238 protein-coding genes, 1 tRNA gene and 1 pseudogene (1 of these 240 running past the window's edge) are annotated in these 218746 nt (G+C 64.8%); 94 read left to right on the top strand and 146 right to left on the bottom strand.

Features of this window, described 5'->3' with window-relative positions; genetic code table 11:
* A protein-coding gene (locus QX041_RS17910) for an ABC transporter permease (protein ID WP_315753517.1) crosses the window boundary here: on the bottom strand, positions 1–270 show its start. It extends 867 nt beyond the left edge of the window; 270 of the gene's 1137 nt are visible here — the first part of the coding sequence; the start codon lies at positions 268–270; its stop codon lies beyond the left edge, outside the window.
* 161 nt (positions 271–431) lie between these two features.
* On the opposite strand from QX041_RS17910, the gene QX041_RS17905 reads away from it, so the two are divergent.
* Positions 432–704 carry a hypothetical protein gene (locus tag QX041_RS17905; RefSeq protein ID WP_315753516.1) on the top strand — a complete coding sequence of 91 codons (273 nt, stop codon included), beginning with the start codon at positions 432–434 and terminating at the stop codon, positions 702–704.
* The gene (locus tag QX041_RS17900) at positions 705–1211 is read left to right on the top strand and encodes a phage holin family protein (RefSeq protein ID WP_315712946.1); all 507 of its coding nucleotides are present in this window, start codon (positions 705–707) and stop codon (positions 1209–1211) included. It abuts the gene before it with no gap.
* Positions 1212–1249: 38 nt separating this feature from the next.
* Here QX041_RS17900 and QX041_RS17895 read toward each other — a convergent pair whose 3' ends face one another.
* A complete protein-coding gene (locus QX041_RS17895; RefSeq protein WP_315712948.1) occupies positions 1250–3943 on the bottom strand; it encodes a bifunctional acetate--CoA ligase family protein/GNAT family N-acetyltransferase in 2694 nt (897 codons plus the stop codon).
* A 251-nt stretch (positions 3944–4194) separates the two neighbouring features.
* Between QX041_RS17895 and QX041_RS17890 the strand changes: the two genes are divergently transcribed.
* The gene (locus QX041_RS17890) at positions 4195–5184 is read left to right on the top strand and encodes a zinc-dependent alcohol dehydrogenase family protein (protein ID WP_316166132.1); all 990 of its coding nucleotides are present in this window, start codon (positions 4195–4197) and stop codon (positions 5182–5184) included.
* Positions 5185–5206: 22 nt separating this feature from the next.
* Entirely contained in the window at positions 5207–6751 is a 1545-nt protein-coding gene (locus QX041_RS17885; protein ID WP_315712951.1) for an AAA family ATPase, read from the top strand.
* A gap of 40 nt (positions 6752–6791) precedes the next feature.
* On the opposite strand, the gene QX041_RS17880 is transcribed toward QX041_RS17885, so the two are convergent.
* Together QX041_RS17880 and QX041_RS17875 are read right to left on the bottom strand one after the other, a co-directional pair.
* Positions 6792–8465, bottom strand: a complete 1674-nt coding sequence (locus QX041_RS17880) for a PHA/PHB synthase family protein (protein WP_409977959.1) — start codon at positions 8463–8465, stop codon at positions 6792–6794.
* 209 nt (positions 8466–8674) lie between these two features.
* Positions 8675–9037: a hypothetical protein gene (locus tag QX041_RS17875; RefSeq protein WP_315712955.1), complete on the bottom strand. Its 363-nt coding sequence runs from the start codon at positions 9035–9037 to the stop codon at positions 8675–8677.
* Between the two features lie 162 nt (positions 9038–9199).
* Between QX041_RS17875 and QX041_RS17870 the strand changes: the two genes are divergently transcribed.
* Positions 9200–9928 (top strand): CBS domain-containing protein, encoded by a 729-nt coding sequence (locus tag QX041_RS17870; RefSeq protein WP_315712957.1) that lies wholly within the window; start codon positions 9200–9202, stop codon positions 9926–9928.
* A 55-nt stretch (positions 9929–9983) separates the two neighbouring features.
* Here QX041_RS17870 and QX041_RS17865 read toward each other — a convergent pair whose 3' ends face one another.
* The 3 genes from QX041_RS17865 to QX041_RS17855 form a co-directional block, all read right to left on the bottom strand.
* On the bottom strand, positions 9984–11246 hold the full coding sequence (locus tag QX041_RS17865; RefSeq protein ID WP_315712958.1) for a CoA transferase: 1263 nt from the start codon (positions 11244–11246) through the stop codon (positions 9984–9986).
* A 193-nt stretch (positions 11247–11439) separates the two neighbouring features.
* The gene (locus QX041_RS17860) at positions 11440–11901 is read right to left on the bottom strand and encodes a GNAT family N-acetyltransferase (protein WP_315712959.1); all 462 of its coding nucleotides are present in this window, start codon (positions 11899–11901) and stop codon (positions 11440–11442) included.
* 4 nt (positions 11902–11905) lie between these two features.
* A complete protein-coding gene (locus tag QX041_RS17855; RefSeq protein ID WP_315753630.1) occupies positions 11906–12073 on the bottom strand; it encodes a hypothetical protein in 168 nt (55 codons plus the stop codon).
* Between the two features lie 679 nt (positions 12074–12752).
* Here QX041_RS17855 and QX041_RS17850 point away from each other — a divergent pair.
* Positions 12753–12938, top strand: coding sequence for a hypothetical protein (locus QX041_RS17850; RefSeq protein WP_315753501.1), 186 nt, complete (start codon positions 12753–12755; stop codon positions 12936–12938).
* Between the two features lie 31 nt (positions 12939–12969).
* On the opposite strand, the gene QX041_RS17845 is transcribed toward QX041_RS17850, so the two are convergent.
* Both QX041_RS17845 and QX041_RS17840 read right to left on the bottom strand, forming a co-directional pair.
* Positions 12970–13908 (bottom strand): hypothetical protein, encoded by a 939-nt coding sequence (locus QX041_RS17845; RefSeq protein WP_316166129.1) that lies wholly within the window; start codon positions 13906–13908, stop codon positions 12970–12972.
* A gap of 99 nt (positions 13909–14007) precedes the next feature.
* Positions 14008–17865 (bottom strand): ATP-binding protein, encoded by a 3858-nt coding sequence (locus QX041_RS17840; protein ID WP_315712964.1) that lies wholly within the window; start codon positions 17863–17865, stop codon positions 14008–14010.
* A 165-nt stretch (positions 17866–18030) separates the two neighbouring features.
* On the opposite strand from QX041_RS17840, the gene QX041_RS17835 reads away from it, so the two are divergent.
* On the top strand, positions 18031–19335 hold the full coding sequence (locus QX041_RS17835) for a divalent metal cation transporter (RefSeq protein ID WP_316166127.1): 1305 nt from the start codon (positions 18031–18033) through the stop codon (positions 19333–19335).
* Between the two features lie 196 nt (positions 19336–19531).
* On the top strand, positions 19532–21163 hold the full coding sequence (locus tag QX041_RS17830) for an NAD-dependent malic enzyme (RefSeq protein WP_316166195.1): 1632 nt from the start codon (positions 19532–19534) through the stop codon (positions 21161–21163).
* A 55-nt stretch (positions 21164–21218) separates the two neighbouring features.
* On the opposite strand, the gene rocF is transcribed toward QX041_RS17830, so the two are convergent.
* On the bottom strand, positions 21219–22193 hold the full coding sequence (gene rocF / locus QX041_RS17825) for an arginase (RefSeq protein ID WP_316166125.1): 975 nt from the start codon (positions 22191–22193) through the stop codon (positions 21219–21221).
* 194 nt (positions 22194–22387) lie between these two features.
* Here rocF and QX041_RS17820 point away from each other — a divergent pair, with 194 nt between their 5' ends.
* Positions 22388–22648, top strand: coding sequence for a hypothetical protein (locus QX041_RS17820; RefSeq protein ID WP_315712969.1), 261 nt, complete (start codon positions 22388–22390; stop codon positions 22646–22648).
* Between the two features lie 10 nt (positions 22649–22658).
* Here QX041_RS17820 and QX041_RS17815 read toward each other — a convergent pair whose 3' ends face one another.
* A complete protein-coding gene (locus tag QX041_RS17815) occupies positions 22659–23849 on the bottom strand; it encodes an OpgC domain-containing protein (RefSeq protein WP_410051877.1) in 1191 nt (396 codons plus the stop codon).
* 865 nt (positions 23850–24714) lie between these two features.
* On the opposite strand from QX041_RS17815, the gene QX041_RS17810 reads away from it, so the two are divergent.
* Together QX041_RS17810 and QX041_RS17805 are read left to right on the top strand one after the other, a co-directional pair.
* Positions 24715–24867 (top strand): hypothetical protein, encoded by a 153-nt coding sequence (locus QX041_RS17810; protein ID WP_315712972.1) that lies wholly within the window; start codon positions 24715–24717, stop codon positions 24865–24867.
* Positions 24868–25016: 149 nt separating this feature from the next.
* Complete coding sequence (locus QX041_RS17805) at positions 25017–25331, top strand: c-type cytochrome (protein ID WP_315712974.1); 315 nt, start codon at positions 25017–25019, stop codon at positions 25329–25331.
* Positions 25332–25439: 108 nt separating this feature from the next.
* Here QX041_RS17805 and QX041_RS17800 read toward each other — a convergent pair whose 3' ends face one another.
* From QX041_RS17800 to QX041_RS17790, 3 genes are all read right to left on the bottom strand, one after another.
* Positions 25440–25793, bottom strand: coding sequence for a phasin (locus QX041_RS17800; RefSeq protein ID WP_315713636.1), 354 nt, complete (start codon positions 25791–25793; stop codon positions 25440–25442).
* Positions 25794–25893: 100 nt separating this feature from the next.
* Positions 25894–26184 (bottom strand): hypothetical protein, encoded by a 291-nt coding sequence (locus QX041_RS17795; RefSeq protein ID WP_315712976.1) that lies wholly within the window; start codon positions 26182–26184, stop codon positions 25894–25896.
* Positions 26185–26381: 197 nt separating this feature from the next.
* Positions 26382–27401, bottom strand: a complete 1020-nt coding sequence (locus QX041_RS17790) for a GlxA family transcriptional regulator (RefSeq protein WP_315753489.1) — start codon at positions 27399–27401, stop codon at positions 26382–26384.
* Positions 27402–27466: 65 nt separating this feature from the next.
* On the opposite strand from QX041_RS17790, the gene QX041_RS17785 reads away from it, so the two are divergent.
* The 4 genes from QX041_RS17785 (at position 27467) to QX041_RS17770 (ending at position 30571) form a co-directional block, all read left to right on the top strand.
* Entirely contained in the window at positions 27467–28177 is a 711-nt protein-coding gene (locus tag QX041_RS17785) for a hypothetical protein (protein ID WP_316166121.1), read from the top strand.
* On the top strand, positions 28177–29469 hold the full coding sequence (locus tag QX041_RS17780; protein WP_316166118.1) for an MFS transporter: 1293 nt from the start codon (positions 28177–28179) through the stop codon (positions 29467–29469). Before QX041_RS17785 ends, QX041_RS17780 begins: the two co-directional genes overlap by 1 nt.
* Positions 29470–29585: 116 nt before the next feature.
* Positions 29586–30248, top strand: coding sequence for a YqcI/YcgG family protein (locus QX041_RS17775; protein ID WP_410051875.1), 663 nt, complete (start codon positions 29586–29588; stop codon positions 30246–30248).
* Positions 30245–30571, top strand: a complete 327-nt coding sequence (locus QX041_RS17770; RefSeq protein ID WP_316166115.1) for a cupin domain-containing protein — start codon at positions 30245–30247, stop codon at positions 30569–30571. The genes QX041_RS17775 and QX041_RS17770 overlap by 4 nt, the downstream gene beginning before the upstream one ends.
* 2 nt (positions 30572–30573) lie before the next feature.
* On the opposite strand, the gene QX041_RS17765 is transcribed toward QX041_RS17770, so the two are convergent.
* Positions 30574–30762, bottom strand: coding sequence for a hypothetical protein (locus QX041_RS17765; RefSeq protein WP_316166114.1), 189 nt, complete (start codon positions 30760–30762; stop codon positions 30574–30576).
* Here QX041_RS17765 and QX041_RS17760 point away from each other — a divergent pair.
* Both QX041_RS17760 and QX041_RS17755 read left to right on the top strand, forming a co-directional pair.
* Positions 30743–30973 (top strand): hypothetical protein, encoded by a 231-nt coding sequence (locus tag QX041_RS17760; protein ID WP_315712990.1) that lies wholly within the window; start codon positions 30743–30745, stop codon positions 30971–30973. The two genes, QX041_RS17765 and QX041_RS17760, sit on opposite strands and share 20 nt — an antisense overlap.
* A gap of 225 nt (positions 30974–31198) precedes the next feature.
* A complete protein-coding gene (locus QX041_RS17755; protein WP_315712992.1) occupies positions 31199–31432 on the top strand; it encodes a DUF6894 family protein in 234 nt (77 codons plus the stop codon).
* 223 nt (positions 31433–31655) lie between these two features.
* Here QX041_RS17755 and QX041_RS17750 read toward each other — a convergent pair whose 3' ends face one another.
* Positions 31656–32711 (bottom strand): hypothetical protein, encoded by a 1056-nt coding sequence (locus QX041_RS17750; protein ID WP_315825140.1) that lies wholly within the window; start codon positions 32709–32711, stop codon positions 31656–31658.
* 231 nt (positions 32712–32942) lie between these two features.
* Here QX041_RS17750 and bamA point away from each other — a divergent pair, with 231 nt between their 5' ends.
* Complete coding sequence (gene bamA / locus QX041_RS17745) at positions 32943–35264, top strand: outer membrane protein assembly factor BamA (RefSeq protein WP_316166113.1); 2322 nt, start codon at positions 32943–32945, stop codon at positions 35262–35264.
* Positions 35265–35300: 36 nt separating this feature from the next.
* Here bamA and QX041_RS17740 read toward each other — a convergent pair whose 3' ends face one another.
* A complete protein-coding gene (locus tag QX041_RS17740) occupies positions 35301–35717 on the bottom strand; it encodes a hypothetical protein (protein ID WP_316166112.1) in 417 nt (138 codons plus the stop codon).
* A 250-nt stretch (positions 35718–35967) separates the two neighbouring features.
* Here QX041_RS17740 and QX041_RS17735 point away from each other — a divergent pair, with 250 nt between their 5' ends.
* Entirely contained in the window at positions 35968–36324 is a 357-nt protein-coding gene (locus tag QX041_RS17735; RefSeq protein WP_316166111.1) for a hypothetical protein, read from the top strand.
* A 68-nt stretch (positions 36325–36392) separates the two neighbouring features.
* On the opposite strand, the gene QX041_RS17730 is transcribed toward QX041_RS17735, so the two are convergent.
* Both QX041_RS17730 and QX041_RS17725 read right to left on the bottom strand, forming a co-directional pair.
* Positions 36393–36992, bottom strand: coding sequence for a DUF6456 domain-containing protein (locus tag QX041_RS17730; RefSeq protein ID WP_316166110.1), 600 nt, complete (start codon positions 36990–36992; stop codon positions 36393–36395).
* A 52-nt stretch (positions 36993–37044) separates the two neighbouring features.
* The gene (locus QX041_RS17725; RefSeq protein ID WP_315825144.1) at positions 37045–37575 is read right to left on the bottom strand and encodes a GcrA family cell cycle regulator; all 531 of its coding nucleotides are present in this window, start codon (positions 37573–37575) and stop codon (positions 37045–37047) included.
* A gap of 150 nt (positions 37576–37725) precedes the next feature.
* Here QX041_RS17725 and QX041_RS17720 point away from each other — a divergent pair, with 150 nt between their 5' ends.
* The 3 genes from QX041_RS17720 (at position 37726) to QX041_RS17710 (ending at position 40772) form a co-directional block, all read left to right on the top strand.
* Positions 37726–38343 carry a helix-turn-helix transcriptional regulator gene (locus QX041_RS17720; RefSeq protein WP_315713004.1) on the top strand — a complete coding sequence of 206 codons (618 nt, stop codon included), beginning with the start codon at positions 37726–37728 and terminating at the stop codon, positions 38341–38343.
* Positions 38344–39288: 945 nt separating this feature from the next.
* Positions 39289–40278, top strand: coding sequence for a hypothetical protein (locus QX041_RS17715; protein ID WP_316166108.1), 990 nt, complete (start codon positions 39289–39291; stop codon positions 40276–40278).
* Between the two features lie 218 nt (positions 40279–40496).
* The gene (locus QX041_RS17710) at positions 40497–40772 is read left to right on the top strand and encodes a hypothetical protein (RefSeq protein ID WP_315713008.1); all 276 of its coding nucleotides are present in this window, start codon (positions 40497–40499) and stop codon (positions 40770–40772) included.
* Between the two features lie 50 nt (positions 40773–40822).
* On the opposite strand, the gene QX041_RS17705 is transcribed toward QX041_RS17710, so the two are convergent.
* The gene (locus tag QX041_RS17705; protein ID WP_315752890.1) at positions 40823–41797 is read right to left on the bottom strand and encodes a quinone oxidoreductase; all 975 of its coding nucleotides are present in this window, start codon (positions 41795–41797) and stop codon (positions 40823–40825) included.
* Positions 41798–42008: 211 nt separating this feature from the next.
* Between QX041_RS17705 and QX041_RS17700 the strand changes: the two genes are divergently transcribed.
* The 3 genes from QX041_RS17700 (at position 42009) to QX041_RS17690 (ending at position 44283) form a co-directional block, all read left to right on the top strand.
* Positions 42009–42269 carry a hypothetical protein gene (locus QX041_RS17700; RefSeq protein WP_315825146.1) on the top strand — a complete coding sequence of 87 codons (261 nt, stop codon included), beginning with the start codon at positions 42009–42011 and terminating at the stop codon, positions 42267–42269.
* A 177-nt stretch (positions 42270–42446) separates the two neighbouring features.
* Positions 42447–42770, top strand: coding sequence for a multidrug efflux SMR transporter (locus QX041_RS17695; RefSeq protein WP_315713012.1), 324 nt, complete (start codon positions 42447–42449; stop codon positions 42768–42770).
* A gap of 1291 nt (positions 42771–44061) precedes the next feature.
* Entirely contained in the window at positions 44062–44283 is a 222-nt protein-coding gene (locus tag QX041_RS17690; protein WP_315713638.1) for a hypothetical protein, read from the top strand.
* Positions 44284–44330: 47 nt separating this feature from the next.
* Here the strand turns inward: QX041_RS17690 and QX041_RS17685 are convergent, their stop codons facing one another.
* From QX041_RS17685 to phnG, 9 genes are read right to left on the bottom strand one after another with little or no spacing between them, the layout of a single operon-like run.
* Positions 44331–44942 (bottom strand): pyridoxamine 5'-phosphate oxidase family protein, encoded by a 612-nt coding sequence (locus tag QX041_RS17685; protein ID WP_315713014.1) that lies wholly within the window; start codon positions 44940–44942, stop codon positions 44331–44333.
* Positions 44920–45561 carry a phosphonate metabolism protein/1,5-bisphosphokinase (PRPP-forming) PhnN gene (gene phnN / locus QX041_RS17680; RefSeq protein ID WP_315825147.1) on the bottom strand — a complete coding sequence of 214 codons (642 nt, stop codon included), beginning with the start codon at positions 45559–45561 and terminating at the stop codon, positions 44920–44922. Before phnN ends, QX041_RS17685 begins: the two co-directional genes overlap by 23 nt.
* Positions 45558–46715: an alpha-D-ribose 1-methylphosphonate 5-triphosphate diphosphatase gene (locus QX041_RS17675; RefSeq protein WP_316166107.1), complete on the bottom strand. Its 1158-nt coding sequence runs from the start codon at positions 46713–46715 to the stop codon at positions 45558–45560. Before QX041_RS17675 ends, phnN begins: the two co-directional genes overlap by 4 nt.
* A gap of 15 nt (positions 46716–46730) precedes the next feature.
* Positions 46731–47429 (bottom strand): phosphonate C-P lyase system protein PhnL, encoded by a 699-nt coding sequence (phnL, locus tag QX041_RS17670; protein ID WP_316166106.1) that lies wholly within the window; start codon positions 47427–47429, stop codon positions 46731–46733.
* Between the two features lie 19 nt (positions 47430–47448).
* Positions 47449–48243 (bottom strand): phosphonate C-P lyase system protein PhnK, encoded by a 795-nt coding sequence (gene phnK / locus QX041_RS17665; protein ID WP_315810527.1) that lies wholly within the window; start codon positions 48241–48243, stop codon positions 47449–47451.
* Entirely contained in the window at positions 48236–49120 is an 885-nt protein-coding gene (locus QX041_RS17660) for an alpha-D-ribose 1-methylphosphonate 5-phosphate C-P-lyase PhnJ (RefSeq protein WP_316166105.1), read from the bottom strand. The genes phnK and QX041_RS17660 overlap by 8 nt, the downstream gene beginning before the upstream one ends.
* Positions 49117–50220, bottom strand: coding sequence for a carbon-phosphorus lyase complex subunit PhnI (locus QX041_RS17655; RefSeq protein ID WP_316166104.1), 1104 nt, complete (start codon positions 50218–50220; stop codon positions 49117–49119). Before QX041_RS17655 ends, QX041_RS17660 begins: the two co-directional genes overlap by 4 nt.
* A 3-nt stretch (positions 50221–50223) precedes the next feature.
* On the bottom strand, positions 50224–50835 hold the full coding sequence (phnH, locus tag QX041_RS17650) for a phosphonate C-P lyase system protein PhnH (RefSeq protein WP_316166103.1): 612 nt from the start codon (positions 50833–50835) through the stop codon (positions 50224–50226).
* Positions 50835–51290, bottom strand: coding sequence for a phosphonate C-P lyase system protein PhnG (gene phnG, locus QX041_RS17645; RefSeq protein ID WP_316166194.1), 456 nt, complete (start codon positions 51288–51290; stop codon positions 50835–50837). Before phnG ends, phnH begins: the two co-directional genes overlap by 1 nt.
* A 119-nt stretch (positions 51291–51409) precedes the next feature.
* Here phnG and phnF point away from each other — a divergent pair, with 119 nt between their 5' ends.
* Positions 51410–52135 carry a phosphonate metabolism transcriptional regulator PhnF gene (phnF, locus tag QX041_RS17640; RefSeq protein ID WP_315752880.1) on the top strand — a complete coding sequence of 242 codons (726 nt, stop codon included), beginning with the start codon at positions 51410–51412 and terminating at the stop codon, positions 52133–52135.
* Positions 52136–52170: 35 nt separating this feature from the next.
* Here the strand turns inward: phnF and QX041_RS17635 are convergent, their stop codons facing one another.
* From QX041_RS17635 to phnC, 9 genes are all read right to left on the bottom strand, one after another.
* Positions 52171–53013, bottom strand: a complete 843-nt coding sequence (locus QX041_RS17635) for a phosphodiesterase (RefSeq protein ID WP_316166101.1) — start codon at positions 53011–53013, stop codon at positions 52171–52173.
* A gap of 7 nt (positions 53014–53020) precedes the next feature.
* Positions 53021–54073 (bottom strand): ABC transporter ATP-binding protein, encoded by a 1053-nt coding sequence (locus tag QX041_RS17630; RefSeq protein ID WP_316166100.1) that lies wholly within the window; start codon positions 54071–54073, stop codon positions 53021–53023.
* A gap of 5 nt (positions 54074–54078) precedes the next feature.
* Entirely contained in the window at positions 54079–54864 is a 786-nt protein-coding gene (locus tag QX041_RS17625; protein WP_316166099.1) for an ABC transporter permease, read from the bottom strand.
* A gap of 4 nt (positions 54865–54868) precedes the next feature.
* Entirely contained in the window at positions 54869–55684 is an 816-nt protein-coding gene (locus QX041_RS17620; RefSeq protein WP_316166098.1) for an ABC transporter permease, read from the bottom strand.
* 52 nt (positions 55685–55736) lie between these two features.
* Positions 55737–56744 carry an ABC transporter substrate-binding protein gene (locus QX041_RS17615; protein WP_315752875.1) on the bottom strand — a complete coding sequence of 336 codons (1008 nt, stop codon included), beginning with the start codon at positions 56742–56744 and terminating at the stop codon, positions 55737–55739.
* A gap of 159 nt (positions 56745–56903) precedes the next feature.
* Positions 56904–57752 (bottom strand): phosphonate ABC transporter, permease protein PhnE, encoded by an 849-nt coding sequence (gene phnE, locus QX041_RS17610; RefSeq protein ID WP_315713042.1) that lies wholly within the window; start codon positions 57750–57752, stop codon positions 56904–56906.
* Positions 57749–58633: a phosphonate ABC transporter, permease protein PhnE gene (gene phnE, locus QX041_RS17605; protein ID WP_316166097.1), complete on the bottom strand. Its 885-nt coding sequence runs from the start codon at positions 58631–58633 to the stop codon at positions 57749–57751. Before phnE (QX041_RS17605) ends, phnE (QX041_RS17610) begins: the two co-directional genes overlap by 4 nt.
* Before the next feature lie 95 nt (positions 58634–58728).
* On the bottom strand, positions 58729–59661 hold the full coding sequence (gene phnD, locus QX041_RS17600; protein ID WP_315713046.1) for a phosphonate ABC transporter substrate-binding protein: 933 nt from the start codon (positions 59659–59661) through the stop codon (positions 58729–58731).
* A gap of 79 nt (positions 59662–59740) precedes the next feature.
* Positions 59741–60550, bottom strand: a complete 810-nt coding sequence (phnC, locus tag QX041_RS17595; RefSeq protein WP_315713048.1) for a phosphonate ABC transporter ATP-binding protein — start codon at positions 60548–60550, stop codon at positions 59741–59743.
* A gap of 174 nt (positions 60551–60724) precedes the next feature.
* On the opposite strand from phnC, the gene QX041_RS17590 reads away from it, so the two are divergent.
* From QX041_RS17590 to QX041_RS17560, 7 genes are all read left to right on the top strand, one after another.
* The gene (locus QX041_RS17590) at positions 60725–61387 is read left to right on the top strand and encodes a DapH/DapD/GlmU-related protein (protein ID WP_315713050.1); all 663 of its coding nucleotides are present in this window, start codon (positions 60725–60727) and stop codon (positions 61385–61387) included.
* Positions 61384–62568, top strand: a complete 1185-nt coding sequence (locus tag QX041_RS17585; protein WP_315810539.1) for an alpha-D-ribose 1-methylphosphonate 5-triphosphate diphosphatase — start codon at positions 61384–61386, stop codon at positions 62566–62568. Before QX041_RS17590 ends, QX041_RS17585 begins: the two co-directional genes overlap by 4 nt.
* 6 nt (positions 62569–62574) lie before the next feature.
* A complete protein-coding gene (locus QX041_RS17580) occupies positions 62575–63285 on the top strand; it encodes a DUF1045 domain-containing protein (RefSeq protein WP_315752871.1) in 711 nt (236 codons plus the stop codon).
* Positions 63286–64055: 770 nt separating this feature from the next.
* Positions 64056–64610, top strand: coding sequence for a peroxiredoxin (locus QX041_RS17575; protein WP_315713058.1), 555 nt, complete (start codon positions 64056–64058; stop codon positions 64608–64610).
* Positions 64611–64612: 2 nt separating this feature from the next.
* The gene (locus QX041_RS17570; protein WP_316166096.1) at positions 64613–65158 is read left to right on the top strand and encodes a carboxymuconolactone decarboxylase family protein; all 546 of its coding nucleotides are present in this window, start codon (positions 64613–64615) and stop codon (positions 65156–65158) included.
* A 502-nt stretch (positions 65159–65660) separates the two neighbouring features.
* Entirely contained in the window at positions 65661–66578 is a 918-nt protein-coding gene (locus QX041_RS17565) for a sel1 repeat family protein (protein ID WP_316166095.1), read from the top strand.
* A 103-nt stretch (positions 66579–66681) separates the two neighbouring features.
* On the top strand, positions 66682–69027 hold the full coding sequence (locus QX041_RS17560; protein WP_315768816.1) for an ABC transporter substrate-binding protein: 2346 nt from the start codon (positions 66682–66684) through the stop codon (positions 69025–69027).
* 13 nt (positions 69028–69040) lie between these two features.
* Here QX041_RS17560 and modD read toward each other — a convergent pair whose 3' ends face one another.
* On the bottom strand, positions 69041–69916 hold the full coding sequence (gene modD, locus QX041_RS17555; protein ID WP_315768818.1) for a ModD protein: 876 nt from the start codon (positions 69914–69916) through the stop codon (positions 69041–69043).
* A gap of 73 nt (positions 69917–69989) precedes the next feature.
* On the opposite strand from modD, the gene QX041_RS17550 reads away from it, so the two are divergent.
* Complete coding sequence (locus QX041_RS17550) at positions 69990–70553, top strand: DUF2478 domain-containing protein (RefSeq protein ID WP_315768941.1); 564 nt, start codon at positions 69990–69992, stop codon at positions 70551–70553.
* A 27-nt stretch (positions 70554–70580) separates the two neighbouring features.
* Here the strand turns inward: QX041_RS17550 and QX041_RS17545 are convergent, their stop codons facing one another.
* The 11 genes from QX041_RS17545 to nifH (QX041_RS17495) all read right to left on the bottom strand — a co-directional run bounded on the left by QX041_RS17545 (position 70581) and on the right by nifH (QX041_RS17495) (position 79670).
* Positions 70581–70787, bottom strand: coding sequence for a molybdopterin-binding protein (locus tag QX041_RS17545; protein WP_315713067.1), 207 nt, complete (start codon positions 70785–70787; stop codon positions 70581–70583).
* 152 nt (positions 70788–70939) lie between these two features.
* Positions 70940–71236: a ferredoxin family protein gene (locus QX041_RS17540; protein ID WP_172112536.1), complete on the bottom strand. Its 297-nt coding sequence runs from the start codon at positions 71234–71236 to the stop codon at positions 70940–70942.
* Positions 71237–71277: 41 nt separating this feature from the next.
* Positions 71278–72585: an FAD-dependent monooxygenase gene (locus tag QX041_RS17535; RefSeq protein WP_315768820.1), complete on the bottom strand. Its 1308-nt coding sequence runs from the start codon at positions 72583–72585 to the stop codon at positions 71278–71280.
* A gap of 22 nt (positions 72586–72607) precedes the next feature.
* Positions 72608–73714, bottom strand: a complete 1107-nt coding sequence (locus tag QX041_RS17530; protein ID WP_315713073.1) for an electron transfer flavoprotein subunit alpha/FixB family protein — start codon at positions 73712–73714, stop codon at positions 72608–72610.
* Between the two features lie 36 nt (positions 73715–73750).
* Complete coding sequence (locus tag QX041_RS17525; protein WP_315713075.1) at positions 73751–74596, bottom strand: electron transfer flavoprotein subunit beta/FixA family protein; 846 nt, start codon at positions 74594–74596, stop codon at positions 73751–73753.
* Between the two features lie 261 nt (positions 74597–74857).
* Positions 74858–75196 (bottom strand): nitrogenase stabilizing/protective protein NifW, encoded by a 339-nt coding sequence (gene nifW, locus QX041_RS17520; RefSeq protein ID WP_315713078.1) that lies wholly within the window; start codon positions 75194–75196, stop codon positions 74858–74860.
* Positions 75193–75984 (bottom strand): serine O-acetyltransferase, encoded by a 792-nt coding sequence (cysE, locus tag QX041_RS17515; protein ID WP_316166094.1) that lies wholly within the window; start codon positions 75982–75984, stop codon positions 75193–75195. The genes nifW and cysE overlap by 4 nt, the downstream gene beginning before the upstream one ends.
* A 2-nt stretch (positions 75985–75986) precedes the next feature.
* On the bottom strand, positions 75987–77126 hold the full coding sequence (nifV, locus tag QX041_RS17510; protein WP_316166093.1) for a homocitrate synthase: 1140 nt from the start codon (positions 77124–77126) through the stop codon (positions 75987–75989).
* Positions 77127–77452: 326 nt separating this feature from the next.
* Positions 77453–77947, bottom strand: a complete 495-nt coding sequence (gene irrA, locus QX041_RS17505) for an iron response transcriptional regulator IrrA (protein ID WP_316166193.1) — start codon at positions 77945–77947, stop codon at positions 77453–77455.
* 17 nt (positions 77948–77964) lie between these two features.
* A complete protein-coding gene (locus QX041_RS17500) occupies positions 77965–78699 on the bottom strand; it encodes a nitrogen fixation protein NifQ (protein ID WP_316166091.1) in 735 nt (244 codons plus the stop codon).
* A gap of 83 nt (positions 78700–78782) precedes the next feature.
* Positions 78783–79670: a nitrogenase iron protein gene (gene nifH / locus QX041_RS17495; RefSeq protein ID WP_315713086.1), complete on the bottom strand. Its 888-nt coding sequence runs from the start codon at positions 79668–79670 to the stop codon at positions 78783–78785.
* Positions 79671–80089: 419 nt separating this feature from the next.
* Here nifH (QX041_RS17495) and QX041_RS17490 point away from each other — a divergent pair, with 419 nt between their 5' ends.
* A complete protein-coding gene (locus QX041_RS17490) occupies positions 80090–80521 on the top strand; it encodes a response regulator transcription factor (protein WP_315713088.1) in 432 nt (143 codons plus the stop codon).
* 1 nt (position 80522) lies between these two features.
* Positions 80523–80942, top strand: a complete 420-nt coding sequence (locus QX041_RS17485) for an ArsC/Spx/MgsR family protein (protein ID WP_315825162.1) — start codon at positions 80523–80525, stop codon at positions 80940–80942.
* 19 nt (positions 80943–80961) lie between these two features.
* On the opposite strand, the gene QX041_RS17480 is transcribed toward QX041_RS17485, so the two are convergent.
* Genes QX041_RS17480 through QX041_RS17465 form a run of 4 tightly spaced genes read right to left on the bottom strand, consistent with a single transcriptional unit; the run spans position 80962 to position 82205 of the window.
* The gene (locus QX041_RS17480) at positions 80962–81324 is read right to left on the bottom strand and encodes a (2Fe-2S) ferredoxin domain-containing protein (RefSeq protein ID WP_316166090.1); all 363 of its coding nucleotides are present in this window, start codon (positions 81322–81324) and stop codon (positions 80962–80964) included.
* Positions 81321–81650, bottom strand: a complete 330-nt coding sequence (grxD, locus tag QX041_RS17475; protein WP_315752861.1) for a Grx4 family monothiol glutaredoxin — start codon at positions 81648–81650, stop codon at positions 81321–81323. Before grxD ends, QX041_RS17480 begins: the two co-directional genes overlap by 4 nt.
* Positions 81651–81698: 48 nt before the next feature.
* Complete coding sequence (locus QX041_RS17470) at positions 81699–81932, bottom strand: BolA family transcriptional regulator (RefSeq protein WP_315768831.1); 234 nt, start codon at positions 81930–81932, stop codon at positions 81699–81701.
* A 51-nt stretch (positions 81933–81983) separates the two neighbouring features.
* The gene (locus QX041_RS17465) at positions 81984–82205 is read right to left on the bottom strand and encodes a hypothetical protein (RefSeq protein WP_315713098.1); all 222 of its coding nucleotides are present in this window, start codon (positions 82203–82205) and stop codon (positions 81984–81986) included.
* Between QX041_RS17465 and QX041_RS17460 the strand changes: the two genes are divergently transcribed.
* The 4 genes from QX041_RS17460 to QX041_RS17445 all read left to right on the top strand — a co-directional run bounded on the left by QX041_RS17460 (position 82205) and on the right by QX041_RS17445 (position 84195).
* Complete coding sequence (locus QX041_RS17460) at positions 82205–82696, top strand: hypothetical protein (RefSeq protein WP_315713099.1); 492 nt, start codon at positions 82205–82207, stop codon at positions 82694–82696. The genes QX041_RS17465 and QX041_RS17460 overlap by 1 nt on opposite strands.
* An 88-nt stretch (positions 82697–82784) precedes the next feature.
* Positions 82785–83147 carry an iron-sulfur cluster assembly protein gene (locus QX041_RS17455; protein WP_315713640.1) on the top strand — a complete coding sequence of 121 codons (363 nt, stop codon included), beginning with the start codon at positions 82785–82787 and terminating at the stop codon, positions 83145–83147.
* Positions 83148–83183: 36 nt separating this feature from the next.
* Positions 83184–83942, top strand: a complete 759-nt coding sequence (locus QX041_RS17450) for a dienelactone hydrolase family protein (RefSeq protein WP_315768835.1) — start codon at positions 83184–83186, stop codon at positions 83940–83942.
* Between the two features lie 10 nt (positions 83943–83952).
* Entirely contained in the window at positions 83953–84195 is a 243-nt protein-coding gene (locus QX041_RS17445) for a hypothetical protein (RefSeq protein WP_315713103.1), read from the top strand.
* A 259-nt stretch (positions 84196–84454) separates the two neighbouring features.
* On the opposite strand, the gene QX041_RS17440 is transcribed toward QX041_RS17445, so the two are convergent.
* The 20 genes from QX041_RS17440 to QX041_RS17345 all read right to left on the bottom strand — a co-directional run bounded on the left by QX041_RS17440 (position 84455) and on the right by QX041_RS17345 (position 95147).
* Positions 84455–84913, bottom strand: coding sequence for a group II truncated hemoglobin (locus QX041_RS17440; RefSeq protein ID WP_315713105.1), 459 nt, complete (start codon positions 84911–84913; stop codon positions 84455–84457).
* A gap of 16 nt (positions 84914–84929) precedes the next feature.
* A complete protein-coding gene (locus QX041_RS17435; protein WP_315713107.1) occupies positions 84930–85097 on the bottom strand; it encodes a hypothetical protein in 168 nt (55 codons plus the stop codon).
* Positions 85098–85109: 12 nt separating this feature from the next.
* Positions 85110–85424: a DUF6156 family protein gene (locus QX041_RS17430; RefSeq protein ID WP_316166088.1), complete on the bottom strand. Its 315-nt coding sequence runs from the start codon at positions 85422–85424 to the stop codon at positions 85110–85112.
* A gap of 13 nt (positions 85425–85437) precedes the next feature.
* Positions 85438–85650, bottom strand: a complete 213-nt coding sequence (locus tag QX041_RS17425) for a hypothetical protein (protein ID WP_315752854.1) — start codon at positions 85648–85650, stop codon at positions 85438–85440.
* 12 nt (positions 85651–85662) lie between these two features.
* The gene (locus QX041_RS17420; protein ID WP_315713113.1) at positions 85663–85971 is read right to left on the bottom strand and encodes a 2Fe-2S iron-sulfur cluster-binding protein; all 309 of its coding nucleotides are present in this window, start codon (positions 85969–85971) and stop codon (positions 85663–85665) included.
* A 35-nt stretch (positions 85972–86006) separates the two neighbouring features.
* A complete protein-coding gene (locus QX041_RS17415) occupies positions 86007–87221 on the bottom strand; it encodes a DegT/DnrJ/EryC1/StrS family aminotransferase (RefSeq protein WP_316166086.1) in 1215 nt (404 codons plus the stop codon).
* 2 nt (positions 87222–87223) lie between these two features.
* Positions 87224–87484, bottom strand: a complete 261-nt coding sequence (locus QX041_RS17410) for a hypothetical protein (RefSeq protein ID WP_316166084.1) — start codon at positions 87482–87484, stop codon at positions 87224–87226.
* Positions 87485–87503: 19 nt separating this feature from the next.
* Positions 87504–87860: a DUF3024 domain-containing protein gene (locus tag QX041_RS17405; RefSeq protein WP_315713117.1), complete on the bottom strand. Its 357-nt coding sequence runs from the start codon at positions 87858–87860 to the stop codon at positions 87504–87506.
* A gap of 6 nt (positions 87861–87866) precedes the next feature.
* Complete coding sequence (locus tag QX041_RS17400; protein WP_315752850.1) at positions 87867–88115, bottom strand: nitrogen fixation protein NifZ; 249 nt, start codon at positions 88113–88115, stop codon at positions 87867–87869.
* Positions 88112–88435 (bottom strand): nitrogen fixation protein NifZ, encoded by a 324-nt coding sequence (locus QX041_RS17395; protein ID WP_009032133.1) that lies wholly within the window; start codon positions 88433–88435, stop codon positions 88112–88114. Before QX041_RS17395 ends, QX041_RS17400 begins: the two co-directional genes overlap by 4 nt.
* Complete coding sequence (locus QX041_RS17390) at positions 88432–89205, bottom strand: 4Fe4S-binding leucine-rich repeat protein (protein WP_315713122.1); 774 nt, start codon at positions 89203–89205, stop codon at positions 88432–88434. The genes QX041_RS17395 and QX041_RS17390 overlap by 4 nt, the downstream gene beginning before the upstream one ends.
* On the bottom strand, positions 89198–89731 hold the full coding sequence (locus tag QX041_RS17385) for a hypothetical protein (protein ID WP_315713124.1): 534 nt from the start codon (positions 89729–89731) through the stop codon (positions 89198–89200). The genes QX041_RS17390 and QX041_RS17385 overlap by 8 nt, the downstream gene beginning before the upstream one ends.
* 11 nt (positions 89732–89742) lie before the next feature.
* Positions 89743–90072 (bottom strand): iron-sulfur cluster assembly accessory protein, encoded by a 330-nt coding sequence (locus QX041_RS17380; RefSeq protein ID WP_315756220.1) that lies wholly within the window; start codon positions 90070–90072, stop codon positions 89743–89745.
* A 10-nt stretch (positions 90073–90082) separates the two neighbouring features.
* Positions 90083–90307, bottom strand: a complete 225-nt coding sequence (locus QX041_RS17375; RefSeq protein ID WP_006609676.1) for a YfhL family 4Fe-4S dicluster ferredoxin — start codon at positions 90305–90307, stop codon at positions 90083–90085.
* A 55-nt stretch (positions 90308–90362) separates the two neighbouring features.
* Complete coding sequence (gene nifB, locus QX041_RS17370) at positions 90363–91925, bottom strand: nitrogenase cofactor biosynthesis protein NifB (protein ID WP_316166082.1); 1563 nt, start codon at positions 91923–91925, stop codon at positions 90363–90365.
* Between the two features lie 264 nt (positions 91926–92189).
* Positions 92190–93056: an SIR2 family protein gene (locus tag QX041_RS17365; protein WP_316166081.1), complete on the bottom strand. Its 867-nt coding sequence runs from the start codon at positions 93054–93056 to the stop codon at positions 92190–92192.
* A complete protein-coding gene (gene nifT / locus QX041_RS17360; RefSeq protein ID WP_315713133.1) occupies positions 93056–93277 on the bottom strand; it encodes a putative nitrogen fixation protein NifT in 222 nt (73 codons plus the stop codon). The genes QX041_RS17365 and nifT overlap by 1 nt, the downstream gene beginning before the upstream one ends.
* Positions 93274–94488, bottom strand: a complete 1215-nt coding sequence (gene nifS / locus QX041_RS17355; RefSeq protein ID WP_316166080.1) for a cysteine desulfurase NifS — start codon at positions 94486–94488, stop codon at positions 93274–93276. Before nifS ends, nifT begins: the two co-directional genes overlap by 4 nt.
* 9 nt (positions 94489–94497) lie before the next feature.
* Positions 94498–94788: a NifU family protein gene (locus QX041_RS17350; protein WP_315713137.1), complete on the bottom strand. Its 291-nt coding sequence runs from the start codon at positions 94786–94788 to the stop codon at positions 94498–94500.
* 38 nt (positions 94789–94826) lie between these two features.
* Positions 94827–95147 (bottom strand): HesB/IscA family protein, encoded by a 321-nt coding sequence (locus QX041_RS17345; RefSeq protein ID WP_257170758.1) that lies wholly within the window; start codon positions 95145–95147, stop codon positions 94827–94829.
* A 324-nt stretch (positions 95148–95471) separates the two neighbouring features.
* Between QX041_RS17345 and QX041_RS17340 the strand changes: the two genes are divergently transcribed.
* Complete coding sequence (locus tag QX041_RS17340; RefSeq protein WP_315825171.1) at positions 95472–96080, top strand: hypothetical protein; 609 nt, start codon at positions 95472–95474, stop codon at positions 96078–96080.
* A gap of 71 nt (positions 96081–96151) precedes the next feature.
* Here QX041_RS17340 and QX041_RS17335 read toward each other — a convergent pair whose 3' ends face one another.
* Positions 96152–96571 carry a Rieske (2Fe-2S) protein gene (locus tag QX041_RS17335; RefSeq protein ID WP_316166078.1) on the bottom strand — a complete coding sequence of 140 codons (420 nt, stop codon included), beginning with the start codon at positions 96569–96571 and terminating at the stop codon, positions 96152–96154.
* 199 nt (positions 96572–96770) lie between these two features.
* Between QX041_RS17335 and QX041_RS17330 the strand changes: the two genes are divergently transcribed.
* Genes QX041_RS17330 through QX041_RS17320 form a run of 3 tightly spaced genes read left to right on the top strand, consistent with a single transcriptional unit; the run spans position 96771 to position 98474 of the window.
* Positions 96771–97229, top strand: coding sequence for a hypothetical protein (locus QX041_RS17330; RefSeq protein WP_315768856.1), 459 nt, complete (start codon positions 96771–96773; stop codon positions 97227–97229).
* 53 nt (positions 97230–97282) lie between these two features.
* On the top strand, positions 97283–98134 hold the full coding sequence (locus QX041_RS17325; protein ID WP_315752840.1) for a sulfurtransferase: 852 nt from the start codon (positions 97283–97285) through the stop codon (positions 98132–98134).
* Positions 98135–98156: 22 nt separating this feature from the next.
* Positions 98157–98474, top strand: coding sequence for a hypothetical protein (locus QX041_RS17320; protein WP_315713146.1), 318 nt, complete (start codon positions 98157–98159; stop codon positions 98472–98474).
* A gap of 203 nt (positions 98475–98677) precedes the next feature.
* On the opposite strand, the gene hspQ is transcribed toward QX041_RS17320, so the two are convergent.
* From hspQ to nifH (QX041_RS17270), 10 genes are all read right to left on the bottom strand, one after another.
* Positions 98678–99004 (bottom strand): heat shock protein HspQ, encoded by a 327-nt coding sequence (hspQ, locus tag QX041_RS17315; RefSeq protein ID WP_315752839.1) that lies wholly within the window; start codon positions 99002–99004, stop codon positions 98678–98680.
* A 19-nt stretch (positions 99005–99023) separates the two neighbouring features.
* On the bottom strand, positions 99024–99311 hold the full coding sequence (gene fdxB, locus QX041_RS17310) for a ferredoxin III, nif-specific (RefSeq protein WP_315713149.1): 288 nt from the start codon (positions 99309–99311) through the stop codon (positions 99024–99026).
* Positions 99312–99334: 23 nt separating this feature from the next.
* Positions 99335–99535 (bottom strand): CCE_0567 family metalloprotein, encoded by a 201-nt coding sequence (locus QX041_RS17305; protein WP_315713150.1) that lies wholly within the window; start codon positions 99533–99535, stop codon positions 99335–99337.
* Positions 99536–99553: 18 nt separating this feature from the next.
* A complete protein-coding gene (locus QX041_RS17300; protein ID WP_316166077.1) occupies positions 99554–100024 on the bottom strand; it encodes a NifX-associated nitrogen fixation protein in 471 nt (156 codons plus the stop codon).
* Between the two features lie 10 nt (positions 100025–100034).
* A complete protein-coding gene (nifX, locus tag QX041_RS17295) occupies positions 100035–100430 on the bottom strand; it encodes a nitrogen fixation protein NifX (protein ID WP_315713153.1) in 396 nt (131 codons plus the stop codon).
* 25 nt (positions 100431–100455) lie between these two features.
* Positions 100456–101853: a nitrogenase iron-molybdenum cofactor biosynthesis protein NifN gene (nifN, locus tag QX041_RS17290; RefSeq protein WP_316166076.1), complete on the bottom strand. Its 1398-nt coding sequence runs from the start codon at positions 101851–101853 to the stop codon at positions 100456–100458.
* Between the two features lie 10 nt (positions 101854–101863).
* Positions 101864–103537, bottom strand: a complete 1674-nt coding sequence (nifE, locus tag QX041_RS17285; protein WP_316166074.1) for a nitrogenase iron-molybdenum cofactor biosynthesis protein NifE — start codon at positions 103535–103537, stop codon at positions 101864–101866.
* A gap of 132 nt (positions 103538–103669) precedes the next feature.
* Positions 103670–105229, bottom strand: coding sequence for a nitrogenase molybdenum-iron protein subunit beta (nifK, locus tag QX041_RS17280; protein WP_315768870.1), 1560 nt, complete (start codon positions 105227–105229; stop codon positions 103670–103672).
* 83 nt (positions 105230–105312) lie between these two features.
* On the bottom strand, positions 105313–106815 hold the full coding sequence (gene nifD / locus QX041_RS17275) for a nitrogenase molybdenum-iron protein alpha chain (RefSeq protein ID WP_315713160.1): 1503 nt from the start codon (positions 106813–106815) through the stop codon (positions 105313–105315).
* A gap of 73 nt (positions 106816–106888) precedes the next feature.
* The gene (nifH, locus tag QX041_RS17270; RefSeq protein ID WP_315713086.1) at positions 106889–107776 is read right to left on the bottom strand and encodes a nitrogenase iron protein; all 888 of its coding nucleotides are present in this window, start codon (positions 107774–107776) and stop codon (positions 106889–106891) included.
* Positions 107777–108225: 449 nt separating this feature from the next.
* On the opposite strand from nifH (QX041_RS17270), the gene QX041_RS17265 reads away from it, so the two are divergent.
* A complete protein-coding gene (locus QX041_RS17265; RefSeq protein WP_315713161.1) occupies positions 108226–108618 on the top strand; it encodes a response regulator in 393 nt (130 codons plus the stop codon).
* A gap of 46 nt (positions 108619–108664) precedes the next feature.
* Positions 108665–109126 carry a SufE family protein gene (locus QX041_RS17260; protein ID WP_316166072.1) on the top strand — a complete coding sequence of 154 codons (462 nt, stop codon included), beginning with the start codon at positions 108665–108667 and terminating at the stop codon, positions 109124–109126.
* A 269-nt stretch (positions 109127–109395) separates the two neighbouring features.
* On the opposite strand, the gene QX041_RS17255 is transcribed toward QX041_RS17260, so the two are convergent.
* From QX041_RS17255 to QX041_RS17225, 7 genes are all read right to left on the bottom strand, one after another.
* Entirely contained in the window at positions 109396–110637 is a 1242-nt protein-coding gene (locus QX041_RS17255) for a cysteine desulfurase (RefSeq protein WP_316166071.1), read from the bottom strand.
* Positions 110638–110640: 3 nt separating this feature from the next.
* On the bottom strand, positions 110641–111966 hold the full coding sequence (sufD, locus tag QX041_RS17250; RefSeq protein ID WP_316166069.1) for a Fe-S cluster assembly protein SufD: 1326 nt from the start codon (positions 111964–111966) through the stop codon (positions 110641–110643).
* A 14-nt stretch (positions 111967–111980) separates the two neighbouring features.
* Positions 111981–112742: a Fe-S cluster assembly ATPase SufC gene (gene sufC, locus QX041_RS17245; RefSeq protein WP_315752830.1), complete on the bottom strand. Its 762-nt coding sequence runs from the start codon at positions 112740–112742 to the stop codon at positions 111981–111983.
* 37 nt (positions 112743–112779) lie between these two features.
* Entirely contained in the window at positions 112780–114300 is a 1521-nt protein-coding gene (gene sufB, locus QX041_RS17240; RefSeq protein ID WP_315768880.1) for a Fe-S cluster assembly protein SufB, read from the bottom strand.
* 38 nt (positions 114301–114338) lie between these two features.
* Positions 114339–114533, bottom strand: a complete 195-nt coding sequence (locus tag QX041_RS17235) for a 4Fe-4S dicluster domain-containing protein (RefSeq protein ID WP_008961670.1) — start codon at positions 114531–114533, stop codon at positions 114339–114341.
* 460 nt (positions 114534–114993) lie between these two features.
* On the bottom strand, positions 114994–116733 hold the full coding sequence (gene nifA / locus QX041_RS17230; protein WP_316166067.1) for a nif-specific transcriptional activator NifA: 1740 nt from the start codon (positions 116731–116733) through the stop codon (positions 114994–114996).
* A gap of 422 nt (positions 116734–117155) precedes the next feature.
* Positions 117156–118004: an SDR family oxidoreductase gene (locus QX041_RS17225; RefSeq protein WP_315752827.1), complete on the bottom strand. Its 849-nt coding sequence runs from the start codon at positions 118002–118004 to the stop codon at positions 117156–117158.
* Positions 118005–118401: 397 nt separating this feature from the next.
* Between QX041_RS17225 and QX041_RS17220 the strand changes: the two genes are divergently transcribed.
* Complete coding sequence (locus tag QX041_RS17220) at positions 118402–119256, top strand: xanthine dehydrogenase (RefSeq protein ID WP_315825179.1); 855 nt, start codon at positions 118402–118404, stop codon at positions 119254–119256.
* Positions 119257–119321: 65 nt separating this feature from the next.
* Positions 119322–119564, top strand: coding sequence for a bacterioferritin-associated ferredoxin (locus tag QX041_RS17215; RefSeq protein WP_315752825.1), 243 nt, complete (start codon positions 119322–119324; stop codon positions 119562–119564).
* Between the two features lie 81 nt (positions 119565–119645).
* Here the strand turns inward: QX041_RS17215 and QX041_RS17210 are convergent, their stop codons facing one another.
* Positions 119646–120506: an SDR family oxidoreductase gene (locus tag QX041_RS17210; RefSeq protein ID WP_315825180.1), complete on the bottom strand. Its 861-nt coding sequence runs from the start codon at positions 120504–120506 to the stop codon at positions 119646–119648.
* 135 nt (positions 120507–120641) lie between these two features.
* Here QX041_RS17210 and QX041_RS17205 point away from each other — a divergent pair, with 135 nt between their 5' ends.
* The gene (locus QX041_RS17205) at positions 120642–120812 is read left to right on the top strand and encodes a hypothetical protein (RefSeq protein ID WP_315713176.1); all 171 of its coding nucleotides are present in this window, start codon (positions 120642–120644) and stop codon (positions 120810–120812) included.
* Between the two features lie 229 nt (positions 120813–121041).
* On the opposite strand, the gene QX041_RS17200 is transcribed toward QX041_RS17205, so the two are convergent.
* From QX041_RS17200 to QX041_RS17185, 4 genes are all read right to left on the bottom strand, one after another.
* Positions 121042–121197, bottom strand: a complete 156-nt coding sequence (locus QX041_RS17200) for a hypothetical protein (protein WP_008961662.1) — start codon at positions 121195–121197, stop codon at positions 121042–121044.
* Positions 121198–121223: 26 nt separating this feature from the next.
* Positions 121224–121412, bottom strand: a complete 189-nt coding sequence (locus QX041_RS17195) for a DUF2934 domain-containing protein (RefSeq protein WP_315713177.1) — start codon at positions 121410–121412, stop codon at positions 121224–121226.
* A gap of 137 nt (positions 121413–121549) precedes the next feature.
* Positions 121550–121906, bottom strand: a complete 357-nt coding sequence (locus QX041_RS17190) for a hypothetical protein (RefSeq protein ID WP_315825181.1) — start codon at positions 121904–121906, stop codon at positions 121550–121552.
* A gap of 103 nt (positions 121907–122009) precedes the next feature.
* On the bottom strand, positions 122010–123356 hold the full coding sequence (locus QX041_RS17185) for an ATP-binding protein (RefSeq protein WP_316166064.1): 1347 nt from the start codon (positions 123354–123356) through the stop codon (positions 122010–122012).
* A 154-nt stretch (positions 123357–123510) separates the two neighbouring features.
* Between QX041_RS17185 and QX041_RS17180 the strand changes: the two genes are divergently transcribed.
* Positions 123511–124131 carry a response regulator transcription factor gene (locus QX041_RS17180; RefSeq protein WP_315713180.1) on the top strand — a complete coding sequence of 207 codons (621 nt, stop codon included), beginning with the start codon at positions 123511–123513 and terminating at the stop codon, positions 124129–124131.
* Positions 124132–124216: 85 nt separating this feature from the next.
* Positions 124217–125062 carry an S-formylglutathione hydrolase gene (gene fghA, locus QX041_RS17175; RefSeq protein WP_316166062.1) on the top strand — a complete coding sequence of 282 codons (846 nt, stop codon included), beginning with the start codon at positions 124217–124219 and terminating at the stop codon, positions 125060–125062.
* Between the two features lie 649 nt (positions 125063–125711).
* Here the strand turns inward: fghA and QX041_RS17170 are convergent.
* Positions 125712–126191 carry a DUF3280 domain-containing protein gene (locus QX041_RS17170; protein ID WP_315752900.1) on the bottom strand — a complete coding sequence of 160 codons (480 nt, stop codon included), beginning with the start codon at positions 126189–126191 and terminating at the stop codon, positions 125712–125714.
* 142 nt (positions 126192–126333) lie between these two features.
* On the opposite strand from QX041_RS17170, the gene QX041_RS17165 reads away from it, so the two are divergent.
* The 5 genes from QX041_RS17165 (at position 126334) to QX041_RS17145 (ending at position 130904) form a co-directional block, all read left to right on the top strand.
* Positions 126334–127542: an ABC transporter substrate-binding protein gene (locus QX041_RS17165; protein WP_316166061.1), complete on the top strand. Its 1209-nt coding sequence runs from the start codon at positions 126334–126336 to the stop codon at positions 127540–127542.
* A 158-nt stretch (positions 127543–127700) separates the two neighbouring features.
* Positions 127701–128633, top strand: coding sequence for a YVTN family beta-propeller repeat protein (locus QX041_RS17160; protein WP_316166060.1), 933 nt, complete (start codon positions 127701–127703; stop codon positions 128631–128633).
* On the top strand, positions 128630–129445 hold the full coding sequence (locus tag QX041_RS17155; protein ID WP_316166058.1) for an ABC transporter ATP-binding protein: 816 nt from the start codon (positions 128630–128632) through the stop codon (positions 129443–129445). Before QX041_RS17160 ends, QX041_RS17155 begins: the two co-directional genes overlap by 4 nt.
* Positions 129442–130296, top strand: coding sequence for an ABC transporter permease (locus QX041_RS17150; RefSeq protein ID WP_315825186.1), 855 nt, complete (start codon positions 129442–129444; stop codon positions 130294–130296). Before QX041_RS17155 ends, QX041_RS17150 begins: the two co-directional genes overlap by 4 nt.
* The gene (locus QX041_RS17145) at positions 130293–130904 is read left to right on the top strand and encodes a hypothetical protein (protein WP_316166057.1); all 612 of its coding nucleotides are present in this window, start codon (positions 130293–130295) and stop codon (positions 130902–130904) included. The genes QX041_RS17150 and QX041_RS17145 overlap by 4 nt, the downstream gene beginning before the upstream one ends.
* A gap of 32 nt (positions 130905–130936) precedes the next feature.
* Here QX041_RS17145 and QX041_RS17140 read toward each other — a convergent pair whose 3' ends face one another.
* Positions 130937–131497, bottom strand: a complete 561-nt coding sequence (locus QX041_RS17140) for a PQQ-dependent catabolism-associated CXXCW motif protein (RefSeq protein WP_316166056.1) — start codon at positions 131495–131497, stop codon at positions 130937–130939.
* On the bottom strand, positions 131494–132369 hold the full coding sequence (locus QX041_RS17135) for a substrate-binding domain-containing protein (RefSeq protein ID WP_315713192.1): 876 nt from the start codon (positions 132367–132369) through the stop codon (positions 131494–131496). The genes QX041_RS17140 and QX041_RS17135 overlap by 4 nt, the downstream gene beginning before the upstream one ends.
* Before the next feature lie 161 nt (positions 132370–132530).
* Between QX041_RS17135 and QX041_RS17130 the strand changes: the two genes are divergently transcribed.
* Complete coding sequence (locus QX041_RS17130) at positions 132531–133457, top strand: quinoprotein relay system zinc metallohydrolase 2 (RefSeq protein ID WP_316166055.1); 927 nt, start codon at positions 132531–132533, stop codon at positions 133455–133457.
* Positions 133458–133512: 55 nt separating this feature from the next.
* Entirely contained in the window at positions 133513–134334 is an 822-nt protein-coding gene (locus QX041_RS17125; RefSeq protein WP_316166054.1) for a quinoprotein dehydrogenase-associated SoxYZ-like carrier, read from the top strand.
* Between the two features lie 20 nt (positions 134335–134354).
* On the opposite strand, the gene QX041_RS17120 is transcribed toward QX041_RS17125, so the two are convergent.
* Positions 134355–134714 (bottom strand): hypothetical protein, encoded by a 360-nt coding sequence (locus QX041_RS17120; RefSeq protein ID WP_315810546.1) that lies wholly within the window; start codon positions 134712–134714, stop codon positions 134355–134357.
* Between the two features lie 86 nt (positions 134715–134800).
* On the opposite strand from QX041_RS17120, the gene QX041_RS17115 reads away from it, so the two are divergent.
* The 4 genes from QX041_RS17115 to QX041_RS17100 are packed head-to-tail and all read left to right on the top strand — an operon-like array spanning position 134801 to position 137602.
* Positions 134801–135781, top strand: a complete 981-nt coding sequence (locus QX041_RS17115; protein WP_316166053.1) for an ABC transporter substrate-binding protein — start codon at positions 134801–134803, stop codon at positions 135779–135781.
* Entirely contained in the window at positions 135781–136518 is a 738-nt protein-coding gene (locus QX041_RS17110; protein ID WP_315810548.1) for an ABC transporter permease, read from the top strand. Before QX041_RS17115 ends, QX041_RS17110 begins: the two co-directional genes overlap by 1 nt.
* Positions 136508–137218 (top strand): ABC transporter ATP-binding protein, encoded by a 711-nt coding sequence (locus QX041_RS17105; protein ID WP_316166051.1) that lies wholly within the window; start codon positions 136508–136510, stop codon positions 137216–137218. The genes QX041_RS17110 and QX041_RS17105 overlap by 11 nt, the downstream gene beginning before the upstream one ends.
* A gap of 36 nt (positions 137219–137254) precedes the next feature.
* On the top strand, positions 137255–137602 hold the full coding sequence (locus QX041_RS17100; RefSeq protein WP_316166049.1) for a hypothetical protein: 348 nt from the start codon (positions 137255–137257) through the stop codon (positions 137600–137602).
* Between the two features lie 30 nt (positions 137603–137632).
* Here the strand turns inward: QX041_RS17100 and QX041_RS17095 are convergent, their stop codons facing one another.
* Positions 137633–137845, bottom strand: coding sequence for a hypothetical protein (locus QX041_RS17095; protein ID WP_315713207.1), 213 nt, complete (start codon positions 137843–137845; stop codon positions 137633–137635).
* 214 nt (positions 137846–138059) lie between these two features.
* On the opposite strand from QX041_RS17095, the gene QX041_RS17090 reads away from it, so the two are divergent.
* Positions 138060–138368 carry an EthD family reductase gene (locus QX041_RS17090; protein ID WP_316166048.1) on the top strand — a complete coding sequence of 103 codons (309 nt, stop codon included), beginning with the start codon at positions 138060–138062 and terminating at the stop codon, positions 138366–138368.
* Between the two features lie 168 nt (positions 138369–138536).
* On the opposite strand, the gene pqqA is transcribed toward QX041_RS17090, so the two are convergent.
* Together pqqA and QX041_RS17080 are read right to left on the bottom strand one after the other, a co-directional pair.
* Positions 138537–138617 (bottom strand): pyrroloquinoline quinone precursor peptide PqqA, encoded by an 81-nt coding sequence (gene pqqA, locus QX041_RS17085; protein WP_009031067.1) that lies wholly within the window; start codon positions 138615–138617, stop codon positions 138537–138539.
* 217 nt (positions 138618–138834) lie between these two features.
* On the bottom strand, positions 138835–139227 hold the full coding sequence (locus QX041_RS17080) for a hypothetical protein (RefSeq protein WP_315713211.1): 393 nt from the start codon (positions 139225–139227) through the stop codon (positions 138835–138837).
* 262 nt (positions 139228–139489) lie between these two features.
* Between QX041_RS17080 and QX041_RS17075 the strand changes: the two genes are divergently transcribed.
* Genes QX041_RS17075 through QX041_RS17065 form a run of 3 tightly spaced genes read left to right on the top strand, consistent with a single transcriptional unit; the run spans position 139490 to position 142456 of the window.
* Positions 139490–141154, top strand: a complete 1665-nt coding sequence (locus QX041_RS17075) for a methanol/ethanol family PQQ-dependent dehydrogenase (RefSeq protein WP_315713213.1) — start codon at positions 139490–139492, stop codon at positions 141152–141154.
* Between the two features lie 25 nt (positions 141155–141179).
* Positions 141180–141521, top strand: a complete 342-nt coding sequence (locus QX041_RS17070; RefSeq protein WP_315810551.1) for a cytochrome c — start codon at positions 141180–141182, stop codon at positions 141519–141521.
* Positions 141521–142456, top strand: a complete 936-nt coding sequence (locus QX041_RS17065) for a transporter substrate-binding domain-containing protein (protein WP_316166045.1) — start codon at positions 141521–141523, stop codon at positions 142454–142456. Before QX041_RS17070 ends, QX041_RS17065 begins: the two co-directional genes overlap by 1 nt.
* A gap of 20 nt (positions 142457–142476) precedes the next feature.
* Here QX041_RS17065 and QX041_RS17060 read toward each other — a convergent pair whose 3' ends face one another.
* The gene (locus QX041_RS17060; RefSeq protein WP_315713217.1) at positions 142477–143424 is read right to left on the bottom strand and encodes a helix-turn-helix domain-containing protein; all 948 of its coding nucleotides are present in this window, start codon (positions 143422–143424) and stop codon (positions 142477–142479) included.
* 406 nt (positions 143425–143830) lie between these two features.
* Between QX041_RS17060 and xoxF5 the strand changes: the two genes are divergently transcribed.
* The 7 genes and pseudogenes from xoxF5 to QX041_RS17025 form a co-directional block, all read left to right on the top strand.
* Entirely contained in the window at positions 143831–145636 is a 1806-nt protein-coding gene (gene xoxF5, locus QX041_RS17055) for a lanthanide-dependent methanol dehydrogenase XoxF5 (RefSeq protein ID WP_315713218.1), read from the top strand.
* Between the two features lie 132 nt (positions 145637–145768).
* Positions 145769–146248 carry a c-type cytochrome, methanol metabolism-related gene (locus QX041_RS17050; protein WP_316166192.1) on the top strand — a complete coding sequence of 160 codons (480 nt, stop codon included), beginning with the start codon at positions 145769–145771 and terminating at the stop codon, positions 146246–146248.
* A 78-nt stretch (positions 146249–146326) separates the two neighbouring features.
* A complete protein-coding gene (locus QX041_RS17045) occupies positions 146327–147436 on the top strand; it encodes an S-(hydroxymethyl)glutathione dehydrogenase/class III alcohol dehydrogenase (protein ID WP_315713220.1) in 1110 nt (369 codons plus the stop codon).
* A gap of 33 nt (positions 147437–147469) precedes the next feature.
* Positions 147470–148033 (top strand): S-(hydroxymethyl)glutathione synthase, encoded by a 564-nt coding sequence (gene gfa / locus QX041_RS17040; RefSeq protein ID WP_315713222.1) that lies wholly within the window; start codon positions 147470–147472, stop codon positions 148031–148033.
* 360 nt (positions 148034–148393) lie between these two features.
* A complete protein-coding gene (locus QX041_RS17035; RefSeq protein ID WP_315741262.1) occupies positions 148394–148846 on the top strand; it encodes a (2Fe-2S)-binding protein in 453 nt (150 codons plus the stop codon).
* A 2-nt stretch (positions 148847–148848) separates the two neighbouring features.
* Positions 148849–151182, top strand: coding sequence for a xanthine dehydrogenase family protein molybdopterin-binding subunit (locus tag QX041_RS17030; RefSeq protein WP_316166044.1), 2334 nt, complete (start codon positions 148849–148851; stop codon positions 151180–151182).
* 105 nt (positions 151183–151287) lie between these two features.
* A pseudogene (locus QX041_RS17025) lies at positions 151288–151611 on the top strand (amidase); the annotation flags it as partial.
* Between the two features lie 8 nt (positions 151612–151619).
* Here QX041_RS17025 and ccoG read toward each other — a convergent pair.
* Together ccoG and QX041_RS17015 are read right to left on the bottom strand one after the other, a co-directional pair.
* Positions 151620–153101, bottom strand: a complete 1482-nt coding sequence (gene ccoG / locus QX041_RS17020) for a cytochrome c oxidase accessory protein CcoG (protein WP_316166043.1) — start codon at positions 153099–153101, stop codon at positions 151620–151622.
* Between the two features lie 355 nt (positions 153102–153456).
* On the bottom strand, positions 153457–154251 hold the full coding sequence (locus QX041_RS17015) for a fumarylacetoacetate hydrolase family protein (RefSeq protein ID WP_316166041.1): 795 nt from the start codon (positions 154249–154251) through the stop codon (positions 153457–153459).
* A 960-nt stretch (positions 154252–155211) separates the two neighbouring features.
* Between QX041_RS17015 and QX041_RS17010 the strand changes: the two genes are divergently transcribed.
* Positions 155212–155826, top strand: a complete 615-nt coding sequence (locus QX041_RS17010) for a heme-binding protein (protein WP_316166040.1) — start codon at positions 155212–155214, stop codon at positions 155824–155826.
* A gap of 270 nt (positions 155827–156096) precedes the next feature.
* On the opposite strand, the gene QX041_RS17005 is transcribed toward QX041_RS17010, so the two are convergent.
* Together QX041_RS17005 and QX041_RS17000 are read right to left on the bottom strand one after the other, a co-directional pair.
* Positions 156097–156873: a cyclase family protein gene (locus QX041_RS17005; RefSeq protein ID WP_315713232.1), complete on the bottom strand. Its 777-nt coding sequence runs from the start codon at positions 156871–156873 to the stop codon at positions 156097–156099.
* A 50-nt stretch (positions 156874–156923) separates the two neighbouring features.
* Positions 156924–157913, bottom strand: a complete 990-nt coding sequence (locus QX041_RS17000; RefSeq protein WP_316166039.1) for a fumarylacetoacetate hydrolase family protein — start codon at positions 157911–157913, stop codon at positions 156924–156926.
* Positions 157914–158012: 99 nt separating this feature from the next.
* Between QX041_RS17000 and QX041_RS16995 the strand changes: the two genes are divergently transcribed.
* The 5 genes from QX041_RS16995 to QX041_RS16975 are packed head-to-tail and all read left to right on the top strand — an operon-like array spanning position 158013 to position 161979.
* On the top strand, positions 158013–158948 hold the full coding sequence (locus QX041_RS16995; protein ID WP_315825201.1) for an ABC transporter substrate-binding protein: 936 nt from the start codon (positions 158013–158015) through the stop codon (positions 158946–158948).
* Entirely contained in the window at positions 158948–159646 is a 699-nt protein-coding gene (locus QX041_RS16990) for a GntR family transcriptional regulator (RefSeq protein WP_316166037.1), read from the top strand. Before QX041_RS16995 ends, QX041_RS16990 begins: the two co-directional genes overlap by 1 nt.
* A gap of 1 nt (position 159647) precedes the next feature.
* Positions 159648–160451, top strand: coding sequence for an ABC transporter ATP-binding protein (locus QX041_RS16985; RefSeq protein ID WP_316166036.1), 804 nt, complete (start codon positions 159648–159650; stop codon positions 160449–160451).
* Positions 160448–161215, top strand: a complete 768-nt coding sequence (locus tag QX041_RS16980; protein WP_316166035.1) for an ABC transporter permease — start codon at positions 160448–160450, stop codon at positions 161213–161215. The genes QX041_RS16985 and QX041_RS16980 overlap by 4 nt, the downstream gene beginning before the upstream one ends.
* Positions 161212–161979 (top strand): ABC transporter permease, encoded by a 768-nt coding sequence (locus tag QX041_RS16975; protein WP_316166033.1) that lies wholly within the window; start codon positions 161212–161214, stop codon positions 161977–161979. Before QX041_RS16980 ends, QX041_RS16975 begins: the two co-directional genes overlap by 4 nt.
* Before the next feature lie 454 nt (positions 161980–162433).
* Here QX041_RS16975 and QX041_RS16970 read toward each other — a convergent pair whose 3' ends face one another.
* The 11 genes from QX041_RS16970 to QX041_RS16920 form a co-directional block, all read right to left on the bottom strand.
* Positions 162434–162658, bottom strand: coding sequence for a hypothetical protein (locus QX041_RS16970; RefSeq protein ID WP_316166032.1), 225 nt, complete (start codon positions 162656–162658; stop codon positions 162434–162436).
* Between the two features lie 347 nt (positions 162659–163005).
* Positions 163006–164397 carry a M20/M25/M40 family metallo-hydrolase gene (locus QX041_RS16965; RefSeq protein ID WP_316166031.1) on the bottom strand — a complete coding sequence of 464 codons (1392 nt, stop codon included), beginning with the start codon at positions 164395–164397 and terminating at the stop codon, positions 163006–163008.
* Positions 164398–164523: 126 nt separating this feature from the next.
* Entirely contained in the window at positions 164524–164871 is a 348-nt protein-coding gene (locus QX041_RS16960; protein WP_315752792.1) for a RidA family protein, read from the bottom strand.
* Positions 164872–164878: 7 nt separating this feature from the next.
* Complete coding sequence (locus QX041_RS16955; protein ID WP_316166029.1) at positions 164879–166012, bottom strand: FAD-dependent oxidoreductase; 1134 nt, start codon at positions 166010–166012, stop codon at positions 164879–164881.
* Positions 166009–167415 (bottom strand): FAD-dependent oxidoreductase, encoded by a 1407-nt coding sequence (locus QX041_RS16950; RefSeq protein ID WP_316166028.1) that lies wholly within the window; start codon positions 167413–167415, stop codon positions 166009–166011. Before QX041_RS16950 ends, QX041_RS16955 begins: the two co-directional genes overlap by 4 nt.
* On the bottom strand, positions 167412–167708 hold the full coding sequence (locus tag QX041_RS16945; protein WP_315713257.1) for a (2Fe-2S)-binding protein: 297 nt from the start codon (positions 167706–167708) through the stop codon (positions 167412–167414). The genes QX041_RS16950 and QX041_RS16945 overlap by 4 nt, the downstream gene beginning before the upstream one ends.
* Before the next feature lie 33 nt (positions 167709–167741).
* Entirely contained in the window at positions 167742–168878 is a 1137-nt protein-coding gene (locus tag QX041_RS16940; RefSeq protein WP_316166026.1) for an FAD-dependent oxidoreductase, read from the bottom strand.
* An 11-nt stretch (positions 168879–168889) separates the two neighbouring features.
* Positions 168890–169699, bottom strand: a complete 810-nt coding sequence (locus QX041_RS16935; RefSeq protein ID WP_316166024.1) for an ABC transporter permease — start codon at positions 169697–169699, stop codon at positions 168890–168892.
* On the bottom strand, positions 169696–170577 hold the full coding sequence (locus QX041_RS16930) for an ABC transporter permease (RefSeq protein ID WP_315713263.1): 882 nt from the start codon (positions 170575–170577) through the stop codon (positions 169696–169698). Before QX041_RS16930 ends, QX041_RS16935 begins: the two co-directional genes overlap by 4 nt.
* Complete coding sequence (locus QX041_RS16925) at positions 170574–171617, bottom strand: ABC transporter ATP-binding protein (protein ID WP_316166023.1); 1044 nt, start codon at positions 171615–171617, stop codon at positions 170574–170576. Before QX041_RS16925 ends, QX041_RS16930 begins: the two co-directional genes overlap by 4 nt.
* A gap of 116 nt (positions 171618–171733) precedes the next feature.
* Complete coding sequence (locus QX041_RS16920) at positions 171734–172765, bottom strand: ABC transporter substrate-binding protein (RefSeq protein ID WP_316166022.1); 1032 nt, start codon at positions 172763–172765, stop codon at positions 171734–171736.
* Between the two features lie 217 nt (positions 172766–172982).
* Here QX041_RS16920 and QX041_RS16915 point away from each other — a divergent pair, with 217 nt between their 5' ends.
* Positions 172983–173912: a LysR substrate-binding domain-containing protein gene (locus QX041_RS16915; protein WP_315752780.1), complete on the top strand. Its 930-nt coding sequence runs from the start codon at positions 172983–172985 to the stop codon at positions 173910–173912.
* Positions 173913–174036: 124 nt separating this feature from the next.
* Here QX041_RS16915 and QX041_RS16910 read toward each other — a convergent pair whose 3' ends face one another.
* The 4 genes from QX041_RS16910 to QX041_RS16895 all read right to left on the bottom strand — a co-directional run bounded on the left by QX041_RS16910 (position 174037) and on the right by QX041_RS16895 (position 178371).
* Positions 174037–175023 (bottom strand): FAD:protein FMN transferase, encoded by a 987-nt coding sequence (locus QX041_RS16910; protein ID WP_316166020.1) that lies wholly within the window; start codon positions 175021–175023, stop codon positions 174037–174039.
* A complete protein-coding gene (locus tag QX041_RS16905) occupies positions 175004–177208 on the bottom strand; it encodes a PepSY domain-containing protein (protein WP_316166018.1) in 2205 nt (734 codons plus the stop codon). The genes QX041_RS16910 and QX041_RS16905 overlap by 20 nt, the downstream gene beginning before the upstream one ends.
* 16 nt (positions 177209–177224) lie before the next feature.
* Positions 177225–177695, bottom strand: coding sequence for a DUF2271 domain-containing protein (locus tag QX041_RS16900; protein WP_315752777.1), 471 nt, complete (start codon positions 177693–177695; stop codon positions 177225–177227).
* 238 nt (positions 177696–177933) lie between these two features.
* A complete protein-coding gene (locus QX041_RS16895; protein WP_315752776.1) occupies positions 177934–178371 on the bottom strand; it encodes a PepSY domain-containing protein in 438 nt (145 codons plus the stop codon).
* A gap of 140 nt (positions 178372–178511) precedes the next feature.
* On the opposite strand from QX041_RS16895, the gene QX041_RS16890 reads away from it, so the two are divergent.
* On the top strand, positions 178512–179174 hold the full coding sequence (locus QX041_RS16890; RefSeq protein WP_315713274.1) for a response regulator transcription factor: 663 nt from the start codon (positions 178512–178514) through the stop codon (positions 179172–179174).
* A complete protein-coding gene (locus QX041_RS16885; RefSeq protein ID WP_316166015.1) occupies positions 179171–180496 on the top strand; it encodes an ATP-binding protein in 1326 nt (441 codons plus the stop codon). Before QX041_RS16890 ends, QX041_RS16885 begins: the two co-directional genes overlap by 4 nt.
* 568 nt (positions 180497–181064) lie before the next feature.
* Here QX041_RS16885 and QX041_RS16880 read toward each other — a convergent pair.
* The 8 genes from QX041_RS16880 to QX041_RS16845 all read right to left on the bottom strand — a co-directional run bounded on the left by QX041_RS16880 (position 181065) and on the right by QX041_RS16845 (position 187759).
* Positions 181065–181140 (bottom strand) — tRNA-Lys (locus tag QX041_RS16880).
* A gap of 165 nt (positions 181141–181305) precedes the next feature.
* The gene (locus QX041_RS16875; RefSeq protein ID WP_316166014.1) at positions 181306–181911 is read right to left on the bottom strand and encodes a Spy/CpxP family protein refolding chaperone; all 606 of its coding nucleotides are present in this window, start codon (positions 181909–181911) and stop codon (positions 181306–181308) included.
* 149 nt (positions 181912–182060) lie between these two features.
* Positions 182061–183386, bottom strand: a complete 1326-nt coding sequence (locus tag QX041_RS16870; protein WP_316166012.1) for a TRAP transporter large permease subunit — start codon at positions 183384–183386, stop codon at positions 182061–182063.
* Positions 183383–183949, bottom strand: a complete 567-nt coding sequence (locus QX041_RS16865) for a TRAP transporter small permease (RefSeq protein ID WP_315752772.1) — start codon at positions 183947–183949, stop codon at positions 183383–183385. The genes QX041_RS16870 and QX041_RS16865 overlap by 4 nt, the downstream gene beginning before the upstream one ends.
* A 122-nt stretch (positions 183950–184071) precedes the next feature.
* Positions 184072–185088, bottom strand: a complete 1017-nt coding sequence (locus QX041_RS16860) for a TRAP transporter substrate-binding protein (RefSeq protein ID WP_315713282.1) — start codon at positions 185086–185088, stop codon at positions 184072–184074.
* A gap of 299 nt (positions 185089–185387) precedes the next feature.
* Positions 185388–186965: a 2-isopropylmalate synthase gene (locus QX041_RS16855; RefSeq protein ID WP_315769043.1), complete on the bottom strand. Its 1578-nt coding sequence runs from the start codon at positions 186963–186965 to the stop codon at positions 185388–185390.
* Between the two features lie 112 nt (positions 186966–187077).
* Positions 187078–187203 carry a hypothetical protein gene (locus QX041_RS16850; protein ID WP_284423887.1) on the bottom strand — a complete coding sequence of 42 codons (126 nt, stop codon included), beginning with the start codon at positions 187201–187203 and terminating at the stop codon, positions 187078–187080.
* A gap of 310 nt (positions 187204–187513) precedes the next feature.
* Positions 187514–187759 (bottom strand): hypothetical protein, encoded by a 246-nt coding sequence (locus QX041_RS16845; RefSeq protein WP_315752770.1) that lies wholly within the window; start codon positions 187757–187759, stop codon positions 187514–187516.
* Positions 187760–188091: 332 nt separating this feature from the next.
* Here QX041_RS16845 and QX041_RS16840 point away from each other — a divergent pair, with 332 nt between their 5' ends.
* Positions 188092–188826 (top strand): alpha/beta hydrolase, encoded by a 735-nt coding sequence (locus QX041_RS16840; RefSeq protein WP_315752769.1) that lies wholly within the window; start codon positions 188092–188094, stop codon positions 188824–188826.
* A gap of 9 nt (positions 188827–188835) precedes the next feature.
* Here the strand turns inward: QX041_RS16840 and QX041_RS16835 are convergent, their stop codons facing one another.
* Positions 188836–189336, bottom strand: coding sequence for a hypothetical protein (locus QX041_RS16835; protein WP_410051874.1), 501 nt, complete (start codon positions 189334–189336; stop codon positions 188836–188838).
* A gap of 134 nt (positions 189337–189470) precedes the next feature.
* Between QX041_RS16835 and QX041_RS16830 the strand changes: the two genes are divergently transcribed.
* The 4 genes from QX041_RS16830 (at position 189471) to QX041_RS16815 (ending at position 196574) form a co-directional block, all read left to right on the top strand.
* Positions 189471–191030: a serine hydrolase gene (locus tag QX041_RS16830; RefSeq protein WP_316166011.1), complete on the top strand. Its 1560-nt coding sequence runs from the start codon at positions 189471–189473 to the stop codon at positions 191028–191030.
* Positions 191031–191279: 249 nt separating this feature from the next.
* Positions 191280–192731 carry a HAMP domain-containing sensor histidine kinase gene (locus tag QX041_RS16825; RefSeq protein WP_316166010.1) on the top strand — a complete coding sequence of 484 codons (1452 nt, stop codon included), beginning with the start codon at positions 191280–191282 and terminating at the stop codon, positions 192729–192731.
* A gap of 349 nt (positions 192732–193080) precedes the next feature.
* Positions 193081–195381 (top strand): TonB-dependent siderophore receptor, encoded by a 2301-nt coding sequence (locus tag QX041_RS16820; protein WP_316166009.1) that lies wholly within the window; start codon positions 193081–193083, stop codon positions 195379–195381.
* A gap of 17 nt (positions 195382–195398) precedes the next feature.
* Entirely contained in the window at positions 195399–196574 is a 1176-nt protein-coding gene (locus tag QX041_RS16815; RefSeq protein ID WP_316166008.1) for a PepSY-associated TM helix domain-containing protein, read from the top strand.
* A 10-nt stretch (positions 196575–196584) separates the two neighbouring features.
* Here the strand turns inward: QX041_RS16815 and QX041_RS16810 are convergent, their stop codons facing one another.
* Both QX041_RS16810 and QX041_RS16805 read right to left on the bottom strand, forming a co-directional pair.
* The gene (locus tag QX041_RS16810) at positions 196585–197148 is read right to left on the bottom strand and encodes an HXXEE domain-containing protein (RefSeq protein WP_316166006.1); all 564 of its coding nucleotides are present in this window, start codon (positions 197146–197148) and stop codon (positions 196585–196587) included.
* 122 nt (positions 197149–197270) lie between these two features.
* Positions 197271–197561: a hypothetical protein gene (locus QX041_RS16805; protein WP_315713297.1), complete on the bottom strand. Its 291-nt coding sequence runs from the start codon at positions 197559–197561 to the stop codon at positions 197271–197273.
* 181 nt (positions 197562–197742) lie between these two features.
* Between QX041_RS16805 and QX041_RS16800 the strand changes: the two genes are divergently transcribed.
* The gene (locus QX041_RS16800; protein ID WP_315825219.1) at positions 197743–198348 is read left to right on the top strand and encodes a TetR/AcrR family transcriptional regulator; all 606 of its coding nucleotides are present in this window, start codon (positions 197743–197745) and stop codon (positions 198346–198348) included.
* 6 nt (positions 198349–198354) lie between these two features.
* Here the strand turns inward: QX041_RS16800 and QX041_RS16795 are convergent, their stop codons facing one another.
* Positions 198355–198591: a hypothetical protein gene (locus tag QX041_RS16795; protein ID WP_316166005.1), complete on the bottom strand. Its 237-nt coding sequence runs from the start codon at positions 198589–198591 to the stop codon at positions 198355–198357.
* A gap of 123 nt (positions 198592–198714) precedes the next feature.
* Between QX041_RS16795 and QX041_RS16790 the strand changes: the two genes are divergently transcribed.
* The gene (locus QX041_RS16790) at positions 198715–199440 is read left to right on the top strand and encodes a Crp/Fnr family transcriptional regulator (RefSeq protein ID WP_315825221.1); all 726 of its coding nucleotides are present in this window, start codon (positions 198715–198717) and stop codon (positions 199438–199440) included.
* A gap of 69 nt (positions 199441–199509) precedes the next feature.
* Here QX041_RS16790 and QX041_RS16785 read toward each other — a convergent pair whose 3' ends face one another.
* The 4 genes from QX041_RS16785 to QX041_RS16770 all read right to left on the bottom strand — a co-directional run bounded on the left by QX041_RS16785 (position 199510) and on the right by QX041_RS16770 (position 204427).
* Complete coding sequence (locus tag QX041_RS16785) at positions 199510–199863, bottom strand: hypothetical protein (protein WP_315713304.1); 354 nt, start codon at positions 199861–199863, stop codon at positions 199510–199512.
* Between the two features lie 170 nt (positions 199864–200033).
* On the bottom strand, positions 200034–200654 hold the full coding sequence (locus QX041_RS16780) for a CAP domain-containing protein (protein WP_316166004.1): 621 nt from the start codon (positions 200652–200654) through the stop codon (positions 200034–200036).
* 150 nt (positions 200655–200804) lie between these two features.
* Positions 200805–201806, bottom strand: coding sequence for a transporter (locus tag QX041_RS16775; RefSeq protein ID WP_316166003.1), 1002 nt, complete (start codon positions 201804–201806; stop codon positions 200805–200807).
* Positions 201807–202219: 413 nt separating this feature from the next.
* Complete coding sequence (locus tag QX041_RS16770; RefSeq protein WP_316166002.1) at positions 202220–204427, bottom strand: arylsulfatase; 2208 nt, start codon at positions 204425–204427, stop codon at positions 202220–202222.
* Here QX041_RS16770 and QX041_RS16765 point away from each other — a divergent pair.
* Complete coding sequence (locus QX041_RS16765) at positions 204420–204677, top strand: hypothetical protein (protein WP_315752759.1); 258 nt, start codon at positions 204420–204422, stop codon at positions 204675–204677. The two genes, QX041_RS16770 and QX041_RS16765, sit on opposite strands and share 8 nt — an antisense overlap.
* A gap of 134 nt (positions 204678–204811) precedes the next feature.
* Here QX041_RS16765 and QX041_RS16760 read toward each other — a convergent pair whose 3' ends face one another.
* Positions 204812–205054, bottom strand: a complete 243-nt coding sequence (locus QX041_RS16760; RefSeq protein WP_315713314.1) for a hypothetical protein — start codon at positions 205052–205054, stop codon at positions 204812–204814.
* A gap of 329 nt (positions 205055–205383) precedes the next feature.
* Between QX041_RS16760 and QX041_RS16755 the strand changes: the two genes are divergently transcribed.
* Positions 205384–207678 (top strand): tetratricopeptide repeat protein, encoded by a 2295-nt coding sequence (locus tag QX041_RS16755; protein WP_316166001.1) that lies wholly within the window; start codon positions 205384–205386, stop codon positions 207676–207678.
* Positions 207679–207798: 120 nt separating this feature from the next.
* Here QX041_RS16755 and QX041_RS16750 read toward each other — a convergent pair whose 3' ends face one another.
* Positions 207799–208140 (bottom strand): YqfO family protein, encoded by a 342-nt coding sequence (locus QX041_RS16750; RefSeq protein WP_315713316.1) that lies wholly within the window; start codon positions 208138–208140, stop codon positions 207799–207801.
* Between the two features lie 205 nt (positions 208141–208345).
* Here QX041_RS16750 and QX041_RS16745 point away from each other — a divergent pair, with 205 nt between their 5' ends.
* On the top strand, positions 208346–209593 hold the full coding sequence (locus QX041_RS16745) for a multidrug effflux MFS transporter (protein ID WP_316166000.1): 1248 nt from the start codon (positions 208346–208348) through the stop codon (positions 209591–209593).
* Between the two features lie 15 nt (positions 209594–209608).
* On the opposite strand, the gene QX041_RS16740 is transcribed toward QX041_RS16745, so the two are convergent.
* Entirely contained in the window at positions 209609–211405 is a 1797-nt protein-coding gene (locus tag QX041_RS16740; protein WP_315825226.1) for a ShlB/FhaC/HecB family hemolysin secretion/activation protein, read from the bottom strand.
* A 127-nt stretch (positions 211406–211532) separates the two neighbouring features.
* On the opposite strand from QX041_RS16740, the gene QX041_RS16735 reads away from it, so the two are divergent.
* Positions 211533–212792: a FecR family protein gene (locus QX041_RS16735; protein ID WP_316165999.1), complete on the top strand. Its 1260-nt coding sequence runs from the start codon at positions 211533–211535 to the stop codon at positions 212790–212792.
* Between the two features lie 149 nt (positions 212793–212941).
* On the top strand, positions 212942–215707 hold the full coding sequence (locus QX041_RS16730; RefSeq protein ID WP_316165998.1) for an EAL domain-containing protein: 2766 nt from the start codon (positions 212942–212944) through the stop codon (positions 215705–215707).
* A 252-nt stretch (positions 215708–215959) separates the two neighbouring features.
* Here QX041_RS16730 and QX041_RS16725 read toward each other — a convergent pair whose 3' ends face one another.
* Genes QX041_RS16725 through QX041_RS16715 form a run of 3 tightly spaced genes read right to left on the bottom strand, consistent with a single transcriptional unit; the run spans position 215960 to position 218610 of the window.
* Entirely contained in the window at positions 215960–216880 is a 921-nt protein-coding gene (locus QX041_RS16725) for a polyphosphate kinase 2 family protein (RefSeq protein ID WP_315713323.1), read from the bottom strand.
* Positions 216877–217593 (bottom strand): NUDIX hydrolase, encoded by a 717-nt coding sequence (locus QX041_RS16720; protein WP_315713325.1) that lies wholly within the window; start codon positions 217591–217593, stop codon positions 216877–216879. Before QX041_RS16720 ends, QX041_RS16725 begins: the two co-directional genes overlap by 4 nt.
* A 3-nt stretch (positions 217594–217596) precedes the next feature.
* Positions 217597–218610, bottom strand: a complete 1014-nt coding sequence (locus QX041_RS16715) for an ABC transporter substrate-binding protein (protein ID WP_315769076.1) — start codon at positions 218608–218610, stop codon at positions 217597–217599.
* Positions 218611–218746: the final 136 nt, after the last annotated feature.

The following is a 218746-nucleotide window of genomic DNA, read 5'->3' as shown; positions in this document are numbered from 1 at the left end:
GTAGTTTTCTGCTACCCCGATCATCTCGACCCGACGATCGCCCGCAGCAGCCCGGCGGCCGAGCTTCTCAAGCAACCAAGCACCGACGGTATCGATTTCGCTGACGGCCCCAAGATCGAGCTTCACGGCGGTCGCGCTGTTGATGCTGTTGCCGACAGAGCTGGTCAAGCTCTCGAGCTCTGCCACGTTCAGGGACACCCATGATCCGCTCGGACGAAGCTCGAGCACATCCTCCGTCGTCGCCGCGGTCAGTCCCGGATGAGCACGCAATTGGATGTCTCCCTCAGTCGGCGTGCCGAGGCACACCCGTTCCTAAATCGCGCCGATCTGCCTCGCTTGATCTGCGTCAATCCCGTCAGCGCAACGGGTTGAGCGAAATCAAGCATCGTGCCGAGCTACGTTCTACAGTGATTTTGACGCAAGGACAAAACATGGCCATCGACCCGACGACCCTCCGGACCGAGCTGGAGAGCCTGACGCGAGAGCTAAGCCAGCTGTTGCGGGGCGCGGGTACGCCGCGTGACAACCCGGACGCGCAACCAGCCGCCGCCGGAATGCTCGCTGCAGCGATCGAGGTGCTAGACATGCGTCTAAGCGAGACAGACGTTCAGGTGGAACGAATGATCAGGGATCGTCCGATCGTGGCGACGGCTTCGGCCTTCGCCCTCGGGCTTGCCGTTGGCCTCCTGCTGCGGAGAACTTAAGTGGATACCGAAAATGTCGTTAAACATTTACGCCTTCTCTGGCGGACGGACCGGGTCATTGCCGACATCAGGCTTCGGCACTTGCTCGTCGGGCTTGGCCTCCGGGCCTTTGCGGCGCTGATCGCCGTCTTTGGCCTCCTGATGTTCGAGCTGGCGGCCTATCTTGCATTGGTCCAGGTCACCTCCGCGGTCGTGGCAGCCGCGGCACTCGGAGCCTGCAATATCGCGATTGCGGCGATCCTGCTGATCATCGCATCCCGTGCACCGTCCGGCCGGGAACTCGAACTAGCCAACGAGATTCACTCCTCGGCAATGGACTCGCTGCAATTGGAAGCACGAGCTTTGCAGTCCCGAATCTCGAGCGTGGTCAACCATCCGCTCAACAGCCTCATTCCGCTGCTCATCGTTCCCATTGCGACGATGATCATCAGAACTCTCCGCTCGCATGGCGCTTCCGAAGGCGAGGCGGCGAGTCCGCCGTCCAATGACGACCACCATCCGACCTGAACCGATGGACCGGGTGAGAGGACACCGAAGATCTGAGCTTAGAGCCTGAGTTTGACATTGCAAAGGTCGCGCTCGGTTGGATCGGTTTTGACCTCGAAACCGAGATTCCTACACATCTCCAGCATGACGACATTCTCCTGCAGGACGTCGCCGGAGATCATCTTCAGGCCCTCCGACTTGGCGTATTCGATGATCAGCTGCATCAATGCCCAGCCGAGTCCGCGTCCCTTGAGATCCGACCGCAACAGGATCGCGTATTCCCCGCTCTCGTAAACCGAGTCGGAGTGAATCCTCACGACGCCGACCAGTTCGTTTGTCGCTTCATCGAGAGCTACAAAAGCCATCGCGCGCGCATAGTCGAGCTGCGTCAGGCGCGCGATGAACTCGTGCGTGAACTCCTTCATTGGGGCAAAGAATCGAAGACGCAGGTCCTCCGCAGTGACATGCTTGAGGAACTCATGAATGGTTGGCTCATCCTCGGGTCGGATCGGCCGCGCAAGGATCCGCCAGCCGTCCTTGACCTGGAGATGCCGTTCCCATTGGCTCGGATAGGGCCGAACGGCGAAATTCGACGGACCAGAGCCTTTGAATTTCGGCGGAACCCTGCCGACGGCGACGCGCGCATCGACGGCCATGACGCCGCTCTCGTCGGCGAGCAGCGGATTGATGTCGAGTTCGCGAATCTCGGGAACATCTGCTGCAAGCTGCGCAAGCTTGACCAGCACCAGTGCGACTGCATCGGGCTTGACCGCTGGGACATCACGATAGGCGCGCAGCAATCGTGAGACGCGCGTCCGCTCGATGAGGTTTCGCGCCAGATGGAGATCGAGCGGAGGCAGACCGAGCGCCTTGTCGTTGATGATCTCGACGGCGGTACCGCCTCTGCCGAACACGATCACGGTTCCGAAGGTCGGATCGTCGGCAATGCCCATGATCAGCTCCCTCGCCTTGGCGCGGACGATCATGGCTTGCACGATCACGCCGGAAATCCGTGCGTCGGGCCGAACGGCCTTCGCGCGGGCCATGATCTCGTTCGCGGCGTTACGCACGGCCTCGGCCGTAGTGAGATTGAGCACGACACCGCCGACGTCGGATTTGTGAATGATATCTCTCGACAAGATCTTGAGCACGACAGTTGTGCCTTGAGCGAACAACTGCTCCGCATATCCGACCGCCTCGTCGACCGAGGATGCAGCGAACGTCGGCACCATCGCAATATCATAGGCCTCCAGCAGGCGACTGATCTCGACCGGATCGAGCCAGGTCCGCCCGTCGGCGAGGGCTGTCGCTACAATTCTGCGGGCTGCCTCGACGTCGGGCGCAAAAGAGCTCGGCATGGCCGGCGGCACAGCGGCAAGCGATTCGACCACCTCCCGATGACGAACGAGATGCATGAAGCCGCGAACGGCATCATCCTCCGTTGGGTAGTTCGGAATTCCTGCCCCGCTCAAGGTCTCGATGACCGACTGCTCCGCACCGACCCATGCCGCCAGAACCGGCTTTGCCCAGCGCCGGTGCTGCTTTCGATAGGTACTGACGAACTCGGTGACAGCCGTGGCAATGGCGCTCGCGGATGCAATCGCGGTCTGAACGTTCATGACGAGAATTGCATCGTTGGCTCGATCGGCGAGCAGCGCCTCAAGCGCGAGCGTGTAGCGTGCAGCATCGGCATCGCCGACAATGTCGACCGGGTTGGATCCGGACCAGGTCGGCGGCAGGATGGCGTCGAGTTTGTCGTGGACGACCGGCGAGAGTGCGGCAGGCACGCCTCCGAGCTCGACCAGTCGGTCCACGGCGAGCACGCCGATCCCGCCGCCATTCGTGAGAATGGCGAGCCTCTTGCCCATGGGCGACTCCACGCGCCCCAGCGTTTCGGCGCAGTCGAACAACTCGCGCAGATCGGAGACCCGCAGAACGCCGGCCCGGCGAAAAGCCGCATCGTAGACGGCATCCGCTCCCGCCAGCGCGCCCGTATGTGTCGCCGCAGCTTGCGCACCGACGGCACCGCGGCCCGATTTCACAACCACAACCGGCTTGACCCTTGCCGCCGCTCGCGCCGCGGACATGAACTTTCGAGCGTCCTTGACGGCTTCGATGTAGAGCAGGATCGCGCGGGTCCCACCGTCCAGCGCGAAGTGGTCCAGTAGATCTGCGAGATCGACGTCCAACTGATCGCCGATCGAGACGATTCCAGAAAACCCAACACCGCGCTGAGCAGCCCAATCTACCATCCCCGCCGCGATAGCGCCGGACTGTGAAATGAGCGCCAGGCTGCCTGCAACCGGCATGTGCGCCGAAAAGCTCGCATTGAGCTTGATGGTCGGCATCATGATGCCGAGACAGTTCGGCCCAATGAGACGCATGCCGTATTTCTGCGCTGCCTTCTCGGCCTGGTCAGCGAGCGACCCCTCTCCATGCCCGAGACCCGAGGTAATGATCAGAGCCCCTGCCGTCCCCAACGCGCCTGCGCGATGAATGAGATCCGGGATCGAAGGGGGTGGCGTCGTGATCACCACAAGTTCCGGCACAAACGCCAATTCGGCGAGACTGCCAACGGCTGCGATGTTGGATATTTCCCGATAGCGGGAATTGACCAGGCCAAGCTTGCCCTCGAACCGCGCCTTGACGATATTGTCGAGAATGGCCTTCCCTACCGAGTTCGGTCGCGGACTCCCTCCGATCAGAGCGATGGAGCGAGGCAAAAGCAGGTTCCGCAATCGGTAGGTCGACATTTGCACGTCCAACATCAGTTGGTGAAAGGCGGGTGAATCCCGGAGATTGATCTTAGTTTCAATCCGCAGCGGGTCTAGCGCGACTTATCATCCCAGCATAGTGACGGATGCAATACCGCTCCGTTCCCCGACCGCACCTGCCGGCTCTGCTCGGTAGGCCGCAGTATTCGAACCAAGTCCTTGATGAGCATCAAACGATTGCCGGGCTGATTATCTTATTATCCTGCAAATTCGTCCGGGAGGCATCTCCGATGCGAGCGATGGTTCTGCGAAAGCCTGGAGCGCCTCTGCAGCCCGAGACACTCGCGGACCCCGATCCTGGTCCCGGTGAGATCCGCGTCAAGGTCAGGGCATGCGGTGTGTGTCGCACTGACCTGCATGTGTTCGACGGTGAGCTTCCCGACATCCGGTATCCGATCATCCCCGGACACGAGATCGTCGGTCATGTCGATCAGATTGGTCCTGGTGTGACGACGCACAGGCTCGGCGAGCGGGTCGGAATTCCATGGCTGGGGCATACATGCGGCCACTGCACGTTCTGCGCACTTGGTATGGAAAATCTCTGCGACCAGCCGACGTTTACCGGCTATACGCGCGATGGCGGCTATGCGACCCACACCGTCGTCGACGCAAATTATGCGTTCCCGCTCGGAGGTCTGGAGGACGACATCGCCACCGCACCGCTGTTGTGCGCCGGCCTGATCGGCTGGCGATCCCTGGTCATGGCAGGGAAGGCCGAGAAGCTCGGCATCTACGGATTCGGCGCGGCCGGTCACATCGTTGCCCAGGTCGCCCGCTGGCAGGGGCGCCAGATCTACGCGTTCACCCGCGAGCACGACCAGGCTGCGCAGGATTTCGCGCGCCAACTTGGCGCCACATGGGCCGGAGCGGCGGGCCAGCGTCCCGATGTTGCTCTGGACGCGGCCATCATCTACGCGCCGGCTGGCGAGCTTGTTCCGGCCGCTCTGCGGGCTGTTCGGAAGGGCGGCCGGGTGGTCTGCGCAGGTATCCATATGAGCGACATTCCGACGTTCCCGTATTCCCTCCTCTGGGGAGAACGCCAGGTGGTGTCCGTCGCCAACCTGACGCGGCAAGACGGTCTCGATTTCCTGCGAGTCGCGCAGCAGGCTCAAATACGGACCCATACGACGCCCTATCCGCTATCCGACGCAAATGACGTTCTGGCCCGCCTGAGGCGGGGTGACGTCGTCGGCGCGGCGGTGCTCATCCCGGACTTTTGAATTGAACGTGGCAAGACCGCCCATGGCATCACCATCCGATCAGGAACTGGTCTTCTCCTTCCTGGGCAATACCGCCCGACATCCAGGTGTCCGCCGGATCGACACGCACGCGGCTTCCGTGTTTCTGATCGGCGACCGCGCTCTGAAGATCAAGCGCGCCGTTCGGCTGCCATTTCTGGACTATTCGACGCTCGATCGGCGCAAGGCCGCGTGCGTAAAGGAAATGGAGATCAATCACCCGTTTGCTCCGGACATCTATCTGCGTGTCGTCGCCATCACCAAGGCGCCAGACGGGTCATTCGATGTCGGTGGATCCGGCACTCCGGTCGAATATGCCGTCGAGATGCGTCGCTTCGATGACAGCCAGACGCTTGATCATCTTTCTCGCCGCCAGCAGTTGGACGTCGGATTGGGCGAGCGTCTGGCAGAGACGATCGCGGCGTCGCATGCAGTCGCCGTTCGGAGCTCCTCCAATCTGTGGACGGACTCCATTCCAATCTGGATCGACGCATTCGTCGCCAGCTTTCGGACAGTCTCGCGATTTGGCGAAACGGAGGTCGAAGAACTCCGCGTCCTTTGCCACTCGGCCTTCGCGCGGCTCCGCCCCCTGCTCGAGCAACGTGCAAAGGACGGGCACGTGAAACGCTGCCATGGCGACCTCCATCTGGCCAACATTGTCCTCATTGACGACAAGCCGGTGCTGTTCGACGCCATCGAGTTCGACGACCGAATAGCCACGATCGACGTCCTGTACGACCTCGCCTTTCCACTGATGGACCTCTTGCACTTCGCGCAGCCGGTCGCTGCAAGCCACCTCTTGAACCGCTACCTCTCGACCGCGGCGCCCGACCAGACCGGAGGATTGGCTGCTCTGCCTCTGTTCATGGCGATCCGGGCCGCCATCCGTGCACAAGTCTTTGTCGCAAGGTTCGACCGCCTCGATGCTGAACACTCGGACGCAGATCGCTCCACAACGATCGAGACCGCAGAGAGCTACTTTCAACTTGCGCGCAGCCTGATTCGGCCGGCGGAGCCGAGGATGATCGCGGTCGGAGGCCTGTCGGGAACGGGGAAATCTGCGCTCGCCCGGGCTCTCGCTCCTCTCTTGGTTCCTCCACCGGGAGCAATCGTGTTGCGCAGCGATGTGCTGCGCAAGCAACTGTCTGGCGTGAAGGAAACCGAACGCCTCCCAGCTGAGGCCTATACGCCGGAATCGAGTGCACGAGTCTATCGAGAGTTGACGACGCGGGCCAGCCGCGTGCTCTCACAAGGTTTCACGGTGATCGTCGACGCCGTGTTTGCACGTTCGGATGAACGGCAGGATATCCATGATCTCGCGAAACGGCTGAAGGTGCCCTTTGCCGGCCTCTTCCTCGTTGCAGATTTGCGCAGCCGGCAGGAGCGGATTCACCATCGAGTCGCCGATGCGTCCGATGCAACGGTCGGGGTTGCCGAGGATCAGGAACACTACGATATCGGCGGTCTCGATTGGCTCCAGGTCGATGCGTCAGGCACGGCTGAGACGACATTGGACCGAAGCCTTTCATTGCTCCGGGCCAGCGCCTAAGCCCGACGGGATGGTGCTCCTTGGCCGCAACATGCGGCGATCACGTGTGCACGTAGTCGCCCGGCGCGTCTCCGAGATCATTCGAACGATCTGTCCCGAGTTGCGGCGGCGCGCCCGGCGCTCCCGACTGCTGTCCGAGCCATGCTGTCCAGGCCGGCCACCACGATCCCTCCAGCTTTGGAGAGCTGCTCTGCCACTCGTCCGGCCCGAGATAAGGAGCGTCGGCAGCCTTGGTCCGCATCTGATGGGAGCGCCCCTGCTCGCCCGGCGGCGACACGATGCCGGCATTGTGGCCGCCGCTCGCGAGCACGAAAGTGACGTCAGCATCAACCTCGTAATGGACCTTGTACGTCGATTTCCAAGGCGCAACGTGATCACGCAGCGTCCCGACGACGAACATCGGCGTGTGGATATCGGAGAGCGAAACAGGCTTCCCCTCGACCCGATACCGCCCCTCGGCGAGATCGTTGTTCAGGAAGAGCTTGCGCAGATATTCGGAGTGCATCCGATACGGCAGCCGCGTCGCATCTGCGTTCCATGCCATCAAGTCGCTCGGGTTTGCGCGCTCGCCGAGAAGATAGTCGCGCGAGACACGAGACCAGATCAGATCGTTGGAGCGCAGCAATTGAAATGCGCCCGCCATCTGGGTGGTATCGAGATATCCACGCTCCCACATCATGTCTTCGAGAAAGGCGACCTGGCTTTCATTGATGAAGAGCGTCAGCTCTCCCGCTTCCGTGAAATCGGTCTGGGCCGCAAACAGCGTGATTGTCTTCAGACGCTGGTCGCCATCCCGTGCCATGGCTGCCGCCGTGATCGAAAGAAGCGTTCCCCCGAGACAATAGCCTGCGGCATGGACCGGCGTATTCGGAATGATCGTTCCGATCATGTCCAGGGCAGCCATGACGCCCAGCGAGCGGTAGTCGTCAAACGCAAGATCCCGGTCTTCCGCTCCGGGGTTTCGCCAGGAGATCATGAAAACCGTAAAGCCCTGGTCGGTCAGGTATCGGACCAGCGAATTGTGCGGCGACAGATCCAGGATGTAATACTTCATGATCCAAGCCGGTACGATCAGGACCGGCTCTGGTCGCACCTTCTCGGTCGTCGGCATGTATTGAATCAGCTCAATCAACTGATTGCGAAGCACAACCTTGCCCGGTGCGGTCGCGACAGTCTTGCCGACGACGAACTCACCATTGCTCGATATCTTTCCCGGCTGCATCACCTGCATGATATCGGCGAGCCAGTTCTGCCAGCCGAAGATCAGGTTCTCGCCACCGCTTTGAAACGTCCTTTCCAGAACTTCCGGGTTGGTCGCTGCAAAGTTCGATGGCGCTAAAATGTCGAGCAGTTGACGAATTGAAAAGTCAACGACGGCTTCGTTGGCGGGGTCGACACCACGAATGCCGGTGGTCGCCTTGTGCCACCAATCTTCTCCGAGCAGGAACGCCTGGGCGAACAAGTTGAACGGTTGGGCCGTCCATTGCGGCTTGGAAAAGCGATGATCGTTGGCCTGCGGCCTGATCAGATCCCAAGGACCGCGATTGGGATCCGCAAAATGCAATGACCGTTCGGCAACCAGCTTCGCGCCGTTCCAGGCGTCTCGGACGATCTCGATTTGACGCTGAGGCGCAGCCGCCAGATGGCAAACCCAATCCAGATACGCCATCGACAGAGCAGCCGGCGATATCCCCGCGGTGAGTCGAGCCAGCATCGCGCTGAACGCCTTGTCCAGCTCGTGGTCCTCGCGCCGAAATGCCCCGGAGCCCGCGTCGGCTTCCTGACAGAGCGACCTTGCGTTCGATGCAGCGAGCCCCCCCGCCGGCTTCAAAGAGGTCTCTACGGAGACAACGGCCTTGCTCCGGTCGTTGTCGGTTGTTCTCTCACGCTCCCGCGCCTCGAGACGCGACACACCCGCACTCTTCAGTTTCGCCACCGTTGCCCCATAAGATTCACGCTGGCATCAATCAGGCGTTGCCCGTGCTTGAAGAGTCGATCGCAATCCCGCCTGACGAAATCAATCTGATGCCGTCCACATTCCTGAACCATCGCCTGGATTCCCGTCACGGAATGCACGCCAGCCAGCTTCGACACGAACTCGGCCAGCAGATGCGTCTCCGTGCGCGCGCGATCCAGCACTTCGTTGCTGGCAAACAGAACCTCCTCCATGACGATCTGCTGCGAACCAACTAGCAGCTCAAGTGCGTGCTTGTTGGAGAGAGCGACACGTTCGGACAGTTCGGCCGTTTCGTCGGCCAGGATCTTGGTCCCGGAGAACTCGGACATAGGCACCTCTCCTCGCGCTGGATCAGATTGCCTTATAGCTGCAATTCAATGCCAAGACCTTGAGCTGCGTCAATGACGGCGGCGGCATCTCCTTTGACCTGCGTCAATTCAAGACCGTCGCAGCGGGTTACTTTTTCTTAGCTTTTGACATTGGAGTTCGCCATGCGCGCCCATCAGATCATGACCCGTCCCGTCATCACTGTCACCCCTGACACTTCCATCGTGGACGCGGCAAATATCATGCTTCAACGGCACGTCAGCGGCCTTCCAGTGGTCGACCCCGGCGGGAAGCTGGTGGGCGTCGTCTCGGAAGGCGATTTCATTCGCCGAACGGAGATCGGCACTGGGCGAAAGCGCGGCCGCTGGCTGCGATTCATTCTCGGGCCCGGAAAGTCGGCCGCCGACTTCGTCCACGAGCATGGTCGCAAAGTGTCAGAGGTGATGACCAAGTCTCCCTTGACGATCACCGAAGACGCCGCGCTGGCTGAGATCGTGGAACTGATGGAAAAGAACCACGTGAAGCGGTTGCCCGTGGTCAAGGGAGACCGGGTGATCGGCATCGTGTCACGGGCGAACCTGCTGCAAGCGGTTGCCGCGCTCGGGCGGCAGGTTCCAGATCCAACGGCCGACGACGATCACATCCGCAACCGCGTGATCGACGCCCTCGAGAAGAACGACTGGTGCCCGTTCGGATTGTCCGTCATCGTCAAGGACGGTATCGTTCATCTGAGCGGCGTCATTACCGAAGAGCGGTCGCGGCAGGCGGCGATCGTTGCCACCGAGAACATCTCTGGCGTCAAGAAGGTGCATGATCATCTGTGCTGGATCGACACCATGTCGGGCATGTATCTGAACTCACCGGAAGACGATGAGATGGCCAAAGCCGGCTGATGGCTGCTGAGGACGCTGCCGCTCTTCTTCCGTGTCCGGCACCAGTGACGATGCCTTAGGCTCCCGGATCGTTGCGTCCGAACGCCCCTACCTGACGCAGGGCTTCGATCTCCTGCTCGGTGTACCGAAGCCTGTCGCGCAGAATTGCGGCCGTATGCTCTCCCAGCCGCGGCGCCGCCGTGGGCTCGACGGTCGGTGTGAGCTTCATGGTGATTGCCGGCTCGACGTTGGGTATCGAGCCTGCCGTCGGGTGCGGAATACGACAGGTGCGGTCGCGCATCCGGACCTCGGCCGCGTTGAACGCCTGCTCGACCGTTCGAACGTGTCCAACCGGAACTCCAGCCTGGTTCATCCGGGATATCCAGACATCCATCCGTTCCGCGGCAAGGATGTCGGCGATGAGGCCGCGCAGTTGCGCACGGTTGACCCATCTCGCTCTTCGCGTGGCAAAGCGAGGATCGCTCAGGAGATCCGGACGACCAAGTACCTCCGTTGCCAACCGGCGGTAGAGTCGATCGTTGGCACATGCGATGTAGAGCGGGCCATCTGACGCTTCAAAGACGCCGACCGTCGGAGAGTCGTTCGGCGAATTGCCCGTTCGCGTGGGGTTCACGCCGCTCATCAAATACGCCATTCCGGAGAAGCCCGTCATCGCCAAGGCGATGTCGAACAGCGCCACTTCGACGTGCTGCCCGCGACCGAGCCGCTGCCGGGCGGCAAGTGCCAGCAGGATGGCATTGCAGGCGGACATGCCGGTGGCCAGATCAACGATCGGAGGACCGGTCCGCACCGGCGGACCGTCGGCGAAACCGTTGAGGGACATGAACCCGCTTTCCGCCTGGGTGATTGGATCGAACCCTGATCGCCACGCGAATGGACCTGAGCGTCCGTAGGCCGAGATCGAGCAATAGATCAGCCCGGGATTGGTGCTGGACAGTGTTTGATAGTCCAGCCCGAACCTCTCCATGACGGACGACGAGAAATTCTCCACGACGATGTCGGCCTTGGCGATCAGCGCACGAGCGACGTCTCTGGCCTGCGGTATCGTGAGATCCAACACCATACCGCGCTTGTTCCGGTTGAGGCTGAGGAACGCCGCGCTCTCTCCGCCGAGCTCGGCGTGCTCGTATGCGCGGGTATCGTCTCCCGTGAGCGGCTGCTCGATCTTGATCACCTCGGCGCCGAAATCGGCCAGCGTCTGTGTACACGCCGGCCCTGCGACAACGCGCGTGAAGTCGATCACCAGCAGACCCGCCAGCGCGGTTGGCGCGTCAGGCGGCCGTGGCGCACGCTCTGGCAGGGTGACCTCGGCCGGCATCCCAGAGTCCTTCCCGCTGCTTTGATCGTCTGAAGCGATCTTCCGTTAACTGCCGGGCGCGGCTTGTCTCCAACGTCCGACAACGCATGGTTAGCTCAACGACAGCCGCAAAAAAAGGCCCGGGTCGGAGCTGTCGGACCGGCTTAATTCTGCTGCAGCGCAATGCAATCCGCATAAGGCGTCGGTCGACAGCTCACCGGCCGATCATCTTGCGCCAATAGAGCGAGTTCCCCCAGGCCCAGGGCCGGCCCGGTTGGAACAACACATATCCGCACCGAATGAAATTGTTCGCGGAGACGATGTTGCAGGTCGTGTCCGAAACGATGCAATCCAGGCCCGAGCGACGCGCGCGCAGTTCGATCGCACGCATCAGCCGCCGCTGCAGGCCGTAACCACAGCGCTCTTGGAGAACACCAACCCTCGAAAGATAGGCTATGCCTTTGCCGAGGGATGACGGCACCATTCCGGCAAAGGCGACGGGCCGTCCGAGCTCGGTCGATATCCACCATTGTCCGCTCTCGAAATCGGGCAGAGGCGCGCAATCGAGGAATGTGCGCGCATGGAGCTCCTTCAAGGTGTCGAGGACGTCAGGCTCGCAAGCGTCGACCTCCCTGATGCGGAAGCGGCGGCCTCGCCGTGAGATCCTGGCTGGCACGGCATCACCTTCCGAGCACGACTTTGATGCCGAGCCAGATCGCACCGATCAGACCGGTCGCGATGACCGTGATGACGGCCTTGAACGTATAGCTCTGAGCCTGCTCCACGCTCTTGCGCCAGCGCCGCAGGTGCTGGAAATCGGCTCTCAGCTCGGTGATCGTCTTCGACATGGTCAAGTCCGGTATCATGGATGATGAATGCGAGGTTGGTGATCGTCACGAGATCGCATCGGCGGCTGCGATCATCACCAGGCCGATCAGGGCGAGCGCGATGAGATAGGCGGTCATCTTCCCCTCTCTCCTGGGCGAAGGAAAAGTGCGGCAGATCGCAGCCGAACGCGCGATCGTTTCAGGCGCGAACCCTATCCCTCGGCTCAAACAAGGGACCGCTGCGGGCGGAGCGACGGTCGCCACGCCCACGCGCCGGCCCGTTCGCGCGGGCCAGCGAGTAACCGGATGTTCGAAGTTGTCTTCGCGCCGGCGCGCGATGAATTGCCGGCGATCATGGTCGACAGCCGATGCCGGCCTGCGCTGCTCACGTCAAATGCCCGTGGACAACCCGACATCATCTTTTCGGAAAATTCGATAATAACACTATGCCGGTGATTTGCCCGACGTGTCAAATTTGATCGAAATGCAGCAGTCAGGCCTTGCGATTTCGATAACCGCCGCTCCAAATCCGGTCCGAGCGAACAAAAAGCCCGCTGCCGAGTTCGCGGCGCGGGCTCTATGATTTCTTCGACGATGGCAAAATGCGCCTGATTTGCCCGACGTGTCAAGCGCAGATAGTTGCGCCGGCCGGCAACGCAACTTCAGCCCGTCGGGCGCGGCCGGCGGAGGAGATCTTCTGATGTATGTCGTTGCGGTCGTGCTCGCCGGCTTGTCCGCCCTGTTCTATGTGGCGAGCCAGCACCAGCTCGGAGCGGTCGGCGCCGATGTCTGTCAATATGGCAGCCTGTTCTGCGACAAGCCGCACTACATGATGACGGGCGCGTTGCTGGCCGCCCTCTGGGGCAAGTTCGTGAGCATGCGCTGACACGAGCCGGCGCGAAGCTTCGATCAACCCGTCAGTTCTTGATCGCGTAGAGCGGCGTTCTCACCGTCAGCTGGTAGACCGGCTTCGGCGCCCAGGCGATCTGCGCGGTGATGCCGAACAGCCGGTTGTCGTCATCGTCCATGCGGTCGAGATCCAGCCTGACCAGCGGCTGCGTGTAGGGCGCGATCGGCGTGACAGCAAGCAGCTGCGCACCGCCGAACGACTGGAGGCCGACGCGCGCGGAGACCTTCCAGTTGTTCTCCCACTGATAGAAGCCGCCGACATAGCCCGCCGTCGTGCTGCCGACATGCGCTAGCACTGAGTCGACCTCGACATGGGTATATTGAACGCCGGCGAGCCAGCCTTTCATCTCATCCGGATCGAGCGCGTATTTGGCTTCGATGACGGTGTTGAACGAGGTCGTCGCCAACGGCGCGTCCGGCACCGACCTGGTCAGCGTCGACTGCAAGGTGAGCGTCGGAAGCGCGCCGCCGTTCTGCTGATAGACATCGGCCTGGAAGCCGAGGAACCAGCTCGTGACCGCCACGTCGGACCAGCCGGACAGGCCGTTGTACGACGTGCTGCCGGTGAAGCCCGCGTAGAGCGACAACGCGTCGCCGAGATCGACCGTGAGCGGGACGTCGACGCCAAGGCCCTGGTTGGTCGGAGCCGACAGTTGCGGCCGTCCTGGCAAGGCTGGACGGTCGAGCAGCTTGCGCAAGGTGGCGAGCTGCGACAGCGTCCCGAACAGGGAGGTGTCGCCAAGGCCCGTCGACAATGCTCCGCCGGGCACATAGGCGTAGTTCGTGCGGAAATCGATGTAGACGTTGGCAAGGCCCGGCGCCGCCGCGTCCGCCTCATCGTCCTTGGCAAGGGCGCCGCCGCTCGTCACCAGCGCCGCGCCCGAGACAAGAGCGAATATCCGCCGCTGCGCCCGACCGCCGCGCAGCCGCCATTTCTCGTCTGCCATGAGACTTCCCCCGGAGACCGAAAATACGCCGGTCCGGCGCGATCCTTCAAGTGCGGATCGCGCGAGGCCCACCAGGTCAGGGGAAAGCTGCCGCGGTTCTCATGCCGACGACGCCGGCTTCGCGCCTGCGGCTCGCGCGGCCATGACCTGCCGCAGCACGCGCGACAGCTCGTCGACCGAGTAAGGCTTCTGGATCAGGCTGAAACCGTGACGGTCGCCGTCGGCGAGGACATGGCTGTAGCCGCTGTTGAGCACGATCGGGATCATCGGCAGCCGCCGGCGGATTTCCTGGCCGAGCGTCACCCCGTCCATGCCGGGCATCACGACGTCGCTGAGCACGAGGTCGAAGCTCTCGGGATCCTCGTCGATCATCCGCAGCGCATCCGTTCCGCTGCGCGCGAGCACCGTTCGGTAGCCGAGATCCTCGAGCAACTGCGTGGAGAACTCGCCGATTTCCGGATTGTCCTCGACGACCAGCACATTCCAGCGCGCGGCGAGCTGTTCGGGACCCTGCTCGCTCCGCTCGCGCGGTCCCAGCTGCTTGTGCGTCAGCGGGAGCAACAATGTCAGCTTCGTGCCCTTGCCGAGCTCACTGTCGACCAGCACCCGTCCGCCGGACTGATGAACGAAGCCGTAGACCTGAGACAGGCCGAGGCCGGTGCCGCGCCCAACCCCTTTGGTGGTGAAAAACGGCTCGAAGATCCGGTCGATCTGATCTGGAGGAATGCCGGATCCGGTGTCGCTGACGGCAATGGAGACGAACGACGACTGCCCGGGCCGACCGTCCTCTCGGACGATCTCGCCGCGAATGGTCAGGACGCCCTGCCCCTCCATCGCATCACGCGCATTGGCGACGAGGTTCACGAGCGCTGTCTCGAACTGATTGATGTCGACGTCGACCGGAAGCGGCCGCAATGCGAGGTCGAGTTCGATCACGGCCGGCGCTCCGAGGACGGTCTGCAGCATCTCTTCGATCCGCTCGATATGCCCCGCGGCATCGAAGACGCGGCGCTCCATCGGCGTCCGCCGCGCGAAGGCGAGCAACTGTCCGGTGAGCTTGGCGGCGCGATCCGCCGTGTCCGAGATCGCATCCACGTAGCGCCGCATGCGCTCCGGGGACAGCTGGCGCCGGCGCAACAGGTCGGCCGACGACCGGATCACGGTCAGCAGATTGTTAAAGTCGTGCGCGACGCCGCCGGTGAGCTGGCCGATCGCCTCCATCTTCTGGGCCTGGCGGAATGCTTCCTCCGCCTTGCGCCGTTCGGTCAGCTCGACCGCCTCGGGCACGATGGCGGCCACCTGTCCGGTCTCGTCCCGCACCGGCCGCATCTGGAAGTCGAACCAGCGCGAGCCGCCGACCGGCAGTTCGAGCTGCAGCTCCTGGCGCGCCCCGTCGCCGCGAGCGACGGCGTCGACCAGGGATCTGATCACCTCGGGCATGCCGGGCGTACCCGCAAACCACGGCGTCTCCCAGAATGGCAGCCCCGCGACCTCGTGCAGCGGCGCAGCGATCGCTTCGAGCGAGGTCGCATTGGCGTCCAGAAGCGTCCCATCGGACGAGAGCAGCGCTTGGAACGTGTAGCTCGCCTCGAAGATCGTCCGCAGCCGCGCCTCCTTGGCCTGCAGCTCCGCGGTACGCTCGGAGACCTGCGTCTCCAGACGCTCGTTCAGCTCACGCAGCGCGATCTCGGCCTCGTGCCGCACCCGCGACAGATCGATATTGGCGCGCACCCGCGCCAGCAGCTCGCGCGCGCTGAACGGCTTGGTGAGATAGTCGCTCGCCCCGGCATCAAGCCCCTCGACCTTGGCCTCCTCTCCGGCGCGCGCCGACAGCATGACCACAGGAATGTCGCGAAGCTGCGCATCGCTACGCAGCGCTTTCAGCAGGCCGAAGCCGTCGAGCCCCGGCATCATGACGTCGGTCAGCACGAGATCGGGGCGGCGCTGTCGGACGGCCTCCAGGGCCGCCATGCCATCGCTGACCGCCTCCACGTCATAATCCTCGCCGAGCAGACGGCGGACGTAGTCGCGCATATCAGGATTGTCGTCCGCGAGCACCACGCGATCACGGGCCGATGCCGTCGCGGAGCGAACTCCCAGGTCGTCGGATGATGACGGGTGAGGAAGCTCGAACGGCACACCGCCGTTCAACCACCCGAGCGCCTCCTCGATGTAGGCTTCGGCACGGACGTTGGTAACGGCCAGGACACGGGAAGGTCCGATCTGGCCCGCTGGCAGATGCGCCGAGCCTAGCGGAATGCGCACGGTGAAAACCGAGCCGCGGCCGAGCTCGCTGTCTACAGCGATCTCCCCTCCATGAAGCCTCACCAGCTCCTGAACGAGAGCGAGACCGATGCCGCTGCCCTCGAAGGATCGGCCGCGCGCGCCTTCGATGCGACGGAACCGTTCGAACAGGTGCGGCAGTTCACTGGGCGGGATGCCGGTGCCGGTGTCGCGAACCCTGAGCTCGGCATGATTGCCGTCAGTGGACAAGCCGATCGACACCGCGATTTCACCTTCGAAGGTGAACTTGAACGCATTCGACACCAGATTGAGAACGATCTTCTCCCACATGTCGCGGTCGACATACACCGGCTCGGACAGGGGCGTGGGGTCGATGGTGAGACGCAGGCCGGCAGGATCCGTCGCCGAGCGGAAGTTGGATACGAGCTCGGCCGTGAAAACCGCAAGATCGATCGGCTCGAAGTGCGCGGTCATGCGGCCGGCCTCGATGCGCGAGAAGTCGAGCAGCGTGTTGACGAGCTTCAACAGGCGAATGCCGTTGCGGTGGATCAGGCTGAGGACGGATCGCGCGTCGGAGGTGAGTTGGGCCTCGTCGCGGCCGAGCAGGTCTTCCAGCGGGCTCAACATCAGCGTCAGCGGCGTGCGAAACTCGTGGCTGATGTTGGAAAAGAACGTCGTCTTGGCGCGGTCGATTTCGGCCAGCGCTTCCGCCCGACGCCGCTCTGCCTGATAGGCCCCGCCATTGCTGACGGCCGCTGCAATCTGCCCCGCGACGAGGTTCAGGAAGCGGGCATAGCTCTCGTCGTAGAGACGGAACGGATTGAGACCTGCGATGAGGAATCCGCCCCGTCCGGCTTCCCCCGACGCGGGCAGCGGAAGCACAACGGCGTGCTGTGGCGGCTGACGCCATCCGCCGGTCGGAAAGCTGAGGCCGAACCGCCGCGGAAGGTCACGAACCAGCACCGCATCCTGCAGCTTCAGCGCTTCAGCCAGAGGCCACGTTCCCTCCGGCTGAATTCTCAGCCTCGGCTGAACGGCAGGATGATCGCGGTCGATGCCGGTCAGGGCCTCCAGTCGCGCCGCCTCGCCGTCCGGGTCGGTCATGTAGATCATTGCGAACGGCAGGTCGCGCGACTCCCGCGCCAAGGCGTCCGCGCAGCTTGCGCAGGCCTGATCGATGCTGCGGGCCCCGGCCCCGGCATTTGCCAGTTCGCGCAGCAACGACAGCTGGCGCTCGCTGATCACGCGCTGAGTGTCATCGGTGTTCGCGCAGAAGATTCCTCCGGGTGATCCATCGTCGTCCGGAATGGGACTGTAGGAAAATGTGTAGTACGTCTCCTCGGGAAAGCCGTTGCGCTCCATGATCAGGAGTTGCGCCTCGACATAGGTGCCCTGATCACCGCCGCCGGCCTTGGCCAGCAACGGACCGATGTCCTCCCAGATCTCGTGCCAGACTGCAGAGATCGGTCGGCCGAGAGCCCACGGATGTTTGCCGCCGATGATGGTCTTGTAAGCATCGTTGTAGAGATAGATCAGCTCCCTGCCCCAACCGATCCAGATCGGCTGTTGGGATGTCAACATGATCCTGACGGCCGTCTTCAGGCTCTGCGGCCAACGCGCCGGCGGTCCGATCGAGGTGCTCTCCCAATCGAACCGCAACATCAGTCCGGCCAGCTCACTGCCTCCGGAAAAAAGCCTCTCGCGCTCGGCCATGCCGAGCTCCTGATCGTGCCCTGTTTGTCGCTGGTCCGGCACGCGCTCCCCCTGGTCGAAATCCGACGTGATCTGGAACGCTGGTAATCTCCTCCGGTTCCGGAGCCGGGAACAAAAAGGGGTCGTGCGACTTCGAGAGACATACACCGCCGGGGGAGCGCTGCCATGGCCACGACCATCGGATCTGAACCGAACAAGCCGAAACGGTCGCTCTGGAGCGTATTCCGGCTGTTGGGTCCAGGTCTCGTGACCGGTGCCGCCGACGACGATCCGTCGGGAATAGCGACGTACTCCCAGGCCGGCGCGCAGTTCGGCTACGGGCTGTTGTGGACGGTCTTTCTGACAGCGCCTTTCATGATCGCGATCCAGCTGGTGAGCGCGCGCATTGGCCGTGTCACCGGCAAAGGGCTGGCGGCCAACATCACCGCGCTTGCGCCACGCGGCATCGTCTTCGGCCTCGTCGCGCTCCTGGTCGGCGCCAACACCTTCAACATCGCAGCCGACATTGCGGCGATGGCGGAGTCGCTGTCGCTGGTGATCGGCGGTCTCAATCATGAGCACGCGCTGATCTTCGCCGCCGGCTCGACGCTGCTCCAAGTATTCCTGCCCTACCGCCGCTACGCACCCTTCATCAAGGTGCTGACCCTCAGCCTGTTCGCCTACGTCGCGACCGCCTTGATGGTCAAAGTGCCCTGGAGCACGGCGCTGCTCGCGGCGGTTTGGCCCAGCTTCTCGACGGAGGCCAACTATCTGCTGACGGTGGTGGCTGTGCTCGGCACCACCATCAGCCCCTACCTGTTCTTCTGGCAGGCCTCGCAGGAGGTCGAGGAGATGAACCAGGGCAAGGTCGACCGTCCCTTGCGCGAGCTGTCGAAGAAGGACCACCCCGACCTCCGACGGATCAGGATCGACACCACGATCGGCATGATCTTCTCGAACGCGATCGCGTTCTTCATCATCGTGACGACCGCCACGGTGCTGCACGCGCATGGCATCACCAGGATCGACTCGGCGACGCAGGCGGCCGAAGCCCTACGCCCGCTCGCGGGCGACTTCACCTTCCTGTTGTTCGCGCTCGGCATCATCGGGACCGGCATGCTGGCGATCCCGGTGCTGGCGGGCTCGGCGGCATACGCCGTCGCCGAGATCTTCGGCTGGCACGCGACCCTGGAGGCCAAGCCGGACGAGGCGGTCGGCTTCTACAGCATCATCGCTGCCGCCACGATCATCGGCTTCGGGCTCGGCTTCACCGGCATCGACCCGATCCATATGCTGGTGTGGAGCGCCGTGCTCAACGGCATCGCCGCTGTGCCGATCATGGCGATGATGATGGTGATCGTGTCCAATCCCAGGCTGATGGGCCGCTTCCGCGGACGGACCTGGCTGATCGCCCTGGGGTGGATGGGGACAGGTATCATGGCCATCGCCGTGCTGGCGCTGCTTTGGTCATTCGTCACGGGCCGCGCCTAGCGGCCATCGCATTTTCCTTTGCGTGGGCTGCAACGCAGTTGCACAACGTCATTGGTGCAATGCGGAACGTAAACTGTGTTAACAGTCCCGTTCCCGCCATCCCGCCGCGATTGATGCCGATCAACGCCGGGCGCGCTCCGGTATGGCGGTGCTCGAACAAAGGACCTCGGAGACTGCCTTGACCCAGCCGCAACGCATGAGCGCATCGACGCTACCCCCCTATTCTCCGCGCGGACTCGCGCTGCTGCGCGATCCGCTGCTCAACAAGGGCACCGGCTTTACCGAGCAGGAGCGCGATGCGCTCGGCCTGCGCGGCTTCCTGCCCGCCGGGGTCATGTCGATGGAGGCCCAGGCCGAGCGGATCCTGGTCAATCTTCGCAGCCTGTCCAGCGACCTCGAGAAGTACGTCGCACTGAACGCACTGCATGACCGCAACGAAGCGCTGTTCTTCCGGGTGGTCTGCGACAACATCGACGAGATCCAGCCGCTGATCTACACGCCGACCGTCGGCCTCGCCTGCCAGAAATACGGTCTGATCTTCCAGCGTCCGCGCGGCCTGTTCATCTCGGCCAACGACCGCGGCCGGATCGCGGAGATCCTCGCCAACTGGCCATATCGCGCCAAGCTGATCGTCGTCACCGACGGTGAGCGCATTCTCGGGCTCGGCGATCTCGGCGCCAACGGCATGGGCATTCCGGTCGGCAAGCTGTCGCTGTACTCGGCCTGCGCCGGCATCCATCCGGAAGAGTGCCTGCCCGTCATGCTCGATGTCGGCACCAACAACGAAGAGCTTCTGGCCGACCCCTACTACATTGGGCTGCGCCAGAAGCGCCTTACGGGCGAAGCTTACGACACGTTCGTCGACGAGTTCATGACCGCGGCCCGCGCCGCCTTCCCGGGCGTGCTGATCCAGTTCGAGGACTTCGCCAACCACGCCGCATTCAAGCTGCTGCACAAATATCGCGACGACGCCTGCGTCTTCAACGACGACATCCAGGGCACGGCGGCGGTGGCGCTTGCCGGCCTGTTTTCGGCGCTGCGCATCACCGGCGGCAAGCTCCGCGACCAGACGGTGCTGTTCCTCGGGGCCGGCGAGGCGGCCACCGGCATCGCGGATCTCGTCGTCTCCGCCATGATGGCCGAGGGCCTGTCCGAAGCAGAGGCGCTGCGGCGCAACTGGCTGACGGACTCGCGCGGCCTCGTCATCAAGGGGCGAGAGAACCTGCACGGCCACAAGCTGCGCTATGCGCACGACCAGGCGCCGATCGCAGACTTCCTGACCTCGATCAGGACGCTGAAGCCGACCGCGATCATCGGCGTGGCGGCCGTCGGCGGCGCCTTCACGCCAGAAGTGCTGCAGGCCATGGCCGAGCTGAACGAGCGACCCATCATCTTCGCGCTCTCCAACCCGACCTCGAAGGCGGAATGCTCCGCGGAGTCGGCCTATCGCTATACCCAGGGCCGCGCGCTGTTCGCCTGCGGCAGCCCCTACGATCCGGTCAAGCTCGACGGCAAGACCTTCGTGCCGCGCCAGGGCAACAACTCCTACATCTTTCCCGGCGTCGGCCTGGGTGCCATCGCCAGCGGCGCGCGGCTGGTGACCGACGAGATGTTCATGGCCGCCGCGCATACCCTGGCGAACTGCGTCACCGGCGCCGATCTTGAGCAGGGCAGCCTTTACCCGGCGCTGCCGCGCATCCGCGAGGTGTCTGCCCATATCGGCGCCGCGGTGGCCGGCGTTGCCTATCAGAACGGGCTCGCCACAGGGCCTGCGCCGAACGATCTGCTCGGCTTCGTCGAGTCGAAGATGTACGACGCCCGCTACTGAGCCCGAGATCGCGGATGCCTCGGGCTCACCGAGGTCGAGTGAGGAGGCATCCGCTCTATTGATCTGGAACGATCGCATTGGTCGGCGTGGGCCGGTCCGTGATCTGCTGACCGAACAGACTGGCGACCAGTTCGACGGCGACGCGCGCGGTCTTGCCGCGCTCGTCGAGGAACGGGTTGAGCTCGACGATGTCGACCGAACGGACCAGGCCGGAATCATGCAGCATCTCCATGATGAGATGCGCCTCGCGATAGGTCGCGCCGCCCGGTACGGTCGTGCCGACGCCGGGGGCGACCTCGGGATCGAGGAAGTCGACATCGAAGCTCACATGCAGGACGCCGTTCCGCGCACGAACCTTGTCGAGGATCCGGCGCATAAGCACGCCGACGCCGAATTCGTCGATGGCGCGCATGTCGGCGATGCTGATACGCCGGAGACGCAGCAGTTCCTTTTCCGCTCTGTCGATCGAGCGGATGCCGAACAGCTCCAACTGATCTGGGGTGATGGACGTGCGTGCCTCGTCGCCGAGCAGACCATCGAGACCCGGCTCGCCGCACAAGAACGCGGCGGACATGCCGTGCATGTTCGCCGTGATGGTGGTTTCAGGCGTGTTGTAGTCGGCATGTGCGTCGAGCCAGAGCACGAACAGCTCCCGCCCGATCTCGTGGCAATGGCGCGCGATCCCGTTCACAGACCCCATCGACAGCGAATGGTCGCCGCCGAGGAACACCGGGATGGCGCCGGTCTGCGCCAGCTCTTGACTGCGACGCGCCAGCACCCGCGACCAGCGCTGGATCTGGCGATAGTGCTTGGCCTTCATCGGGGGCTCGTCAACCTGCTCCGTCATGTCGGCGATGCCGACATCGCCGTAGTCGGTGACGTCGAGCCCGAGGCTTTCCAGCACGGTGACGAGACCTGCGGTGCGCAGCGCAGCAGGCCCCATCAGCGTACCGCGGACCGACGCGCCGAGATCGATCGGCGCACCAAGGACGGCGATGCGATGTGGCGCTGTAAGGTCTGGAGAAGCCAAGACGGAATCCTTTCATCGACGGCCGGTCGCCCAGCGTAGCGCGATTTTGCACCGCATGCTTCGCCAGCGACGTCTCGGTCCATGGGAACCAATCGCATCAGCCGGCATTTTCAGGAGCACTACATTCGCCCTCGGCCGAATCGCGTCGGCACGGGGGTGCCAATCCGACGAGCCGCGGCAAGAAGGCAACGACAGTGAACAGCGAAACGTTCGAAACACCTCCACAGCCGGGCGTTGCCGAACGCGCGCTCGACACCGCGACGGACATGTCACACACACTCGGCGAGGTGGTGGGCACGCTGGGTGCGGCCGTCGACCGACTGAGCGAAGCGGCGAGGGCCGCGCGGCGGCCCGGAACCGCCCTGTCGACCATCAGCGCGATCACCCGCGAGGCGCCGCTCGCGAGCCTGTTCGTCGCCTTCCTGCTCGGGGTCACCGTCGCACGCCGGCGTTGAGGAGCGGTGGTCAGAACAGCCGCGGCCCGCGCCGGTCGAGCTGTGATTCCCATGTCAGCAGCGTGGCCGCGATGGTCATGATCGCGATCCCGGCGACACTGATCAGCAGCTGCATCGCCAGCCCGCTCGCCACGTCGGTCAGAATGACCTGGCCGAGGAAGGCCAGCAGCACACCCTGGCAATAGATCGGGAGCGAGTTCTCGCCGCACCTGATCATGGCCGTCATCAGCGGACGAATCGGCCCCTTCCAGTCCCGCGGCGCCAGCCGCGACACCACGAAGGCAAGCGCCAGGAAGTGCAAGAGCCGCACTGGCGCCAGGTGGCTCTTGTAGATCGGATAGATCAGGCCGCTGATGGCCGACGGGATCAGGTTCTCGAGACTCTTGAACTCCCAGCTGAGCGCCATCAACAGGCTGAACGCGAGATAGGTGATCGCCACGATCAACAGCGCTCGCGAGTCGAGGAGCGGACGCAGGCGCGTGGTGCCGGCACAGCCGTACCAGGCGCCGATCACGAACAGGAACTGCCAGGCGAACGGATTGAAATACAGTTCGCCGCTCGGCCACGCCGGCACCTGCCAGCTGAACAGCTGAACCATCATGTAGAGCAGGAATGAAAGCACCAGCGTCAACGTCGCGCTGGTGATCATCAGCCACAGGATGACGGGAAAGCAGATGTGCAGGATTGCGAACGTCAGCAGGATGTCGGTGTTGACGGGCGCGAATTGCAGCAGCGCCACATGCACCAGCGTGGGCCCGGGCTCGCGAAAGAAGAAGCCGGTGTTGGTCTCGTCGACGAAGCGCGTGCCGCCGCCGATCACCCAGACCAGCGCCGCATAGGCGAGCAGCAGCACCAGGAACGCCGCATAGATCTCCCAGGCGCGCCGCAGCGCCCGCACCACCGTGGTCGCCCAGCCCTGCTTCGGCAGCGCTCCGCCATAGGCGAGCATGCAGGTGTAGCCGGAGACGAAGACGAACACCTCGGAGGTGTCGCTGAAGCCGTAATTGCGCAGCGTCAGCCACGCCAGCGAATTGTCCGGAACATGATCGATGAAGATGAACCAGAGGGCGAGCCCCCGGAACGCGTCGACCCGGAGGTCACGACCTCCGTTCCCGTTGCCGGCTGCCACGCTATCTGTCTTCGCCAGCTCTTGATCATCGGCAAGCAAGATGGACCTCGTCTCGGGATGGCGGACCAACATCGACTCCGGCATGTCGTGCCTTGATATCTCCTGCCGGCCATCGATCGGAACTCGAATCCGCCACACGCGTCGTCCGCCCTTCTGGCAGATTTCGGGCCCTTGAACGCAGCCCCCGTCTGCGTCTTCAGGCTGCCCCGCGATTTCCGCCGATTGTGCACGGCCGATATCCGCATCGGAAAAGTGTGCACGGAAGCCGGGCACCTGCGGAACATTGTCGGCATGGTGGTGTTAACCCTCTAACCACCGCGGAGCTGGCAATTGTTCCAGTCCCGTATTTGCCCGGATTGATTGTAGATTGGTTAGACATTGACTTTGAGTGGAAGTGTTGACAGGGGGGGTTCCGTGATCCACCGAGGTGTTCAATATACCGTCGTGGCGACTGCTGAACCGGACATTTGGGAATGGCGGTACGAGTTTGGCGATCAGATCAAGACCGGACGCACCCAGACCAGACTCGCTGCGCTCGCAGCGCGGCGCGTGAAGTCGAAGATCGATGCGGCCCTCCGTGCGGCCCAGACGGGTTCCGTGTCCACGGTAAACGTTGCCGAACGGATCGGCAGGGCGAAGGCCGCATCGCATAGCCTGACCTGACATTCTGTCCTCCGGCAGTCCGGCACGCGCCGGTCGCCTCATCGTCTGTTGAGACAGATCAAGGCATCGATGCCGGCATTTGTCATGTTCAGATGATGGAAACTCTCGTTTTTCGCTGCTCCCAGACGGGATCGAACGTTCAGATCGACTTGGCCGCACCGGTTCTTGCCGACCAGTTCGATGCCTATGAGGCGGCCGCATGCCCAGCATGTGGCGGTACGCATCTCGTCAACAGGCTGAGCGGAAAGATGCTGAGCGACAGGGAGGGCTCGACATGTCCTACGTTGCGGAAGAGTTGACGATCACCGCCTCGACCGACGTGTCTCGCCCGGCCGATATGTCTTGGCTGCGCCGCGCGACCGCGCTCCTGAAGGCAATCGTCAGCCGGATCGACCTGTCCCACTTTCCCAAATCATGCTGTAATTGACGTCGAGATTCATCGACGTGCCGCGCGTGCCTGCGAGACGGAGCCGCCAAGACGCTCCTCTCCGGGGCGAAACATTCCTTCGTGAGCCACCCGCCGTCACTCCGGCGAGGTATGCCACCACCCAACAGACAAAGATCAGGAGTTCCTTGATGCACGCCTCGGTGATGAGAGTTATGGCGATCGCGATCGCGGCTGCGGCATCGACACCGGCCTGGGCCGCCGATCCGGATCACGGCGGAGATCTGGCCCGTCGCTGGTGCGCCTCGTGCCACCTCATCGAGGGGACGCAGAAGCAGGCCAGCGCGGACGTTCCCTCCTTCGCCCAGATTGCTCAGAGAACGGATTTCACGCCGGAGAAGGTCGCGTTTTTCCTGCTCGACCCGCATCCGAAGATGCCAAGCTTCCCGCTCAACCGGCTGGAGGCAGCCGACATCGCCGCCTATATCGGCAGCCTGCGAAAATAGGGCTGGGCTCTTTCGCCCGTCTCGTCCGCTCGCATCCATTCGGCGGCAGCACTGCCGCCGAGTTCCGTCCATGCAGACCGTCGCTCCTGCGACGGCGAGGCTCGCGCTTCAGCTCTTGGGCTCGGTCGCCTTGCTCGCGGCCGACATGATGCTCGCCGTGATCGTCTTCATGTGTTCACCGGCGTTGGTGAACTGGCTGCGCAGGAACTCGGACTGGATCCGCATCGCCTCCTCGAGCTCGGTGGCGTGAACGAGCTTTCGAGCGTGCTCGAAGGCCGTCTTGATGTTCTGCTCGGTAAGAGTGAGCGCCTGCTTGGACATGTCGGCGGCAGGCCCGGGAACTGTGCCGATCGACTTGCCGGCTGCGTCGAAGAACATCTCGAATGCTTTTTCAGCCTGCGAGATGGTCTTTTCGGCCAGGTCCCGCAGTTCAGCGGGCACTTCCAGTTTGGTTTGGGTCATCGTTGCTTCCTCCACGACAGATCCAACTACCACATCCGACTCCCTGCGTCGCCGTACAAATGGATGCGGAGGAAAGCCGCCAGCGGCTGTCAGAATGCGGCTATACGTTGACGCGCAATCTGCAAAGCGTATTCGATCGAAGCGAGGTGACGATCATAGATCCGTCGCGCGCGCTCGTCCGCAACAGGCCCGAGAGCTCTCGCGCATGCTGCAGGGCAAGATCGAGGAGGAGGACAGTTTTTCTCGCATCCTCCCTGACGCTGAATGCACCGACTCGCACGGTGTCCATGAGGCCAGCACCGGCCACCACAACCACCGCCTTCTGCTCAGCGCTCGCAAAGGCGGCCTCAGGAGAGAGTGTCCTCGTGCGAAAGGGAACGATGTTGGTCATTGGCCTTTCCCCTCGGCGGAGGCGGATCTGCATCAAATTTTCAGCATTATACACGTGGCCTTTTACGGAAGGCTTTGAGCGCTCGCATAAGGCATGGCCGCACCGGCCTCAAAGCGAGCGGCGGGATTGACCCGAAAGCAAAGGAAAGGGCGCCGAGTCCGGCGAGTCTTGTCAGCCCCGGTTGCGGCAAGCGCCGCTCAGCCCGAGAAGCGGCGCCGATACTCCGACGGCGACACACCGAGATGCCGCAGGAACGCCCGCCGCATGCGCTCGTCGTCGCCAAAGCCCGCCCGTTTGGCGATTTCGACCACGTTTTCGATCTGGCGGCTTTCGAGTAGGAGGCGCGCCGTCTCGACCCTGAGCGCCTCGACTCCCTGTGCCGGGGTCATGCCGGTGCGGCTGACATAGGTGCGCGCAAAGGTGCGCGGCGTCATGCCGGCTCGCGCGGCCAGCGCCTCGACCCGCAAGTCGCTGGCGATGTTCTCGATGATCCAGGCATGCAGCGCACTGAACCGACCCTCGACGTCGGACGCCTGCGCCGCCAGGACGGTCGAAAACTGACTCTGGCCACCAGGACGTTTCAGAAAGACGACGAGCCGGCGCGCCACGTCGAGCGCGATCGTATGGCCGAAATCCTCCTCGATCATCGCCAGCGCGAGATCGATGCCGGCGCTCACGCCTGCGGATGACCAGACCCGGCCATCCTGCACAAAGATCGCGTCGGGCTCGACCTTCACGTTCGGAAAACTGTCCTGCAGACGGGGGCAGTAGCGCCAATGTGTCGCGGCCCGCCTGCCCTCCAGCGCGCCGACCCAGGCCAGCGCAAAGGCGCCCAGGCAGACGGATGCGATGCGCCGGGCACCGGGGAGCACCTGGCCGATCCACTGCATCACCATCTCGTCCTGCCGCAGCTTCCAGATGCCGGGCCCCCCCGGGATCAGCAGCGTATCGACCTCCTCAGGCTTCAGGGACGAGAGTGGCGCAGTGTCGATCATCAGGCCGACATCGGTCGGCACCAGTCCGCCCTCCTTGGACACGTAGCTCAGCGCATAGCCCGGCCCTGGCAGCTCGATCTCGCTGAGTTCGGCGAACACCTGCGCCGGGCCGGAAACGTCGAGCAACGTCACTCCGGGAAAGGCAAAGATGGCCAGCCGCCTTTCGGCACTATCTCGACGCACCGCAGCACGCCGGGGAGAGTTGGCAGAATTCGAGGGCATATTGTCCTTTAAGCCATCGGAGGACCGCCTGTATAGCTCGACCTTGCAGTGGTGGAGTTCACGCGATGTCGCGCAATTTGGACGGTCGATACAGGACCATCGCCTCGCCCTGGGACGACTACACCGTCTACAGCTTTTCCGACGCGTCGGAGATCGAGCTGCCTGATCGGCAGCCGATCATGGATGCAATGAATTCGATCATTGCAATTAACTGGAAAGCAATCGAACCGCATTGGACCGCGGCCTCGTCGCCATTCACCGGCAAATACGGCCTCGTTCTGGTCTACGATCACGTCGGACTGGTCGCGTTCTCAGTCTATCGCGTGATGACCATCGCGCAGCGGCCGGCCATTTATCGCAGTGGGACCGAAGTATTACCCGCACATCAGGGTCGTGGCCTGTATGGGTTCTTTACGTCGCAGATCCTCAAGCATCACGGCTCGGTCACACCCGGCGAAGAAATTCTTTACGGATGGCGTACGCGCAACCCGATCGTGTGGGCTGCCAACGCCAAGATCTGCGAGAGAGTCGCGCCGTCGCTGCTCGATGAGACGGCGGATGCCGAGTTGCAGGCCGCCTGCGTCGAGATGTGCGCGACGATCTATCCGGGCAAGCCGCTCGAGGTGCCCCGCATGATCATGCGCGGCGCCTACGGACACATCCAGCACATCAGGCAAGACTATCACGGCAGGGCCTCGCTGGTCGAGACCGCGATGTCGCGGATCATCCCGGATTCCGCCGACGCCCTGTTCTCCGTCGGCTATGCGAGGGTGTGATGGCGGCGCTCGGACAACAAGCGGTCGCATCCTCTCCGCTCCGGTTCCTCGATCGCGCCTATGTTGCGTGGGGTACGGTCGCGCTCGCCTACGCCGTCGCCTTCCTGCAGCGGATGTCGCCGCAGACCGTGGGCCTCGACTTCATGCGCGACTTCGGCACCGACGCCTCCGGCGTCGCGATGCTCGCCTCCAGCTACTTCTGGGGCTACACCTTGATGCAGATCCCCGCGGGCGTTCTGGTCGACCGCTACGGTGTGAAGCGCGTCGTGCTGTGCAGCATGACGGCGTCGGTGCTCGGCAGTGCCGCCTTCGCCCTGTCGCCCACCCTGCTCGACGTCTTCGTCGCGCGCGTGGTCGTGGCCTGCGGCGACGCGCTGGTGTTCACGGCGCTGCTGAAGCTCGTCGCGCAGAGCTTTTCCGACCAGCGTTTCGGCTTGATGTCCGGCATCTCCCAGGTGTCGGGCTATGTCGGCGGCGTCCTCGCCACGACCCCGCTCGCCGCTGCGGTCAGCGGCTTCGGCTGGCGCGCCTGCTTTCTCTTCATCGCCTGCGTCGGCGTCGCGAACTTTGCCTGCGCGTTCGCGACCTTGAAATCGGCACCGGCGAACTACACCAGCCGGACGCTGAAGAGCGTCCTGGTCACAAGCTGGCATGCGCTCGGATCGGCCGCGACCTGGGGCTGCGCCATGAGCTTCGCTGCCCATTTCGCGGTCGTGACCACGCTCGCCGGGGTATGGGGCATCCCGATGGTCGCGCATTATTTCGGCATCTCACCTTCGGCGGCCGGCGGTCCCCTGCTCGCTTTCATGGTCGGCAACGCCATCGGATCGGTCTTTCTCGGCCATGCCGCGGACCGGATGCAGTCGCTCAATGCAGCTCTGATCTCCATCACCTTGCTGCGCATGCTGCTCGTCGTGATGCTGTTGCCGGCACTGGCGCACAGCTTCGGCTTCTTCTATGTCGGCGCGGTGTTCGCCGTGCTCGGTCTGGTGGCCGGGGGCACCGTGCCGCTGATCCTGAAAAGCACCAAGCATCTCTACACGGCGGAGCGCATCGGCGTCGGCGCATCGATCAATACGACGGCCGCCGGCATTTTTGCCGGACTGGCTCAGCCGGTGATCGCCTTTGCCATGGTGAGTGCGAGCGGCCTCAACCCCGACATCGGATCAAGCCTGCGCAGTGCCGCCAGCGATTCCGGCTACGCAGCCCTGATCGAAATGCTCGTTCTGATGTCGCTTCCTGGACTCCTTGGGCCGCTGATGATGAGGCGCAAATTGATACTTCGTACTTAAGCATAAGAACAGAGAGGGTCAGTATGTCGCGTTTGTATTTGAGAAGGGACGAAGCCCGATCCGGCCATCAGGCCGGCACCTGGCAAAGTGTCCTGTTTTCGGAATTCGAGGCTCAGATGAGCAGCGAAGCAAGACCCTTTCCGTGCGTATTCGGCGTCGCGGGCTATCGTCACGATCAGCTTCGTTATCTGTTTCTCGACCCCATCGACATCGACGTGCTCGGCCAGCAGCTCGCCTTGTTCGTCTCGGAGAGCCGCTCGCACGGACCCAACACCTCGCTGGTGCTGTTCACGCGCCCGCGCCCGGTCCAGACCATCAACTCTTACTACAAGAAGTTCTGGCACATCCTCGATCAGCTGGCGCGCGTCGACAGCCAGCCGTGGCCCGCCGAAATTCCCGAGACCGTCGATCATCCGATGTGGGAGTTTTCGTTTGCCGGTGAGCCGATCTTCGTCGTCTGCAGCACGCCCGCGCATGTGATGCGGCAAAGCCGCCGCTCGAGCGCATTCATGCTGACCTTCCAGCCGCGCTGGGTGTTCGAACGGATGCTCGGCACGGAGGAGGCGGCCGCCAAGGCCTTCGGCGAGGTGCGCAAACGGCTGGTCCCGTTCGACACGACGGCGCCTTCGCCCCAGCTCGGACGCTACGGCAATCCGGAGGGCCGGGAGTTCAAACAGTACTTCCTCTACGACGACAACCAGCCGCCGCCGGCCTGTCCCTTCCACAAGCTGGCGCAGACCAAGCGATCGTCCATTGCAGACAAGGAGCAGGCCGCATGACCCAGATCATCGCTGGAACGAAGACCAGCTTCGCGATCGATCCCGACATCCTGGCGCTGTTGCCGACGCAGGGCTGCATCGAGCTGCAGCACGATGCGGCCGGCAAGGTTCACGCCTTCCATACCCATCCCGTCGACGAAATCCTCGTCGTGATCCAGGGACGACTCACGTTTCGTTGGGAAGGCGGCGAGCGCATCTGCACGGCCGGCGACAAGATTCTGCTGCCGGCCGGGACGCTGCACGAATCGGAAGCGCTGGACGATGCAATCTATGCGATTGCGACGCGACCTCCCGCAACCATTGCAGGTAATCGGGAGGGATGAGCTCAGGACAGAGGGCGATCGGTCTCCGAAAGGTACTCCGCGGTCAACCGCTCAACCATCTCGATCACCTCGATGCGCTGGCCCGGAGCCAGCTTCAGGAATGCCTTCAGCAGACGAAGGCTTTCCACGGCTTCGCTCGATGGGGCTCCGAGCTTCGTGTGCAGCTCCGCGATGAATGTTGAATTCTTCATCTCGCACCTTTGGCAGGAAACAGTAATGCCAGTCCTTAGCAAACGTGAAGGCCTTGCACGCAAGGTAGATACTGCAGCAATCGAGGCTGAAAGTCTCGGTCTGACGACTGCGACCCTGATCCTCAGGATGGCCCGCCTGGAAATCGACCGTGCGGAACCCGACGAGGTTGAAAGTATGCCAGCGAACAACTCTTGCAGCAAGCCGAACTGACCGGTTGGTTGATTTCGGCGTCACAATTTGAGCCTTCTGGCAGTTTCTGGCTGACGATACCAGTGGAAACGGTCGTTTACCGAACGAGGCGGGGGGGATTACGGCAGCGGTAAGCTTGTCCTCCACATTAGAGGTCTTCTATAGTTTGCTTGGGGGGAAGAATGGGTTGCGGATCTCGCTCGGGATCCGTGCCCACTCCCGCGACACAGCGGCTGCAGGAAGACCATGCGCACTTATTATTTCGATATGAAGGATGGCATTCCGACCAGAGACCGGACCGGCCTGGAATTTGCGACGAGTGCAGGGGCGATCGAGCACAGCCGGGATTTGGCCCGGCGCCTCCGGCACGACCCGCGCATCACCGACCGCCGGCTGTCCATCGTCGTCGTCGACGAATCTGGCGCGGAGGTTCACCGCGAGCCGGTTTATCCGGCTGCAGTGAAAGCCAGCCTGTCCTGATTTTTTCATAGGCGTGCCGGCAGGGACTGCGCGCTGACTGCTTTTTCTACTTTTCGTAGAGGAAACGAAAAGCCGAACAACTCTTGAGTGTGCATATCGGGCACGCGATCGGGCCGCTTCCGCAGCAAGAGCACCTTGAGGGCTAGACGCCCCGCCGGTCCACTCCACCGGCTCTCCCCTTCCCTCGGCCGCCAACGAACGCCGCCGCTGCGCCACCGAGGGCCTATTGCTGCTTCTCCCAGAACGAGAGCAGGCCCTGGGAGGCCGAGCCGCCGATCACGCAAGGGATGCCGACGGCGACCTGCCCCAGCGCGGCGGCCGAGACACAACCGAGCGCAAGGGCGCCGACGCCGAGCTGTCCCCAGAAATCCATGTTGCGCCGGGCGTCAGAGCCCCTGGTCTTCAGCTCCTCGACGGCGGCGACGGCATCCTTGCGGACGGCGCCGAGCTGCACCGTATCGGCGGCCTCAACCACCTCCCTGAGCGGCTCCTTGACCGGTCCCGACTGCCGCGCCAGCTCCTCCCGGAGATAGTCGCGCAGGCTGGCATCGCGCACCGAATAGCTGGCAAGCGTATAGCGCGCCATGCTGCCGATCGTCAGCTTGTCGACCGTGTCGCGGCTCTTCGACCACGGCAGCATCTGCACGATGCGCTGGATCGGTACGCGCGAGCCGGTTGCGAAGTAATAACCCCAGAGGATGTCGAGCAGATCCTGGTGGGTCGCGTAGCTGAGCCGCGTGTCGAGCTTGCGCTCCTCCTTCTTGAACGGATTCTGCGTCAATGCGCCACGCAGCTTGTCCATCACGCCAGGCTTCGTTTCCTCCAAGGGGATGTCCATCAAGGTCGGCTGTGCGCCGCTCAGATAGCCGTCGATCATCACGCGGCGGCCCGGCATCTTCGGCGCGACCCTGCGCATGAGATTGCGCCAATCCGGCAGACCCGAATAAGCGATGGCACGCACGACCACCCACTCCTCCTCGGGAGGCACGGGAAAGAAGCTGTTGACGAGTTGTTCGGCCTTGGCGGGATTGGAGCCGATCGCCCCCGCGATGAAGCCGAGATAGATGCCCGCGTTCTCCGGCTCCTTGAACGTCTGCGAATGAAACAGCACCCGGACCGCCGCCGGCACATGGGCGTAGTCGGGTTTGGTGCGATAGTTGTAGATCCAATTCTGGACGACACCGAGCGACGCGCGTGGGTCGATCTCTGGGACGACCGCAGCAGCAAGGGCTGATTGAACGAAAGTGCAAGCGATGAGGGCCAAGGCGATCGCGCGCATGGTCTGCTCCCGACAAACGTTCGCCGCATCAGCATCTGCTGGCGCGTACGGATGAGGACGATGCTGCACGTCGTTTGAATCGACTCTGCGTCGATTCTGCGGCCGCGCCCAGTTCCCTGCTGGCCACCCTTCGCAGGCGTGATCGCAGGCCCCCGAGTCTCCACGGCCTCGACATGATTTGGCCGCCCACCGGCTTTTGCATCCCGGCATGACGAGCAGGCAGATGCGCGCATGTTGACCCAAAACAGCCGTCACCGCGGAGACAGCAGATCGCGACACGTCGCATTGATCGTTGCGACGCTGTCGGTGCTGACGTCCGCGCCGCCGGCGGTGGCGGGCGAAGCCCTTGCAGTACAGGGCAATCGGCGCGTCGATGCCGACACCGTGCGATCCTATTTTCGCGCTGACGCCAACGGGCGCTACGACGCCGCCGCGCTCGACGCCGGCTTGAAGGCGCTGGTTGCGAGCGGACTGTTCGACGACGTGAAGATCAGCCGCGCCGACGGACGGACCGTGGTCCGCGTCTCGGAAGCAAAAGTGCTCGATCGCGTCGCCTTCGAAGGTAACAAGAAGGTGAAGGATGCGGAGCTTACGGGCGCGGTGCTATCAAAGCCGCGAGCCGGCCTGCAACGCGCAACTGTCCAGGGCGACGTCGCCCGCATCATCCAGGCGTATCATCGTGCGGGACGCGACGACGTCCGCGTCGTCCCGGAGATCATCGATCGCGGCAACGACCGCGTCGATCTCGTCTTCACCATCACCGAAGGCAGGAAGACGCCGGTCAGGGCGATCAACTTCACGGGCAACCGCGCCTATGGCGCCCGACAATTGCACGCGGTGATCAAGACCTCGGCCACCAACGTGCTGAGCTTCGTGACCGGCGGCAACGTCTACGACGCAGATCGCGTCAACGAGGACCGCGAGCTGCTGCGGCGATATTACCGTGACCACGGCTACGCCGATGCCGAGGTCACGAACGTGAGCGTCGACTATGACGCGGCAAATGGCGGCTACAACCTCACCTTTGCGATCGAGGAAGGCGGACTCTATAAATTCGCCGCAGTCGACGTCTCCTGCAACGTGCAGGGGCTGGCCTGCGACCGCCTGCGCACATTGTTGCTGACGCAGCAGGGCGACACCTTCGACCAGAGCAAGATCGACAAGACCTCGGACGTCCTGACGGCCGAACTTGGCAAGCTCGGCTTTCCGTTTGCGCAGGTCGAGCCCAGGATCGATCGGCATGCGCAGGATCGGCAGGCCGACGTCACCTTCCAGATCGAGCAGGGACGGCGCAGCTATGTCGAGCGCATCGAGATCCACGGCAACACGCGCACGCATGACGACGTGATTCGACGCGAGTTCGACGTCAGCGAGGGCGACGCCTACAACAGGACGCTGATCGACCGCGCCGAACGTCGCCTGCGCAACCTCAACTACTTCAAGACCGTCAAGATCTCGACGCGGCCGGGCTCGGCCAGGGATCGCGTGGTGCTGGATGTCGAGGCAGTCGATCAGGCGACCGGGGACTTCAACGTCTCCGGCGGCTATTCGTCCACGGACGGATTGCTCGCCGAGGTGAAGATCGGCGACCGCAACGTACTCGGCACCGGCAACACTGCGCAGGCCACTTTCACCTACGGGCAGTTCGCGCGAGGCGCCAGCCTGTCCTTCACCTCGCCCTACGCCCTCGGCCGAACGACACCCGGCATGGAGCTGTTCGCGCGACAGAGCATGGTCAGCACACTCCAATCGTTCGGCAGCAACACCTATGGCGGTGCCCTCACCCTGGGCATGCCGGTCAGCGAGCAGACTGCCATGCTGTGGCGCTATTCGCTCTACGACCAAAGGGTGGTGCTCGCGCCGGGGATCTCGCCGGCGGCGGTGTCCCTGCCGGTTCGCCAGGCGGTCGCAGCCGGACGGCAGACGGTGTCCTCGCTCGGCAATACCGTCACCTACAGCTCGCTCGACAACAACAAGGTGCCGACCAGCGGCATTCGTTCGCAGTTGACGCAGGATCTCGCCGGTCTCGGCGGCGACGTTCGCTTCTTACGGACCACGGGCGACGTCCGCTATTATCGGTCGATCAACAGCGACCTGACCGGCATGGTGCGCGCCCAAGGCGGCTATATCACCGGATGGGGCGGCCAGCAGGCGCCGCTGCTCAACAGCTTCTTCGGCGGTCCCACCATGGTGCGCGGCTTCGCGCCGGGCGGCTTTGGGCCGCGCGATCTGACGCCAGGATCGACGATGGACAATGTCGGCGGCAGCCTGTTTTGGGCGACCACGGCGGAGCTGCAGGGCAACATTCCCGGATTGCCGCAGGAATACGGCCTGCGTGCATCGGCCTTCGTCGACGCCGGAACCGTGTTCGGCTATCGCGGCCCGACCCAGAATGTCCAGGTGGCGAACAGGAACGTGCTGCGCTCCTCGGTCGGCGTCGGCATGACCTGGGCATCACCGTTCGGACCGCTTACCGTCGACTACGCGGTCCCGATCAGCAAGGCGGCGCACGACGTCGTGCAGCCGCTCCGTTTCAGCGCCGGCGGCTTCTGAGCCGACACCACAACATGGACGGAGCGCCGCGTCACGTCAGTACGGACTGTAGTAGTAACCGGGCGGCCCGTAGTACGGACGAACATAATATGGCCGCGGTGCGTAGTACACCCGTGGCGGCCCGTAATAGCCGGGTCCGGGATAATAGCCGGGCCCATAGTAATAATAGTCGTCGTGCTGATGCGCGGCGATTGCGCCGATGGTGCCGATCATTGCACCCATGATGGCCAAGCCGGCGGCTGGATTGCCCCTGTAGACGCGGCGATAGCGCCGACGAGCGCTGAGATCGGTCAAATCGCCGGCTGTCGCCGTCGCGACCACCGGCTTGTTGGCCGGACCCGCCGCCCGCTCATGAGCTGACGCCGGCGCGCTTGCCACCACGGCGATGGCCGCGACGGCCGCAATCGCGATTTTTCCACCGGCCGAAGGAGATCGATATTTCCCGCTGAACATGGCATCACCCTTCACTTCACTCGTTCCCAAATACAACATGCCCGGGCGTGCAGCTTGACCTGTGTCAACTCAGGGACCACCCCGGCCGTCCGGCGGCACGTACGCATTCCGCAATCGTGCTTAGACGCGACGTCACGCCCCCTGGTTCAGCCCACCGCCGCATCGATTTCTTCGAACCGACGGCCCCCCGTCGGGAACCAATGGCTGCACACCGACGCCGTCCATCATGCCGTCGGCAACAGGAGTTCTCATGCCTTCCAGACTGACACGCCCATTCTTCAGCGCCGTCGCCGCGCTGGCGCTCACCGCTTCGATGGCGAGCGCCGGGGACAGCGCGACCTCGCTGTTCAAGGTGGTGACCGTCAAGGACGAGATCGTCATCGGTCTCAATAGCGAAGAGCTGGCAACGATCGGCGGGAACGATGCCAGCGCCGTTGCGCGCGCATTGGCGCAGAAAGGCGACCTCTCAGCCTGGCAGTACAACGTTCATCGCGGCCCGAACGGCGAGCTGCAGATGGCACCTTCGGCCAAGATCGGTCTGCTGTCGCATGCCTCGCTGCGCGTCGAGCCCTACAGCACCACTTATGTCGTGACGCCGCATCCCTGAGGGAAAACGATTGTCCGACCGGCGCTCGTACCCGTCGACGACGGAACGAGTGCCGGTCGTACCGGCCGTTAGCTCTCGCCCCGATGGCCCGATCGCACGGCCCCATCGCATTTCCTGGAGACCCTGTCGGTGGACAACCCGTAGACCACGGCCAGCCGGTCCAGGCACTCCTTGAAGCGCCGGGCAAAATAATCATTCCAGCGCTGGCTGGCGAGCCCCCGCTTGTGTCCGACCTGCTCCATGGTCAGGCCGTGCACCAGGACGTCATGGGTGATCGCCGCGCCGTCGGCGCCGAGCTCGCGCTCGGCGCGGTTGAGCCGCAGCACCGCCTGCCTCTGGCCTTCGGTGACCGGCTCACGCCCGCGGGCGCCGTCAACGTGCTCGCGCGAGGGATCGACCGCCTGCGGGCCTCGCTCGGCCCGCTCCCAATCGTTCTGGAACGCCCGTCCGGCCCGGTATTGGGCGTCATCCAGCTGCTTGTGCGCGTGCAGCCGGCCGAGCGGGTCGCTGCGGACCGATCGCAACGCGACGATCTTATCGCCGGGCTCGAGCGCCAGCGGATCGTCGATCTCCACGGGAATCACGTCTGCATTTCGCGGCAGGTCGTGAGCTCTCCGGTCGTGGGTCTTGGACATGCGATGGGGCTTGCTGCGTCTGGGGCGCGCCATGTCTCGTCTCCGGAAAATGGATGGGGTCGGTTCGGGTCGGGTTTGCCGCGCTCTACGCGGCGGCAACCAGCCGCAGGATCAAAGGGCCGGCGGAGCGCACGGCGGCCTCCTCGGGCGGAAGCCGCGTGAGATGGTAGTGCGGCGTGCAGTAGCAGGAGCCGGGCTGGCGCGGATGACCACAAAAGGTGATGGGATCGTCGTCCCGGTCACCGCCATAGGGGTAGCGGCAATCGTTGCGCTCGAGCTGGTCCAGGGACAGCAGGCGCGGGCTGATGCCGACGCAACGCAGCTTGACGGCCGCGGCGGGCTTCGCCGGGGACGGCATCGGCCGCACCGCCGCGTCGGCGCCTCGCCGTCCGGTTCGGGGCGCCGCGGACATCGACCGGGGCGCGGATCGCGCGGCTTTCGGCCCGCCCGGCGCGGCCAGCCCGATCCGCTTGCCGCGGCCAAGCGTCGCGTTCCGCGTATAGGCGGTTCCGAACTGCGCATTGAGGGCGCGCGCGATCTCGGCATAGGACCGCCCCTGGGCATGAAGCTCGCACAGCATCTTGGAATGCTGGTCTGGCCAATCTGTGGATTGCATTCTCGCCTCTTCCTTCTGGGTCGGGGCCGCCGGATCCGCCGGCTCACCCGACGGCCAAATCTTCCGATATTCCGAAGAAAAAGTCAAGCTTGAGTTCTGATTATTCGAAACATATAATCCCTTCCGAGATTCGCAAAAGAGGTCAAAGCCATGTTGGACGTTGCCATGATCGAGCGTGCACTCGAGAAGCCGGGAAAGACGAAAGGAGGGTTGGCCCGCGCCATGGGCGTGCGGCCGGGCGCGGTCTCCGAGATCCTCGGCGGCCAGCGCCTGATCAAGGCGGCCGAGATTCCGCTCATCACGGAATATCTGGAGCTCAATTCCGTCCCCATCATGGGGCGGGTCGGCGCCGGCTCGGTGATCGAGCCGGATTACGAGCAGGTGCCCGTCGAGGGCCTCGGCGAGGTCGCCCTGCCCTTCCCGATCTCCGAGGAGACCATCGCCTTCGAGGTCACGGGCGATTCGATGCTGCCGAAATACGAGAATGGCGACGTGATCGTGGTCTACCGCGAGCAGCGGCACCCGCTGTCGAGCTTCTACGGCGAGGAGGCGGTGGTACGCCTCAAGTCCGGCGAGCGCTACCTGAAGACGATTGAACGCGGCAAATCGCCGTCCGTGGTCAATCTGAAGAGCTTCAACGCCAAGCCGATCGTGGGGGTCAAGCTGGACTGGATCGGCGAGATCTTCGTCACCCTGCCACGCGGCCAGATCTCGCGGATCCGCGCCAAGGCGGCCGCCAAGTCGCGCGCCCGCGCGGCGAACAAGTAAGACTCGACGCCGGATGCAGGGGGAACGCCGCGGCGTTCTCCCTGCATCCCGCCTCCAAGGGAGGGTAGGCCCCGCGCCTGTGGCGCCGTCGTGATCAACAATTCTGAGCGACATATGGGGATGTGCGTCCTTAGCCTCGCGGCGCCCAGGCGTCCGAGTGATACAGTGGTCTCACCCTCTTCAAACGAGAGGGTGCAGGGAAGGCCGGACCTCGACTGAGGCCCGTGGCCCGCCTGCTCAAAAAACGCAGGCGGCAGGTACCACAGGTCCAGCCGGAACGATCCGGCCCTCCCTGCGCGATGGTTTTCACGGCTGCTTCGCGTTCTCCCCGGTGCGCCGGGCTTGTTGGTCACCGTCACCCACGCGGCGCTGTCAGCGCCGGCGCAGGCTTGATACCGGCATCGGGGTATCAGGACCACGCGACTTGACCGTACGAGCCGGTGTTGTTCGTCGGCGCGAATGACCACGCTGCAAACCGGCTCGCCCATCACTCCCCGCCTCCACGTGTCGTGACGACCGCGATACGCCCCTCTCCATGAGGCGGGATGCGCGTAGACAATCATGAATTCTGAAAAAGAGAAAGAAGAATCTTTCGGCCCGGCGGGCCAGACCGGGGCAATGCGTTGAAGCCTCGCCCAAAACAAGCGTTTCCGCACACGTCGTCTGCAGGCGATCGAAGGCCATGAACGGACCATCGTGCGGGCGCATCGACCCTGATTCGCCCGACGGGCGTGACGCCTTGCCACCAGCCGCGCCCGGCGCCCGGATCAGTCCTCGACCCGCAGCTCATCGCGATGGACGTAGCAGTCGGCATTCGGAGGCGGCGGTGGGACAGGCTGGTCTTCCGCTATCTCGGCTCCAAGCGGTGACCCGCCCCGACGATCCACGGGCCGCCAGCGAGCGGACCCGCTGTGCCATCGCGTCATCGCCGACGTCCGGCCGGCGTTGACGACGTCGCGCAAGCGGATTGATCCCGATCAACGACCAGGCGCCGCGCCGGAGCAAACTCATCTTCAACCTGTGGCTGCACAGGCAGGACATGGGGGAAACGCCATCATGGGAAACGCCATGCGGAGATATCTTCTTGCCTTTACCTTGGTGATCGCCGCACTCGGCTTCACGTCGTCGGCGCGTGCGGGATGCTGGCCGAACGAAAACTTCCACCTCGTGTGCTGGCTGGATACCTATGGAACGGCGTGCGAAGCGCACCACGCGCTGACCAGCGTCAGAGCCGTGCTGTATCCAGAGCCGCGCTACTCGTACTATGAATTCGAGGTTTCGCACTGGTGGACGGCCCACAAGACCGTGGCCTGTCCGCCGAATCAAAAGACGACGTTCAGCGGTGTCTGGGACCGGGAAACCGGAAAGGCGGAGGAAACGGCAACCACCGGCATTTCGTCGGTGACGAGGCGAGTCTATTGCAGCAACAATCCCTGGACGGGCCAGGGGCCGCCGACGGTGCCGATCTGCTCATATCCGGCCGATGATCCGAACGTGGGACTGCCCGTCACCTCGGCGATGCTCACGCAAAGCCAGCGAGACGATCTGCTTCGCGTTCAGGAGCCGTTGCATACCCGTTGCCAGCAGATCAAGCCACTCGAGGACGAGGTGTCGTGGCTGAACGGTCGCCCCATCGTCGAGGTGGTCGCGTCCCATCATGAATATCAGAAGCTCGAATGGCATCTGTGGTTCATGGACTTCGGCGAGTTCGGACCGTGGCATGAGGTCGCGGCACCGAAGCCGAAGGGCCCTTTGATCTGGAAGGGCACGACCTATACCGAGCGCCGCATTGCGACATCGAGGCACAGATATTGGCTGAACAAGCCCGGCCGCTGGAAGGTGGTTGCGAAGCCGAAGCCGACCGCGGCGGCGGCGCAGGCGATCCCGATCAGCGTGACCACCGAATGTCCCGGCGCGACGTTCAACGTGCAGTGATGGGCGATGACGCGGTCTTCATGGCGTGCGGGAACATGCTTCCGCACGCCACGTCACATCGCCTGGACTATTTCTGCGGCTGATTCCGGTGTGGTCATGGCCGCGCAGGCTGGGGATGGAGTCGGTGAGGCGAGGATGGACCGAATCAGCCTTGACAAAATTCTGATTTAAAGAAATAATGGAGCGATCACAGTCAGCCGAAGGCGAACCGGCGCTCCATGCAGTATTTCGTCGTGATGATCGACTACGGCCGGCGCGGACGCGAGGCCGTGGTCGATCCCGAGATGACCCGGCGCGACGTCGTTGCGCGCATCGCGTCGGGGGAATATTCGAACGTCAGCTTCATCCACGAGATCGTCGACCGGTCGGTTGCGGACGTCACGGCCGATATCATGTCCGAAGCCGCCCTGCCCGAGATCGATGGGCGGGACGCCGACCTGCAGGCCGCCCGGTCCGATCACCTCCGCGACCTGCGCAAGCACGAGCGGGTTTGACCCGGCTGCGCCGGCCCTATCGGGATCTCGCGACCGGAGGACGCGCCAGATCAGACCAGAAAGACCGTCGAGCCGGTCGTCTTGCGTGCCGCGAGATCGGCGTGAGCCCGGGCCGCCTCCTTGAGCGGATAGGTCTGGTTGACCTCGATCTTTACCGCGCCAGATTTGACCACGTCGAACAGCTCGTTGGCCATCGCGACCAGACTCTCGCGCTTGGCGGCGTAGGTGAACAGCGTCGGCCGGGTCACGAATAGCGATCCCTTCTGGGCGAGCAGCCCGAGATTGAGCGGATCGACCGTGCCGGAGGACTGGCCGAACAGCACCGCGTAGCCGAGCGGCGCGAGGCAATCGAGCGATTTCAGGAACGTGTCCTTGCCGACGGAATCATAGACCACGGGCACCTTCTTGCCGCCGGTGATCTCGCCGACGCGCGCGACGAAGTCCTCCCGCGTATAGATGATGGTGTGCTCGCAGCCGTGGGCCTTGGCCAGCTGCGCCTTGTCATCGCTGGATACGGTGCCGATGACGTGAACGCCGAGATGCTTGGCCCACTGGCTGAGGATGAGGCCGACGCCGCCGGCGGCGGCATGCAGCAGGATGGTCTCGCCCGCCTTGACGCGGTAGGTCTGCCGGATCAGGTACTGGGCGGTCAGGCCCTTGAGCATCATGGCAGCGGCGGTCTTGTCGTCGATCTCGTCGGGCAGTTTCAACAGCAGCGCGGCCGGCATCAGCCGCGCCTCTGAATAGGCGCCGAGCGGCGACGAGCCGTAGGCGACCCGGTCGCCCACCTTCAGGTCCGTCACCCCTTCGCCCAGTTCCTCGATCACACCCGCGCCCTCGCTGCCCAGTCCGCTCGGAAGCTGGACCGGATAGAGCCCGGAACGATTGTAGATGTCGATGAAGTTGAGCCCGACCGCCGTGTGGCGGATACGCGCCTCGCCGGGGCCGGGCTTGCCGACCTCGATCTGCTCCCAAGCGAGAACCTCGGGACCGCCGGTCTTGTGGAAACGAATGGCGTTCGTCATGGGTTATCCTCCCTGTCGGATCGCGCGACGCTGCGCCGCTCGGCCGCGCGCCGGCCCCCCTTGCGGGCCGTTCGAGCTTTGTTTTTCCGCGACCGAACCTCGGTCATCCGTAGCCGCTGTCGGCTCGGTTTGGCAATCGGCTTTGCCAGCCGGCACAGGAACAACGTTCACCGTTCCAGCGTTCATCGGCCATAGCGTGGAGTCCGAGCCCATGCCGCCCAAACGACGCAGCGCAGTAGTCAATCCGGCCATGCTGATCGAGCTGGCCTGCCACACCTTGATGGGCATCGCCATGGGGCTCGGCTTCGCCTTCGGGCTGACCCAACTGGATGCGTTCGGCATCTCGACCCTGATCGCCCACAGTGTCGATCCGCACGCGACGCTCGTGATCTTCGTCGGTGTATTGACGCTGTCCTTTGCTGTCGGCGCAACGCTGACAGGATTCGTATTCACGATGATGGAGGAGAGATAGACCCGACGCGCGCCCAGCTTGTCATATGCGCGTCGCGCAAACCATGCAGATGGACGGCAGGTTCGACCGGCGCGGAGATGACGAAATGGCCGGACTGCTCGGTGCAAGCGATCCGCGGCTTCGCGAGGCCCGCCTCGGATCTGTGGGCGATGTTACACCGTTGGGCGCGCGGCCCTCATGAACGGCTGGCTAGCTCTGTTCGCGGCCGGAGCTCTCGAGATCATCTGGGCGCTTGGCCTGAAGCATTCCGACGGCCTGACGCGCTTCTGGCCCAGCGTCGCCACCGTGATCGCCATTCTGCTCAGCTTCGCGATGATGTCGCTCGCGCTGCGCTCACTGCCGTTTGGCACCGCCTATGCGGTATGGACCGGGATCGGCGCGGCCGGGAGCATCCTCGCCGGCATGATCCTCTACAGCGAGCCGGCGGACCCGACACGGCTGATCTGCCTCACGCTGATCATCACCGGCATGATCGGGTTGAAGCTGAACTCGCCGGTCTGACACCATCGACGACCTCCGGCAGGAGCGCGACAGCTCGACGCTGCCGAACACGACCAGGGCGAGCACAAACGGCAACAGGTGATAGAGCGCGCGGAAGATCAGCAGCGCCGCCAGCAGGCGCTCCTGGTCAACGCCGCCCAGGCCCAGCAGGATCGTTGCGTCGAACAGGCCGATGCCGGCTGGGGCATGGCTGGCAAATCCAAGCAAGGTCGCGGCAATGAAGACCGCCATCAGCCGCGCGAGGTCGATGCCGAGTTCCGGCGGCATGAGGACGTACATTGCCAGCGCCGCGGCGCTGAGCTCGAACAGGCCGACCACGATCTGCAGCAGCACGGCGGGCCCGGACGGCAGTCGAACGGGCCAGCGCGCACTTCGCCGCCCGGGCCAGCTCCACACGACGAAGGCGGCAACGGCGCAAAGCAGTGCCGCGGCAACGAGACGGTTGATCGCCGGCGGCCAATATTCCATCCATCCGAAGGCATCCGGATCGATCATCAAGCTCAGGCCGAGCGCGGTGAGATTTCCGAGCCAGAAGGTCAGGCCGGTCAGGAAGCTGATATTGGCAATGTCGATCGCACCGAGCCGGTACGGCGCGTAGATCCGATATCGCACCAGCGGCGAGACCAGCGCGACCGCACCGATGCCGTGCGCGATCGGGTAGCTCGTGAAGCTGCCGAGCGCGGCGGCGCGATAGGGAATGTCCCGGCGGCCGATCGTCCGCAACGCGAACAGGTCGTAGAGCGTGAGGCTGGCGTAGGAGAGGACGATGAACGCCAGCGCCATCGCGATCAGATGAAGGTCCGTGGCCTCGACGATCGACAGAACATGAGCAAGGTCGAGCTTCTTGACGGCGCGTGCCAGGACATACACGGCCGCAGCTGCAATCGAGAGGCTCAAGGCCAGTCCGCCCAGACTGCGCAACCAGATTCTGCGGTTCGATCGCAGCGGCGGAACGTCGGTCAGGTCAGCCATTCAACGTGTTTCGCTTCAAACATGCGCCGGCCGATTCGAGCAGGACGATGGCGCCGTTTGACACACCGATGTGACAGCGGCGTTACCGTTGTGCGCTGCCCACATGGCTTAATTATCTGTTAACGACGGACGATCGTTCACCGCTACCAACACGGCGAGCTGCAATGCAGCACCACATTCGCGATCATTCAAATTTGAATTAATCGCGGGCGGGTTCGAGCGTAATGACGTGGACCGTATCAGTACGGATGCATGAAGGTCGCATCTTCGTCACGCGGACTTTCTAAGACGAGTGCCGGACGTCAACATTCGAGGCAGCATGAACGCGGAATTCGAACACGAACTCACGCCGGACCAATGGGAGACGCTGAAGGCGCTTCGCATTCCCGCGCGTGAACGCCGCAGGCTGAACGGCATGATTGTCGACGAGCTCACTGCATTTGGACTCGCCTCCATCGACAATGGCGCGGCAACACTCACAATGGCCGGCCGCAAGGTGCTCGTCAGGGGATCCTCACGCCTGCTCGATGTCGCAGCCTGATCTTTAGGAGCGCGGCCTCCCCTTTTTTGAAGAGCCGCGCTCCGAATTCACCACATCGATTTCCGCGCACGCTCGGGCCACTCGCGATCGTACGCCGCGCCGTCGATGTCGTTGGCCGTCATCGCCGCAAGGATCTGTCCCGGCGTAGGCAGTTGCTGCGGGTCGACCCGCTTGTCCGGGTTCCAGAGATCGGCACGAACGATCGCGCGCGCACATTGGAAGTAGATCTCTTCCACCGTCATGACCAGGACGGAGCGCGGCAGCTTGCCTTCCATCCGGAACGACTCCAACAGATCGGGAGCGGTCGACAGGTGACCGTGCCCGTTCACACGCAGCGTGTTGCCAGATCCCGGAATCAGGAACAGCAGCGCGATCCGCGGATCGCGCACGACGTTGCGCAAGGAATCCACGCGATTGTTGCCGCGGCGATCCGGCATCATCAGCGTCTTGTCGTCATGGATGCGGATGAAGCCGGGAAGATCGCCGCGCGGCGAACAGTCGAGACCTTCGGGACCACACGTCGCCAGCGCCACGAAAGGCGACTTCTCGATCATGATCCGGTAGTGCGGCGTCACGCGATCAGCCACCTTCGCCGTCGATGCCAGCCCCGTCTCGCCATAGATCGCCTCGAGCTGCTCAATCGTGGTGATGATCGACATGGCCGCTTCCTCCCTCGGATCCGATCGGTTCTGCGTCGATCGGTCGCTTGATGATGTCCGCCAGCCTGTGACCGTGCGGCTCGGGATCGCCGACATTGACGATCGTGACGTCCGCCGCGGTGTCTTCGCTCACCGCCCGGTGAAGACGCTCACCGATATCGCCGTCACTCGGACGGTGCCGCTTGCCGAGCCGTTCGGCGAGAACATCCGCCGGCGCAGTGATGGCGACGACGATGACGTCGGCATAGTCCCGGCGCGCGGCGGGAATGATCGTTCGCGAGACGTTCACGACCACGATGCGGCCGGCCAGGATGTCATTCTTGATCGCGCGCGGCACGCCGTAGTCGTGTCCGTGGGCCTCCCAATGCAGCGCGAACTCACCGGCGCTGAGCGCCTCACGAAAAGCGGACGCGCTCATCTCGAGATTATCCTCGAAAGCCGAGGCCTCGCGCGTGACGATCCGCCGCGGAAAAACGATCCGGTCGTCGCCAGCGCATTCGCGGCGCGCCACATTGAGCAAGGTGTCCTTGCCCGCGCCGCTCGGCCCGACCACCAGGATCAGGCGGCCGGGACCGAGCTTCGCGGGCGTCTTCGCCGATGCAACCTCGGTTTCGCTCATGCCACCCGCTGTCCTTCCCGCCAGACGCTGCGCACGACCGACAACTGGCCCGCGACATGGACGCGGATCAGGTCCGCACGCTTGCCCACCGCGATCTCGCCGCGATCATGCAGGCCGACGGCGTCCGCAGGGGCCTTGGTGACGGTGCGGACGGCCGCCGCAAGACCGATGGACGGCACCCGCTGCGGCAATTGCAGCGCGCCCATCAGCAGGCTCGACGGGACGTAGTCCGACGACAGAATGTCGAGCAGGCCCTCGTGCGCCAGGTCCACGGCGGCGATATTGCCGGAGTGAGACCCGCCGCGCACCACGTTCGGAGCGCCCATCAGAATGCTGATGCCCGCCTGGTGAAGGCCCCGCGCGGCTTCCATCGTGGTTGGAAACTCCGCGACTGCGATGCCGTCCTTGATTGCATCGGCGACGTTCTCCTCCGTCGTGTCATCGTGACTGGCCAGGGGCACGTCATGGGTCTTCGCCAGTGCAACGATGTCGCGCATGTTCGGCGCCGCATAGGCCTGCTGATAGGCGAAGCGGCGTGCGAACATCACGTCGAGCTCCGCATCGGTCTTGCCGCCGCTCTTGCCGCGATAGTAGTCGCGCAGCTTGCCTTCGTCGCGAAACTGGCGCTGCCCGGGCGTATGATCCATCAGCGACATCAGCCGCACATCCGGACGCCCCGCCAGTTGCCGCGCCTCCTCGACCACGGTCGGCATCGGCACCTCGCAGCGCAGATGCAGGAAGTGATCGGACCGCAGCAGCCCGCCGTCGCGCGCCGTCGCGATCGCTTCCGCGAGCACATTGGCCTGGCCGTCGACGCCCTCGGCGCCCTCCTCGCTCCACACCCGCAGCGAATCCAGCACCGTCGTGATGCCCGCGGTCGCAAGTTGCCCGTCATAGGAAATGACCGCAGCAACGGGATCCCAATAGACCTTGGGGCGGGGCACGAAATGCGCCTCGAGGTGATCGGTGTGCAGTTCGACCAACCCGGGCATCAGCAGGTCGCCGCCGGCATCCAGGCTGCCGGCCGGCGCCGCCCCCTCGCCCAGTTCCGCGATCCGGCCTCCGGCGATCGCCACCCAGCCCTGCTCGACGACCCGGTCGGCGAGGACCAGCCTGGCATTGCCTATCACGAGATCGGACATGTTCGCGCTCATCTGCAATTTGTCCCTTTACGCCGCCGCGGCGAATGTCATGACGTCGACCATGCGATCCGCAATCTGCGCACGGATATCGTCATCATGCACGATCGCGAGCATCGCCACCCCGTCCTTCTTCTTCGCCGCAATCAGGTCGACCACGACCGCACGGTTCGCCGCATCGAGCGACGCGGTCGGCTCATCGAGCAGCAGCACCGGGACATCGGAGATGAAGCCGCGAGCGATGTTGACCCGCTGCTGCTCGCCGCCCGAGAAGGTCGATGGCGGCAGCGACCACAGCCGCTCGGGAATGTTCAGCCGCCGCAGCAGTCCCCCCGCCCGCACCCTCGCATCGTCGCGCGGCAGGCCGGCCGCGAGCAGCGGCTCGGCAACGACATCGAGCGCAGGGACGCGCGGCACCGCGCGCAGGAACTGACTGACATAACCGATGGTCTGCCGCCTCGCATGGAGGACAAGGCGCGGCTCGGCGCCGGCGAGATCGGTCATCTCGCCGAGGTGCCGGACGCCGATGCGTCCGCCATCGCAACGGTAGTTGCCGAAGATCATCTTCAGGATCGACGACTTGCCGGCACCCGACGGTCCCGACAACACGACGCATTCGCCGGCCTTGACCTGGAACGACACGCCGCGCACCACGGGCAGCGATATGCCGCCCTGCAGATGCATGGTGAAGGTCTTCTCTGCATTCTCGACATCGATCATCACGGTCATCGCATTGGGCCCAATTGCATCATGGCGGCAGGATCGAGGACACGAGGAGCTGTGTGTACGGCTCGCGCGGATCGTCGAGCACCTGGTCGGTGAGGCCGGTCTCGATCACCCGCCCCTCCTTCATGACCATCACACGATGAGACAGCAACCGCGCCACGGCCAGATCGTGGGTCACGACGATGGCGGCGAGGCCGAGCTCGTTGACGAGGCTGCGCATCAGATCGAGCAGGCGCGCCTGCACGGACACGTCGAGTCCTCCGGTCGGCTCATCCATGAACACGAGCCTGGGCTCGGTCACGAGATTGCGCGCGATCTGCAGCCTCTGCCGCATGCCGCCGGAATAGGTCCGCGGCGCATCGTCGATGCGGGCAACGTCGATCTCCACGCGCGCGAGCCAGGACGAGGCGGTCTGCCTGATCCGACCGTAGTGATTCCAGCCGACCGCCATCAGCCGCTCGCCGACATTGGCGCCGGCGGAGACCGCCATGCGCAGGCCTTGCGTCGGGTCCTGATGGACATAGCCCCAATCGGTGCGGAACAGAAAACGGCGCTCCGCCTCGCCAAGGCCGGCAAGATCGCGCAGCACCCCGTCCCGCATCCGATAGGACACGCGGCCCAACGTCGGCGCCAGTTGCGCCGACAGCATCTGCAGGAGTGTCGATTTGCCCGAGCCGGACTCGCCGACGATGGCGAGCACCTCGCCGGGATAGAGCACGAAGGAGACGTCGCGGCAGGCTGCCAACCGGCCGTAGCTCTTCGCAAGCCCTTCCGCGACGAGCAGCGGCTGATCGGATGCGCTGATCATCTCAGCCATGGGCGCTCTCCTTGTGCGGGGCGGCGCTCTGCTCGCCACGATGTCCGGACGCCTGGCGGCCCTCGCAGTAATCGGTGTCGGAGCAGACGAACATGCGGCTGCCCTTGTCGTCGGTCACGATCTCGTCCAGGTAGGAATCCTCCGCGCCGCACAGCGCGCAGGGGGCATCGAACTTGTAGCGCGTGAACGGATGGTCCTCGAAATCCAGCGAGACGACCGGCGTATAGGGCGGAATGGCATAGATTCGCTTCTCGCGTCCCGCACCGAACAATTGCAGCGCCGGGCAATTGTCCATCTTGGGATTGTCGAACTTCGGCGTCGGCGACGGATCCATCACGTAGCGCGCATTGACCTTGACCGGATAGGCGTAGGACGTCGCGATGTGGCCGAAGCGTGCGATGTCCTCATAGAGCTTGACGTGCATCAGGCCATATTCGGCCAGCGCATGCATGCGGCGGGTCTCGGTCTCGCGCGGCTCGAGAAAGCGCAGCGGCTCCGGGATCGGCACCTGATAGACCAGCACCTGCCCCTCGTGAAGCGGCGCCTCGGGAATGCGATGCCGGGTCTGGATCACGCTCGCCTCTTCCGTCGACGTCGTGGTCGCGACGCCCGCGGTCTTGGCGAAGAATTTGCGGATCGAGATCGCATTTGTCGTATCGTCCGATCCCTGATCGATGACCTTGAGCACGTCGTCGGGACCGAGAATGGCGGCGGTGACCTGCACACCGCCGGTGCCCCAGCCATAGGGCATCGGCATCTCGCGGCTCGCGAACGGCACCTGATAGCCGGGAATCGCGATCGCCTTCAGGATGGCGCGACGGATCATCCGCTTGGTCTGCTCGTCGAGATAGGCGAAATTGTAGGTCGGCGCGCTCATTCCGCAGCTTCCTTCAATTCGGGAACGGCATTGGCCTCGGCGAATTCCTGGCGCAGCTTGCGCAGCAGGCCGAGCTCGGACTGGAAGTCGACATAGTGCGGCAGCTTCAGATGCTCGACGAACCCGGTCGCCTGCACGTTGTCGGAGTGCGACATCACGAACTCCTCATCCTGCGCCGGCGCGACCGTATCCTCGCCCAGCTCGCGTGCCCGCAAGGCGCGGTCGACCAGCGCCATCGACATCGTCTTGCGCTCGCTCTGCCCGAAGGCGAGACCGTAACCGCGCGTGAAGCACGGCGGCTCGGTTGCCGATCCCTTGAACTGGTTCACCATCTGGCATTCGGTCAGCTCGATCGATCCGAGCGGCACCGCGAACCCGACCTCCTCGGCCACGAACTCGACCTCGACTTCGCCGAAGCGGATTTCGCCGGCAAAGGGATGGTTGCGGCCGTAGCCGCGCTGGGTCGAGTAGCCGAGCGCGAGCAGAAAGCCCTCATCACCGCGTGCGAGATTCTGCAACCGCAGATCACGATCGGCGGGAAAGCCTAGGGGATCGCGGGTGAGATCGCCGACCGGCGCGCCAACATCGGCTTGCGGCGACGGCTCGATCAGCCCGTCCTGGCCGAGAATATCGGTGACACGTGGCGTCGGCGCATTCGGCGCCTCGGCACGGGCCGGCGGCTCCGGCTCGGCGGCGGCCGCCAACTGCGGATCGAGCAGCCGATGCGTATAGTCGAAGGTCGGCCCGAGCACCTGGCCGCCCGGAATGTCCTTGAAGGTCGACGAGACGCGCCGCTGCACCCGCATCGCACCGGTGTCGACCGGCTCGGTCGCACCGAAGCGCGGCAGGGTCGCGCGGAAGGCACGCACCAGGAAGATCGCCTCGATCAGATCACCGCGTGCCTGCTTGATTGCGAGCGACGCGAGCTCGCGGTCGTACAGCGAGCCCTCGGCCATCACGCGATCGACGGCAAGCCCCAACTGCTCGGAGATCTGCGCCAGCGAAAGTTCGGGCACATCGCGATCACCCCGGCGTTCATGCGCCAGCAGCCGGTGCGCGTTCTCGATGGCGCGCTCGCCACCCTTGACGGCAACATACATGCCTCACTCTCCTGCGGAAACGAGTCGGGTCGTTCGCGAGATGGCGACGATGGACGAGCCATCGACCAGCACCACATCGACACCACGCGGAAACAGCTTCTCATTGATCGACAGCCGCTCGAACAGATCGGCGGGCGCGACCGTTGCACGGAACGATGTCGCCCCGTCGATGCCTGGACCGCGCAGCTTGAACGCCGGCCCCTCGGACAAGCTCGGCACCTGCAGGATCAGCGTCGTCGAGCGATCAGGGTATTCAGCACTGCCGAGCGCGAATGAATTCAGATCAGGCAGCGCTTCGGGGTCCGCCGCCACCGCAAAGCAGGCGAGCGCGGCATCGGCGACGATCGGCGCCCCGGTGTGAAACTTGAGCCAGGCGCCGACCTCGGGCGTGCCGGCGAGCGGCGCATCGAGCCAGATCGGCGTATCGTGATCGAACAAGGTCAACGCGATCGCGGCAGCACCAGGCATCAACGACGACGGCCGGCCGACATCGCCCTCGACCTGCCGCACATTGCCCGGACGCGCCATGGCCTCCATGACGGTACGGAAGGTCGATTGCGCGGACAGGACATTGTCGGCGAAACCAGGCTGCAGATCGGAAGCGGCAGCAGCCATCAGCCTTCTCCTCGCACCATCGTATAGAAATCGACACGCGTGGCCGCAGCCTCCTCCGCTCGATGCTCCCGCGATGCGCGCATCAGCTCCTGCAGCGGCGCGACCACCTGAGTCTCGATCGATCGCGCATGGCTCGACGACTGGATCATCGCGTCACACAGCGCCATCAGACGCGCCTTGCCGGCGTCTCGTCCGAGCACATAGCCGAACCCGACCTCGCCGCTCTCCAGCCGTACCGCGGCGCGCGACACCGTCGCTTCGCCGACATTGAACGGCGCACCATCACCGCCGATCCGGCCCCGCAGCATCACGAGACCATTCTCCGCCGGACGCAGGTCGCGATACTCAGGCAGCGCCAGTCCGTCGAGCCTGGCGCGGATGTCCGCATGCGAGGCATGCGCCAATACCCGCATCGCCGTCCTGCGCCGGTCCTGCATCGCGGTCTCGCCTTCCATCTTCACCCCGAACTTGCTATCGCGAAGTTGTCTATGTTAATAGACAACTTCGTAACGAAGCGCCATGACTGTTTGATGACATGGGCGTGATTTTCAGGTCGTGCAGCGGAGAACCGCAGATGAGCATGCAGGGCGCCGACTCGGGCGTGGCACTGTGGCGCCGGGTGGCCGACGGCATCGAGCGCGACATCGCCGACGGCCGCTTCGCGGCCGGCACCCGCCTGCCCGGCGAGACCGAGATCGCCGAAACCTACCGCGTCAACCGTCATACGGTGCGTCGCGCGCTCGCGACCTTGGCCGAGCGCGGCCTCGTGCGCGCCGAGCGCGGCAGCGGCACTTATGTCGAAGCGCCTCGTCTGTCATATCCCCTGAGATCGCGAACCAGGTTCTCCGAGATCGTGGGCGCCGGCGGGCGCGAGCCGCGCGGACAGTTGATCGCAGCGTCCGAAGAGTCGGCGACGCGCGAACTCGCGCACGCGCTCCGACTGAAGACGGGGGCGCCGCTGGTCCGAATCGAGGCACTGCGTCTTGCCGACAAGACCCCCATCTGCGTCAGCACGTCCTGGCTGTCGTCCGAGCGATTTCCCGAGGCCGGCCACATCTTCGCATCGCTCCGCTCGATGACGGCGCTGCTTGCGCATTACGGCATTCGCGACTATCGCCGCGGCGCGACCAGGATCACGGCGGCCATCGCCGACGCGAGCGACGCCGCACGGCTCGACCTCGCGCTGGGCCGTCCGGTGCTGGTGGTCGACAGCACCGACATCGATGCCGATGGGACGCCGCTGGTCAGCAAGCGCTCGCGCTTCGCGGCGGAGCGCGTGACGTTCGAGGTCGAGAGCTAGACCAGACCCCGCCGCCTCGCTTCGTTCTTGCGCCCTCAGTCGATGAGCGTGCCGTCCTGATTGAAGAACGGATGCGGCCCGTCGAAATCCCCGATCGGCACCTGATGCGTGACGACCGTTCCAAATCCCGGTCCTGGAAACCAGGCATGAAGGTGAAAGGCCGGTGGCTCGATCCGGAAGGATGGCGGACGAAGCTCGGCCAGGTCGAGCGCGACGGCATGGTTCGGTGCCGGGCAGATCGTGCAGGGGATGCCCGCAAACCGGGTCAGCGTCGCGCGATGAACGTGACCGCACCCGATCAGTTGCACCCGCGGATGGCGCGTGAGGACGGCCGCGAGATCGTCGGCGTTGCGCAGGTTCTGCCGGTCCATGTGCCAGATGCCAGTGGCGAACGGCGGGTGGTGCAGAAACAGCAGGGCCGGCCTTTCGCTGGATCCGGACAGCGCGGCGTCGAGCCATTGCAGACTCGCTTCATCGAGCTCGCCATGCGGATGGCCGGGCACGCTGGAATCGAGCAGAAGCAGATCGAGATCGGCCAACTCTACGCACCGGTTCAGCGGACTGGTGGGTTGACCATGCAGAGCGCCCGGAAACGCCGCGCGCATCAGCTCGCGTGAATCGTGATTGCCGGGCACGGCGACGAATGGAGTTTCGAGCTCGGCGAGAAGATCCTTGAGATGATCGTACTCGGCCGGCGACGGCGTATCGACGAGATCGCCCGAGATCACCACCAGATCGAGCTTCGGCTCGAACCGGTTGAGCTCCGTGATGCAACGGGTCAACGCGCGCGCCGTATCGACGCGGCGGTAGGCGAGCCGGCCGGGCGCCTTGATGTGCAGGTCGGATATCTGGGCGATGACGACGGGGCTCTTGGTCATCAGCAGATCAGCCTTTCTCCGGCAACAGCCGAATGGAGTCCGTTGCAATCCGCAGGCCGATCCGCTCTCCCGCAGCGACCCTGATCGAATTCGGCGCGTCCACGGTCAGTGCAATTGAGGCGGCGTCGCGGACGATGATCCGCTGCCGGTCGCCGACAAAGCGGACGCTGTCGACGACGCCAGTCAGACTCGATGCCGCGGCATCGACGATCCCGATCGTTTCCGGCCGAACCATCGCCACCGCCAGGTTACGTGGACCGGGATCGGCGATCGGCTGCCGACCTCCCGGCAGAACGAGCTGGGCTCCGTCGATCGGCGCCTCGATGATGTTGGCCGCGCCGACGAACTCCGCGACGAATCGATCGGCGGGCGAGAAATAGATCTCGCGCGGCGTCCCGATCTGCGCGATGGCGCCCTTGCGCATCACGACGATGCGGTCGCCGAGCTCCATGGCTTCGGCCTGGTCATGCGTGACGTAGATCGCCGTGATGCCGAGCGTGCGCAACAAGCCGTTGAGCTCGCCGCGCAGGCGCTCTCGCAAGGCCGCATCGAGCGCGGTGAGCGGCTCGTCGAGCAGCAGCACGCTCGGCCGTATCGCGACCGCGCGCGCCAGCGCGACGCGCTGGCGCTGGCCGCCCGAGAGCTGATCGATTCGCCGATCTTCGAGGCCGGCGAGGTTGGTCAACGTGACCAGCTCTGCGACCCGCGCGGCGCGCTCCGGCTTGGGCACGCCGCGGATCTTGAGCCCGTAGCCGATATTGTCCGCGACGGTCATGTTGGGGAACAGCGCGTAGGATTGAAACACCATGCCGACATTGCGCTTCTCGATCGGCTGCCTCGTCAGATCCTTGCCGCCGAACAGCACGCGCCCGCCCGCATCGGGTGTTTCGAGCCCGGCCACGATCCGCAGCAGCGTGGTCTTGCCGCAGCCGGACGGCCCCAAAAGCACCAGCGTCTCGCTCTGCGCGATGTCGAGCGTGGCGCGCGCAAGCGCGCAGGTCCCATCGGCAAAGGTCTTGCCGCAATTCTCCACCTTGAGGGCGGCTCCATGCCGGGTCATCGTGCTCACCTCAGGCTTCCTCTCTCGCCGATCCATTGCATGGCCACCAGCAGCGGGATGATCATGACGAAGAAGATCAGCGTGTAGGCGGACGCGACCTCGAGCCGCATCGATGCGTAGCTATCGGCAAGGCCGACCGGCAGTGTCTTGGTCAGCGGCGTATGCAACATCCAGGTCAGGTTGAATTCTCCGAGGGATAGCGTCACCACCATGAGGCTGCCCGCCAGGATCCCCGGCGCGGCATTAGGAACGATGACATCGATGAAGCGGCGCCATGGCGCGGCTCCGACCGATGCGGCACCTTCGTCGAGCGACTTCACGTCGATCGTCGAGAACACCGCCATGACGGACCGCACCATGAATGGCATCGTAAAGTTCACATGGCCGGCGAGGATGAACAGCCATGAGCGGCGGAAGCTTCCCGCCCCGCCATAGGTGAGCAACAGCGCGAGCGCGATGGCGAGCCCGGGAATCGCGAGCGGCAAGGTGATGATTTCCTCGACCAGCCGCGCCAGCCGTCCGCCGCGAACGTACAGCGCATAGGCAGCGGGAACACCGACCACGAGCGTGACCGCCAGCGTGCCCAGCGCGATCAGGATCGATGCCATGATCGTGCCCGCGTAGAGCTCCCAGACCTGGGCCACCCACTGCAGCGTCACGCCGGACTGAATGCCGCGGAAGTAGTTGACGGTCACGCCCGCGGCGATCGAAAGGCCGGCCGGCACGGCCAGGAAGGCGGCGACCAGCAGTGTGAACAGCAGTTGAAGGATGAAGATGGCCCTGTCGCGCACGTGCCTACCCTGCCGCTGCCACCGAGCTGCCGGCGAAGGAGCGCGCCAATGCGAGCATCAGCCAGGTCATCAGGCCAAGGCCGACCGAGAGCGCCGCCGAGGTGGCCAGGTTTCCGGCCAGCGTGAATTCCGTGTAGATCAGCATGGGCAACACGTCGATGTTCGTGGCCAAGGTGAATGCCGTTCCGAACGCGCCCATCGCCGTCGCGAACGCGATCGCGCCGGATGCGATCAGCGCCGGCGTCAGGGCCGGCAGGATCACGTCGCGCAGCACGGCCCAGGGGCCGGCACCGAGCGAGCGCGCGGCCTCCTCCAGCCCCGGGTCCAGCTTCTGCGCGGCAGCCATGATCGTGAGGATCACCCGCGGAATCGAGAAATAGAGATAGCCGAGGAACAGCCCGTAGATCGAATAGGCGAATACGAGCTTGTCGCCGGTGAGCCGGGACGAGACCTCGCCGATCAGCCCCTGACGGCCAGCCAGAAGGATGATCATGAAGCCGACCACAACGCCCGGAAAAGCGAGCGGAAACGTCAGGATCGCAACCAGGATCGCGCGGCCCGGAAACCGGTGACGCTGCAGAAACAGGCCGGCGATCGTCGCGATGATCAGGGTCGCGATCGTGGTGGCCGCCGCCAGCGCCAGCGTGTTGAGGAGAGTCGTGCGGTAGCGCGGTTCGAGAATGATCGCGAGATATTCGGTCAGACCGTGCGGTCCCTCAGCGCCGGTCGCGAGCAGCCTCGCCATCGGCAACAGGAAGAATGCCGCGGTGACGGCTGCCAGGGGCAGCAGGCAGAGCCGGACGAAGGATTTGTGCGACATGTGATCAAGTGCACCTCCGCCGGATCGTCTCCGGCGGAGGCGCGGTGCTCCTTCAGCGGACTTCGGACAGATAGCGATCGACGAAGCCCTTCTGCGCAGCTTCCATATCGCCCCAGTTCACGCTCTTGGCGCGGGCGTAGTCGCTGTCCGGCAGGAACTTGTTCTTCACCGAGTCCGGCAGCTCGATCGGGCGCGCCGGACGCAGATAGGCATTGGTCCAGATCGCCTGGCCCTTGTCGGAGAGCAGATAGTCGATCACCTTCTTCGCCTTGTCCTTGTCGGGCGCGTTCTTCACAAGGCCGACGACATAGGGAAAGACCACCGAGCCTTCGCAGGGAATCACGAACTCGAAATTGCCCTTCTCGGTATATTTCGCGCGGTAGGCGTTGAAGTCGTAGTCGAACAAGATCGGGATCTCGCCCGAGACGACACGCGCATAGGACGTCTGCTTCGGCACGATCGGATCGTTCTTGCGCAGATCCTTGAAGAACGTAAGGGCTGGCTCGAAATTGGCCTGCGAACCGCCGAGCGCGAGGTTGACGGCAACCGCGCCGACATAGCCGACGGCCGCAGAGCTCGGATCGAGGTAGCCCACCATGCCCTTGTAGTCGGGTTTGAGCAGGTCCTTCCAGCAGGCCGGAACGGGCTTGCCGCCGAGCGCGTCCTTGTTCACGAACAGACCGAGCGTGCCGGAGTGGATCGTGGTCCAGTAGCCGTCCGCATCCTTCAGGCCGGCGGGGACCTGATCCCAGTTTGCGGGCTTGTAGGCCTCCAGCGCGTCCTGCGTCTTCGCCTTCATGCCGAAGGTGACGCCGAAATAGCCGATGTCGCCGACCGGATTGCTCTTCTCGGCGAGGATCTGCGCCAGCGCCTGGCCGGAGTTCTTGTTGTCGTGTGGAATGTCGTAGCCGAGATCGGTCTTGATCGCCTTGAGCATCGAGGCCCAGTCGGCCCATTCCGGCGGGCAGTTGTAGCAGATGACGTCCGCGGCTTTGGCCGGCTGCCATGATGCGGCAACACATAGCGCGAGCAGCGCGAGAACGAGGCGAGTAAGCTTCATGAAGACGGACTCCGTATGTCCTGGCATGGCAGCCAGTTCCGGAGCTTCCCCTAAAGGCGGCACATGAAGGATTTGCGACAGTCGGTGCAGCACACACAGCCGGCACTGCATCCTGATCGTTCGTAGGCGAACGATCGCAACCTTCGGATGCCGCGTTGTTCAAGCAATGGCGCGGCGGCCGATGATCGCAAAGCGCAGCTTGCCTGAGATCCAGTCGATCACAGCCACCGCCACGAGGATCATCAGGATCAGGAACGACACCTTCTGCCATTCCAGCACGCGGATCTGCTCCGCCAGCTGCAGCCCGATGCCTCCCGCGCCGACGATGCCGATGATCGTCGCCGAGCGCGTGTTGGATTCGATGAAGTAGAGCACCTGGCCGGCAATCACGGGAAGAACCTGCGGCAGAAGGCCGAAGCGGATCTCATGCAGCGGGCTGCCGCCGGCAGCGCGAACGCCCTCGACCTGCCGCCGGTCGGCGCTCTCCATCGCCTCCGAGAACAGCTTGCCGAGCGCTCCGAAATCCGAGACCGCAATCGCCAGCACTCCGGCGAACGGCCCGAGGCCGACGACATTGATCCAGACCAGCGCCCAGATCAGTGTGTCGACGCCACGAATGGTGTCGAACAGGCGACGCACCGGAAAACGGAAGATCGCCGACGGGATGATATTCCTGGCTGCAAGCAGGCTGACCGGAAGAGCGAACACGGCCGCCAAGGTGGTGCCGAGCACCGCGATCGAGAGCGTCTCGCCGAGCGCCTTGAGATAAATCGGAAGCGATGAGCCGGGATCCGGCGGCAGCATCATCCGCGCGATCCAGCCGAGCTGGCCGAGGCCGGACAGCATCCGCGACGGCGAGAAGTCGAGATCGACCAGACCGAAGACGAAGATCGCCACGGCCAACGCCAGCACGAGCGGCGTTGCAAGGCGTGCGGACAACGGCCGATTGAAGATCTGCGGATAGCGCTCGGCGAGCTGCTTCGGGTCGGGTGAGCCGGAGATACTCATGTGCGGGCCTCCGAGCCGAACAGGCGGCCGCGCAGCCAGCCGGTACCGATGTCGATCAGGAACACGGTGACCACGATCATGACAAGAATGGCGCTGACGTCGGAATAGTAGAACTTGCGGATCGCGACCACGAGCTCCTGGCCGATGCCGCCGGCACCGACGAAGCCCATCACGGACGCCTCGCGCACGTTGATCTCGAACCGCAGCAGCGTGTAGCTGGAGAAGCCGGCGATGACCTGAGGCAGCACGGCAAAGCGCATGCAGGACAGCCAGCTCGCGCCGGTGGCGCGCACGCCCTCGACCGGCTTCATGTCGGCGTTTTCGACGACCTCGGAGAACAGCTTGCCGAGCGCACCGCTCGAATGAAGGGCGATGGCGAGGACGCCCGGGATCGGCCCAAGCCCGAAAGCAATGACGAAGATCAGGGCGAACACGACGCTCGGAACGGTGCGGGCGAATTCCAGGAGCCGGCGCACCGTGAAGCGGATCCACGGCGCGGGCGAGGTGTTCTCGGCGGCGAAGAAGTTGAGACCGAATGCGACGAGCATTCCGGCCATCGTGCCGACGTAGCTGATCAGCAGCGTCTCTGCCAACAGCTTGAGCCACTTCCTGAAGCCCCAGAACCATTCGGGCAGATTGGTCCAGACCCGCTGCCCGTCGTCGAGCGTGAAGATGCGATCGAAGTAGCTGATGAAGTTGCCGAAGTAGGTATAGAACGTCCGCGGATTGACCTCGGCACCGATGGCCGCGGCGAAGAGCACCGCCAGGAATACCATGGCGGACAGGGCAAGACGCAAACGGCGGCGCGAAACGGCCCGCCGATAGGTCTCGTTCAGAGCCGCAAGCTGCTGGCTCGGAAGGATCGAAACGGCAACAGCCATCGGCTTCGTGCTGCTCTTGGTTCGGACGTGCGAGGGATTCTTCAACGGACGAGCCGGGCCCCACGAGACCCGGCTCACCATCGATGGATCGTCGATCAGGACGCCTTCTTGCGCAGGCTGTCGACGAATTTGATCAGGTCGATCGTGCCATCCCAGTCCTTCGTCGTGGCAGGGTGGAAGCCCTTCTTCTGGCCGTCGGAGAGACGGTCGAAGGCGGCCTTGTCCTTGATCGGCGCATCGAAGAAGGCCTTGGCGATCGCCGATTTCAGATCGGCCGGCAGGTCGGTGTTGTAGGCGTAGGGGCCGTTGATGATCGGCGCCGACTTGTGAATGATGCGGAAGTCGTCCTTCTTCATCGGCGAACCGTCAGCGTTCTTCAGCATGCCCTTGGTCAGCATCTGCGCCAGCGTCGAGTCGTTGTCGCTCGTCCATTGGTTGGCCGCGATGTCGACAGTCCCCTGCGACAGGGCCAGCACCGCGTTCTCGTGGCTGCCGGTGAAGACAACCTTGCCAAAATACGTCTCGGCGTCGGTCACGCCCATCTTGTTGAGCTCGAAGCGGGGCACGTTGTTGCCCGACGTTGAGTTCGGATCGACGAGGCCGAGATTCTTGCCCTTGAGGTCTTCGACCTTCCGGTACGGGCTGCTCGCCTTGACGAAGAACACCGAATAGTAGCCGGTGCTGCCGTCGGAGTTGATGTCGTTGGCGAAGGCATCGGTCTTGACCCCGGTGAGCCGGGCGCGGGCGAACGAGGCCGAACCGTAGCTCGCGATGTGGATGTTGCCGGCGCGCTGGCCTTCGATCACGGCCGCATAATCGTTGGCGATGCGCAGCGTCACCTTCACGCCCAGCTCTTTCGAGAGATAGTTCACGAAAGGCGTCCAGCGCTCGGTGACACCCGAGGCGTTCTCTGCCGGGACCACGGCGAAGGTCAGCTCAGGATACTTCGCCTTCCAGTCCTCGGCTGACGCCGAGGCCGTGAAAGCCAGCGCAGCGACGCCCGCCAGAACGATGCGACGATTGATCATAACATGCCCTCTTGTTGCAGTAAGTAACAGGTCTCGCCCCCGCGCCATGCGGAAGCTCGAGCTTGCAGAAATCCGCGTCTCAGGCCACGGCCGCTTCGCCGAGTACCGGCACCGTTGCCGCCGGTGCCGGATGGATCGAACCCATCACCTCGTCCGCCTCGAGATCGTAGAGTTCACGTGCGATCTGCGCCGTCAGCGCCGACGGCACGTCGTCGAACACGATCCGTCCGGTCGCCATGCCGATCAGGCGATCGCAATAGCTGCGCGCCAGATCGAGCGAATGCAGATTGCAGACGACGGTGATGCCGAAATGCTTGTTGATGCGCAGCAACGCGTCCATCACGATCTTGGTGTTACGGGGATCGAGCGAGGCGATCGGCTCGTCTGCGAGAATGATCTCGGGGTTCTGCACCATCGCGCGCGCGATCGCGACGCGCTGCTGCTGCCCGCCCGAGAGCTGATCGGCGCGCTGCGCGGCGAGGGAGGCCATGTCGAACTGCTCGAGCGCCGACAGCGCCATGGCGACATCCTCCGCTGGCCAGAGCTGCGCCAGCGAGCGCCACGACGGGATTTCGGCCAGTCGCCCCATCAGCACGTTCGTCAGCACGTCCAATCGGCCGACCAGATTGAACTGCTGGAAGATCATCGCCGAGCGCGCGCGCCACTGCCGCAGGTCACGGCCGCGCAGCGCCGTCACGTCGAGATCCTTGAAGAGGATGCGGCCGCCGCTCACCGGGCTCAGGCGATTGATGGACCGCAGCAGGGTCGACTTGCCGGCGCCGGAACGCCCGATCACGCCGACGAAGCTGCCCGGTGCAACAGAGAAGGATGCATTGTCGACTGCGGCTTTCATGCCAAAACGGCACGTCAGGCCATCCACCACCAGCATTGAATTCTCCAGACGCCTCGCTTTGGCCTATCGCTAACGTCTGGATTCTACAGTTATGTGACAGCGACACTGCGGCGCCACATCCGTCCACACGCTGGCCGCAGTCATGCAGATGTCACGCCTCTGTCATAAGGGAGATCCAACACCCTCACAGGCGTAGAGACAGGACGCGAGATGGCCGGCAAGTCGCTTTCGATTGAACCTACCGTTGACCCTTCGGCCAAGCTCCAGGACGTGACGCTCGGCGCCTATTGCGAGATAGGCGCCCGCACCATCCTGCAGGAGGTGACGATGGGCGACTACTCCTATGTGGTCAACGATTCCCAGATCACCTACACGAGGATCGGGAAGTTCTGCTCGATCGCGGCGATGACCCGGATCAATCCGGGCAACCACCCGATGCAGCGGGCGACGCAGGCCCATTTCACCTATCGCGCCAGCGCCTATTTCCCAGGAGAGCCGGACGATGCGGAGTTCTTCGCCTGGCGGAGAGAGCATCATGTCCAGATCGGACACGATGTCTGGATCGGCCATGGCGCGATCGTGCTGCCGGGCCGCAACATCGGCACCGGCGCGGTCGTGGCGGCCGGCGCCATCGTCACCAAGGACGTTGCGGCCTATACCATCGTCGCCGGCAATCCGGCGCGCCCGATCAAGCGCCGGTTTCCGCGCGAGGTCGAGCAGCGGCTGCTGGATCTGGCGTGGTGGGATTGGAATCACGAGGCGCTGCGCGCGGCGCTGCCGGATTTCCGCAAGCTCGCGATCACCGCGTTTCTCGACAAATACGAGGCTGCCCTCGACGCACGCGTCTCGGTGCGGCAGAGTGCCGCCCCATGACCGATATCTCCATCTCGCGAGGCCGCTGCCTCGTCGATACCGACTTCGTCGACACCTCCTTGATCATATCCGGCGGCGTGATCGCCGGCATCGGGACACCGGGACGCCGGTCGGGTCTCGAACTCGATGCGGAGGGGCTCACCGTGCTTCCCGGCATCGTCGACATTCATGGTGATGCGTTCGAGCGCCAGATGATGCCGCGCGCCGGGGTCGATTTCCCGACAGACGTTGCGCTGATCGACAGCGACCGCCAGGCCATCAGCAATGGCATCACCACGGTCTTTCACGCGACGACCTGGTCATGGGAGCCGGGCCTGCGCAGCGCCGACAATGCGCGGCGCCTGCTCGAATCGATCGAAGCGCTGCGCCCGCGGCTCGCAGCCGACACGCGCTTTCATCTGCGTCACGAGACCTTCAATCTCGACGATGAGGAGGAGATCGGCCGGTGGCTCGCCGACCGGCGCGTTGACCTGTTCGCCTTCAACGATCACATGGATTCGACGGTGGCGAGTCTGGACAAGCCGCACAAGCGCCAGCGCATGGTCGACCGCACCGGCCTGCCCGGCGCGGAGTTCGACCGGTTGGTCGCGCGCATCGCCGCTCGCGCCGACGCCGTTCCGGCCTCGATCGCGCGGCTGGCCGAGATCGCACGCAAGGCTGGTGTCCGCATGCTGTCGCATGACGACAACAGCCCGGCCATGCGCAAGGCGTTTCGCAGCCAGGGAGTGACCATCGCAGAGTTTCCGGTCAATGAGGAGACCGCGCGCGAGGCCGCTCAAGGGGACGACGCGATCGTATTCGGCGCGCCCAACGTCGTCCGTGGCGGCAGCCATACCGGGTGGACGAAGGCCAGCGACATGATCGCCAAGGGCCTCTGCTCGGTGCTGGCCTCCGACTACTACTATCCAGCGCCGCTGCTGGCAGCGTACCGGCTTGCGGCCGACGGCGTTCTTCCGCTGGCGCGCGCCTGGGATCTGATCTCGGGCAGCCCTGCACGCGCAGCCGGGCTGGCGGACCGCGGCACGCTCGCCGAGGGCCGCCGCGCCGATATCATTCTGGTCGACGACCGCGTGCCGTTGCGCCCCCATGTCGTCGCCGTGATCGCGTCCGGCCGGCTGGTCTATCTCACCGAGACCGACCGGCTGAACGCCCGGCCGGCGCGTGCCATGGCGGCGGAGTAGCGAACCATGGCCAATCTTCTGCGCTATGCGATCTATTATGCTCCACCAGCGACGGCGGATCTGGCGGAATTCGGCGCGAGCCTGCTCGGATACGACGCGTGGAGCGGCGATGACCGCAGCTTTCCGAGCGAGATCGTCCGCGCGGTTCCAGACTGGGCTGAGCTGACCGCAGACCCGCGCAAATACGGCTTTCACGCGACCTTGAAGGCTCCGTTCGAGCTGTCCGATGCGGAGAACGAAGCCGCGCTCCGCAGCGCCTGTGCCGCGTTCGCGGCCACGCCGCGAGCCGTCCCGGCCATCCGTCCGATCGTGGACGCGATCAGCGGCTTCATCGCGATGATCCCCGGCGAGCCGTCGCCGGCGCTGCAACAGCTCGCGGCCGATTGTGTCCAGGCCTTTGAGCCATTTCGCGCTCCGATGACGGCCGACGACCGTGCTCGGCGCAAGCCGGATCTGCTGACACCACGGCAGCGCGATCATCTCGATCGTTGGGGTTATCCCTATGTCATGGAGGATTTCCGCTTCCACATGACGCTGACCTGCCGGCTGTCCGACGAACGGCGCCGGCCGATCCTGATGATGCTGCAGGAGAGATTCGCGGCACTGTCACTGACAAAGCTCCGGATCGACAGGATTGTGCTGTTCCGCCAGGCCAATGCCCACGAACGTTTCCGCATCATCGGAGACTGGCCGCTCACGGTCGTCCAGGGGGGATAGCGGCGTCAGTTCGGCATGGCCTGCATAGTGCGGCGGCGCCTCGCGGTCGAAGACCGAGAGTGGCGGCGAGATGTCGGCGCGCTCCCGCGGCAGGGCTCCCCATCCTGCCGCGAGCGCGGCTGAGGTCGCGAGAAATCGTCGATCGATCGACAGGCTCGCGCTTGCATTTGGTGCCGAGACAGTTTCGCTCATGGTGATGAACTCCTCCCAGGCCGATGAAAATCTGCGAGGAGACTATGGTCAGGTCATCGCGCAGCAAGGCGAAATAACAGACGCGATCTGCCGAAAAGCTGACAACACTGTGCGCCGTGCGACACCTTGCACCGTGCCGCGCCGTGATCTGCCGACGGCTTGTCGCCTTCATGCCGCTTAGCGAGTCGCCGTGGTCAAACGTGCATCGCGACGAAGGCGATAATGTCAATTTTGCCACTTCGGCCGCACAAAGAAATTGCACGTCGGGCGTCGTCGAGACCGTCAACACGACGTCGCATGGCGCTTCGACCAAGCGGATATCAACCTCATTTTGCCGTGGCGACGACGCGCGCGCTCCGGCTGTCGTCGCTCGATGTCCGATCGCAATGTCACGAAGCCGACGCTCCAAGCCAGCTCCATCCAAAAGCTCCCCATCGCCACGGCCTCGCACTCGCAGCATGTTGCCGCCACGTGTCGGGTTTTCGACAATCCACTGATACTAAAAACGAATGGCATATCGCTTGCAATGCACAATGCGCCTCGCTATTGCAGCGCAATAATTTTCTTGGAGTGCCCCAATGCTCGGAATCGGAAGCAAGCTGCCATCGTTTGAAATCGTCGGCGTGAAACCCGGCTTTCATCTTCAGGAAGAGAAGGGCGAGAGCGCCTTCGAGACCCTGACCGAGACCAGCTTCCCTGGAAAGTGGAAGATCATCTTCTTCTATCCGAAGGATTTCACCTTCGTCTGCCCGACCGAGATCGCCGAGTTCGCGCGCCTGGCGAAGGATTTCGCGGACCGCGATGCCGTCGTGCTCGGCGGCTCGACCGACAACGAGTTCTGCAAGCTCGCCTGGCGCCGCGACCACAAGGATCTGCACAAGCTGCCGATCTGGCAATTCGCCGACACCAAGGGCGCATTGGTCGACGGCCTCGGCGTCCGCTCGCCCGACGGCGTCGCCTACCGCTACACCTTCATCGTCGATCCCGACAACACCATCCAGCACGTCTATGCGACCAACCTGAATGTCGGCCGCGCTCCGAAGGATACGCTGCGCGTCCTCGACGCGCTGCAGACCGACGAGCTCTGCCCGTGCAACCGCGAAGTCGGCGGCGAGACCCTGAAGGTCGCCTGATCATGTCGATCGAGCAGCTGAAGGACCAGATCCCGGACTTCGCCAAGGACGTCAGGCTCAACCTGTCGTCCATGGCGTCCGACGAGACGCTGTCGCCGCAGGCCAAGTATGGCCTGTTCGTCGCCTGCGCGATTGCGACTCGCAATCCGAGCGTCGTTGCGGCCTTCGAATCGGTTGCGGCCGCGCAGCTGTCGCCCGCCGCTTTGGCGGCGGCGAAATCGGCCGCCGCTATCATGGCCATGAACAACGTCTACTACCGCTTCGTGCACCTTGCCTCGAACAAGGAGTACGCGACGATGCCGGCCCGGCTGCGGATGAACGTCATCGCCAACCCCGGCGTCGCCAAGGCCGATTTCGAGCTGTGGTCGCTCGCGGTGTCCGCCATCAACGGCTGCGGCACGTGCATCGATTCGCACGAGAAGGTCCTGCAGGATGCGGGCGTGCCCGCGGCCACGATCCAGACCGCCGTGCGCTTTGCCGCCATCATCCAGTCGGTTGCCTTTGCGATCGAAGCCGCTGGTGTGTCCGTCGCGCTGGCGGCGGAATAAGAATCGATCGGATATGTGAATGCGGCCGGCATTGTCCGGCCGCATTTGTTTTTCGCCATTCTCGCCTGAGTTGCAGAATTTCCCGGCGCGCCTGCAACTCCTCGGTCCGCTAAGCCCCTGACCTCGCGGCAAAGTCGAGATGGCTGCGGCATCCTGATACTCCAACCGATCTTTCCGCAAAGCGCAGAACTCGCCCCCGGTCTCGCGCATTGCGAGTAGTCACCGATGCGGCGCGCCGGGAAATTTCCATCAAATAGCCTTACCTACTCACCCTTCCCGACAAGAACATTGATCAGCTTAGGGACCAAGCAACATCGATTGTGACCAGGGCGCGCGAAAACAATGGCGTGCATGTCGGAAGGAAACCGGACCTGTCGGTCTCGACGGAAGCGTTGATGCAATGTCCCCGATGTCGCATCGTGTGCGCTTCGGTTGGACCGCGCGCGCCCGACGTCCTGAAGCTATCTCCCACGACCCGTTCGTCGGAGACAGGAGGCTAGTGATGAGTGCTCCAGATCAGAACGATCCGGCGAAACCAGCGCCGCCCTGGGCGAACGAAGAGCTCCGCAGATATGCGCCGCGCCGCCGCCAGACGGAGGCCGGCCCGACGGCATTCGATCCGCCCGCCGACGGCATCCCCCTGCCGCATCATCTGGTCTCCCGGCCAAGCTCCCTGCCGGCGCGGCCAGCGGCCCTTGACCTCGACGATGAGGAGGTGCACCGCGCCTGGAGCGCGAAGCTCGATCCCGTGGTGATGCCCCTGCCGCCGGACGATCCGGACAAATCGTTGCGGCTCAGCAGCATCATCAAGATCGGTGCCGCCGTCGGCATCGCGGCCTCCATCGCCATGATGGTGGTCAACATGGTCTCCTTCGACAACGGCGCAGCGACACCGGGTGGCAAGAGCCCGATCATGCCGACCGCCGTGCTGGAAAGCTTGGCCCAGATCGATCCTGCGGAAGCCAAGGTCGCCCAGGACGACCCGCCGCAGACGGTCGCCGCGCTCGCGGCTCCCAGCGGTACAGAACTGGCGATGCGGCCATGGCCCTCGACGCCGACGTCGCCGGCGCCAGCCGCGGCAGCACCGGCGGTCTCGCCCCCCTCCGCTGCGCTCCCGATGGCCTCGCCTCGCCCGACCGTTCCACTGCCGCGAGACGAGGTCGATGCTCTGATGAAGCGCGGACGCGACCTGCTCGCCGCGGGCGACGTCGCCAGCGCGCGCCTGATCCTGACGCGGCTTTCCGACGCCGGAATTGCGGACGCCTCCCTTCTGCTCGCGCGCACCTATGACCCGGCCGAACTGACGAAATCGCGGTTGCTCGGTGCTGTTCCCGACGCAGCCAAGGCGCGTGCCTGGTATCTCAGGGCTGCGGAGCAAGGATCGCCGGAAGCCAGCCGACGCATCTCGGCTGCGCGCTAACGCATAAATCTCGAAGCGCTCGAGACGCGACCCGGACCGCTCCCTGCGAGACGGGCGGCCGCGATCTGCTGCGCCCGAGAACCAAATATCGATGGGAGGACTGATGATGCACGGCATCCATGCTGCAGTTCGCGCCGGCTTGGCCGCCAGATGGAGCCGACGTCGCAGACCACGGGATGCAAAGATCAGCCCCCCTCGAGCAGCCGCATGCCTCGCCCTGGCTCTGTCCGCTCCGCTGGCGCTGACCGGACATCAAGCGGTCGCCGCGGACAACGAGATCCGCATCGGCAACACCATGCCCTACAGCGGCCCGGCTCTCGCCTATGGCGTCATCGGCAAGACGATCGCGGCCTACTTCAACAAGATCAATGCCGAGGGCGGCATCAACGGCCGGCGCGTCAACTTCATTTCCTACGACGACGGCTATGCGCCGCAGAGGACGGTCGAGATGACCCGCAAGCTCGTCGAGGAGGACAACGTCCTCCTGATGTTCGCCAGTCTGGGCACGGCTCCCAACCTGGCGGTCCGCCCTTATCTCAACGCCAACAAAGTCCCACAATTGTTCGTGGCATCAGGCTCCTCGCAATGGGACCAGCCCCACGACTTTCCGTGGACCATGGGCTTTCAGCCGAGCTACCAGGCCGAGGCGCACGTCTATGCCCAGTACCTGCTGGAGACCCACAGCCGCGGCAAGATCGCGATTCTCTATCAGGACGATGATTTCGGCAAGGATTACGTCAAGGGATTGAAGGACGGCCTGGGTGGCAAGCTTCCGATCGTCGCGGAAGTCACCTACAAGGTGACGGACGCCAACGTCAATCAGCAGATCGCCACGTTGAAGGCCTCCGGCGCCGACATCTTCTTCGACGTGACCACGCCCAAATTCGCCGTGATGGCGATCCGCCGCGCGGCCGAGCTCGGCTGGCGTCCGGACCATATCATCTCGACGGTCTCGGAATCGGTCTCCGCCGTGATGCAGCCGGCCGGCCTGCAGAATGCCGAAGGCATCTTGTCCGCGGGCTACTACTACGAGGGCGAGGAGGCCGCGGCCGCAGGCGATCCATCCTACCGCGAATGGTCCGCATTCATGGACCGCTATTTGCCCGACGTACCGAGAAGCAATGGTCTTGCGACCTTCGGCTACCTCGCGGCAAACGCGATGGTCGCAGTGTTGCGGAATTGCGGCGACGACCTGTCGCGCGACAACATCATGAAGCAGGCGGCATCCCTGAAGAGCCTCAAATTGCCGATGCTGACGCCCGGCATCACCGTCAACACCAGCCCCCATGATCACGCGCCGCTGGAGCAGATGCAGATGATGCAGTTCACCGGCGGCAAGTGGCAGCGCTTCGGTCCGGTCCGGAGCGGTATCGATCCCGGCAGCGTCAGCGATTCCTTCAAGACCATCTTCCGTTACGGCACGGCGAAGCGCGATCTGGCCAACCAGCTGAATGCCAATACCGTCACGCTGATGACCGGCTCGTTCGGCAGCACCTACGCCAATATGGGCGCGGACCTCGCATCCGCGCTCGACAAGGGGACGGAGTTGCGCATCCTTCCCGTGATCGGCCGCGGCTCGGTGCAATCGGTCGCCGACATCCTGCTGCTGCGCGGCGTCGACGCCGGCATCATCCGCAAGGACACCTTGGCCTTTCTCGAGCGCAAGGACTTCGCCAACAACATCCGCGAACAACTGGTCTATGTCACCAAGCTGTTCAACGAGGAGATGCACGTGCTGGCGCCGAGATCGATCGCCAGCCTGAGCGAGCTCGACGGCAAGACGATCGCCGTCGACCTGCCCGACGGCGGCACCTTCGTCACCTCGATCAACGTGTTCGAGCGCCTCGGGATCAGGCCACATCTGCTCTATATCGAGCCGCGGCTGGCGCTGGACATGCTGCGCAAGGGCGACATCGACGCGATCATCACGGTCGAGGGCAAGCCGGTGCAATGGCTGAGCCAGGTCAACGATCCCAATCTGCATCTGGTGCCCGTCGACTACGACAAGGCTCTGCACGACGACTATCTGCCGGCGCAATTGTCCGCCGAGGACTATCCGAACCTCGTCGGCGCCTCGGCGCCGGTGAACACGATCGCGGCCGAGGCCGTGCTGGCGTCGTTCAACTGGCCAGCGGGCAGCGACCGTCACCGCCGGCTGTCTCTGCTGGTCGAAGCCTTCTTCAGCAACATGCAGGCGCTGCAGCGGCCGCCATACCACCCGAAATGGCAGGAGGTGGCGCCGCTGGCGCCGATCGCCGGCTGGACACGGTTCAAGACGGCACAGGACTGGCTCGATCGCAATACGCCGCCTCCCCAGATGCTGGGGGCCAACGCGCAGGCCAATGATCTGCAGGCGAGCGGCGTTTCGGCCGATCCGCGGCTGTTCCGTGAGTTCATGGAATGGCGAGCCAACCGACAGAAGCGCGCCGCTCCGCGGCACCCACAGTAGCCGGGTCGTGCGGTCAAGCCGCGGCCGAGGCAGGGCTGATCCGCACCTGCACGTCGCAGGGACGCGCGAGGTAGGGCGCCGAGGTGACCAGCACGTCCGCCCCCGCCGCAGCATAGGCTGCGGCGTTCTGCGCATTCACGCCACCCGCGGCCGCAATGATCGGCCGCCGCGGCAGCGCCGCGCTGATGGCGATACGCTCCGTCAGCGCAGCGATCTCGGCAGGCGAAAATTTCTCGGCCTGGATGACGTCGAAGCCGGCCACGGCGGCGGCGACGGCCTGCTCGACCGTGGTGACCTCGATCACGAGCCGCTTCTCCGGCGCACTCCGCCGCAACCGCTCGGCGACATCGGCAAGCGGCGCATCGCCGAGAAACGCCCGGTGTTCCGGAAACACCAGCACCGTCTCCGACAGGCCGAGCCGATGCATCACCGCGCCACCCGCCTTCACCGCGGCAACGGCGAACGGCTTGGTTCCGGGGACGTTCTTGCGCGTGCAGGCGACCGCAATGCCAGGCCTGGCCGCACGCGCCGCGCCGACGATCGCAGCCGCCCCGGTGGCGACGCCTGACCAGATCTCGATGAGCGTCTGCGCCACCTTCCAGCTCCGCAACAGGCCTGCCGCCGCGCCCTCTGCACGTAGGATCGGGGCCCCCTCCTCCAGCACCATTCCGCTGCCGGCGAACAATTCGACATGGCAGCCCGTGAGCTCGATCAAGGCCGCCGCGTCCTCGGCTAGGGCCAATACCATGCGGCCGCGCGCAGCGAAGTGCATCAGGCCCGGCTCGGCGCCGATCCCGAGCGTCTCCGTCGTCAGGTCGCCATAGGGGACATCGTCGCGGAGCAGCGCTTCCAGATCATGGTGCGTAGCGGTGGTCGGCGCGCGCGACATCTGCTCTTTCTCCACAGGCTGCATCCTCTATATAAACCCTGGTCGCCGCCCGCCCCCGATCGCCAGGCCCCGCATGATCCCGCACGATCTTCCTGCTTCCGCCGAGCCCAATCAGCCCCGTCTCGCCGCCATTCTCTACGGACCGGGCGACGACGCCGATGCCTTGCTGGACGCCTTTGCCCAGGAGCTGCTGCAACGGGGCGTCCGCGTCGGCGGCATCGTTCAGCGCAATACGAGAGACGAAGTCGGCAAGAAAAGCGGAATGGACGTGATCGATCTCGCCAATGGCGACACGATCTCGATCTGTCAGGACCTCGGCACCGGATCGACGGCCTGCAAGCTCGACACCGCAGGCCTTGCCGAAGCCGGCATGGCCGTTCACCGCGCCATCGCGGCCCATGCCGACCTCATCGTGATCAACAAGTTCTCCAAGCAGGAGGCTTCCGGAAGCGGGTTGCGCGGCGAGCTGGCCGATGCAATCACGTCGGGGATTCCGGTGCTGACGGCCGTGCCGCAGAAATGCATCGACGACTGGCGGACCTTTGCGGGCGATTTCGGCACGCTGCTCCAGCCGTCGCTTTCCGCGATGGAAACCTGGTGGCTCGACCTGCGCGCGCGACAGGCGTCGCGCGGCTGATCGGCGCAGCAATTCGGCGCCACGCTCCTATTTGCCGATCATCACATCCGACGACTTGATGACGGCGGAGACGCTGTCGCCGACGGCAAGCGCGAGTTCGTCCACCGCCTCGTTGGTGATCGCCGAGAAGACTGTCAGTCCCGGGGCGAGCTCCACCTTGACGTGGGCGGTGGTCGTTCCCTTTTCAACCGAGATGATTCGTCCCGGTAAGACATTTCGTGCGCTCAGCTTCACGTGCTGTTCCTCATCCGTTGCAGCCTCGTTGCTGCTGCTCAATGTAAACAGAACGCGTGCCAGAACTCAATGACCTATATCAAACACAATACAGGATTGATGATCCGGCGCTGCGTTTGCGGCACCCCGTCGACCGGCATGATCCGACGGCGTCAGCCGAACTTGAACAGCACGCCGTAGCCGCCGCGCGGATAGCTCCACTCGATGTCGCCGCTGGCCTCGCCGATGACCCGGCAGGTGCCGCATTCGATGCAGCCGTCGACCGTGATCTCGACCTGGCCCTTGTCGTTGAGTTCGTAGCAGCGTGCCGGGCAGGCCTTGAGAAGCGCCTTCAACTGCGGCGTCGGCGTGGTATGCGGACGGACCTTGATATGGGCCCGGCCGGGATCGACCTGATAGCGATTATAGAACAGCTTGTCTTCGACCCTGACTGCGACGTCCGTGCTCATGTCTGATCTCCCTCGCCTGAGCTGTTTCGTTCATTCACCAATCATCGCCACGCCCGAGCAAACCTGAAGGCGTCACCGAACAGGCCGGTCCATGACCTTGCATTCACGAAGGAGCGCACGGTGCTGCTTTCCTTCTCCTTCTTCGGCGTGCCGTCGACGCGCACGAAGTTCTGCATCGCCTTGGAGACGAGCTGCGGATAGGTCAGGAAGAAGTTCTGCGACTGGTTGTGCAGCAGCGCCGGCATGTCCTTGTATTTCTTCAGGTCCTTGATGACGAAGGAGTCCTCCAGCATCTTCTTGTAGAGCGCGAGGTTCTCCTTGGTCATCGGATCGCGGCGCGACTTGACCTGGAAGATCGCCTCGGCCGCGATGCGCCCCGAGGTCATCGCGAGATTGGATCCCTCGCGGTGGACGGCATTGTTGAGCTGGGCGGCATCGCCGACCACCACCCAGCCATCGCCGCAGAGCTGCGGGATCGCGTTGTAGCCGCCCTCGGGAATCAGGTGCGCCGAGTACTCCTTGACTTCCGACCCCTCGATCAGCGGCGCCACCGACGGATGCTGCTTGAACCGCTCGAGCAGGCCGTAGGGCGTCTCGCCGGTCTTCTGGAAGTCGGAGACGAGGCAGCCGATGCCGAGCGAAATGCACTCCTTGTTGGAATAGATGAAGCCCATGCCGGTCATGCCGCGGGAAATCGTGCCGACGGCCTCGATGACGGCCCCTTCGTCGCCCTTCAGGTTGAAGCGCGCCTCGATCGTTTCGCGCGGCAGGAAGTGCATCTCCTTGACCGCGAGAGCGACGTTCTCCGGCTTCGGCCGCTCGCGCAGGCCGGCGCGGGTTCCGAGCAGGCCGTTGACGCCCTCGGCCAGCACGACGACGTCGGCATGGATCTCACCATCGCGCCGATCGGTTCTGACGCCGATCACCTTGCCATAGGCATCCTGCGCGAGCTCGGTCACGGTGGTCTCGCACAGCACGGTGGCGCCAGCCTCCTTGACCTTGGACGAGAACCATTTGTCGAACTGGGCGCGGATGATCGTGTAACGGTTCGGCTTTTCCTCGTTGAAGTCGTCCGACTTGTAGTGCAGGCCGACATGCGACTTGTCGTCGAGCATCCAGAAGCGCTGCTCGACCAGATGGCGTTCCAGCGGCGCTTCCTCGCGGAAGTCCGGAATCAGCTTCTCCAGCATGTCGGCGTAGAGGATCGCGCCCTGCACGTTCTTGGAGCCGGAATACTCGCCGCGCTCGAGCTGCAGCACCTTCATGCCGCGCTTGGCCATGGTCAGCGCAGCCGCATTACCGGCCATGCCGGCACCCACGACGATCGCGTCGAAACGTTCCTCGATCATTGCCCTGCTCCCTCTCTGGTGCCTAGCTTGCGATGCGATCGCGCGAATGCGGCGACAGACGCGCGCGGAATGCCTCCGTCAGCGCGGGCAGCAGCCGGATCGCATCGGTGACGATGCCGACATGCGCGAAGTCGAAGATCGGCGCGTTCTTGTCGGTGTTGATGGCAACGATCAGGTCGGCGCCCTCGACACCGACCCGATGCTGGATCGCGCCGGAGATGCCCGCGGCGATGTAGAGCTTGGGCCGAATGGTCTTGCCGGTCTGGCCGATCTGGCGATCCGAGGTCACCCAGCCCTTCTGCACCAGCGGCCGCGAGCAGCCGAAGTCGGCGCCGAGCACCGCGGCGAGCCCCTTGACGAGCTGGAAGTTCTCCGGCGAGCCAAGCCCGAGCCCGCCCGCCACGACGATGTCGGCATAGGCGAGATTGGACTTGGCGGAATCGCGATCCGGAATGAAGGACAGCACCTTGGTGACGATGTCCTCCTCGACGAGACCGAGCTTGTGCTCGATGATGCGACTGGCGGGTTTCTCGACGCGGTCCGGCATCGGCATCACGCGCGGGCGGACGGTGGCCATCTGCGGCCGATAGTTCAGCGTGTAGATCGTGCAGAGCAGCGAGCCGCCGAAGGTCGGACGCGTCGCGGCCAGCGAGCCGTCGGCATCGACGTCGAGCTCGGTGCAGTCGGCGGTCAGACCCGTGAGCAGCGTTGTCGCGACGGAGCCGGCGAGGTCGCGGCCGAGCGTGGTGGCGCCGAGCAGCAGGATCTCCGGCTTGAAGGTGTTGACGACGTCGGTCAGCGCCTTGGTGTAGGCTTCGTTGCGATAGTCGGTGAGAACGCCGTCCGCGACGATGTAGGCGAGATCGGCGCCATAGCAGAACGACTCCGCGGCAGCGTGCTGCACGGCTTCTCCGGGAGGACCGATCACGACGGCCGCGAGATCGACCTTCAGCTTGTCGGCGAGCTTGCGTCCGGCGCCCATCAGCTCCCAGGATACCGGGTGGACCTGGCCGCGCTCCTGCTCGATGAACACCCAGACGTGCTTGTAGGCCTTGAAATGCTCGGGCAGCTCCTTCTTGGTCGCGGCGCGACCGGCTGCGGCGGGCGGTGCTTTGGTGGGTTCGCTCATGATCGTCGTCCCTTGGTCCGTCAAAAGCCGTCTGGATCAGAAGCCGTGCGCTGACGTCGTCAGCTCGGCTTCGAGCTTCGGCTGCCGCTTGAACAATTCCTCGATCAGGGCGTCGGCCGGCGCGCGACTCGAGAAGTCGACCATGGTTGCCTTCTCCGCCCGGGCCGACGGCGCGAAGACCCGCTTCACGATGGTCGGCGAGCCCTTCAAGCCGCACTTCGAGATGTCCTCGACGCCGGCGTCCTTGGCGCTCCAGGTGACGATCTGAGCGCGCGCCGCACGGAGCGCATCGGCCATGGCGCCGCGGCGGATCTCGTTGGTCGCCTCGAGCATCGTCACCAGGCACGGCAGCTTGGTCTTCAGCACTTGAACGCCCCCCTCGGAGCGGCGCTCGGCTTCGATGGTGCGCGCGACAGGATCGACCTCGCGGATCTTCGCCACGTACGTCAGTTGCAGCAGGCCCAGCCGCTTGGCGATGCCCGGGCCGACCTGGGCGGTGTCGCCGTCGATCGTCTGCTTGCCGGTGAACACGATGTCGGGCGCGCCAAAGGTCTCGCTGACCTTGCGAATGGCTGTCGCCAGCGCATAGGTGGTTGCCAGCGTATCGGCGCCGGCGAAGAAGCGATCGGTCAGCAGCACGGCGCGGTCGGCGCCGTAGGTCAGCGCCCGGCGCAGCGAGTCCTCGGCGGACGGCGGTCCCATGGTCAGCACCGTCACTTCGCCGCCGAACTTGTCGCGCAGTTGCAGCGCCGCCTCGAGCGCAAACAGGTCGTAAGGGTTGATGATGGTCGGCACACCCTGGCGCATGATGGTGTTGGTCACCGGATGAACGCGGATCTGCGCGGAGTCCGGAACCTGCTTGATGCAGACGACGATATGCATGCGATCACTCCGGGTGTGTAGTCCTGCGATCAGGACAGCAATTGTCGTACCAGTTTCGGCCGCGATGATTATCGGCACGGATTCAACATCTTGGCGCATGAACCTGATCTGCTTCTGAGAACTCGCCGACGAGGTCCGACACGTCGCAAGCAACACGCGTCGGGAATGCGACAGGAACTTGAAAGCGCACGGCTCGCTTGAAAGCAGAAGCGCCGCCAGTCGTGCTGGCGACGCTGGTGGGAGCGATCGTCAGTTCATGCGCTACTTGAGCGTCGTCAGCGAAACGAACGGCTTTGGAGCCGGCTTCGGCGGCGCCACCGCCTCCTTGAGCACCTTGAACACCCGCTGATCGAGCGGCGTCGAGACGAGGAAGTCCTGATAGGCCTGCTCCAGGAACGATTTGCAGCGGGCTGCGACGTCCTCACTGGAAACGCCGGAGAAGTCCTCGCTGACGAGGTACTGCCCCATCCGGCGGAGGATATGCAGCCGACAGACGTTGAGCACCTTGGGATCGTAGTCGACACCGAGCAGCTTGAAGAACTCCTCGGCCGCGGAGGTCTTCTTCAGTTCGTCCAGAACGTTCGGCGTTGCCGCAGTCATTGCTTTGCTCCTTGACTCGAAATCGGATCAACCTCGCAGAAGGAGGTCGGCGCCGGAGCCGGCGGTCCCTGGCGTATCTTCTGCCTGATGTGGGCGAGCTGCGCTTCGAGGAACTCGATCCGGTCCAGCATCACGGAAAGGGCCTCACCGACCGGATCAGGCATCAGATGATGATCCAGATCGATCCGTCCGACAGTCCGCCGATGGGTGAACTCAGGCCGCACCACCTTGGCGGGGATCCCGACCACCGTGACGTCGGGCGGCGTGCTCTGGATGACGACGGAGTTGGCACCGACGCGGGTCCGCGGACCGATGGTGATCGGTCCGAGAATCTTGGCGCCGGCGCCGACGACGACACCGCTGTCCAGCGTCGGATGCCGCTTGCCTGGCGACCACGACGTACCGCCCAGGGTGACGCCGTGATACAACGTGACATCGTCGCCGACCTCCGCGGTCTCGCCGATCACGACGCAGGCGCCATGATCGATGAAGAAGCGGCGGCCGATTTCGGCGCCCGGATGAATGTCGACATTCGACAGGAAACGTCCGAGCCACGACAACAAGCGCGCCGGAAAACGCCAGCCGCGGATCCACAGCCGATGCGCCAGGCGGTGCCAGATCAGCGCGTGAATGCCGGGATAGGTCAGCAGTGTCTCGATTTCGCTGCGCGCCGCCGGATCGCGCGAGCGGACACACGCAATGTCCTCGCGGATCAGGCGAAGCAGCGAGGGCCGGCTCGCCTCGACGACGATCGGCTTCGCAATGGGTGTGTCGACGATGTCGCTCATGATCAGGCAAAGCTCGCCAGCGGGTGATCGCAGACTTCGCGCCAGATGGCCTCAACGGCCTCCTTCGGCACCGGCCCCTTGTGAGCGACGGCATGCCTGCGCACCCGCGCCAGGATGCGCTGGGCCTGGTCGGCGCTCGCCGGCAGCCGCAAATCCGACAGCAACGAGGTGATCGCCGACAGCCCGGAATGCTTCCCGATCACGATCCGATTGGAGCGGCCGAACAGTACCGGATCGAGCGCCTGGTAGGTGCGCTGATCCTTCAGCAGGCCGTCGACGTGAATGCCGGATTCATGGGTGAAGACGTGCTCGCCAACGATGGCCTTGTTGAGTGGAATGGCGCGTGCTGCGGCGGCCGCCACGACATTGGCGACGTGATCGAGCTCGGCCAGCACGATGCCGGTCTCGCGCCGGTAGAGCTGCCGCAGCGCGACCGCGACCTCTTCCAGCGGGGCATTGCCGGCACGCTCGCCGAGGCCGATCACGGTGACCGACGCATGGGTCGCGCCCGCCTTGACTGCCGCCAGCGTGTTGGCGGTGGCAAGACCGAGATCGTCATGGCCGTGAAACTCGATCTCCAGGTCCGTGGTCGCACGCAAGGCGCCGACCAGGGCTGACGTCGCGTCGGGATCGAGCACGCTCAGCGTATCGGCGACGCGGAAGCGTCGGGCACCGAGCGACTTCGCGGTCGCGATCACCTCGGCGAGAAAGCCGACATCGGCGCGCGACGAATCCTCACCGCCGACGGCAACGGCCAGTCCGCGGCTTCGCGCATAGCCGACCACGCGCTTGAGCAGCTCTAGCGCGGCGCTGCGGCTGCCGCCGAGCTTGGCGGCGATCTGCACGTCGGATGTCGGGATGGAGACATTCACCATCGAGACGCCGGCCGCGATCGCCGCATCGACATCCGCCTCGCGCATCCGGCACCAGCCGATGATGGTCGCGGGCAGACCGGCCTCGACGATCGCCCTGATCGCCGCGATCTCGTCGGCCCCCATCGCCGGCGTGCCGGCCTCGATCTCGGGAACGCCGGCACGGGCGAGCGCACGGGCGATCGCGACCTTCTCGCCGAGGGCGAAGGCGACGCCCGGCGCCTGTTCGCCGTCGCGGAGCGTGGTATCGTTGAGGATGACCCGGGGCATCGGGCTCCCCGAGGCTGTGCCCCCGTGGGCAGAGCCGGCATCTCGGGCATTCCTGGGCCCGCGCTGTCCGGAGACGTCTGGCATTCACTCGCTCCGTCGCAACCTGTGTGCGGCCGCCAGAAGCACGACGCTCCGTTGCGGCCTGCCATTCACTCAGCAACGGCCATGCCACCGCCGGACACCACGCCAACCAATTGAATATCTGATTGTTTTTCCAACGCCCCGAATTGTCGGATTCGTAACAGCGTCGGACATCGAACGTCGAACGTCGACGCAGAGAGACATGCCCGCGCAGCGCCTGGACCGCGTGGCGACCTGCGCTGCCGTCAGGCGTGACGCCTGCGGCGCAGATGAATGACGATGTCGATCCGCTCCATGCCATAACCCGGCAGCGGCTCGGGCATCTGCTCGAACGCGACCTGTCCGGGCACATCGACGAGCGCGCCTTCGTCCTCGTAGAAGAAGTGCGGGTGCACGGTCGTATTGGTGTCGAAGAACGATTTCGAGCCGTCCACGCCAATTTGGCGCAGCAGGCCCAGCTCCACGAACTGGTTGAGCGTGTTGTAGATGGTGGCCTGCGAGATCTTCAAGCCCGAAGCAACGGCTGCGGCATAGAGCGCGTCGGCGGTGATGTGGCGGTCACCGCCGCCGAACAGAATCCGGCTCAGTTGCTGACGCTGCTGGGTGGGGCGCAACCCGGCCCGGCGCAGCGCGTCCTCGCATCGACGCATCAGGATCTCGCCAGCTTCGCAGGTCTCCGCCTGAGGACAACGTCCGCCGTCGGAGTTGCACGGGGATCCAAGCTGGCTGTCCATCAACATCATCACGGTCCTCGAACTCACATCGCGGCGCCCGCCGCCTCCTGCAGCGCCACCTCGCGCCGCCGTTCGGCCATCCGGCTCTCGCCGCTCTCCTCGCCGAAGCAGAGCTGGAAGTCGTTGCACTGGGTACAGACCGGCGTCGTGCACATCACGAAGCCATCATCCTCGCACAGCATGCGGTAGAAGAAGCGCTTCCAGCGCATGTTGCTGGTGTTGCGGCTCGCCAGCGGCGCGAAGTGGCGCATCAGCAGGCGCGACAATTCGGAGCGCTCGCGCAGGCCCAGGTCTTCCCAGAGATGGTTGGGCTCCATCGCGCGACGCGCCACCATGGCCGCGAGCCAGCGGCCGACCTCGCCGGCCGTGGAGCGCTGCGCGGTGAGCAGATCGCGCACCATCGTGATTTCGTCCTCGTCCGGCGCGGCCACGGCCCCGGTGATCGGCAGCCATGAGGAGTCGATCGAGGCTGCCGGAAACAACTGCGCCAGCAGTGCGATCAGTTCGACGGTCGAAAGCCCCGCGCGCTCCGCCAGCGCGCCATGCTCCATCGCTGAAACGGCGAGAACCGATGCGATGACGTGACGATCGAAACCGATGTCACTGTCGATCAGCGCCTCGTCGGGATCGACGCCGGTCAGCAGGCGGTAAATCTGGCGGCCGTGATGCGGCGCGTTCTCTTCGCAGGAGCCGTTGCGCGGCGACGGTTGCAGGCCGGCAGCGACGGACTCCGAGACGCCCACGATTGCGATGGTCATAGCTTGATCCCCTGCCGCGCGCCGACGGGACATGCGATGAGGTACCGGCCTTCCGACGGGAGGAAGGCCGGTACCAAGACTGCTTAAGCCGTTGCGGCGAGTTCGGCGGCAGTCTTTCCGATCTGGGTTTCGTCGACGGCCTTCATGATGCCGTGCTCCATCAGCATGTCCTCGAGCTCGTCCATCGTGATCGGGGTCGGGATGATGCCCTTGCCGCCGTTGTTGTGGATCTTCTGCGCCAGCGAGCGGTAGTGCCCGGCCTGGACCGAATCCGGCGCATATTCCAGCACGGTCATGCGGCGCAGCTCGGCGTGCTGCACGATGTTGTCGCGCGGCACGAAGTAGATCAGCTGGGTGCCGAGCTTCTTGGCGAGAGCCTCCGCCAGCTCCAGCTCCTTGTCGGTCTGACGCTCGTTGCAGACCAGGCCGCCCAGGCGCACGCCGCCGGAATTCGCATATTTCAGGATGCCCTTGGAGATGTTGTTGGCGGCATACATCGCCATCATCTCGCCGGACATCACGATGTAGATCTCCTGCGCCTTGTTCTCGCGGATCGGCATCGCGAAGCCGCCGCACACGACGTCGCCGAGCACGTCGTAGGACACGTAGTCGATGTCCTCGTAGGCGCCGTTCTCTTCCAGGAAGTTGATCGAGGTGATGACGCCGCGGCCGGCGCAGCCGACGCCCGGCTCCGGACCGCCGGACTCGACGCAGCGGATGTCGCGATAGCCGACCTTCATGACCTCCTCGATCTCGAGGTCCTCGACGCTGCCGGCGGCAGCAGCCAGGCTCAGGATCGTGTCCTGCGCCTTGGCGTGCAGGATCAGGCGGGTCGAATCCGCCTTGGGGTCGCAGCCGACGATCAGGATCCGATGACCCATCTCGGCGAGCGCCGCGAGCGTGTTCTGCGACGTCGTCGATTTGCCGATGCCGCCCTTGCCGTAGAATGCGATTTGTCGAAGTGATGACATTCTGCTCTCCATCAACCGATTGCCAATGTCGCGCCCGCGCTGCTCGCGAGGCGTGACCGCGTCCTCTGTGTGTCCGAACCGGCAGACGGGTTGTTGGGAAGGAGAGCATCGCTCGTCCGGAGCGTCGGCGTGCACTCAGCCCTCAACCATTGCCTGAACCCGGTTTTGCAACGGCTGTGCCAGCACGCGCACAGGGCCAAAACGATCATGTTTTAAAGGAGATGCGGAGCAATCCGGGCGCGATTGCGAGTTGTTGCAAACCCGACATCGGAATGCTTCGCAAGATGCGACGACGCGCGGCGCTGTCCGAAACGACACAACAGCGGTAGCTTTTCAGCCGGGCGGTGCCCGGAACGAGATTTGCTAGATCCCCTCTGCAGCCCTGCGGCACAGACGCTGACAACGTTGAGGAGGATGCAATGCAGATCGGAGTGGAGACGGCCAAGGCAGTGGACCAGCGGCGCGTGTTCGTGATCGACGACGACGAGATCACGCGCGCGGCCCTGCAGTTCATGTTGCACGATGAAATCGAGACCCACGAATTGGCGACGCCGGAGGAGGCGTACGAGAAGGGCGTCGACTGGCTGGCACCGAACGTGGTGCTGCTCGGGGTTTCCTTCCTGAAGCAACGCGGCCCCGAGCTCGTCCGCGAGATCCTGGCGAAGTTCAAGGGCGTGCGCATTCTGATCGTGACCGCCAAGGCCGACGAGGCGATCGCGATCGAAGGTCTCAAGGCCGGCGCGCATGGCGCCGTGGTCAAGCCGCTCACGATCGAGGCGGTGCGCAAGAAGGTCGACACCATTCTCGGCCGCGCCGGCGGCGCGCAGCTGGTCCAGCTCGGCGGTGCCTGACGTGACGACCGTCGTCTTCTACGAGAAGCCGGGCTGCGGCACCAACGCCCGGCAGAAGCTGATGCTGACGCGAGCAGGCCACGATGTCATCGCCAGGAACCTCTTGACCGAACCCTGGACGGGCGAGCGGCTGCGCACATATTTCGCCGGGACCCCCGTCTGGGCCTGGTTCAATCCGGCCTCGCCGCGCGTGAGATCGGGAGAGATCGAGCCAGAGACGATCGAAGCCGTCGCGGCCATCGACCTGATGCTCGAGGATCCGCTGCTGATCCGCCGGCCATTGATCGAAGCCGGCGGCCGGTGCTGCGCCGGCTTCGATCGTGAACCCGTCATCTCGCTGCTTCGGCAGGGCGACGGTCTGGAGGATGTCCAGGGCTGCACGCGTCCGGATGGGTCGACACCTTGTCCGGAGCCGCGTTGAGCGGCTCCATTCTGCAAGCTCAGCGCTTCAACACCATGACCAGGCGATCGACACGCTTGCTCTGCTTGAAGTGGGATTCGACGATCTCGTCGATATCCTCCGGCTTGGTCGGTCGATACCAGACGCCGTCCGGATAGACCACCATCATCGGTCCGGCGCTGCAGAAGCCGAAGCAGCCGGCGGCGGTGACGCCGATATCCGTCAACCGCTGCGCCTCGATGGTCTTGGTCAGCCGGTCCCACAGCGGCTGCACGCCGAGCGCGCCGCAGCTGCCGCGCGGATGCCCGGGCGGGCGCTGCGTCAGGCAGACGAAGGCGTGATGTTTGTAGAGCTGCGGAATCTCGAATGCGTCATCCGCCTCGGCGACATCGGCATCGCTCATGACGCAGACGCCTTGATACCCTTGTCGGCGAGCAGGGTCGCGAGCTCACCGGCCTGGAACATCTCGCGCACGATGTCGCAGCCGCCGACGAATTCGCCCTTCACATAGAGCTGCGGAATGGTCGGCCAGTTGGAGAACTCCTTGATGCCCTCGCGGATGAAGGGATCGGCGAGCACGTTGACGCTCTCGTAGGCCACGTCGAGCTTGGCCAGGATCTGTGCCACCGCGGCGGAGAAGCCGCATTGCGGCGCCGCCGGCACGCCCTTCATGAACAGCACGATGTCATTGCTGTCGATCAGCTTCTGAATGCGTTCGGATGTCGACATAGACTGGATCCTTTCCCTGAATGCGACCGATCAGCCCGGCCGCAACGATCATTTCGGCAATGACGTCTCGAGCGCCAGCGCATGCAGCACGCCGCCCATCTGGCCCTTGAGAGCCGAATAGACCATCTGATGCTGTTGCACCCGGCTCTTCCCGGCGAAAGCCTGTGAGGTGACGCGCGCCGAATAATGGTCGCCATCGCCCGCCAGATCCTCGATCAGGACGACGGCATCCGGGAACGCCTCCTTGATCAGACGCTCGATGTCCGTTGCTGCCATCGCCATCGCTGCCACTCCCGCTGGATTGATGAAGGCCTCATGCAAGCTCCGAACCAGTCATTTGCTCGCCGCGATCGCCGTCTCGTCTGCATCTGACGACGCGTCCACGCCAAATCGCCGAGCGTTGCGTCGTCTTTGCGACATCGGCCACGGCGCGGCGAAGAGGTGGCGTTCAAAATCCAACATCGGCCCGCTCTTCCGCCCGCCTCGTGCCGGCTCCGGCGCTGCTGCACCCGCGCGAAAACGGTCCGCATCTTGCAGTGATTTGATCGAGGTCAATGCAGATGCTCGAACTCGTCAGCGAACCCGACACGATCAACTTCGGCGATCTGCCGCAAGAGATCGATGCGCTGTTGCAACAGGGCGTGGCGGCGTATCGCCGCGACCACGCGCAGGCGGATCGGCTGTTTCGCCAGGCGCTGGCGGTGGCTCCGCAGCAGCTTCCGACCTACTTCTGTCTGTACAAGATTCACACCTATCAAGGCCATCTCGACGAGGCAGAGGCGGTCGCCGAGCTGGGCCTTGCCGAAGCGGCGCGCCAGGCCGGCTGGCCACGGGATTGGCGGCACTGGACGCCGCATGATCCGCTGCCGGATGGCGCCGGCCGCTTCGCGCTCTACACGCTGAAGGCCCTCGCCTTCATCCATCTGCGCAAGACTGATTCCGACGGAGCAGCCGAAATGCTCGCGGCGCTGCGGCGACTCGATCCCACCGGCGCCGTCGGATGGCCGGTCGTCGCCGCGCTGGCCGAGGGGCTCGGTTCGGAATGAGGCGACGCCATGCATGAGCGAAACATGACTCGAATTCCAACGACCATCCCCCGGTGCGAACCAGGATCATGAGAGGAACCAACGCATGATGACCATGCACGCCCCGCCCCCTCCTTCCCCGGCGCAGAACGCCGTAGCGACCGGCTCCCAGAGTGCAGCCGAGAGCGTGATTGCAGCGTTGCGAACGGTTTATGACCCGGAGATTCCGGTGAACGTCTACGATCTCGGGCTGGTCTATCGGATCGCGCACGAGGGCGGCGGCGCGGTCGAGATCGACATGACCTTGACGGCGCCCGGCTGTCCGGTCGCAAGCGAGATCGTCCGAATGGTGGAGGACGCCGTACAGGCCGTCGACGGTGTGGTGTCGGTCAGGGTCACCCTTGTCTTCGAGCCGCCATGGGACAAGTCGCGCATGTCCGAAGAGACCGCCCTGGAGCTGGGTTTGTTGTAACGCGCGCCAACCGCGCAAGGGGAGCAGGAGCATCACATGCCTACAGCGAGCACGATCAAGCTGACCGCCAGCGACGGCCATACGTTTCAGGCGTTTCGTGCCGATCCCGCCGACGCGCCGAAGGGGGCGATCGTCGTCCTGCCGGACGGCGCCGACGCTGCCGGCAAGCTACGCAAGGTCGCCGATACTTTCGCCGCGAGCGGCTATGTCGTGATTGCGCCGGAGCTGTCGCCTCCCGCGGAGATCGAAGCGGCAACGGAGGGCGAGCCGGCCGAGAGCGTGCCGGATCCGGCAGCACCGCTGCTCGCCGAGATCCAGTCAACGGTCGACAGCGTCAAGGACTGCGGCAAGGTGGCGGTGGTCGGCTTTGGCGCCGGGGGCGGTCTCGCCTATGACGCCGCCAACCGAGTCTCAGGTGTGGCCTGTGCGGTGAGCTACTACGCGACCGGTGTCGTCAACGCAGCCGGCGCCAAGCGCAGGATTCCGACGCTGCTCCATTTCGGCGAGGCCGACATCGTCGTGCCGTTCGCGGAGGTGACCACGTTCCGCGCCTATCATCCCGAGGTCAGCGCGTTCTCCTATCCGAATGCCGCGCATGCGTTCGACGGTGACGGCGAGACCTATGATGAATCTGCAGCTGCGCTGGCACATGACCGGACCCTGGCGTGGATCTCGCAATATGTCGTCGGGCAGCCGCCGATCACGCTGAAGAACGCCGGCGCCTATGCGCTCGCCAAGACCGACAAGAAAAAGAAGAAGAAAGCCGACGACGACATGGGACCGCCGATGGAGTGAGAGCGCCGCGATGCTGCCGACCACCATCCTGATCGACGAGCGGCCACGTTGCGTCGTGCGCCCCAACGACACCAAGGATCTCAACCGCTTCATCCGCAACGGCAAGCCTTTCCTGCTTGCCGAGCAGCCGGACGGCAAGATCACGCATCGCAATGCCAGCGAGGTCGAGATGATGCAATGGCAGAACGCCCTGGCGCTACACCGCGCCTGGGGCGGCGAGGACGAGACCTTCTTCGGCGTGCCTTTGTATTAGTTGGATTGCGTAAGGTGGGCCAAGGCGCCACGGACGGCAGTGAATTGCACCGTCGAAAGATCGCCGTGCCCACCTTTCTGGTCCATCTTTTTCTGGTCCATCTTGCAGGCGAGACCGCCGGTGGGCGCGTTTCGCTTGGTCCAGCCTACGCGTCACGCCCTCTCCGTCATTGCGAGCGCAGCGAAGCAAGCCAGGGTAACGCGGGCGACTCTGGATTGCTTCGTCGCCTTCGTCTCCTCGCGATGACGTCACCGCAGGCTCACGGCCGCGCGGCCCGAGCATCGTGCGGGTTGCCGGCCTGGTTGCGCATCCAGTCGGCGAGCTTGGTCATGGCGGCGTCGACATCCTGACGGGCCTTGACGTCGCTGACAGTCTCCTCGAGCGCGCCGCGCATGCACAGCAGCCAGGCGTCGCGCTCGGCATTGCCGATGGCAAAGCCCATGTGACGCTGGCGCAGCCGCGGATGGCCCTTCTCTGGCGAGTACAGCTTCGGGCCGCCCAGCCATTCGGAGAGATAGCGCTTCAGGATGTGCTTGATCGGCCCGAGATTGCGGCCGTGCATGTCGCGGATGCCCTTGGCCTCCGGCAGCGTATCCATTCGGTGGTAGAAGGATTCGACGAGACGGTCGACCACGGCGGCACCGCCGATTCGCTCATAGGGGGTCGCGACCGGCCCTGCGTCCGGAGTTCCAGTCTCTGAAGTCCCAGCGTCCGCCATCCGACCAGTCCGCCCTCTACTCATCCAAGCTCGGCTGCAGGATCACCTCGGCCGGAGCGCCCGGGCCCTGCTCGTCCACAAGCTCCAGCGTATCGACACGCGACAATCCACCGCCGCTGTCCATCAGCACGATAGCGTCCTTCGGCATGCTGGCAAGAGCCTCGATCAGCTTGGCGACGGTCACGGGGCCTCCTTCTTAAGCGTCTCGCCCGGCGACGGGTGCGCCGGTCTCGTCGAAATTCAGCGTCGCCGGCTCCTCGTCCAGCATCACGATCTCGGCCCGGCGCAGCGTCCCATTGGCATGATAGCTGTAGCTGTGCGTGAGCTCGATCTCGTCATAGACGATCTTTTCGAATCCGGTCAGCACGCCCGCGGCATCGAAATAGCCGCGGATGAACGTGTTGCGGTTCGACAGCTGCTCCGGCGCAATCGCAGTCACCAGCCGCAGCGGCAGCTTGACGCCCGTGTAGGAGACGAAGAATCGGCACGCCTGTCCCGCATCGGTGCTCATACTGCCGACCGCGTCACGAGACAGCCGCGGTCTTCAGGGCCTCGATCTGCTCACGAGCCACCTTGAACACGCCGCGGCCGCCGGCGAAGGTCTGATAGGCCTTCATGCCGATGGCCTCGCTGAGCTTGTCGAACCACTGCTGCGGCGTCAGCTCGACCGGCCGCTCGCTGATCTCGGCGACCGTGCCATCATTGGCAAAGCGGACATGAAGCGTCAATTTGTCCATGTGATCCTCCTGTTACAGGCCCGAGCCGAAGCCCAGGAGTTCGATCTTGACGTTCTCGGTGCCAAGAATGGTCGCCTGACAGGCGAGGCGAGACTTCGAGCCGACGCCGACGATGGTGTCGAGCTTCTCGTTCTCCAGCTTGGTGACCTTCGACACGCCCTTGCGTCCCTCCTGCAGGAAGATGTGGCAGGAACCGCACTTTGCCTGGCCCTCGCATTTATGCTGGATCTCGACCTCGGCGCCGAGCAGCGCTGCCAGAATGGTGGTGCCCTCGCCCACCTCGATCGTCTTACCGGAGGGCATTACCGTCAATGTCGCCACTTGGATTCTCCTTTTCGGTTTGAACTTAGAACTTCTCAGTAGATCGCGGCGCCCGCCCCGACATTGACCGAGGCGTCCTTCATCGTCGCAACGATGAAGGCGATCTGATCCCTGGTGAGATGCACGTGGAATGGCAGGGCCACCACACGATCGGCGACCTTCTCGGTCACGAGATAATCGCCTCGGCGATATCCCATGTCGAAATAATGCCGCTGCAGATGCAGGGGATTCGAATAGGCCACGGCCTCGACCTGTTCGACCCTGAGATCCTCGACGATCGAATCCCGGCTCGACTTCGAGAACCGCGTGCCCAGATGCACCTGATAGAGAAACCAGTTCACCTCGGTGACATCGGGCCCGACATAGGGGTCCTTGATGCCCTCGAACGACTGCACCTCGCTGTAATAGATCTGCTCGATCAGCTTGCGCCGCTCGAGGATCTCGTCGATCCGCCGCAATTGCGCCAACCCGAGCGCGGCGGTCACGTCGCTCATCACAGCCTGGTGCGACGCGCTGCTGCTGACCACGACCGATGCGCGCTCGTCGAGCCGGTGCGAACGGTGCCGACGCACGGCCACCGCGATGTCGACGTCGTCGGTGACGACCATGCCACCCTCACCACAGGTGAGCGCGAAAGGCTGCGAGAAATCGAACACCGCGGCCGTACCGAATGTACCGACCAGCGCCCCCTTATATTTCGAGCCGATGGCCTCGGTCGAATCCTCGATGACAGGCAGATTGCGGGTCTTCGCGATCGCCTGCAGTTCCGACCATTTGGCCGGATGGCCGTTGGTGTTGCCGACCAGGATCGCCTTTGTCCGCTCCGTGATGCGCGCCTCGATCTTGCTTGGCGCCAGCGTGCCCGAGTAGTAATCTATATCCGCAAACACCGGCTTGGCGCCGACGATGCTGATGGCATGCGCGATCTCGCGGAACGAATAGGACGACGCGATCACCTCGTCGCCCGATCCGATGCCCATCGCTTTCAGGACCAGGACCAGGCCAAGCGTTCCGCTCGGGACGGCAATGGCGTATCTGCGCCCGAGATAGCTTGCGAATGCCGCCTCGAACTCCTCGACCAGCGGACCGCAGGACAGCCGCGGCGAGCGCAACGCGGAGTCCACGGCGGCAATCTCCGCCGTGGTAATGTCGGGATCAGAGAGCGGAATGAAGCTCGCCTCGACCGGCGTAAGCTCCGCTTCATCCTGCTCCTGCCGATCGGCGTCATGCACCAGATAGGGCTTGGTCATGCTCAGCTCCGCTTGGCCAGGATCAGGCCGGTGGCCTTGGCAAGGTCATCGGTCACACCCGCGCAGTGGTCGCTGGCGTCGAGCAGATGCAGGTCGAATGCCGGATAGCTGCGGAACGGCGCTTCCGTGACATCAGACGCGTCACAACGTGTCAGTACCAGCCTTGGAAAGCGGCGGCGCAGCTCGCCGAACGCCGCGCTGCCGGCGTCGGATCGCTCGAGGACCTGCGCGATCTCATTCAATTCCTGTTCGGCCAATGCCATGTCACGCGTCCTCTTCGCTCTACTGCCAGAAGATCCGCTCAGGGTCCGCGTTCAGCTCGTCGACCGCCGCGGTCAACCGCCGATGCAGACTATGCAGCTCCCACGTCCCCTGCGCGTGATCTCTCCAGAACAGCTTCCACATCGCATTCGCGGGATCATGGCGCAGCAGCGCGACGTCGATCACCCCACCGTCCTTGTCGATGTTGCGCGAGCAGCAAGGGCTGCGGACGTGATAACCCTCGTCGACCGGCGACACCGTCGGCTCGACATAGCGATAGCGCTTGCGTGACTTCAGCGCGCGCGCGATCCGCTTGCGATCCAACTCATTGGGATGCGCGGGCAGGACAAAGCTGGGCTTGAGCGCGGTTGCGGCCATCGTGGATCATCGCACCTCAACCGGGACGATCTCCTCTTCGAGACACCCCACGACGAGCTGCTCGCCGAACTCGACGAGATAGATCGGCATGTTCGCTTCCGTGTGGGTGCCGACCTGCACGATCTCACCCATATCGCCGACGCCAACGAGCTTGGCCTCGGCCGGCGCGTTCGGGAACGAGCCGTCATTGACGAGGTCGATCAGCGCCTTGACACGCTGACCCCATTGATATTTCGGCAGGCGCGGCTCGATCATGATCTGTATGCTCCCGGCAGGGGCAACTCGTCCTCGGCCTCCCCGCGGGGGACGGTCGATTCGAGCTCCTTGCGCTTCATGCCGACGCGGTTTCCGCTTTCGAGAAACTCGACGCCGTAGATGTAGAACTGCTGCAGGAAGGTTCCGATCGAGACGACGTAGCCGATCTCGCCCTTCTTCGCGAGGATCTCGCCGATTTCCTTGCCTGCGTAGGTGCCGTCGTTGCGGATCGTGCGCTTGGCCTTCACCTTCTCGCCGAACGTGAAGTACGGCGGCGCCGACAACTCCACGACCTCGCTGTCACGAACGATGTTGCTCATGCCGGTTTCTCCATCGCAGCTCCGGAGCGGTTCGCGAGCCGGTCGCGCGCCATCTCCTGCACCAGCGGATCCTCGTCGCGCGTCAACTCGGTCAGCTCACTGAGCGCGATCCGGCTCGCAACCTCGTGACGCACCCGCCAGTCGGCGTCCTTGCGCATCGCGGTGAGGAGATCAGGCGCGAGGCGCTCGGCGATCTCGAGCCGCACCCGTGGATCGGGGTCGCTGATCATGCCGAGCAGCCAGTCACTCGGAATGCGCCGTGCGACGACGCGGCGGACCTCGGCCTCCGGGTCCCCCATCATGCGGCCGAGCACGGACGGTACGATGCGGCGCGCCACGACCAGGCGGACGTAGTAATCGTCGTCCATCATCATCGGCATCAGGTCTTCCGGATCGAGCACCGTCGCGATCCGGATGCGGACCTCGCGATGCGGATCATGGCGCAGCCGCAACACCAGCCGCTTCGGCAGCCGCCGCGCGGCGTTCCAGCGCACGGTCTCCTCGGGATCATCGAGCAGCGGAGGCAGAAAGAACGGGCTGGCATGCTTCGCCGCGATCGCGCGCACCTCGAAATGCGGATGCTTGACGTAGCCGTTGGCGAGCGCCGGATTCCAGTTGAAGAAGCGGTCGATGCGCCGGGCGTAGCGGTCGTGCACGCAGGCGTGCCGAAGGCGACAGCCGCCGGATGCGTTGAGCTGCGCGTGTTCGCAGCCCGCACAACTGATCTCGTTGCCCTGCCAGTCGATGGCCTCGTCGATGTCGTCATTCATCGTCGAGCTCCACCCGGTCGACCACCTCGAGCAGGACGCGTGCGCCGATCTTGTCGCTGGGATCGAGCTCGAGCAGCTTTTGCACCGCGAGCCGTCCCTCGACGAGATTGCCGAGGCGCATCTGCAAATAGGCGTATCCCTTCAAGGTGAACATGAAGAAACGCGGCAGCATGTTGTCATAGCTGCCGAACTCGGCATGACCGGCGCGAACGTCGCGCCAGTGCGGCGGCAAGCAGTTTTCGGCGGCCGCCTTGGCGAGGCACCGCTTGGCGATGCGCAGCGCGTCGGCGAGCCGTCCCTTGTAGAAATAGAACCGGTAGAAGCCGATCAGGACCGCCGCATGCCCAGGCGCCAGCGCTTCCGCCTCTTTCAGATGCGCCTCCGCAACCTCGTCGAGATGATAGCTCTGGCCCGCCTGCCACAGATGATACTCGGCCTCCTCCGGCAGGCCGCCGCCGAGCAGCGCGTCGGCGAGCAACGCGTCCTCGATGGCGGTCTGAGAGCTGGGCCGGGCATCGGTGGGCATGGCGAGCTGTCCTAGTGCTCCAGCGCCTTCAAGGCGTGGGTCGAGCACGAAACCTGCTTCGGATCGTGAAACACGAGGCCGGTCTGCGTCGCAGTATCCGCGAAGTCGATGGTCACACCGTCGAGCAGCAAGCGGCTTTCCGCCGGCAGAAACAGCCTGACACCGTCGCGCTCGACCACGGCATCACCGGGCTGCGGCGTGGCGAGCACGCTGATATCGGCCGCGAGGCCGGAGCAGCCGCCGGGCGACACCGCGAGACGGAAGCCCGAACCCGCAGTGCCGTCAGCCCGCAGCATCATGCGCATGAATTTCTGCGCGGCTGGCGTGAGAGTGAAATTCATCTGGCTCTCCTCAAGCCGGCGGCTGGTAGCGCGGGAACGAATTGTCGATCACGCAGGTGTTGTCGACCGGGCAGACCGCCGCGCATTGCGGCTCGTCGAAATGGCCGATGCACTCGGTGCACTTCTTCGGATCGATCACGAAGGTGCCGTTCTTCTCCGAGATCGCCACGTTCGGACATTCGGGTTCACAGGCCGAGCAGCTCGTGCACTGCGAGGCAATGATCTTCAAGGTCATCAAAGGCTCCTGTCGAAGGGGCCCGGCGACGCGACGGCGCCGCCGGGGTCTGATGTCACGCCGCCGAGATCAGGGCGCCCTGGCGAATTTCGGCGTCACCGCGCACGACGTGCTGGATCTCGCCACTGTTCACCCTGTCGAGGTAGCTCTTGAACCAGGCGATCGCGGACTTTTCGATGAACTCGTGCGCGAACTGATCGACCGGCTCGATGCCCGCGGCCAGCAGGTCGCTCTTCGGGCAGCCGCCGATCTTGGCCACGAACACCGCATGGCAGTCGTTGATGGCGCGGATGACGGTCTCCAGGCTGTCCTCGTCGCCATAGCCGCCCTGGCAGTACAAGTCGACGCGGCGGTGACCGACGAACTTGGCTCCGGCCGTGGAGAGCTCGTAGACCTGGAACTCCTTGGCGTGGCCGAAATGCTCGTTGATCAGGCCCGAGCCCTTGGTCGCGACCGCGATCAGGAGCTTGATGTCGCTCGACTGGCCGGCGAGCGAGGCGAGCTCCTCCTGCTTCGCCACAACCTTGGCGACACGCTCCTGCTCGACCGCCTCCTGATAGGCCTTGCGACTGTCGATATCGTAGTTCACCTCCATCGCCATGATCTTGTCGGTCGTGAATTCGGCCGAGCGATCCTCACCGAGCAGGCCCACGGCGTCCGCGCGGCACTGGCGGCAATGCCGCATCATGTTCATCTCGCCTTCGCACTCGTCCTGCAGCGCCTTCAGCTCCTGCGCGGTCGGACCGCGCTGGCCGGTCAGGCCGAACACGGTGCCGTGCTCCGGCGACGAGATCAGCGGCATGATGTTGTGCAGGAACGCGCCGCGCGACTTCACCGCCTTGTTGACCTCGACGAGGTGCTTGTCGTTGACCCCTGGGATCATCACCGAGTTGACCTTGCAGAGGATGCCGCGCTCGGTCAGCATCTCCAGGCCCTGCAACTGGCGGTCGGTGAGCAGCTTGGCCGCCTCGACGCCGGTGTAGCGCTTGTGCTTCCAGAAAACCCAGGGATAGATCTTGGCGCCGATCTCGGGATCGACCATGTTGATGGTAATCGTGACGTGGTCGACGTTGAAGCCGGCGATGGTGTCGACGTGGTCGGGCAGCGCGAGACCGTTGGTCGACAGGCAGAGCTTGATGTCGGGGGCGGTGCGCGCGATCAGCTCGAAGGTCTTGAACGTCTTCTCGGGATTGGCGAGCGGATCGCCGGGACCGGCGATCCCGAGCACGGTCATCTGCGGAATGGTCGAGGCAACGGCGAGCACCTTCTTGGCCGCCTGCTCCGGCGACAGCTTTTCGCTGACGACGCCCGGACGCGACTCGTTGGCGCAGTCATATTTGCGGTTGCAGTAGTTGCACTGGATGTTGCAGGCGGGCGCGACGGCGACGTGCATGCGCGCGTAGTGGTGATGCGCCTCCTCGCTGTAGCAGGGATGGTTCTTCACCTTCTCCCAGATCTCCGGCGGCAGGTCGTTCTCGCCGGCGCCCGAGCCGCAGCTCGCCTTGCCGCTGCCGCCCGAGGTGCCGCAGCCCTTGTGCTCCGCGATGGTCTGCATCACCGAGCTCAGCTTGTCGCCGTCCGGTATCGTCGCCTGTTCGTGCTGCACTGACGCGTCCATGTCCGCTCCTTAACGTTGCTGGCGAGCCGCAAACCGCCTTGGGCTGGGGTTCAGCAACTCGCGTGCCACGCCGCGGACAAGATCATTTCGTCAGACTATCAACGCCTTAGCCAAATCATCGCGCCTGTCGCCTTGCCAACATGCGAAAGGCTCTCGTTTCGGGCGTTGTTAGAAACGTTACAGACTCGAATTGGGACACAGGACGAACGGCAAAACAGCGCAGCTTGCGGCCGCGCTGTTCGATTTCCGGTGTCGTGGTCTCGCTCAGCCGCCGATGATGATCTCGCTCGCGCGGGCCAGCGGAATCGCGATCGGCGTCAACCGCTCGGCGATGAAGAACTTCAGCTCGTTCTTCGACAATGAGTCGGGCTCGACCAGGACGTAGTGATCGGCGCCGGAGCGCTTGATCACCTGGCGGCCATAGGTGCGCAGCAACTGGTCGTTGAAGCGGCAGCCGATGAACAGGAAGCTTCGGTCGGTGCGCCGGTCCTTGACCGTGTCGGGTATCGGTGTCTGGATGTCGATGTCGGTCAGCACCTCGACATAGTCGGCATCGGTGATCAGGAAGTTCCTGGCCGGCGTGATCCCGCCATGCGGCTTGTAGAGCAGCGTGGTCCAGCTTGCGGCCTTCTCGCGATCGCTCTCGGCGCCCGCGGCGTCGTAGAAGCGATACCAGCGGTCCTCGCCGATTCCGGCCCGCGTGATGCCCTGCACCTCGCCCCAATCGCCGCGCCCGCCGAGCGCGGTTCGCATTGCGCCGTCATACCAACTGTCGACGATCATCGGCAACGGCAGCGACGCCAGATGCTGCTGCAGCGGTGTCGGTGCAACGGGCGCGGCAAAGGCTTCGGCCATCAGCGCGGTCACCGTCGAGCGGTGGCGCGTGCTCTCGATGTGCTGGGCTGAAGCCCACGCATTGCCCTTGGCTCGGCGCGGCAGCGCCACCTTGGTGCCGAAGAACGCAGCCAGCGCTTCAGGATTCATCGGCACCGTGGCGCCGGACTGCTCGGACACGGCGGGACCGAGGAACGGGACGACCTTGCCGGCCTTCAGTCCGGCGACGACGTCCTTGAGCAGGGCCTCGGCATCGGCCTGCTTGACGATGTCGATATGAGGAAGTGGCGCATTCATCACTCGTCCCCTTCGCCACCGCGCTTGCGCGCATTGATCGTGATCGGCAGCCGCGTGTCGGCAGCCATCTGCGGCAGTTCGAGGACCCATCCGTTGGCGATGCGGATCCAGCCGCCCCACAAGGACTCGTGCTCCGACTCAACGATGGGCTCCTCGAGATCCTTCTTGGGGACGTAGATCGACAGGCCCGTTTCCGGCGAGCGGCGGATCATGACTTTCATTGCGTGAGCTCCGTAGGGCGAAGGGCGTCCGCCGATGGCGATTGACGATGCTGCAGCCAGGCCGGCGAAGTCTCGCGCAGCCGGCCGACGATGTCGGGCAGTATCTGCAGCACGCGATCGATGTCGTCGTCCGTGGTGTCGCGCGACAGCGAGAATCGGACAGCCCCGCGCAGCAGATCCGGCGGCACGTTCATCACGCGGAGCACGTGCGACGGCTCCATCGAGCCGGAAGCGCAGGCCGAGCCGAGCGAGGCGGCGATACCGGCTTGGTTCAGCCGCATGACGATCGGCTCGCCCTCGAGATGCCGGAAGGCGATGTTGGAGGTGTTCGGCAGCCGCGCAGCGAGGTCGCCGAGCACGACGCAATGGCCGACGCTCTGGAGGATGCCCTGCTCCAGCCGGTCGCGCAGCGCGCGAACGCGGCCCTGCTCGTCCGTGAGATGCTTTGCCGCGAGCTCGGCCGCCTTGCCGAGCCCGATGATGCCCGGCACGTTCTCGGTGCCGCCGCGCCGGCGGCGCTCCTGCGGGCCGCCGCGCAGCAGCGGCGCGAACGGTGTGCCCTTCCGAACATAAAGCGCACCGATGCCCTTGGGGCCGTGCAGCTTGTGGCCGGACAACGACAGCATGTCGACGCCAGCGGATTTCAGATCGATCGCGATCTTGCCGACCGCCTGCACGGCGTCGGTGTGGAACAGCGCGCCGGCCTCATGCGCGAGCCTGGCCAGATCGGACACCGGAAATAGCGTGCCGGTTTCGTTGTTGGCCCACATCACCGAGGCGATGGCCGTGCGCGGGCCGAGCGCGCGCTTGTAAGCCTCGAGATCGAGCCGGCCGGCCGCATCGACGCCGATCAGATGCACCGCGACGCCGCGCTTGTCCATGAGGTATTCGACGAGCGACAGGATCGCGGGATGTTCCACAGCCGTCGTGACGACCTCGTCGCGGCCGTCTTGCGTCTCCAGCGCCGACAGGATCGCGGCATTGTCGGATTCCGTCCCGCCCGAGGTGAAGACGATCTCGTGGTCGAAGACGGCACCGAGCAGCGCCTGCAGGCTCTTGCGCGCCTGCCTCACGGCCCCGGCGACCTCGCTGCCGAAGGCATGCGAGGATGAAGCATTGCCGAACTGGTCCGTAAAGAACGGCAACATCGCCGCGACGACCTCTGGATCGGCTCGTGTCGTCGCGTTGTTGTCGAGATAGACCGGACGCAAGGCCGCTCCTTAATGCCGCGCCTTGGCTGCGCCGGCCACCGGAACGAGGCGGACGAATTCGCCGAGCTTCTCGATCATGCGCGCCTGGATGCCCTCCAGCGTCGCGCTGGCGAGCTTGCAGAAGATGCAGGCGCCGGCGAGCTTGACCATGATCTTGTTGCCGTCAATCTCGACGAGCTCGCAATCGCCGCCGTCGCGCTTGAGGTTCGGACGGACCTCCTCGATCACGGCCCGGATGATCCGCTCGCGCTCGCTCATCTGCGACGGCGCTTCGACGATGCCCTGGGATTCGACCAGCATGGTTTCACTTCTCGCGTGTTGGATGATCGAGCGAAGACTCAAGCGAACGACTTGCCGCAGCCGCAGCTCGACTTGGCATTCGGGTTCTCGAAGGTGAAGCCGGAGCCCTCGAGCGCGATGACGAAATCGATCGTCGTGCCTTCGAGATATTCGAGGCTCTTGTGATCGACGAGCACGCGCACGCCCTCGCGCTCGATCACGGTGTCCTCCGGCTCGCTGCCGCTGACGAGGCCCATGTTGTATTTCAGCCCGGCGCAGCCGCCGGCTTCGACCATAATCCTGAGGCCGTCGACCGGCTTGTCGGAGGTCGTGATCGCGTTGCGGACCGCATTGATGGCGCTGTCGGTCAGGTTGATCATCATCGTCTCGCCTTTCCCATTCGGCTGTTGTGAACGGAATTGGCAAGTCTCATGCCATGCAGCAATCGCCTGAAAGACCTCAACTTTTCATGTTGTCGCTGTGGCGTTTCCGACGCGTGTCGGCTTTCCGACAGGCGCTGTTCACGCCGTGTCGCGCGGGCGTCGGCGCGATGTCGGGGCGCAAACCCGACAATCGACTGGCGCGAGAGGCAAAAGAACCAAGCAAATCAAGCTGCAACACACACCGGCAGACAATTTGCATCACGCCCCTTTCGACCGCGCCGTGCGGCGAACGGCTGACAAGGACATGCGAGGGGATTGCTGATGACGACATTGGAGAAGACGGTTGCGATCGAGACCACCGCGCTCGCGCAGCTCGACAAGGAAGGGCGGCTGCTGAACGCCGTTCTCAAGGCGCCGACCACCAAGCCGGGACGGTTCGGCTTCCGCGGCGATATCGCGCTGAAGTTCCAGACCCAGGTTGCGGACGAGAAGCGTCCGCCGGACTTCTCGATCGAGCAGGTGCTGACGATCGCGCAGGACGGTGCATCGACGATCCCGGTGCTCGTCGGCTACATCCACTCGCTGGCCTATCTCGAGACCGCGGCCGAGGTGCTCAAGGGCCTGCTGACGCCGGACGGCAAGTACTTCATGTTCTGCAACAACATCGATCTGCTGGCGAAGTACCGCATCAAGATCGACGACATCACCTTCTACGTGCTGCCTTGCGACGAATCCACGGTCTGGAAGGAGATGCTGGAGCTGCTGTCGATCGACAAGAACGACATCAAGAAGCTCGATACCGCCGGCAAGCTCGACTACGTGCTCGACGCCGCCAAGGACTTCAGCGAGAACTACGATCTCGTGCCCTACGCGGATGCACTGGCCAGGATGGAGCCGGTCAAGAACCGCAACGAGAACCGGCCAGTCTGAGACCGTCCGTTTCTTCAAATTCAAGATGAAGTCCCGGCAGTTTCCGTCGGGACTTCACCGCGATCGCCGCCTCAGCCGTCCTCACACTGCAGGCCGGTCTCACCCTCTTCCTCGTCATCCTCGACCAGGGTCACGCCGGTCACGCAGATGTCGCCATCCAGCACGCTCAGCGCGACCGGCGTCAGGCTCTCGCCCCTGCACGGGCCATCGACGCAGAGCCCGGTACCGATCTCGAACAGCGAGCCGTGCTTGCCGCAGAGGATGCGAAGGCCGTTGCCGTCCAGGAACTGATTGCGCTCCCAGTCGAGATTGACCTTGTCGTGCGGGCACATGTTCAGATAGCCGAACACCTGCTTGCCCCAGCGGATCACGAAGATCGGCCACGGGCGGTGGCTGCCGTCCTCCGCGACGATCACGAGCTGGAAGCCCATGGCGCGGCGGCTCGGAATGTCGTTGAAGCTGCAGATGGCGTAGGCGACGTCGGTCGTCATGTCGGGCCTCATCGATGTCTGGCGCATCTCCGACACGGCCGCTTCGGCGCAGCAGGAGCGACGGTCGGCTCGCTTGCGAGCCGCGTTGCAAGATTCGCGCAACTCCGCCTGTCCGCCTCGCCTTCTTTGCTGCTGCGATAGACTGGCACAGAACTTGAAAATTTCTCCTGCAAAGGCGCCTCTTTGTAAGGAGATCGACATGAACGTGGCACTGGAATTCGTCGAGAGCTCGCTCGACGACATCAAGGCGGCATTGGAGGGCGGCACGCTGACGGTCTACTCGGTGGCGCGTCCGATCACCGCGGACAAGCCGGTCGACCGCAGCGGCGTGCTCGCGACCTTCACGTTCGGCTCGCCCGCCTTCGGCGCCGCGGTGGATGGCCTCGAGCAGCCGAACTTCGTCGCGACGTCCGTGCCGGCGGCCACCGTCGGCACGCCCGGCTTTGCGCGGGCGCGCAAGGCGGACGGTACTACCGTCGCCGATTTCTCCGCCGGCCCAGGCGAGCGCGAAATCAAGTTCACCGAAGTGTCGTGCTCGCCCGGCGCGCCGGTCACGGTCGCGACCTTCAAGATCGTCGCCGAAGGCGGCTGGCCGGAGCGTCCGGAATACTACGACACCCATCCACGCCCGGGCTATCCGATGCCGAAGACGCTCTGACGCCCGCAAGCGCGTCAGTCATCCTGTTGGCTCTTCAAATCGCGAGCGCATGCATGAGCACGGATCCCTCGAGCACCCTGGTCAGCTCCGACTGGCTGGCACAACATCTTTCCGATCCCGCCACCAAGATCCTCGACTGCACCTGGCACCATCCGAGCACCAACCTGGACGGCCGTACGCAATACCGCGGCCGGCACCTGCCGGGCTCAGTGCATTTCGATATCGACCAGGTCGCCGACAAGTCCAACCCGCTGCCGCACATGCTGCCGTCAGCGGGCGATTTCGCCCACAAGGTCGGGCTGCTCGGCATCAGCAATGCCGATCGCGTCGTCGTCTACGACCGTCACTATGGCGGCTCGGCCGCGGGCCGCGTGTGGTGGATGTTCCGCGTATTCGGGCACGACAACGTCGCCCTGCTCGACGGCGGCTTCGGCAAATGGACCAAGGAGAAGAGGCCGGCGGAGATGACGCCGGTGCGCCCGGTGCCGGCGAGCTTCACGGCCAGCTTCCAGCCCGGCCTGGTCGCGACCTCGGCCGACGTGCGTCGCCTGCTGCAGGCCGGCGGCCAACTCATCGATGCGCGCGGGCCCGGCAAGTTCGACGGCACGCAGGCAGACGTGTTCACCTTCAAGCGCCAGGGCCACATTCCAGGTGCCATCAACCTGCCCTGGGCCGATCTGGTCGATCCGGACTCCGGCGTGCTGCTGGCGCCCGACGCGCTCACCGCACGCTTTACGGCCGCGGGCGTCGATCTGAACAAGCCGATCGTTACCACCTGCGCCTCGGGCATCACCTCCTGCATGCTGGCGTTGGCGCTCTACCGGCTCGGCGTTCCGAACGCCGCCGTCTACGACGGCGCTTGGGCGGAATGGAGCCAGCTCGACGACACGCCGGTCGCGGCGTGATTTCAACGACGGGAGCACGAGCATGGCAAAGACTCTGGTCAAGACCACGCAGGACGGCCGCAAGGTCGAGGTGATTGGCCTCGCCATCTGCCTCGAAGGCGAGCTCGAGGCGTTCGAGCTGGTCGAGGTCAAGCTGCATCCGAACCGGCGCAAGATCTGGGAGGCCGCGCCCGACGCGACTCACATGGCCGGCCGCATCACTTTGACCAAGGACGAGGCAGCGATCGTCGAGAGCGCGTTCGCCGCCGCCCAGGCCGAGATCCTCGCCAACCCCGCCGCGATCAACGAGCGCTTCCGGATCGCGGCGATGTGGAAGGCCAGGGAACAGGGGATCGAGTAAAAGTCCCCGCTTTCGGCCTGGCCCTCATCTCTCGACCGTCATTCCGGGGCGCGCGAAGCGCGCGCCCCGGAATGACGAGCGGATAGATCGTGGCCAACACAAGTCTCCGTCATCGCGAACGCAGCGACGCGATCCAGGGCCGCACGACGACTCTGGATTGCTTCGTCGCCTGCGGCTCCTCGCAATGACGGCAGTGGCAAGATCTACTGAAAGATCCGCCCGCGGTAGCGATAGCTGCCCTCATCGTCGACATCGAACAGTTCGCCGATATCGGGATGCTTCACCGGCTCCCCGGAAGCGTCCGCCACCAAGTTCTGCTCAGGCACATAGGCGATGTAGCTGCTCTCGCCGCATTCGGCGAGCAGATAGTAGAATGGCTGCTCCTTGTCGAGCCTGGCGTCCATGGTGATGGCGCGCCAGCCCTCTTCCTCGGAGAACGACAGGTCGACATCGAACACGACGCCGCGCAGATCGTAGACGCGGTGCCGAGTCACCTGGCCGATCGTGAATTTCGCCTCCATCCGCATCATGGCAGCACGCTCGACAATCTCAGGCCGCCGGCGAATGGGTCTGGCAGTTGGTCGGGCAGACCCGGGCGCAGGCGCCGCAGCCGATGCAAGCGCCGGTGTCGTTCATGACCATGATCTTCTTCTCGACCTCGTCATCCTCGTCGTCGTCGAGCTCGACGAACTCGCCCTCGTCGTTGATGCCCTTCAGGGTCATGACCTCGCGGCCACACACCTTGTAGCAGCGGCCGCAGCCGATGCACTTGGCCGGATCGATGGCGACCAGATAGTCCGGCCGCCAGTCGCGACCGTCACGGGTTGCGTTGGACATGATGACGGATCCTCAAATCGGGCTTACGCGGTTTCGAGCTTCTTCAGCTCGGCCCGCTTCTTCTCCAGCTCGGCGAACGCGTCATGCGCCTTCTGCGCCGTCGGCAGGATCTGGTCCCAGTTGATGGGCAGTTCCTCCGACAGGTCGTGCAGGTTCATCTTGGCATCCATGGCGCGTGCCGACAGCTTCTTGATCTCGGCCTTCAGGGTATCCAGGTCGCTCATCTCTCTCATCCTCGCCGTTCAGTAGTTCGCGACGTCCTTGAACTTCTCGATCATCTCGACGCCGGCCTTGACGAACTTGTCGCCTTCGTCGGCCAGCTTGCCGAGATTGTCGAAGCCGAACCGGTGCACGTCCCGCAGCAGCTTGTTGACGACGATCAGCCGGCCGCCGATCAGCACCATGCGGCCGAAGCCCTCGTGACTCATCTTCAGCATCGGCGAGATCATGACGCCGGTGGCCTTCTCGATCGACAGCGCGACCGCATTGAAGAACAGCTCCAGCCGCCAGATCGTCTCCGGATCGGGATCGCCGATGATCGGCAGCGCCCGCCGCTTCTCCTTGTCCAGGATGTAGGGCTCGAGCAGGTCGATGTCCTTCTTGCCCTCCCATGCGCCATGGGTGTCCTGGGCCCGCCACACCTTGATCAGCTCCTTGACGAAGGGCCGCTGCTCGGCGGGGATGGTTTCGACGGCTACCGCGGTATCGGACATGATGGTTTCCTCATTCCTCGAAATCGAGCGCGCGTTCCTGGCCCTTGGCCAGCGCCTTGCGCAGCCAGGGCGGCGGCGTGCCCTTGAGCACCGCCTGCAGCTTGCCGAGCAGATCGGTGATCTCCTCGGGCTGGGTGACCTTCATCGGATGGATGTTGTTGGCGACGACGCGCGCTGCGCCGGAGCCGCCGATCGCGGCGACATAGAGGATCGCGCAATCCTTGATCGCCTCGATCTTCGGCGCCAGCTTGTCCTCGTTGCCATCCTCCTTGAGATCGCCGTCGAACTCGACCTTCTCGATGAAGCGGTAGCCCTCGGGATCGAGATCGTAGATCGCGATGTTCTTGGCCCAGCCGAAATGGGCGTCGACGCGCTTCAGATCCTGGGTAGCGAATGCGACTTTCATGTCGTCGGTCCTTTCTCCTGAAACGTCAATGCAGTGGCGCCACGACGGCGGTGTCGATCGATGCCTGTTCGAGGTCCTTCCAGGGATCGAGCCAGGTGTCGGGCGTCGGCTGATGGTTGTCCTCGCGATCGGCGATGATCAGATTGGCGAGCGCAAAGATCAGATCGCGCGTGCCGCGATAGCCGACCGTCAGGAGATGCCCTGCCCCGAGCCGGTCGAACATCGGAAAGCCGATCCGGTAGAACGGGATCTTGAGGCGGGCGGCGGCCTGGCGGCCGTGCGAATGCGTGAGCATCAAGCCGCAGTCGCGCTCCTTTGCCAGGTTTTCGAGATCCTCGAGATCGCCGATCAGCACTTCATCGCAGGGCATCCGCTCGAGCACCGGCGACTGCGTCGTGGTGACCGCCACCGACACATGCGCGCCCATGTCGTGCAGCATGCTCGCGACGTCGAACAGCAGATCCGGCTCGGCGCCAACAGCGAGCTTGCGACCGCCAATGTGGAAATGCGCATCCAGCATCGCGTCTGCGAGCTGGCCGCGCTGCCGGCGATATTTCGCCGGCACCGGGCGTCCCGAGATCTCGCTGAGGAACGTCATGAACTCGTCGTTCGGCAGCAGCCCGCAGAGCCGCTCGAACAGCCGATACGGCACGCCGGTCCTGGCCTGGATCGCTTCCGCCGCTCGCTTCATTTGCGCCCCGATCGCGATCGTCCAGGACGCGCTGCCCATGGTCGCAATCTCTTCCAGGCCGATGCCGCCGATCGTTGTCGGCGTGAACTCGTCGGGGATGTGGCCGTCGAGCGAGCCGCCGATATCCGGCAGGAACGATGGCTCCAGACCGAAATCCTCGATGATGGTGCGCAGCTCCTCGATATCCCCCGGCGTCAGATGGCAGCCCGGCAGCACGTTGATCCGCGCCGGGTCGCGACGGGTCGAGGTCGGCTTGTCGACGAGCACCTCGACCATCTTGGCGACGGTCTTGTCCCAACCGTCCTGGAACGCGTCCTTGAAGTCCGGCGTCGAGACGTAGACCAGCGGATAATTCGCGAGATCTGGATGTTTCTCGCGGATCAGCCTGATGTAGCCGTCGACGTCGTCGCCCTTGGTCTCGGTGACGCCGGTCGAGCAGATGCCGATGATCTCCGGCTTTTGTCGCTTGTAGATGTTGAGGATCGCCTGCTCGACATTCTCATAGCCGCCGAGCACGGTGGCGACCTCGCTCATCGCCGTCGTCTGCATCGGCACCGCTTCCTTGAAGTGGCGCACGAACAAGGTCAGGCCGAACGAGGTGCAGCCCTGCGAACCATGCAGCAGCGGCATCGCGCCGCGCAGGCCGAGGAAGGCGAACGAGCCGCCGATCGGCTGGCTCATCTTGAGCGGATTGACCGCGCAGGCCTTCTTTCCAATGGTGACCTTGGCCATGAGCGCCGCCCTACTCCGCCGCCTGCAGCAGCTCGGCCGGCGCCTTCTGCGCCGCCAGGATGTCCTCCACACGGCCGGCGCAGGCGCCGCAGCCGCCCGATGCGTTGGTGTGCTCGCGAACGCCGGCGACATCGGCGAGGCCATGGGCCTTGATCGCGTCCTCGATGGTGCCGAGATCGACCGACTTGCAGTGGCAGATCTTCTTGGCGCGTCGCGCGGCTTCCGCGGCGACCGGATCGGCCGCCAGCGCCGCCGCTTCTGCATTGGCCTGGGCAATCGCCCTGGCCTGCCAGTTGCTGTCGGCCTGCTCCCAGGGCGCCCGCTTGCGCAGCTGCTCCCACATCGGGTTGTAGATCGCCTTGTCGATCTCGGCGACCAGCTTCACCATCCCGATATAGCCCATAAAGGCGTGGGAGCGCTCCTGGTTGATGTCGAGCCAGGGCATCGCCGCCTTCAGCGCCACGAATTGCGACTTGCCGCCCGAGAGCATGATGTCGGCCTTGGCGTCCTTGAGCATCTTGTACATTTCGCGCGGCGCCATATCGTCGATCATGTGCGCGTCCTGGCCCATCAGCTCCTTGATGCGCTCCTTGTCCTCCTTGGTGGACTTCTTGACGGAGGTGCCGACCAGCTCCATGCCGGCCTCCTGCAGCGCCGCTACGACTGACCACGACTTCACGCCGCCGGTGATCAGCAGCACCTTCTTGCCGGTGAGCCGCTTCTTGAACGGCTCGATCGCCGCCCAGGCCTTGGCCTCCTCGCGCGCGATCACCGCCTCGGTGCGGTCCAGCAGATCGGCCGGCGCGCCGCGCTCGACCAGGAGGCGCGCGATCTCGCGCAACGAGTCCGAGGAGTCCTGGATGCCGTAGAACGATCCCTCGAAGAACGGAATGCCGTAGCGTTCCTCCATCTTGCGGGCGACGTTGATCATCGCCTTGGAGCACACCATCATCGCGGCGCGGGCGCGGTGCGACGAGGCGACGTCCTTGTAGCGGCCGTCGCCGGAGATGCAGGCGGAGATGCGGATGCCGAGTTCGTCGAACAGCGGCTTCACCTGCCAGAGCTCGCCGGAGAGATTGTATTCGCCGATGATGTTGAGGTCGTAGGGCGTTGTGACCTCCGGCTCGACGGTGCCGATGACGTGGTCGAGCAGCGCCTCGCCGGCGAGCTTGTTGCCGAGATTCTTCGGGCCGACGAAGCCGGGCGAGTTGACGGGGATACAGGGCTTGCCAAATTTGGCCGAGGCCGCCTTGCAGACGGCATTGATGTCGTCGCCGGTCATGGCGGGCACGCAGGTCTGGTAGACGAAGACCGCCGGCGGATCGTACTTCTCGATGATTTCCTTGATCGCCTTGTACAGCCGCTTCTCGCCACCGAACACGACGTCGGTCTCGTTGATATCGGTCGTGAAACCGGTGCGCCAGATCTGCGAGCCAGACGAGGCCGCGCCGCGGTTGTCCCAGGAATTCCCCTCGCAGGCGATCGGTCCGTGCACGAGGTGCGCGACGTCGGTCAGCGGCTGCAAGGCGACCTTGGCGCCATCGAACGCGCACCCGCCCGCCGCACCGCCCGGCTGCAGCTGCTTGGTGCAGCCCTTCTTGCGCTCGGCCTCGGACTTGTTGGCGTTCTTGCCGCAACCCGGCTCGTTGAAGACGTTCTGGATCGTGGCAGACAGCGAGCTCATCGGCTTCTCCTGTTGGCGGACCTTCTGCGCGTCTTTTGGCCGAGGAGGCTCAGGCTTTCAGTGCCTTCCCCATGAGCCTCGTCGGCCAGATCGAGACGCGGCGGCCCTTGAGGGACCGCCGCGCGCCGTGTCCTAGCGGATGATGTCGAAGCTGTAGTCCGACTTGGCGGGCACGTTGGTGTTGCGGTCGATCTCGTCGAAGATCTTGTCGAGGATCGTGACAAGCACGTTCAGGCCGCCTTGATAGCCCCACACCGGATAGCGGTGCTTGTGGTGACGATCGAAGATCGGAAAGCCGATGCGGATCAGCGGCGTGCCGGTGTCGCGCTCCAGATACTTGCCGTAGGTGTTGCCGATCAGGAAATCGACCGGCTCGGTGAACAGCAGCGAGCGCATGTGCCACAGGTCCTTGCCGGGATACACGTGGCAGTTCTTTCCGAACGGCGACGAGTCGAACACGGCCTGCACCTTCTCGGCCCAATCCTTGTTGCCGTTGGTGGCGAGCACATGGGTCGGCTCGGCGCCGAGCTCGAGCAGGAACGCGGCGAGGCCGAGGCAGAGATCCGGATCGCCGTAGATCGCGAACTTCTTGCCGTGGATGTGGGCGCTGGAATCGGCGATCGCGTCGACCAGGCGGCCACGCTCGAGCGCGAGCTGCTCCGGAATCTCCTTGCCGGTGATGCGTGACAGCGCCATCACGAAGGCGTCGGTGCCGGTCACGCCGACCGGATGGTTGAAGGAGACGACCTCCTGGCCGTGGTTCTTGATGAACGGCAGGGTCTTCTCGGTGCAGAAGTGCTGCATCGAGATCGTCGCCTTGGCGTGAATCGCGTTGGCCGCGTCCTCCAGCGTGGTGCCGCCATCATACATACGGAACTCGCCGTCGGTCGGCGTGTCGAACACGTTCGAATTGTCGCCGAGGATCGTGTACTCGATCCCCATCGCCTCGAAGATGTGCTTCACTTCCTTGATGTTGCCGACGGTGTAGCCATCGAAACCGCCGATGAAGTTGATCTTCTCGTTGGGAACGCGCTCCAGCTTCGGCGCGGTGCCGGCCTTGCCGTCCCAGAAGTGCTCGAGAATGCCCTTCATTGCATTGTCGTAGCCGGTGACATGGCTGCCGACGAAGGCAGGCGTATGGGCGAAAGGCACATCGAACTCGGCGGGAACCGAGCCCTTCTCCTTGGAGGTCTTGATGAAGGCGTTGAGGTCGTCGCCGATGACTTCCGCCATGCAGGTGGTGGAGACCGCGATCATCGACGGCTTGTACATGTTGTAGGCGTTGGCGAGGCCGTCGATCATGTTGTTGAGGCCGCCGAAGACGGCTGCGTCCTCGGTCATCGACGACGACACGCAGGAGCTCGGTTCCTTGAAGTGGCGCGACAGATGGCTGCGATAATAGGCAACGCAGCCCTGCGAGCCGTGCACGAACGGCAGCGTCTTTTCGAAGCCGACGGCAACGAACACGGCGCCGAGCGGCTGGCAGGCCTTCGCCGGGTTGACGGTCAGCGCCTCGCGGGCGAAATTCTTCTCGCGATATTCGGGTGTCTTGGCCCATTCGCGGATGCGCTCGACCTCGGCGGGATCGCGCGGATTCTCGAACATCTTCTTCTTGTTCGCCAGCATCTGCTGGTATTCGGGACCACGGAAAAGCTCGAAGTGATCGAGCACATGTTCGGCACTCTGCGTCATGGGATAACCCTCTCTATGTTCCTGTGTCGATCAGGGAGCACTGGCTCTCCGCCGAAGGAGAGCCAGGCCGTGGGCGGTGGTGCTTACTCGGCTGCCTGAAGCAACGGCTTGGGCGCCTGCTTCCAGGGCGCCTTGGCCATCTTCCAGACCGGCGAGTTGATGGCCATGTCCATGTCGCGGGCGAAGATCGCGAACCCGTCATAGCCATGGTAGGGACCCGAGTAGTCCCAGGAATGCATCTGGCGGAACGGTACGCCCATCTTCTGGAACACGTACTTTTCCTTGATGCCCGAGCCGACCAGGTCCGGCTGGACCTTCTCGACGAACTTCTCGAACTCGTAGCCGGTGACGTCGTCGTAGATCAGCGTGCCGTCCTTGACGTAGTGCTGAGCGGTGCGCTGATAGTCGTCGTTGTGGCCGAACTCATAGCCTGTGCCGACGACCTCCATGCCGAGATCCTCGTAGGCGCCGATCACGTGGCGCGGACGCAGACCGCCGACGAACAGCATCACGGTCTTGCCTTCGAGGCGCGGCCGGTACTTGGCGATCACGGCGTCCATCAGGGGCTGGTACTTGGCGATGACTCGCTCGGCACCTTCCTTGATCTTGTCGTCGAAATAGCTGGCGATCTTACGCAGCGATTCGGCGATCTTGCTCGGTCCGAAGAAGTTGTATTCGCACCACGGAATACCGTACTTCTCTTCCATGTGGCGCGAGATGTAGTTCATCGAGCGGTAGCAATGCAGCACGTTGAGCTTCGCCTTCGGCGTCGCCTCGAGCTCTGCCAGCGAGCCGTCGCCCGACCACTGGGCGATCACGCGCAGGCCCATCTCCTCGAGCAGGATGCGGGACGACCAGGCGTCGCCGCCGATGTTGTAGTCGCCGATGATCGCGACGTCGTAGGCCGACGGCTCGAAGCGCGGCGCGGCATCGGCCGGGAGCTTGTCGAACACCCAGTCCCGGATCGCGTCGTTGGCGATATGGTGACCCAAGGACTGGGAGACGCCGCGGAAGCCTTCGCAACGCACGGGGACGATGGTCTTGCCGTCATACTCCTTCGACTTGACCTTGGAGACGGCCTCGATGTCGTCGCCGATCAGGCCGATCGGGCATTCCGACTGCACGGTGATGCCGTTGTTCAGCGGGAACAGCTCCTGGATCTCGTCCATGATCTTGGCGAGCTTCTTGTCACCGCCGAAGACGATGTCCTTCTCCTGGAAGTCGGAGGTGAACTGCATCGTCACGAAGGTGTCGATGCCGGTCGTCCCGATGTAGTAGTTGCGGCGCGCCGCCCAGGAGTACTGGCCGCAGCCGACCGGGCCATGGCTGATGTGGATCATGTCCTTGATTGGGCCCCACACCACGCCCTTCGAGCCGGCGTAGGCGCAACCGCGGATGGTCATGACGCCGGGGATCGACTTGATGTTCGACTTGACGCCGCAATCCGACTTGCCGTTCTCATGCACGTTGAGATGCTTGGCGCGGCGCTTGGCGGTCTTTTCCGGATAGACCTTCAGGACCTCGGCGATCAGTTCCTTGTTGCGCGCCTTGATCTCGGCGACGCTTTGTTTCTCGGTGACGCTCATCTGGCTTTCCTCGATGATCGGTTGCGGAGGTGATCCGGCCCTTGGAGATGAAGGGCCGGAGCACCGGTGGCGGTTACGCCGTTGCGGCGAGTTCGGCGGCAGTCTTTCCGATCTGGGTTTCGTCGACGGCCTTCATGATGCCGTGCTCCATCAGCATGTCCTCGAGCTCGTCCATCGTGATCGGGGTCGGGATGATGCCCTTGCCGCCGTTGTTGTGGATCTTCTGCGCCAGCGAGCGGTAGTGCCCGGCCTGGACCGAATCCGGCGCATATTCCAGCACGGTCATGCGGCGCAGCTCGGCGTGCTGCACGATGTTGTCGCGCGGCACGAAGTAGATCAGCTGGGTGCCGAGCTTCTTGGCGAGAGCCTCCGCCAGCTCCAGCTCCTTGTCGGTCTGACGCTCGTTGCAGACCAGGCCGCCCAGGCGCACGCCGCCGGAATTCGCATATTTCAGGATGCCCTTGGAGATGTTGTTGGCGGCATACATCGCCATCATCTCGCCGGACATCACGATGTAGATCTCCTGCGCCTTGTTCTCGCGGATCGGCATCGCGAAGCCGCCGCACACGACGTCGCCGAGCACGTCGTAGGACACGTAGTCGATGTCCTCGTAGGCGCCGTTCTCTTCCAGGAAGTTGATCGAGGTGATGACGCCGCGGCCGGCGCAGCCGACGCCCGGCTCCGGACCGCCGGACTCGACGCAGCGGATGTCGCGATAGCCGACCTTCATGACCTCCTCGATCTCGAGGTCCTCGACGCTGCCGGCGGCAGCAGCCAGGCTCAGGATCGTGTCCTGCGCCTTGGCGTGCAGGATCAGGCGGGTCGAATCCGCCTTGGGGTCGCAGCCGACGATCAGGATCCGATGACCCATCTCGGCGAGCGCCGCGAGCGTGTTCTGCGACGTCGTCGATTTGCCGATGCCGCCCTTGCCGTAGAATGCGATTTGTCGAAGTGATGACATTCTGCTCTCCATCAACCGATTGCCAATGTCCCGCATGCGCCTTGCATCGCGAGACCGCGTCCTCTCTCCAGAACCGGCAGACGGGTTATTGGGAAGGAGAGCATCGCTCGTCCGAAGCGTCGGCGTGCACTCAGCCCTCAACCATTGCCTGAGCCCAGTTTTGCAACGGCTGTGCCAGAGCTTTGGAATCGTTAAAAAGGCCATGTTTTGAAAGAGATGCGGCCAAGCTCGGCGCTAGGATGGACTTGTTGCAAATCCGACATCGGGGGTTTTCACCCGACGCTCCCGCGCCGTGCTGTCCGAAACGACACATGCCGCCGCGGCTCCGAGCGGCGCTTCCGTAGAGAACACCGCGGAGCGCTCGCGTGGGGCCGGTCAGGAGCGGCGGTACGGAGTTTGCTTGATGCAGATCAAACCCGCTTTCGAACGGGCCAGCAGGAGTACTTTTGATGGCGAGCAAGGCGCGCGTCTTTGTCATTGAAGCCGATCAGGTGATCCGCTCGGCGCTGGGCTACATTCTCAGTGAGCGTCACGAGACCTTCACCTTCGCGGAGACCGCCGACGCTTTGACCAAGGCGGCACGGACCTCGCCCGACGCCGTCCTCATCGGGATGAGCATCCTGGAGGACGACGGCGCCGAGACGGTCGGCATGCTCGCCCGGAAGATGCATCAGGCCGGCATCATCGTGGTCGCGGGATCGACCCGGTCGCCGCTCGCGCTGGCCGGCCTACGGCAGGGCGCGGAAGCCATCATCGCCAAGCCGATCACCTTCGACGGCGTCACGCACGCGGTCGATTCCGTGCTGGCGCGGCGCGGCAGCGAGCCGGACATGACGGCATAGCTGGCCGCCGCATCTACGGAGATCTGCCGATGACGAGGAGAGGATGATGTTGAGGATGACCCAGACCGCGACGCCGGGGATACCGGACATCGAGGACATCGTCGAGAATTTCGCGCTGCTCGACGACTGGGACGACCGCTACCGCTACGTGATCGAGCTCGGCCGCGGCCTGCCGCCGCTGCCTGACATCGACCGCAATGATGGCAACAAGGTGCAGGGCTGCACCAGCCAGGTCTGGCTCGCCACCGCCGTGCGGCACGACGCCGCAGCGCCGGTGCTGCATTTCGTCGGCGACAGCGACGCGCACATCGTGCGTGGCCTGGTCGCGATCCTCCTGGCGATGGTCTCCGGCCGCACCGCGCCGGACGTTCTCGCCGCCGATCCGATCGCCCTGTTCGAGAAGCTGGGCCTGCGCGAGCATCTCACGCCCCAGCGCTCCAACGGCTTCCGCTCGATGGTCAGCCGCATCAAGGCCGATGCGCAGGCGGCGATGGCTGCGGCGGCGTAGGTTTTGATTTGTTGCTTTGATGAAGCCGCTATAGCGCGGCACATTCAGTCTTCGCCTCTCCCCGCGTGCGGGGAGAGGCCTGATTGCATCGAAGATGCAATCCGGGTGAGGGGGACTCTCCGCGAGTCTGGTGCGTGTGGAGAGTTCCCCCTCACCCCAACCCTCTCCCCGCACGCGGCGCGGGAGCGCACCGCCAGCTTGGCGAATGCTCGTTTCCGACTCGCCAGATGCGAGTCAGTAGGAACTCAGCCAGGACGGCGCGAGTGCTCTTAAGAGAAAAACTCCTGTGCCTTCTTCAGCGCACGTACCAGCACATCCACCTCTTCGCGCGTGTTGTACATCGCGAACGACGCGCGGCAGGTTGCGGTGACGCCAAAACGCTCCAGCAGCGGCATGGCGCAATGGGTGCCGGCGCGGACCGCGACGCCGGAGCGGTCGATGACGGTGGCGAAGTCGTGGGCGTGGGCGCCCTGCATCTCGAACGAGACGATGGCGCCCTTGTCGGCGGCGTTGCCGATGATGCGCAGCGAGTTGATTTCGCGCAGCTGCTCGGTGGCGTAGGTGACGAGATCATGCTCATGCGCCGCGATGCGCTGCTTGCCGATCGAGGCAACGTAGTCGATCGCGGCGCCCAGCCCGGCGGCCTCCACGATCGGCGGCGTGCCCGCCTCGAAGCGGTGCGGCGGATCGCCATAGGTGACCCATTCCCGCGAGACCTCGCGGATCATCTCGCCGCCGCCGTTGAACGGCGGCATCGCTGCCAGCAGCTCGCGCTTGCCGTAGAGCGCGCCGATACCGGTGGGGCCATAGATCTTGTGGCCGGTGATGCAGTAGAAATCCGCGTCGAGATCGCGGACATCGACCTCCATGTGCACGGCCGCCTGCGAACCGTCGACCAGCACGGGAATGCCGCGCGCATGCGCGATGCGGATGACCTCCTTGACCGGGACGACGGTGCCGAGCACGTTCGACATCTGCGTCATCGCCACCATCCTGGTGCGCGGCGTCAGCAGCTTCTCGAACTCGTCGAGCAGGAAGTTGCCGTCGTCGTCGACGGGAGCCCATTTGATCACCGCGCCCTGCCGCTCCCGGAGGAAATGCCAGGGAATGATGTTGGCGTGGTGCTCCATGATCGACAGCACGATCTCGTCGCCCGGCCCGATCCGCTCGCGGCCGAAGGTCTGCGCCACCAGATTGACCGCCTCGGTGGCGCCGCGCGTGAAAATGATCTGCTCCGGACTTTCGGCATTGAGGAACGCCGCCACCTTGGCGCGGGCGCCCTCATAGGCCTCGGTCGCGGCGTTCGCGAGATAATGCAGCCCCCGATGCACGTTGGCGTACTCGGACGTATAAACTTGGTTCATCCGGTCGAGCACCGCCTGCGGCTTCTGCGCTGACGCGGCGTTGTCGAGATAAACCAGCGGCTTGCCGTGCACCTGCATGCCGAGGATCGGGAAATCCGCGCGGATGCGGCCAACGTCGTAGCCGCTTCCCTGCACCGCTGCATGCATCACCTACTCCCGTTGTCCGAGCCAGCCCAGCATCGCCTCCGTTAGCGCCGCCCGCACGCTCTCATTGGCGGCGCCCTCGATGATCTCGCCGACGAAGGCCTGGATCAGCAGCGCCTTGGCTTCCTTCGGCGGAATGCCGCGCGCCATCAGATAGAACAGCAGCTCGTCATCGATCGCGCCGGTCGTGGTGCCGTGGCCGCATTGCACATCGTCGGCGAAGATTTCGAGCTCCGGCTTGCTGTCGGCTTCGGCCTCGTCGGACAACAGCAGCGCCCGTGACATCATCTTGGCGTCGGTCTTCTGCGCGCCGGGGCTGACCGTGATCTTGCCCTGGAACACTGCGCGCGCGGTGTCGCCGACGACAGCCTTGAAGGTCTCGCGGCTCTGGCAGTTCTCGGCGGCATGCTCGATCGCCAAGGTCGTGTCGGCATGCTGGGCGCCGGACAGCAGCGATCCGCCGCGGATGTCGGCTACGGTTCCCTCGCCCGCGATGTGCACGAACAGCTGGCTGCGCACCAGGCTGCCACCGGCGACGAAGCCGAGCTGATTGAAGGTCGCGCGCGCGCCGATATTGGCGAGCAGCGAGGAGATGTGCAGCGCGCTGTTGCCCTCCCGGGTCACCTTCACATGGTCGATCCGCGCCTCGTCGCCGACGACGAGCTGCGTCGCGGTGTTGACCTGATATTCGCTGCCGTCGGGCCCCTGATGCGACTCGACGATGGTGGCGCTGGCCCCAGTTCCGATATTGACCAGCGACCGCGTGTACATCGAGGTTGCGACCCAGTTCGTCGTGACGAACGCGACGTGGATTGGCCGGCTCAGCGCCGTGCCCGGCGCCACCAGGATCACGACGCCATTGGCAGCCAGCGCGGTGTTGAGCGCCAGCGCCGGATCGTCGTCCGGCACGACCGGACCGAGCCGCTGCGACAGCAGCGGCTTGTCGGCCGCGAGCGCGTCGGCCATCGGCTGGATGGTGAGGCCGGGCTCGAGATCGGCGAGGTCGGACAGCTCGGGCACGAAGGCACCGTCAACGATCATCAGCTTGCGGAAGCCGGTGCCCGCGAACGGGTCGCTCGCCTCGCGCGCCTTGGTCTTGGCGGCATCATCGGGCAGCGAGGCCAGCCGCTTGGCCTCCTTCATCTGCGTGCGCAGATCGGTGTAGCGCCAGGCCTCGACGCGCCGATGCGGCAGGCCGACCGCGTTGAAGCGGTCAAAAGCGGCGGCGCGCACCGCCGTGATCTCCTCGCCGCCCGGCAGATAACGGCGGGCGCCCTGGTACAGATCGGCCAGCCCGAGCTCGGCCTTGGTCTTGCGGATCGCGACGCCCATGCTCGTGCTCCGCCCTACGCCGCTTCGCTCTGATACTGGGCGTAACCGGTCGCCTCGAGCTCGCGCGCGAGGTCCGCGGTCCCGGTGCGGACGATGCGGCCCGCCGCGAAGACGTGAACGATGTCGGGCACGATGTAGTCGAGCAGCCGCTGATAGTGGGTGATGACGATCATGCCCCGCTCGGCCGAGCGCAGCGCATTGACGCCGCTGGCGACGACCTTCAGCGCGTCGATGTCGAGACCGGAATCGGTCTCGTCGAGCACGCAGAGCGAGGGCTGCAGCAGCGCCATCTGCAGGGTCTCGTTGCGTTTCTTCTCGCCGCCGGAGAAGCCGACATTGAGCGGCCGCTTCAGCATGTCGGCGTCGATGTTGAGCGTCTTGGCGATCTCGCGCACGCGCTTGATAAGATCCGGCGACGACAGCTCCTCTTCGCCGCGCGCCTTGCGCTGGGCGTTGAAGGCGGCCCGCAGGAACGTCAAGGTCGCGACACCCGGGATCTCCAGCGGATATTGGAACGCCAGGAACACGCCCTTGGCGGCGCGCTCATCGGCCTCCATTGCCAAGAGGTCCTCGCCGTTGAGATAGACCTCACCGGCGGTGACCTCGTAGCCGGGCTTGCCGGCGAGCACGTAGGACAGCGTCGACTTGCCGGCACCGTTCGGCCCCATGATGGCGTGGATCTCGCCCTTGTTCACGGTCAGGTCCAGGCCCTGGATGATCTTCCGTCCGCCGGCGATCTCGGCATGGAGCCCCTTGATTTCGAGCAAGGCCGTCATCGAACACTCCTTGTGATGTTGTCGCCGCGCGACGCCGTCATCCAACCGAACCTTCCAGCGAGATCGAGATCAGCTTCTGCGCCTCGACCGCGAACTCCATCGGCAGTTGCTGCAGCACGTCCTTGACGAAGCCGTTGACGACGAGCCCAACCGCCTCTTCCTGCGACAGACCGCGCTGGATGCAGTAGAACAGCACGTCCTCAGAGATCTTGGACGTCGTCGCCTCGTGCTCGAACACCGCCGACGAGTTCTTGGCCTCGATGTAGGGTACAGTGTGCGCGCCGCATTTGTCGCCGATCAGCAGCGAATCGCAGGCGGTGAAGTTGCGGGCGCCAGAGGCCTTGCGATGGGCGCTGACGAGGCCGCGATAGGTGTTCTGCGACTTTCCGGCGGCGATGCCCTTGGAGATGATCCGGCTCGACGTGTTCTTGCCGAGATGGATCATCTTGGTCCCCGAGTCGACCTGCTGGAAGCCGTTGGAGATCGCGATCGAGTAGAACTCGCCGCTGGAATTGTCGCCGCGCAGGATGCAGCTCGGATATTTCCACGTGATCGCAGATCCCGTCTCGACCTGGGTCCAGGAGATCTTGGAATTGGTGCCGCGGCAGTCGCCGCGCTTGGTGACGAAATTATAGATGCCGCCGACGCCCTCCGAATTGCCAGGGTACCAGTTCTGCACCGTCGAGTACTTGATCTCGGCATCATCCAGCGCGACCAGCTCGACCACGGCGGCGTGCAGCTGGTTCTCGTCGCGCTGGGGTGCCGTGCAGCCCTCGAGATAGGAGACGTAGGCACCCTTGTCGGCGATGATCAGCGTGCGCTCGAACTGGCCGGTGTTGCGCTCGTTGATGCGGAAATACGTGGACAGCTCCATCGGGCAGCGCACGCCCGGCGGGATGTAGACGAACGAACCGTCGGAGAACACCGCCGAGTTGAGCGTCGCGAAATAATTGTCGGTCGTCGGCACGACCGTTCCGAGATATTTCTGCACCAGGTCCGGATGCTCGCGCAGCGCCTCGGAGATTGGCATGAAGATCACGCCGGCCTTCTTCAGCTCCTCCTTGAAGGTCGTCGCCACCGAGACCGAATCGAACACGGCATCGACCGCGATCTTGCTGCGCGGCGTGGCCGCCTCGCCATCGGCGTCGGCTTCCGCGCCTCCAGCCGGGCGCTCGACGCCTTCGAGGATCTCGACCTCGCGCAGGGGAATGCCGAGCTTCTCATAGGTCTTGAGGATCTCCGGGTCGATCTCGTCGAGCGAGGCCACCTTCTTCTTCGGCTTCGGCGCCGCGTAGTAATAGAGATCCTGATAGTCGATCTTCGGGTATCCGACGCGCGCCCAGCTCGGCTCCGTCATGGTCAGCCAGCGGCGATACGCCTCCAGCCGCCATTCCAGCATCCAGGCCGGCTCGTTCTTCTTGGCCGAGATGAAGCGGATGGTGTCTTCCGACAGCCCCTTCGGAGCCTTCTCGGATTCGATGACGGTCTCGAACCCGTAGCGATATTGATCGACGTCGATGCCCTTGACCCGATCAATGGTCTCCTGAACCGCTGCCATCTCTCACTCCGCTTGCAATGTTTCCGCCGGGGCCCGCGTCAAGCGGGGACGCAGGTGTCCGGCACCGGACAGACGGCGGCGCATTGCGGCGCATCGAAGTGGCCCTCGCACTCCGTGCACTTCTTCGGATCGATGATGTACATGTCGTTCTTGAGCCGAATGGCCGCATTCGGGCACTCGAACTCGCAGGCCCCGCAGACCGTGCATTGTGAGGCGATGATCTTGTAGGCCATGTGCAGCTCCCCGCGATCCGTGCGACATCGAGCGATGTCATTCGCGCGATATCTTTCAAGCGCCGTGCCAGAGAGCATTTGGTTGATTTCTAAGGAGGATTCTAGACGTCGCAGGTCGCGGCGAGCTGTCGCTCTCCCGACAGCATGTCGCAAGTGCGACAGGGCGGGAGCAGCGTGTCGTCGGAGTCGAGGTCTCACTGCGCAATTGTCCGATGTCACCTCGCGCGCGAACGCCGGTCGTGACCCAGGTCGCTCCTCCGTCATTCCGGGGCGTGCGCAGCACGAGCCCGGAATCCACCGTGCGGCAGATCGCGCGGCGAAATGGATTCCGGCTCGTCGCGCTTCGCGCGTGCGTCGCCCCGGAATGACGGAGGAGATTGGGGCAACGCCGGAGCGTCAAAGTCCAAACGAAGAAGGGCGCGCTACTGCGCGCCCTTCGATCCCATCAAGCCGCCACCGCTCAGAACCGCTTGACCTCGATGTTGTGCTTCTTCAGCGCGTAACCGATCTGACGCGGCGTGAGGCCGAGCAGGCGGGCGGCCTTGGCCTGGACCCAGCCGGACCGCTCCATCGCCTGCACGATTCGGTCGCGCTCCGGCACGGCGCCGCCCTCCGAACTATCGGAATACTCGCCGTCATCGGCATCGATCGCCGGCAACTCGACGGGAGCCTCGACCGGCGCCGAGGTCCGCGGCAGGATCGGCAGCGGCACGATCGGCTGGCCGCGCGGCGGCGGCGGGGTCACCGTGTTGCCCTTCCACAGGATCGCCGACATGCACTCGTTGCGGCTGCAGGCGAAGTCGTCCATACCGATCGCCGAGCCCGTCGCCATGGTCGCGGTCCGTTGCACGCAGTTCTCCAGCTCGCGCACGTTGCCGGGGAAGCCGCAATGCATCAGCACCTCGATCGCGCTGACGTCGAACGTCAGATCGCGCTCGTTCTCGCAATTGAAGCGGCGCAGGAACTCGCGCGCCAGCTGCGGAATGTCGCTGCGACGCTCGCGCAGCGGCGGCAGTTTGATGGGCACCACGCTGATCCGGTAGTAGAGGTCGGCGCGGAACTCGTTGCGCGACACCGCCTCCTCGAGGTTGCGGTTGGTGGCGGTGACGATGCGGACATCGACCTTGATGGTCTGGTTGCCGCCGACGCGCTCGAACTCCTGCTCCTGCAACACCCGCAAGAGCTTGGCCTGGAACGCCGGCGAGATCTCACCGATCTCGTCGAGGAACAAGGTGCCCTTGTCGGCCAGCTCGAAGCGGCCTTTGCGCGCGTTGATCGCACCGGTGAAGGCGCCCTTCTCGTGGCCGAACAGCTCCGACTCCAGCACCGTCTCCGGCAATGCGGCGCAGTTGATCTTGATGAACGGCCGCTTCGCGCGATTGGACAGTTCATGGATCGCCTTCGCCACCAGCTCCTTGCCGGTGCCGGATTCGCCGCGCAACAGCACCGGCGCATTCGACTTGGCGACGACGTTGATCTTTTCCAACAACGCGCGCAGCGCCGGGCTGTCGCCGACGATGCCGTCGACCAGCACCTTCTTGCGATCCTTCGGCGCCGGCTTCAGCTCCGACAGCTCCTTCTGCAGCCGGTGGCTTTCCGCCATCAGCCGCTCGCGGTCCCGCGCGACGACCCGATGAAGCTTGATGGTCTGGCCGATCAGGTTGGCGACCATGGTCAGGAAGCGGACGTCGGAATCGAGCCGGAACACGGCGCGGCCGTCCCAGACACGGTCGATCGTCAGCGTGCCGACGACGCGCTGGTCGATGCGGATGGGAACGCCGAGGAAGGAGACGCGGGTGTCGGCGCAGGCGCCGAGCGTGACCGCGTCGGCGGCGCTGAAGGCGGGATGATCGGCGACGTTCTCCGCGATCAGCGGCACGGCGGTGGCGACGATCTGGTCGATCGCCTTCTGCGGCAGACGTTCGCGATAGCGCTGATCGCTGCCTTCGCTCCACCCGGCCCCGACTGCGAGATCGGGAATGCCGTCATCGGCGAGCAGCGACACCACGCCGTGGCGCATCTGCATGAAGGACTGCAGCAGGTTGACGACGTTGGCGAGGGTGATCTCCAGCCGCGTCGGCGCGGCGAGGATTTTCGAGATTTCGAAAATTCCGGTCAGCGCGATCTCGCTGAGCGGGATCGGCGCGGCGTTGGACCTGACGTCCTGAGCTTCGACCTGACGTGTTTCCGTTTGGACCATGGTCGCTTCTCTGATCGTCACGAACGCCTTGGTGAAGCCGCCCGTGATTGTAGGTGTTCTAACATCCTCCCTTAACTGCAGATGATTGTCGTGCCTAACTTTGCTGCATTGCCGCAGAAGTAGTGTGCAACGGACAGGCCAGAAAAGCTGCAGGCTTTCATGATGTTAACAAATTAGTTTACACCCGTCGCGATGCGTGCATTGCACGTCCGCACGGGCGGCAAAACGGTGCGCCTGACGATTTCGCGTTGTCTACTCGACACCTGATAGCTGCGCATCCGCCGGCCTGTTTGCGACCGGATCGCAACGGACGACACCTGAACACCAACTTTCCACTTGCGGCCCGCCGCTCGTCTCCTTGCGGCCAGCCACGGCATGACGCGTTCACATCCGCGTGTCGGCCGCGCGCGGCGGTGATCAACCTAGAGGTGCTGCCCCCCATTGATCTGAATCTCCTCGCCGGTCACGTAGCTCGCCGCATCCGAGCACAGGAAGAACAGCACCTTGGCGACCTCTTCCGGCGCGCCGATCCGGCGCATCGGAATCAGCGGCGAGAACCGCGCCTCGGTCTCCGGCGACACCATTTCGGTCTTGATCTCGCCTGGGGCGATGGCGTTGACGCGGATGCCATGCGGCGCGAAATCGTGCGCCATCTCGCGGGTCAGGCAGGCGAGCGCCGCCTTCGAGGTCGCATAGGCGGTGCCCGCAAACGGATGGACGCGGGTGCCGACGATCGACGTCACGTTGACGACCGCGCCCTGCCCGCGCTTCAGCTCCTCGAACAGCCCGCGCGCGAGCAGGATCGGTCCGAGAAAGTTGACGTGAAAGACGGTCATCCAAGTCTCGACCGAGGTCGCGAGCGAATCCAGCCGGCCACCGTCCTCGGCCTTCGGCGAGATCGCCGCATTGTTGATCAGGGCATGCAGCGGCGCGCCGTCGAGCCGCTGCTTGATGTCGGCAATCGCACGCGGGATCGCCTTGCGATCGCTGAGATCGACCTGGACGTGATTGTCGGGACCGGCGTCCCACGGACAGCGGCCGCCGTCGAACGGCTGGCGCGAGCAGGTGATGATGCGCCAGCCGGCGTCGGAGAACAGCTTTGCGGTCGCATGACCGATGCCGCGCGAGCCGCCGGTCAGCACGAGCGTTTTCTGCTCGGCGCGCGCGGGCCGCTCGGCGGCCGCCACGTCTCGATGGAACGGGCACGCCGTGATGGTCTGAGCCGCCTCCATGGCGGGATCGCGGACGTCCTGGTCGAGATCGAGGCTCACCTCATCCGTCCTGATCCTGCGCCGCAACGCCACCAGGACGCCGGCTGCCAAGCTTCGGCTGCTGCCTTTGCCGCAGACGTGATCTGGGCGCAGGCTCCGTAACGATCGGAAATACCAGGGGTATCGCCATGCGCCGGTTGTGCAGATTCCGGGCCAGCGAAAACGGCGGGCAAAGCAGCTTTTCCTGTCGGGTTCGCGACAGATTGGCGGGTTCTGGACACATCCAGCGTCGGCTTTTGTGCCGCGTCCTTTGCAGGACCTTCACAGAGCGATCGTTTTCAGAACGATGCCTGATGGTCCAACTCTTGCTCGACGGATCTGATCATTCGAACTGGAAGACCGCTTGTCAGTCGCACGACCGACAGCCACGAGACGCCAACACCGTATGGACCAGGACATGGGGACGAATGCAGTGCGCTTCGCCGTGGTCCTCGGGACCAACGATGTCGCGTCGGCGATCGGCGTGCATCTGCATCGTGCGGGCTTCTGCGTGGTGCTGTCGCATGATCCCAATCCGCCGGTCATGCGCCGTAAGATGGCGTTTCACGACGCCCTGTTCGGCGACACGGTCCGCATCGAGAACGTGACGGGCGAGCGCATCGAGAGCACGATGGAGGTGTTCAAGGCGCTCGGCAATCCCCGGCACGTCCTTGTCACTCCACTCGGGTTGCTCGATCTCCTGCCGGTCCGTACCATCGACGTCCTGATCGACGCGCGGATGCAGAGGCGCGCGGTGACCCCGAATTTGCGCGGCATGACGCGGCTCTCGATCGGCATCGGTCCGGGCTTCTCGCCATCAGCCAATTGCGATATCGCAATCGAGACCCGGCCGGGCCGGCTCGGCCAGATCGTGCGCGAGGGCTGGACGCTGGCAGCGGATGAAGTCGGCGCGCTCGTCGGTGTCGAGCGCCTGGTGCATTCGCCGCATGAGGGCCGATGGCATACCCCGATCGAGATCGGCACGCGCATCTACAAGGGCTTCGTGATCGGCCATCTCTCCGGCGCACCGGTCACGGCCCCCTATGACGGCATCCTGCGCGGCATCGTCCGCGACGGCAGCGACGTGCCGGCCGGCGTCGCGCTCGCCGAGATCGATGCCCGCGGCCGTCATGCGCAGTGGACCGGGATCGATGCGCAGGGACAGGCGCTCGCCCAGGCGACGTTGGCCGCAATACGGCTGCACGCCGCGAACCGCATCGGGACGACCGCAAGCGTGCCCGCGCATCAGGTCGCTTCGAACGATTCTGACTAGCCCGCGCCGTGCGCGCCGACCTTGGCATCCCGGTTGCTTATCGTTTGCAGGAGCGAGCAACAGCCATGATCATCTGTTCCTGCAACGTCATCAGCGACACGGCCATTCGCGACATCGTCACGGCGGCCGACATCGTCTTCGGCTCGCCGGCGCAAGTGTATGATTGTCTCGGCTGCACGGTCCAATGCGGCCTCTGCTCGCGCTCGGTGAAGCGGATTCTCGACGAGCGACAGGGTGATACGGCCGCTGCGGCGGTGTGGCCGGTGCAGGCCGAGCCCGCGCCGTGCGCGATGATGTCCGCCGCGTAGCACCGGCATGCGTATGACGTGCCGACGCACGGACTTGTCGGATGTCGGACAAATGCGACAGCAGACGATGTGCACTGGTCCTCAGATGACCGGCTTGCCGCCGGTGACGGCGACCGTCGTCCCCGACGTGTAGCTCGACAGGGGATCGGCGAGCATCACATAGGCGGTGGCCAGCTCGGCCGGCTGGCCGGGGCGCTTCATCGGCACCTGCTGGCCAAACGTCTTCACCTTTTCCTCCGGCATGGTCGAGGGGATCAATGGCGTCCAGATCGGACCAGGCGCCACCGCGTTGGCGCGGATGCCCTTATCGGCCAGCATCTGGGCGAGACCCGCGGTGAAGTTCTGGATCGCGCCCTTGGTGGTGGCGTAGGCGAGCAGCGTCGGATTGGGCATGTCGGAATTGACCGAGGCCGTGTTGACGATCGCGCTCCCCGGCTTCATATGCGGCACGGCCGCCTTGGCGAGATAGAACATCGCATGGATGTTGGTGCGGAACGTCATCTCCCATTCTTCGTCCGAGATGTCGCCGACGTCGCTGAACGTCGCCTGATGGGCGGCGTTGTTGACGAGAATGTCGACGCCACCGAGCTCATCGACGGCGCGCCGGATGATGGCCCTGCAATGCGCGGGGTCCTGGATGTCGCCGGGCATCAGCACCGCCTTGCGGCCCTCCTTCTCGACCAGCGCTTTCACCTCCCTGGCATCATCGTGCTCCTGCAGGTAGGCGATCAGGATGTCGGCGCCCTCGCGCGCATAGGCGATCGCGACCGCACGGCCGATGCCGCTGTCGCCGCCGGTGATGACGGCCTTCTTGCCGGTCAGTTTTCCCGAGCCCTTGTAGCTGGCCTCGCCATGGTCGGGCCGCGGCTGCATCGCCGCGGTCGTTCCCGGCATGGCCTGTGACTGCGGCGGAAACGGCGGTTTGGGATGATGATCGGACATCTTGATCTCCTGCAGGTTGCTGCAGCTTCAATCGCAGCGCCGGGGCGGCGTTCCTGCCGCCGCGGCGCGCGGATCGCGCGGAACGTGAGCACACCGCGCGCATTGCCCTGATGCGAACAGCGAGAGGATCAGGCGATGGCAAAAGACCTCCCCATCAACGGACGCGAGCCCGACCGCTCGGAGGACGACATCCAGCGCGATCAGCTCGGCCCGCGCGGCGTGCCGGGCGCGAAGGATCCGGCGAAGATGACGCCGCAGCGCGACAAGAAGACGCCGGATGATGTCGATCCGGGTCACACCGCGTGACGGCACGGGTCCCCGTCAACGGAGAGACGCCTTCATCTCGGCGTTGTTCATCTCATCCTTGCTGAGGCGATACGGACCATGGTCCCGGCTGCGGCCGGCCCCTCCCTCCTTCCCTTGAAGGGCAGAGAGAGGCAGCGCTGCGGCTCGCAACGACGGCCGGGTTGAACGAGGCCTTCCTCGACACTGCCGGAGTTCATCGATCGCGCGAGAGCGGCCACCTCCGCCCACCTCAATGCGTTTTGCTCTCGCCCCACTTCTCGAGGTCCTTCGCCGCTTCCGAGCGCTGCTCCTTCTCGGGCTTCTCGGCCCAGGGCTTGTCGGTCTGCTTCATCGAGCCCCAGTCGCTTTCCTGGCGCGGATCGTCCTTCGGCGTTTCCTTGCTCATCAGTTCGTCCTTTTTTCTGCTCGCACTCACCCCGGCAGGATCGTCGGCGGCGGCGCCGTCGCCTCGTCGTGAAGCTCGCTCATCTCGCCGATCTCACGCTCGGCCTGATACCAGAACTCATCCTCGCGGCCGTCAGGCCGGCCGGCCTGCTCCCAGAGCTGGTGAGCGCGCCTGCGAATCCTCTCCTGAAGTTCAGTGTCGCTGGTCCGGTCCATGGTTCTCCCTCGCATGAGGCTGCGTCGGCGGCGTGACCTTGCGTGGCAATCATCCGAACGAGACGAAGTTCCAAGGCACGGCGCGCACGGGCGATCCGCCGCAGCGGCGCGGCGAGAGAACGCGGCGCACCGCCTCTTCAGCTCAGATTGCCCGGCATGAAGCAGCGGATGGAAGTGCCGAGCGATCCCTTGATCGGCCACACCATGGTGCGCCCGGCACGGTTGGGCTCCGTGATGACGGCATCGTCCGGCACGACGATCCATTGACCGTCGAGCCGCACCCGGTAATGCGTGCCTTCGAGGTCCCAATCCGGATCGGACACCGCGAAGCCGTCGGCGTCCGAACAGCACGGGCCGCGACCGCTTCTGAGGCTGTCGAACCAGCCCTTGAGTGGCGAGTTGGCGTAGCGGCCGTCGTCACGCGCGACGGCATTGTGGAACGACAGCGCGGCCAGCAAGGCTGCGCCGCTCAGCATAGGCAAGGTTCTGGACATCTGATCACCGCGAGCTGCCGGCGCGTGCTCCGGATTGCGGCTCACGCCCATCGCAAGTAGCTCGTTGAATGCGCCGTCCGATCGTTGGTTCCTAGCCCACGGCTCACGCTGCATCCGCCGGCACCATGGCCTCGATCGTGACGCCCGTGCCGGTAGAAGCCACCGTGAGGGTGCCGCCGAGCGCCAGCAGCCGCTCGCGCATGCCGGTGAGGCCGAATCCGAGCTTGTGCTCCGGGCTGAACCCGCGGCCGTCGTCGCGGACGCGCACCCGCGTGTAGCTGCGGCGATGACCGGCCGTCGTCTGCTGCAGCGGCTCGATGGTGACGTCGACCGTGGTGGCCTCGGCGTGGCGGAACACGTTGGTCAGCGCTTCCTGCACCACCCGGTAGATCGTCAGCTCCGCCGTCTCATTGCTGCGCGCGACCGTGTCGGTGAACCTGGTCTCGATCGCGACCTCGGGCCGCGACTCCCGCCACAGCCGCACCAATGCGCCGAGCGCTTCGCGCAGGCCCAGCTCGGCGAGACCCACGGGCCGCAGCCGCTCGAGGATGCGGCGGTTGAACTGCTGCACGGCGTTGACCTGGTCGAGGATCGCCTGGCCGTGCCGGCGCATCGCCGCGACGTCGAGCGTCGCAGCGTCCGGCAATCGCATCAGCGCGCTGGCATGGGCGCGCAGCGCGAACAGATGCGGCCCGAACTCGTCGTGCAGCTCGCGCGCGATCTCCTTGCGCTCGTGGTCCTGCAGCGACACCGTGCGCTCGGCCAGGCGGCGCTTCTCCTCCACCGCCTCGCCGAGCGCGCCGGCGAGATGGTTGAGCTTGGCGCAGAGCGCCGCGAGCTCGGGCGCGCCGCCCGGCTTGACGCGGGTATCGTAGGCGCCGGCCTCGATCTGGCTCATCGCGTCCGACAGATCCGAAAGCGGCGCCAGCGCGCGACCGACCACGAGCATGGTGATCGCAAACAGCGCCAGCCCGACCAGCGAGCCGACGACGAGCTGGGTGACGATGCCGTCCCAGATCTCCGCGATCTCGTCGTCGGGGTGCGACGTGATCACCAGCGTTTCGCTCCGCCCCGCGACGATGACCGGCATGCTCACCGAGGTCTTGTCGGGATGCACCAGTGCGATGAACCATGCCGGCGCCGCGCGGCCGACGCCCGGAGAGGTCGGGGTCTGCGCCGGCATGCCCTGCCGTCTCACGCTGACGTGACGAAGCTGTCGGAGATCGCCGACGATCCGATCGAGGCGCGCGCTCGGATCCGGCGCGTCGTTGACCTCGTCCATGATGGTCTCGACGAAGGCCCGCGTCAGGCGGATGACGCTCTGGTCCTCCGCCAGCACGCGCGGCGCCGCCTCCAGCACGAGACGGCCGATGTTGATGGCGAGACCCAGCGTCAGCAGCAGCGCCAGCAGCACGTTGATGCGGGTCCGCAACGACCAATTCTGCCACATTCTCTCCGCCCCACGGCCACCGTGTTTCATCCGCACTCACATTGACAGACAAATCCGCCGGCGATCTAATTGCAACATCATGCAATATCGCGCAGCATGCATCCATGATGCATCGCAACAATGACGCGAGTTGGAAGTCCGGGACCCCAAGGCCATGCGCGTACTGATCGTCGATGACCATCCCATTGTGGCATCAGGCTGCCGGGCCCTGCTCTCGACCGATCCGGACCTCGAGCTGCTCGAAGCCGCCGATGCCGAGAGCGGGGAAGCCAGCTTCATCGCGCGCCGGCCGGACGTCTGCGTCGTCGACATCAACCTGCCGACCGTCTCCGGCTTCGAGCTCGCGCGGCGCATCCTCGCCCACGATGCCAATGCCCGGCTGATCATGTTCAGCATGAACGACGATCCGGTGTTCGCCGCGCGCGCCATCGACATCGGCGCCAAGGGCTACGTCTCGAAGAGCGGTGATCCGAACGATCTCGCCGAGGCGATCCGCGAGGTCGCCCGCGGCGGCAGCTATCTGCCGCCTGCGATCGCGCGCAGCATCGCCTTCGCGGGCGCCGCGGTCGCGCAGAGCCCGCTGGCGAAACTGACCTCGCGGGAGCTCGAGATCCTTCGCCTGCTCAGCGCCGGCAAGAGCCTGTCGGAGATTGCCTGGCTGATCCACTCGTCCTACAAGACCGTCGCCAACACCTCCTCGATCATCCGCCAGAAGCTCGGCGTGCGAACATCCGGCGAGTTGGTGCGTTTGGCGATCGAGAACGGCGTCGCTTGACTCGTCCCGATTGAACGACGCAGCCTGACACGCGTTGGCGGCACGCGCGCCAGCGGCCCGACATCATTGCCGAACAGGTGATCCCATGACCCTCACGACCGTCTCCCAGAACAAGTCCCATGGCGGCGTCCAGGGCGTCTACCGCCACGCCAGCCAGGAGACCAAGACCGAGATGACGTTCTCGGTGTTCGTGCCGCCGCATGCCGACGGCGCGAAGCTGCCGGTCGTCTGGTATCTCTCCGGCCTGACCTGCACCCACGCCAACGTCACCGAGAAGGGCGAGTTTCGTGCCGCCTGCGCCGAGCTCGGCCTGGTCTTCGTGGCGCCCGACACCTCGCCGCGCGGCGACGGCGTGCCGGGCGATCCCAACAATGCCTATGATTTCGGTCTCGGCGCCGGCTTCTATGTCGACGCGACCGAGGCGCCGTTCGCGAAGAACTACCGGATGTGGAGCTACATCACCGAGGAGCTGCCGAGCGTGGTCGCGGCGAACTTCCCGGTCGATCCGCGCCGCCAGTCGGTGATGGGCCACTCGATGGGCGGCCATGGCGCGCTCACGGTGGCGCTGCGCAACCCGGACCGCTACCGCGCGGCCAGCGCGTTCTCGCCGATCGTCGCGCCCTCGCAGGTGCCGTGGGGCGAGAAGGCCTTGGGCGGCTATCTCGGCGCCGACAAGGCGGCGTGGCGCAAGCACGACGCGGTGGCGCTGATCGAGGACGGCGCGCGCGTCTCCGACCTGCTGGTCGATGTCGGCACCGCCGATCAGTTCCTGACGCAGCAGTTGCGCCCGGAGCTGCTCAAGGCGGCCTGCGACAAGGCCCACATCCCGCTGCTGCTGCGCAAGCAGGAGGGCTACGACCACAGCTACTACTTCATCTCGACCTATATGGCCGATCATCTGCGCTGGCACGCGGCGCGGCTCGCACGCTGATATCAGCCGCGGACGTGATTTGCCCGACGGGTGCGATGACGCGCCCGTCGAGGCGATCTTGTCGTGCCCGGTGCCCGGATTCCACGTGCGCGACGACGGGGATTTCGCTCGGCGCCACAAGGCGATCCCAGTGTCCAGCCCGGCGGCGACAAAAATTTCACTTTCGTTTTTCCGGAAATCGTGATTGTCTAGCGCCATCCCGCCTCGTCGAGAGGGCGTATCGCGGTCGTCACGAACGTGGAGGTGGGATGCGGTGGACGCCGGCGGCGCGCAGCATGCTCAGGGCATCACATGCCCCGTGAGAGCGTGCGGACGAACGCGTCACGGCGTACGGCCAAGTCGCGTGGTCCTGGCATCCCGATGCCGATGCCTCCGCGGCGGCGCGCTCACAGCGCGTCGTCGCGCACGGTGACCAGAAAGCCCGGCGCACCGGGGAGAACGCGAAGCAACCGTTAAGACCATCCGCGCAGGGAGGGCCGGGATGTCCCAGCCGAACCTGTGGTACCTGCCGCCTGCATTTCTTGTCGCAGGCGGGCCATGGGGGCGGCAGGCTCCCGGCCTTCCCTGCGCCTCTTGTTTTCCAAGGGGCGACCGGCACGCAAAGCTCGGGCGTCATTCGCCGCGAGAATGCACCGTCATATCTCGTCAGCTACTGCGCCTGCGGCGCGCCGTAGTTCGGCGCCAGCAGGCGGTTGCGGACGAGCCAAGCCATGGTGCGCGTCCAGGATTCGTCGGTGTTGCCGCGCATATCCGCAGTCATCGCCGCGACCGGCTTGCCGGTGTGAACGTCGCGCAGATAGATGTTCATGTTGAGGATGAGATTGGAGACCTTCTGCACCGTCCCGGTGATGGCGAGATCGGCGCCGATGTCGCCCGCGAGCTTGACGTCGCAGCCGCCGCAAGCCTGCAGATTGCTGTGGTGCGCCGCATCGTTGACAGGAGCGATGTCGAGCACGCGAAAACGTCCGGAGTCCTGCAGCGCCGCGCGCAGTTGCTCGGCCGCATGCGCCAGCCTGTTCTGCTCGTCCTGGCGCGGGCCCTGCACCTCGCCCTGCAGGCTGGTGTCGATCAGCTCGAAGTCGAACACCGCCACCTTGGTCGGCTCGGCATGCACTGATGTCGCAGACATCAGGATCAGGAACGCGGGGAGAACGGCAGGTTTCAAGGTCGTGATCCGAAATGACGCGACAGCGGCCAAAAGTGGGGTTGAAAGCTAGGCCAATTCGTTCATCTTGCAAGACGAAACCTCGCCGGACAAGGACGAGGGAACAATGGGAGGACGTGTGGTCCTGGGAGTTCTGGCCCGATCTCTGATGGGCGCGATCGGCCTCATCGCCGCCGCAACCGCCGCCAGCGCGGCGGATCCGGTCGACATCGCGATCGGCTATCTCGGCCGCGCGAGCGTGCCGCAGACCTTGTCGCCGCTCGACCAGCCTGCGGCCGATGATGGCGTGGCCGGCGCGAGGCTCGCGATCGAGGACAACAACACCACCGGCAAGTTCCTCAACCAGCGCTTCACTTTGATCGACCGCCGCGTCAAGGATGACGAGGACGCCGCGCAGGCCGCCAATGAGCTCGCCGGCAAGACGGGATTCGTCCTCGTGGACCTGCCGGCGGATGCGGTGCTGAAGGTCGCAGATGCGTTGCGGGGCCGCGGCGTCACCCTGCTCAATGTCGGCGCCACCGACGACCGCCTGCGTGAGCAGGACTGCCGCGCCAACGTCATCCATGTCGCACCGACGCGCTCGATGCTCGCCGACGGCCTGGCGCAATATCTGGTCTGGAAGCAGTGGAAGCGCTGGCTGCTCGTCACCGGCTCGCACGACAACGACAGACTGTTCGCCGACGCGCTGCGCCGCGCCGCCACCCGCTTCGGCGTCAAGATCGTCGAGGAGCGGACCTTCGAGGACACCGGCGGCGCGCGCCGCACCGACAGCGGCGTGACCTTGATCCAGCGCCAGATGCCGGTGTTCACGCAGAAGGCGCCGGCCTATGACGTGCTGGTCACCGCCGACGAGAGCGAGGTGTTCGCCAACTATCTGCCCTACCGCACCTGGGATCCGCGCCCCGTCGCGGGCTCCGCCGGCCTGCGGCCGACGAGTTGGGATCCGGCGCAGGACCAGTGGGGGGCGACGCAGTTGCAGAACCGCTTCATGAAGCTCGCCTCGCGCCGCATGGACGCCTTGGACATGCAGGCCTGGATGGCCGTGCGCTTGGTCGGCGAGGCCGCCTCGCGCACCAACTCCGGCGACGCCAAGACGATGACCGACTACCTCAAGGGCCCGAACTTCACCATCGCCGCCTTCAAGGGCACCCGCCTCTCCCTGCGCGACTGGAACCTGCAATTGCGCCAGCCGATCCTTCTGGCCGACGGCCGCATGATCGTCTCGGTCTCGCCGCAGGAGGGCTTTCTGCACCAGGTCTCCGAACTCGACACGCTCGGCGTCGACCGCCCCGAAACCAAGTGCAAGCTGCAATGATGTCGGATCGAACCATGCTGATGAGAATGCCTAGTCCGACATGCCGGGCCGACATGCGTGCTGGTGTGGAGCCTTCCGCACACGCGCGTCCCGAAGGGCGATCGCAGCTTTGCAAGCGCTTCGGCACAGCAGTCAGCCTGCTCATCGCCGCACTCGTCATGGCCCATGCAGCCCCCGCCTCCGCCTACGTCGCCTTCGTCTCCAACGAGAAGGGCAACACCGTCTCCGTCATCGACACCGACACCTGGACGGTCACCAAGACCATCAAGGTCGGCCAGCGGCCGCGCGGGATCGCGTTCACGCGCGACGGCAAGTTCGTGATGGTGGCAGTCGGCGACGACGACACCATCCAGGTGATCGATGCCAAGAAGATGGAGGTGGTGGATACCCTGCCCTCCGGCCCCGATCCCGAATTGTTCGCGCAGGACGCCGCCGGCAAGACGCTCTATGTCGCCAACGAGAACGACAACACGGTCACGGTGCTCGACCTCGAGAAGCGCGTCCGCATCGGCGACGTCCAGGTCGGCGTCGAGCCGGAGGGCATGATGCTCAGTCCGGACGGCAAGATCCTGATCTGCACCTCCGAAACCACCAACATGGCGCATTTCATCGACACGGCGACCCGCAAGATCGTCGCCAACGTGCTGGTCGATGCGCGGCCGCGCTTTGCCGAGTTCAAGAGCGACGGCTCGGAGCTGTGGGTCTCGGCCGAGATTGGCGGCACCGTCTCGATCATCGACCCCGCCAAGCGCGAGGTCACCGGCAAGATCAAGTTCGCCGTGCCCGGCCTGCGCAGCGAGGCGATCCAGCCGGTCGGAATCGCCCTGACCAAGGACGGCAAGACCGGCTTCGTCGCACTCGGCCCGGCCAACCGCATCGCCGTCGTCGACGGCACCACCCACGAGGTGAAGAAATATCTCCTGGTCGGCCAGCGCGTCTGGCACATGGAGTTCACGCCGGATGAGAAATATCTTCTGGTCACCAACGGCGTCTCCAACGATGTCTCGGTGATCGACGTCGCCGCGCAGAAGGTGATCAAGACCATCCAGGTCGGCGAGCTGCCCTGGGGCATCACGATTGCACAGCCATGACGACGCAGAACGCACCCGCTCTCGACGCCACAGGCGCCACCCCGCAGCCGGCCTCCGACCAGGTGCCGGCGCTGTCGGTCGCCGGCGTCAGCCATTCCTACGGTGCACGCAAGGCGCTCAACGACGTCAGCTTCGCCGTCCAGCCTGCGAGCTTCACCGCCCTGCTCGGTCTCAACGGCGCCGGCAAGAGCACGCTGTTCTCGCTCATCACCCGACTGTTCGCGGTGCAGACCGGCCAGATCGGCATTTTCGGCCATGACATCGGCCGCACGCCGGGCGAGGCGCTGCGGCTGCTCGGCGTCGTGTTCCAGCCGCGCACGCTCGACCTCGATCTGTCGCTGACGCAGAACCTGCTCTACCACGCCGCGCTGCACGGCATCTCGCGCCGCGAGGCCCGCACCCGCAGCGAGGAGTTGCTGGCCCGGATCGGCCTCGCCGACCGCGCGGGCAACAAGGTGCGCGACCTCTCCGGCGGCCAGATGCGCCGCCTTGAAATCGCCCGCGCCCTGCTGCACCGGCCGCGCCTGCTGCTGCTCGACGAGGCCACCGTCGGCCTCGACGTCAAGGCCCGCGCCGACATCGTCGGTCACGTCCGTCAGCTCGTCGCCGAGCAGGGCATCGGCGTGCTCTGGGCGACGCATCTGTTCGACGAGATCGCGGCGACCGACGATCTCGTCGTGCTGCATCAGGGCCGCGTGCTGGCGCGCGGGCCCGTCCCGCAGGTCATCGCCGAGGCCGGTGCGACCGACGTCAACGCGGCGTTCGCGCGGCTGACGACCCAGGCCAGTCCGGCGCGGAGCTCCGAGCCATGACCGTCACCACCGTGCACGCGCCCACACCCACACGCAGCGGCTTCTCGGCCGGCGAATACATCACCTGCCTCACCGGCATCGTCTGGCGCGAGGGCCTGCGCTTTCTGCATCAGCGCGAGCGCTTCGTCTCGGCGCTGGTGCGACCGCTGGTCTGGCTGTTCATCTTCGCCGCCGGCTTCCGCCAGGTGCTGGGCATCTCGATCATCCCGCCCTACGAGACCTATATCCCCTACGAGGTCTATATCGCGCCCGGCCTGATGGCGATGATCCAGTTGTTCAACGGTATGCAGTCGTCGCTGTCGATGGTCTACGACCGCGAGATGGGCAACATGCGCACCTTGCTGGTGAGCCCGCTGCCGCGCGGCTATCTGCTGTTCTGCAAGCTGCTCGCCGGCACCGCCGTCTCGGTGCTGCAGGTCTATGCGTTTCTCGCCATCGCCTGGTTCTGGGATATCACCCCGCCGCCGATGGGCTATCTGACGGTGCTGCCGGCGCTGATCTTGTCCGGCCTGATGCTCGGCGCGCTGGGCATGCTGATTTCCTCCGGCATCAAGCAGCTCGAGAATTTCGCCGGCGTCATGAACTTCGTGATCTTCCCGATGTTCTTCGCCTCATCGGCGCTCTACCCGCTCTGGCGGGTCGAGGAAGGCAGTCCCTGGCTGGCTTATCTCTGCGAAGCCAACCCCTTCACCCACGCGGTCGAGCTCATCCGCTTCGCGCTGTATGGCAAGCTGAACTGGGTCTCGCTCGCGGTGGTCGGCGGCTGCACCGCCGTCTTCATGATCGGCGCGATCCTGGCCTACGATCCGTCGCGGGGGTTTGTCAGGCGCGGTCCCGGAGGCGAGGCATGAGATTCAGAACGACACTGGCGGCCGTCGCCATCGCTGCGTCAGCAGGTGCTGCGCAAGCCGCCGATCCGCGCTATCCGGATTGGCCCTGCCCGCAGGCCAAGGTGCCGGAGATCTCGATCGCCGCCGTGTGGTCCGGCCCGCCGATCGACGATGTCGGCGCGAGCTGGAAGGACGATGCGAAGGTGGCCGAGCTCGTCGCCAAGCTTGCCGCGCGCCGTATCCCGCTGGAGCAGGCCCAGAAGGACGTCGCCGATTTCCTCACCGGTACGGCCGAGGAGAAGACACGCAAGGGCAAGCTGCTGTTCGCGGGGCTGTTCGACACGCTGAACGCGCAGCGGACATCGGTGATGAACGGCCTCGAGCGCGTCATGCGCAAGCAGCGCGAGGCCGTCGACAAGGTGCGCGGCGACACCATCGCGCTGCAGGAGATGCACAGCGGCCCCAACCCGGATCAGGCCAAGGTCGAGGAGATGACCAACCAGTTGAACTGGGAGACACGCATCTTCGAGGACCGGCGGCGCGTGATGAAGTTCGTCTGCGAGGTCCCGACCGCGATCGACCAGCGCCTGTTCGCCCTGGCGCGGGAGATCCAGCAGGACATGGAGTAGCTGATTTGATGCGCTACCGCCGCCCTCTCCGCTCACTCCTCAGGCCGCGGCTCGGGCTGCGTCTGCTGCAGCGGCAGGTCGGCGCGGCTCCAGGCGTCGGTCCCGTCCGGATACCACGCGACGTTGCGGTAGCCATAGGTCAGCGCGCGCTTGGCGGCATTCCACGACATCCAGCAGTCCTCGAGGCAGTAGAACACGAGCAGACGACTCAAATCGCCCTCGGAAGCGCGGGCAAGGCCGCGCTTCAGATAGTCCTCGGTCTGGGGCGCCAGCGCCCCGTAGCCGGTGTCGGGCAGCCAGATGCTGCCGGGAATGTCCAGGCGCGGCTGCTCGCGCCACACCGTCCCGGCCGGCAGGTTCTTCGGCTTGGGCGGCCGCGGCAACACATCGACGAAGACGGCGGACTTCGCGCGCCAGATCGCCTCGGTCTCCCGCGTCGACAGCACGCGCGCTCCGCTCAGGGTCGTCGGCACCGGCGCGCGATAGTTCTCGGTGCGATAGCTGTCCGGCTCCGGCACGAGATCATCGGCCCGCACCGCCACGGCGATCAGCAGCACGCCTGCCAATGCCGCAGCGCTGAGCCGACCGATCATGGCTTCGCCGCAGCCTCGGCGGTGATCAGATGATTGCTCTCGTCCAGCAGCGGCACCCCGAAGTCCAGCAGGATCTTGTTGATCTCCCCCTGGTTCTCCTGGATCAGCTTGTTGAGCTGACGGCGCCAGTTCTGGTCCGCGCCACGGACACCCATGGCGATGCGATAGATCAGCTTCGGCCCGCTGGTCTCCTTCACCAGCGGTGTGACATGCAGTTGCGGGCTCGCCTGCTTGGCATAGTAGCCGGCCATCGGCCCCCACAGCACGCCGGCATCGATCTCGCCGGACTTCAGATCGTTGATCATCGCCTCTGCCGAGGAATCGACGCGGGTGTCGATCATCAGCGGATAGGGCTTTGCGGTCGGCATCAGCCCGGCCAGCGCCATATTGGTTGCCGGCGGCGTGCCCGCCACGATGCCGATGTGCTTGCCCTTGAGCTTGGCATCCTCCAGCGTCGTCACATCGGCAAGATCGGAGCCCGGCTTGGTCACGATCGCATAGGCCGTCCGGTAATAGGGACTGGTGCTCTGCACCAGGTCGTCCCCTTGGGGAAAGCCCATGATCACGTCGCAACGGTGCGAGCCGAGCGTCATGCGCACGAATCCGGTGGCCTGCGGGAAGAACGTGTAGTCCACCTTCTTCTGCAGCTTGGCGGCAAAGAGCTCGGCCAGCTTGTTCTCGAAGCCGTCGCCCTTCTCGTTCGAGAACGGCAGGTTGCGCGGATCGGCGCAGACCCTGAGCACCTTGGGATCGACCAGCTCGATCGACAGGTCCAGGCCATCATTGCTCTGCGCGAAAGCGGCGGCCGGCCCGAGCAGAGTGAGCCCCGCGGCAACGGCCAGCGAGCAGGCAAGGTTGTGACGCTTCGTCATCCGTATTTCCATCCCTATCGAACGCATCGTGGTATTTTTGAAAATGCTAGGCCGCCGGCCGCTCCGGTGCAACAGCCGGCGTCATCGCGAAGAGTTGACCCATTGCTGCACCGCAACGTCCATCGCCTGACGCACACCTCTCACGCGAGCAAGGCAAGCCGATGGTGAGACAACTGATCATCGCGATCACCGCCTGGGCGGCGCTGGCGCTCGGCAGCGCCGCTCTTGCCATGCCGCCGGAACTCGAGGTCAGCGAGATCGCGCCCGGCGTGTTCGTTCACATCGGCCAGACCGCGCTGATGAACGCGGCGAACGAGGGCGCCATCGCTAATGTCGGCTTTGTCATCGGCAACGACGCGGTCGCCGTGATCGACACCGGCGGCAGTGTCCGCGAAGGCCGCGCGCTGCTGGCAGCGATCCGCGCCCGTACCGCCAAGCCCGTGCGCTACGTCATCAACACCCACGCCCATCCGGATCACGCATTCGGCAACGCGGCATTCGAGGGCGACGGCACGCGCTTCGTCGGCGCCAAGAACCTGCCGCGCGCGCTTGCCTTGCGCGGACCGCACTACATCGAGGCGTTCCGGCGCCTGATGGGCGCCGAGCTGATCGACGAGGTCCGTCTCGTCCCCCCGTCGATCCTGGTGGACGACGAGATGATGCTCGACCTCGGCGGCCGTACCCTCACGCTCAAGGCCTGGAGCACCGCGCATAGCGACTGCGACCTGTCCGTCTATGATGACCGCAGCCGGACCTTGTTCGCCGGCGATCTCGTATTCCTGCGTCACATCCCGGTGATGGATGGCAGCCTGCGCGGCTGGATCGCCGACATGGCCGCGCTCGCGACCATCCCGGCCGAGCGCGTCGTTCCCGGCCATGGCCCTGTCAGCCCGTGGCCACTGGCGCTCAGTGACGAGCGTCGCTACCTCGATACATTGGCCCACGACGTTCGCGGGCTGATCAAGGCAGGCAGGCCGATCGCGGACGCCGCTGGGGCCGCGGGATCGGAGCGCGGCAAATGGGAGCTGTTCGACGACTACAATGCCCGCAACGCAACGGCGGCATTCTCGGAAATGGAATGGGAATGAGGGCGGTAACGCGCTATGATCGTTAATTCACAGACTGCCCGAGGAGGATTGCGCCATGATCCGGCTCCACCTGCCGTCCACCCTGCTTCTCGGGGCATGCCTCGCGCTTGCCTTCGCACCTGCGAAGGCCGCTGATGGTTACGATCCCTGGCCGGGACTGGTCCAGGACATCTTCAACAACAAGGCGATGCAGGACGGCACCAATGTGCTGTCGATCGAGATGCCGACGCGCGCCGAGGATGCCTCGGTCGTTCCGGTCACCCTGCGCAGCAAGCTGTCGCCCGCCGACGAGCGCCGTATCAAGACCATCACGCTGGTGATCGACCAGAATCCCGCGCCGATGGCGGCCAAGTTCACGCTCGGCGCGGACGCCAATGTGACCGCGATCTCGACGCGGGTCCGCGTCAACAACTACACGGATGTGCATGCCGTGGCCGAGCTGACGGATGGTCAGCTCTATGTGGTCAAGACCTTCGTCAAGGCGTCCGGAGGCTGTTCGGCGCCTGCGGCGAAGAATCCGGACGAGGCCAAGGCGCGCATCGGCCAGATGCGCTACCGGCAGTTCACGCAAAGCAGCGACGGCGCCACGAGCGGCATCCGCGAAGCGCAGGTCATGGTCGGGCATCCCAACAATTCCGGGCTCCAGATGGATCAGGTGACGCAACTCTACATTCCGGCCTTCTTCATCGACCGGCTGACGCTGTCGCAGGACGGCAGTCTGGTGCTGTCGGTCGAAGGCGGCATCTCGATCTCGGAGGATCCCAACATCCGCTTCACCTACGTGTCGAACGGCGCCAAGCAATTCCATGCGGAGGCGAAGGATACGCAGGGCCACGTGTTCGAGCACGACTGGCCGGCCGACGGTTCAGGAACTTGATGCGGCAGAGCGGCAGCGCTTCAGAAGCATCTCACTTCGGCTTCGGCCTGCGCCCGACGGAGATCGTTCAGCGCGTTGGCGGCCTGCTCGGACGTGCGGAACTGGGTGCCGAGAGTGCTGTGCACCTGGGACATGCTGAGGACGGTCTCGGCCGTGACGTAGCGCTCATAGGGAATGATCGAAGCGATCACGTCGATCGAGCAGGAGCACTGCGCGATCGCCTCCCTGGTCTCGCCATTCGCCTTCATGCAGCCGAACACATATTCGGCCCGCGCCGAGGTCGGATAGTCGTTGAGCTCCTCGGCACGAGCCGGCCCGCACAGCGCAATCGTGGCAATGAGGGTGGCGACAATCGGTCCTACCGGAACAGCACTACGCATCACAGTCCTCCGCGGCATCGCAGCCGAAGCTATGCTAAGGGAATGAGGCTGAAAAGAACACATCTCGAGGAAATGCAGACGGGCTCATGACGCAGATCGGTCGTTTGTTGATGGCGATTGTCGCCTGCGCCCTGCTGCCGGTCACGGCATGCTGCGCCGCCGAGGCCGTCAAGGTTGCGGTGCAAAAGACCGGCACCTTCGCCTGGGAGCTGGCCGTGATCCGCGCCCGCCAGCTCGACAAGCAGGCGGATATCGCGATCGAGGCGATCGAGCTCGCGAGCCCGGAGGCCGGCAAGATCGCGCTGCGGGCCGGCAACGCCGACATCATGGTGTCGGACTGGCTATGGGTGTCGCGCGAGCGTGCGCTCGGCGCCAAGCTCACCTTCTATCCCTATTCGAGCGCGCTCGGCGCCGTGATGGTGCCAGCAACCTCACCGATCAAGACGCTTGCCGATCTGAAGGGACGCAAGCTCGCGGTGGCCGGCGGCCCGCTCGACAAGAGCTGGCTGCTGCTGCAGGCCACGCTCAAGCGCGACGGTGTCGATCTGAAATCGCAGGCGACGATCACCTACGGCGCGCCGCCGCTGCTGGCCGCCAAGCTGGCCGACGGCGAGATGGATGCGGGCTTGAACTACTGGAACTTCTGCGCAGCGCTGGAGGCCAAGGGCTTCCGCCGGCTTGCCGGCGTCGAGGACCTGCTGCCGCCGTTCGGCGCCAAGGGCCGCACCGCGATGATCGGCTACGTCTTCGACGAGGACTGGGCCGCCAAGCATCGCGATCTCGTGACACGGTTCCTGTCCGTCACGGCCAAGGCCAAGGAGATCCTGGCGACGTCGGATGCCGACTGGCAGACGATCGCGCCGCTGACCGGCGCGCCTGATGAGGCGACGTTGCGCGCCTATCGCGACCGCTATCGCGAGGGCATTCCGCACCGGCCGATCGCCGAGGAAGAGGCCGACGCCCGCATCCTCTACAGCGTGCTGGCTTCGATCGGCGGCCGCGATCTGGTCGGCCCATCTCCAGAGCTCAGTCCCGGCACCTACTACAGGGCGGATGCGAGGGATTAGTGCTGCGGCTGTTGTCCTTTGCGCTTCTGCTCGCCACCTGGTGGATTGCCGCGGCTGTCGCCGGCAGCGCCAAGCTGCCATTGCCATCGGCTGTGCTTGCGGTTGCGGTGACGGAAGCGCGGTCCGGCGCGCTGTTTCTGCATCTCGGCGCAACGCTCGCCCGCGTCGCCCTCGCTTTCACTCTGTCGATGGCACTCGGCTCGGCAATCGGCTTTTTGATGGGGCGCAGCCAGCTCGCCAACCGCCTTGGCGATCCCTGGCTGATCCTGCTGCTCAATCTGCCCGCGCTGGTGGTGATCGTGCTCGCCTATATCTGGGCCGGTCTCACCGAGGTCGCTGCGATCACGGCGATCGCGATCAACAAGCTGCCGACCGCCGTCGTCACCTTGCGCGAAGGCGCTCGCGCGCTCGATCCATCGCTCGACGAGATGGCCAAGGTGTTTGCCTTTTCGCGCGGACGCATCCTCCGCCATGTCCTGCTGCCGCAGCTTGCACCTTATATTGCGGCGGCCGCGCGCTCCGGCCTTTCATTGGTCTGGAAGATCGTGCTGGTCGCCGAACTGCTCGGACGGCCCAACGGCATCGGCTTCGAGATCGGCGTCGCCTTCCAGCTGTTCGACATTCCGCTGCTGCTCGCCTACTCGCTCAGCTTTGCCGCCGTAGTGCTGGTGATCGAGGCCGTTATCGTCCAGCCGTTCGAGCAGCGTGCATCGAGGTGGCGGCTCCGTGCGGCTTGAGGTCGATATCAGGTCGAAGAGCTACACCAGCGCCAATGGCAAGCGCCAGGAGGTGATTGCGGGCATTGCCTTTGCGCTGCAGCGGGGCGAGGTCGGCGTCGTCGTCGGCCCCTCCGGCTGCGGCAAGAGCACGATGCTGCGGATCCTCGCCGGTCTGGACAGCGACTATCAGGGCCATGTATCGCGGCCCGAGGGAGCCCGGCTGGCGATGGTGTTCCAGGAGCCGCGGCTGCTGCCGTGGCGATCCGTCGAGGCCAACGTCCGGCTGGCAGCGCCCGATGTCGCGGAGGACAGGCTGGCCGCCATCTTCGGCGTGCTCGAGCTCGAGGGACATCGCAGCCATTTTCCAGGCGAGTTGTCGCTCGGCCTCGCCCGCCGTGTCGCGCTGGCGCGCGCCTTTGCGGTCGAGCCGGATTTCCTGATTCTCGACGAGCCGCTGGCTTCGCTCGACGACGCGCTCGCCGCGCGGCTGCGCGAGGAGATCGCGACGCTCGTGGCCTCGCGCCCCATGATCACGCTGCTAGTCACGCACAGCATGGACGACGCGGCACGGCTCGGCGACCGGATCTTCCTGCTGTCCTCACGCCCTGCCCGCCTGCTTCATTCAGTCCCGATCGACCTGCCGCGCGCGCAGCGCAACAACGACGTGGTCGCGACAATCAAGGCCGATGTGGCGCGACTGGATTTTTCCGTGTCATAGTCATGGCAACGGACATCGGACCCCAGGGAAAACGCCATGAGACGCGCATTCGCCGTGACGGCGATCATTCTGTTCGGCATCCCGCTCGCGGCCGCCGCACAAAGCAAGGGCATCCGGCTCTGGAATCTGACCACCGCAACGATGACCGGCTTTCAGCTCTCGCCGGCCGGCCAGAACAATTGGGGACCGAATCAGACGCTGAACGACAAGGACAAGGAGCTCGATCACGACGAACGGCTGAAGCTCACCGGAGTCGAGCCTGGGCGCTACGACGCCAAGGTGAGCTATGCCGGCGAGCGGCAGTGCATTGTTCGCGGCCTCGAGATCAAGGCCGACGCCGTGGTTTCGGTCGCCGACAAGGACCTCGAGGAGTGCACGAAGTAAGCAGCCAGCGTGCCGACGGCCAAGCCGGCCTCAGGCCTTGTCGTTGCTGTGGGGATATTCGCAGCGCCATCGCACTGCAGTCCATTTCGGGTGCTCGCCGATCCACTGGGCGATGTAGGGCGGCGCCTTCATCGCGCATTGCTGCAGCGAGGCACCGCCATCCGCGAAAACGAGATGCTGCTCCTCGCAGGTGGCCGGAGACAGGACTGCGCAGACGGTGATGACGAGATCGATGGAGCTCATGGCTCGTTGTCCTTCGATAAGCCTGAAACAGCTTATCTGAAACTACGACATCCGGCTGCATCAGTTTCTCCTCGCGCAACAAATTATGCAGCGGAACCAAGGCTGGAACGACTATCCCTGGGCGAAGCCGCCCCTGACGCTTGATCCGAACCGGCAGATCGGCTGCAATGGAAGCGGTCGATCGACCTCAAAAGAGCGAATGCGGAGGAAGCAGATGCCCAAGGTTCTCGTACTCTACAAGACCCCCAAGAGCGCCGAGGCGTTCGACAAACACTATATGAACGTCCACGTGCCGCTGGCGAAGAAGATTCCCGGTCTGAAGAGCTACGATATCAGCCGGGGCCCGGTGAATGGGCCGGCGGGAGCCACCAACATCCACCTCGTTGCCACCCTGATATTCGATTCGATGCAGGCGCTGCAGGCGGGAATGAGCTCTGCCGAAGGCAAGGCGGCGGCGGGCGATCTGCCCAACTTCGCCGATGGCGGCGTCGACCTGTATATCTTCGACACGCAGGACGTTTGATCCTTGGACGGTCCTCAGGCCGTCACCAATGTTCGGCGGCGTGCCCGTCATTTCCGATCGGCCGAGAGGCCGGTCGCCGGGACGATCTCGCGGACCGTCCATCGAATGGATCCGCCAAGCCAGTCAGAAGCGAATTGCGCTCCTCGTGGCTTGGCAGATCGCTACGCGTTACTTGCGCGCAGCACAGGCGTACATGTTGATTTCCATGCCAACCGGCACTTCGACGATCTTCGGTGTCTTCCAGGCCATTTCAAGCTCCCAAGTTCGACTATCATTGACTGACGCATTGCTCGCGCCAACATCGAAGCTAGGACCGCATCGGGGGGAACGCAAGGCTCCACAACCGTGGAGCATTTCCCCAGCGGTTGTCGATCGATTGAATGAAACAAAATCCAGCCGCCTGGCTGGACGCCGTTCCGCCTCAATCCTCGTAGGACGTTGCCCCTGAGCGGGACGGCATCTTCCCTCACGCACCGCCCGGCTGCACGTAGCAGAACACATACCGATTGCGGCTCAGGAAGATGATGCCGTGCCCCGTCGGATTTCCCCTGTCCCACTTTAGCTTGTGATCGGGGACCTCGATCTCGGTACCGACATCGATATGCGGACGGCCACGCGGCTCATCGGGACGGTCATCGGTAATGATGACATAGGTCTTGCCGTCGCGGACATGGATCTCATCGGCAAAGTAGGCGTCAGCCTCACCGCAGCACGATGCCGTCGGCACGTCGGGCTGCATCAGCGCCTCGTACCATTGACGCAATGCCGGATCGACCGCTCCCCACTGACCGAGATCACGCGCACTCGCACTCACCCAAAGGCAACAAAGCATGCCGAGCCAAAGGATGGTTCGTCTCATCCGCCTACTCCTCTGTTATCCCGGCATGATGCGGCGAAGCAATGTTTGTGCCGCAACGCAACATCGGAGCGGTGCGATCATGCCGACCCAGATCAGCGAGCAGAGACAACGGATCGGCTGCTCTGTCCCGATCGAACGAGGACGGCTTCCCGATGCGCAGAGGGCGGTTGCCACCTTTTCGTATTGACGGTTCCCGATTTCGAGCGGAGTGTTGTTCCCGCAGCGTCAGGATAGGCGCGCGTAAAAATCTCGGAGGAAATGAATGAAGCGGATCGCGCTGGCCGCAGGCCTCGCTATTCTTGCATCACATGGTGCAAGCGCGCAGAGCGCCGATCAGTTGGTCAAGGGTGCAACTGATACGGCGAACGTTCTCAACTACGGCATGGGCTACAATCTGCAGCGGTTCAGCCCGCTCACCCAGATCAACAAGGACAACGCCAAGAACCTGGTGCCGGTCTGGAACTACAGTTTCGCCGATGACCGCAGTGAGGAGTCGCAGCCGCTGGTGTACCAGGGCGTGCTCTACGTCACGACCCACAATGCGACGATGGCCGTCGACGCCAAGACCGGCAAGCAGATCTGGAAAAGCAAGATCGACTATCCCGCCGAGACGCCGCGCGTGGTCTGTTGCGGCATCATCAATCGCGGCGCCGCGCTGTACGACGGCAAGGTGTTCCGGACCACGCTCGATGCCAACGTGATTGCGCTCGATGCCAAGACCGGCAAGGAACTGTGGCGTCAGAAGGCCGCTGACATCAAGGAAGGCTACTCGATGACCGTCGCGCCGCTGGTCGCCGACGGCGTCGTGTTGACTGGCATCTCCGGCGCCGAGTTCGGCACCCGCGGATTCATCGATGGTTGGGATCCGGCGACGGGCAAGCATTTGTGGCGCACACACACGGTCCCAAGCCCGGATGAACCCGGCGGCGACACCTGGAAGGGCGACACCTGGAAGCTGGGCGGCGGCTCGACCTGGATCACCGGCTCCTACGATCCCGAGCAGAACACCGTATTCTGGGGCGTCGGTAATCCCGGACCGTTCAACGCGGCGGTGCGCCCGGGCGACAACCTCTACACCTGCTCAGTGCTCGCGCTCGATCCGAAGACCGGCAAGATGAAGTGGCACTTCCAGTTCTCGCCGAACAATCCGTTCGACTACGACGCGGTCGCGGAGATGGTGCTCGCCGACATGAACGTCGAGGGTAAGCAGACCAAGGTGCTGATGAACGCCAACCGCAATGGCTTCTTCTATGTGCTCGATCGCACCAATGGGAAGCTGCTCGCGGCCAACCCCTATGTGAAGGTGAACTGGGCCTCCAGCATCGACCTGAAGACGGGCAAGCCGGTCGAGACCGATGTGACGCGCGATGCCCGCGAGGGCAAGAAGGTCACGGTCTATCCGTCGATTCTCGGCGGCAAGAACTGGGAGCCGATGTCGTTCAATCCGCAAACCGGGTTGGCCTACGCCAACACGCTCGTGTTCGGCGGCCACTACAAGACCGAGCCTGCGACCTACAAGGCCGGCGAGTGGTACCTGGGCATGGACCTGACGGATCTGTGGGATTGGCCGGAAGGGCCGCGCGGTCAGCTCAAGGCCATCGATCCGATGACCGGCAAGACCAAGTGGGAGCAGCCGAGCGACATCCCGCGCTTCTCCGGCGTGTTGTCCACGGCAGGCGGCGTGGTGTTCTCGGGCAAGCTGACCGGCGAGTTCGAGGCTTTCGACGCCGACAGCGGCAAGAAACTGTGGCAGTTCCAGACCGGCTCCGGCATCGAAGGCCAGCCCGTCACCTGGCAGCAGGATGGCGTGCAGTATGTCGCCGTCACCTCAGGCTACGGCGGCGTCTACTCACTGTTCTCCGGTGACGAGCGCCTCGCCAACGTTCCGGCAGGCGGCTCGCTGTGGGTCTTCGCGGTCAAGAACTGAGTGCGGATTGCCCGTGAGACAGAACATGTTCATGAAAGCGGCGGCGGCCTTCGCCGCCGTCGTGGCGATGTCGGCCGTCCTGTCGACGGCTGCCCTCGCCCAACAACAAGATGGCAGCGCCGCACATAGCCAGGTGGACCTCGGCAAGACGACGTTCGCTCAGAAGTGCTCGCACTGCCACGGCCCCAACATGGTGAACTCCGGCACGGTGACGCCCGACCTGCGTCGGTTTCCCGATGACCAGCCTCGTTTCGTCACCACGGTGAAGCAGGGCAAGAACGGTCGCATGCCGCCCTGGGGCGACATTCTCAGCGATGACGAGATCACCGCGCTGTGGGCCTATGTCTCGAGCCGGAGAGCGCAGTGATGCGCCATCTCTGCCGTTGGCTGACTGCCTTGATGATCTCGACAGTGTCGTCAGCCGCCTTAGCCGCTGACGACGTGCTGCGCATCTGCCTTGACGAAAATCTTCCGCCGCTCTCGGTCCATCATCGTGGCAAGCCCGGCAACGGTTTCGACGTCCTGCTCGGTCAGGCGATCGCCGACCGCCTTGGCAGAAAGCTCGAGATCCAGTGGTACGAAAGCAAATTGGACGAAGATTCCAGTCCACCGCTGGAGGCGAACGCACTGCTCTCGGACGGACGCTGTTCGCTGCTCGGCAGCTATGCGTTCACCCAGGACGGATTGGTCGCGCCCGGCGTCAAGACGGCCAAGCTGCCGGACTTCGATGGCGCCACCCGCGACGACCGCCGCCGCCGCGTTCCGCTCGGCACGCTGATGCCGAGCAAGCCGTACATGTTCTCAACACTGACCGTCGTTCTCGGACCTTCCGCGAAACAGCGCCCGATTACCGACATCGGCGATCTGGCAGGGCTGCGGCTGGCAATCGAGAGCGGCACGTTGGCGGATGCAATCCTGATGACGTTCGACAAGGGACGGCTGATCGACGACATCACGCATTTGATTCCCACGCGGGATGATCTGCTCGGGGCGCTCGAACAGGGCAAGTTCGACGCGACCCTGCTCGATGGCAGACGTTTCGATGCGTATCGGGCGGCTCATCCCGACACCAGGCTCGGCGGGTCGGGCTACAGCTATCCGATCGGCGTGAACCGCGGTTATGTCGGGCTGACCAGTTCGGCCGAACTCATCGCATCGGTCGACAAGGCCTTGACGGAACTCGACGCCTCCGGGGCCCTGGCGAATCTCGGTCGGTCCGCCGGACTGACCTATCTTCCACCGCGCGAGCCGGTGATTCTCGGTGATGCATTCCAGAGGATCATCCGGAGCGGCGCACGCTAGCGCGGCTACCTCACGACCGCTCAGCGGGCCGCAGTCTTATGAACCGACGACGGCACGACGCCGAAATATTTGCGGAAGACACGGCTGAAGTGCGACGAACTCGAAAAACCCCACGAGAACGCGACATCAGTGATGGTCTTGCCGCTCTGCGTCTCCAGCTCCTGCCGGCAATGCTGAAGCCGGGCCCGCCAAATGTAGTCGCTGACCGTCATGCCACGATCGCTGAACACCATGTGAAGATAGCGCTTGGTGCACCCCAGAGCCGCCGAAATCTGATCGATGCACAGATCGGGATCGCGCAGATGCTCGCGGATGAAGGCTTGAGCGCGGATATAGACCGCCTCGGGTCCCGCCCGATCCAGCATTCGATCGGCTTCACGCAGCGGCAAGAGCAACAGATCAATCAGCGATTCGGCGACGCTGACGGCCGAGTTGGGCGAAAGCCGGGTCGCCTCATCGAACGCGGCATGGGTGACGTCATGCGCAATCCGACCAGTCCCGCTCCGCGCAGACAGCTTGTATGCAGGCATCTTTTCCGACCGGAAGCCGCGCTCCTGCAATAGCTCCTTCGGCACGATCACGACGTCATGGCGGGTCAGCGCGGGGCTGATGATGGTGTGCGGTAACGAGACGTCATAGGCGAGACAATCGCCCGGGCCGATCTCGATCTGGCGGCCATCCTGCTCGAAATAGGACGTTCCATAGGTCTGGAACAAGATCTTGATGTAGGGATGTGCGGCCTTTTGCGCACGCGCATAGGTATGCGCAATACGGTGCTGGCTGGCCTCGATCTGGCAGAGCTTCAGGCGCGACACCGTCGTGAAATTGATGCGCCCCTCGAACGAGGCCCCCTCCAGCGGATCGACATCGAAACGTCCGCACAGGTCGGTCAGTGCATCTGACCAACGCTGGATCTGGCTCTTCGGTGAGAATCCCGAAGTATTAAGCGAGCGGATCGTGTCGGACATGTTTCATCCACCGATTCATGATCGAAACGCAACGGGTCCGCCGCCGGACGGCGAACGAGACTGTAGCAAGATTGCTCCCATTTTAAGGCCGCGACTTTCGCGGCGCACTTCGTTCCATAACTTCCCTCGCATGATCCTCCGCCTTCGTCTCTGTAAGGTCAAGGGAAACGTCAACCTTCGGTGGAACCGCGGTGCTGTAAATTGATGCTCCGCAGCAAGAATGGCGCTCATGTTGCGGACCAGCAAAGCAAAATCTCCTTCAAAAACTTCTATTCGCTTCACTCTTGAGCAAGCTCTTTTCTCTTTTGGGCAAGTTTCCCGGTCAGGAAGTGGATAATCAATGATGCCGAAAACGAATACTGGGCCGCGTGCTGCGGAACCTCAGTTGAACCCGGGAGGAAAGACGATGCGAAGAGTGCTACTCGCAACATGTCTGACGTCAGTCGCGGCGCTTGCCGCGGGTGGCGCGTGGGCCAGTGAAGAGCTGGTCAAGATGTCGGCCAACCCGAAGGACTGGGTGATGCCGGCGGGAGACTACGCCAATACGCGTTACTCCAAGCTCAATCAGATCAACGCTCAGAACGTCGGCAAGCTGCAGGTCGCGTGGACCTTCTCCACCGGCGTGCTGCGCGGCCACGAAGGCGGACCGCTCATCATCGGCAACTTGATGTATGTGCATACGCCGTTCCCGAACAAGGTGTATGCGCTCGATCTCGCGCAGGACAACAAGATCGTCTGGAAGTACGAGCCCAAGCAGGATCCGAACGTCATTCCGGTGATGTGCTGCGACACCGTCAACCGCGGCGTCGCCTATGGGGACGGCAAGATCTTCCTGCATCAGGCCGACGACAAGCTGGTGGCGATCGACGCCAAGACCGGCCAGCACGTCTGGACCGCCGTCAATGGCGATCCGAGCAAGGGACAGACCGGAACCTCGGCTCCGCTCGTGGTGAAGGACAAGGTGTTGGTCGGCACGTCCGGCGGCGAGTTCGGCGTCCAGTGCAGCATGACCGCTTACGATATCAAGAGCGGCAAGCAGGTCTGGAAGGCGTACTCCGAAGGTCCGGATGACCAGATCCTGTTCGACGCCAACACCACGGCGCTCGGCAAGCCGGTCGGCAAGGACTCGAGCCTGAAGACCTGGCAAGGCGATCAGTGGAAGACCGGCGGCGGCTGCACCTGGGGCTGGATCTCCTACGATCCGCAGCTCGACATGGTCTATTACGGGTCGGGCAATCCCTCGACTTGGAATCCGAAGCAGCGTCCCGGCGACAACAAGTGGTCGATGACGATCTTCGCCCGCCATGCCGACACCGGCGTCGCGAAGTGGGTCTATCAGATGACGCCCCACGACGAGTGGGACTATGACGGCGTCAACGAGATGATCCTGTCCGACCAGTCCATCAACGGCCAGCCGCGCAAGCTGCTCACGCACTTCGATCGTAACGGCCTCGGCTATACGCTCGACCGTGCCACGGGCGAGCTGCTCGTTGCCGAGAAGTTCGACCCGAAGGTGAACTGGACCACCGGCGTCGACATGGACAAGAACTCTGCAACCTACGGCCGTCCCAAGGTCGTCGATCAGTACTCGACCGACAAGCAGGGTGAGGACGTCAACACCAAGGGCATCTGCCCGGCGGCGCTGGGCACCAAGGACGAGCAGCCGGCGGCCTACTCGCCGGATACGCAACTGTTCTACGTGCCCACCAACCATGTCTGCATGGACTACGAGCCCTTCAAGGTGAGCTACACCGCAGGTCAGCCCTATGTCGGCGCAACCCTGTCGATGTATCCGCCGGCGGGTGAGACCCATATGGGCAACTTCATCGCCTGGGACGGCAAGACCGGCAAGATCGCCTGGTCGAACAAGGAGCCGTTCTCGGTGTGGTCTGGTGCGCTCGCGACGGCTGGCGGCGTGGTGTTCTACGGAACGCTCGAAGGCTACCTCAAGGCGGTCGATGCCAAGACGGGCAAGGAGCTCTACAAGTTCAAGACCCCGTCCGGCATCATCGGCAACGTCACGACCTACGAGGCAGGCGGCAAGCAGTATGTCGCCGTGCTCTCGGGTGTCGGTGGCTGGGCCGGCATCGGTCTCGCGGCGGGCCTGACGGATCCGACCGCCGGTCTCGGTGCGGTCGGCGGCTACGCAGCGCTGAGCAACTACACCGCCCTGGGCGGCGCGCTCACCGTGTTCTCGCTCCCGCAGCAGTGAGCTAGGCACCTGCTTCCGGCGCATGGATCTCGTCCATGCGCCGGTTCGCCTGCCCCAGAAAATTAAGGGAAGACGCCCTTGCGTAGAATCTGTTTTGCGGTCGCCACGGCTCTGTTCCTGGCAACCGGCGGGATGACTGTCGCCGAAAATGCCTGGGCGGAAAGTCCGGGAGATCCTGCGGCCGTCAAGTCCGAGGACGGGAAGTACTTCGATAAGGATGGCAATCCGACCTACAAGGTGGGCGCCGACGGATCGGTCGACTGGTACACCTACTCGGGATACCGCCGCTATCATTCCGAATGCCACGTCTGCCACGGGCCCGACGGCATGGGATCGACTTATGCGCCTGCGCTGAAGGACTCGGTCAAGACCATGAGCTACGGCGATTTCATCGGTGTCATCGCCAGCGGCCGCAAGAATGTCAGCACGTCCCAGGAGAACGTCATGCCGGCCTTCGGCGACAATCCGAACGTGGCCTGCTACATGGACGATCTCTACGTCTACCTGCGCGCCCGCGGCGATGATGCGGTGGGCCGCGTTCGCCCCGCCAAGCATGAGGACAAGCCGCCAGCCTATACGGAAGCGGAGAACTCCTGCATGGGCAAGAAATGACTGACGACGAGGACCGCGCCTGGCCAGTTTCCCTGGACAGGGTCGCGGGCCTGACAGACTGAAACAGGAGTTTGAGACATGAAGACGCGCGCCGCGGTCGCTTTCGAAGCCAAGAAGCCGCTGGAGATCGTCGAGGTCGACCTCGAAGGGCCGAAGGCCGGCGAGGTACTGGTCGAGATCAAGGCCACCGGCATCTGCCACACCGATGCCTACACGCTCGACGGTTTCGACAGCGAGGGCATCTTCCCCTCGATCCTCGGCCATGAGGGCGCCGGCATCGTGCGCGAGGTCGGCCCGGGCGTGACCTCGGTCAAGCCCGGCGACCACGTCATTCCGCTCTACACACCGGAATGCCGCCAGTGCAAGAGCTGCCTCAGCCGCAAGACCAATCTCTGCACCGCGATCCGCGCCACGCAGGGCAAGGGCCTGATGCCCGACGGCACGTCGCGCTTCAGCTACAAGGGCCAGGCCATCTACCACTACATGGGCTGCTCGACCTTCTCCAACTTCACCGTGTTGCCGGAGATCGCGGTCGCGAAGATCCGCGAGGACGCGCCCTTCGACAAGAGCTGCTATATCGGCTGCGGCGTCACCACCGGCGTCGGCGCCGTCGTCAACACGGCGAAGGTCACGCCCGGCGCGAACGTCGTGGTGTTCGGCCTCGGCGGCATCGGGCTCAATGTCATTCAGGGCGCCAGGATGGCGGGGGCCGACAAGATCATCGGCGTTGACCTCAATGACAGCAAGGAGGAATGGGGCCGCCGCTTCGGCATGACCCATTTCGTCAACCCGAAGAAGGTGACCGGCGACATCGTCCAGCACCTGGTCGCGCTGACCGACGGCGGTGCCGACTACACCTTCGACTGCACCGGCAATACCACGGTGATGCGCCAGGCGCTGGAAGCCTGCCATCGCGGCTGGGGCGAATCGATCATCATCGGTGTCGCCGAGGCCGGCAAGGAGATCGCGACCCGCCCATTCCAGCTCGTCACCGGACGCGTCTGGAAGGGCACGGCGTTCGGCGGCGCGCGCGGGCGCACCGACGTTCCCAAGATCGTCGACTGGTACATGAACGGGAAGATCGAAATCGACCCGATGATCACCCACACGCTCAAGCTCGAAGACATCAACAAAGGCTTCGACCTGATGCATGAGGGCAAATCGATCCGTTCCGTCGTCGTGTTCTGACCCCAAGCACGCAAAACTGAGGAGGATTGCGCCATGACTGTCCACATCCATCCGTCCGTCGATAACGGCGTCAAACAGGGAAGCGGCCATTTCGCCGGCGGCACGCTGGTCTGCAAATGCCACGACCGGCCGGTCAAGGTCGGCATCAAGGGCGATGTCGCGCATAACCACGCGTGCGGCTGCACCAAATGCTGGAAGCCATCCGGCGCGACCTTCTCGGTCGTTGCCGTGGTGCCGCGGCAGAACGTCACGGTGCTGGAGAACGGCGACAAGCTCAAGATCGTCGATCCCTCCGCCGTCATCCAGCGCTATGCCTGCACCGGCTGCGGCACGCATATGTATGGCCGCATCGAGAACACGGGCCACCCGTTCTACGGCCTCGACTTCATTCACCCCGAGCTGTTCCAGGAGCAGGGTTCGGCCGCGCCGGGCTTTGCGGCCTTCGTCTCCTCGGTGATCGAGTCGGGCGTGAAGCCGGAACAAATGGGCGAGATTCGGGCGCGATTGAAGGAGCTGGGGCTCGAGCCCTATGACTGCCTGTCGCCGGCCCTGATGGATGCGATTGCCACCCACGTGGCGAAAGCAAAGGCGGCCTGACGGCCGCCACGGACCAAGCGTACAACTGAAGCGTTCCTTCCTGAAGACTTGGTGCCTCGCCTGCCCCACGCCGGCGAGGCATTCTTTTTTTGTCGCCGCTTTGGTCAGGCGGCCGCCATTGTCGTCGGCGCATCGCCCATTGTTCCGTATTTTCATTGCAGCGGGCTGCACGCGCAGCGCTCGTCTGCTCTGACACCACACGCGCCTGTGTAGACCGATGCCTGTCCCGGTCTGCTATCATCAGTAGTCTTCCGACAACTCTCAATTGATCCGGCGCGTGCACGTAAGGACATGTGGTCCCGCGCGCGTCCACCAACGATCAGAACCAGCGACCATTGGTCCGACAGAGCGAGGGCGAACATGATCAAGGTGAAAATCAACGGACAGGAGCAGAGCTGGGATGGCGATCCGAGCCTGCCGCTGCTGTGGTATCTGCGCGACGAGCTGGGTTTGACCGGAACGAAATACGGGTGCGGCGCAGCGCTGTGCGGCGCCTGCACCGTGATAGTCGACAAGGAAGCGGCGCGCGCCTGCATCACCGCAGTGTCGGATGTCGCGGGACGAGAGGTCACCACCATCGAAGGTCTGCATCCGACCGGAGATCATCCGGTGCAGAAGGCATGGCGGCAGGTCAACGTGCCGCAATGCGGCTTCTGCCAGGCCGGGCAGATCATGCAAGCGGCCGCACTCTTGAACGAGAATCCCAAACCGTCGCATGACCAGATCAGGGATGCGATGGCCGGCAACATCTGCCGCTGCGGCTGCTATCAGCGCATCGAGAATGCGGTCCATCTGGCCTCGACGGGGGTGTGATCATGAACATCATCGCAAATCCCGACATCGCAAAGTCCGCTTCTCGCCGCGGCTTCGAGCGGCATCTCAAGGTCGAGAACGTCTCGCGCCGTACCATCCTGCAGACGCTGGGCCTCGCGGGCGGGTTCGTGCTCGCGGCTCCCTTGCTGTCGCGCCCGGCGTTTGCCGCCTATGAAACCGGCGCCGGCAAGATGCCGCACGGCACCGTGGTCGATCCCAAGGTTTTCGTTTCGATCGCCCCCGACGGCATCGTGTCGATCCTCGCCCACCGCTCCGAGATGGGCACAGGCGTGCGTACCAGCCTGCCGCTGATCGTGGCGGAGGAGATGGAAGCCGACTGGTCGCGCGTGCGCGTCGTGCAGGCCCCCGGCGACGAGGTGAAGTTCGGCAACCAGGATACCGACGGTTCGCGCAGCACGCGGCATTATCTGCTGCCGATGCGACAGATCGGCGCCATGGCGCGGGCGATGCTCGAAGCCGCGGCGGCCCAGCGCCTCGGCGTGCCGCCGAGCGAAGTGAAAGCCGTCAATCATGAGGTCGTGCACAGCACCAGCGGCCGCCGCCTCGGCTTCGGCGAGCTCGCGGCCGATGCCGCCAGTCTGCCGGTGCCTGCGGTTGACACCGTGCAGCTGAAATCGCCGAAGGACTTCCGCTATCTCGGCAAGGGTCAGGTCAGCATCGTCGATCTGCACGACATCACCGTCGGCAAGGCGCGCTACGGCGCCGATGTCCGCCTGCCCGGCATGAAATACGCGGTCATCGCCCGGCCACCGGTGACCGGCGGCAAGGTCAAGTCGTTCGATCCGGCCGAGGCGCTGAAGGTGCCCGGCGTCGAGCAGGTGATCGAGGTCAAGGGCTGGCCCTGGCCGTCGAAGTTCCAGCCGCTTGGCGGCGTCGCGGTGATCGCGCGCAACACCGGCGCCGCGATCAAGGGCCGCGACGTGCTCAAGATCGAGTGGGACGACGGCGCCAATGCGAGCTACGACTCTGTCGCCTATCGGGCCGAGCTCGAGGCCGCCGCGCGCCAGCCGGGCCTCGTCGTACGCGAGGAAGGCGACGTCGAGGCCGCGCTGAAGTCGGCCGACAAGGTGATCACCGGCGAGTACTATCTGCCGCATTTCGCCCATGCCAGCATGGAGCCGCCGGTCGCGGTCGCCGACGTCAAGGGCGACAAGGCCGAGATCTGGGCGCCTGTGCAGAGCCCCGGCGGCACGCACGAGGATGTCGCCAAGACGCTGCAGATCCCGCCGGAGAACGTGACCGTCAACGTCACCCTGCTCGGCGGCGGGTTCGGGCGGAAGTCCAAATGCGACTTCGCGCTCGAGGCTGCCCTGCTGTCGAAGACGCTGGGCGCACCGGTCAAGGTGCAGTGGACACGCGATGACGACCTCCATCACGATTTCCTGCACACCGTGTCGGTGGAGCGCATCGAAGCCGGGCTCGACAAGAGCGGCAAGGTGGTGGCCTGGCGCCACCGCAGCGTCGCGCCGACCATCCTGTCGACCTTCGCGGCGGGCGCCGATCATGCCGCGCCGTTCGAGCTCGGCATGGGCCTCGTCGACATGCCGTTCGAGATCGCCAACATCCAATGTGAGAATCCCGCCGCCAAGGCGATGACCCGCATCGGCTGGTTCCGCTCGGTCTCCAACATCCCGCGCGCCTTCGCCGTGCAGTCGATGGTCGGCGAGATTGCCCATGCCACCGGCCGCGACCAGAAGGACACGCTGCTCGATCTGATCGGCACTCCGCGCGTCCTGAAGCTCGCCTCGGTGAAGGATCTCTGGAACTACGGCGAGCCCTACGAGAGCTATCCGATCGACACCGGCCGGCTGCGCCGCGTCGTCGAGTTCGTGGCCGAGAAGGGCAATTGGGGCCGCTCGGTGCCCAAGGGCCACGGCCTCGGCATCGCCGCGCATCGCAGCTTCGTCAGCTACATCGCCACCATCGTGGAGGTGTCGGTCGACGACAAGGGCAAGCTCGTGGTGCATCAGGTCGACACCGCGATCGACTGCGGCACCTTCGTCAACCCCGAGCGCATCGCCTCGCAGCTCGAAGGCGCCGCGATCATGGGGCTGAGCCTCGCCAAATATGGCGAGATCAGCTTCAAGAATGGCCGGGTGCAGCAGCGCAACTTCGACGACCATCCGGTGGTCCGAATCGACGAGGCGCCGCTGGTCACCAACGTGCACATCGTGCCCGTTGATGCCGACACGCCGCCGAGCGGCGTCGGCGAGCCGGGCGTGCCGCCATTCGCGCCGGCGCTCGCCAACGCGATCTTTGCCGCAACGGGCAAGCGCCTGCGCGCATTGCCGATCGGCAATCAGCTCGCGACCTGAGCTTGCAGCAATCAGCAGATCATCGGCCGGAGCGATCCGGCCGATGACCACGCCAGAAGAAGCAGGATCAGTCAGCGCCCGTAGCGCACCGAGGCATAGCGGCCGATCACGGCGGACGGCGAGGTTTGCATCACCGCGCTCGAGACCGGCGTCACCGGCACCTTCCGCCTCACCGTGCGCAAGGACATGGACATCACCTGGCCGTTCGCCGAGAACGCCACCCACCTGATGTCGATCGGCCTCGACGAGGATCTCGATGACGCCGCCAAGCAGGCGGTGCGCGAGATGGTCAAGCACGTCTGCGCCCGCACCAACCTGTCGCGCAACCAGGCCTACATGCTGTGCTCGCTGGCCGGCAATCTGCGCGTCACCCAGCTGGTCGACGGCAACAAGGGCATCCACATGCTGCTGCCGAAATCCTATCTGTAGGCCCTCCTCTACCGGTTCACGAAGCGGTCGTGCGCGGTCAGCACGACCTGGCCGTTGGCATCGACCGCCTGGAAGGTGACATCGGCATCCACAGACTCGGGCATGGTCAGCGTCACCCGCAGCGCCTCCGAGCCGTCCGGCTCGACCTCGATCGCATCCGCCGCCGCATGGCCGACGATGGCGAGCGCCGCATCGATGCCGCTGATGCCGAGCCTGAAGCTCTGCACGGCGGACGACTTGTTGAGCAGCTTCACCGTGTAGCCGTTGCGCACCGAGCCATCCGACAGCCGCACCGACATCGGATCGCGATCATGCTGCACCGACAGCACGGCGGTCGTCTTCGTGACGAACGACACAGCGATCACGCCGGCCACAGCGACGCAGGCGAGCGCGAGCCCGATCGTCTTCGGCCGCACCAGCCGTGAGACACGCGGCTCGCCGACACGCCCACGCTCGATGTTGCGCCAGCTCTCGTAGTCGATCAGGCCGCGCGGACGGTCGAGCTTGGCCATCACGCCGTCGCAGGCATCGACGCAGAGGCCGCAATTGATGCAGGCGAAGCTCGGCCCCTGGCGGATGTCGATGCCGATCGGGCAGACGGCGACGCAGGCGCCGCAATCGACGCAATCGCCGGCCGGCAGCCCCTGCGACCGCGCCTCGGCGGCCTTCTTCGCCGACATCCGGGTCTCGCCGCGATAATCGCGATAGTTCACCGTGAAGGCTTCCGGATCCCAGATCGCGCCTTGAAGACGCGGCCACGGGCACATGAAGGTGCAGACCTGCTCGCGCGCGAAACCGGCGAGGCCATAGGTCGTGCCGGCGAACACCAAGGTCCAGGTCAGCGCGGTCGCCGACATCTCGCCATGCAGGACATCGCGCACCAGCTCCGGCGCGTCGGTGAAGTAGAAGATCAAGGTGCCGCCGGTGCCGAGCGCGATCGCCATCCACAGCGCGTGCTTGGTGGCGATCTGTGCGATGCGCCGCGCCGTCAGCGGCGCGCCGACGTTCTTCAGCCGCTGCCGGCGGTCGCCCTCGACGAGGCGCTCGACCAGCAGGAACAGGTCGGTCCACACCGTCTGCGGACAGGCGAAGCCGCACCACAGGCGGCCGGCCAGCGCGTTGACCAAGACGAGGATGAACGTCGCCAGCAGCATCGCAGCGGTGATGAGATAGAGATCCTGCGGCCAGATCTCGGCGGGGCCAAGATAGAGCTTTCCGTGGGCGAAATCGAGCAGCACGGCTTGGTCCGGCGCATTCGGCCCGCGGTTCCAGCGCACGAACGGCGTGATGTAGTAGACGGCAAGCGTCAGAACGAGAATCAGCCATTTCAGCCGCCGGATTGGCCCCTTGACGCCTTGCGGAACCACCGGGCCGCCTGCGCTGCGCAACGACCGTGCCGGGCCGCGGGCCTGACCCTGGCCCCTGCTTTGGCCCTGGCCCTGCGCCATGCGCCGCGTCTTGGCGTGATCGATCTCGATGGTGATGGCCACGGCTGCCCTCGTTCGCTCGGCTGATGCAGGGCAACGATAGGCGGCGGTGCCCGGCGGCTCTTTGTCGGGCCACAAACTTGCGAACGGCTGGCAGCGCCTGTTTGCGCGGGAACAACGATAGTTCCCGTCCGACAGGCGATGAGAGGCGCGGCGCCGCGAGCGCCACGGCGTCAGTCGCAGCATCCGGAGGGATGGCTGCGGCTGCGGCACTTGTTGGATAGCGCGCGTAGCGACGCTCGCTGCTCGCCCCTCCCCCGCGTGCGGAGAGAAGGCGCGTACCGGCATTGCGGCGGCGACGTCCGGTCCGATCGGCAGCGTCAACGTGCTGCACACGACGTGTGGTCCAGCCCCTCTCTCAAACGATCTTGATCGACATGTCCGGCAGGCCCTCGAGCTTGCACAAGAGCACGTCGCCCTTGACGACCGGGCCGACATTCTCCGGCGTGCCGGAATAGATGATGTCGCCGGCCTTCAGCTCGAACGCCTCGGACAGTTTCGCGATCTGCTCGGCGACGCTCCAGATCATCTTCGTGAGGTCGGAGTTCTGCCGGACCGTGCCGTTGACCGCGAGTGAGATCGCGCCCTTGGTGAAGTGGCCGACCTTCGCCACCGGATGGATCGGGCCGAGCACGGCGGCATGATCAAAACTCTTGCCGATCTCCCATGGCTTCTTCTCGGCGGCCATGCCGTTCTGCAGGTCACGGCGGGTCATGTCGAGGCCGAGCGCGTAGCCATAGACATGATCGAGCGCGGACTCGGCGGGAATGTTGGTGCCGCCGGATTTCAGCGCCGCGACCAGTTCGACCTCGTGATGATAGTTCTTGGTCAGCGACGGATAAGGATGATCGGCGACCTCGCCGATCGCGACGTTCTGGATCGCGTCGGTCGGCTTCTGGAAGAAGAACGGCGGCTCGCGGTTCGGATCGGAGCCGCGCTCGATGGCATGCGCCGCGTAGTTGCGGCCGATGCAGTAGATGCGGCGGACGGGGAAGACGCCCTGCTCGCCGGCGATCGGAATGGTGGTCGCCGGCACGGCGAAGATCGGCTCCGGCCCGGCCTGTGCCGCGGCAGGGTAGGTGTCCGTCATGATCGCAGCCGCTGCCGCGGCGCTGCCGGCGACGAGGAGATCGCGGCGTGAGGTATCTGCCATGGGTTTCCTCCTGGATCAGCCGTTGCGGCCGGCTGATTTGTTGGTGGTGGCGCGCCAGCATCGGCGCCCCGCTCAACTGATAAGCATATCCAGTATGCCAGCGCCACCATGCGCGCACGCGCCGTCGCCCTCGCAGCGCAACACGCGCCCGAAGCGATGCTCGAGACCCTCGCCGGAAACGCGAGGGCGCAGGGAAGGCCGGACCTCGACTGAGGCCCGTGGCCCGCCTGCGGAAAAAATGCAGGCGGCAGGAACCACAGGTTCAGCCGGACAGACCCGGCCTTCCCTGCGCGATGGGTGAGCGTCTGCTCCGAGCTCTCCCCGGGGACCGGCTTGTTTGCCCCCGTCACCTGCGCAACCCGTCAGGTCGGCATCAGGCTTGGCGCCAGCATCGGGGCGCCAGGACCACACGGCTTGAACGTCCGCGTGCTGACAGTCGTCTTGCGCAAAAGCGCCTGACAGACCCGCGGCCACCGCTCCCCGCCTCAACGTATCGTGACGACGCGTACGCCCCTCTGCATGAGGCGGGATGGAGGGAGGAGAGCATATCTTCCGATAAAACGAAAGTTGGAAATTTTTACGCCGAGATCTGGACAGAGGCGATCGCGCTGAGCGCGCTGCGGAATTTTCGTTTTCGGCGCAGGCACGATCTGGATTATGAGAGGGGTTGCAGGGCGGTGGATCTTGTCGCGCCCGAGCCCGAGTCGCCCGACGGGCATGCACCGCCATCGGCACGCGCGTAGTCCGGATGAGCGCAGCGACATCCGCGGGTCCCCTACGCCTCGTGCGATCCCGGATATCGCTGCGCTCATCCGGGCGACGCTACAGTCGGGCGTCGAAGGACGACCGCAGGCGGGCAGCCGGCACGTGATCTGCCGGACCTTCGCTCGCGTTTCCTCGTTATTCAAACCTGACGGCGCAACCGCCATGACCGAGCCGACACCACCGAGGAGACGCCGCATGCTGATCTGGCTCGCAGGCGCCACCGTGCTTGTCCTCGCCGGCGCCGTCATTGCCGCAGGGCCGCTCATGAGCCGGGTCGAACATCCCAGATACGACGTCGTTTCGCGCGATGGCGACTTCGAAATCCGCGCCTATGCACCGATGATCATCGCGCAGGCCGAGGTGCAGGGCGCGCGCAAGCCGGCGATCGAGGAAGGCTTTCGCATCATCGCCGGCTACATTTTCGGCGCCAACCGTACGAAAGCCAAGATCGCGATGACGGCACCGGTGCAGCAGCAGGCCAGCGCCACCATCGCGCCCGCCGATGGCGTCGCCAGCGACCGCTGGAGCATCAGCTTCGTGATGCCCTCGAACTGGTCGCTCGACACTCTGCCGCCGCCGGCCGATGCCCGGATCAAGCTGACGGCCCAGTCTGCGCAGCGCATGGTCGCGATCACCTTTTCGGGCTCCACCTCCGACGGCATCATCGCCGACAAGACTCGCCAACTGCGTGACTACGCGCAGCGCAAGGGGCTGACCGTCACCGGATCGCCGCTGCTCGCGTTCTACAATCCGCCCTGGACCCTGCCGATGCTGCGGCGGAACGAGGTCATGCTGGCGTGTAGTTGCTAAAGCGAGATGAGAGAGAGCGGCCTGATTTTGTAGTCAAGGTCGGCTCGCAACTGTCACCACGACGCGCGACGAGCTCCCTCTCTGGCTTTGCCGAGTCCTCTCCTCGGTCATTCCGGGGCGCGCGCAGCGCGAACCCGGAATCCATCCTTCAGCACGTCGCGCGGCTCGATGGATTCCGGACTCGTCGCGCTGGCGCGCGCCGCCCCGGAATGACGCGAAGATCAAACGCGCCAGAACCCATGTCGTGACTTCAATCGGAGATTAGCCGCCTCACCCCTCGATGATCGCCACCGCCCGCGTCCATCCGGCCGAGGCGCGCTCGATCTTGACCGGGAAACACGACACCATGAACCCCGTCGACGGCAGTTGCTCCAGATTGTGCAGCTTCTCCAGGTGGCAATAGCCGATGTGGCGTCCGGCCTTGTGGCCTTCCCAGATCAGCGCGGCATCGTGGGTCTCGGCGTATCTCTGCGCGGTGAACACGAACGGCGCGTCCCAGCTCCAGCCGTCGGTGCCGGTCAGGCGCACGCCGCGTTCGAGCAGATACATCGTCGCCTCATAGCCCATGCCGCAGCCGGAATTGACGTAGTTGGCCTGGCCGAAGCGCGCGCCGGCCGAGGTATTGACCACGACGATCTCGAGCGGCGACAGCGTGTGGCCGATGCGCTTGAGCTCATCCTCGACATCCCTCGCGGTCACCACATAGCCGTCCGGGAAACGACGGAAGTCGAGCTTCACGCCCGGCTGCAGGCACCACTCCAGCGGCACCTCGTCGATGGTCCAGGCGCGCTCGCCACGATTCATCGTCGGATGAAAATGCCAGGGCGCATCGAGATGCGTGCCGTTGTGGGTCGAAAGATTCACCTGCTCGACCGCCCAGCCCTGCCCGTCCGGCAGATCCTCGGCTTTCAGCCCGTCGAAGAACTGCAGCATGCGCGGCAGGCCCTGCTGATGGTCGATATAGGTGATGGTCGGATGATTGCCGGGCGGATCGGCGGGCACGTCGTTCTGCAAGGGCACGGAGATGTCGATCAGTCTGCGGGCCATGGGCGGTCCTCTCGCTTTGTCGTTCTTGGTTGTTGTCGTCGGCAGCAGGATCAGACGTCCTGCCGCTCGACCTTGTTCTTCAGGATGCCGATCTTCTCGACCTCGAGCTCGATCACGTCGCCATGCTCGAGATACCAGCCGAGCTCGAGACCGCAGCCGTTGCCGACCGTGCCCGAGCCGATGAACTCGCCGGGCATCAAGGTCTCGTCCTTGCTGATATAGGCGATCAGCTCCTCGAACGAAAACAGCATGCCCTCGCTGACGCCACGCGAGCGGACCTCGCCGTTGACCCGCGCCTCCATCTTCAGGCGATAGGGGTCGCCGATCTCGTCCGGGGTCACGATCCACGGCCCCATCACGTTGCCGCCGTCAAAGCTCTTGCCTTTGGAGGGGCCGAGCCGGCCGTCCATCTCGATGCGCTGCGTGTCGCGCGCGGAGAAGTCGTTGAAGATCGTGAAGCCGAAGATGTGATCGCGCGCCTTCGCGGCCGGAATATCCTTGCCCTTGCCCCTGGTGATGATGCCGAACTCCAGCTCATAGTCCATCACCTTGCTGTAGCGCGGCCATTTCACCGTCGTGTTGGGGCCACGCACGCTGAAGCGGTTGGTGATGTAGAAGATCGGGACCTTGCGATAGACCTCGGGCAATTCGCCGAGCGGCTCGGCATCGATGCGCGCGAGCTCCTGCGCGTCGCCGCGCTGCCGCGCCGCGAGCTTTCGCTGGCCGCGCGGCGCCTGCAGGATGTGCAGCGGAAACGACATGCCGTCGCGCATCTGCCGCGGCTCCGGCACCGGGGCCAGCAGCTCGGTGCCGCCGACGTCGGGCGAGAGGCTTTCGTCGCTGCCATGGCGCTCGACCAGCGCGCGTGCTGCGTCGAGCGCGGCTTCGCCGGCATCGATCAACGACAGCATCGAGCCGAACGCCGGATTGCTCTTGCCAGCGCGGTCGGCGGCCGCGGCGAGGTCGAAAAGCTTGGAATCGCCGCCATGGACGACGCCGATCCGCTCCCCGCCTTCCGCCCGAAATGTCGCAAGTTTCACGCTGGCCTCCCCTTGTGTTCTGTCTAAAAATATACAAACATATAAAATATCGATAAACAAGAGGCGTCCGAGAGACGGGCGCCCGGGGAGGAGTCAAGGATGCGTCATCGGATCATCAGTGCTGCGCTCGGATCGGTGCTGGCCACGCTTGTGCTCACATCTGCGACACGCGCGGAGAAGATCCAGATCGGCTGCACCGCCACCTCGGACTGCGCCTCGGCGATGGTCGCGGTCGATGAGGGTCTCTTCAAGAAGCACGGGCTCGACGCAGAGATGGTGCTGATCGGGATCAACTCGAACATCCCCGCCGCCATCCTCTCCAACTCGATCCAGATCGGCGGGCCGACATCGACCGTGTTCCTCCAGGCCGCCGACGGTGGGCTCGACCTCGTCGCGGTCTCCGGCGCCTCGATCATGAACAAGACCTCGAACGATGCGGTCGCCGCCTTCGTGCGCAACGGCATCACCATCACTGGGCCGCAGGACTTCAAGGGCAAGAAGGTCGGCGCCCCCGGCATCGGCGCCTTCCTGCACGTGCTGTTCGTGAAATGGCTGGTCGAGAAGGGCGTCGATCCACGAAGCGTCAACTTCGTCGAGGTGACGTTTCCGACCATGGCCGACACCATCAAGTCGGGCGGCGTCGATGCGGTGCTGACGGCCGAACCGTTCGTGACGCGCATGACCAATGCCAGCCTCGGCACGGTCGGCGCGCGCTACGCCGCCGAACTCGCCCGCACCGAGCCGATCATCTTCTATGCGGCCTCGCGCGAATGGGCCGAGAAGAACCCGGAGACGGTGAAGAAATTCCGCGCCGCCATCGCGGAGGCCGCCCCAATCGTGAACAATGATCGTGAGAAGGCCTCGGCCGCCATCGCCAAATTCACCAAGCAACCGCTGGAGCTGGTCAAGCTGACGGCGCCGAACTACGCCGAGCCGGTGCTGAAGCCCGAGCAGCTGGCGTGGTGGATCGACGTGATGTCGGCGCAGAAGATGCTGCAGACCAAGCTCGACCTCAAGACATTGATCCTCAACTGATGACGGCAACGAACCCGATCCTGCAGACCGAGCCGACGAGCGGCGACACGCTCAGCGAGCGCGCCGCCGCGCTGATCGAGCGCGACATCGTCGCCGGCATTCTGGCCCCCGGCTCGCGTCTGGGGATCGTCGAGCTCGCCAGGCGCTACGAGATCGGGCCGACGCCGCTGCGCGAGGGGCTGTCGCGGCTGGTATCGCGCGGCCTGATCGTCGGCATCGGCCAGCGCGGTTTTCGCGTCGCCGAGGTCAGCCGGGACGATCTCGTCGACATCACGCGCATGCGCACTGTCGTGGAGAAAGAGGCGCTGCGGCTGGCGATGCATAGCGGCGACGACCAATGGGAGGCCGGCATCATCGCCGCGCTCCATCAGATGCGCCGCTACATCCAGCGCATGCAGAGCGAGTTCCGCGAAGGCGCGCCGGAGTTCGATCGCTTGCACAAGGCGTTTCACACCGCGCTGCTGGCGGCCTGCGGATCACGGCGCCTGCTCGCCGCTCATTCGGATCTCTACGACCAGGCCTATCGCTACCGCCGCGTGATGATGCGCAGCTTCGAGGATGGCAGCGGATTCATCAAGGAGCACGAGACGCTCGCCGACCTCGTGCTCGCGCGCAATGCCGCCGCGGCCCAGGCGCGGCTTGAGGCACATCTGTGCTCGACCGTCGATATCGTCTATCCGCATCCGAAGGGAGCCTGAGATGGCAGAGCCTGCCCTTGCATTGGTGCAATCATCTCCCTCGCCTGCGCGCGCGCAGATCGCCTTCGACGATGTCGCGCTGGTGCTCGGCGGCAAGACGATCATCGACACGATCAGTCTGGAGGTCGGAGCTGGCGAGATCCTGTGCGTGGTCGGCGCCTCCGGCTGCGGCAAGACCACGGCGCTGCGGCTGGCGGCCGGGCTGTACCAGCCGACCGGCGGCAGCGTGCGCTTCGAGGGCGAGGCGATGCGCGCGCCGCGGCGCGAGATCGCCGTCGTGTTCCAGGACTATGGCAAGGCGCTGCTGCCGTGGCGCACCGCCGCCGGCAACATCTCGCTGGCCTTGGAGACGATCGGAATGCCCTCCGCACAGCGCGAGGCGCGCATCGCCGAGTTGCTCGCCAAGGTCGGGCTCGCCGGCCATGCGGCCAAATATCCGACCGAGATGTCGGGCGGCATGCAGCAGCGGCTGCAGATCGCACGCTGCCTCGCGCAGGATCCGAAGGTGCTGCTGATGGATGAGCCGTTCGGCGCGCTGGACGCGATGACGCGCCAGGGACTGCAGGACGAGATGCTGGCGCTGGTGGCGGCGACCGGCGCCACCGTCGTGTTCGTCACGCATGATCTCGAGGAGGCGATCTATCTCGGCGACCGCGTGGTCGGCCTGCTGCCGCATCCGGGCCGCGTCGGCTTGGAATTGAAGATCGGCCTGCCGCGGCCGCGCGACCAGTTGGCGACGCGCGAGCATCCGGAGTTCCTGCGGCTGCGGCGCGCGTTGTTCGACTTCATCAAGGCGAGCGAATGACGATGCCGGATCGCATCAAGTCCGTCCTGCTGCCGTTCGCGGCACTGCTCGTGTTCGAAGCCTGGATGCGGCTCGCCGGCGTGCAGAGCGACTCGCTGGCGCCGCCGAGCGCGATCGCGCTCGCCTTGCTGGGCGCGCTGACCGACGGCTCGCTGCTGGCGGCGACGCGCGACACGCTCGCCTCGGTGTTCGCCGGCCTCGCGCTCGGCGGCGCCATCGGCCTGGTGCTGGGCATCGCGCTCGGCCTGTCGCCTATCTTCGACCGGCTGATGGAGGTCACGATCGAGGCGGTCAGGCCGATCCCGTCGGTGGCGCTGCTGCCGATCGCGCTGATCGCGCTCGGCTTCGGCTATCGCATGGAGATCGCGATCGTCGCCTTTGCCTGCGTCTGGCCGGTGCTGATCGTGACGCGTGCCGCAGTGGGCGGCATCGAGCCGCGGCTGATCGAGGTGGCGCGCGTGCTGCGGCTGACGCAGCGCGATCGCATCAGGAAGATCGTCATCCCCGCCGCCCTGCCCCGCATCTTCCTGGCGTTCCGGCTCGCCGCCGGCATCGCGCTGATCGTCGCGGTCACGGTGGAGATCGCGATCAACCCGCTCGGCCTCGGCGCCGCCATCATGACCGCGCAGCAGGCGTTGCGGCCCGATCTGATGCTGGCCTATCTGGTATGGATCGGCGTGACCGGGTTTGCGCTCAATACCGCGCTGATCGCTGCACAACAGAGCTTGTTCGGGCGCGCGGCCGCGATGGGAGACCCCGCATGAAGTGGTCGGTCGCCGCCTGGCGCCTCGCCAGCTTCGCCGTCGCCGCCGGCATCATCGTGCTGTGGCAGTTCGCCGCCGATCAGCGGCTGATATCACCAATGTTTCTTCCCAGCCCCGACCGCGCCTGGGCGGCGCTGCTGCGCGGCTTCACGAGCGGCGATCTCCTGACCAAGCTCACGGGCACCCTCACGCATATGGCCTATGGCTGGCTGCTCGCCTCCGCCGCCGGCATCGCGCTCGGCGCCATGATCGGCTCCTCGAAGGCGATGCGCATCTACGTCGCGCCGACCCTGGAGCTGCTGCGGCCGCTGCCGGTCTCAGCGATCATTCCTGTCGCCATCGCCGTTCTTGGACTGAGCCAGGGCATGGCGCTGTTCGTGATCGCGTTCGGCTCGCTGTGGCCGCTGCTGCTCGGGACGATCCACGGCTTCGCCGCGGTCGAGCCGCGACTCTATGAAGTGGCGCGGGTGCTGCACATGTCGCGGCTCGCCGTGATCTTCAAGATCGCGCTGCCATCGGCGGCACCCGACATCCTCGCCGGCATGCGGCTGAGCCTCACGGTCGCGCTGATCCTCGCCGTCGTCTGCGAGATGCTCGCCGGCCTCGACGGCCTCGGCCAATGGGTGCTGCTGTCGGCGCGCTCGTTCCGGTCGGCGGATCTGTTTGCCGGCGTGATGCTGCTCGGAATCATCGGCTACACGACCGCGCTCGCGATGGGCGCGGTCGAGAGCCGGCTGCTGCGCTGGCAGCACGCGCGGCGCTGAGGCTCCGGTCGCACGCGCCCGGTCGGCGACGGCCTGGGGCGATCTCGACCTCACACTGCCGCGGGGCGACGCTATCACCGGCTTCGAGGAGCGCGACTGGACCAAACGCCCATGGGGCCGGTTGCGGGGCCAGAGCACCACTCTCCTCCCCCCTGAAAGAAAGAGGCCGCCGACACACGAAGTGCAGGCGGCCCAAGTCCAGGGAGGAAACGCCCCAAGAAGGGCTAGTTTTTACTTACTAGATCAGGAGAGTCGTGGGTATCCGGATGATACCGGAGGTTGTCATCGCGCTGACGGGTTCCATATCCCGACCGAGATACCGCCAGGTTACGCCGCCTGACGCTCCTCATACCCAACAAATTCCGTGACCTTCTCGGCATTGGAGTCGACCCACCCTGCCATCGGTCCTCCTCCTGCAACGACTGATCGAGCGGCGCGCCAACCCTCCTCGACACTAGGCGGCACGGCACAATGAGAGCCGCGGCTTGTAGGTGGCGATCTCAACTCGAATGTGTTGTTGGCGAAGGTGTTCTTCCAGGAACTCGTCGCCGAACCCCGCATGTTCGATCGCCGCCAAGAGCGGGACCTTCTCAGCGCCACATGGTCGGTGTGACAAGATGCGCGTCATCGGTTCGTTTCCGACCGAGAGCGCCAGGGCTTTGTGCAGCCTCATCGACATTGGGCGCAGGCTCGATTGCTGGCGCGTGGTCGAGCTGGATCACAGGAACCGCGGCGGGGTGTTCCGGAGCGCTGCGCTGATCGCGCGCGCAAGGGAAAGCGGAACTTGCCGAATCACTCGGCTGGTCAACGGGGTCGTGCATGTGGCAGCTCCGAGCCCTGAAGCGGCAATTACTAATCCCTTCCGAGACTAGGCGATATCAACTGCGTTAATCCATGCGCGATCTCGCCGCGTGCGGCCGATTCACCCGCAAGGCGGTGGACGACCGTGTGCTTGCCATCCGTTCGTGGCTGCTCGATGACGCCTCCCGCACTGCACGCGGAATCGTGATGGCCGTTCCGCCGGCATCAGCGCACGCGCGCGCCGACGCGGTCGAGCAGTGCCGCACCGGTGCGGATGCCATTGTAGAAGCAGTCGATCGTCATGTTCTCGTTGGGCGCGTGATTGGCCTCGTCGGCATTCGCATAGGGAACGACGAAGGCGGGAATGCCGAGTATCTTGGTGAAGACGTAGTCCGGCAGACTGCCGCCGGTGCACGGGAATTCGAGCGGCGTCACGCCCTGCGCAAGCGCAATCGCGTCGCGGATGATCGCGGCGAACGGCGAATCAAGTGGCACGCGCGACGGCAGCATGCCGCCGCGCCGGATGAACTCCACCTCCGGCGCATGGCGCTTCACATGCGCCTCCACCTTCGCCAACACGTCGTCCGGCGTCATCGCCTCGACCAGGCGGATGTCGCATTTGGCGAAGGCCTCGCAGGGCAGCACGGTCTTGCTGCCCGGTCCGCCATAACCGCCGTGCAAGCCGTTGATGGTCAGCGTTGGATGGAACATCAGACGTTCGTAGTAGCCGCGGTCGGGCGGCGCATCGAGATGGCTGAGACCGAGGCTCGCCTTGGCGGCATCGAGGTCCAGCGGCAGGCGCTTCACGGCAGCAATGTCCAGCTCGCTCGGCGGCACGATCGCATCATGCAGCCCCTCGATGGTGATCTCGCCCGCGGCATTCTTCATCGTCCCGAGCAGGTGGACCAACGTCCAGATCGGATTCGGCACGATGCCGCCGAGGTTGCCAGAATGCACGTCGCGGCTGGCGTGCTTCGCGCGCAGCTCGAACGAGCACATGCCGCGCACGCCATAGGTCATGGTCGGCCGCCCCGAGGGGTGCATCGGCCCGTCCGCGGTGACGACGAAATCGGCTTTCAGTTCATCGCGATGCTCAGCGACGAAATCGGCGATGCGCGGGCTGCCGATCTCCTCCTCGCCTTCGAGCAGAAAGATCACATTGCAGGGCAGCTCGCCATGCACTCGGAGATGGGACTCGATCGCCATGAGCTGCGCGAAATGTTGCCCCTTGTTGTCGCCGACGCCGCGGGCATAGATGCGGCCATCGCGGATGGTCGGCTCGAACGGCGGACTCAGCCACAGCTCCAACGGATCCGGCGGCTGCACGTCGTAGTGCCCGTAGAGCAGCACGGTCGGTGCGCCCGGCTTCTTCTGCCAGCGTCCGAGCACCATCGGATGCCCGGCGGTCGCGATCGCCTCGGCGTCGAGGCCCATCTCCTGCAGCATGGCGACCAGCAGTGCGGCGACCTCGGTGATGCCGATGTTGTGGGCGCTGATCGAGGGATGCCGGACATAGTCCATCACGCGGGCCAGGAAATCCTGCTTTTGATTCTCGATGTGAGCGAACACTGCCTTCAGGCCAGCAGATGGACGCGGCAGGCTACGCTCTTCATTCATGATGTCGGCTTTCGGCGCGTGCGGTGGACGGACAGGCTCATGTTCGATCGAATTGGACCGAAAAGCAAATCACGCGCGGAGCGAGCCCCGCGCGTGATCGATTGACCGCTCGATGCGGCGCGATGCTCAACCCTTGACGGCCGTGACCACGATCTCGATCAGCGCGCCGCCGCCGAGATCGGAGACGCCGACCGTGGCGCGAACCGGCAGGTCGTCGCCGAAGAACGCAGTCCAAGCCGCATCCATCTCCTTCTTCTTCGACAGGTCGGTGACGAATATCTGGCCGGAGACGACGCGCGACCTGTCGGTGCCAGCTTCCTTCAGGAAGCCGTCGATCTTGCCGAGGATGTTGCGGGTCTGCTCGCCCATCGACACCGAGGTATCGTCGGCGATGGTGCCGCCGATGAAGACGAAGCCGTTGGCCTCGACGATGCGGTGGTGGATGGCGGAGCGGATCTTGCGGGTGATGGTCATCATGTCCTCATGTGGATGGTGAAGGGATGGAGTTCTGAAAGCGCGCGATGCTGAGATCGCCGATGCGCGTCTGGGTGCCGCCGTGCGCGATGAGCTCGGCCATCACCGCGCCGGCGCCGGGGCCGAGCTGGAAGCCGTGCGCGGAGAAGCCGAACTGGTGATACAGCCCGTCGTGAACGGCGCTCGGCCCGAACACCGGAATGTCGTCGCGCATGCGCGCCTCGATGCCGGCCCAGGCGCGCACGATAGTCGCGCTGCGCATGACCGCGAACAGCTCCGCGACGGTGCGCGCGCTCTCCGACAGCTTGCGCCAGTCGAGCACGGTCTCGTTGCGGTCCTGATAGGGGATGGCGAGGTGTCCGCCGCCGATCAACACTGTGCCGTTCGGGAACTGCTTGAACGACAGCTTGCGGCCGCGCAGGATGACGACGGGATCGATGAAGTGCGCGACGGGAGACGTGATCATCAGCATCGGCGCGATGGTCTCGACCGGGACCGGCTCGCCGCACTGTTCCGCAATGCGGCCGGCCCAGGCGCCGGCGGCATTGACCAGCACCGGCGCGGCAAAGCTCTCAGGGCCGACGTCGACATGCCAGAGCTTGCCGTCCTTGCGGATGTTCGTCGCGGCCACGCCCTCGCGAATGAGCGCGCCGAGCTGCTCCGCCTTGCGGCGGAACGCCGTCGTGGTGCGCGCGGGCTGCGCCGCGCCGTCGCGCCGCGACACCACGCCGCCCGGACAGCTCTCCGCCACCGCCGGCACGAGGCGACGCAGTTCCGTGCCGTCGATCAGCTCCTCGTGGCCGAAGCCGCGCGCGTTGAGATCGGCGACGCGGGCGCGACAGGCGTCGAGCTCCGCGTCGTTCTCGGCGACCAGCACCTGGCCGAAGCTTTCGAAGCCGCAATCATCATCGACCAGGTCGCTGATGTTCTCCCAGATGCCCATCGAGCGGATCGACAGCGGAATCTCCGCGACGTCGCGCGCGAGCTGGCGCACGCCGCCGGCGTTGACACCGGAGGCGTGGCGGCCGGCATAGTCCTTCTCGATCAGCACGGGCTTGAGCCCTGCCAAGCACAGATGCAGCGCGGTGGAGCAGCCGTGAATGCCACCACCCACGATGATGGCATCCGTCTTCACCGTCATCCGCGCACCACGGCCTTGGTGGCCTCTTCGGTCTTCGGCAGGCCTGCGAGCTCCGACAGCATGATCGGCTTCACCGGCGCGCGCAGCCGGTAGTAGCCGATCTCCTGCGGGGTCTTGCCGCGCGCCTCGGCCATCAGCTCGGTGACGGTGAGGCCACACAGCCGCCCCTGGCACGGCCCCATGCCGGTGCGGCGATAGGCCTTGAGCTGGTTCGGCCCGGTGGCGCCGATCGCGACGGAGTCGAGCACGTCCTTGGCGCTGATCTCCTCGCAGCGGCATACGATGGTGTCGCCTTGCGGGATACGGAACTGCTTTGCCGGTTGGAACAGAACGTCGAGGAAGGTCCTGCCGCGCTCGGCGCGGGCCAGCTCCGCAGACCTATCGGTGACCTTTGCGTGCGGGCGAAGCGCCTTGATCGCATCCCCGGCCGCCCGCCGGCCGCGCACCACGGCCGCCTGCGCGCCGCCAATGCCGGCGCCATCGCCGGCAATGGCGATGCCGGGAATGGAGCTGTTACCAAGGGCATCCAGCACCGGAGTCCAGCACAGCTGCAGCTCGTTCCAGCGATGCTCGACACCGGCGGCCATCGCGAGATTCACATTGGGGACCACGCCCTGATGCAGCAGCAGCAACTCGGCCGCCAGCGTCTCGCGCTTGCCGCCCGCTGTGGCGTAGCTGACCGCCGAGAGCTTGCCCTCGCCCTCTGCCACGAGTTCGGTCACGCCGCTGGTGACGCGCACCTTCGCGCGCACCTCGCGCATCATCGCGAGCCCCTTGCCGAAATAGGGCGAGGTCAGGAACGCGAGGGCATGAGGCAGCGCCGCGATGTAGTTGGCGCGCGGGGTGGTGTCGAGAATGCGATCGATGCGGCCGCCGAGGCGCAGGATCTGCGCCGCGAGCAGCCACAGCAGCGGCCCCTGCCCGGCCAAAATCGTCGGGCCGTCAGGCACGAGGCCGGAGGATTTCAACATCGTCTGCGCCGCGCCCGCGGTCATCACGCCGGGCAGGGTCCAGCCGGGAATCGGGAACGGACGCTCCTGCGCTCCGGTCGCGATGATGACCCGCTTGGCCTTGATGAAGGCCGAGCCGCCGGCCACCGAGACGCCGATCTCGAGATTGCGATCGAGGCTCCACACCGTGGCGCGATGAATGATCTCCGCACCGCTGCCGCGCGCGGCTTTCACGAGCTGCTTGCCGGACCAATAGTCCGCGCCGAGCAGCGCTTCGCTCTTCAGAGGCGTCGCATCGATCGCACGCCAGACCTGGCCGCCAGGGCCGGCGTTCTCGTCGAGCAGCAGCGTCGACAGAGCGGCGCCAGCCGTCATCTCTGCAGCAGCGAGGCCCGCAGGACCGGCGCCGATCACCACGACGTCATATGCATCATGCTTCGGCGCGGCGCTCATTTGCCGATCTCCCGCTTGCCCTTCTGGACTTCGATCTGCATGCCCTCGGCGACAGGCACGAGACAGCCTTGCCGGTTACCGACTCCATCGATGGTGACGAGGCAGTCGAAGCACACGCCCATCATGCAATAAGGCAAGCGCCTCGCGCCGCTGACCGCGGTGGCGCGCCGGACGTCGAGGCCGGAGGCGAGCAGCGCCGCCGACACGGAGTCACCCTCGCGCGCGGCAACCGGCTGGCCCCCGACATGGATCGTCACCGATCCCCTCGCATCACCCTCAGTTCGTTTGAACATCATCGTCTCCATGGCGCCTTGCGCCGTCATCCCTCAGTAGTAGCCACTGCCGCCCGCTCCCGCTTCGCTGTCGAAGCGGCTGGCTGTGAATGCACCGACCAGCTCCGGCTCGAGCGCGCCGTCCTTGACCATGCGCGCGATGTCGAAAGCGTGGTTCGCCGCGAGCGTCACGCCGGAATGGCAGCAGGCGACGAAGGCGCCCGGGTGGCTCTCCGACTGCTCGTAGATCGGAAAGCCGTCCTTCGGCATCACGCGGATGCCGGTCCAGCTTCTGACGACGTTGAGCCGCGCCAGATGAGGGAAGGTGCGCTGGGCGCGATCGGCCATGACCGCGTTGATCGGATGGTTCTGCACGCGGTCGTCGAGCTCGTCCTCCTTGCTGTCGCCGATCATCACCGTGCCCTCGTCTGTCTGGCGGATCGTGGTCAACGGATGCGGCAGGAACGGCATCGTGCGCTCGGTCACGACGATCTGGCCGCGCGTCGGCCCCATCGGCGCCGACAGCCCGACCATCGGCGCCAGGGTCTGGTTGGCATTTCCCGCCGCGAGCACGACCTTCGCCGCGCGGATCTCGCCTTGCGCCGTCGTCAGCCTGAACTCATTGCCGTCCAGCGCGATCGCACCGACCGCACGCTCCGGCAGATAGTCGACGCCGAACTGCTTCATGCCGACGTGCAGGGCGCGGAAGGTGCGCAGCGAATTCACGTGACCGTCATAGGGGCAGAAGCTGCCGCCCGAGACCTCCGGGCCGATCAGCGGCAGCATCTTCTTCACCTCGGACGCCGGCAGCATCTCCATTTGATAGTCGGCGGCGCCGACCTGGTTGTGCATGCGCGCGACGAGCTGGGTGCGCTGCTCGTACTCGGCCTCGCCGAGGGTGAGATGAAAGCCGCCGTTCTGCTGCAGCACCACGTCGAGACCGGTCTGCGCCTTCAGCTCCTCGGCGAGCTTCGGCCACGCCTTGGAGCCGCGCACCGTCCAGCCGGTGTAGGCCGGCATGCCCAGGCCCTTGCTCTGCACCCACACCAGCGCGAAGTTGGCGCGCGAGGCACGCTTGGCGATGTCGCCCTCGTCGAGCACGGCGACGCGCTGGCCGAGCCGGCCGAGCCCCCAGGCAATCGCAGAGCCGAGCAGGCCGCCGCCGACGACGGCGACGTCATAGTCTCTCATCGTAGTATCTCCTATCGTCCTGCGTCGCCGCCTTTGGCGGTGAGCACGCGGTCGAGGCCATAGACGCGATCGAGCACGATCAGAACGGTCATGGTGATGGCGATGACGCTGGCCGACACCGACGTCACCAGCGGATCGATGTTGTCCTGGATGTAGAGGAACATGCGCACCGGCAAGGTCTCGGTGCCGGGCGTCGCCAGGAACACGGTCATGGTCAGATCGTCGAACGACTGGATGAAGGCGAGCATCCAGCCGCTCACGATGCCCGGCAGGATCGCGGGCAAGGTGACGCGGCGAAACATGGTCCAGCCGTCGGCACCGAGCGAGACCGCGGCCATCTCGATCGACCGGTCCATGCCGGTCGCGGCCGCAAGCGTCAGCCGCAGCGCGAACGGAAACACCACGACGACATGGGCGATCACCAGCGCCACGAAGGTGCCGCCGACGCCGACCGACGTGAAGAAGCGCAGGAAGGCGATGCCGAGCACGACGTGCGGGATCATCAAGGGCGACAGGAACAGCGCCGACAGCGCGTCACGGCCGCGGAAGCGATAGCGGCTGATCGCGAGCGCCGCCGGCACCGCGAACAAGAGTGCCACACACGACGACAGCGCGCCGAGCCACAGGCTCACGCCGAAGGCGTGGACGAATTCCGGATAGTCGGCGAGCGCCCTGAACCAGCGCAGCGAGAAGCTGGTGATCGGGATCGACAGAAAACCTTCGGGCGTGAACGCGACCCAGCACACGACGACGATCGGCGCCACCATGAAGACGACGAACACGGCATGGAAGATCAGCGCCAGAGGGCCGTTCCGGCTCATCGGAACACCTCCTGATAGCGGCGCTCGATCAGCGCGTTGGATCCGACGACGATCAGGACGAGCGCGATCAGCAGCAGCACGGCGACCGCGGCGCCGAGCGGCCAGTTCAACGTATTGAGGAATTCGTCATAGGCGAGCGTCGCCGCGACCTTGAGCCTGCGGCCGCCGATGATCGCCGGCGTCGCGAACGCGCTGGCGGACAGCGAGAATACGATGATGGCGCCCGACAGCACGCCCGGCATGATCTGCGGCAGCACGATGCGGCGGACCACCGTCAGCGAGCTTGCCCCCAGCGACAGCGCCGCATTCTCGACCTGCGGATCGAGCCGCTGCAGCGCGGTCCACACCGCGAGCACCATGAACGGCATCATCGCGTGCGCCAGCGCGATCACCATGCCGGTCTCGGTGAACATGAACCTGATTGGTGACTCGATCAGGCCTGATGTCATCAGGAGCTTGTTGGCGAGCCCGTTGTTACCGCCGAACAGGAGCGCCCAGCCGAGGGTGCGCGCAACGACCGAGATCAGCAGCGGGCCGATGATCACCAGCAGGAAGAGACCCTTCCACGGCCCCTGCATGCGGTTGAGGATATAGGCCTCCGGTACGCCGAACACCGCCGTGATCAAGGTCGCCAGCACCGCGACGCGGAAGGTGCGCCAGAACATCTCCGCGTAGTAGGGATCGTCCACGATCTCGCGCCAGTTCTTCAGGATGAAGACCGGCTCGATGCCCTTGTACTGGCCCCAATCGTGGAACGACAGCATCACGGTCATCGCCAACGGGATCACGACGACGCCCAGGAACAGCATCAAGGCCGGCAGCGCCAGCGAAAGGCCGGCGCGCGTCTCCGACGAGTTGGACGCGATGGTCGCGCTCATGCTGCAGCCTTCGCAGCGCGCAGGCTCATGTCCGAGACCTGCCAGACGAGATGCACCGCTGCGCCCTGCTCCGGCTGCGGCTGGCCGTCATTCTGCCGGATTACGATGGCGGGCCCGCATTCGGTGTCGCATTGGAACAGCCAGTGATTGCCCTGGAAGATGCGGCTCGTGATGCGCCCTGCAAGCCCGGCGTCGCCGAAGTTGATGCGCTCGGGCCGGACGCTGACGGCGACGGAGCCGGCCACGCCGGCCGGCGCCGGCGCACTCCACGATCCCGCGACCAGTCTGGCCTGCCCCCCGGTGTGGTCCACGGTCGCAGCAAACTCGTTGGTCTTGCCGAGAAACTGCGCGACGAAGGCGGAAGCCGGCTGCTCGTAGACCTGCTGCGGCGTGCCGATCTGCTCGATCCTGCCTTTGCTCATCACGACGATGCGGTCGGACAGCGACATCGCCTCGATCTGGTCATGGGTGACGAGGATGGTCGTGGTGCCGAGATCGCGCTGGATCTGGCGCAGCTCGATCTGCATGTCCTCGCGCAGGCGCGCATCGAGGTTGGACAGGGGCTCATCGAGCAGCAGCAGGCTCGGCCGGATCACCAGCGCGCGCGCGAGCGCAACGCGCTGCTGCTGGCCACCGGACATGCGGCGGGGATGACGGTCCTCATAGCCGGCAAGGCCGACCAGCGCGAGCGCCGATCGCACGCGCTCCTCGCGTTCCTTGCGTGCGACTTTGCGCATCTCCAGGCCGAACGCGACGTTCTCGGCGGCGGTCATGTGAGGAAACAGCGCGTAGCTCTGGAACACGATGCCGAGGCCGCGCTTCGCCGGTGGCACTGCGACGAGATCCCTGCCCTCGAGGCGGATCGCGCCGTGTGAGGGATCGAGGAAGCCCGCGATCATCTGCAACGTGGTGGTCTTGCCGCAGCCCGAGGGGCCGAGGAACGAGATGAACTCGCCCTTGGCGACGCCGAGGCTGAACTCTTCGACGGCCGCGTTGGGGCCGAAAGATTTGCCGACGCGATCGATCTCGAGGAAGGACATGCTTTGGATCCAGATGGGCGAGGAATACTGGCGCCCCGCGCACGGTGCACTTCCCTTCCCCCTTGCGGGGAAGGGAGAACACCGTCGTCAACGAGAGGCTCGCAACAAACGACCAGTCAGCGTTCGACTTCGCGATTCCAGCGCTTGGTCCATTCCTCGCGCTTTTCGTTGACCACGGTCCAATCGGGCGCATAGACCTTGGCGGCGCGTTCGCCGATCGGCGCCATCGCGCCCACGCCCTCGGGGACCACGACGGACTTCACGACCGGGCCATAGCCATATTCCTTCAGCATCGTGAGCTGGATCTTCGGATCGAGCAGCAGCTTGATGAAGCTCGAGGCCAGCGGCGAGACCGACGGCTTGGCGATCGGACACGCCGTCGTCAGCAGGCTCACGGCCCCTTCTTTCGGATAGACGAAATCGACCGGGAAGCCGGTGTTGGCAAAGCTCTGCACGCGACCGCTGCCCCACACCGCGATGACCGCCTGCCCCGATTGGAACAGCTCGGTCATCTTGCCGGGCGACGGCTCGTAGGCCAGCACGTTGGGATTGATGTCATTCTTGAAGATCTTGAAACCGGCATCGACATTGCTCTCGCTGCCGCCGTTCATCTTCGCCAGCATCAGGAGCACGTTGAGGCCGTAGGTGTTGTTGATCGGCGGAATGACGAGCAGCTGCTTGTATTTCGGATCCTTGAGATCGTTCCACGAGGTCGGCGCGGCCCAGCCTTTCTCGGCAAACACCTTCTTGTTGTACATCAGGCCGGTGGCGACGAGGCCAATGGCGATCGCCTTGTCGTCCTTGAAGCGCGCGACCTCCAGCAGATCGCCGGGCAGTCCGGTGACCTTGTCGCAGAAGCCGAGCTGGATCGCCTGGTACATCGGGCCGTCATCGACGATCGCGACGTCGATCTGCTGGTTGCCCTTCTGCGCCTGCAGCTTGGCGAGGGTGTCGGTGGAGTTGCCGGCGACGTATTCGACCTTGACGCCGTTGGCCTGCTCGAACGGCGGGATCACCTCCTCGCGGATCGTCTTCTCGAACGAGCCGCCATAGCCGGCGACATAGAGCGTCTTCTGCTGAGCCCAGACCTGCGAGGCAGAAGCCAGGATGGCGACACCGACCGCCATCAGGAAATTAGGGTGCTTCATCGGACCGATCTCCATCATCTTGGATACGAGACGGTATTAAAAAACCGCCCCAGGGAGATCGGCTTGCCCGATGGCATCCGCACCCCAGAAACCCGGAGCTGAAGCCTAAAAAACGAGCCTTCCCTCACCCTGCCAAAAAAGATCGCAGCAGAGACTTTGATCGTCCAATGAATAATGGCACCCTATTCATACGAAAATGTTATGGATGTGAGAACGTATGGCGCGGATCAACTCGCGGCAGGTCGAAGCCTTCCGGGCGATGATGCTGAGCGGCAGTGTGACGGAAGCCGCCAAACTGATGGCGGTGACCCAGCCGGCGGTCAGCCGGCTGCTGCGCGACCTGCAGGCGCTGCTCAAGATGGAGCTGTTCGAGCGCCGCGGCACCGGCCTGGTGCCGACCGCGGCAGCGACGGCGCTCTACATGGAGGTCGAGCGCTCCTTCGTCGGGCTCGATCGCATCACCGCGGCCGCTGAGGAGATCCGTGGCCGGCGCACCGGGACGCTGCGCATTGCCGCGCTCCCCGCGCTCGCCAATGGCTATCTGCCGCGGCTCGCAGGCCACTTCCTGCAGGAACGGCCGAACCTCAACCTCGCCTTCTTCGGCGTGATCTCGCCGATCGTGATCGACTGGGTGCTGAACGCGCAATGCGACGTCGGCTTTGCCGAGGTGCCGATCGCCCATGCCGGGCTGCCGAGCATCAAGCTGCCGGCGCTGCCGCGCGTCGCCGTTCTCCCCGCAGGCCATCCGCATTGCGCGAAGACGATCTTGGTGCCGCGCGACTTCGAGGGGGAGACCTTCATCTCGCTCTCGTCAGGCTCCACCAGCCGGCATCTGATCGATCAGATCTTCCATCGCGAGGATGTCAGGCGCGTGCTGCGGGTCGAGACGACGCTGTCGGAAATCATGTGCGGGATGGTGTCGTCGGGATTGGGCGTCTCGATTTGCGATCCGTTCACCGCGCGCGAATTCGACGGCCGTGGCGTGGTGATGCGGCCATTCATGCCGCGCATCGATTTCGAATTCGCCGCGGTGTTCCCACCGCAGCGCAGCCCCTCGCCGGTGGCGCTGGACCTCGTCGAGTCGGTGCGACAGGCCCTGGAAGAGCTCGGCCGAGCATCGATCCCTGGAGAAACCGATGAAGGTTAGCTGGGCGAACCTAGAACCCGCTGATTGAGCGGCGTGTGATCTGCTCCTTGCTGAGAGCCACCAAGGCCGACGCCCTCGCCACGGACCAGAACGCGGGAATGCTTGTGATTGAGAGTCTGCCGGTTTACGGGCTCATTTCCTGCCGCGCGCCCCGAGGCTCATAGAACAAGGGACCGACAGGAATCTCCAAGAACGTCTCGTTTTGCCGCTGGATGAGCAGTGCATCCAGTCCTTGCTTCTGCGCCAGCGCCTTGCCTTGCTCCGGACCGAGAACCATGAGCGCAGTGGCCCAGGCATCGGCGTCCATGCAGCTAGCGGCAACGACTGAAACTGACGCAATTCCATTTTCTACCGGACCGCCGCGCGATCGGTCCATCGTATGAGAGAGGCGCTTTCGCCCGATATCGACCCAGCGCCGATAGTCGCCCGACGTCGCGACCGCCGCATCACGCAATTCGATCACGCCGAGCGGACCGCGCCGTTCATAGTCAGGCGCTTCCACCGCTACGCGCCACGAGGCTCCGTCTGCCTTGGCGCCCCGCGCTTTCAACTCTCCATCAAGCCCGACCAGCGCATTGGAGACGCCGAAGATCTCAACCACACGCATCATCTCGTCCACGGCAAAACCCTTGGCGATGCCCGAAAGATCGAGGGCGAAGTGGCTATGTTTGCGCGCCCTTCGTCCCGGCACATCCAGTTCAAGAACAGTGTGGGTTGGTGGCATCCGCTCGCGAAGAGCCGCGCGAAGCGCTTGCGCGTCTGGCGCCGAACTGGGAGGTCCGAAACCCCAGGCATTGACGAGACTTCCGAGGCCGACGTCAAAGGCGCCGCCCGAGGCGCGTCCGATTGCAACTCCCCGCTCCAAAACCCGCATGAGTTCAATCGGCAAGGATTCCCAGGTGCCCGGCGACGCTGCATTGAGACGCATCAGGTCGCTGTCCGGCTTCCATGTGGACATCTGATGGTCGACGCAATCGACGGCGTGAGCCAATGCGGCTTCCAGCGCGGCAAGATCGGTCGACGGCGGTGCATAGAGCAGCGCCGACCAGCGCGTTCCCATGGTGGCGCCGCTCAATACATGACGGAGCAGGTCAGTAGACATCTTCAACATACCTCCCTTGGGCTTTGAGTGCGACAGGATCCAGACCGAGGGGCGCCAATACGTCCGCCACCGCCTGCATGACGTCCGCTGCCATGTCGCGCCCGCCACAGACCATGACCTGCGCTCCGTTGGCGACGAGTGCGCGCAGGCGATCGGCGTCATCGCGCAGGCGATCCTGCACATAGCCGCCGCCTTTCACGCGCGAGAAGGCAGTGGTGAGGCTCGTCAGTCGTTTCTCACCCAGCCAGCCATCGATTTCGTGCTCATAAAGAAAGTCCGAGGCTGGATCGCGCCCGCCGAAATAGAGATGCATCGGCCGGCGCCCGCCGTTGGCACGAACAAATCCTGCCAGCGGACCGATGCCGGTGCCGGCGCCGATCAGGATCACCGGTTTTCGTCCATGTGAAGGACGGAAAGCTGGGTTTGCCTTCAAGAAGGCCTCGACCCTGTCGCCCGGCTGAAGGCCGTGAAGCAGACCGGAGCAAAGTCCGCCCGGACGCTTGCGGACGCAGATTTCGACGAAGCCATCACGGGTCGAACTTGCCAACGAATAGTAGCGCGGCAAGTTGCAGTCCGGCGGCAGAATCGCGATCAAGTCGCCTGCGGCGAAGCGCGGCCAGGCATGCCCTGTGAGGCGCGCGAACATGCCGCTTCTTGGCAGCGCGAAGCGCAGCACACAGGTTGGCGCCTGCACCTCCGCGCCGTAATCGACGCGTTCGATGAGCGTCAGCGTATGAGTACGCGGCCGCTCCGGCACATGTATCAGCACAAGGTCTTCACCCATGACATCCGACAGGGCCTCGCCCCACCGTGCAAACTCTTGCCCGGACTGGCGGTCGATCGTGTCCAGCGGCATCAACGATCTCGAGCCTTTGCGCGCCAGGGCCGCTTCGACGTCGCGGGCGAATTGACAGAATTGCGGGAATTGCCGATCACCGAAGCCGAGGACTGCGACCGGAAAAGGCAGTGGCGCGGAGATCGCGTCGAGGCGTTTGAGGAACGCGCCGGCCGTCGCCGGTGCTGCGCCGTCGCCGTAGGTTGCCGTCAGCAGGAACATGCGCTGCGTCGACGGATAGGATCGTAACAAGCTGTCCATCGGAGCGACGTGAATCCTGTGCCCGTTGGCCGTCAGCGCGGCATGCAGCGTGCGGGCGAAGCCCCATGTGCTGCCGCCCTCGCTGCCGACCAGGATCACGGTGTCGGCATCTTGGGCGGGAACGTTGTCGGTGATGGGAGCGTGAGCGTGCTTCCTGCTCGACCACACCACGGCTCCGCTTAACCCGAGCAGCGGCACGCCGAGGGCGCTGACGCCGAGCAGCAATCCAAGCCACCAGAGCCCTTGCCCGGTGTGCAGCATGTAGATGAATTCGTAGATCTGCCGGGTGACCGAATTGTCCTGCCAACCCAGCAGCTCTCCACTGACCGGGTCGACGTAGCCCTCGCCTGCAGCCGTGGCCAGCTGGAAGAGATCGTTCGGATTCGCGGGGTTGGGAAACGTCAATTCACGCAGTTGGGAAAGATCGATGCCGCGCAAAGCCTGAATTTGCTCGACCGGAAGAGCTTGGCCGCGGCTTGTCACGCTCGGAAATGCGGACACCTGTGCCGTGCCGTCCGGGATCAGTCCGAACGTCGTGAGCGACAGATACAGCGCCGTCATCGCCGACAGCACGAGCCCGAAGGCCACCAGCCGACCGAGATCGGTATGCAGGCGTTGCATGCCGCCGCCGCGGGAGCAGCCGAGAATGTGCCGCCACCCGCCCATGCGCCGGGCCGTCATCTGCAGACCTGACAGCGTCAGGACAAGCATCGCGAATGCGCTCGCGCCTGCGGCCATGCGTCCGCCATCGCTCAGAAAGAACGAGCGGTGCAGGTTTGTCATCCAGCTCTCGAACGGGGAGCGCACGTAGTCCGAAACCGGCTTGCCGCTGGAAGGGTCCACCACGCTCGCGGCCGGGCCCGCTGGTCCGGAGTAGAAGGCGACGACCTTGCCGGAGGTCAGTCGCTTGATCTGCTCGACGCCAGGATATCTGTGGGCGATCCGGCCGGCGAGGTCGGCGACGCTAATGCTGTCTGGCGATATCGCACCAGCTCTTTCCCAAGCCGGGATCACCGACAGCACCGCTCCGCTCAGGACAAGCACCATCAGCGGCAGGACGACGGCAAAGGCCAGGCCCCTATGAATCCAGCGCAGCATCACACCCATCCTAAGGCTACATGTCGTAAGCGAACGAGCGGATGTAGGTGCGCCCTGCCAGCGGCCGGCCCGCGCCCGCGGATGTCAGCGGAACGACCACCTCGGACGGGCTGTCGCGCATGTCCTCGGCGGCGGCGTCGATATGCAGCTTGTAGCCCGCATCGAAGAGCGCATCCGCAAGATCGAGCGTGATTTTCAGCGTACGGCCGGCTCCGACGCTTGCGCCGGTGATGCCGTTGATATCGGCAAGGTTTCCACGAGAACTGCGCTCCCAGCCGCTGAGATGGCTGTAATATTTGGACTTGGAGCCCGCCATCCACAGCGTGCCTTTGTAAGCTCCGGTCGCGTCGGTCACGTAGAGCGCCAAATACGCGCCGTTCCCGCCGTAGTTGTTGAGCGTCGTGGTCAACGTGACGGGTCGCGCCATGGCCAGCCCGGGGGCGGTCAGCGCGGTGGTCAGGGCAAGGGCGGCAATCATCGATCTCATTTCTGTCTCCGACAGTGGCGTTTCTATCGCGCCATAACTGAATGGCGCGGCTGACGTGCTCCTGAAGGCCGATCCGATTCTGCTTCAGGTCGCCGTCAGGTTGGCGCTCTCTGCAAAAGCAAACGCCCCGCACGACGCGGGGCGCGCTAGAACGCGATGTCGCGTTCGCTCGATTCAGGCGATGTCCGTCGGTCGGGCCAGCCTTTTGCGTCCCACGATGCTCGTCGCTTCCGGACCGCTATTGAACTTGGACCTTGGGGGCCGTGCCGCCCTGAATAAGTCCGTTGGGGGGCGGCGCCGAAGGCGCGGCTGCTCGTCCTGGTCCCGACTGATCGCCTCGCCGGTCTCGGTCACCTTCATCATGATCCTTGTCGTGCTCTCCGCGTTTTTGCTTCACGCGGATCACAGCCAGAGATGCAGGATCAACCTTTGCCTCGATGGCGCGACCGCCTTCGTCCTGTCCCCTGATCTCATAGCATCCATCGTCGATCTTGATTCTGCGCACGGTCCAGCCGCGCGCTTTCGCCATTTGTTCGACCGCTTCGCGCGGCTGCCATTGCGCCATGGGCGCGCTGCAATCGTCATCATCGGCCAGCGCCATGCCGGGGGTCAGCGCCCCCAGCAGAATGGCGGCAATCAACACTGTCCTCTTCACGTTCTCTTGCTCCCGCTTCAAGGCTCCTGCCTGCCTTCTTCTTGAGCCGGTTTCCTGACGTTGACCTGAAGACGCCGCGACTTTTGCTTCAGGTCAACGTCAGAATCTCCTCTATGATTATCTCTAACCTCACAGGTCGACGGGGTGCGCGGAATGACCCGATGCGGATATTGCTGATCGAAGACGACACGATTCTGGGGGCGGCAGTACGCGACCAGATTGTGTCGGATGGCCATTCCGTGGACTGGGTGACCCGCTTGGATGCGGCACGGGAATATCTTGGCACCGCGGCCTATGACCTCTTGCTCCTGGATCTCATGCTGCCGGACGGCCGCGGTATCGGACTGCTGCGCGATCGACGCGCCAAGGGAGACGTGACGCCGGTCATCATCCTAACGGCGCTTGATCAATTGTCCGACCGGATCGAAGGGCTCAACGCCGGCGCAGACGATTACATGATCAAGCCCTTCGATCTCTCGGAGCTTACGGCGCGGCTGAATGCCGTCGCTCGCCGCTATGCCGGCAATCCGAACCCGCTCATCCGAATTGGCGATCTTCAGATCGACCTGGCCGCTCGGTCGATGACGCGTGCAGGAAAGAGCATCGCCCTGACAGCGCGGGAATGGGTGCTGCTCGAGGCTTTCTTGCAGCGTCCACGGCAGGTCTTGTCCAAATCGCTGCTCGAGGAACGGCTCTATTCCTTCGGCGAAGAGATCGAGAGCAACACCATCGAAGTCCATGTCAGCCGGCTTCGCAAGAAGCTCGGACACGCCGTCATTGAGACCGTGCGAGGTCTCGGCTATCGGCTGGGAACTGCCTCATGAAAGGCCCGCGTAGTCTGCAGTGGCAGATCTCGCTGTGGCTCGGGCTCGGCGTCGCACTCCTCTGGATTGTTGCAGCCGTCGTGACCGGCCAAAGGCTGCGTCACGAAATGAACGAAGTATTCGATAGCGCGCTCGAGGAAACGGCTCAGCGGATTCTTCCACTTGCGGTGCTCGAGATCCTTGGCCGTGAGGCAGACGGCACGTCTCAGCGTATCGCTACGCTGAGGCAGCACGACGAGTACTTCACTTATGTGGTCCGTGACGAGCGCGGCACCGTCCTGCTGCGCTCGCACGGCGCCGACGACGCGATCTTTCCTCCTTTCTCCAGAATGGGGTTTGTCGACACCCCAACCCATCGAATCTACTTCGACACTGCAGTGCGAGGCACGATGACGATCGCGGTGGCGGAGCTGCTGACACATCGCCGCGAGGTCGCGAACCAGGCGCTCCTCGGGCTTGCCTGGCCGTTGGGATTGCTCATTCCCCTCAGTCTTCTCGCCGTATGGGGCGTCGTGCGCGTTTCGATGACCCCGGTCAGGCGCCTACGAAGCGACATTGAAGCGCGCGGCACCGGCGATCTGTCGTCGGTTCCAGCCGCGGGACTGCCCTCCGAGATCGGACCGATCGCCGACGCCGTGAACGGCCTCCTGGAGAAGCTTCGACGCGCCCTGGAAGCTGAGCGAAGTTTCACGGCCAATTCCGCGCACGAACTCCGTACACCGGTGGCTGCCGCGCTCGCGCAGACGCAACGGCTCATCGCCGAGACCAGGGACACCGCGGCCCGAACCCGGGCCCAGCAGATCGAGGTGGCGCTGCGGCGGCTTTCGCAATTGTCTGAAAAGTTGATGCAACTCGCGAAGGCGGAGGGTGGACGGCTTCAGGGCAAGGAGACGACCGACATCGCATCGGTTCTGAAACTGGTCGTCGGGGAGATGATGCGCGATCCGGCTGCGGCCAGTCGGCTCGCCGTCAACATTCCTGTTACGCCGGTCCTTTTCGATATCGATACAGATGCCTTTGCCATTCTAGCGCGCAATCTCATCGAGAACGGCCTCAAGCACGGAGCGCCCGACGCGCCGGTCGCTGTAGCTCTTTCCAACACTGGCGTGCTGACCGTTACAAATGAGGGAACAGCCGTTCCGCCGGAGTTGCTGGAACGCTTGTCTCGTCCGTTCGAGCGTGGCAGCACCGATGCCGACGGCTCGGGGTTGGGCCTCGCCATTGCAAAAGCCATCGCCTCCGGCGTCGGGGCCGAGCTTGTCCTGACATCCCCTTTGCCTGGAGCGCAGGGCGGCTTCCAGGCGAGGTTTTCCGCGCCGTGAGTTCATGGGCGGCTCGTCTATGGTTTTTCGAGGAATTGGGAGCAGATTGGGATGTGGCAACTGGGGCCAACTAGCAGGCGGGCGGCGAATCACGCGCGCGTGGCGGCCAGCTCTTCGAGAACCGCTACGGTAGCTGTCGGGCTTCGGCTCTCGGCGGCGTCATCTGATTGGCCACCTCGGCGCGCGCGAGTGGCGCATCCTGGCTCCCCAACGGTCCGCAGGTCACGGCGAAGGGTCGCTCCGTCGTTGCGGAAAAACGACGCGAGGTGCCGACACCCAGGCGTCTGATCCGTGTCGCCCATACCGCTGGTCGGCGCCGATCCAGAGGACAAGAGTTGGGACGCCGGAGCGAACGCTCGCGGCCGTGGTGCCGGAGGTGCACCCCGACAGCACTAATCAACGTTCAAAGACATTGGGGCTGGACGCCACCGAAGATCGCGGCTGGCTAGCCGTACGTCCCCTGGTTCGCCTGTCAAACTATTGAGAGCAGACTGTCGAAAAACACCGACTGAAAAACCGTTAGTTTTTCAACCTCAGACGGTGTTCCGGCATAAGTCTTTGAAAGGCTTGGTGGGCGCACTAGGGCTCGAACCTAGGACCCGCTGATTAAGAGTCAGCTGCTCTACCAACTGAGCTATGCGCCCGGATCTTGCATCCGGAGAAAGCCTTCCGCGAGAGCCGGTCGTTTAGCAAAGCGATTCCAGGATGTCCAGCGATCCCTGAGCATTTTTCGGCACTTTCGATGCAGAAAAACCGCCGGCGGGCGGCGGTTTTCCCCAAATGAAATCAGAAGGATCGTCAAACGGCTGTCAAAGCCGCCCGGACTCGCGTTCCTCCTCGGACCAGCCCATGTGGCCCATCGGTCCCGGGCCGAAGCGATGCTCGCCGAAGCGCGGACCATCCTCCATGCCGCCCTCGCCGCGCTCCATCCAGCGGTGATGGCGCGGACCGTCCGGTCCCATCATGCGCCCCATCGGCCGGGTCAGCATCGACAGCCGGCGCTTCTGGCCGTCGTCGAGCGTCTTGTAGAGCGGGTCGGCGGCGTCGGCGACCTTCTTCATCGCATCCGCCGTGACCGCCATGGTGTCGGCACGCTCGCGCAGCCGCGCCACCGGATCGACATCCTTGTCCTGCGCCTCGTCGGCTGCCTTCATCCGCGCGTTGGCACGATCGAACCGCAGCTTGACGAGATCGCGCACCGCGCTCTCGACCGGCGGCCACAATTTCTCCTGCTCCGCCGTCAGCTTCAGGCCGGCATGGACGGAAGCGATGCGCGCATCGAGCATGGCGGCGCGATCTTCCGGATTCATGCGCGCATGATGCATGTGATCATGAAACCAGCCGCGCTGGGCGTAGACCGCGGTCGAGCCGGCGATGGCGAGCACGGCGACTGCGGCGATGGTGAACCTTCTCATGCCAACCTCCTTGGAAACTCGGATCAGCATGAGCCTGCCGTTCCGCGCCTTCAACTTACAGTTTGGACAGAGTGTACGACCTTACGAAGATGTAATTGCTTCAAATACCTTTCTGTTTTTGCAAATCAGTTTCAGTTTGTTGCCGCGCCTCAAAGCATCCCCAGCATGCGCGGCAACCACAGCGAGATTTCCGGCACGTAGGTGACGAGCGCGAGGAAGCCGAGCATCGTCAGCAGCCAGGGCATGACGGCGATGGTCAGTTCGGTGATGCCCATCTTGGCGATGCCGGAGGCCACGTAGAGGTTGAGCCCGACGGGCGGGTGGCACATGCCGACCTCCATGTTGACCACCATCAGGATGCCCAGATGCACCGGATGGATGCCGAGCTTGACCGCGACCGGGAACAGGATCGGCGCCATGATCAAGACGATCGAGGTCGCCTCCATCACGTTGCCGGCGAGCAGCAGGAGGATGTTGACGACCAAGAGGAACACGATCCAGTTGACGCCAGCCGCCGCCATCCAGTTGGCGATCTGCTGCGGGATGTTCTCATTGGCCATCAGGAACGAGAACAGCACGGCATTGGTGATGATGTAGAGGATCATCGCGCTCATGTTGGCCGAGCCGAGCAGCACCTTCGGCACGTCCTTCAGCGACATGTCGCGATAGACGAACACCGCGATGACGAAGGCATAGACGGCGCTGACGGCCGCGGCCTCGGTCGGCGTGAACTTGCCGGTGTAGATGCCGCCGAGCACGATCACGATCAGCAGCAGGCCCCAGACGCATTTGCGGAAGGCCGTGAAGCGCTCGGCCCAGCTCGCCCGCGGCATCCGTGGATAGTCGTTCTTCCAGGCCCGGTAGAAGGTCGTGAGGCCGAGCAGGCTCGCCAGTATCAGCCCGGGGATAACCCCGGCGATGAACAGCTGACCGACAGAGGCCGAGGAGACGCGATGACCGGCCGGATCGAGCGCGATGCTGCCGCCGGTCGCGACCGCATAGACCACCATCACGATCGAGGGCGGGATCAGGATGCCGAGCGCGCCTGACGTCGTGATGACGCCGGCGCCAAAGCGCTTGGGAAAGCCCTGCTTGACCATCGCCGGCAGCATGATCGAGCCGATCGCGATCACGGTCGCCGGCGAGGAGCCGGAGACGGCGGCGAACAGCGCACAGGCCACGACGCCGGCAAGGCCGAGGCCGCCATACCAGTGCCCGACCATCGAGGTCGCGAAGTTGATCATCCTTCGGGCGACGCCGCCATGGGTCAGGAAATTGCCGGCGAGGATGAAGAACGGGATCGCCATGATCTCGAAATTGTCGATGCCCGTGAACAGCTTCAGCGCGACCGATTCGGTCGGCACGTTCGTCATGAAGAACACGAACGACAGCACGGTGAGGCCGAGCGCGATCGAGATCGGCATGCCCGTCAGCATCAGGAAAATGAGCAGGCTGAAGATGAGGAGGCTGCTCATCGCAGCGCCTCCGTCGCCGTCGGGTCGACGCCTTCGACATAGGCGTGGTCGTGATGCGGCAGCTCGTCGTGGCGCAGATAGTGCCAGGCGACCTGCAGGAAGCGGAAGCACATCAGATAGGAGCCGAGCGGGATGCAGAGATAGACCAGCCAGCTCGGCAGCTCCATGTCGGGCGTCACCTGGTCGGTCTGCGACAGGCCGTAGACGAACTTGGCGCCCATCGTGCCGATGATGGAGGTGAACAGCGCTCCGCACAGCAGGCCGAACAGGATGGTCACCTTGCGCAGCGATGGCCGCATCATGTTGACGACGACGTCGACGCCGACATGGATGCCCGTGCGCACGCCGTAGGCGGCGCCGAACTTGGCCATCCACACGAACATGTAGATGCAGAGCTCCTGCGCCCAGGACAGGTCGATCGGAAACAGGATGGGATAGAGGAAGGGCACGCCGACCAGATAGCGGTGCAGCACGGCCACGAAGATGATCGAGGTCGCCGCCGCGATCAGGAATGCGATCAGGATCTCCTCGAGCCGATCGAGGATGCGCAACAGAAAGCCCAAGTCCCCTCCCCCACAATCAAAACGTCCGCGGCGCTTGGCTGCGCCGTCTGCCTTCTTGCGCGCCGAGTGCTTCGCCCCCTCGGTGCGCGGGCCATTGTCCGCGCACCGCTCGTCTCACGCCATCAGTTGGTCGAGCCGCGCGTCTCCTTCAGGAACTCGTCGATCAGCGGCTGGCCGACGCGCCCCGCGACGTCCTTGTACACCGGCATCATCGCCTTGCGCATCGCCTCGTCCTGGGCCGGCGTCAGCTTGACCAGCTCGGTCTTGCCGGACTTGCGGATCTCCTCGAGCGCGTCGTCGTTCTCCTTTGCCGACTGGTTGTTGCCGTAGGCGGTCGCTTCCTTCATCGCCTTCTCGCAGGCGGCGCGGATATCCGGCGGCAGGCCGTCCCAGAACTTCTTGTTCACGACCACGACGTAGCCGATGTAGCCGTGATTGGTCAGCGTGATGTACTTCTGCACCTCGTGCATCTTCTGGGTATAGATGTTCGAGGGCGTGTTCTCCTGGCCGTCGACGACGCCGGTCTGCAGCGCCTGGTAGACTTCGGAGAAGGCCATCACCTGCGGGATGGCGCCGAGGGTGCGGAATTGCGCGTCCAGCACCTTCGAGGACTGGATGCGGAACTTCAGACCCTTGTAGTCGGCGGGATCGACGAGCTTCTTGTTGGCGCTCATCTGCTTGAAGCCGTTGTCCCAGTAGGCGAGTCCGATCATTCCCTTGGGCTCGAGCAGCTTCAGCAGCCTGGTGCCGAGCGGGCCGTCGGTCACCTTCCGCAGGGTGGCGAGGTCGGGCAGGATGTAGGGCAGATCGAACACCTCGAATTCCTTGATGCCGATCGGGCCGAACTTGGAGTTCGAAGGCGCCAGCATCTGCACCGCGCCGAGCTGCAGCGCCTCGAGCTCTTCCTTGTCCTTGTAGAGCTGCGAGTTCGGATAGACTTCGACCTTGACCTTGCCGTCGGTGTATTTCTCGGCCAGCTCCTTGAACTTGTCGGCGGCGAGGCCCTTCGGGGTGTTCGAGGCCACCACGTGGCTGAACTTGATCACGATCGGATTGTCGGCGGCGAGGGCCGGGCCGGCCAGAGCGAGCACCGCGAGCGAGGCGGCGGTGGCGATCACGTGGCGAAACTTGAAGTGCAAGGTGTCCTCCCGACGTTTCGGGGGACATTGCAATGACGCCCCCGCTTTGTATGCCAAGGACATTGTTAGCGGGTCGCCGGCCGGAATGCCATTGACCGTTAGCCGCAGAGGCGGGGATTCCCATGCCGCAGCGCAAAAATGGTGATGCCTGTCATTCCGGGGCAGCCGCGCAAGCGGCTGAGCCCGGAATCCGGAAGTTATTGGCGCTGGCCCAAGCCAAGCTCGGGATTCCGGGTTCGACGCTGCGCGTTGCCCCGGAATGACGAAGCAAGGTTCGGCCCCAACCGACGATCGTGAACTCAGCTCGCTGCTGCAGCCGAGGCGCCCGCGCCCTGCGCCACGTCGCGCTGGCGCTTCATGACCAGCTTGTTGAGCGCCCCCAGATAGGCCTTGGCCGAGGCCACCAGCGTATCCGGATCCGCCGCGCGCGCGGTCATCGAGCGGCCGTCCTGCGACAGCCGCACCGAGACCTCGGCCTGCGCATCAGTGCCCTCGGTCACGGCATGGACCTGGTACAATTCCAGCTTGGCCTCGTGCGGCACCAGCGACTTGATGCAGTTGAAGACGGCATCGACCGGCCCGTTGCCCTCGCTCTCCTCGATCTTGGTCACGCCGTCGACGTCGAGCTTCATGGTGGCGCGCTGCGGGCCGCGGGTGCCGGCAATCACCGACAGCGACAGCAGCTTGATGCGGTCATGGGCGCTCACCATGCCCTCGTCGATCAGCGCCTCGATGTCCTCGTCATAGATGTGCTTCTTGCGGTCGGCCAAAGCCTTGAAGCGGACGAAGGCGTCCTCGACCTGGTTGCCCGCCAGCTTGTGGCCCATCTCCTCCAGCTTGTGGATGAAGGCGTGGCGGCCGGAATGCTTGCCCATCACCAGCGAGGTCTGCTTCACGCCGACCGTCTCCGGCAGCATGATCTCATAGGTCTGCGCGTTCTTCAGCATGCCGTCCTGATGGATGCCGCTCTCATGCGCGAACGCATTGCGGCCGACGATGGCCTTGTTGTACTGCACCGGGAACGAGGTCGCGGCCGAGACCACCTTGGAGGCGTGGGTGAGCTGCGTGGTGTCGATCTTGTTCCAGTACGGCAGCTTGTCGTTGCGCACGCGCATCGCCATCACGACCTCTTCCAGGGCCGCATTGCCGGCGCGCTCGCCGATGCCGTTGATGGTGCATTCGATCTGACGGGCGCCGGCGCGCACGCCGGCCATCGAGTTGGCGACCGCCATGCCCAAATCGTTGTGGCAATGGACCGAGAATACCGCCTTGTCGGAGTTCGGCACGCTCTCGCGCACGCGCTTGAACAGGTCGTAATACTCCTCCGGCACGGCATAGCCGACGGTATCCGGAATGTTGATGGTGGTCGCGCCGGCCCTGATCGCGGCCTCGACGCAGCGGCACAGGAAGTCGAACTCGGTACGGGTGCCGTCCTCGGACGACCATTCGACGTCGTCGGTGTGGTTGCGCGCGCGGGTCACCGAGGAGATCACCAGTTCGTAGACCTGCTGCGGGTCCATCTGCAGCTTGTACTTCATGTGCACCGGCGAGGTGGACAGGAAGGTGTGGATGCGGCCGCGCCTGGCCGGGCGGATCGCCTCGGCGCAACGGTCGATGTCCTTGGCGCCGGCGCGCGACAGGCCGCAGACCACGGCGTTCTGGGTGCGCTTGGCGATCTCGTTGACGGCCTCGAAGTCACCGTCGGAGGCGATCGGGAAGCCGGCCTCGATGATGTCGACGCCCATGCCGTCCAGCATGGCGGCGATGTTGAGCTTCTCCTCGAACGTCATGGTGGCGCCGGGGCACTGCTCGCCATCGCGCAAAGTGGTGTCGAAAATGACGACGCGGTCCTTGTCGGACTGAACGGGATTGGACATCTGCTTTCCTCGAACTTTTCGGGTGGTGCGCGTGGCTTCCAGAGGCGCTGAAGGGTGTTTCGGTGTCGAAGCAGCCCCCTGAGTGCCCAGGCGCATCCCGCCCAGCCGGCCCTCAGGGGCAGCTAAGAAGCAGAAGCTCGATCGCGCCGATCAGGTCGGCGGGCTGCAGCGCGGCGAGCGCGATCGTCCGGGCGTCTGCCCCGGCGATGGCCTCGATCTCTGCGCTGCGAATCAGCATTGCCAAACCCTTTGCGAGAACACGAAAACTGTGCGGCAAAACCGTTGACGGTTTGTTGCCGAGGTGCCCTCGACAGCGCTTTTACTGGGAATGGGAGGGTCTCGCAACGCCGAATAATGGTCAGGAGGGGTGACGTATTCGGGCAGTCCCGCGCCGCTCTCCCTATAAATCTCTCCCTATGAACAGTGTCATCCCGGGCAAGGCCGCCAACGCGCCAGCGTTGGTGAACGCCGACCCGGGATCCGTACGCCGCGGCGGATTTGGCTGGGCGAGCTGGAGCGGCCATCCTGCCTCGCAGATCTCCCTGGGGTTATGGATCCCGGATCGGCGCACGCGTGACCGCGCGCTTGTCCGGGATGACGGTGAGGGTGTGGTTGTCGGCATCTGCACCAGCACGCATTTCACGCTCCCGCGACACATCCGTGCCCGAGTTGTTCACCCGCATCGTACCCTCTTCCATCAGAGGGTGCAGGGAAGACCGGGCGTCTGCCGACACCCGCGGCCCCCGTGCGATAGAAAATGCACGGGGCAGGAACCACAGGATCGGCCAGGACATCCCGGCCTTCCCTGCGCAACGGCTTTACGGCTTACTTCGCGCTCTCCCTGGGGACCGGGCTTTCTTGCCCCCATCATCCGCACCGCTGCTTCGCGCAACGGCACGAACTTGACCTCAGCATCGGGAGGCCAGGACCACACGACTTCGCCGTCCGCAAAACGCCGGTCGTCCACCGGCGCCTCACGGCCATCGCTCCCCGCACTCCACGTATCGTGACGACGCGTACGCCCCTCTTCGATGAGGCGGGATGACGTAGAGAAGCACGTTTTCTGAAAAAAGGAAAGAGGAAATTTCGTCGAATACGAAGATCGAGCGTGTGGTACCATGACCTCATGACAAACCGCATCTTCGTCCACGGCGTGCCGGACACGCCCGCAATCTGGGGCCCGCTGATCGCGGCGCTCGGCGAGACCGTGGCAGTGCCTGCCCTGCCCGGCTTCGACGGCGATGCACCTCCGGGCTTCGCCTGCACCAAGGACGCCTACGCCGACTGGCTGGTCGCGCTGCTGGAAGCGCAGCATGCGGCGGTCGGGCCGCTCGACCTGGTCGGGCATGATTGGGGCGCGCTGCTGGTGCTGCGCGCGGCATCGCTGCGGCCGGGGCTGGTGCGCTCCTGGGCGGTCGCTGGCGGCGCACTCGATCCGGACTATCGGGGACATCGCATCGCGCGGATCTGGAATACGCCCGTGCTCGGCGAGATCTTCATGGCGGTGTCGTCGCAAGCTGCCATGGCACGGATGTTCCGGCAGAGCGGATTGCCATCGGAGCTGGCGGCGCGCGAAGCCACGGCATGGCAGGCTCCGATGCGCCGGGCGATCCTCGCGCTGTATCGCTCCGCCGACGGGCTGTGCTTCAAGGGCGACTGGATCGCGCGGCTCGAACAGCTGCCGCGGCGTGGACTGGTGATCTCGGGCACACAGGATCCGTTCGTGCCGCTCGACACGCTCAGCCGGTTCGCGCAAGCGCACGGCGCGCGGCTTCATGTCGAGCCGGACGCCGGCCACTGGAGCATCGTCGAGCGGCCGCAGAGCATCGCGGCCGTGCTGCGGGCGTATTGGGCGGAATGAGCACCAGTCCTATTGCGACAGGGCTGAGACCAGCGCATCGCCGATTACATTGGCAATCTCCTGCTCGTGGCCGGGGTATGCGCGAAACACGTATTGTTGCCCGAGGAGTTGAGTTTGCTTCTCGACGTTCCAAATCCGAAGCGAAACTTTGTGACGGCCATCGCTGAGGAGCGCGGCATTGCCGACCAGCACGAGATCAAAGTGCAGATCTCGCGATTTCTCGAATTGCGGCAGCAGAATATCCGGATGACCTGGGCTTGCCATCGGGACAGGCTCTTCGACGACCCGGAGCGACGGCATTGCGCGGAATCGAGCGCGTAGCGCGCTCGTCAGAAGGGCGGCATCATCTCCCGCCTCGGGCGTCATCGCATGCAGCTCGGGCACCGCGATCACGCGTTCGCCTTCGGCCGAAGCAGGTCGCGCCAGGACCGTGAGCAGAGCCGCGACGGCAAATGCAACACCAAGAAAAACGTCATGAAAACGTCGAAGTATGCCGGCCTGCATGGTCACTTCAATCCTCATCTCAATCTACGCCCGAGCAATGGGCCGGCTCTTCGACGTGCGCGCCGGCTATCACACAATCTTTGATGGATTGCGGTCCTCTGATACCATAACCTGAAAGTCGCTCATCGGAGACATTCGACATGGCGCGTCTCAAGACCGGACTTTGGTTGTTCTCGGCGCTGCTGGTGGCCCGGCTCTTCTCCAGCGCAGCCTTCGCCGAGGACTTGAGCCTCGCCCGCTTTCCTCAATCCGACTGGGCGACCGCCACGCCTGAGGACGAAGGGATGGATTCGGCGGCCCTCGCAAAACTCGTCGCTTCCGGTAAGGCGATGAGGTTCGACAGCCTGCTGATCGCGCGCCACGGCCGGGTCGTGCTCGATGCGTCCTATGCGCCGTACAACGCCGACGAGCCGCACATCATCAATTCCGCGACCAAAGCCGTGGTCTCGACGCTGATTGCGATGCTGCTCAAGGACGGCGTGCTCGACAGTCTCGATCATCCGGTGCTCGACTTCTTCAAGGACCGCAAGATCGACAATGTCGACGCGCGCAAGCAGGCGCTCACGGTGCAGCACCTGCTCAACATGACCTCCGGGTTCGACTGGGACGAGGGTTATAGCGGCGGCGCCGAGACATCCCTCTACGAGATGGGCCGGAGTCCGGATTGGGTGCAGTACATCCTCGACAGGCCGATGGCGCAAGCGCCCGGCGAGACGTTCTACTACAACAGCGGCAACTCGCATCTGCTCTCCGCGATCGTCACGAAGCTCACCGGCAAGAGCGCGGAGGACTTCGCCAAGGAGAGGCTGTTTGGGCCGCTCGGGATCACCGAGCACGCCTGGTTCAAGGATGCCCAGGGAATTTCCGCCGGCGGTTTCGGGCTGGCGCTGAAGCCGCGCGACATGGCGAAGATCGGCTACCTCTATCTGCGGCGCGGCCGCTGGGGCGAGCAGCAATTGCTGCCGCCGGACTGGATCGAAGCCGTCAACCACGCCACCGTCAGCATGAATGCGAAGTTCGATCCGGGGCTCTCCTACGCCGATCAGTTCTGGGCCCTGCCGGACAAACACGTGTTCATGGCGGTCGGCTACCACTGCCAGGTCATCATGGTACTGCCCGACCGCGACATCGTGGCGGTGATGACCGCGCGCGAGTTCTGTCCATTCCGCAAGCTCGCCAACACCATTTCGGCGACTGTGACATCTGACAGCGCCCTGCCTGCGGCGCCGGAAGCGGCAGCCGCGCTCGCCGCTGATGTCCGCGAGGTCGCGACGGAAACCCGAGGCCCGGTCGGAGCCGTGCCGGAGATGGCGGCTTCCATCTCGGGCAAGACCTACAGCTTCCCGCCCGGCCCGCTCGGCATCAACACGATCAAGCTGGACCTCACGGGACCGGAACCGCAGGTCACCTGGGACATCCCCTCGCGGGACCGCGCCGGAGGCACGGTGCATCTGCAGAGCCCGATCGGCCTCGATGGCCTCTATCGCAAGACCGCGCCGCCCCATCCCTGGCAGCCCTTCACCTACCGGGCCATGAAGGGCAGCTGGATCGACGCCACGACCTTCATGATCGACGCCCAGTTCATTGGCCAGGGCGAGGAGCGCAATTGGCGGCTCAGCTTCGACGGCGACAAGGTGACGTTCCGAACGAAGGGCCGCTACGGCAAGGACGTAGTGGTCGAGGGTCATGCGGCGCCATGAGTCCTCGGCGGCTCTGCGCGGCCTGACGAAAGTCGAGCGCAAATGCTGCAGCACTGATCGGCTCCGTTCGGCTGGGCGGAGACATGCCGCACGGCGAGAATTGGAACAGTTCTCATAGCGCTCTGCGTGCCGCGGGCGGCGGATGCGATCTCCCGTCGTTTTCTCAAACAGATCATCTCGTGTATGTCTGCCCTCCCGCCGAGGCTCTCACTCCGCGGCGGGGGATCGTTTTTCGATTGCGGTGGCATAATGTTGAGATTGCTGGAGCGTCTGGGTCTCCGTTTCGAGGATACCGTCGAGGAGCGGCGTTTCGTCGACCATTACGTCCGCGGCAGCACCGGCTGGACGCAGATCGCGATGCTGCTCGGCGCCCTCACCTTTGCCGGCTACACGCTGTGGGACTGGGTGCTCTATCCCGAGATCGTGCCGACCACGTTCGCGATCCGCGGCGGGACCGCCGCGCTGGTGCTGCTGCCGCTGACGGCTTTGCTGTCGACGCCGGCGCGCCGATGGGCCGAGCCGATTCACCTGGTCTATTGCGTGATCCCCGGTTGCGTGCTGCCGACGATCTACTGGGTGCTGCCGTCGGGCTTCACTTACTCCGCGGCCGGCATGATCATCGTCATCCTGTTCGTCTCCACCATGCTGCCGTTGCGCACCGGCTCCTACGCGATCTTCTGTGCAACGAGCTGGAGCGCGCTGGCGGTGGCCGAGAGTCTTGCGACCGAGCCGCTGCCGCCCGGCCTGCGCTTCATCGATCATTCGCTGGTCGGCAATGCCTGCCTGCTCTCGCTCTATGCCGTCGGCGCGCGCGAGTACCAGGCGCGCAAGCAGTTCCGCACCGCGGAGGCGCTGCAGCGGGAGAAGGAGCGCTCCGAGGCCTCGCTGCGCGATCTGCATGCCACGCAGGCCCATCTGGTGCAGGCGGAGAAGCTGGCCTCGCTCGGCCAGCTCGTCGCCGGTGTCGGCCACGAGGTCAGCACGCCGCTCGGGCTGGCGCTGACCACGTCGACGGCGATGGAAGACGACGTCGAGGCGATCGCGCGCATGCTTGGCGGCGGCCCGGTGCGGCGCTCGGATCTGGCGAGGGGCGTCGCTCGGCTGCAGCAGGGCCTGCATTTGACGACGCAGAGCCTGCACCGCGCCTCCGAGATGGTACACAGCTTCAAGCAGGTCGCCGTCGACCAGGCCAACGAGGCGCTGCAGACCTTCGAGCTGCAGAGCTGGATGACCGATCACGTCACCAAGCTCCGCCCGCTGTTGATGCGCCAGGGCCTGACGGTCGTGCTCTCTTGCCCGGAGGGCATCGTGCTCACCAGCTATCCCGGTGCACTCGGACAGGTCATCAGCATCCTCGCCTTCAATGCGGCGACGCATGCCTATCCCGGCGACATCAGCGGCGTCTTCACCGTGGAGGTCGCACAGCCCGGCGACGATTCGGTGCGCATCGTCTGCGCCGATCAGGGCGTCGGCATGCGCGACCAGGTTCGCGGGCGGGTGTTCGACCCGTTCTTCACCACGCGCCGCGAGAAGGGCAATGCCGGCCTCGGCCTGCACATCGCCTTCAACCTCGTGGCATCCACACTCGGCGGCCGCATCGAGCTCGACAGCCAGCCGCAGCAGGGCACGCGCATCACGCTGGACATTCCGCTGATCGGACCAGGCAAGCCGGCCGAGCTGGAACTCACCGCCGCACAATAGGCTCGGGGCGCGCCCGCATCAACGACCGGACCCAAGCGTTGAGAGTCCTCGGCACGCAGTCCCGGAAAACGAGACCACCAGCGCTCCGTCCGCAGCTTGGGTCGGGCGCTTATCGCGCATCATATCGTGCACGATCATGGATCACTCCGCGTCGATCGTGATCATCAAATGCGCAATGCCGCAGAGACGCCGCGACCTGCGCATCTCCGAACCAATTAGAACAATTCAACACCGCATGGCTTAGAGCAATTCAATCCGGCGCGTTGTGTCTTTCGCTGCACTGCGTTGCTAGACGTCGCATCAAGCTGACCGTTCCCTCGAACGGTGCGACGTGGAAGTGCAGTAGACGATGACGAAGTGTGAAGGCCGGCGCGATGCGCGCGCTCGTACCGGCATGCGTGGCGCGATTGCGCTCGTGAGTGCTCTGACCGCAGACCTCCTCTGGTCCCCCTCTCCCGTGTTTGCGCAGGCGACGCTGCCGCCGGTGACGGTCGACGTGCCGGCGCCGAAGCGCAAGCCTGCGAGCGCCGCCAGCGCGCCGCAGCGCCAGGCGCGCGCGCTGCCGTCACGACGCGCGATGCCGCCGCCGCCGATGCCGACACGCGCGGAACGCGCCGCGGCAGAGGCCGTACTCCTCAACGCCGCCAAGCTCAACTACCGCGCCATGCCGAGCGCGACCACGCTGCGCAGCGGCGCCTCGCCGCTCGACACCGCGCAATCCGTCAATGTCGTGCCCGAACAGGTGATCAGAGACCAGTTGCCGCGCAACATCGACGACGCGCTCGCCAATATCAGCGGCGTCACCCAGGCCAACACGCTCGCCGGCACGCAGGACGCGGTGATGCGTCGCGGCTTCGGCGACAACCGCGACGGCTCGATCATGCGCAACGGCCTGCCGCTGGTGCAGAGCCGCAGCCTCAATGCGGCCGTGGAGAGCGTCGAGGTGCTGAAGGGCCCGGCCTCGCTGCTCTACGGCATCATGGATCCCGGCGGCATCGTCAACACCATCAGCAAGCGCCCCGAGCTTTATCAGCACGGCTCGGTGACGCTGCTCGGCTCGGCCTATGCCAACAACAGAACCGGCGCCGACGGCACGATCGACGTCACCGGCCCGATCGGCGACGGCGGCCTCGCCTATCGCTTCATCGGCTACGGCGTCAGCGAGGATTACTGGCGCAATTTCGGCCGCCATCGCGAGATGCTGGTGGCGCCGTCGCTCGCCTGGTACGGCGACACGACCACGGTCCAGCTCAACTACGAGCATCGCGAGTTCATCACCCCGTTCGATCGCGGCACCGCCTTCATAAATGGCGCACCGCTCGCGATCCCCGCGACGCGGCGGCTCGACGAGCCCTTCAACAACACATGGGGGCAGTCCGACCTGGTCCAGGCCTCGGTCGAGCAGAAGCTCAACGACGATTGGAAGCTCACCGCGGCCTACAGCTACAACACCGAGAGCTCCAGCGCCAACCAGCTGCGCATCACCACGATCGATGCGAAGGGCGAGGAGACCCGCAGCAACGACGGCACCTGGGGCTCGCTCAGCCGGGTCAGCTACGGCACGTCCTACATCCAGGGCGCCTTCTGGCTCGGCGGCCTGCGCAACGAGGTGCTGTTCGGCGGCGACGCGCAATATCGCACGATCTATCGCCAGGACCTGATCCGCGACAAGGTCACGAGCGTGTTCAATGTCTACAACCCGGTCTACGGGCTGATCCAACCCGGCACGCTGGTCTCGGCCAGCGACAGCGACCAGACCGACAAGCTCGGCCAGTATTCGCTGTTCGTGCAGGACACGCTGCATCTCACCGACAAGCTCTCCTTCGTCGGCGGCGTGCGCTACATGGACTACGAGCAGATCGCCGGCCGCGGCCGGCCGTTCAAGGCCAATACCAACGTCGCCGCCGACACCGTGCTGCCGCTCGGCGGCGCCATCCTCAAGCTCAACGAGCAGGTGTCGCTCTACGCCAGCTACACCAAGAGCCTGAAACCGAACTCGACCATCGCGCCGCTCACGGGCGGCGTGGTGCTCGGCTCCAACATCGCACCGGAGCAAGGCACGGCGTGGGAGACCGGCTTCAAGTTCGATCTCGACAAGAGGCTGTCCGGCACCGTCGCGGTCTACGACATCGACAAGCAGAACGTGCTGGTGTCGCAGACCAATGCCAGCAACGTCGTCGAATACACCACCGCCGGCAAGGTGCGCTCGCGCGGCGCCGAGGTCGACGTCACCGGCAAGATCGCCGAGCACTGGACCATGATCGGAAGCTACGGCTACACCGATGCCAGGGTCACGGACGACCCGGTCTATCGCGGCAACCGCCTGCAGAACGTCGCGCTCAACACCGCCTCGCTCTACCTCGTCTACGATTTCGGCACGGCGCTGCCGGGCCAGCTCAGGCTCGGCGGCGGCGCGCGCTATGTCGGCGACCGCGCCGGCGACGCCGCCAACAGCTTCGTGCTGCCGTCCTACGTCGTCGCCGATGTGTTCGCGAGCTACGAGACCAAGCACCATAACCTGCCGGTGATCTACCAGCTCAACGTCAAGAACCTGTTCGACAACGTCTACTACCCCTCGGCCAACAGCGCGCTGACCGTCGCGGTCGGCGATGCGAGGCGGGTGTCGCTGTCGGCGACGGTGAAGTTCTGAGCCAAGGAGAAGCGTGCGTGACGTCCTTCCGCATCAAACCGGCGCTGCTGCAGATCCACTCTGTCCTGGGTCTTGCGGCCGCGCTGATCCTCTCCCTCTTGGGCATCACCGGCGCGATCATGGGTTTCGAGGACGAGATCCAGGCCGGTCTCAACGCCAAACTGTCCCACGTCGCGCCGCGTACGGAAGCGCCGCTTTCGCCCGCCGAGCTGGTGGCGCGGCTGCAGGCTGATCCGGCGCTCGGCAAGGTCTCGGCGATCACGCTGTCGCGCGATCCCCTGGCGGCCGTGCGCGTCCGCTTCGCGCGCAATGAGGATGGCGGCCGGCCCTCCTCGCTGCTGGTCGATCCCTATGACGGCCGCGTGCTCGGTGAGCCCCGCGGCGAGGCGTTCTTCGCCACCGTGCGGAGGCTGCATCGCTGGCTGCTGCTGCCGGGCGACGGCAACGGCGCCGGCCGCCAGATCACCGGCGCCGCCGTGCTCGGACTCGTCGTGCTGCTGATCACGGGCCTCGTGCTGCGCTGGCCCCGCCGGGCGAGCAGCGCAGCACTGTGGCTGAAGCCGCAGCTCGGACTGAGCGGCCGCGGCCTGCATCGCTCGCTGCACAGCGTGATCGGCACATGGGTGCTGCCGGTCTATCTGGTGATCGCGCTGACCGGGCTGTCCTATTCCTACGCCTGGTACAAGGACGGCCTGACCTGGCTGCTCGCGCCGGCGACATCAGGAGCGCCGATGCCGGGCAAGGCTCCGCGCGAGGGTCGCTCCGGGTCTGCGGAAGCAAAGCCTGTCGCGCTCGATCTGGTCTGGTCCACGTTGCGTGAGCAGATCGGGGATCGCTTCGCGGTGATGCAGCTCACCTTGCCGGCGGGCGCCGGCGCGGCGGTGCGCGTGCGCGCCTGGCCGAGCGAGGCGCATGACGGCCGGCGCGACGAATTCCGTATCGACGGCGCGACGGGCCGTCTGCTCGCGGCCGAGCGTTACGCCGACAAGACCACCGGCGAGCGCGTGCTCGCCCGCATCCTGGATATCCACCGCGGCAGCATTCTCGGCTGGCCCGGCCAGCTCGCCTTCATGCTCGCCGCCGCGCTGATGCCGCTGTTCGCCGTCACGGGCACGCTGCTCTATCTGTCGCGGCGGCGCTTGCGGCGTCAGACGCAGTCGGCACGCGCTGTCCAGCTCGTTCCCGGCGAATGAGGCCGCGCGCTCAGGCTGCGGCGCGGACATGCGACGCGCGCCGGATGGCGTTGGCCGCGATGATGACGTGCAGCAGCAGCGACAGGCCGAAGCCGAGGGCGTGCTGGGCAGCCGTCGCCGGGATGGTGAGGACCGTCACGAGGCCGAGCGGAATGAACAGCACGATGCCGGTGACGAGGCCGGGATTGTAGCCACGGAAGCGCAGCGCCGGGCCGATATGGCCGAGCGAGTTGACGAGCATCAGATAGGGCGCGACCAGCGCCCAGGCCGGGCCGGCGATCCAGGCGACGTAGAGCGCAATCAGGTCGATGCCCCAGACCGCGCCGCAATTGACCCAGAGCACGTCGATCGTGGTCAGCGCCTCGCGGCCGCCGAACATCACGTTGTTGACGAAGCTGCGGAAGCGGTCGCCGGTGTGCTCCTCGACCTGGTGGATCATGTAGCCCGGCGAATGCAGGAAGATCAGCAGCAGCGCGAGCGGCCAGTCGGCCGCCAGCAGCGGTACCAGCGCCAGCAGCGCTGCGGCCATGAACACGGCACCGGCCACCCAGTGACGGAAGAGAAGGTCCAGCATCAGCGAGTGATGCGCGAGTCGGCTGATCTTGCCAAGCCGGGTTGCCCCGGACACCGCCGCGCCGGGAGGCTGCGGCGTGATGTCCTGTCGCAGCCTCCAAACCTTTCGGGGCGCGGCGCGACCTACTTGAGCAGCACCAGGCATTCGCCGGCCGGCGTGGCGTTGGCGCGGGCGGTGTCGCGATCGAACTTGCCGGCCATCACCAGCGGCCTGACACGCTCCACGATGACGTCCTTGACGACGCTGTCCGGGCCGATGGCCGGCGCGGCGACGTCGTAGATCTGCTTCGCCACGGGCGACAGCTTGGCGGCACAGCTGTCGGCGGCGGCGCGGTTGCCGGCCAGCGCGGCCTGCGACAGAAGACATTGGGAGACGGCGACGAATGTGACAAACGGGAATGCGACGCGCAGCATGGCAATCAGTCCTTCGTTCAAATGAGGTTCAGCCCGGCGCAAGCGGGCTCGGTCCGGAGCACATCCACTCAGTGTCCGGCCGCCCGCATGCGGGCTCTGATCTAACCCGAGCCGGCAGCAACGCCTACTCGATTTCGCCCGTCCGCCAGCCGAGGTCCAGACCGTGCAGCAAGCTCCTGAAATGCTTCGAAAAACCCCGGTGCAGAAGCGCACGCGGCAGACCCTCGACGTGATTTTCGAGGCAACCGCTCAACTTCTGCAGAGCGGCGGCGGCAAGGGCCTGAGCACGAACGCCATCGCCGAGCGCGCGGGCTTCTCGATCGGCACGCTCTATAGCTATTTCAGGGACAAGACCTCACTGTTGCGTGCGCTGGTGCTGCGCGAGTTCGCTCGACAGGAGGCGGAGTTCGGGGAGGCGCTGGAGGCGCATCGCGGGCTTGGACGCGAGGCGATCGTGCGCGCGGCGGTGCGCCAGGGCTTCGCCCCGTTCGCCGGCCGTCACCGTGTGCGGCGCTATCTTCTCGTCCTGTTGGGCAACGACGCGGAGCTGCAGAAGGCGCTGCACGAGATGGTGGACCGCATGACCGAACGGCTGATCGCGACGGTGGGATTGCGGAGCGAAGCGATGCCGGCCGCGCGCCGCTTCATCCTGGTCCGCGCTGCGCTGGGCCCGATCCGGGCTGCCGTCATGCGCGAACATCGCCTCGTCGGCACACGCGAGCTCGAGGACGAACTGGTGCGGCTGATGCTGTTCCTGCTGGAGCCGGATCCCGCCAAATCGTCATGAAGGCCGTCACGGGGGGCCGTCGGGCTTGGCGGCCTCCAGCCGCTCAGCGAGCTTCCTCAAGGCCTCCTCCGACGCCGGCCGGCTCTGGAACTCGCGGATGGCGCGCGACAGCTCCTGATCCGACATCGGATGAGCCGGCTGCTTGATGCGGCCGTCGGCAAGGGCGGCTGCGATGGTCTCGATATGCGGCCCCGTGCCACCGAACAATCGGCGGAGCCGGTTGAGGAACGCGATGTGGGGCACGGCTGTTCTCCCGATGCGGCGACCGGCAACCTTCGACCGCATCTGCTGACGGCGACCTTAGTCGGTAACGCCGGCTCCGTCGTCTCATTTGATACGCAACCCCGCCCGGACGGTAGGATTTTCATGGATGCGGACCGGATCGTCACCAACAAGCTCAGGGAGCATTCGAAACTGTCCGGCGAGGACATCGCCGAGATCCGGAATTTCAGCTCCGCTTTGCGCGAGCTCGCCGATCAGGAGGACCTCATCCGCCAGGGCGACGAGCCGGACCGTTCCGTCGTCGTGATCTCCGGATGGGTGGCGCGCTATCACCTGCTGTCCGGCGGGCAGCGGCAGTATCTCTCCTTTCACATGCCCGGTGACTGGCCCGACGCCCAGTCGATCTTCCTCGACTGCATGGATCACGCCGTCTGCGCGATCGGGCCGGCGGTGGTGGCGAGCGTTGCGCACAAGGAGCTGACCCGCGCGATCAGCCGGCGGCCGACGCTCGGCTTTGCGATCTGGCGCGAGACGCTGATCGATGCGTCGATCTTCCGCGAGGCCATCACCAACAACAGCGCGCGGAGCAAGCCGGCGCGCATGGCGCACATGTTCTGCGAGCTGTTCTATCGCGCCCGCGCGCTCGGCCATGTCCGGCACGATCAGTTGCGGCTGCCGGTCAGCCTGGTGCAGCTTGGCGAGGCACTGGGCATCGCGATCGCGACGGTCAACCGCACGCTGGTCGAGCTGCGCGCCAGCCGCGCTGTCGATTTCCGCAGCGGCCTGCTGACGGTACACGACTGGACGCGGCTATGCGCGATCGGCGAGTTCGATCCCAGCTATCTGCACCTGAAGAAGCAGCCGCGCTGAGGCACAGGTCTCAGCGCGGCCACTCACGTGGGCTCGCGACTCCCACCTTTAACGGTTGCGCGCGTCAGCTCAGGCGACCTTGGTGATGAGCTTGACCACGTAGGCGTAGGGCCCGTTCGGGCTCTTCTCGGCGATCCAGGCGCAGTGCCAGTCGGAGCCGTAGCGCAAGCCCGTGTCCCATCCCGAGCCGCCGCCGTGCTCGTTGTCCCACGACCAGGCCTTGCGGTCCTTCTGAGGATCGGAGGGGAAGCTGCTGCCGCTGTAGACGGAGATCTGCCCCTGCTGCGCGCGGAACGGCGAGTTCGTGCTCCACTTGAGCCACAGATTGCCCTGCTCCTCGTAGGACGTGAGCGACCATTGGTAGGACGCCGAGACGGTCTGCGGATTGGTGCTGGTGGCCGAGGTCTGCTCAATGACTGCCATGATTGTCTCCTTACAAAATGAGATGAAAAATCTTCACAATAGTGGCTGCCCAAAAGACAACCATTGATTGTATATCTGATAAAGCTCACCCCGACAACGTGCGCTGTTCGCACAACGCCGTGATCGCGCGGCAGGCGTGGCGTCCAGCCGAGGCCCACGGATCCCCGCACTCAGATGCAGAGACCGATCACCTTGATGCTGAGGTGGCAGTCCTTGGAGGCGGACGCCGGCGGCTTGGCGCTCCAGCGCGTCGCCGGCTTGGCGTCGCCTTTCGCGGATCGGGTCGCGGCCTGCGCGACGACGGCCTTGGCCTTGCCCTTCGGCCTGTCGGTCTCGTAGTCGCCCGCGATCACCATCGCCCAATAGGTCCGCTTGCCGCTGGCGTTCTTTGCGCTGGCGATGCCGACCTTGGTCGCCTTGGGAAGCAGCAGGTTCTTGCGGTGCCCCGCCGAGTTGATCCACTGCCCCAGCGTCTTGTCGAAATTGTCGTAGCCATAGGCGATGTTCTCGGCCGCACGGCCGGCCTTCGACGGAGCCACACGGCGGGTGAAGGGACCGAGCACCTCGTGGCTGAGATCGTCCTTGTCGGCCATCGCGCGCGCTTGCTCCATCGCGATGCGGTCGAGCGTCGCGTCGCGCGTCACGCGGCCTTCGCCATGCGCGAGCCGAAACGCCGAGATCTGATCGGCCGGCGCGGAGTCGCCGGCAAATGCCGCATGGGCCGACAGCGCCAGCAGCGCTGCAACCAAAACCGCGCGAAAGCCGCGCAACGTGAAACGAAGCTCCCGCATGCTAGGACACGTGCTCATCAATCCGGAGTAGGTAACGGTCGCTCGATCCCGCTTTGATCCGAAGCGACGGACGTGCTGGACCGCCGCGGAACCACCCGATATGACAATGCCGGAATTCAGTCCAATGCGGGTGGTCGATACTTCTCTATTCTATTTCGACACTTTGTGCCAAGTCGGCGCAATCGTGCTGGCGGGCGCGGCCTCCGAGATCGAGAACGTCAGCCACGTGTTCCAGCCCGACGGCCGGTTGGCGGCGTCGAACTCGCCATATCCCTTCAGCCCCAGGAACGCCTGATTGCTGCCGATCTGGAAAATATATCCGATCTGCGGGCCAACGCCGAGGACGCGCGAGCGGAAGCCGCCGAGAGCGGCGGGCTGACCGAAGTCGTCGGTAATCTGCTGATAGGCGTAGCCAACGAAACCGACGAAGACCTGCTTCGACAGGAACTGCGACACGCCCCAGTCGAGATGGAAATCGATGCCGCTCTGGTACCGGGTATCGGGATTCTTGAAATTGTAGGTCAAGCCCCCGACGGCCGAAAATTCCGTGCCGGTCACCGGGTTCAAATAAGTGTAGCCGCCGCCAAGGTCGATGGCGCCGTGACCGATGCCGATGTTGGCCAGCCGGTTCCGACTGTAGTCGCCGACGGGAATATCGCCGGCGCCGTAGACCATGGTGTTGTGGACGCCGTTATTCCACTTCAGCTTCACGGTCGGATAGAGATCTCCGTAAGAGACGAGTGCGTCTTCGAGGAATCCGGTGCGCGTGCTGACGATCGGACCGGCAACCGTCGTCAACGTACCAGCGATGCTCGCGGAATTTCTGCCGTAGACGCTGGCCAGCGTCGCCGACAACTGGCCGCCGAGTACCGGCGTCGCAAACGTGTAGGTCGGCGCGATGAACATCAGATCGGCCTGGCCGCGCAAAGCCAGATTGAGATCGATGTTGACGGTTGGAGAAAATCGTCCGACCTGGAACTCGCGCGACGCCGCGGCCGCGCCTGAGGCACCCACGCTCGTATGGTAGTAGATGGCAGCCACCGACCAGCCCGGCGTGGCAGGCGTTGCGGCGAGGCTGCCGTACAATCCCGGCAGCCAGAACGAGATGCCGCTCTCATCGGCATGGGCGACCAGAGGCGAAAAAGAAGCCAACGCGGCGGACGCGAAAACGCCGCTCAGCCACAATCGCAGGAAGCCGGACCTGCGTCCCGATCTATCGCGCTGCAATCGTAATCCCCCCAACGCTCCCATTTCAGGCGGCATGCCTGAGTTGTCGTCGACGACTACGGCTTGTAGTCGCTCATCCCCCGTCCGGTCTTGTCGTAGACATTGAAAAACTCGTCCGACATGATCGTAGCGATGCCACTTCTGGGTACCTCGGTCAGATCTTTCTCAAGCGTCTTGATCCGGAACTTCCACCCGAGAACCTCGGCTCCACGGTGCTTGCATTTTGCCCGACGCCCCCCTCAGCTTGAAGCCAGAAGGATCGTCGCCAGATTGGCTATTTGCATTGCACGCTCCTTCTCAAGGGACCGATCACTGACCTGGCGAGCACGAAGAGCGCATCAATCGGACAGTCCTTTCTTCAAAGCCGCTGCCTTGCGGGCCTGGACGGCTTCTTCATTGTCGGCCTTCTTCATACCCACTAGATCGATCGTCACCTTGCCGATCTTCCCTGTGAACTTGAACGGCACCTTGTAGGCCTCGGTAACAGGCGTGCCTTCATCGGCACCGACGTCTGCGCCTTCGTCCGCGGAGTAGAAGCAGCATTGGGTTCGTTCGATCCGGCCGGTCGCGACGGTCTTTCCGTTCACGAGGATCGTACCCACGCCCCCCTTGCCCAGGCCGCCACCGTCATAAGCGAACTCAAAGCGCAGTGCGGCTTTGCCTGCCGGAAGAGCCTGCTTGGCGGTTACGGTGTATCGCTGCAGACCGAGAAAATTATACGTGTAGGTCGGCTTGCCGTCCTTCAGGTAGAAGGTCCAGCCACCGAACCGTCCGGCCTGAGCGATGATGACGCCATTGGCTCCGCCCTTCGGGATGTCCAGATCGGCAGTAATGGCGTGCGATTGGTTCTTCAGGTTGATGAAGACATTCTCCGTCATCCCGATCATGCCTTCGTAGACCGTCAGGCTGGTGCGGCCCGCCATCAGGTCGGGACGTCCGACCAGCGCCGCGTTGGTGCGCTCCAGGGTGCGGTCGTCGAGCGGCAGCACGTTGTATTTCACTGCTTCCTTCAGGAACAGCTCCTGCATCTCCTTCAGCTTGTCCGGATTTTTGGCAGCCAGATCGTTGCTCAGGCTGAAGTCCGATCGCGCATCGTAAAGCTCCCAGATATCCTGCTGGAGCGGCCGCCGCGGCTTGGTTTCCCAGGCCGCCCGGTGCACCGTGCCGGCAAGCCAGCCGTCGCTGTAGATCGCGCGGTTGCCGAAGATTTCGAAATACTGCGTCACATGCCTGCTCGGCGCCTTGGCGTCGGCAAAGCTGTAGGCCATGCTTACCCCTTCAATGGGAGTCTGGACCGTTCCATTTACGCTCTTGGGCTCAGGCAGTTTCGCTGCTTCGAGAATGGTCGGCACGATGTCGATGACGTGATGCCACTGCGGACGAAGCTCACCTTTCGCCGCGATCCCCTTCGGCCAATGGACGACCATGCCGTTGCGGGTGCCGCCATAGCTCGAGGCCACTTGCTTGGTCCAGGTAAACGGAGTGTCGCCAGCGACCGCCCAGCCGGCCGCGTAATGGCCGTAGGTGTTGGGACCGCCGAGTTCGTCATAGTGCTTCAAGACGTCCTGGACGGTTTCCTGCACTCCATTGAAATAGGTCATCTCGTTGTACAGGCCGTTCGCGCCGCCTTCGGCACTCGCGCCGTTGTCGCCGACGATGTAGAAGATCAACGTATTGTCGAGTTGGCCCGTTGTCTTGATGGCGTCGATCAGGCGGCCGATCTCGGTGTCGGTGTATTCGCCAAATCCGGCGAATACTTCCATCTGGCGCACGAACAACTTCTTCTCGTCAGCGCTCAGCTTGTCCCAGTCCTGGATGGCGTCCGGCTTCGGGGCGAGCTTGGTATCGGGTGGCACCACGCCGAGCTTGATCTGCCGCGCCAACGTCTCCTCGCGCAGCTTGTCCCAGCCCTGATCGAACTTGCCCTTGTACTTGGCGATCCATTCTTTGGGCACCTGATGCGGGGCATGGGTGGCGCCGGGTGCAAAATACATGAAGAACGGCTTGTCCGGCGTCAGCGATTTCTCCGACCGCATCCAGTCGATCGCCTTGTCGGTCATGTCGGTCATGAAATGATAGTTCGGGTCCTTCGACGGCTCAACCTGGGTCATGCCATCGTAGATCAGCGGCGCCCATTGATTGGTTTCGCCGCCCATGAAGCCATAGAACTTGTCGAAGCCCTGGCGCGTAGGCCAGCGGTCGGTCGGGCCAGAGGGACTGACCTCCCATGCCGCGGTCTCGTGATTTTTGCCGAAATGCGCCGTGCTGTAGCCGTTCAACCGCAGCATCTCCGCGACGGACGCGACATTGTTGGGACGCTGACCGGTCTGTCCCGGGAAGGACGTCGCGGTTTCCGCGATCGAACCGAAATTGTTCATGTGATGGTTGCGGCCGCTGAGCAGCGCCGCGCGGGTCGGCGAACAAAGCGCCGTGGTGTGAAACTCGTTGTAGCGGAGACCCTCGTTGGCGAGGCGGTCGACCGTCGGCATCCTGATCGGGCCGCCAAATGCGCTCGACTGGCCGAAGCCCATGTCGTCAATGAGCACGATCAGTACATTGGGTGCACCGGCCGGCGCCTTGACTTCAAACCGCGGCGGCGGCGGCGCATCGCGCGCATCGAATACGGTGCTGTGTGGAGGGTTCGGTTCAGGAATCGGCAGAACCGATCGCTCGGTCGGCAACACAGCACTCGGCGGCGCCGACTGTTGGGCCAATGCTGGAAGCACGAGTAGCGTCGTCAACGACAGCACCGACGCAGCCAACTTCATTCGCTTCATGATCACGGCCTTTGGATGAGACAATTGACAAATGACACAATTGACACGGCTTCTCGCTGCCGGAACGATCCTGCCCGCAAACCGCGATCATCGGCGCGGGCAATGACGTTCGGCCGGCCCAACCGGCTCGCGGAGAGCGATAATTCTATAATTCTAGCGTCTGCCGACGCGATTAACCGGCCCGCCTCGATTCATCGGCGTTCCCCGCACGCGCACGCCTGGGGCCACCACGGCGCGCGCCACCGGGCGGGGCCGCAGCACGACGCCGGGCCTGACGACGCAGCCGACGGGATACTCGACATACTGACAATACACCACGGCACTTGCCCTTTCGGTGCTCGCGGCTACGAACCCCGTCACCAGCAACAGCCCTGTCAGGGCAACTGATAATTTCATCTTGGCATCCTCCCATCGGAAAGCTCATTATCGGCCCCTCCGGGAGGCACACCTTGATGCAGGTCAAGCAACCTTGGCAGACATTCCTGCATGTGCGGAGATGACCGACGGAGCAGCTTGATCGCAAGCTCACCAATTTGGGGCGTGAGGTACAAGCGTTGACACGCAGGCCGCCAAAAGCCGGCACGAAGGGACCGCGGAAGGGATCCGCCGCGGCCCCATCACCGGCTGCGCCGGCGGATCGGCTTGCTTCCGGCGAAACGGCCTTCTCCAGGCGCGCGATCTGGATAGCAGTAGCGGTCACGATCGCGCTCGTGCTGGTGGTCGGCATGGTTCTTCATCTCCTCAAGGCCGACGAACCGGCCTCCACGGCGCAGGCCTCATTCGTCGCCACCTATGTGGGCAGCGAAAGCTGCGCCGGCTGTCATCAGGCAGAAGCCAAATTATGGGATATTTCGCAGCACAAGGCCGCGATGGCGCACGCGACTGACAAGACGGTGCTCGGCGATTTCAGCAAGAGCTTCGACTACTTCGGTGTGCATTCCCGCCTCTTCCGCGATGGCGGAAAATTCATGGTCGAAACCGACGGGCCCGACGGCAAGCTTGCCGTGTTTGAGGTGAAGTACACGTTCGGTGTCGATCCGCTGCAACAATATCTCGTCGAGTTTCCAGATGGGCGCATCCAGGCGCTGCCGATCGCATGGGACGGCCGGCCCAAGGACAAAGGCGGCCAGCGCTGGTTCCATCTCCATCCCGAAGAAGAGATCAAGCACGACGACGTCCTGCACTGGACCAAGCTGAACCAGAACTGGAACTTCATGTGCGCGGAATGCCACTCGACCGGCGTGCGCAAGCATTACGACACCGCGACGGATCGCTTCGCGACGACATGGGCGGAAATCAGCGTCGGTTGCGAGACCTGTCACGGTCAGGGCTCCGCCCACGCCGCCTGGGCGCGTGACAAGCAACGCTGGTGGCCATTCGGCAAGCACGAGGATCCGAGCAGGGGATTGCTTGTCCGTTTCGACGAACGGCGCGGCGTCACCTGGCCGATCGATCCGCGGAGCGGAAATGCGACGCGTTCAGCCGCGCCGGCCGCGTTGCGAAAGGAGATCGAGACCTGCGGGCTATGCCACGCGCGCCGTGCCGGCTTCAGCGAGGACTGGACACCCGGTCAATCGCTGTCCCAGACCCATATTGTCGAGGCGCTGGCGCGGACCACTTATCATGCCGATGGCCAGATCCGCGATGTGGAGGAGCCCTATAACTATACGCCGTTCAAGCAGAGCAAGATGTTTGCCGCCGGCGTGACCTGCAGCGATTGTCACGAGCCGCACGGCGCAAAGCTCCGAGTCTCCGGCGAAGGCGTTTGCCTGCAATGCCATGCGTCCGAAAAATACGCCGATGCGAAGCATCGCCATCACGCGGACGCCGATCCGGCGCCGACCTGCATGTCGTGCCACATGCCGGCGCGCACCTATATGCAGATCGACCCGCGTCACGATCACGCCTTCCGCGTTCCGCGACCCGATCTTTCGGTCACGTTGGGAACCCCGAACGCCTGCAACGACTGCCACAGCGACAAGCCGGCGCAATGGGCCGCCGCCGCGATCGAGCAATGGTTCGGGCCCGACCGAAAGGGCTTCCAGACCTATGGGCCCGCGTTCCGCGCAGCACGCAGCGACCAGGCCGACGCCGCCGCGCTGCTTGGCCTTCTGGCCGCGGACAGGAACGCGCCGGCCGTGGCGCGTGCGAGCGCGCTCGGCGAACTCGCCTCGCGCATCGCTCCGGCGAACATTGCGACCGCACGGGCAGGCCTGGCCGATCCCGATCCCATGGTGCGGATCGGCGCGCTGGACATGCTGGAAAACGTGCCCGCCGGCCAGATCTGGCCGCTGGTTTCGCCGCTGCTCACCGATCCCGTGCGTGGCGTGCGGATCAGGGTCGCCTCCCTGCTCGCTTCCGTTCCGACCGCGAGCCAGCCGCTGCCCGATCGCGCACGCTTCGATCAGGCGGCACACGAATTCATCACGGCGCAGCGCGCCAATGCCGAACGGCCCGAGGCCCGCACCGCACTGGCAACCTTCCTGGCCTTGCGCGGACAGACCGGGGACGCAGAGACCGAGTACAAGGCAGCCCTCAGGCTCAGCCCGCACTATGCGGCGGCCGCCATCAATCTGGCCGACCTCTATCGCCAAATTGGCCGCGACGGCGACGGAGAAACCGTTCTGCGCGGAGCAATTGCGGCATCACCTACCGACGCGGCCGCGCATCACGCACTCGGCCTGACCTTGACCCGGCTGAAGCGGCACGACGAGGCGCTCGCCGAGTTGCGCAGAGCAACCGAACTCGAACCGGGTCGCGCTCGCTATATCTATGTCTACGCGGTGGCGCTGCATTCCGGCGGGCGAGCCGACGAGGCAATGACGGTCCTAAAGGAAGCTCTGGAAAGCCATCCCAATGATAGGGACGTGCTGTCCGCTCTGGTTTCGCTCAGCCGCGCGACAGGCGATGCAAGGGCGGCGCTGGGCTACGCCGAAAGGCTCGCAATCATGACGCCGGACGACCGGAATCTGGCGGCGTTCATCGGCGAGATCAGGCGGCAGATTGACAAGCCAAACTAAGATAGCTGGCTCTCCTGCTTGAGCTCACAAAGGGCGCCCGAGAACCTCAAATGGAGCGAGCGCGAAATCGACGCTGAAATGACCAGGGACGCAACAAAGTCGAACGGCTCCTCAATGAGATCAAGCACTGTCGGCGGATCGCAACGCAACCACCTCGATCGGGTAGACATCGATCGCCGGCTCCTCATAGGGATGCGCAGCGCGGATCGCCTGTAGCACGGCTTTCAGCCGGTCCTCGGCGCAGACGGTCTCGATGCGCTCCTCCTCGACCGTCTCGAGCTGGCCGACCGCGCCGACGGCCGGGTTGGCGCCTGCCAGCGGACGAAACCGGCCCACGCCCTTCGCGGTAAACGAACAGTGGTCGTAATTGCCGATGCGGCCGGCGCCGGCCTCGCCCATCGCGCGGCGCACGGCGTCGCCCGCCGCTTCAGGGACATAGACGACGATCTTGTAGGTCTTCATGCTGGCCTGGATCCGGACGTCGATCACACGGCCGTTACCATCGCGTCGCCGCTGGCGCAATTTTCAGCGGGTCACAACCGGTCACAATCGCGAAAGCGCCGGCGCCGGTGACCAGCCATTCCGAAACACGCCTTGTGCGGCGCAGCAAACCCGATACTTATCGGTGATCTCTCCCGCATTCTCAACACCATGGAAGGCCCGCGCCTTGGCTGATACCAGTGCCGACACCATCGAGATCGTCCGTCACCGGCCGATGGGCTTCACCGAATTCGTCATCGTGGTCGCGGCGATCATGGCGCTCAATCCGCTGGCGATGGACATGATGCTGCCGGCGCTGCCGAACATCGGCGCCTCGTTCCATATCGACGTCGCCAACCAGCTACAGACGGTGCTGACGGCGTTCGTCATCGGCTTCGGTCTCGGCCAGTTCGTGATCGGCCCGCTGTCCGACAGCTTCGGCCGGCGCCCGGTGCTGATCGGCGGCATGGTGCTGTATGCGGTCGCCAGCCTGTTCGCGATCGCCGCGCCGTCGTTCGAGATGCTGCTGCTGGCGCGCGCGCTGGAAGGCCTCGGTACCGCGGCGACGCGGGTGATCGCGACCTCGATCGTGCGCGACTGCTATGCCGGCCGCCGCATGGCGAGCGTCGTCTCGCTGGCGATGATGGTGTTCATCGCCATTCCCGTGATCGCGCCGTCGTTCGGCCAGGCGGTGATGCTGCTGACGCAGTGGCGCGGCATCTTCGTCGTGCTGACCTTGTACGGCATCGTCACGCTGCTGTGGACCGCCGCACGGCTGCCCGAGACGCTGCCGGAGAGCGAGCGCAAGCCGTTCTCGGTCAAAGAGATCGTCGGGGCCTTCCGCAACACCCTCACCAATCGTCAGACGCTGGGCTATGCGCTCGCCGCGAGCGGCATCTTCGGCGCCGTGCTCGGCTACGTGCTGTCTTCGCAGCAACTGTTCACCGGCGTCTACCATCTCGGCCACTACTTCCCGCTCGCCTTCGCGGCGATCGCGGTGACCATCGCGGTGGCCGGCTTCCTCAACGCCCGCCTCGTCGGCCGGCTCGGCATGCGCATGATCTCGCACGGCGCGCTGGTCGGCAGCGTCGTCATCGCGCTGGCCTGCTTCAGCGCGGCGGTTCTCGGCATGCTGCCGCTGTGGCTGTTCATGACGCTGTCGGCCGGCATGATGTTCTCGTTCGGCCTGATGTTCGCGAACTTCACAGCGCTGGCGATGGAGCCGCAGCGCGCCAATGCCGGCACCGCGTCTTCGCTCTACGGCTCGATCACGACCCTGCTCGGCATGGCCGCCGGCGCCGTCGTCGGCCAGGCGTTCGACGGCACGGCATTGCCGTTCGCCGCGGGCTTCCTGGCCTGCACGACGAGCGCGCTCGTCATCGTGCTGATCACCGAGAAGGGCCGGCTGTTCCACGGCCAAGGCAAGCCGGTCTGACCGCCGCCGAGGTCCTCAAATGCACGGCCCCTGCCCGCGCTGCGGGCACAGCTTCAGCACGCTCGACAGCGTCAACAGCAGACGCGCGCTGCGCGTCGTGTTGCCCGGCGCGCGATAGCTGAGCGGCGCGGCGACGCCGAGATCGGCGCGCCAGTCGTTCGGGAAGGTAAAGCGCACCCCGGCACCCGCCGAGGTCAGCGCCACTCCGTCGGACGGCCGGAAGCCGTCGTTCCAGGCGAGCCCGGCATCGAAGAAGCTGTAGAGCTGATAGCTCGTGAGATACTGCCAGTTCGGTTTCTGCTCGAAGCGGACCTCGAACGTGCCGGCGACGCCATTGTCGCCGCTGATCTCGGCGCTGCCATAGCCGCGGCCATAGGCGAGGCCGCCGAGATAGAACTGCTGCGAATTGTACAGCGGACCCGAGGCGAGCTGGCCGGCGGCGGCGAGCTTCAGCGACCACGCCTCGGACAAGGTCTGATAGCGCGCGAACCAGCCGTTGAAGACCGAGAAGCTCGGCGAGGCGCCGGCGCGCGAGGCGAGGGGATCGTCGAGCGGCGTCGCCCCGAACGCGTTCAGGCCCTGCCGGTAGGCCAGCGTCAGGTAGCTGTCGCCGCCGACATCATCCTTCCAGCGGTAGTCGGCGGTGAAGGTCAGCGTCCGGATGCGATCGCGATACCAGATGCCGAACAGGTCGCGCTCGGTCACGTCGCTGAAGGCGGCCGCGAGATTCAGTTTCAGCGAGGCGCGCTGCGACTGGATCGGCGCGATACCGCCGCGCAGCTCGAGCGTCTCGGTCACCGTGTTGTCGTTGAACAGCCGTCTCCGGTCGCCCGGCCGGACCTCGCTGTAAAGCGCGGAGGCGCCGACATAGGCGCCGTCGGTGCCGACCGGCACCTCATAGGACAGCCGGCCGAACGCGAGCTGGCGCGGATCTCCCGGCGTCGTCGACAGGTTGGCGGTGAGCGTGTCGCCCGGCAGCAGATAGGAATTGAAGGCGGCCGTGGCGTAGTTCTGCCAGGGACCGACGGTCGACGAGCCGAGATTGTCGACGCCAGCGAAGCCGTAGACGTGCCAGGTCTGCAGCTCGATCACCAGGCGGAACCGACCGGTGGTGCCGCCGATCTCCTCCAGCGCGGAATCGACCAGACGGACGCCGCCGCGGCCGTTGATCAGCAGCAACTGCCGCTCCAGTGTCGCGAGCCGGGACGGCTGCTCGGCCAGCACCGGGCCGAGCATCGGCCTGATGCCGAACTCTTCCGCGCCGGCGCCCTTCAAGGTCACCTCGGTGATGCTGCCTTCGATGATCTGGATGCGCACCCGGCCATCATGGATGTCCTGCGGCGGTATGATCGCACGGCTGAGATGGTAGCCGGCGGCGCGGTACTGATCGCTGATCGCGGTCGTGATCGCCGCGAGGTCGGCCTGCGACACCGGCTTGCCGAGATAGGGCTGATAGCTCGCGGCGAGCTGCTCGGCGGGCAGCGCGGACGCCCCCGTCAGCGTGACGCCGCGCATGGTGAACAAGGGCTTGCGATCGCCGCCGCCCTGGGGCGCGAATTGCGGCGCACGCGGCCGCGGCGGCGGCTGCGTCGACCGCGACTGCTGCTCGTCGAAATATCGCTCGGTCTGCCGCGGATCGAAGCTCGGCTGGCCGACCTGCTGCGCATGGGCCGTTGCTGCAAACAGCAACGCCGACAGGGAAATGCCGGCGGCGATCGCGGTTCCGTGCAGCCGTCGCGAGCCGTGCGGTACGGCCGCGAAGTCGCGCCAACCCGCAGTCCTCCCAGTTCCGTCGACACAACCAGCGCGCATGCCTCGTTTTTAGTTTGTTAAGGTCAACGAAGCGTAAATGCGTGAGGAAAACACGGCTGCAACTCCTAAGGGTCTCTTGAAACATTTCGATTAGTTTCAAAAGCCGCCAACGATGCGAGTTCGTGCCATGTCATCCAAGCGCTTCCTGATACCGGGACTGATCGCCGCGTGCCTTTTCGGTGCGATGCCGGCCGCATTCGCGGCCGACGGTGAGCCGTGGCTGGTGAGCAAATCGTCCGGTGAGGTCTGGGTCACCACCCAGGGCGCAGCGCAGGTCTCGCTCGGTCGCGAGGACCCGCTGAAGCCAGGCGATACGATCCGCACCGGGCCGACCGGCCGCGTCCGCCTGACCCGCGGCGCCGAGACGATCGTGATCGCGCCGAACTCCGAGGTCGGCCTGCCCGCCGCGCCCAAGGACGGCATGGCGACGACCATCCTGCAGCGCGCCGGCTCGATCCTGCTCGACGTCGAGAAACGCAACGTCCAGCATTTCGAGGTCGAGACGCCCTATCTCGCCGCCGTGGTCAAGGGCACGCAGTTCAGCGTCACGATCTCAGGCCGCAGCACCAAGGTCGAGGTCAGCCGCGGCCAGGTGCAGGTGTCGGATTTCAAGACCGGCCAGATCGCCCAGGTGATGCCCGGTCAGGCCGCCACCGCCTTTGCGACCGGCCGCGCCGGCCTGAGCCTGTCCGGCGCCGGCACCTTCAGCCCGATCGAGCAGGGCCGCCCGCGCGCCTCCACGATCGATCGTGTTCCGGTGCCGCGCGACGGCCTGCAGGCGCCGCGCGAGGCCAAGGGCAGCGTGATCCACGCGCTGAACGCCGACGGCTCGGCCGCGCGCCCCGGTACAACGGTCGCCGCTCAGCAGCATTCTGCGGCCGCCTTCGGCAGCGCAAAGCCCGGCGTGGTGCGGATCTCGTCATCGATCGGCGAGGTCAACCTGAACATCCAGAAGGCGACACGCGGCCTCGCCCACGGCGCCCACACGCCGGCCGCCGGTGGAGGGCGAAGCACCGCCTGGAATGAAGCGCGCGGCAACAGCGGCAATGCGACTGGCAACTCGGCCACCGCAAGCGGCACGTCGGGAGATTCCTCGATCGCAGCCGCCGTCACCGCGGCGGTCGGTTCGCCAAGCGGATCCGCCAGCGCCAATGCCGCCGGAAATGGCGACGCCGGCAACGGCAACGCCAACGGTGGCAGCCGCGGCGGCAACAATGGCGGCAATGGCAACGGCAACAACGGCCAGGGCAACAGCGGCAACGGTAACAGCGGTAACGGTAACCGCGGTAACGGAAATAGCGGCAACGGTAACGGCAACAGCGGCGACCATGACAATGGCAATCATGGCAACGGCAACGCCCACGCTTACGGCCACAGCAAGAATTAGGGAGTCCCGATCGAGCGTAACGCCTGCGTCATGCGTCGTCATGGGGGAGCGCGGGCTTGCAGGGTTCCATGGCTCTGCGGTCGGAGCGGGATGAAGTTGGGATCACGAACGCGGGCGTCGACGTGGCACGCAGACATTCGGGAGAGGGCATGCTCAGGCGGTTCATGCCGCATATTCTGGTGGTCGTTGCGCTGCTGACGGTCGGCCTGTCGGGCGGCCACGAGTTGTTGAGCAACGCCCTCGTCGACCTGCGCTTACGCCTCGACAATCGCCCCGCCAGCGGCGAGATCGCGGTGGTCGCGATCGACCCGCGCTCGATCGAAGCCATCGGCGTCTGGCCGTGGCCGCGGACCCAGCATGCGCGCCTGCTGGAGCAGTTGCAGCGGGCCGGCGTCCGCGACGTCGCCTTCGACGTGGATTTCAGCACGCCGTCCGACGCGGCCGGCGATCAGGCCTTCCTGACCGCGCTCCAGAATGCCAAGAGCTCGGTCGTGCTGCCGACCTTCAGGCAGCTCGATGCGGCGGGGAAGGACACCGCCATTCACCTCAACCGGCCGCTGCCGCAGTTCGAGCAGCTCGCATGGTCGGCCTTCGTGAACATCGAAGTGGCGCGCGATGGCCGCGTCAGAAGCTACGCTTTCGGCGAATATAGCGAGACCGCCGGCGCGAAAACCTTCCTGCAATCCATGGGTGCGTTCCTCGCCGGCAGCGATGCTGTCAAGGACAGCTCTTTCCTGGTCGACTACGGCATCGATCTGTCGTCGCTGCCGCGGGTGTCGTATGTCGATGTCGTCCGCGGCGACGCGGCGGCGCTGTCCAGGCTCAAGGACAAGCGGGTGATCGTCGGCGCGACCGCCATCGAGCTCGGTGACTACTACAGCGTGCCGAACGGCCGCGTTCTGCCCGGCGTCATGCTGCAGGCGCTGGCGGCCGAGTCCATCATTCAGCACCGCACCCTGCTGTCGACGTCGACGACGGCCGCCGTAGGCGGCCTGCTGCTGATCGTCATCATCATGCTGGCGAGCTGGCGGCACCTCTCGGCGGCGCGGCGCGCACTGCTGATCGCCATGATCAGCGTCCTGATCGAGGCCGTGGCGCTGCTGCTGCACGACCGCTACGCCCTGGTGCTCGACACCTCGCTGCTGCAGATCGCGCTGGTCGCCTATCTCGCTGCCACGGCCCTCGACGAGATCGACTTCCGCGGCCTGCTGCGGCACGTCGCCGAGAGCCGTTTCGAGCGAATCGCGATGTCGATCGGCGACGGGCTGGTCTGTACCGACCGCGACCGGCGCATCACGGTGTGGAATCCGGGCGCTGTCGCGATCTTCGGCTACGGTGCCGACGAGATCATCGGCCAGCCCTTCGCGCGCCTGCGCGCCGACGGCAGCGATACGCATGACCTGTTTCCGCAGCAGGAGGCGGCGCTGCCGGCGACGTTGCTGCCCGGCGGAGCCACGATCGAGTTCGACGGCCGCCGCAAGGACGGCGAGGTGTTTCCGGTCGAGGCGAGCTTCTCCGCCTGGCAGGGCGCCGACGGCCTGCAATATGGCGTGATCCTGCGCGACGTCTCGGTGCGCAAGCGCAAGGCGGAGCGCATTCGTTACCTCGCCGAGCACGACACGCTGACCGGCCTGGTCAACCGCAACACGCTGCAGAGCGAGCTCGCCGCCATGATCGAGACCGCGGATGCCGCGGCCGACCAGGTCGCGCTGCTGGTGATCGGGCTCGATGCCTTCCAGCGCATCAACGACACGCTTGGCCATGCCTACGGCGACAGTGTCTTGCGCGCGGCGGCCGACCGGCTCCGCACCGAGATCGGCGGCATGGGCCGCGTCGCCCGGCTCAGCGGCGACGAGTTCGCCGTCGCCATTCCCTGCTCGGCCGTCGGCGGCACCGTGGCCGAGCTCGCCGATCATCTGTCGCATTTGTTCGAGGCGCCGCTGGACGCGGGCACGCGCCAGCAGCGCGTCAAGGTCACCCTCGGCATCGCGGTGCATCCCGAGGGCGGGCACTCGGCAGACGAGCTGCTCAGCAATGCCCACCTTGCCCTCTGTCGCGCCAAGATGGACCGGCGGGGCAGCCACGTGCTGTTCGAGAGCGCCATCCGCCACGAGCTCGAGCAGAGATTGACGCTGGAGGCCGAGCTTGCGCTCGCCGTCGAGCGGAACGAATTCGAGCTGTTCTACCAGCCGCAAGTGGAGCTGTTGAGCGGCCGCGTGATCGGCGCCGAGGCGCTGATCCGCTGGCGCCACCCGACGCGCGGCCTCGTGCCTCCCGGTGATTTCATTCCGGTCGTCAACACCTCGCATCTGTCCGAGGCGGTCGCGACCTGGGTCATGGCGACCGCCTGCCGGCAGGCGCGGGAGTGGCAGCTCGCCGGCCACGACATCCGCGTCGGCGTCAACCTCTCGCCGTCCCAGTTCCAGTCCGGCGACCTCGCGGCCTTCGTCAGCAAGCTGCTCACGTCGACCGGCCTGTCGCCGCGCCTGCTCGAGCTCGAAGTCACCGAGGACATCCTGCTGCACGACGAACCCGGCGTGCTGCAGACGTTCAACCGGCTGCAGGCGCTCGGCGTCAGCCTGGTGTTCGACGATTTCGGCACCGGCTATGCGAGCCTGAGCTACCTGAAGAAATTCCCGCTCGACGGCCTGAAGATCGACCGCTCCTTCGTGCGCGACGTGCTGACCCAGGCCGACGACGCGGCCATCGTCGGCTCGACGGTCAGCCTGAGCAAGCAGCTCGGGCTGTCCGTGATCGCCGAGGGCATCGAGAACGCGGCGACGGCCGAGTTCCTGCTCCGGCTCGGCTGCGAGCAGGGCCAAGGCTATCACTTCGGCAAGCCGATGCCGGCGGCGGATTTCACGCAGCGGTTCCTGCAGGTGGACGACGAGATGCGCCAAGCCGGCGCGGCGTGAGGCTCAGGTCTCACGCTCGAAGCTAACGCAGGTCAACCGCTCTCTCCGCCGTCATTCCGGGGCCCGCGCAGCGCGAGCCCGGAATCCATCGCCACAGGCGGTCGTTGGTGACAACGGCGCGCTGTTGCACGGACCTTGCTCCCTCGCAGGCGATCGGGGTTATGGATTCCGGGCTCGCGCTGCGCGCGCCCCGGAATGACGAGAGAGTGCAGGTGCACCTCGGCTTCTCGCCTCAGCCCGCGCCTAACGCCCTCACCCTTTCTTCCCGCCCTTGGCTTCGCTCTCGAGCGCCTTGCGCACCGCCTTGAACTCCTCGCGCGAGCCGGCATCGACGCGCGGGAAGTGCAGATCCAGGCTTTCCAGCGCGGCGACGATGGTCGAGCCGATGACGACACGGGCGAACCATTTGTGGTCGGCCGGAACGACGTGCCACGGCGCGTAGGGCGTCGAGGTGTGACGCACGATGTCCTGATAGACCGCCTGGTAGCGATGCCACTTCGCGCGCTCGGTGATGTCGCCCATCGAGAACTTCCAGTTCTTCGCCGGCTCCTCCAGCCGGTCGAGGAAGCGCGCGCGCTGCTCCTCCTTGGAGATGTTGAGGAAGAACTTCAGGATCACGGTGCCGTTGCGCGACAAGTAACGCTCGAAGGCGCAGATGTCCTCGAAGCGCTCGCGCCAGATGTTCTTGGTGACCAGCCTCGGCGGCAGCTTCTCGGCCTTGAGGATCTCCGGATGCACCCGCGTGACCAGGCATTCCTCGTAGTAGGAACGGTTGAAGATGCCGATGCGGCCACGCTCGGGGAGCGCGATGGCGCTGCGCCACATGAAGTCGTGGTCCAGCTCCTTGGAGGTCGGCTGCTTGAACGAGGTGACCTCGCAGCCCTGCGGATTGACGCCCTCGAAGATGCTCTTGATCGCGCTGTCCTTGCCGGAGGCGTCCATGCCCTGCAGCAGCACCAGCACTGACCAGCGGTCCTGTGCATAGAGCCTTTCCTGAAAATCGGCGAGCCGCGTCCGATTCTGCTCGATGATCGCCTCGCCCTCCTCCTTGGCGAGGCCGCCCTTGACCTTTGTCTTGTGCGATTTGAGGTGAAACTTGTGCCCGCCATCGATCCGGAACGGCGAGATGAAACCATCGAGCTCATCGGCCAGCGTGCGCGGTTTCTTGCTCATGAGGACGGCTCTCCTGGGCTGAATTGCGTTTCGAGGAAGGCGGTCACGAAGCGCGGCATCGCCGCAGTCAGATCATTCCGGCTTCGAACCAGCCGTATCGAGCAGAGTTCCGGCTCGTCCTGAGCCGCGAGGTTGGCCTCGATGCGGCGCTGCAGAGCCTCGCCCATGTCAGAGGCGTCGAGCACGCGCATCAGCGCGATCGACGCGCCGGTCACGACACAGTCCCAATGCGCCGCGGCCTGATAGTCCGATGGCGCGAGTCCCGTCTCCTCCTCGACCTCGCGCGCGACGTTGGCGGCGAGATCGAGCACGCCGTCGCTGACGTCGGCGAGATCCGGCGTGCCGGCGGGAAAATACAGCCGGCCGGCATTGGCGGTATGCGCGCCCATCTCGCCGAGCACGAAGGCGCCGTCGGCGGCACGCAGCGCGCCCATGCCGAAGCCGTTGAAGGCGGTGCGATCCGGAAAGCCCCAGTCGCGCCACGCCAGCAGGCTGGCGAAATCGGTCTCGAAATAGCTCGCGGTGAACCGGCTATCCGCGAAGCGCGGGTTGCGCCCGAGCAGCACGCGGCCGTTCCACAGCCCCGGCCTGGCGCGCTGGCATTCGGCGAAATGCGCCGCGATGTCGTCGCGGCGCTGTTTCGCGAACGGCCAGTCCCACGGCTCGACCTTGAGGTCGAGCGTGGTGACGCGGTGGATGACGACGTCCGTCATCCGCTATTTCGCCCCCTTCGCCTGCTCAACGAACTTGTTGGTGAAGGTCTTGCTGACGTCGACATTGGCCTTGGCGACATCGGGCGAGCCGGTGCTGAACACGGCGAGCACGGCGTCGGCGCCCTTCGGATCCATCTTGCCGGTCTGCGAGTACATCGGGATGGTGTTCTTGAGCGCCGCGAGATACAGCGCCTTGTCCTTGCCGACGAGTTCCTCCGGCATCTTCGCCATGATTTCCTCCGGCGTGTGCGAATGGATCCAGCCCAGCGTCGCCACGATGGCGTTGGTCAGCGCCTGCGTCTCCTTGTCATGGCCGGCGATCCAGGCCGCGGTCGAATACAGCGCGCCGCCGGGATACTCGCCGCCGAACACCTCCAGCGTGTCGTGCTGGGTGCGGGTATCGCTGAGGATCTTGAGGTCCGGATGCTTGCCCTGCAGCACGGTGACCGAGGGATCGAGCATGACGGCCGCATCGATCTGGCCCTGCTCCATCGCGGCCACCGCGGTGGCGCCGAGACCGACGCCGATCACCGCGGTGCCCGACGGATCGAGGCCGTTCTTTTTCAGCATGTACTTCAGGAAGAAGTCGGTCGAGGAGCCCGGCGCGCTGACGCCGACCTTCTTGCCGGCGAGATCCTTGACCGAGCTGATCTCCTTGTTGTGCGACGGCGCCACCACCAGCACGAGACCGGGATAGCGGTCGTAGACGACGAAGGACTGCATCTCCTGCTTCTTGGCCGCGAGATTGACGCAGTGATCGAAATAGCCGGAGACGACGTCGGCGCTGCCGCCGAGCACGGCCTTCAGCGCATCCGAGCCGCCCTTGAGGTCGACCAGCTCGACCTCGAGCCCGGCCTTCTCGTATTCGCCGAGCTGCTTGGCCAGCACGGTCGGCAGATAGCACAGGCAGGCGCCGCCCCCGATTGCGATCGTGACCTTGGTGGCAGCGCTGGCGAGACCAGTGCTCAACGTCAGCGCCAGCAGCGCGCCGGTGACCCGGCCGATGATCTTGTTCATGCGTTTCCTCCGTTCATGTTGTCGATCAGGTTGGGCATGTCGGCGTAGATTGAGAAGGCCGCCCAAAACTCCGCTGTCGTCCCTGCGAAAGCAGGGACCCATACCGCGTGATGTTCCGGTTGGAAAAGACTGGTCG

The organism is Bradyrhizobium sp. SZCCHNRI2009 (assembly GCF_032485115.1).
Lineage (GTDB): Bacteria > Pseudomonadota > Alphaproteobacteria > Rhizobiales > Xanthobacteraceae > Bradyrhizobium.
This window is presented reverse-complemented; position numbering and strand designations above follow the sequence as displayed.

Excerpts from the sequence above, each read along its gene's own strand:
- modD (WP_315768818.1), bottom strand. The coding sequence starts at position 69,916 with ATGTCGCGCGCGCCGACCACCGCTACGCACCATGATCTGGAAGCGCTG.
- QX041_RS16885 (WP_316166015.1), top strand. The coding sequence starts at position 179,171 with ATGAAAGGCCCGCGTAGTCTGCAGTGGCAGATCTCGCTGTGGCTCGGG.
- QX041_RS16985 (WP_316166036.1), top strand. The coding sequence starts at position 159,648 with ATGGCAGAGCCTGCCCTTGCATTGGTGCAATCATCTCCCTCGCCTGCG.
- QX041_RS16750 (WP_315713316.1), bottom strand. The coding sequence starts at position 208,140 with ATGAAGACCTACAAGATCGTCGTCTATGTCCCTGAAGCGGCGGGCGAC.
- bamA (WP_316166113.1), top strand. The coding sequence starts at position 32,943 with ATGTTGACCCAAAACAGCCGTCACCGCGGAGACAGCAGATCGCGACAC.
- QX041_RS17160 (WP_316166060.1), top strand. The coding sequence starts at position 127,701 with ATGGCCCATGCAGCCCCCGCCTCCGCCTACGTCGCCTTCGTCTCCAAC.
- phnD (WP_315713046.1), bottom strand. The coding sequence starts at position 59,661 with ATGATCAATCGTCGCATCGTTCTGGCGGGCGTCGCTGCGCTGGCTTTC.
- QX041_RS17350 (WP_315713137.1), bottom strand. The coding sequence starts at position 94,788 with ATGCTGGTCGAATCCCAGGGCATCGTCGAAGCGCCGTCGCAGATGAGC.
- QX041_RS16785 (WP_315713304.1), bottom strand. The coding sequence starts at position 199,863 with ATGGCAGTCATTGAGCAGACCTCGGCCACCAGCACCAATCCGCAGACC.
- QX041_RS17530 (WP_315713073.1), bottom strand. The coding sequence starts at position 73,714 with ATGAGCGAACCCACCAAAGCACCGCCCGCCGCAGCCGGTCGCGCCGCG.
- nifH (WP_315713086.1), bottom strand. The coding sequence starts at position 107,776 with ATGTCATCACTTCGACAAATCGCATTCTACGGCAAGGGCGGCATCGGC.
- QX041_RS17590 (WP_315713050.1), top strand. The coding sequence starts at position 60,725 with ATGGCCGGCAAGTCGCTTTCGATTGAACCTACCGTTGACCCTTCGGCC.
- QX041_RS17830 (WP_316166195.1), top strand. The coding sequence starts at position 19,532 with ATGAGCGCATCGACGCTACCCCCCTATTCTCCGCGCGGACTCGCGCTG.
- QX041_RS17895 (WP_315712948.1), bottom strand. The coding sequence starts at position 3,943 with ATGTCGACCTACCGATTGCGGAACCTGCTTTTGCCTCGCTCCATCGCT.
- QX041_RS17210 (WP_315825180.1), bottom strand. The coding sequence starts at position 120,506 with ATGTCCGATCATCATCCCAAACCGCCGTTTCCGCCGCAGTCACAGGCC.
- QX041_RS16800 (WP_315825219.1), top strand. The coding sequence starts at position 197,743 with ATGCTTCGAAAAACCCCGGTGCAGAAGCGCACGCGGCAGACCCTCGAC.
- QX041_RS17695 (WP_315713012.1), top strand. The coding sequence starts at position 42,447 with ATGAACGGCTGGCTAGCTCTGTTCGCGGCCGGAGCTCTCGAGATCATC.
- QX041_RS17340 (WP_315825171.1), top strand. The coding sequence starts at position 95,472 with ATGACGACATTGGAGAAGACGGTTGCGATCGAGACCACCGCGCTCGCG.
- QX041_RS17795 (WP_315712976.1), bottom strand. The coding sequence starts at position 26,184 with ATGACCAACATCGTTCCCTTTCGCACGAGGACACTCTCTCCTGAGGCC.
- QX041_RS17570 (WP_316166096.1), top strand. The coding sequence starts at position 64,613 with ATGTCGATCGAGCAGCTGAAGGACCAGATCCCGGACTTCGCCAAGGAC.
- irrA (WP_316166193.1), bottom strand. The coding sequence starts at position 77,947 with ATGTTGATGGACAGCCAGCTTGGATCCCCGTGCAACTCCGACGGCGGA.
- QX041_RS17440 (WP_315713105.1), bottom strand. The coding sequence starts at position 84,913 with ATGGCGGACGCTGGGACTTCAGAGACTGGAACTCCGGACGCAGGGCCG.
- sufD (WP_316166069.1), bottom strand. The coding sequence starts at position 111,966 with ATGGGCGTCGCGATCCGCAAGACCAAGGCCGAGCTCGGGCTGGCCGAT.
- QX041_RS17090 (WP_316166048.1), top strand. The coding sequence starts at position 138,060 with ATGCCCAAGGTTCTCGTACTCTACAAGACCCCCAAGAGCGCCGAGGCG.
- cysE (WP_316166094.1), bottom strand. The coding sequence starts at position 75,984 with ATGAGCGACATCGTCGACACACCCATTGCGAAGCCGATCGTCGTCGAG.
- QX041_RS17655 (WP_316166104.1), bottom strand. The coding sequence starts at position 50,220 with ATGTATGTTGCCGTCAAGGGTGGCGAGCGCGCCATCGAGAACGCGCAC.
- QX041_RS17735 (WP_316166111.1), top strand. The coding sequence starts at position 35,968 with ATGCCTTCCAGACTGACACGCCCATTCTTCAGCGCCGTCGCCGCGCTG.
- nifN (WP_316166076.1), bottom strand. The coding sequence starts at position 101,853 with ATGGCCAAGGTCACCATTGGAAAGAAGGCCTGCGCGGTCAATCCGCTC.
- QX041_RS17130 (WP_316166055.1), top strand. The coding sequence starts at position 132,531 with ATGGTGAGACAACTGATCATCGCGATCACCGCCTGGGCGGCGCTGGCG.
- QX041_RS16740 (WP_315825226.1), bottom strand. The coding sequence starts at position 211,405 with ATGCGCGCTGGTTGTGTCGACGGAACTGGGAGGACTGCGGGTTGGCGC.
- QX041_RS17375 (WP_006609676.1), bottom strand. The coding sequence starts at position 90,307 with ATGACCTTGAAGATCATTGCCTCGCAGTGCACGAGCTGCTCGGCCTGT.
- QX041_RS17155 (WP_316166058.1), top strand. The coding sequence starts at position 128,630 with ATGACGACGCAGAACGCACCCGCTCTCGACGCCACAGGCGCCACCCCG.
- QX041_RS16820 (WP_316166009.1), top strand. The coding sequence starts at position 193,081 with ATGACGAAGTGTGAAGGCCGGCGCGATGCGCGCGCTCGTACCGGCATG.
- QX041_RS16825 (WP_316166010.1), top strand. The coding sequence starts at position 191,280 with ATGTTGAGATTGCTGGAGCGTCTGGGTCTCCGTTTCGAGGATACCGTC.
- QX041_RS16850 (WP_284423887.1), bottom strand. The coding sequence starts at position 187,203 with ATGCTGATTCGCAGCGCAGAGATCGAGGCCATCGCCGGGGCAGACGCC.
- xoxF5 (WP_315713218.1), top strand. The coding sequence starts at position 143,831 with ATGCGAAGAGTGCTACTCGCAACATGTCTGACGTCAGTCGCGGCGCTT.
- pqqA (WP_009031067.1), bottom strand. The coding sequence starts at position 138,617 with ATGGCCTGGAAGACACCGAAGATCGTCGAAGTGCCGGTTGGCATGGAA.
- QX041_RS16965 (WP_316166031.1), bottom strand. The coding sequence starts at position 164,397 with ATGAATGAAGAGCGTAGCCTGCCGCGTCCATCTGCTGGCCTGAAGGCA.
- QX041_RS17260 (WP_316166072.1), top strand. The coding sequence starts at position 108,665 with ATGTTGAGGATGACCCAGACCGCGACGCCGGGGATACCGGACATCGAG.
- QX041_RS17870 (WP_315712957.1), top strand. The coding sequence starts at position 9,200 with ATGCGCGCCCATCAGATCATGACCCGTCCCGTCATCACTGTCACCCCT.
- QX041_RS17185 (WP_316166064.1), bottom strand. The coding sequence starts at position 123,356 with ATGTGGCAGAATTGGTCGTTGCGGACCCGCATCAACGTGCTGCTGGCG.
- QX041_RS16950 (WP_316166028.1), bottom strand. The coding sequence starts at position 167,415 with ATGAGCGCCGCGCCGAAGCATGATGCATATGACGTCGTGGTGATCGGC.
- QX041_RS17540 (WP_172112536.1), bottom strand. The coding sequence starts at position 71,236 with ATGAGCACGGACGTCGCAGTCAGGGTCGAAGACAAGCTGTTCTATAAT.
- QX041_RS17070 (WP_315810551.1), top strand. The coding sequence starts at position 141,180 with ATGTTCATGAAAGCGGCGGCGGCCTTCGCCGCCGTCGTGGCGATGTCG.
- QX041_RS17005 (WP_315713232.1), bottom strand. The coding sequence starts at position 156,873 with ATGGCCCGCAGACTGATCGACATCTCCGTGCCCTTGCAGAACGACGTG.
- phnE (WP_316166097.1), bottom strand. The coding sequence starts at position 58,633 with ATGGCTGTTGCCGTTTCGATCCTTCCGAGCCAGCAGCTTGCGGCTCTG.
- QX041_RS17120 (WP_315810546.1), bottom strand. The coding sequence starts at position 134,714 with ATGCGTAGTGCTGTTCCGGTAGGACCGATTGTCGCCACCCTCATTGCC.
- QX041_RS16720 (WP_315713325.1), bottom strand. The coding sequence starts at position 217,593 with ATGACGGACGTCGTCATCCACCGCGTCACCACGCTCGACCTCAAGGTC.
- QX041_RS17345 (WP_257170758.1), bottom strand. The coding sequence starts at position 95,147 with ATGATCAACCTGACCGACAGCGCCATCAATGCGGTCCGCAACGCGATC.
- QX041_RS17125 (WP_316166054.1), top strand. The coding sequence starts at position 133,513 with ATGATCCGGCTCCACCTGCCGTCCACCCTGCTTCTCGGGGCATGCCTC.
- QX041_RS17660 (WP_316166105.1), bottom strand. The coding sequence starts at position 49,120 with ATGAGCGCGCCGACCTACAATTTCGCCTATCTCGACGAGCAGACCAAG.
- QX041_RS17890 (WP_316166132.1), top strand. The coding sequence starts at position 4,195 with ATGCGAGCGATGGTTCTGCGAAAGCCTGGAGCGCCTCTGCAGCCCGAG.
- QX041_RS16910 (WP_316166020.1), bottom strand. The coding sequence starts at position 175,023 with ATGTTGAAGATGTCTACTGACCTGCTCCGTCATGTATTGAGCGGCGCC.
- QX041_RS16735 (WP_316165999.1), top strand. The coding sequence starts at position 211,533 with ATGTCATCCAAGCGCTTCCTGATACCGGGACTGATCGCCGCGTGCCTT.
- QX041_RS17525 (WP_315713075.1), bottom strand. The coding sequence starts at position 74,596 with ATGCATATCGTCGTCTGCATCAAGCAGGTTCCGGACTCCGCGCAGATC.
- QX041_RS17770 (WP_316166115.1), top strand. The coding sequence starts at position 30,245 with ATGACCCAGATCATCGCTGGAACGAAGACCAGCTTCGCGATCGATCCC.
- QX041_RS17480 (WP_316166090.1), bottom strand. The coding sequence starts at position 81,324 with ATGAGCGATGCCGATGTCGCCGAGGCGGATGACGCATTCGAGATTCCG.
- QX041_RS17725 (WP_315825144.1), bottom strand. The coding sequence starts at position 37,575 with ATGCAATCCACAGATTGGCCAGACCAGCATTCCAAGATGCTGTGCGAG.
- nifA (WP_316166067.1), bottom strand. The coding sequence starts at position 116,733 with ATGGTCCAAACGGAAACACGTCAGGTCGAAGCTCAGGACGTCAGGTCC.
- QX041_RS17010 (WP_316166040.1), top strand. The coding sequence starts at position 155,212 with ATGCTGATCTGGCTCGCAGGCGCCACCGTGCTTGTCCTCGCCGGCGCC.
- QX041_RS17675 (WP_316166107.1), bottom strand. The coding sequence starts at position 46,715 with ATGAGCGCGAACATGTCCGATCTCGTGATAGGCAATGCCAGGCTGGTC.
- QX041_RS16870 (WP_316166012.1), bottom strand. The coding sequence starts at position 183,386 with ATGAGCAGCCTCCTCATCTTCAGCCTGCTCATTTTCCTGATGCTGACG.
- phnG (WP_316166194.1), bottom strand. The coding sequence starts at position 51,290 with ATGGAAGGCGAGACCGCGATGCAGGACCGGCGCAGGACGGCGATGCGG.
- QX041_RS17565 (WP_316166095.1), top strand. The coding sequence starts at position 65,661 with ATGAGTGCTCCAGATCAGAACGATCCGGCGAAACCAGCGCCGCCCTGG.
- QX041_RS17760 (WP_315712990.1), top strand. The coding sequence starts at position 30,743 with ATGAATGTTGAATTCTTCATCTCGCACCTTTGGCAGGAAACAGTAATG.
- phnH (WP_316166103.1), bottom strand. The coding sequence starts at position 50,835 with ATGGCTGCTGCCGCTTCCGATCTGCAGCCTGGTTTCGCCGACAATGTC.
- QX041_RS17710 (WP_315713008.1), top strand. The coding sequence starts at position 40,497 with ATGCAGTATTTCGTCGTGATGATCGACTACGGCCGGCGCGGACGCGAG.
- QX041_RS17535 (WP_315768820.1), bottom strand. The coding sequence starts at position 72,585 with ATGATCGAGGAACGTTTCGACGCGATCGTCGTGGGTGCCGGCATGGCC.
- QX041_RS16915 (WP_315752780.1), top strand. The coding sequence starts at position 172,983 with ATGGCGCGGATCAACTCGCGGCAGGTCGAAGCCTTCCGGGCGATGATG.
- phnL (WP_316166106.1), bottom strand. The coding sequence starts at position 47,429 with ATGACCGTGATGATCGATGTCGAGAATGCAGAGAAGACCTTCACCATG.
- QX041_RS16805 (WP_315713297.1), bottom strand. The coding sequence starts at position 197,561 with ATGCTGCGCGTCGCATTCCCGTTTGTCACATTCGTCGCCGTCTCCCAA.
- QX041_RS17415 (WP_316166086.1), bottom strand. The coding sequence starts at position 87,221 with ATGACCAAGCCCTATCTGGTGCATGACGCCGATCGGCAGGAGCAGGAT.
- phnN (WP_315825147.1), bottom strand. The coding sequence starts at position 45,561 with ATGAGCGAAACCGAGGTTGCATCGGCGAAGACGCCCGCGAAGCTCGGT.
- fghA (WP_316166062.1), top strand. The coding sequence starts at position 124,217 with ATGACCCTCACGACCGTCTCCCAGAACAAGTCCCATGGCGGCGTCCAG.
- QX041_RS17575 (WP_315713058.1), top strand. The coding sequence starts at position 64,056 with ATGCTCGGAATCGGAAGCAAGCTGCCATCGTTTGAAATCGTCGGCGTG.
- QX041_RS17855 (WP_315753630.1), bottom strand. The coding sequence starts at position 12,073 with ATGTCGAAGACGATCACCGAGCTGAGAGCCGATTTCCAGCACCTGCGG.
- QX041_RS17490 (WP_315713088.1), top strand. The coding sequence starts at position 80,090 with ATGCAGATCGGAGTGGAGACGGCCAAGGCAGTGGACCAGCGGCGCGTG.
- QX041_RS17815 (WP_410051877.1), bottom strand. The coding sequence starts at position 23,849 with ATGTTGGTCCGCCATCCCGAGACGAGGTCCATCTTGCTTGCCGATGAT.
- QX041_RS17880 (WP_409977959.1), bottom strand. The coding sequence starts at position 8,465 with ATGCTGGCTCGACTCACCGCGGGGATATCGCCGGCTGCTCTGTCGATG.
- QX041_RS17265 (WP_315713161.1), top strand. The coding sequence starts at position 108,226 with ATGGCGAGCAAGGCGCGCGTCTTTGTCATTGAAGCCGATCAGGTGATC.
- QX041_RS17145 (WP_316166057.1), top strand. The coding sequence starts at position 130,293 with ATGAGATTCAGAACGACACTGGCGGCCGTCGCCATCGCTGCGTCAGCA.
- QX041_RS17835 (WP_316166127.1), top strand. The coding sequence starts at position 18,031 with ATGGCCACGACCATCGGATCTGAACCGAACAAGCCGAAACGGTCGCTC.
- QX041_RS17015 (WP_316166041.1), bottom strand. The coding sequence starts at position 154,251 with ATGGCAGATACCTCACGCCGCGATCTCCTCGTCGCCGGCAGCGCCGCG.
- QX041_RS17400 (WP_315752850.1), bottom strand. The coding sequence starts at position 88,115 with ATGATCGAGCCGCGCCTGCCGAAATATCAATGGGGTCAGCGTGTCAAG.
- QX041_RS16930 (WP_315713263.1), bottom strand. The coding sequence starts at position 170,577 with ATGAGCGCGACCATCGCGTCCAACTCGTCGGAGACGCGCGCCGGCCTT.
- QX041_RS16920 (WP_316166022.1), bottom strand. The coding sequence starts at position 172,765 with ATGAAGCACCCTAATTTCCTGATGGCGGTCGGTGTCGCCATCCTGGCT.
- QX041_RS17100 (WP_316166049.1), top strand. The coding sequence starts at position 137,255 with ATGAGACGCGCATTCGCCGTGACGGCGATCATTCTGTTCGGCATCCCG.
- QX041_RS17140 (WP_316166056.1), bottom strand. The coding sequence starts at position 131,497 with ATGATCGGTCGGCTCAGCGCTGCGGCATTGGCAGGCGTGCTGCTGATC.
- QX041_RS17905 (WP_315753516.1), top strand. The coding sequence starts at position 432 with ATGGCCATCGACCCGACGACCCTCCGGACCGAGCTGGAGAGCCTGACG.
- QX041_RS17445 (WP_315713103.1), top strand. The coding sequence starts at position 83,953 with ATGCTGCCGACCACCATCCTGATCGACGAGCGGCCACGTTGCGTCGTG.
- QX041_RS16780 (WP_316166004.1), bottom strand. The coding sequence starts at position 200,654 with ATGCGGGAGCTTCGTTTCACGTTGCGCGGCTTTCGCGCGGTTTTGGTT.
- QX041_RS17455 (WP_315713640.1), top strand. The coding sequence starts at position 82,785 with ATGACCATGCACGCCCCGCCCCCTCCTTCCCCGGCGCAGAACGCCGTA.
- QX041_RS16760 (WP_315713314.1), bottom strand. The coding sequence starts at position 205,054 with ATGAAATTATCAGTTGCCCTGACAGGGCTGTTGCTGGTGACGGGGTTC.
- QX041_RS17095 (WP_315713207.1), bottom strand. The coding sequence starts at position 137,845 with ATGAGCTCCATCGATCTCGTCATCACCGTCTGCGCAGTCCTGTCTCCG.
- QX041_RS17255 (WP_316166071.1), bottom strand. The coding sequence starts at position 110,637 with ATGCATGCAGCGGTGCAGGGAAGCGGCTACGACGTTGGCCGCATCCGC.
- nifV (WP_316166093.1), bottom strand. The coding sequence starts at position 77,126 with ATGCCCCGGGTCATCCTCAACGATACCACGCTCCGCGACGGCGAACAG.
- QX041_RS16980 (WP_316166035.1), top strand. The coding sequence starts at position 160,448 with ATGACGATGCCGGATCGCATCAAGTCCGTCCTGCTGCCGTTCGCGGCA.
- QX041_RS17700 (WP_315825146.1), top strand. The coding sequence starts at position 42,009 with ATGCCGCCCAAACGACGCAGCGCAGTAGTCAATCCGGCCATGCTGATC.
- QX041_RS17305 (WP_315713150.1), bottom strand. The coding sequence starts at position 99,535 with ATGAGCGACCTGGATACCCTGAAGGCCGAGATCAAGAAGCTGTCGGCA.
- QX041_RS17850 (WP_315753501.1), top strand. The coding sequence starts at position 12,753 with ATGTATGTCGTTGCGGTCGTGCTCGCCGGCTTGTCCGCCCTGTTCTAT.
- QX041_RS17135 (WP_315713192.1), bottom strand. The coding sequence starts at position 132,369 with ATGACGAAGCGTCACAACCTTGCCTGCTCGCTGGCCGTTGCCGCGGGG.
- QX041_RS17690 (WP_315713638.1), top strand. The coding sequence starts at position 44,062 with ATGAACGCGGAATTCGAACACGAACTCACGCCGGACCAATGGGAGACG.
- QX041_RS17430 (WP_316166088.1), bottom strand. The coding sequence starts at position 85,424 with ATGAGCACCGATGCGGGACAGGCGTGCCGATTCTTCGTCTCCTACACG.
- QX041_RS17470 (WP_315768831.1), bottom strand. The coding sequence starts at position 81,932 with ATGGCGATGGCAGCAACGGACATCGAGCGTCTGATCAAGGAGGCGTTC.
- QX041_RS17620 (WP_316166098.1), bottom strand. The coding sequence starts at position 55,684 with ATGTCGCACAAATCCTTCGTCCGGCTCTGCCTGCTGCCCCTGGCAGCC.
- hspQ (WP_315752839.1), bottom strand. The coding sequence starts at position 99,004 with ATGATGCGGATGGAGGCGAAATTCACGATCGGCCAGGTGACTCGGCAC.
- QX041_RS16960 (WP_315752792.1), bottom strand. The coding sequence starts at position 164,871 with ATGACCATCACCCGCAAGATCCGCTCCGCCATCCACCACCGCATCGTC.
- QX041_RS16935 (WP_316166024.1), bottom strand. The coding sequence starts at position 169,699 with ATGAGCCGGAACGGCCCTCTGGCGCTGATCTTCCATGCCGTGTTCGTC.
- QX041_RS17630 (WP_316166100.1), bottom strand. The coding sequence starts at position 54,073 with ATGACCCGGCATGGAGCCGCCCTCAAGGTGGAGAATTGCGGCAAGACC.
- QX041_RS16875 (WP_316166014.1), bottom strand. The coding sequence starts at position 181,911 with ATGAGAAGGTTCACCATCGCCGCAGTCGCCGTGCTCGCCATCGCCGGC.
- QX041_RS16840 (WP_315752769.1), top strand. The coding sequence starts at position 188,092 with ATGACAAACCGCATCTTCGTCCACGGCGTGCCGGACACGCCCGCAATC.
- QX041_RS17615 (WP_315752875.1), bottom strand. The coding sequence starts at position 56,744 with ATGAAGCTTACTCGCCTCGTTCTCGCGCTGCTCGCGCTATGTGTTGCC.
- QX041_RS17060 (WP_315713217.1), bottom strand. The coding sequence starts at position 143,424 with ATGTCCGACACGATCCGCTCGCTTAATACTTCGGGATTCTCACCGAAG.
- QX041_RS16975 (WP_316166033.1), top strand. The coding sequence starts at position 161,212 with ATGAAGTGGTCGGTCGCCGCCTGGCGCCTCGCCAGCTTCGCCGTCGCC.
- QX041_RS16995 (WP_315825201.1), top strand. The coding sequence starts at position 158,013 with ATGCGTCATCGGATCATCAGTGCTGCGCTCGGATCGGTGCTGGCCACG.
- QX041_RS16730 (WP_316165998.1), top strand. The coding sequence starts at position 212,942 with ATGCTCAGGCGGTTCATGCCGCATATTCTGGTGGTCGTTGCGCTGCTG.
- QX041_RS17845 (WP_316166129.1), bottom strand. The coding sequence starts at position 13,908 with ATGGCAGACGAGAAATGGCGGCTGCGCGGCGGTCGGGCGCAGCGGCGG.
- grxD (WP_315752861.1), bottom strand. The coding sequence starts at position 81,650 with ATGTCGACATCCGAACGCATTCAGAAGCTGATCGACAGCAATGACATC.
- QX041_RS17335 (WP_316166078.1), bottom strand. The coding sequence starts at position 96,571 with ATGACGACCGACGTCGCCTACGCCATCTGCAGCTTCAACGACATTCCG.
- phnF (WP_315752880.1), top strand. The coding sequence starts at position 51,410 with ATGAGCATGCAGGGCGCCGACTCGGGCGTGGCACTGTGGCGCCGGGTG.
- QX041_RS17190 (WP_315825181.1), bottom strand. The coding sequence starts at position 121,906 with ATGTCCAGAACCTTGCCTATGCTGAGCGGCGCAGCCTTGCTGGCCGCG.
- QX041_RS16845 (WP_315752770.1), bottom strand. The coding sequence starts at position 187,759 with ATGTCCTGGCCGATCCTGTGGTTCCTGCCCCGTGCATTTTCTATCGCA.
- QX041_RS17115 (WP_316166053.1), top strand. The coding sequence starts at position 134,801 with ATGACGCAGATCGGTCGTTTGTTGATGGCGATTGTCGCCTGCGCCCTG.
- QX041_RS16790 (WP_315825221.1), top strand. The coding sequence starts at position 198,715 with ATGGATGCGGACCGGATCGTCACCAACAAGCTCAGGGAGCATTCGAAA.
- QX041_RS17755 (WP_315712992.1), top strand. The coding sequence starts at position 31,199 with ATGCGCACTTATTATTTCGATATGAAGGATGGCATTCCGACCAGAGAC.
- nifB (WP_316166082.1), bottom strand. The coding sequence starts at position 91,925 with ATGGACGCGTCAGTGCAGCACGAACAGGCGACGATACCGGACGGCGAC.
- QX041_RS17865 (WP_315712958.1), bottom strand. The coding sequence starts at position 11,246 with ATGCCGGCCGAGGTCACCCTGCCAGAGCGTGCGCCACGGCCGCCTGAC.
- QX041_RS17740 (WP_316166112.1), bottom strand. The coding sequence starts at position 35,717 with ATGTTCAGCGGGAAATATCGATCTCCTTCGGCCGGTGGAAAAATCGCG.
- QX041_RS17195 (WP_315713177.1), bottom strand. The coding sequence starts at position 121,412 with ATGGACCGGACCAGCGACACTGAACTTCAGGAGAGGATTCGCAGGCGC.
- QX041_RS16765 (WP_315752759.1), top strand. The coding sequence starts at position 204,420 with ATGAGCACGATCAGTACATTGGGTGCACCGGCCGGCGCCTTGACTTCA.
- QX041_RS17385 (WP_315713124.1), bottom strand. The coding sequence starts at position 89,731 with ATGCCCACCGATGCCCGGCCCAGCTCTCAGACCGCCATCGAGGACGCG.
- QX041_RS17780 (WP_316166118.1), top strand. The coding sequence starts at position 28,177 with ATGGCGGCGCTCGGACAACAAGCGGTCGCATCCTCTCCGCTCCGGTTC.
- QX041_RS17800 (WP_315713636.1), bottom strand. The coding sequence starts at position 25,793 with ATGACCCAAACCAAACTGGAAGTGCCCGCTGAACTGCGGGACCTGGCC.
- sufC (WP_315752830.1), bottom strand. The coding sequence starts at position 112,742 with ATGACGGCCTTGCTCGAAATCAAGGGGCTCCATGCCGAGATCGCCGGC.
- nifE (WP_316166074.1), bottom strand. The coding sequence starts at position 103,537 with ATGAGCTCGCTGTCTGCCACGATCCAGAACGTCTTCAACGAGCCGGGT.
- QX041_RS17220 (WP_315825179.1), top strand. The coding sequence starts at position 118,402 with ATGGGGACGAATGCAGTGCGCTTCGCCGTGGTCCTCGGGACCAACGAT.
- QX041_RS17885 (WP_315712951.1), top strand. The coding sequence starts at position 5,207 with ATGGCATCACCATCCGATCAGGAACTGGTCTTCTCCTTCCTGGGCAAT.
- QX041_RS17405 (WP_315713117.1), bottom strand. The coding sequence starts at position 87,860 with ATGGCCGCAACCGCGCTCAAGCCCAGCTTTGTCCTGCCCGCGCATCCC.
- QX041_RS16725 (WP_315713323.1), bottom strand. The coding sequence starts at position 216,880 with ATGAGCAAGAAACCGCGCACGCTGGCCGATGAGCTCGATGGTTTCATC.
- QX041_RS17380 (WP_315756220.1), bottom strand. The coding sequence starts at position 90,072 with ATGAATTTCACTCTCACGCCAGCCGCGCAGAAATTCATGCGCATGATG.
- QX041_RS16905 (WP_316166018.1), bottom strand. The coding sequence starts at position 177,208 with ATGCTGCGCTGGATTCATAGGGGCCTGGCCTTTGCCGTCGTCCTGCCG.
- QX041_RS17065 (WP_316166045.1), top strand. The coding sequence starts at position 141,521 with ATGCGCCATCTCTGCCGTTGGCTGACTGCCTTGATGATCTCGACAGTG.
- QX041_RS16890 (WP_315713274.1), top strand. The coding sequence starts at position 178,512 with ATGCGGATATTGCTGATCGAAGACGACACGATTCTGGGGGCGGCAGTA.
- QX041_RS17200 (WP_008961662.1), bottom strand. The coding sequence starts at position 121,197 with ATGAGCAAGGAAACGCCGAAGGACGATCCGCGCCAGGAAAGCGACTGG.
- QX041_RS17585 (WP_315810539.1), top strand. The coding sequence starts at position 61,384 with ATGACCGATATCTCCATCTCGCGAGGCCGCTGCCTCGTCGATACCGAC.
- QX041_RS17705 (WP_315752890.1), bottom strand. The coding sequence starts at position 41,797 with ATGACGAACGCCATTCGTTTCCACAAGACCGGCGGTCCCGAGGTTCTC.
- QX041_RS16925 (WP_316166023.1), bottom strand. The coding sequence starts at position 171,617 with ATGTCCTTCCTCGAGATCGATCGCGTCGGCAAATCTTTCGGCCCCAAC.
- QX041_RS17330 (WP_315768856.1), top strand. The coding sequence starts at position 96,771 with ATGAACGTGGCACTGGAATTCGTCGAGAGCTCGCTCGACGACATCAAG.
- QX041_RS17785 (WP_316166121.1), top strand. The coding sequence starts at position 27,467 with ATGTCGCGCAATTTGGACGGTCGATACAGGACCATCGCCTCGCCCTGG.
- QX041_RS16810 (WP_316166006.1), bottom strand. The coding sequence starts at position 197,148 with ATGCTGGACCTTCTCTTCCGTCACTGGGTGGCCGGTGCCGTGTTCATG.
- QX041_RS17500 (WP_316166091.1), bottom strand. The coding sequence starts at position 78,699 with ATGACCATCGCAATCGTGGGCGTCTCGGAGTCCGTCGCTGCCGGCCTG.
- gfa (WP_315713222.1), top strand. The coding sequence starts at position 147,470 with ATGACTGTCCACATCCATCCGTCCGTCGATAACGGCGTCAAACAGGGA.
- QX041_RS17030 (WP_316166044.1), top strand. The coding sequence starts at position 148,849 with ATGAACATCATCGCAAATCCCGACATCGCAAAGTCCGCTTCTCGCCGC.
- QX041_RS17325 (WP_315752840.1), top strand. The coding sequence starts at position 97,283 with ATGAGCACGGATCCCTCGAGCACCCTGGTCAGCTCCGACTGGCTGGCA.
- QX041_RS17215 (WP_315752825.1), top strand. The coding sequence starts at position 119,322 with ATGATCATCTGTTCCTGCAACGTCATCAGCGACACGGCCATTCGCGAC.
- QX041_RS17775 (WP_410051875.1), top strand. The coding sequence starts at position 29,586 with ATGAGCAGCGAAGCAAGACCCTTTCCGTGCGTATTCGGCGTCGCGGGC.
- nifD (WP_315713160.1), bottom strand. The coding sequence starts at position 106,815 with ATGAGCGTCACCGAGAAACAAAGCGTCGCCGAGATCAAGGCGCGCAAC.
- QX041_RS17050 (WP_316166192.1), top strand. The coding sequence starts at position 145,769 with ATGACTGTCGCCGAAAATGCCTGGGCGGAAAGTCCGGGAGATCCTGCG.
- QX041_RS16955 (WP_316166029.1), bottom strand. The coding sequence starts at position 166,012 with ATGACGGTGAAGACGGATGCCATCATCGTGGGTGGTGGCATTCACGGC.
- QX041_RS17580 (WP_315752871.1), top strand. The coding sequence starts at position 62,575 with ATGGCCAATCTTCTGCGCTATGCGATCTATTATGCTCCACCAGCGACG.
- QX041_RS17730 (WP_316166110.1), bottom strand. The coding sequence starts at position 36,992 with ATGGCGCGCCCCAGACGCAGCAAGCCCCATCGCATGTCCAAGACCCAC.
- phnE (WP_315713042.1), bottom strand. The coding sequence starts at position 57,752 with ATGAGTATCTCCGGCTCACCCGACCCGAAGCAGCTCGCCGAGCGCTAT.
- nifT (WP_315713133.1), bottom strand. The coding sequence starts at position 93,277 with ATGAAAGTCATGATCCGCCGCTCGCCGGAAACGGGCCTGTCGATCTAC.
- QX041_RS17320 (WP_315713146.1), top strand. The coding sequence starts at position 98,157 with ATGGCAAAGACTCTGGTCAAGACCACGCAGGACGGCCGCAAGGTCGAG.
- QX041_RS17425 (WP_315752854.1), bottom strand. The coding sequence starts at position 85,650 with ATGGACAAATTGACGCTTCATGTCCGCTTTGCCAATGATGGCACGGTC.
- QX041_RS17840 (WP_315712964.1), bottom strand. The coding sequence starts at position 17,865 with ATGGCCGAGCGCGAGAGGCTTTTTTCCGGAGGCAGTGAGCTGGCCGGA.
- QX041_RS17080 (WP_315713211.1), bottom strand. The coding sequence starts at position 139,227 with ATGAGACGAACCATCCTTTGGCTCGGCATGCTTTGTTGCCTTTGGGTG.
- QX041_RS17205 (WP_315713176.1), top strand. The coding sequence starts at position 120,642 with ATGGCAAAAGACCTCCCCATCAACGGACGCGAGCCCGACCGCTCGGAG.
- QX041_RS17720 (WP_315713004.1), top strand. The coding sequence starts at position 37,726 with ATGTTGGACGTTGCCATGATCGAGCGTGCACTCGAGAAGCCGGGAAAG.
- QX041_RS17810 (WP_315712972.1), top strand. The coding sequence starts at position 24,715 with ATGTCCTACGTTGCGGAAGAGTTGACGATCACCGCCTCGACCGACGTG.
- QX041_RS17685 (WP_315713014.1), bottom strand. The coding sequence starts at position 44,942 with ATGTCGATCATCACCACGATTGAGCAGCTCGAGGCGATCTATGGCGAG.
- sufB (WP_315768880.1), bottom strand. The coding sequence starts at position 114,300 with ATGGCAGCGGTTCAGGAGACCATTGATCGGGTCAAGGGCATCGACGTC.
- QX041_RS17075 (WP_315713213.1), top strand. The coding sequence starts at position 139,490 with ATGAAGCGGATCGCGCTGGCCGCAGGCCTCGCTATTCTTGCATCACAT.
- QX041_RS17550 (WP_315768941.1), top strand. The coding sequence starts at position 69,990 with ATGATCCCGCACGATCTTCCTGCTTCCGCCGAGCCCAATCAGCCCCGT.
- QX041_RS16970 (WP_316166032.1), bottom strand. The coding sequence starts at position 162,658 with ATGTCGATGAGGCTGCACAAAGCCCTGGCGCTCTCGGTCGGAAACGAA.
- QX041_RS16755 (WP_316166001.1), top strand. The coding sequence starts at position 205,384 with ATGGTTCTTCATCTCCTCAAGGCCGACGAACCGGCCTCCACGGCGCAG.
- QX041_RS17365 (WP_316166081.1), bottom strand. The coding sequence starts at position 93,056 with ATGAATGCGCCACTTCCTCATATCGACATCGTCAAGCAGGCCGATGCC.
- QX041_RS17235 (WP_008961670.1), bottom strand. The coding sequence starts at position 114,533 with ATGGCCTACAAGATCATCGCCTCACAATGCACGGTCTGCGGGGCCTGC.
- QX041_RS16990 (WP_316166037.1), top strand. The coding sequence starts at position 158,948 with ATGACGGCAACGAACCCGATCCTGCAGACCGAGCCGACGAGCGGCGAC.
- QX041_RS17150 (WP_315825186.1), top strand. The coding sequence starts at position 129,442 with ATGACCGTCACCACCGTGCACGCGCCCACACCCACACGCAGCGGCTTC.
- QX041_RS16830 (WP_316166011.1), top strand. The coding sequence starts at position 189,471 with ATGGCGCGTCTCAAGACCGGACTTTGGTTGTTCTCGGCGCTGCTGGTG.
- QX041_RS17395 (WP_009032133.1), bottom strand. The coding sequence starts at position 88,435 with ATGAGCAACATCGTTCGTGACAGCGAGGTCGTGGAGTTGTCGGCGCCG.
- QX041_RS17790 (WP_315753489.1), bottom strand. The coding sequence starts at position 27,401 with ATGCCCTCGAATTCTGCCAACTCTCCCCGGCGTGCTGCGGTGCGTCGA.
- QX041_RS17410 (WP_316166084.1), bottom strand. The coding sequence starts at position 87,484 with ATGGCATTGGCCGAACAGGAATTGAATGAGATCGCGCAGGTCCTCGAG.
- QX041_RS17390 (WP_315713122.1), bottom strand. The coding sequence starts at position 89,205 with ATGAATGACGACATCGACGAGGCCATCGACTGGCAGGGCAACGAGATC.
- nifX (WP_315713153.1), bottom strand. The coding sequence starts at position 100,430 with ATGAAAGTCGCATTCGCTACCCAGGATCTGAAGCGCGTCGACGCCCAT.
- QX041_RS17805 (WP_315712974.1), top strand. The coding sequence starts at position 25,017 with ATGCACGCCTCGGTGATGAGAGTTATGGCGATCGCGATCGCGGCTGCG.
- QX041_RS17635 (WP_316166101.1), bottom strand. The coding sequence starts at position 53,013 with ATGACCAAGAGCCCCGTCGTCATCGCCCAGATATCCGACCTGCACATC.
- QX041_RS17180 (WP_315713180.1), top strand. The coding sequence starts at position 123,511 with ATGCGCGTACTGATCGTCGATGACCATCCCATTGTGGCATCAGGCTGC.
- QX041_RS17560 (WP_315768816.1), top strand. The coding sequence starts at position 66,682 with ATGATGCACGGCATCCATGCTGCAGTTCGCGCCGGCTTGGCCGCCAGA.
- QX041_RS17300 (WP_316166077.1), bottom strand. The coding sequence starts at position 100,024 with ATGTCCGATACCGCGGTAGCCGTCGAAACCATCCCCGCCGAGCAGCGG.
- QX041_RS17875 (WP_315712955.1), bottom strand. The coding sequence starts at position 9,037 with ATGTCCGAGTTCTCCGGGACCAAGATCCTGGCCGACGAAACGGCCGAA.
- QX041_RS17035 (WP_315741262.1), top strand. The coding sequence starts at position 148,394 with ATGATCAAGGTGAAAATCAACGGACAGGAGCAGAGCTGGGATGGCGAT.
- QX041_RS17170 (WP_315752900.1), bottom strand. The coding sequence starts at position 126,191 with ATGTCTGCGACATCAGTGCATGCCGAGCCGACCAAGGTGGCGGTGTTC.
- QX041_RS16715 (WP_315769076.1), bottom strand. The coding sequence starts at position 218,610 with ATGAACAAGATCATCGGCCGGGTCACCGGCGCGCTGCTGGCGCTGACG.
- QX041_RS16940 (WP_316166026.1), bottom strand. The coding sequence starts at position 168,878 with ATGAGAGACTATGACGTCGCCGTCGTCGGCGGCGGCCTGCTCGGCTCT.
- QX041_RS17460 (WP_315713099.1), top strand. The coding sequence starts at position 82,205 with ATGCAGATGCTCGAACTCGTCAGCGAACCCGACACGATCAACTTCGGC.
- nifK (WP_315768870.1), bottom strand. The coding sequence starts at position 105,229 with ATGACGCAGAGTGCCGAACATGTGCTCGATCACTTCGAGCTTTTCCGT.
- QX041_RS17765 (WP_316166114.1), bottom strand. The coding sequence starts at position 30,762 with ATGAAGAATTCAACATTCATCGCGGAGCTGCACACGAAGCTCGGAGCC.
- QX041_RS17045 (WP_315713220.1), top strand. The coding sequence starts at position 146,327 with ATGAAGACGCGCGCCGCGGTCGCTTTCGAAGCCAAGAAGCCGCTGGAG.
- QX041_RS16945 (WP_315713257.1), bottom strand. The coding sequence starts at position 167,708 with ATGTTCAAACGAACTGAGGGTGATGCGAGGGGATCGGTGACGATCCAT.
- QX041_RS17165 (WP_316166061.1), top strand. The coding sequence starts at position 126,334 with ATGGGAGGACGTGTGGTCCTGGGAGTTCTGGCCCGATCTCTGATGGGC.
- phnC (WP_315713048.1), bottom strand. The coding sequence starts at position 60,550 with ATGCTGGTGGTGGATGGCCTGACGTGCCGTTTTGGCATGAAAGCCGCA.
- QX041_RS16855 (WP_315769043.1), bottom strand. The coding sequence starts at position 186,965 with ATGTCCAATCCCGTTCAGTCCGACAAGGACCGCGTCGTCATTTTCGAC.
- nifW (WP_315713078.1), bottom strand. The coding sequence starts at position 75,196 with ATGACTGCGGCAACGCCGAACGTTCTGGACGAACTGAAGAAGACCTCC.
- QX041_RS17750 (WP_315825140.1), bottom strand. The coding sequence starts at position 32,711 with ATGCGCGCGATCGCCTTGGCCCTCATCGCTTGCACTTTCGTTCAATCA.
- QX041_RS17450 (WP_315768835.1), top strand. The coding sequence starts at position 83,184 with ATGCCTACAGCGAGCACGATCAAGCTGACCGCCAGCGACGGCCATACG.
- fdxB (WP_315713149.1), bottom strand. The coding sequence starts at position 99,311 with ATGTCCAACGCAACCCGTGACGGTCGCGACTGGCGGCCGGACTATCTG.
- nifH (WP_315713086.1), bottom strand. The coding sequence starts at position 79,670 with ATGTCATCACTTCGACAAATCGCATTCTACGGCAAGGGCGGCATCGGC.
- QX041_RS16900 (WP_315752777.1), bottom strand. The coding sequence starts at position 177,695 with ATGAGATCGATGATTGCCGCCCTTGCCCTGACCACCGCGCTGACCGCC.
- phnK (WP_315810527.1), bottom strand. The coding sequence starts at position 48,243 with ATGGCTGAGATGATCAGCGCATCCGATCAGCCGCTGCTCGTCGCGGAA.